Raw genomic sequence first — 199,123 nt, 5'->3', positions numbered from 1 at the left:
CGATAAGCAGCGGCGCACTGGGCGCCGGCAGCGTCAGCATGCCGATAATGCCAACGATCAAAATACCGATCGCGGCACCACCCGCGGCGCGAAGACGTTCAAGCGGGCTGACCGTGACGAGATGAGGTAGAAGGCGAGCGAGGGGAGCAGGAAAGTTCATGCATGGCTAATAGGCCCGGCAGGCGCTTTAGCCAAGTGATCACACACCATAAGCTAAAGCTGGTAAGACCCCCCAGCAGGCAAGCGCCCCAATCCGGCCATCCCGACGCATAGGAAAAACCTAATAACCGATTGAGCTCCCGTCTCTCCAATGGCTAGGTCGGGGTGGATTGGGAACTGGCGGGTTTTGGGTCAGCAGTGGCGGTAACTGGCCATTCTCACAAAGGCAGATCGAGGACACCGTGCGAGCTTAAGCGGTGTCCTCGTCAGCCAGATCATTGCTCACGCCATTCCGGCGAAATGCAACGTGAGGCCGGCTATTGCACAGCCCGCCAGCACGGTGACAGGGCCAAGCTTGAAGCGAAACACTGCGACAAGCGCGGCCAGCACCAGTGCCGCCGCCGCGAGATTGATCGAGGACCAGACGGGCACATCAAGGTCGAGACCGAAGGACGCGATCGTCTGCACCTCCTCGAAGACCACGTGCAGACCGAACCAGACTGCGAGGTTCAGGATGACGCCCACCACGGCAGCCGTGATCGCCGTCAGCGCCGCCGACAAAACCTTGTTGTCGCGCAGTCGCTCGATGAATGGCGCACCGAGGAATATCCATAGGAAGCAGGGTGTGAAGGTCATCCATGTGGTTAGCAGCCCGCCCAGGGTGCCTGCCACCAGCGGCGACAATCCGCCGCCATCGCGGAACGCGCCCATGAAACCCACGAACTGCGTCACCATGATCAGCGGCCCGGGTGTCGTCTCGGCCATTCCGAGCCCGTCCAGCATCTCGCCCGGCGCGAGCCAGCCGAAGTTCTGAACGGCCTCCTGCGCAACATAGGCCAGGACCGCATAGGCGCCGCCGAAGGTGACGACCGCCATCACGCTGAAAAAGCCCGCTATCTGGGCAAAGACGTTGGCCGGACCGAACACGGCGAACAGCAGAGCGACCGGAGCCAGCCACAGCACGAGGAACACCGCCGAAATTCGAAAGGCCCAGCCGCGGTTGACCTGCGTGTGATCAGGCGATTCCTCGCCTAGTAGCGTGTCGGAGTCATCGACCTGGACGGTGCCAACCTTGCCGTGTCCGCCACCGTTCTGGAACGCAGGCACCCCCGCGCGTGCGCCGAAATACCCGATCAGGCCAGCGGCTAAAATGATCAGCGGAAACGGCACGGCGAACCCAAAGATTGCGATAAACGAGGCGGCGGCGATGGCGATCATCGCATTGTTCTTCAGTGCGCGTGACCCGATGCGGATGACCGCTTGCACCACGATGGCCAGCACCGCAGCCTTGAGGCCAAAGAACAGCGCTTCGATCGGTCCGACATTGCCGTAAAGCGCATAGACCCAGCTAAGCGCCATGATCGCGACGACGCCGGGAAGCACGAACAAGGCGCCGGCAATGATGCCGCCGAGCGTGCGGTGCATCAGCCAGCCGATATAGACGGCGAGCTGCATGGCCTCGGGTCCTGGTAGCAGCATGCAGTAGTTAAGTGCATGGAGGAAACGCTTCTCGCCGAGCCAGCGCTGCTCTTCGACGAGAATGCGGTGCATGAGCGCGATCTGGCCTGCGGGGCCGCCAAAGCTAAGGAGTCCGATACGGGCCCAGATGCGGGTGGCCTCGGCCAAGGTGGGGTAAGCGCGGTCCTGCATCAGTCTGCCTTGAGCTTATTGGAGGGCCAGTTGTGGGTCTCGTCGGTAGCGTCGCGCGCCCATCGGTAGAAGGCGTCATAGAGCAGCATGCCAGCCTCGAGCTGCTCGAGATCATCGGAATACATTCTTGACAGGCCAAGCGACGCGGCAAGCAACCCGGCGGCCTCGGGCGCCAGATCAAGCCTTGCCGTATCCGCCCCGCGCACGATGGCAGCCAGCCGGTCGAGCGCCGGAATAGCCAGGCCGAACTCGGCCAGCATCAAATCGAATGTGCAAAGCTCGCCCCGGTGGCTCCAGAACACCCCCTCGATGTCGAAGGGAGCAGCGTTGTAGCGTTCGGCAACACCCACCACCTCGGAGGGGGCGACGAAAAGGAGGATCGCGCGAGGGTCGAGAAAGCGACGAATTAGCCATGGACACGCAATGCGGTCGATCTTGGGACGCGACCGCGTGACCCAGACCGTGCGGCCCTGTGTATCCTGCGCCGGCAGCTTCGTCGGATCGATCAACGGCAGTCCGGCCGACCGCCACGCTTCGAACCCGCCTTCGAGATATTCCGATGGGCACCTCTCGGCGCGCAGCCAGGCGGCTGTCCCCTGGCTGCGCCGGTGACCGGCCTGACAGATAGCTATAGAAGGCTGCCCGCCGAGCTGCGGCACGAGGTCGGCAAGCGCCTGGTCGTCGATCCGGGTAGCCCCGGGAAGCAACCGCGGATCAGCGGCAAAGTCTTCTTCCGAACGCACGTCGAGTAAAAGTGGTGCGCGGGGCGTTCCGATGATGCGGGTGAGTTTATCGAAAGAAATGGCATTGGGCGCAGGCATGAGCGTTCCTCCGTTGCCGGGTTGATATGGAACGCGATCTTCAGCTGACGCCTCGTGGGGAGTTCGCAGTCCCCATGCACGTCTATTACCGGCGGCCGGTGCTTTTCGTCAACATGACTTGGCGGTCAAACACCACATATCGCTTCCGAGGAATGGCAGCTTCCAGGAGCAACTTCAGAACCGCTTAATGACCGAAATGGGGTCGATTTCCGCCATGATGTCGGACTTGTTGCATAGCCTCATAAAACCCACAGGCTGTCACCCGGCGCAGGCCGGGGCCATCCTGAGCTGGCGCAACTTTCGCTGATCGCCGCTCTCGTGGTTCGAGGGCCGCTTCGCGCCCACCTCACCATGACGGCTCGCCAAACACCGGTTCCTCCCCAGACCTCATCCTGAGGTGCGAAGCGCAGCGCAGCCTCGAAGGACGAGGTCGGCCATCACCACACCCGGTCAACTTTTTTATCCCCGCACCCAAAACCTCCCTTATCCTCCTCCCATCACTCCCGCGCGGACGGACTGCAGCGAACTTTGCGGGAGGAGCTGGTTGGGTGCTGGGTCGCTCCAGGGCCTGCCTGCTCGTTGGGCCACCTTGCGACGAGCGATCAATAGGGGCCACGACAGCAGGAGAAACCCAGCGTTCCGAGGCGGCGACGTCTCTATTTATCTAAGTTTACTGAGACGCACGCGCCTCGGAACACGTCCATCTCAAACCCGGAGGCTCAGGGCCATCCGGCACTTCAGCACGTCCACTGTTCCAAAAAGGAGCCGGCAAGTGGCTGCGTTTTCGCCGCACAGGCCCGATGCGCTACCCAATATCGCCGCCAGGCAAAGGCACGCGCAAACGCGCCAATGCCGTGATGAATGCCATGCAAGCCTTAGTCCTCGCGAATCCAGACCTGCATCGGCCCCGCCTCCCGGTTGGCCCAGAGATAATAGGGTATGGCGGTCAGCGTCGTATCGGCGGGTGCCGGCGGCGTCGTGCGATAAAGGTCCGGCCCCCAATCATCGCTGCCAATGGTCTGTGCCGGCGCGGTCAGGGTGACGATGCCATCGAAAAGATCGGCCCGCGGCGTTTCGGCAATTGCCGCATCTCGCGACAGGATCAGGTCGGGCACCGGCGTCTCATTGTCCACCTGCTCGGCGCAATAGACCAGCGGTCCCCGCGCCAGGGCAACGCGGTGCCGGTCCATCTTGACCTTGGGATTGGCATAGATGCGGCGGGGCGCCATGGGCAGGTCGAGTTCGACCTCGTCGCCCTCGATCCAGTCCCGCTCAATCACCAGGTAGCCGTTCTGCAACTGGCCCGGCACATCAACCGGATTGCCATTCAACTTCGCCACACCATCGCGTGCCCAGTCCGGAATGCGCAGCTTGAGTGCGAACACGCCATGACCATCGGGATGCACGCTGACCTTGATCTTGCCGGACCAGGGATAGTCCGACTGTTCCTCGATCCGGACGCGACGCCCATCGAGATCGAGTTCCGCACTGTTGCCACCATAGAGATTGACCGCAATGGCACCCGGACCCACCGAATAGAAATAGCCACTGATCGAGGCCACCAGCCGCGACACATTCATCGTGCAGCAGGGGCAGGGGTGCCAGGGCCAGCGGCGATGGCTGCCATCGCTGTCCAGCTTGTTCTCGTAGAAATAAAGCTCGCCATCCCGGGAGAGACCGGACAGCACGCCGTTGTAGAGCGCCAGTTCCATGGCCTCGGCATATTGCCCGTCGAGCTCGAGGTTGAGCATGCGCTGGGCCCAGAACACGAAAGCGATGGACGCGCAGGTTTCGCAATAGGCGGTGTCATTGGGCAGGTCGTAGTCGGTCGTAAAACCCTCGTTCGAGGCCGACGGGCCGAAGCCGCCGGTGACATACATCCGCGTGGTGGTCACATCTTTCCACAGCACTTCGCAGGCATGGCGCAGGCTGTCATCGTCCAGTTCCGCCGCCAGGTCCGCCATGGCGGTGTACATATACATGGCGCGCACGGCGTGCCCGACCACCTTGTCCTGCTCGCGCACCGGCTTGTGGGCCTGGCCATACTCGTAATTGCCGGTGTTGAAGAAGTGGTACTTGGCCGGGTCATCGCCCCGCGCAATCGCTTCTTGATCGAAGTAATGCGGCTGGCGGCCGCGTTCGTCGATGAAATAGGCGGCCAGATCGAGCTGCTTGCGCTCCCCGGTGAGCTGGTAGAGCCGGATCAGCGCGATCTCGATTTCCTGGTGGCCGGGATAGCCGCGCTTTTGCCCATCACCGGTCCCGAACGTGCTGCGGATATGGTCCAGGCTGCGCTCCATCACCTCAAGGAATTTGCGCTTCCCCGTTGCCTGGTAATAGGCGATCGCACCCTCGAGCAGATGCCCGATATTGTAGAGTTCGTGCCGGTCACGCAGATTGGTCCAGCGGTTCTCGATTTCATGGCCCTGATACCACAGGTTGAGATAGCCGTCGGGCATTTGCGCAGCTTCAAGCTTGTCAACGATCTCGTCCACCTGCCGCTCGATCTCCGCATCGCGGCGATGCCGCAGCGCATAGCCGGCCGCTTCGATCCATTTGCCGATGTCCGAATCCCAGAAGAACTGCATGGTAAAGCCATGGTCGTTATAGGGCACGCGCAGCGGCGGCGGCGGATCCTTCAGATCCAGGGATTCAAGAATGCCGTTTTCATCGAGCTTCTTGTACTGGCTGGGCACCGTGCGCGTGAGCACGGTTTCAAGCCGCTCCGACCAGAACGGGCCGGTCAGGTGCACACGGGTGAAATCGACTGGGGAATAGCGGCGCATAGGGTCTCCTCCGGCCATTATTGGCCTGGTTGTGGGGTTGGAACGGTGCTGGCGCGGGGAACAAGCGTGCAGGGCAGGCGGCTTGTGCCGCTCTGGCTTTCGCCCCGGATCATGCGGATCAGCCGATGCCCGGCCTCCTCGCCGAGCAATTTGAGATTCATGTCGATGCTGCTGAGTTGCGGCCGGCTCGCCTCTGTCATCACCGACCAGTTGTCAAAGCCGATCACGGCAATGTCCTGGGGCACGGAAATGGCATTGTCGCGCAGCGTCTCGACAATGCCGCGCGCGATCTGGTCATTGCCGGCAAAAATGGCGTCGGGCCGCGTCGGCATGGCGAGCAGGCGCGCTGCCGCTTCCCGGCCCCAGGCCTCCGACCAGGGGCCGTGCAGGATCAATGCCGGGTCGGCCTTTGAAAGGCTCGCCTCATATCCGCGCCGCCGCAAGCGGACCGCCTCGAAATCCTCCGGGCCGGTCACATGGGCAATCCGCGTTCGCCCAAGCGAAAGCAGGTGCGCAGTGGCAAGGCGCGCGCCGCCCTCATCATCGGGCAACAGACAGGCAGCGCCCGGTTCGTCGCTCTGCGAGAAGACGTACAACACCGGCAGATTGCCCAGTGCCAGGCCGGGGACGGGGCGGCGGTCGGCCCGGCGCCCGGTGAAGATCAGCCCATCGACGCGTTTGCCCAGCAATTGGTCGATATGTCGCTTCTCGCGTTCCGGATCGTCCGTGGCGTTGCACATGAACAGCGCAATGCCGGCCGCGTGCAGAACGGTTTCCAGGCCCTCCATGATGGGCATGGTGAACCGCCCGAAGCTATCATTGGAAATCAGGCCGACGGTAAAACTCTGGCCCCGATGCAGGGCCTGTGCCAGGTCATTGGGCCGAAACCCCAGCTCATTGGCCGCCTTGAGCACCTTTTCGCGTGTTTCCTGCCGCAGCGTGCCTGACTTGTTGAGCGCCTTGGATGCGGTGCCCAGGCTGACCCCGGCATGCCGTGCCACGTCGCGCAGTGTGTAGCGATTTGGCGATTTTCCCTCGGACATGCTGGTCTCGAATGGCGCGGAGCATTGCGTGGAAATGGGTCAGAACTCATTCGGAAAAGCTTTTCCGAGTCGCATGAACATTACGTCAAGCATTGCCCGTGTCAAGATGGTCACTATGGGCTGGCGGCCGGCTAGCCGGTTGAGACCGGCATGTCGCTATCGCCGTCGACCAGTTCCAGCGGGACGATTTTGCGCACGACGCCGAGCGGATAGTGCGCGGCATAGGCCGGCATCGTGGCCAGCAGCGCCTCGGCCAGGGCAATGCCGAGATCGCGCAGCGACAGCCGGAAACTGGTCAGCTTGGGGACCAGAAAATGCGCCTGCGGGCTGTCCCGGCTGATGACGGCGAATTTCTGCCCCGGCGGCAGCCCGACCTCATAAAGGCCATTGTAGAACCCCAGCGTCATCAATTCATTGGTCAGGATGAAGCCGGTCGGTTGCTTGCCTGGCGGCATGGCGGCGATGGCATGGGCAATGTCATGGCCGCCGCGTTCATTGGGGTGGGCCCGGAAGATCAGGTCGGGATCAAACGGCAGTCCGCGCTGTTCCAGCGCCTTGCGGTAGGCCTCGATGAACACGAAACCCAGATTGGTATTATCCAACGGGGCGAAAATACCGATACGCCGATGCCCCTTGGCGACCAGGCGCGCAACCCCGGTTTCGGCCATGCCCTCGAAATCAAGATCCAGCCAAGGATGACCCACATCGGTCTGCGAACGACCCAGCGCAATAAAAGGAATGTTGCGGCTGGCCAAATAGTCAATGCGATGGTCTTCCCGCTTCGTCGCCGAAATGATCAGTGCATCGGCAAACCCGCGGGCCACGACGCGCTGCATATAGGCATCCGGATCCTCCTCAGAAGAACAGAGCAGAGCCACCAGATCGAGCTGGTGCCGCGCGAAAACGGTCTGCACCCCGTCAAACACACTCATGAAGAACACATCGCCCTCACCGGTGATCTGCGCGCCAGTCTGCATCATGAAGCCGACGACGCCCGTGGCGCCCTTGCGCAGGGACCGGCCCGCCTGGTTAGGTACATATCCCATCGCGTTGGCGGCCTCGAGAACGCGCTGCCGGGTCTCATCGTTGACGTCAGGTTTGCCGTTCAGTGCACGAGAAACGGTGCCGATGGACAGGTTGAGGCGCTGCGCCAACTCTCTGATGCCAGTCATATTTTTCGTACTTTTCCCACAGCCCCAATCATCGACAAAAAACGTTTACGAAATCCAGTTGACAGTCGAAACGTGCGAAATGTAACGTCGTAAACGTTTACGGGACTTTCTGCCCTGATGCTGCACAAGATGGCAAGGGCAGGCCAAAGTCCAGAGGGAGGATATCTTGGTCTATTCTGCGGTGCTTGCCGGTTGTGGCAGCATGTCCAAGGGTTGGCTGGCCGCCCTGTCCGAGCATGCCCTGCTCAAGGACAAAGTGCGGATTGTCGGCCTGGTCGATCTCGATCGGGCCACCGCAACGACTCGTGCCAGCGAATTTGCCCTTGATGACATCGCCATCGGCACAGACCTCGACGCCGTCCTGGCAGAGACCAAACCCGACCTGCTGTTTGATGTCGTGGTCCCCTCGGCGCGGGCAGGGCTGGTTGAAACCGGGCTGCGCCATGGCTGCCACGTACTGACCGAAAAGCCCATGGCCACGAGCCTAGCTGACGCAAAGGCGATGGTCGCCCAAGCCAAGGCGGCAGGCCGCGTCCACGCCGTCGTCCAGAACCGCCGCTTCATCGCCGGCGTGCGCCGCATCCGGCGCCTGGTCGAGACTGGCGCGCTGGGTGAGATTACGAGCCTCAATTGCGATTTCTTTATTGGTGCGCATTTTGGCGGGTTCCGCGAGGACATGGATAATGTCCTCTTGCTTGACATGGCCATTCATACGCTCGACGCCGCTCGCTTCATGGCGGGCAAGGCCCCGCGGGCGGTCTATTGCCTTGAGACCAACCCGCCCGGCTCCTGGTATCGCCATGGCGCAGCGGCCAACGCAATCTTCGAATTCGAAAACGATGTGGTCTTCAACTATCGCGGCTCCTGGTGCGCTGAAGGGGCCAATACGAGCTGGGAAAGCGCCTGGCGCATCATAGGCACCAAGGGCACGCTGCTCTGGGATGGCGAAGACCGGTTCGAGGCACGCGTTGTGGACGGCGACAGCGGCTTCTTCCGTCCCCTCAAGGAAATAGAGGTGCCGCCGCCCGCCGATGCCGGCCAGGTCCACGGCCATGCCAGCGTCATCGCCGACTTTCTCGCCGCCATAGAATCTGGCGCCCAGCCTGAAACCGCGGGTGCCGACAATATCAACAGCCTGGCCATGGTTCTTGCCGCCATTGAGAGCGCGCGAACCGGGCAGCGCATCCCAATTGCAGTTTGAGGAAATATCAACGTGAGTGACCCCGCAAATTCCATCCGCATCGGCACCATGGTTTCGGCTTCGGCCGGTAAGGCCGCCGAGCGCATCGCCGAAATCGCCGATCTGGGCTTTGAAAGCTTCCAGCCATTTTTCTGGCAGACCACCAACGGCCAGGACATCGCCGAACTGGGCAAGCGCTGCAGGGATGCCATTGGGGATCGCAATATCACCATTTCTACCCTCGGCATGTTCGGCAATGTGCTCGAAGACCAGGAAATGGACCGCCAGACCCTGCAGGGCTGGAAGGATTGCATCGATAATGCGCATCATTTCGGTGCCACTTGCGTCGCCGGCTTCACCGGTCGCATTCGCAACAAGCCGCTGACCGACAGCCTGCCCAGATACCGCGAAGTCTGGTCGGAACTGGCAAGGCGCGCCGCCGACAAGGGCATCAGGATCGCCTTTGAAAACTGCGCCATGGATGGCAACTGGCAGACCGGCGACTGGAATATTGCGCACAATCCCGATGCCTGGGAGTTGATGTTCAATGAGACGCCGGACGACAATATTGGGCTCGAATGGGAGCCCTGCCACCAGATGGTCTATCTGATCGACCCCTTGCCGCAGATCCGCAAATGGGCGCCCAAGATTTTTCATCTGCACGGCAAGGACGCCACCATTCGTTGGGATGTGATCCGCGAGCACGGAATCTTCGGCAAGGAACCCTTCGTCTTCATGCGCACGCCAGGCTTTGGCGATAGCAACTGGACCGACATCATTTCCGAGCTGCGGCTGGCCGGCTGGACGGGTTCGATCGACATCGAAGGCTGGCATGACCCGGTCTATCGCGATGCGCTGGAAATGACCGGGCAGATCCATGCCCTGAACCATCTTAAGCAGGCGCGCGGTGGCGACTACCTCGCTCTGGCGGGATAAATATGACTATTGACGAGTGTTGAAAAACCGTTTTACCAATATTGAGAAAAGGGTTTTCCATTGAGGTGTGAGGACGTGGTAAAGGCTGAGCGCATTCGCATCTACGACGTCGCCCGCGTCGCCGGCGTCAGCGTTGCCACGGCCTCCAAGGCCCTCAACGATACCGGTCGGATGACCGAGGAAACCCGCCGGCGGGTCAAGCAGACAGCGGCTGCGCTCGGTTTTCGCCCCAATGCCATGGCACGCGCGCTGACCCAGCAGCGCAGCTTCACCATTGGCCTGTTGACCAACGACACCTATGGCCGGTTCACCCTGCCGGTCATGGCCGGCGTGTCCGAAGCCTTGGTGGACCAGGGCGTGTCGGTGTTCCTGTGTGGCATCGAGGATGATGCGGCACTCGCCAGGCTCCATCTCGACGCCATGCTCGACAAGCAGGTTGATGGCATCATTGCCACCGGCAAGCGCATCGACCGCCGTTTGCCCGTTGATCTGTCCCATCTGCCGGTTCCTGTGGTCTATGCCTTTACCGAGGGTCCCGATGATGCGGTGACGCTGGTGTCCGACGATGCGCAGGGCGCACGCGAGGCGACCCAATGGCTTGCACAGATTGGGCGAAAGGCACTGGTACACATCACGGGGCCGGAGAGCTTCGTCTCGGTCGCGGCACGGGCCGGTGCATTCCGCGCGGTGGCGGGGCGGGGGGCGCAGGTGTTGCATGGGCCCTGGTCCGAGGCCTGGGGGCACGCGGCGATCGCAAAGCTCTGGGATGGCGATGCACCGCGTCCGGATGGGATTTTCTGCGGCAATGACCAGATTGCGCGCGGCGTGGTCGATGCGCTGCGTGAGCGCAATGTCGAGGTGCCAGGCGATGTCTCGGTCATCGGCTTCGACAACTGGGAGATTGTCGCAGCGGCGACGCGGCCGCCGCTGACCACCATCGATATGAATTTGAAGGAACTTGGCCGCGAAGCGGGCCGCCTGATCCTGGATCTTGCTGAAGGCAAGCCGGTCGAGCCGGGCATCCGCAAGCTGCCCTGCAAGCTCGTGCTGCGCCAATCCTGTGGCGGCGATGCAATCGCCGTCCGCAACCAGGAGGAAATGCTGCAGGAGAGTTGAGATGCTGCCACGGGCGTTTGCACCGCCCATGGCAGCGAGGAAGGCCGCAAGGGAAAGAGGAAACCCGAGCGGCATGGTCGCGGCCCGAGGGCCGCAAAGGGAGGATATAATGCAGTTTGCTAAACGAGGTCTATTGGCCGGGCTTGCGCTCGGCGCATTGGTCGCAGCGGTGCCGGCTCAGGCGCAGGACGAGGTGACCATCACTGTCTGGTCGATTGACGGCGCCAACCAGGTCGGACCGTCCGATACCTTCTCCAAGGAATTCGACGAGATGGACAATGGCATCAACGTCGAATACCGGATCCTGCAATTCGACGAGATCGTCAACGAAACACTGCGCGCCTTTGCCACCGGCAACGCGCCGGACATCGTCAGCCTTGATAATCCGGACTTTGCCCTGTTCTCATCGCGCGGGGCGTTTCTCGACATCACGGATATGGCTGCCCAGAGCGATGTCATAAATCCCGAAGTCTATTTTGAAGGACCGCTCAATTCGGTGAGCTGGGACGGGCGCCTCTATGGTGTCGGCAAGTACACCGACACGATCGGGGTCTTCTACAACAAGGACATGTTTGCAGAGGCCGGGATTACCGAACCACCCCAGACCTGGGCGGAGTTCGAGGAATATGCCCGCATCCTCGCCAAGCCCGACCAGGGCATATATGGCGCAACGCTTTCGGCACGTGGCAACGAGGAAGGCACCTTCCAGTTCCTGCCCGTCATCCAGATGTCCGGCGGCGGCTACGACAATGTCAACACCGAGGGCGCCCGCGAATGGTTGTCCATGGTCAAGGGCATGATCGACGATGGCGTTCTGAGCCAGGACGTCCTCTCGCTCGGCCAGTGGGATTCCACCGGCACTTTCAACTCGGGCAACGCCGCAATGGCGATTTCTGGCCCGTGGGAAATCGATCGCATGGTCGAAGACGCCGACTTCGACTGGGGCGTAACCCTGCTGCCGACCTTTGGGGAAGGCGATGAACGATCCTCGGCGCTCGGCGGCTTCAATCTCGGCATCATGTCCACAACCGAGCATCCGGAAGAAGCCTTCAAGGTCCTGGAATATTTCGTCAGCCAGGACGACCGCCTCTTCCCCGAATTCGGCTATCTGCCGACGCGGTCCGACGTCGAACTGCCTCTGTCCGGTATCGAGAAGAAGGACGCCGCACTCGCTGTCTTCCAGGAACAGTTGCAATACGCCCAGCCGCGTGGTCCGCACCCTGAATGGCAGAAGATCTCCAAGGCGATCTACGACGCCGAGCAGGCGGCCCTGACCGGTCAGATGACGCCGGACGAGGCGCTGAGCCAGGCACAGGCGACGATCGACACGATCCTCAACTGAGCCTGATGGCCACAAGTCTTCCCGGGGCCGCAGCGCTTCCGGGAAGACCCTGCACTTCAACAAACCTAAACGGAAAGAGGTCGGACCATGCGCCGCATTCTGTCCAGCATCACCGATGGGAAGGGCTTCGATCTCATCATGGTCGGCGTGACGATGCTTTTTCTGTTCGCCCTTGCCGGCGTCCCGCTCGTCTACAACGTCGTGATGAGCTTCCAGCAAGTCGACATGTTCAATCTCAACACGTTCTCCCGGCCCTTTGCCGGATTTGAGAACTATGTTGCGATAGTCAGTCAGCCCGAGTTCTGGCTGGTCATCCGGAACACCGCAATCTTCGTTTTCGGCTCGATTGCCGGGCAGTTCATCTTCGGCTTTGCGCTGGCCATCTTCTTCATGCTCAGCTTCCCCTTTGCCTCGACAATCCGTGGCCTGTTCCTCGTTTCCTGGGTCATGCCCGGCCTCGTGGTCGGCGCGCTCTGGGGCTGGATCTTGGCCGGCGATTTCGGCGTGCTCAACGCGATCCTGCGCGGGCTCGGCATTATCGATGGCACCATGTTCTGGAAATCGGATCCAAACCTGTCGATCTGGGCCGTCACCATCGCCAATATCTGGCTCGGCCTGGCCTTCAACATGATGCTGCTGTCGGTTGGTCTCGCCGGCATTCCGCGTGATCTGTACGAAGCGGCTGAACTCGACGGTGCCAATGGCTGGCAGCGCTTTACCACCATCACGCTGCCCATGATGCGCTCGACCATCGGCGCGGTCCTTGCCCTCGGCCTGATTTACACGCTGCAGCAGTTTGACCTGTTCCCCGCCATCACCGAAGGCGGACCTGCGAACAGTTCCAATGTGGCGCAATACTGGGCCTGGCAGTGGTCGTTCCAGCTCTTCGATTTTGCCAAGGGCGCCACCGTCTCGATGATGATGCTGATCTTCGTTCTGGTCGCCTCGATCGTCTATGTCCGCTCGACCCGCCATGAGGTGCGCGGATGACCCGGGTTGCTGCACCAAAACTCCTGCTGGTTCTCGCCCTTGCGCTGGCAGCAGTCTATCTGTTCCCGCTCTATTGGATGTATGCCACCAGCCTCAAGGGCGCCTCGGAGATATTTGCCAATCCGCCGACCTTCTGGCCCCGCGAACCGGATTTCTCCATTTTTCCGGCGACCTGGGAACGGCGGACCATGGACACGTTCCTCTGGAACAGCCTGGTCATCGCCACCGGCGTAACGACCCTGACCGTTTTGCTCGGCACTGGTTGCGCCTATGTGCTGGCCCGCTACCGCAATCCCTGGATCGATATTGGCCTGTTCGCCATCCTGATGCTGCAGGTCCTGCCAGCCTCGGTGATGATCACCCCGCTCTACGTGGGCTTCAACCAGATCGGCCTGCTCGACTATCCGCGAACGGCGGTGATCATCGCCGCCGCGGGTAAGTCGATCCCGTTCTATATCGTCCTCGTCCGTGCCACCTTCATGAGCGTGCCAAGCGAGCTCGAGGAAGCGGCGCTGGTCGATGGCAATTCGCGCTGGGGCGCCTTCTTCTTCATCGTGCTCCCGCTGGCACGAAACGGCATCCTCGTGCTGGCCATTCTCACCTTCATGCAGGCCTTTGGCGAGTACATCTATTCAAAATCAATCATCACGACGCAGTCTCTTCAGCCGGCGAGTGTCGGCCTATCGGGCTTCCTGGGCCCGAACTCCACCGATTGGAACGGGATCATGGCCTATGCCGCAATGTATGTGACCCCAATCATCCTCGTCTTCGTCATCCTGCAGCGCCGCATCGTGTCCGGCCTAACCTCGGGAGCCCTCAAATGAGTGCCCAGCCCCAGATCGAACTCGTTGGCATCGACAAGCACTATGGCAGTTTCCACGCGCTCAAGAACATCGACCTGGTCATTCCCAAGGGCCAGTTCGTGGCTCTGGTCGGGCCCTCGGGCTGCGGCAAGTCGACCTTGCTGCGATCAATAGCTGGGTTGGAAAGCATCACCGGTGGCACCATGAAGATCGCCGGCGCGGTGATGAACGGGGTGCCGCCGCGCAAGCGCGATGTCGCCATGGTCTTCCAGTCCTACGCGCTTTATCCACACATGACCGTGGAACAGAACCTGACCTATTCCCTGCGTTTGAAGCGCGTGCCAAGGGCCGAAGCAAAGAAGGCTGCAGACGAGGTCGCCAAGACCATTGGCCTGCAGCAATTGATGCATCGCTATCCACGAGAGCTCTCCGGGGGCCAGCGCCAGCGTGTGGCCATGGGGCGGGCGATCATCCGCAACCCCAAGGCCTTTCTCTTCGACGAGCCGCTGTCCAATCTCGACGCCGCCCTGCGCGTGCATATGCGCAAGGAAATTCGCGCGCTGCATGACCGGCTCGGCGCAACCTCGGTCTATGTCACCCACGACCAGATCGAGGCCATGACCATGGCCGATCACGTGGTGGTGATGCGCGATGGCGTCATCGAACAGCAAGGCAGTCCGCTTGAGCTTTACGATACTCCGGCCACCCGCTTTGTCGCCGGTTTTATTGGTTCACCCGCGATGAACTTCATCCCCGGCACCATCGCCGCCGACGGCCAGCATGTAACCCTGGAGATTGAGGGGGTCGCGGCCTTGCCCATTGGCCGAAACCTGGAGCCAGGCCGCAGGGTCACTGTCGGGTTGCGTCCTGAACATATCGAGGCGACCCCCGGCACATCTGGCCAGATCGTCTTGCCGGTCTCCGTCGTGGAATCGACCGGGTCCTTGACCTATCTGACGACGGACGGCGCGCCGGAGTTGACCGTGGTCATCACCGGACGCAGCGACATCAGGTCCAAAGACACGGTTGGCCTGACCATCGCGCCTGAACGGGTGCACATCTTCGATGCCGAGACCGAACGCGCGCTCTAGGCTATCCGCCTGGCCGGAGGCTCAGGCGGGCACGCTCAGGGCCGCACGGACGCGGTCAAGAGCCTCTGCCGTGCTGCCCTCCGGCTGGTATTCGAGCCCCACCGCGCCGGTATAGCCATTGGCGTAAAGCCAGGCCAGCCGTTCGCCGAGGTCGATTTCACCCAGGCCCGGATCGTTGCGGCCGGGATGGTCGGCAACATGGGCGTGGATGACACGTGACACACGCTGCTGCAGTACGTCTTCGATCCGCTCGCCCATCACATGGGAATGATAGAGGTCATAGACGATGCCGATCTCGGGGCGGCCGACTTCATCCACGATATTGAGCGCCTCGCGGGTCGAGGACAGGTAATAGCCCTTGTGGTCGATCAAGGTATTGAGCGGCTCGACCCCAAGCCGAACGCCGCTGCCTTCGAGCACGTCGGCCGCAGCCCTCAGGCAATCCACTAGGGCCTTGTGCTGTTCTTCCCGCGTATGGCCAGGCAGATCGTCACCCGCCTGTGCGATCAGCACCCTGGCGCCCAGGCGCTGCGCCGTCCGCACCGATGTGGCGAGTCCGGCAAGAAAAGCGGCATGATTGGCCGGATCGGTCAGGGCGATCATCGGCTCGGCAACGAAGCCGCTCAGCGTCATGCCGGTTTCCTGGAGTGCCGCCTCAATGGCGTCCAGATCCTTGTTGGACCACAACCAGAATTCGACTGCGTCCAGACCCGCCGACTTGGCGAGGCGGATACGGTCGGCAAAGTCGGCGCTGGCGTCGGCAAATAGCCATTCAATACAGGCGGATAATTTCATCTTGGACCATTTGGTTCGAGTTCAGCGATAATCGATCAGCACCTGCATGACCTCAGGCGAACCCTGGTCGAGCAGGCCATATCCACGTTCCGCTTCGGCCAGCGGTACACGGTGCGTGACGAAGCCCTTGAGATCTGTGCCAAGGGCAGACAGGTATTCGAGCGCGATGTTGCCGCGTCGTGTCACGGACCAGAGCGGCCCGAGAAAAGGGTTCACGGTGCCGACCTGCGAAGAGATGATGCGCGGCCGGTTGTGGTGAAATTCGCCCGACAGGCTGAGGCTTTCAAAGCTTCCGCCATACCAGGACATGGCCACCACGGTACCATTGAACCCGACCGTGCGAATGGCCTCGTTCAGCGCCGGGGCCGCGCCTGAGACCTCAATGACCGTGTCAGCGCCGCGCCCCTCGGTCAGGTCGCGCACCTGCTCTGCAACCTCCCCGGCGGCGGGGTCGATCACCGTGGTTGCGCCACCCGCGAGAGCCGCCTGCCGGCGCTGTTCGATGCCGTCAATGCCGATGATCTGCCGGGCGCCGTTGCGGACCAGCAATCGCGTCACCAATTGTCCGATCACGCCCAGCCCGCTGACCACCACATCGGCGCCAAGCACAATATTGGCATCGAGCAGGCCATTATAGGCGGTGTTCAGATTGGCGAAGAACACGCCGATCTCGGGGTCGTCTATTGCGTTGAGGGGCACTACGGCCTCGGCGTCAACCACGGCATATTGCCCATGCGGCACATAGGCAAAGACCATCTCGTTCATGCCGATCCGCGTGACTGTGTCGCCGAGCGCTGCGACACGACACACTGCTGCATAACCATATCGCGCCGGCCAGTGCCAGTCCGATCCATGGGCGTCGGAGAATAAGCGCGTTCGGGGGTCCATCGCCTGGCGCCATTGCGGCGCGAGCCCGCGAAACACATTGAGCTCTGTGCCGGCACTGATCCCGGACACCAGCAATTCAAGCAGCACCTGGCCGGGTCCGGGGCCATCGAGCGTCTCGGAGCGCACTTCGACGGCGCGCGGACCGGTGAAATAGAGCGATTGGGTCGTCAACGACACTTATGTCACCCTTTGATACCGCCAGCGGTCAGCCCGCCAACGAGTTGATTGCGGAACAGCAGGAACAGCACCACCGTCGGCGCGGCGATCACCACGCCCCCGGCCATCACCACACCCCAACTGAACGAGTAGGGGTCAAACAGGGTCTGCAGGGCCAGTGGCAGCGTCTTGACCTCAGCACTGGTGATCAGCGCCAGCGCCAGCAGAAACTCTCCCCAGGATAGGACAAATGCAAAAGTCCCTACGGCCACCACTGCCGGTCGGATCAGCGGCAACGTAATCCGCACCATGGCACCAAGTTGCGATGATCCGTCGATGACGGCGGCCTCTTCGAGCTCACGCGGCACGGCATCGATATAGCCCTTGAGCATCCAGACCGCGATGGGGAGTCCCAGCGCCAGGTGGGTGAAAGTTAGTGCCGTCAATGTATTGGCCAGGCCCAGCGAGCGGATGATCACCACAAGTGGCACCAGCACGGCGACCGCTGGCAGCATTTGCGTCGCCAGGATCAGAAAGCCGATGAAGTCGCGTCCCAAATAGGTGAAACGGCTGAGCGAATAGGCGGCGGGAACCGCGATGAGTACCGTGCAGACGGCCACGAGACTGCCCACAATCAGGCTGTTGCGCAGGGCAACAAGAAAGTCGCCGCGCGAAAAGATCTCCGCAAAATGATCGAAGGTGATCTGCATCGGGATCAGGCTGCGCGACATGATGTCGGCATCGGGGCGGATCGAGGCAATAAACACCCATATGATTGGTAGCAGCACCAGCCCCAGCAGCATGATGGTCAGGATGTCCAGGAGCGCATTGCGCAGGCGCTTGTTGCCGCGGTTCACGGGCGCCTCCCCAGTTTCAGGGTCAGGAAGGACGCTGCGGCCAGGATCACCAGCATGACCACGCTGATAGCAGCGGCATAGGCCGGCCTGAGGTCGGTAAAGACCGCCTTGAACATGGTGATGCCCAGAATGGTTGTGGCGTCCTGTGGACCGCCTCGCGCCATGATCCAGGGCAGGTCGAAGCTGTAAAAGGCCAGAATGCCCAGCACCAGACCAATGATCAGCATGGTGTTCTGGATCGAAGGCAGGGTGATGCTGGCAAAACGTTGCCAGGGGCCGGCCCCATCAATGGCTGCCGCCTCATAAAGCTCGTCCGGGATAGATTTGAGGGCTGCCAGAAGCGCCAGCACCATGAAGGGCATGCCTTTCCAGCCAGAGATGAAGGTTATGACAGCCAGAGCCAGGTTCGGGTCGTTGAGGATGGAGCTGTTGCCGGCAATGCCGAAGAACTGCAGCAGGGCGTGCAGTGCCCCCACCTCGCTGTCGAGCAGGAAGCGCCAGCCATAGCCCAGCACGATAAAGGGCATCACCCAGGGCAGCAGGATCAGCGCCGAGGCCAGGCGCGCAATGGTCGTGTCGCGGTTGAGCAGCAGGGCCAGGGGCAGGGCCAGAGCGATCTCGACGGCCACTGTGCCCAGTGTCCAGATCCAGGTGCGCCAGAAAGCACGCCATAAGGCGCCGTCGGTCAGCAGGGCCTCAAAATTGACAAGCCCACCCCACACCGGCTGCGGGTTGCGCAGCAGATACCAGTCCTGAAATGACAACCAGAGCGCGTAGAGCAGGGGGAGCACGGCGATGCCCAGGGCCACGAGTATGGCGGGGGCGACGAGCGCATAGGGCAGGGCTGCTTTACCAAACGCCCGGGGCACGTGCACTTGTGCGGATGTGGACATGGACCGGTCTTGACTGAAGGAAGAAAAAGCCCCGGACGGTGGGAGGTCGGCTCCGCCCGGGGAATGCTCTTAGCGCGCGAGGACTGTGTTGATGTCGGTGCACAGATCGCTTGCCGCCTGATCAACGTCCTTCTGGCCAAGAGCAACGGCCTGAACGGCTTTCTGGATCGTGTCGACTTCAAGTTGACCCATCTGCGCAATGGCCTCGCTCGGATATTGATAGGGTCGTGCATCCTGCAATTGTTCGACAAAGAGCGGATAGGGGAATTCCGTCCACGGCTCTCCTTGCGCCAGCGAAATACTGCCCGGAATAAAGCCACCGGCCACGGCCAGCTCCTTGAAGGCCTCGCCATGGGTGGCGAACATGATGAACTGTCCGGCCGCTTCCTTGGCCTCCGACGCATCCCACATTACCAGCGGCCAGCCGCCCAGGAACCCGGAGCGATTGGCGGGGCCCGCCGGCACCTTGGCAATATCGACTTGATCGAGCCATTCGGGCTGCTCTGTGACCAGATCGCGATAAAGGCTCGGATGCATGAGGATCATGCCATATCGGCCGTCGAGAAAGCCGCGCTGAAAAGTATTGCCATCCATGCTGGCCGCGTCGGGATGGGTCGAGCCGTCGAGCGCAATTCCCGTGTAAACTGAAAGGGCCTCTTTGAATTCAGGCGAGTTGAAGCCGCAAGTGCCGTCATCGGCCAGCATGCGGGCGCCATAACCGAGATAGGCACTCATGAAATTGTGGACGGTGAAATAGTCCAGGCTGGTGGACAGGCCAATGCCATAGGTGCCGTCCGGCGTTCCCTCAGTCAGGGTCTTGGCCGTGGCGCGCAGTTCCTCCCAGGTTTCGGGGGGTGAATTGGGATCCAGCCCGGCCTGTTCGAACAGGTCCTTGCGATAGTAAAGGGCGCGGGTTTCCACTGCGATGGGCGAGGCCCACCACTGGCCGCCCAGATTGTAGTAGCCCCTGTCTCCAGGCCAGATATCGGCGGCGACATCGGTACCATGTTCGGCGTCATAGGCTGCAAATGCGTCATCGAGCGGCGCCAATGCGCCGATGGCCTGGAACTGCGCCACCACGTTATTTCCCAGCATCGACACATCGGGGAGGCCCCCGGTCGTCAGTGCGGTGACAAGCCTTTGCTGCTGCTCGGACCAGGGTACGATCTCCATAACCACATCGATGCCTTCATGGCTGGCCTCAAAGGCCTCGATGATCCCTTCCCAGGCTGCAATGTCGTTGGGATTGGTAGAGAACTGCCAGAACGTCACCGTCTGCGCAAAAGCCGGCGCGCTGATTAATGTGGTGGCGAACGCTGTCGCCGCTAGCAATATGTGCCGCATGAATATCCTCCCTTTGAACTCGACCGTTGCGAGCCGCGCTATGTCCCGTATGACAGGTGTGTCATCGTTGACATAGCAGATTGCTAACATGTCGTTAATGGGTGTGTCAAACTGTCTCACCCTATGGTGCCGGGCCTGTCGAATTTCGGATCACCAAGCTTGTTTCGAGAACGATTTCATTGGGCACTTCACGGCCTTCGATCGCCGCCAGAGCCATGTCAAACCCATGTCGCCCCAAGGCGGTCATGGGCTGTGCAACAGTCGTTAGTTCGGGCGCCAGATAGGCCGCAATCGTGTCGTCGAACCCGACCACGGACACGTCCTGCGGCACGCGCTTGCCCATGCGGTAGAGCGATTGCAGGACCCCGGTGGCCAGAATATCGCATGTCGCAAAGATCGCCGTCGGTGGCTCGGGCAGGGCCATCAGCGCGTTGGTGTGCTGCTGGCCCTCGGTACCGGAAATCTCTGCGTCGAGATCGTAATAAGTTCCCAGCCGCACATGCTCAGGCATTGGTTGGAGGCCGTGGGCAGCCATGCCGTCGCGGTAGGCGGCAAGCCGGTCGTCTTCCACCGATCGTTGGCGGGCCAGATCGCGCGGATAAATCGCCGGATCCCCGCCGACAAAAGCGATGTGCCGGTGCCCCAGGCTCACCAGATGGTCCACCGCCGCGCGCGCGCCCACATAATTGTCGACCCGAACGGATCGGGCCGTTTCTGTCAGCGAGCGTTCGATCTCTATGGCAGGAATGCCGGATTCGACGAGTATCTCCACATTTTCCGGGCTGGCCGTCGTGCAGAACAGCACCGCATCCACCCGCTGTGCGATAAAGGTCTCGATACCATGGCGCTCATGGCTCGGGCTGCCGCCATGATTGAAGATCACCACGCGATACCCCGCCGCAATGGCGGCTGCCTCCACGGCATGGGCCACGCCCACAAACAGAGGATTGACGGTAATGGCCGTCAGCATCAACCCGATCGTATAAGTGTGCTGCGTGCGCAGGCCGCGCGCCACCACATTGGGACGATAATTGGTGGCCGCAACGGCGGCGAGCACTCTCTGGCGCGCATCGTCCGAAATATAGCCCTGCTGCTTGAGCACGCGATTGACCGTGGCCGTGGACACGCCAGCCAGCCGGGCGACTTCCAGTAGCGTTGCGGCTTTGCTGACCAATGAAATTCCCTGTCCTCGCCGAAGTCGTGCGCAATGGGGATGGCGCCTTCACACCTGTCGCGCACCGCCTGGCGCGCCTCGCTTGGATCTTCCCGATTTCCCCCCAAGTCGGGCCAAGAATGCAGCCAATGCGCGCACAATGGAACAGTGTTTTTGCTTTTTCGGAGCAGCGCCGCACAGGGACATCCCGACAACGCATTAGTCCCCGAATTCCTGGGATTTTGAACGTTCTGAAAAGGCGGGCGCGAGGGTCGATCGTACCACCAGAAATTTGATCTTTACATATAATAGTACTTTATATAGCGTCCCCATACCGCCTGAAGCGAATACGCCGGGCGGCATTTGGGAGGACTTCATTGTGAACATCATAACCAAGCTTGCCCTCGCGGCAGGCCTCGCTACCGCTTTGTCTTCGGGTGCCCTGGCGCAGGACATCTCCGGCAAGGTCATCGGCTTTTCGCAAATCGGTTCTGAATCCGGTTGGCGCGCCGCCGAGACATCCGTGACCCGCCAGCAGGCCGAAGAGCGCGGTGTCGACCTCAAATTTGCCGACGCACAGCAGAAGCAGGAAAACCAGATCAAGGCCATTCGCGGTTTCATCGCCCAGGGCGTTGACGCCATTCTGGTCGCACCCGTTGTTGCCACCGGTTGGGAAGACGTGCTGAGCGAAGCCAAGGAAGCCGAAATTCCGGTCGTGCTGCTTGATCGTGGCATCGACGCGCCGGAAGATCTTTATCTGACCTCGGTGGCTTCCGACCAGGTGCTTGAAGGCCGCGTGGCGGGCCAGTGGCTGGTCGATGAAGTGGCAGGCGAAGAGTGCAATGTCGTCGAGTTGCAGGGCACCGTGGGGTCGAGCCCGGCCATCAACCGCAAGCAGGGCTTCGAAGAGGCCATCGCCGATGCGTCCAACATCACCATCGCCCAGAGCCAGACCGGCGACTTCACCCGCTCCAAGGGCAAGGAGGTGATGGAAGCTTTCCTCAAATCGTCCAATGGCGGCGCCGATATCTGTGCGGTTTATGCCCATAATGACGATATGGCCGTGGGGGCCATCCAGGCCATCAAGGACGCTGGCCTTGCGCCGGGCGAAGATATTCTGGTCGTCTCAATCGACGCCGTGCCAGATATCTTCACCGCCATTGCCGCGGGCGAAGCCAATGCCACGGTCGAATTGACCCCCAACATGGCCGGTCCGGCCTTTGATGCCCTGGCCGCCTACTGGGCCGATGGCACCATGCCCGAGAAGTTCATCATCACCGAATCCAAGCTCTACACGGCTGCCGATGACCCGCAGGGCGAATATGAGCGCCGCAAGGACCTCGGCTACTAAATAGCGGGCCATGCGGCACTGCCGATAACCCGCTGAGCCTTCAGCATCCTCACCATCCGGCCCAATCTCGCGGGCCGGGTGGCCCAACATGGAAATGGCTTATCATGGCGGGCCATGACGCCATTGAAAGTTTAGTGCAGACTGCCCACAGGCAGGGGAGGGCACATGCCTGATGAGCAATACGCGCTCGAAGCGCGCGGCATCGTCAAGATTTTCGGCAATCACGTGGCGCTCGACGCGGTGGATTTCGGCCTGCGAGCCGGTGAGGTCCACGCGCTCCTGGGCGAAAACGGTGCCGGGAAGTCAACCCTGATCAAGATTCTCACTGGCGCCTACCAACCCGATGGCGGCCAGGTGCTGGCCGACGGCGCGCCGATCCATCTGGACAATCCGCAGCAGGCCCAGACCCACGGTATCGGCACCGTCTATCAGGAGGTCAATCTCCTGCCCAACCGCTCCGTTGCCGAAAATCTCTTCCTTGGCCATCAACCCACGCGTTTCGGTCTGGTTGATCGCCGGAAGATGGAACGGGAGTCCCGTGGCATCCTCAGGCGCTACGGCCTTGAGATCGACCCATCGAGTGAACTGGGCGCCTATTCGGTCGCGGTGCAGCAGATCGTCGCAATCGCCCGTGCCGTCGAACTCTCGGGCAAGGTGCTGATCCTGGACGAGCCTACGGCGAGCCTCGACCGCAACGAGGTGGAGCGCCTGTTCGAGATTATCCGCGACCTCAAGGCTCGGGGTTTGGCCGTCGTCTTCATCACCCACTTTCTGGATCAGGTCTTTGCCGTCGCCGACCGGGTGACCATCCTGCGTAATGGCAAGCTGATCGAGACCCGGGCGCTGGACGCAATGAGCCGCACCGACGTGGTGCGCCTGATGCTGGGCAAGGACGTTGCCTTCTCCGGTGCAACCGGCGTCGAGGATGCACGTCCCATGGGCGATGTCCTGCTCGATTACTCCCAATATGGCCGCAAGCGCAGCGTGCATCCGTTCAATCTCACCATTCACAAGGGCGAGGTGATTGGCGTCGCGGGCCTTCTCGGTTCCGGCCGCACGGAAATGGCCCGCATCATGTTTGGCGCCGATGCCGCCGATGAGGGTGAAGTCTCCATTGCCGGCACCAGGACCACCATCGCCCGCCCGACCGATGCCATCCGGCATGGCTTCGGCTTCTGCCCCGAAGACCGCAAGGCCGAAGGCATATTTGGTGATTTGTCAGTCCGCGAAAACATTATCATTGCGCTGCAGGGCAAGCTGGGCTGGTTCAGCGCGCTCAATCGCGACGAACAGATGGAGATTGCCGGTCGGTTTGGCGAATCCATGGATATTCGCGCCGCTTCCCTCGATATGCCGATCAAGCTGCTTTCGGGTGGTAACCAGCAAAAGGTTATCCTCTCGCGCTGGCTCGCCACCGACCCGGCCTTTCTCATTCTCGACGAGCCGACCCGCGGCATTGATGTCGGGGCCCATGCCGAGATTGTCCGCACCATCAATCGGCTGCGGGACGAAGGGCTGGCCCTCGTGGTCATCTCCTCCGAGCTCGATGAGGTTGTGGCATATTCCACCCGCATTGTGGTGATGCGGGACCGCGAAATGGTCGCCGAACTCAATGGCGAGAATATCAATCCCGGCGTCATCGTGCAGGCGATCGCCAATCACCGCGATGAGGAGCTCGCATGACGCGGCGTATTCTGTCTCGTCTCGCCAATCCGCAATTGCTGGCCTTGGTTGGCGTTTTGTTGATTAACTGGTTGCTGTTCCCCAATTTCTTCCGCATAACTTGGCAAGACGGGCGGCTCTTTGGCAGCTTGATCGATGTGCTTAACAGGGGCGCGCCGGTGGCCATTCTGGCCATTGGCATGGTGGGTGTCATCGCCACTAAGGGTGTCGATCTTTCGGTCGGCGCGGTGATGGCCATGGCGGGCGCGGTGGCTGCGACATTGGTGGTGGCCGGTTATCCAGCACCCGTCGCTGTTGCCGCCGCGCTCGCGGTTGGCCTCGCCTGTGGCCTCTGGAACGGTTTCCTCGTCGCTGTGCTCGACATTCAGCCCATTGTGGCAACCCTGGTGCTCATGGTGGCCGGGCGCGGTATTGCCCAGCTCATCACCGAAGGTTTCATCGTCACCTTCACCGACCCTGTGCTGATCTTTATTGGCACCGGCTCATTCCTCGGCTTTCCCATGGCGGCGGTCATAGCCCTGGCCCTTCTGGTGCTGGTGACGCTGTTGGTGCGCAAGACCGCCCTGGGTCTTTTTATCGAGGCCGTTGGTGTCAACCGGGCGGCCGCGAGCCTCGCGGGCATTCGCAGCCGCATGCTGCTGCTCTATGTCTATGGCCTGTCCGGCGTTTGCGCGGCAATTGCGGGCATCATTGTCGCCGGCGACATTCGCGGCGCCGATGCCAATAATGCCGGCCTCTGGCTTGAACTGGATGCCATTCTGGCCGTGGTCATTGGCGGGACTTCGCTCCTGGGAGGGCGTTTCTCCGTCCCCCTTGCGGTGCTGGGCGCCCTCATCATCCAGGCCATGAACACCGGTATTCTGGTCTCAGGCTTTCCGCCCGAATTCAATCTGATCGTCAAGGCTGCCTTGATCTTCCTTGTCCTCATCATCCAGTCGCCTTTGGCAAGCCGCATCATGCCAACGCGCATGCCTGTCCGGGAGACCAGCAAATGAGCCGCAGCCTTCGTCCGCTGGTCGCCACGGCCGTCATCTTCGCCATCGCCTATGCTCTGGCGGTCATGCAATTCCCGTCCATGTTCTCCACGCGCGTCTTGGGCAATTTCCTGACTGACAATGCCTTTCTCGGCATTACTGCGGTGGGCATGACCTTCGTCATCATCTCAGGTGGTATCGACCTGTCGGTCGGCGCGGTCATCGGCTTTACCGGCGTGCTGGTCGCGGTGTTGATCGCCTGGGCCGGCTGGCATCCGCTTGCCGCTTTTGCCCTGTCCCTTGCTGTCGCTGCCAGCTTTGGCGCCGGGATGGGCCTCGCGGTCCACTACCTGCAGGTACCGGCCTTCATTGTCACACTGGCAGGCATGTTCCTGGCCCGTGGCGGTGCCTCCGTCATCACGCAGGACTCCGTGCCGGTGAACCACGAGTTTTACGACTGGATATCCGATCTCATCATTCGCCTGCCGGGCGGAGGACGGTTGAGCTTCATCGGCTTGCTGATGGTCGCTGTCTTTATCGTCGGGGCCCTGGTCGCGCATCGGACACGCTTTGGCTCCTATGTCTATGCACTTGGCGGCAATCCGGTTTCGGCGTCTCTGATGGGCGTTCCGGTGGCCCGGACAACCATCGGTGTTTACATGGTGTCATCCACGCTGGCCGCCTTGGCGGGAATCGTCTTCTCCCTCTATACTTCAGCGGGCTACCCGTTGGCCGCCGTGGGCGTCGAGCTCGACGCGATCAGTGCGGTGGTGATCGGCGGGACCCTGTTGACCGGTGGCTATGGTTTTGTGCTTGGCACCTTTATCGGGGTTATGCTGTTGGGGCTGGTGCAGACCTACATCATTTTCGACGGATCCCTGTCGAGTTGGTGGACCAAGATTGTAATCGGGGCCTTGCTGTTCCTGTTCATCGTGTTGCAGCGGCTTATTTTTGCTGCCTCTGCGCAGGGAGAGAAAGCGTCCTGAATGTATGGCTGGCAGAGGGCGGGGCGGATTGATCGCCGCGCCGGGCGTGTTCGAAAGCTCTCCACATGATCGAGACCGGCGGGTTGATCCGCTCGCTTTCCGGACGCCGCGCCGCACGGAACTTCCATACCTTCGTCATCAACGAGATTGGCCATTCTATCGTCACGGGAGAATTCGCGATCGGCTCGGTGCTGGCCAGCGATGCGGTGATGATGGAAACCTATGGCGTCTCCCGCACGGTGCTGCGTGAGGCGCTCAAAACGCTCGAGGCCAAGGGGCTGGTCGAGGCCCGTCCCAAGGTGGGCACGCGGGTTTCACCACGCAGCCGCTGGAATTTCTTTGATCCGCAGGTGCTGGCCTGGCATTTCGATGCGCCAGCCGACCCGGAGTTTCACCAAAGCCTGTTCCGGTCCCGTGCCGCGCTGGAAGCACCCATGATCGCGCTGGCTGCCCGGCAGCGCACGTCCGAACAGGTACGCCTGCTCAAATATTGGTGCCACCAGATGGAAACAGCCGGTGAATCGATCGAGCAATTCGGGCTGTCTTGCCTGGAAGTCCATGGCGTCCTGGCAGAGACCAGCCGCGATCCGCTGCTGCGCTCGGTCATCGGCGTGGTCGAACTGACCCTCGCGCTGGCCCTGACGCGCGATGGCGCTCTGAGTGGCCCGGACTATCGTGCGGCCTCGGTAAGCCAGTTTCAGGCACTGATCGCCGCGATTGAACAGGGTGATGCAGATCAGGCCGCCATTCTGTTTGAAACGATCCGGGCATTGGATCGTGCCCAGGTGCTGGCCTGAAAAGGACTTACGCTTAGTCCGCATCCGGGCCGCAAAGCACCACATTGGTTCCGGCAGCCTGAAGAGCCGCAGATGCCATGCCATCATCTGGCAGTTGATCGGTATAAAAGCTGGTGATGCGGCTGAACGGCGCCACGCGCACGGAGGCGTCACGCGTCCATTTGCTCATATCGGCCGCCAGATACTGCACCCGCGAATTGGCAATCAGCGTGGTCGTGGTCTGGGCTTCGGCATAGCTGAAATCCAGAATGCCCTTTTCCGGGTCGAGCGCGCCGGCGCCGACGATGGCATGGGTGGCATAGAACTTCTCGAAGAACGCCAGCGAATCCGAACCCACCACGTCCCGGTCATTGTGCCGCAACAGCCCCGGCGTCATGTGCACTTCCACCTGTGGCGCATTGCACAGGGCCAGCGCCACATCGATATTGTTGGTGACGACGCGAAGATCGTCCCGGTTCCGCAGGGCTTCGGCTACGAACTGCACCGTGCTGCCAATACCCATGAACACGGTAGAGCCAGGCTCGATATCGGCGGCAATACGGCGCGCAATGCGTTGTTTGGCGCCGCTGTTGAGAGTCGCGCGGGCATTGATCGAGATGTTCCGCACGGTAACGGGCGCGTCCACGCCACCATGGAACCGCCGTGCATAGCCCATATCGCACAAGGCATTGATGTCGCGCCGCACGGTCTGGGTCGTGACCGCATAGCGTGCCGCCAACTGCTCGATATACTGGGCGCCATCCGCCGCAATCAGGGCCAGGATGTCGCGTTGCCGATCCGACAGCGTGTCTTGCCCCATCATCCCTATTTATCCCAGAAAGAGCTTGGGATTGTCGGTAATGACACCGGTGAGGCCCGCATCCCAGAATGACACCAACTGCATCGGATCATTGCAGGTCCAGGCCCTGACCTTGATACCGCGCTTGGTCGTTTCTTCGAGCATGCCGATCGATAGCGCCTTGAAGTGCATGTGAATGGTGCTTGCCGGGATGGCCGCGAGTTGCTCGGCCCAGTCCTCGGGCGGACGCCCCCAGAGCATGGCCATTTCCAGCTCGGGTTCGAGCGCATGCATGGCCTTGAGTGCTTCGGGGTCGAAGCTCGAGATCATGATCTCGGTGCCGCCCGAGCGTTTCGAGATGTCGGCCTGTACGGCTCCTACCAATTGATCGAGCGACTTGTGGTGCTTGTGCTGCTTGATTTCGACATTGGCGCTCAGACCCAGCTCGCCCAACGCGGCAATGGTCTCTGCCAGCGTCGGGATCCGTTCATCTTGATAGTCCTGGCTGAACCAGCTCCCCGCATCGAGCGCCGCAATCTCGCTCTGCGTGAGCGCGCCCAGCGACCCGCTGCCCGAGCTGGTGCGGTCAACGCTGTCATCGTGAATGACGATCAACTGCCCATCGGCGCTCAGCGCAACATCCAGTTCCACCCATTTCGCGCCGGCCTCTGCGGCAGCGCGAAAAGCAGCAATGGTGTTTTCCGGGGCTATGGCAGAGGCGCCGCGATGCGCCTGAACTTCGTGACGAGCGGGGCCGGGCAGGGGAGTAGGTGTCATGGACGGTGTCCTTGGTAATCTGAACACGCCCATAGGCTGATTTTACTACAGATTTGCGACAAATGGGCGGGTTTGCCGCCCCAACGTGCTCAAATGAACATGCCTGATGCTTGCGATGGATCATTGCGCAACGGTCACATTGCCCGGGAGTTTGCACATTCTTCATTGCCCGCCCCTAGATTGGTGGCTAGTTTGTCGTCCGCGGGCGTATCGGCTTGGGACGGCGTTGCGAGTTCTTAACGTTGGCGTAGTGCGGTCATGGCCACCCGAAGCTCAAAAGCATCGAACCTTAGGGGTGCTCATTGATGAGACCCGGTAAGGGCGCGATTCTGGGCTGGGCCTGTGCACTGGCCCTGCTGCCAGCCACAGCAAGTGCGCCTGCATTCGCGCAAGGTCTCCTGCCCGACGATTTTTTTGCTGCGCCAATCGACCCATCCGCTCCAACAGCCGTCGAGGCCGAGGAACTGGTCTTTGACTCAGTGCGCAATGAGATCACGGCTCGTGGGGACGTCGTGCTGCGCGTCAGCGGCTATACCCTCTCAGGCGACCGCCTGGTCTACCGCCGGGCCGACGCGGAAATGGAACTCATCGGCAATGTCGTGGTCATCGACCCGGCCGGCAACACCTCGCAGAGCGACCGCCTTGACCTGACCGAAGGCCTCAAGCGCGTTGTGCTGGAGAGCATGACCCTGACCGGGCGCGACGGCGCGCGTGTCACCGCGGACGATGCTGAGTTCGATCAGGTGCTCAATTCGATCCTCACCAATGCGCAATATGCCCCCTGTGGCGATTGCGTTGGGCCATCCGGCCAGCGCATCGGCTGGTCGATCAGCGCCGCCAGGATCGTCCAGAACGCCGAGGACAATTCTCTCACTTTGGAACAGCCGAGCCTGGCCTTGCTGGGTGTCCCCGTCGCCTGGCTGCCCTATCTCTGGCTGCCGGACCTGAGCAATGACGCGCTCGATACAATCCCAAAGCCCACTCTGGGCTACAGCGAAAAGACCGGGGTCAAGGCAGAGGTGCCCTTTACGGTCTATTCGACCCGAAACACCAATGTCATCTTGTCGCCGACCCTTCTGAGCCGCCAGGGCTTCCTGATGGGCGCTGAATGGATCCAGCGCTTTGATCGCGGCTCGTTCAGCATCAAGGCCTCGGGCCTTTACCAGTTCGACAAGACGGCCTTTACCTTTGCCGATGCCCAGACCGATTGGCGTGGTGCTATCCAGGCCGCGGGCGAGTTCAAGCCGGTGGAGGACTGGACGGTTGGTGCGGCCTATTCGCTGTTTACCGACAGCGCCTATTTTGCCGACTACATGCTCGATCCGCGCCGCTCGGCAGTCAATGAGGTCTACGCAACGCATTTGAGCGACGACACCTTTGTCGACGCCCGCATCCAACAGTTCAACATATTGGGCGAGAACCCGGATTCGGTGCGGGACCAGCAGGGTATTGCACTCCCCAATATCCGGGTCGAACGCAGTTTTGCTTTGCCGCCGGGTGCAGGCCGGGTGGACGTGGAAGCGCGCTTGCTCGGGATAACACGCAAGCTGGACTACACCACCACGGTCAATGGCATTCCCTACGACTATGGTTATGCCGGCAACCGCGTGCACGGCATGGCACAGGCGAGCTGGCAGAACCAGTGGATTGCTGGGGGTGCTGTGGTCACACCATTCCTGGGATTGCGGCTGGACGCGGCCGGCTATGATGGGGGCAGCGGCCTGGCGTCGGCGCCGGCCGCCCAAACGCTTCTGGGCGCAACGCCCGTTGCGGCGCTCGACATCCGTTACCCCATGGCTGCCTATGGCAATGGCGTGACCCATCTCGTCGAGCCGATTGGCCAGATCGTCTATCGCGGCGCCTCCAATACCGCGCCGGGGATCACCAATGAAGATTCACAGAGCCTGGTCTTCGATGACACGAACATCTTCAGCTACAATCGCTTTTCCGGTATCGATCGGCAGGAAACCGGGTTGCGCGTCAATCTTGGGGGGCGTTATCTCGCCAGCCTGATGGACGGCAGCTATCTTGAGCTGGTGGGCGGACAATCCTTCCAGCTAGCAGGCACAAACGCCTTTGCCTTGGGTAATCAGCAGCAGGTTGGCGTCGGCTCGGGTCTGGAAAATGCAGCGTCCTACGCTGTGGTCGGTGCCTATGGGGCCCTCGCAAATTCCTTCAAGGCCGGCGCCAAGCTGCACGTTGATACGACGAGCTTTGACATTGCGCGCGCAGGTCTGGGCGTGAGCTACGGGCAGGACGGTTGGTCTGGCGCGCTGAATTACCGCTACGCCAAGGCAACGCCGGCGACGGGGAACATCAAGGACATGCACGAGATCGGTGTCGAAGCGAGCGTTCCAGTTGCCGAATATTGGAGTGCTAGCGGCAACGCCTATTGGGATCTGGCCGCCAACAGTTTCCTGCAAGTCGGTGGTGGCCTGACCTATAATGACGGCTATCTCGTCGTGTCAGGCAATGTCACACGCACTGGGCCAACGCACAGCTCGCCCAATGATCTTCGCGCCACCGCCACCTTCCGCCTGCTTGCCCCGGCGGGCCTTGATGTCGGCTATTCCGGCGCCGTGCCAATCGGCAATCTGCTGCAATAGGGAAGGGGAGCCATGACATATCGCAGCTTCGGATCTGTCCTTGCCTATGCCGTGATGGCCATGACCCTGGCCGGATGCACCAGCTTTTCACCGGTCTATGGTGACGCGGCTTCCGGGCGGGACATGAGCGCCGTCCGGTTTCACTTCGCCTCGCCCGACACCCATCTCGAGCAGATCATCTTCAATCGCCTCAAGCTCGCCTTTCCGGGACCGGCATTGCCAGGCGATCCGACATTGGACATCGCTGCAAGCACCAGCACCCCGCAGGGCTCGATTTCGGATGCCTATGCCGTGGCGAGACCGGTCAACGTGCGGGTTGAGGCCAGCGTGACAATCGTGGATGGCGAAGAAACGATCTTCGAGGCCACTCGCTTCACCGATACAGCATACCAGGGCGGAAAGCTGACACCGACGGATATTGCCTCGGCCGCCGCGGCACGTGAAACGGCAGCAAAGAGCACAGCGGACGCCCTTAGAGCAGCGATATTGGCCGGTTATGGTCGCTAGACTGACCGGGTTGTCCAGTCGGCCCTGAACAGCACATTCCGTGCCAGGAAGATTCGTCGCAGCCGGTTCCGTGTCTCAGGCCAGACGCCAAGGAGACGCGAAAGCGCACACTCACTTCAGGAGATCAGAATGAATGGCTCGCTTTTGCCAGCATAGCCGAGATTGTCGAAGGCCGCCTTGATGATGTCGCTTTTTGGCTCATCCGCCGGATCGTAGGTCACGCCACCAACGGCGACACCCAGGCGGGAAATGCCTTCATTGGTCATGAAGATCGTGTCATCCACCGATTCCCGGATGCGCTTGGCAACTGTGTCCGCCACCTCCTGTGCCGCGCCGCGCAACAGAACGGCGAACCTGTAACCATAGAGATGGGTCACCAGATCATCGGCGCGAACCGCATGCCTGATCGATTGGGACAGCCAGGGCAATACGCTTTTGCGGCTTTCTTCGGCGAGGGATTCGATCTCGGCCGATCGCTCGTTCAGGTCAATGACCAGGAGAGCGCCCGCAGACTGGAGCCGCTCCGCTTCCAGTATCCTGGTGAATTTGGCCCAATGGATTGCTCCGGTAACTGGATCAAAATCCTCTGGATCAAGGGGAGGCATTTCAGGGGCAGACTTTGCACGTCGGTCCCAGTCGTCCACACCCTTGCCGGTGAACCAGTCCAACCACGACTTGGCCATCTGCATGTCCCTAAGTCCAACATCGCCTCCACAGTGCCGGCATAGTTCTCAATTCGGCCTAAGGAGAATGGCCGCAATTTTAGCTATGTGGCGGCCTGGCAAGACGATCTTCCTGTCTGAAACAAGAGGCGGGCTTCGCTGCTTCAGAACTGCCCCATCTCGGCCTGCACCTTCTCCAGAAACGCCACCCGCTGTTCCTGTGTGACATTGTTCATGTCATAGAGCGCCAGATATTTCGGCCTGGTCTGGAAGGTAACCCAGCCCCAGCGCATGGCGATGCGGCGCGGCGGGTCGCCCATCAGGAATGTGCGCCAACGGTCGCCGCCATAAGTGGTGACGAAGGCCGCCTTCTTGATATTGCCCAATCCCGGCTTGAGCCTGCCCCGATCATTGCCTCCTTCCATGGTGAAAGAGACACCGGGCAAGAAGATGCGGTCGAAATAGCCCTTGAGAATGGCCGGGTAGCCGTAGTTCCAGACCGGATGAACAAAAACCAGGGCGTCAGCCGCCTTCAGCCGTTCGACATAGGGCTTTGTCAAAGGGGTCAGGTTCTCGGGAATGTCGTGATAGCCCAGGCGCTCTTCACGGCTTAGGACGGCCGGGAAGTCCTCCTCATAGAGATTGAGCGGATCGACCACATGCCCGGCTTGTTGCAGGCTCTCGACGGTGGTGTTGAACAGGGCCCGGTTGAAACTCGTTTCAACCGGATGGGCGTGGATGACGTGGACCCGCATCAGGCACTCTGCCGGACTGTGTTGAGACCGTCGAACAGCCACACCTTGCCGGCATTGAAATCGAAGTCCGGATTCTCCCACGCGACCATCTTGCCTGGGTTGAGGATGCCCTTGGGGTCGGCCTCGCGCTTGAAGTCGAGCTGCTTCTGGTCAGTCCGCTTCATGCCGCCTTCCTCAAGCGTATAACGGTGCGGATTAAAGACATTGCAGCCATTGTCCTCATGGATGCGGATGATCTCTTCGAGCCGCTCTTCAGTTGTATAGCGAACCAGCGGCAGGCCGGCGAAGGTCACCTCCCCATCCTGGCGGGTGATTTCAATATGCATGGGCAGTTCGTCGCCCAGCAATTCGTAGATTTTCCGGACATGCTCGATGCTTGGATAGCGCGTCTGGAGATAGGTGATGCTGTTGTCGACCTTGAGTGCGCGCAGCGTCGTATGGTTCCAGGCCAGCTCATAGACCGGAGGCAGGCGACGCTTTTCTTCGTCACTCGCCTGGTCGGCCCGGTAGACCAGATCACCCTTGTGGTGGGCGACAAACAGCTCCATCGCGTCGACCGAAACTGGGGCCACCATCAAGAGGACAACCGACTGGCTGTCCTTGAGATAGGGCTTGTGCCGGTTGAAATAGGCCTCCGGGATCGGCGCTGCGCAGGGCGCGACCTCCTTGACCAGCAAACCATCCTGCAGCGCAACGGCCTGTGCAAAGGCGGCCGCATCCATGAACTCGTCGAACCCAACTATCATGTCGACCCAGTCATAAGCGGGTGCCAAGGGCATTTCGGCTTCCACGATTATGCCATTGGTGCCATAGGCATGGGCCACCTTGAGGATGTCCTCGCCCTTGAGATCGAGCTCGCGCGGCTCGGCCTCGCAGGTGACGATCTTGAGACCCAATATGCTGCCCAGATTGCGCAGCCCGCCCCAACGGACTGAGCCGACGCCACCTGAGCCCCCGGCAATGAAGCCGCCCAGCGAGGCCATGCGGTAGGTCGAGGGGTGAAAGCGCAATTCCCCGCCTACGGCCGCTTTTGTTTCATGGTCCATGGCCTCGAGCACGGCGCCAGCCTGGGCCCGCACGCGATCGGGCTTGATCTCGAGCACCTTGTCCATATTCATCAAATTGAGCATGGCGCCGCCGGACAGTGGCATGGCCTGGCCGTAATTGCCTGTGCCGGCCCCGCGCGGGGTGATGGCCACCCCGTGCTTGTAGGCGGCGCGAAGTGTGGTCTTGACCTCTTCAGTAGAGCGCGGCGAGACCACCACTTCGGCAGTGACATGGTCGAGCTTGGCCTTGAGGACCGGCGAATACCAATAGTGGTCGCGGCTACGCTGCTGCACGATGCGCGGATTGTCTTCCTGCGGGATATCACCCAGTTCGGCGCGGAATTCTGCAATGCTCATGATGGTCCCATCAGGTCGTCAAGTTCACGGTAGTCGGGCAGGGTGGTATCGATTGCCTTGCCAGCTCGGATCACGATGCGGTCGGCCTGCGGGCGTGACATCAGTTCAGTCCAGTTGCGGCCCTTGAACAGCACCAGATCCGCCGAAGCGCCGGCCTTGAGTTCGCCGGTGAAAGCAAATCGGGCGATAGCGGCCGGATCGGCCGAAACCGCGCGCGTCCAGGCCAAGGCGTCGGCCTGCGGATGATCGAAATGCAGGATCCGCGCGCCCTCGCGCAGCACCTCGAAGCCGTCCAGGTCGCCATAGGCATAGAAGGGGTCACGGGTGTTGTCCGAGGCAATTGCCACAGGGACGCCTGCGGCCTTCAACTCGTTCAGCAAGGTCACGCCGCGCCAGCGGGGCGTGCGCACGCCGGACGCATTGTCCCGGTCCTGCAGGTACATATTGCACATGGGCAGTGAGACCACCGCAATGCCGGCCCGGGCGACCTTATCGATCACGCGCCTTGCCGTGTCCGCGTCCTGCACCGCCAGCGAGCAGCAGTGCCCGGCAACAACCGAGCCGGAAAAGCCGGCTTCGATGACCGCATCGGCAAGGCATTCGAGTGCATTGGCCGCCGGGTCTGGAGACTCGTCTGTGTGCAGGTCGATATCGAGCCCGAGTTCGCCTGCAACCCCGACCAGGCGTCGCATGATTCTTGGGTTTTCCGGGTGCACAGCCGTCGATCCGCCCAGAATGCCGCCGGCGGCCTTGGTACGGGTCGCCACAGCACGGAGCGCAGAATCATCAAGTATGGTGTCGGGTCCCATCAGGCCCGCTGCCTGCAATTCGATCCGCCCGGCCCAGCGCTCGCGCATGGCCTCGAACACGTCCCAGCTTATTTCATGCTGGGGCGGCGCCATGTCGAGATGCGTGCGAATGGCAGCGGTGCCGTGGGCATAGGCGCAGCGCAATGAGAAATCCATGCGCCGCTCAACGTCGTCGGACGCCCAGTTCGCCTCGCGGTCTTCCAGCACAGCCCGCAAGGCCCCGATCCAGGTGCCGTCCGGGTTCTGCTTGCGTGGCCAGATGTGACCCTTGTCGAGATGCGTGTGCAGATCCAAAAAGGCGGGGAGGACGATGTCGTCGCGCAGGTCGACCCGCTGGGGCAAGGCGGCCGAACCAGCCGATCCAATGGTGGCAATGGCGCCATCGGCAATGGTGATATCCACGCTTTGCAGCGCGCCGGACTTCGGGTCGCCGATAAGCGCTTCAGGCACACTGGCATTGGCCAGCACATAATGGCCATTGGCGGGTATAGTGAGGGGCATCCTCAGTTCTCCCGCTTCATGGCGCTTTCGTGCCAGCGATGCAGCAATAGCCAGGCGATCAGCGAGGTCGCCGCAAAGATCGCCACGCCGGTGACCATCAACAGGATCAGCGCCGCATAAAGGCGCGGATAGTTGAGCCGATACCCTGACTCAAGCAGGCGGAAGGCGAGGCCCGCACCCTTGCCTGCCGAACCGGCCGCAAACTCGGCCACCACGGCCGCGATCAGTGACAGCCCACCGCCAATGCGCAGGCCCGCCGCGAAGTAGGGCAGGGAGGCCGGCAACTTGAGATAGAGCAGGGTCTGCCAGCGATTGGCGCCATAAAGCTCGAAGAGATTGAGCAGATTGTGGTCGACGCTCTTGAGTCCCGCCACCATGTTGGAGAGGATCGGGAAAAAGGCGACGACAAAGGCGCAGGTCAGCAAAGCCGATTGCGTGTCGGGCATGTAAATGATGAGCAGCGGCGCGATGGCGATCATCGGCGTCACCTGCAGGATAACGGCGAAGGGGAAGATCGCCAGTTCAATCCACTTGCTCTGAACCAGAATAATGGCAAGCCCGACGCCTCCGACCAGCGCGATGCCGAGTGCCAGGAAGGTGATGCGCAGCGTCACCAGAAGTGACGGGGAGAGCGTGCCCCAGTCGGTATAGAGCGCGGCGATCACATCGCCCGGCGCCGGCATGATATAGCGCGGCACCTCGTTGACCGTGATGTGCAACTGCCACAGCCCGATGGCCAGGGCCACCATGATGAACGGAATGACGATGCGCAGGATTTTTTCGACCGTACCGGTGCGCGCCACTGCGATGGCGACGGCGCTGTCAGTGCCGGCTTCGGACATATTCGAGGTCTGGACGGCGTCGGTCATTGTCCCTGCGCTCCCAGCATAATGGCTTCCTGAAGGGCGCGGGACACCCGGTCGGTGGTCGCGCGATATTCCTCTGAGGTGCGATAGTTGGCGTCGCGCTCGCCCGTGGTCTCAATGGCGAGGTCGGCGCAGACCTGGCCCGGCCGGGCGCGCATGACGACGATCCGGTTGGAAAGGAAGGCGCTTTCGAACACCGAATGGGTCACGAAGATCACCGTGATGCCGGTCTCGCGCCAAAGACGAAGGACGTCGTCATTGAGCTTTTGCCGGGTGATTTCGTCCAGCGCAGCGAAGGGCTCATCCATCAGTAGCAGGCGCGGCTTGGTGACCAATGCCCTTGCAATGGATACGCGCATCTTCATGCCGCCCGACAGCTCGCGCGGATAGGATTTCTCGAAATCGGACAGGCCAACCGAGGCTAGGGCTTCCATGATGCGGGGCCGGGCGCCCGACTTGCTCATGCCATTCAGGCGCAGTGGCAGATAGACATTGTCAAACACGCTCGCCCAGGGCATCAGCGTCGGCTCCTGGAAGACGAAGCCGACATCGCCCTCGGGCAGACCCTTGGCGTTGATGCGCGAACTGGGCCAGTCGATAGAGCCCGATGAGGCAGCACCCAGCCCGGCGATGATGCGCAAGGCGGTGGACTTGCCACAGCCCGACGGGCCGAGAAGGCTGAGGAACTCTCCGCGCCGCACGTCGAGGCTCATGTCCTTGAGGGCCAGCGTGCCGTTGGAGAATAGCTTGCTCACATTGCGCATCGACACAACGGTGCGCTCGGGAGCGGTTTCGGCCGTGTTGGGGGCCGCTTCGAGAATATCAGTCAAAATACAAAACCCGGTCTAGGGTCAAAGCGGCGCGGGCAGGATTGCCCGCACCGGTCGTGGGCGTTGGTTACATCAGGTCCATGCCGAGGCCCTGACAGACAAATTCGGTGGTGTAGGCCGTGGTGATGTCGAGGCCAGCCTCATAGACACCCACTTCCACCATCTTGTCGTAGAACTCAGCCCAGCGCGCGTCGGTCATGCAGCCAATGCCCTGGGTCTCGGCATCACCGGAAACAACGATACCGTACTCCTTCATCTTAGCGATGCCATAGGCAATCTGGTCGTCGGTCATTTCCGGATTGTCGGCCTTGATCAGCTCATTGGCCGCGGCGTTGTCGCCGTAAAGGTAGTTGTACCAGCCAATGATCGAGGCCTCGACAAAGCGCTTGGCAATGTCGGGGTTCTCGTCCACCCAGGGCTTCATCGCCTCAATCGTGGTGGAGTAGGGGGTGTAGCCCTGGTCGGCCAGCAGCCAGACATCGGGCGCAAAGCCGGCCTCGCGCTCAATGGAGAGCGGTTCGGAGGTCAGATAGCCTTGCTGGATCGCCATGTCGTCGGCGAGGAAGGAGGCCGGGTTAAACTGATAGGGCTCGTATTTTTCTTCGACAAATTCGGGCCATTCGGTCTTCATCCAGGAGAAGTACGAGGTGAAGCCGTCCGCACCCAGGATGTATTTCGAGGCCCCGGCCAACGCCGGGAAACTCTCGAACTTGCCCGGATGCGACATCAGGATCTGCGGATCCTTCTGGAAGATCGCCGCCAGCGTAATTGTGGGGATCTCTTCCTTTACGGCGTTGATCGCGCCCGATGCGCCGCCCATGTAGAACTGCACCCCACCGCTCACAAGCATCGGCCGGCCTGGTGACTGTGGCCCGCCCTGCATGACCGTCACGTCGAGTCCGTATTCCTCATAGGTCCCATCGGCGATGGCCTGGTAGTAGCCACCATGTTCGGCCTGGGCGAGCCAGTTGGTTGCGAAGATGACGGCGTCGAGTTCCTGCGCCGCCGCCGGGCTGCTGGCCAGCGCCAGCGCGGCCAGAAGAATGGTCTTGGTCGAAATCTGCATCATGCGCTCCCTGTGCCGCGATCCCTCGCCGCGGCTTGTTGCTCTGACGGCTGGGGCCGCCCTTGTTGTACCTTTCGACATGCAACCGCATCTGTGAAGCTAAAAAATAGGCAAAATGAAAGAATGCCTGCCATGCATGCAGTGGGTGGCTGTTGGGCTGGCCAGGGGGCGCGTCCATCTCTAGCATTCGCATCAAAATTGATGAGTGTGCATGTTCACCCCCCTTACCCCGACGACCATCCATCCGCCCTTCGCCCCGTATAGCCACGGCGTAGTTGTGCCCGAGGGGCAAAAGCTCGTATTCTGCTCGGGGCAGCTAGGCATTGACGCCGTCGGAACGATCCCATCGGACTGTACGGGGCAGACAAGGCTCTGCTTCGACAACATCGCCGCTATTCTCGCCGAGGCGGGGTTGAAGCTGGCCGATATCGTGCGGATCAACGCCTACGTCACGGGCCGCGAGCACCTGGCGGACTATATGGCGGTGCGCAATGCGCTGTTCGCCGAACCCTATCCGGCCTCGACCCTGATGATCGTTTCTGGCTTTGCCCGGCCCGATTTCGTGGTCGAGATTGAAGCCATCGCTGCCGGCCCCGCCTGAGGAAAAAGACCATGAGAAAAATCTGGTGGACCGACTTCGCTGCCCGCGAATTCGACAATCTCGACCCGGACAAGACCATCGCCATCCTGCCCATCGCGGCGATTGAGCAGCACGGTCCGCATTTGCCGGTAGGCACCGACACCATCATCAACCAATCGATGATGAACCTGCTGGCCGAGCGCGCGCCGGGCGATCTCGATATCCGCATCCTGCCCGTGCAGGCCGTGGGCAAGTCCAACGAGCATATCTGGGCCAAGGGCACGATCACCCACAAGGCCACCAATCTGATCGACGCATGGACCCAGATCGGGCTGGAGGTCGCGCGGGCAGGGGTGAAGAAGATCGTCTTCGTCAATTCCCATGGTGGCAATGAAGAGATCATGGGAATCGTCGCGCGTGAACTGCGCGTCGCGGCCGGCATGCTGGCCGTCAAAAGCGGTTGGCGCTTCGGTGCACCAGAAGGCGTTCTGAGCGATCTGGAACGGCGTCACGGTATTCATGGCGGCGACGCAGAAACCTCGCTGATCCTGCATTTCCGCCCCGACCTGGTCGATATGGACCGGGCCGAGAACTTCCCCTCCATCGCCGCGCGGGACGAGCAGGCGTTCAAGTATCTCCGGCCCACCGGGGCCTTCGGGCATGTCTATGCCTGGATTGCCTCGGACATCAATCCATCTGGCGCGGTTGGTGAAGCGGCCTTGGCGAGCGCCGAAAAGGGGCGGCTTATGGCCGAGCGCAATGTTGCAGGCATGATCGAGGTGCTGCGCGAAGTCGAGCGCATGCCCCTGCCGGGGTCGGAGCGCTGGCAGCTTGCCTAGACGAGCTTGCCGTCCGCGATGATGGCGCGGACCTCGTCCTCGACCGAGTCCAGAATGCCATTGATGGCGGCCACCGCCAGATCGGCATTCTCGGCGACGATGGCGTCGGCCAGGTCACGGTGCAATGGAAAGGAATCGAGGCCAAAGGCGTCGCGATTGAAGGGCGAGATCTCCCCGCGCTCCAGCGCATGGTCCAGATTGACCAGTATCTGTCCATACATCGGATTGCCCGACGCGTCGTAGATGGCGTTGTGAAAGGCGTGGTCCGCCTTGCGCCACGGGCGTCCGGAATTGACGTCGGCCAGCAGCACGTCACAGAGCCGCGCAATCTCTGCGCGTTGCCTGGCTGTGGCGTGCTGCGTGGCCTTTCGCACCACATCGTTTTCCAGCGTGCGGCGGATTTCGAGCAGCCGTAGCAGGGCCTCGCCTTCCAGCCGCACCATGGTCGGGACCAGACCACGCGAGGTTTGCACGCGCGCGGCCAGGTAGGTGCCATCACCGCGCCGGCGCCGGATGATCCCCAGGCCTTCCCAGCGATTGAGCGCTTCGCGAATGGTCGATCGGCCAACACCCAGCGAGGCCGCCAGCGAAACCTCGGGCGGCAGTCGGTCGCCGATCTTGAGGCCGGCGCGCTCGACCATTTCGGCGAGCGCGTCCAGCACCGCCACATTGCGTGTGCGGTTTTCAAGCGGTTCCAGATAACTCAGGGCGGCTTCCCGACTCATGGGGCCCATTCCTCCAGGTGCGGCGGACCTTTATTGGCCACTCACACCACATATTGGCGCATTTGTCAGCCTTGCGCTGCCAAGGGCGCCTGCTTGAGATCAAGCAATTCGGTGAGTGCCTCGATCAGCCGGTCCATTTGCGGGCGCGAATTATAGCCCTGCACCGACAGGCGCACGATGCAGGTGTCCTGCCATTTGAAGACAGGGATCTCGATCCCGTACTTTTCGAACAGCGTCGTGTGAACCGCGAGCGTGTCGCATTCCGGAATGGGCATGGCGACCATTTGTGGGGCGCAGAACGCCGCACTGCCCAGAGGCGCAAGACCAGTCAATTCGCCGAGCCGTCGTGCCGTGTCCTGCGCCAGGGCATGGCAATGCTCGGCAATGGCCCACCAGTCATTCTCCTTGCGGAAGGCTATGGCGGCCGGAACGGTCAGCCAGGGCGCGGGGTCGCGCGTGCCCCTTATTTCAATTTCGTCGATATAGGGAGAATTGCCGAAGGCGCCCTTGGCCCCTGGCGCCTTGGAATCCTTGGTCCAGCCATGGCTGATGACCAGCGGGTTGAGCAGGCCCTGCATCTCGCGGCGCGTATGGAGGAAGGCCGATCCCTTGGGGGTCATCATCCATTTGTGGCAATTGCCCGCATAGAAGTCAGCCCCGATCGCATCGAGGTTGAGCTTGATATGGCCCGGTGTATGGGCGCCATCAATCACCGACCAGATGCCACGCCTGCGCGCCTCGACAATAGCGTTCTCGATCGGGAACAAGAGGGCTGTGGGCGATGTGATGTGGCTGAGAAACAGCACCTTCGTCCGTTCGGTCATGCCATCAATGATGGTCTGGGTGAACGCAGTCTCGCTGACCAAAGGCATGGGGACCTTGACCACGACGATCTCGGCGCCGGTCTTGCGGCAGACATAGGCCCAGGTCTTTTCCAGCGCCGAGTATTCATGGTCGGTGGTGAGGATCTGGTCGCCGGGTTTGAGATCAAGCGACTGGGCGACGATGTTCAGGCCATTGGTGGCATTGGGCACGCCGACAATGTCATCGGCATCGCATCCCAGCTCGGCCGCCAGGGCCTCACGGGGCACGCGCAGCAGATCGTGCAGGCGACGGCCCAGGAACTCTACCGGCTCCTGCTCCAGTTCGAGTTGCCAGCCCTGATAGGTCTCGAAGACCGGGCGCGGGCAGGCGCCGAAAGAACCGTGATTGAGGAAGGTGACATCCTCACGGAGGAGGAAGTGCCGGGCGAGATTGTCGGACACGGTTCAGCGGCCTTTCAGGGTGGGATCGAGGGCATCGCGCAATCCATCGCCAAACAGCGAGGTGGCAAGCACGGTGATGGCCAGCGCTGCCGTGGGGAACACGGCCAGGTGCCAGTAGTAGAACATGAAATTGATGCCCTCATTGATCATCTGACCCCAGGTGGCGGTGGGCGGAGGCACGCCGATGCCGAGGAAGCTGAGCGAGGCTTCGAGCATCATGGCCAGCGGGATGGCCAGCACGAAACCGACAATGATCGGGCTGATCGAATTGGGAATGAGATGGCGGCGGATGATGTACCAGGGCGAGGCACCCAAGGCCTGTGCTGCCCGAACGAATTCCTTTTCCCGGAAGGCCTTCACCTGGGCGCGGACCAGCAGGCACACCTGCACCCAGCCGAACAGCGCCGCAATCGCGACAATCGACATGTAGCCACCGCGAATAAGCGTGCCCAGCAGCATGGCCGCCAGGAGCGGCGGCACCACCGAGAACAACTCGATGATGCGCATGATGATCCAGTCGGTCCGGCCGCCGAAATATCCGGCCAGGGCCCCCAGTGGAATACCGATCAGCACCGAGAAGCCAGCAGCAATGAAGCCGATGGAGAGCGAGACGCGGGCCCCATAAACGATGCGCGTATAGAAGTCGCGGCCCAGATTATCCACGCCGAACCAATGCTCGGCCGAAGGGAAGGCCAGCGATTGGGTGAGGAACAATTGCGCCTCGGGCGGCACCGGGGTGATCAGCGGCGCAAAGATTGCCATCAGGATCAGGATGCTCATCACGATGCCGCCGGCGACGGCCGCCTTGTTGGACAGGAAGCGCTGCCAGGCGAACCACAGTGGGCTGCGCTGGCGGGGCGGGGCGGCTTCGACGGCGGGCGGAACGATGGTGTCGGTCATTCTGCGCCTCCCACGCGGATACGCGGATTGATCAGCGCATAGACGATGTCTGAGAGAAGATAGGCGATGCAGTACATGAAGGTGATCATCAGCATCAGCGCCATTTCCAGCGGATAGTCGCGCGTCTCGATGGAGGAGACGAAGTAAGCGCCCAGGCCCGGCACGCGGAACATGGCCTCGACAAAGATCGAGCCGGTGGCGGTGCCGATGAACATGGGGAGGAACACGGTGACCAGCGGAATGGCCGAATTGCGCAGCACATGCTGGAAGACGATACGGCGCTCGCTAAGCCCCTTGGCGCGCAGCACGGTAACGAAGGGCCGGCTCATGGTGTCGAGCATGGCCGAGCGCGTGTAGCGGGCATAGGTGGCAACGGGGATCGCCGCATAGGCGATGATCGGCAGGATCCACCGCTCCGGATTGGGCCAGCCGCTGGCGGGCAGCCATTTGAGCCAGACCGCGAACACAAGGATCAGCAGCATCGAGGTGACGAACACTGGAATGGTGAGGCCGATCGTGGCGACCGCCGAGGCCAGATAGTCGATCCAGCTATTGCGGTTGAGCGCGGCCGCCATGCCCAGCAGGATACCAAGTGGGGCACCGATGAGCACGCCGAGCCCACCCAGCACAAGGCTCGGCACCCAGGCGCGGGAGAGGAGCTGCAGCACGCTCTCGCCGGGGCTTTGATAAGGCACGCCGAAATCAAAATGCAGCACGCCCCACATATATTTGAGGTACTGGACGTATAGCGGCTGATCGAGCCCGAGCTGGGCCATCAGCTTGGCGCGCACGGCTTCGGAAACCGGCATGTCATTGGCGTCGAAGGGGCCGCCGGGCACGGCATGCATCATCAGGAAGATAATCAGCGACACTGCGATGAAGGTGAAGGCAACCGAAACGAGGCGGCGCAGGATATAGCCGAGCATCAGACCCTCTCCCTCAATTGGTCACATAGGCCTCGACCCGGTGGTCTGGGGCGATGGCAACAAGTTGCGGGTCGCTGTGCGGGGCAATGCCCGCCTGCAGCGTGGTCAGGCGTGGTGTCTGGGCGGCGATCTGCTCGGCAGTCAGGAATGTGCGCTCGCGCTTGTTCTTGGGATTGGTTGCCGGAACCGCATCAAGCAGCGCGCGGGTATAGGGGTGCTGCGGGTCCGAGAAGATGCGTTCGGTCGGTGCTTCCTCGACCACACGGCCGCGATACATCACCACGACACTGTCGGTCAGGGACTTCACCGTCGACAGGTCATGGCTGATGAACAGGATCGAGAGGCCCATCTCCGCTTGCAACTTCTTCAAGAGCCCGATGATCTGCGCCTTGACGGTGACGTCGAGCGCCGAGGTCGGCTCGTCAGCAACCAGCACATCGGGCTCGAGCACCAGCGCCCGGGCAATCGCGACGCGCTGCCGCTGGCCACCCGAAAGCTCGTGCGGGTAGCGATTGGCGTAAGTGCGGTCGAGGCCGACGCGTTCCAGCCAGTCCAGCGCCGTCTCTTCCTGCTCCCTGGCACTGCCAATGCCATGAATATGCAGTGGCTCGGCAATGGTCTGGGTCAGCGTCATCATTGGATCAAGCGCCGAATAGCTGTCCTGGAAAACGACCTGCATCTTCTTGCGCCAGGGCTTCAGGGCCTCAGGCGATAGGGCGGAAATGTCCTGCCCATCCACCAGGATCTGGCCGCGGCTCACATCGGTCAGCCGCATGGCCATCATGCCGGTCGTGGTCTTGCCCGAGCCACTCTCACCCACAATGGCGACAATGCGGTTCTTGGGTAGGGCGATATTGACCTCGCGCACGGCGTGGAAGTCGGAATAGTCGGTGAACAGCCCGCGCCGGCGGCGGATACGGTAGGCCTTGGCCAGGCCCTTGAGCTCAAGCGCCGGGGTTTTGTTGTCGCTGCCGCGCGAGGGCTCGAAACTGGCATGTAGGCTCGCCAGGAGCTCCTTGGTATAGGCGTGCTGCGGCGCATCGAAGATCTGCTGCACCGGCCCTTGTTCCATGACCTCGCCGCGATACATCACCAGCACGCGGTCGACCGTTTCGGCAATCACGCCCAGGTCATGGGTAATCATGATCAGCGCCATGCCGAATTCGGCCTGCACCTTCTTGATGAGTTGCAGGATCTGCGCCTGGATGGTGACGTCGAGCGCAGTGGTCGGCTCGTCGGCAATCAGCACTTTGGGCCGGCAGGAGAGGGCCATGGCGATCATAGCGCGCTGCAGCATGCCCCCGGAGAGCTGGTGCGGAAAATAGTTGAGAACGTCGCTGGCGTTCTTGATCTCGACGCGCAGCAGCAGGTCTTCGGCTTCCTTGAGCGCATCGCGTCTGGACACATTGCGATGGGACTGGATGGTCTCGGCGATCTGGTGCCCGATGGTAAAGACCGGATCGAACGCCGTCATCGGGTCCTGAAAGATCATGGCAGCAGAGCGGCCGCGCAGCCGGGCGAGATCCTCCTTGCGCGCCTTGCGCACATCAATGCCATCAAGTTCGAGCTTTGTGGCGCTGACTTCAGCCGTTGCCGGCAACAGTCGGAGCAGGGCACTGCAGCTCACCGACTTGCCCGATCCGCTCTCCCCCACAATGCCGAGGCTCTCCCCTTCATTAACCGAAAAGCTGATGCCGCGTACCGCGTCGATGGTTCCGCCATATTGGCGAAAGCTGACCTTGAGATCCGCGATTTCTACCAAAGCCATGTGCTGGTCCCCGAAACTGATGGCGCCTCCCGACTGGGAATGCCCGGGAGGCGCCTGTTGGAACGCTGGGTTACTTCGTCAGGTGGGTGAAGAAGTAGTGGCCAAGGCGATCCAGTGGGGTGAAGCCCAGCGAATTGGGCTCGGTAGCCTCTCCGCCCAGCTCGCTGGAGATGATGGCTGTAGTGATCGGATGCACCAGTGGAACGATCAGCCCCTGATCGATCATCACCTGTTCAGCCTGGGCATAGAGCGCGTAGCGGGTATCCCAATCGCTTTCCGAATCCGCTTCGGCGACAAGGGCATCATATTCGGGCACGAAATAGTTGTGGCGCCCGCCATTGTAGAAGATGCCGTAGAAGTTTGACGGATCGAGATAGTCGTACTCATACGGCGCAATGAAGATGTTGTTCGTCGCGCCGCGCAGGCCATCCATCCAGTCCGCGCCGGGAAGCTGGCGGATATTGACGGTGATCCCCAGATGCTCGCCGAGCTCGGCCTGAAGATATTGCGCCATGGCCGGCACAATGGCGCCGTTGTAGCCGCCTTCCTCGCGGATCCAGATTTCGATCTCCGGGAAGCCTTCGCCGTTCGGATAGCCTGCATCGGCAAGGAACTGCTGGGCTTTTTCGGGGTCGAAGGTGGCCTGGGCCACGACATCGGGATTGTAGCCAGGATAGCCGGGCGGCAGGATCGAGCCCGCCGGAATGGCAATGTCCCGCAGAACCGTTGAGGTCAGCTCTTCGCGGTCGATGGCATAGTAGAAGGCACGGCGCACATCGACATTATTGAACGGCTCGGATTCCAGATCATAGGAGAGGTAGGAGGTAGCAAACACCGCGTTGCGGCGGATGCCATCGGGGTCCGCCGACATGGCCACCGGAACCTGCCCCGTGTTGAGGAAGGAATAGTCCGCGTCACCGGCCAGGAAGGCCGGCAGCCCGACCTCGGGCGCGCCCAGCGTCGGGTCGACTTCGAGGCGGTCGATCTGCGCCTGCCAGGGACCGGTATAGGTATCGGACTTGGTGAAGACGACCGCATTGTTCGACTTCTCCCAGCTCTCGATTTCGAACGGACCGGAGGACACGATGGTGTCGACATTGAGCGCCCAGTCGTCGCCCAGCTCATCCACCTTGTGCTTGGGAACGGGGTACCAGAGGCTGGTCACCGAGGGTAGATACGGCTTGGGCGCTACGGTCGTGACTTCAATGGTCAGGTCATCGACAGCGACCAGACCAAGGGTGGACACGTCGGCGGTGCCTTCGGTGACTTCCTTCCAGCCCTTGATGCCGCCGGCAAAGTCCCAATACCAGGCAAAGTCATAGCCGGTTGTCGCGGCGCGCTGCAGGGCAAAGACATAGTCTTCGGCCGTGAGCGGTTCGCCATCGGACCAGACCAGGCCTTCGCGCAGCTTGAACGTCCAGGTGAGACCATCTTCCGACTGGCTCCAGCTTTCCGCCGCCATCGGAGTGAGTTCGAATTCCTTGTCGAAGGTCGCGATCGGCACCTGCAGCAATTCGGCAAAGGTCGCGCGGTCATAGACCGTCTTCATATAGTCCATATAGGTGCCAGAGGTGGACTGGCCGGGCGCCGAAATGGTCGACTGCGCCATCGCTGGCAGTGTCAATGCGGTGGCGACGGCCAGCGCAGCGACAAGTTTCCGTGTGATATGCATGAGCTCCCTCCTTGTTGCAGAGCAGTAGGCGTTCCCTGATGCGCCAGGCCCTTCCCCTCGGGTCTGGTCACTTAGCTTTGGCGCGGCTGGTGCCGCGGTCCGGCAGATCGTTCCCAAATCTGCCATATGACATATGTCTGACAAATCATTCTGGACTTGGCAAGTCCGGCAGTTCTCCTTTTCCCGTTCAACGTTCGGATTGTGTCGGGCGTCTGCTTAGCGCCCGAAAACCTGCCGGCAGGCGGCTTCGATCGTCTCGGCGCCGATGCCGAAATGGCGGTAGAGGTCCGAAACCGTGCCGGTCTGGCCAAAATGCTCGACGCCGAGCGCCATGGTGCGATGGCCCAGCACGCTGCCGAGCCAGCCCAGTGTCGCCGGGTGAGCGTCAATGGCCGTCACCAACCCGGCGCGGTGCGGAACGTCTTTCAGCAGGGCCTCAATATGGCTGGTGGTCTCGAAGTCACCATGCAGCCCAGCGCGCTGGGCAGCCTGTCAGCCGGCATTGAGCCTGTCCGCAGAGGTCACGGCCAGCACGGCGACATTGCGCCGGTCACCACCGATACGGGCTGCCGCCGCAATGGCTTCGCTGGCCAGAACCCCCTGATAGGCAATGACCGCCTCGCATTGCGGTGTTGGTGGTTGCAGCCAATAGGCGCCACGAATGATGTCATCGGCCAGTGGTGGCGCCATCTCGCGCGGCACCTGCTCCAGCGTGCGGGTGGAGAGGCGCAGATAGACCGAGCCGCCGGTGACATCGCGCGGCCAGTCTGCCAGGTCGGGCCTGGCATCGCCCGTGCGCTGCATATAGTCAAACGCCCAGTCGATAATGACCGACAACTCGTCGGCAAAAGCCGGTTCGAAGCTGGCCAGTCCGTCCTGCGACATGCCAATCAGCGGCGAGGCGATGGATTGGTGCGCGCCTCCTTCGCCGGCCAGGGATACGCCCGATGGGGTGCCCACCAGCAGGAAACGTGCGTCCTGGTAGCAGGCATAGTTGAGGGCATCCAACCCCCGCGAGATGAACGGATCGTAGAGGGTGCCAATGGGCAACAGGCGTTCGCCGAACAGCGAATGGCTGAGCCCCGCTGCTCCGAGCATCAGGAACAGGTTCATCTCCGCAATGCCCAGTTCCATATGCTGCCCGTCAGGGGTGAACCGCCACTTCTGGGTCGATGGGATCGCCTCCTTCTGGAACAGGTCGGCCGTCTCCTTGCGGGCGAACAAATTGCGCCGGTTGACCCAGCTCCCCAGGCCTGTCGAAACCGTCACGTCCGGCGAAGTCGACACGATCCGTCGCGCCATTTCGCTGTCTGTCTTGGCGATGGCGTCGAGAATGCGTCCAAATGCGGCCTGGGTTGAGGTGGCGCCCGTGCCGATGAACTGCGGGCCGCTGGTGGGCACTGCCGGAGCGGTCAGGCGCCTGGGCTTGGCTGTGTTGAAGGGGACAGTCCGCACAAATTCGGCCAGGGCGTCAGCGTGATCGAGCCCTTCGAACACATCCCATTCATGTCCGTTTCGGATATTGTGGGCAGCGCGCAATTGCTCGATCTGGGCCGAGGTCATCTGTCCGGCATGATTGTCCTTGTGCCCGGCCAGCGGCGTACCCCAGCCCTTGACCGTGTAATTGATGAAAACGGTCGGCTCGTCCGTGCCGGCGTTCTCGAACTGGTCGAGCAGGCTCTCTACGCAATGCCCGCCCAGATTGGCCATTAGCGCCGCCAGGTCCTCATCGCTGCGGCGCTCGAGCAGGGCAGAAACATCACCCTGGTCGCCGATCTCGTCGGTGAGGCGTTCCCGCCAGGCCGCACCGCCCCGGAACATCAGTGCCGAATAGAGGTCGTTGGGACAGGCGTCGATCCAGGCCTTGAGACGCTCGCCACCGGGTTCGGCGAAGGCGGCGCGCTGCAGGGCGCCATATTTGAGGGTGACTACCCTCCAGCCAAATGCCTTGAAGATCGCTTCGATGCGGTCGTACAACCCTTCGCGGACCACGCCATCCAGGCTCTGGCGGTTATAGTCGATGATCCACCAGCAATTGCGCAAGCCATGCTTCCAGCCTTCGAGCAGGCATTCATAGATATTGCCCTCGTCGAGCTCGGCATCGCCGGCCAGCGCAATCATGCGCCCCTCGGGCCGCGCCTTGCCGGCCCAGTCCTTGGCGCGCACATAATCCTGCACCATGGACGCAAAGGCCGTCATCGCCACGCCCAGCCCAACCGAGCCGGTCGAAAAGTCGACGTCTTCGGTATCCTTGGTGCGGGAGGGATAGGATTGGGCGCCGCCAAAAGCGCGAAAATCTATCAGCTTTTGCTGGCTCTGCCGGCCCATCAGATACTGGATGGCATGGAAGATCGGCGCCGCATGTGGTTTGACGGCAAGCCGGTCCTCGGGCTTCAGCACGCCGAAATACAGCGTGGCCAGCATGGCAGCCATCGAGGCGGAGCTGGCCTGGTGGCCGCCAACCTTGACCCCATCGGGATTGGGCCGGATGTGATTGGCGTGATGCACCATCCAGCTTGCCAGCCAGAGAGACTTTTTGGTCAGTGCCTCAATCGCTTCAATGCGCTCGATGCTCTTGCCTGCCATACCGCTCCTCCAATCGATATGTCTGACATTACAACTTGCTCAAAGGTGATTTCCGTCTAATCTGATCGCCAATCTCGCACTCTGAGCAGGATATCGGCAAAATTGGCGCAATCTGAGGCGGAAACCACCAAGTCCGGAATCGACCCTATTGATCGCAAGCTCCTCCGGGCGCTGCAGGAGGATGGTCGCGTGACGGTCCAGGCGCTGGCTGACAAGGTCGGTCTGTCCGCCTCGCCTTGCCTGCGCCGGTTGCGTCAGCTTGAGCGAGACGGTGTCATTTCCGGCTATAGCGCCAATATCGAGCAGAAATCGGTCGGCCTGCCGGTCTCGGTTTTCATTTCCATCAAGCTCGAGCAGCAAAGGGCGCGCAACCTGGATGCCTTCGGCGCTGCGATCAGTCGCTGGCCAGAGGTGATGGAGTGCTATCTGATGACCGGGCAGTTCGATTTCCTGCTCCGCGTCGTCTGCGCCGATCTCGAATCCTATGAGCATTTTCTGCGCGAAAGGCTCACCCAGCTCGATGGCGTGGCACATATCGAGAGTAGTTTTTCGCTTGGAGCAGTGAAGTTCTCGCGGGTCTTGCCGATCTAGTCAGCATGGCTTGACGGAGCCGATTTTCACTTCACTATCGCCGCCAACCTGTGTCAGGGCTAGGCGATGAGCGATTTGAAACCCCCGTCCTTTGTCAGTGCGCAAATGGTGGCTGATCGGGCCGGCGTATCGCGTTCGGCTGTCTCGCGCACCTTTACCGATGGCGCCAGCGTTTCCGAGGCTACGCGGCGCAAGGTGCTCGAGGCGGCCGATGCGCTGGGCTATCACGTCAATCATCTGGCGCGCGGCCTGCGCGAGCGCAGCAATATCGTCTGCCTGGTGGTGGCCGATATGACCACGCCCATCCGCGCCCGCATGGTCGATGTGCTGACGCGCAAGCTGCAGGCTTCGGGCAAGATTACCATGGTGATCAATACCGAGACCGATACCGAAAGCGTCTCTGCTGCGCTGCGCCAGACCCTCAACTACCGGGCCGACGCCACCGTGGTGCTCTCCGGCACCCCGCCCGCGTCGTTGATTGAAACGTGCCTCGCCAATGGTCAGCAGGTGATCCTGATCAACCGCGACGAGCGGCTGCAGGGCTCGAGCAATCTTGGTGTCGACAACGCCATGGCGGGGCGCGAGGCACTCTTCCTGTTGCGCCGGGCCGGGTGTGAGCGCTTGGGGCTGATCACCTCAAACGCGCACACGGCCAGCCTGGTCGAGCGCGAAAAGGTGTTCGTCGCAGCGGCCGCCGCCGAGGGGGTGCAGGTGGTTGTGACTGAGGCCGGGCCGACCAGCTACGAGTCCGGTCAGGAGGCCGCGCGCCGGGTCTTTGGTCGATCCGAAGCGCCAGATGGTGTGTTCTGCGTGACCGATCTGCTGGCTCTGGGTTTCATGGATGTGGCGCGGCAGGATTTCGGCCTCAAGATTCCCGATGATCTCTGCGTCGTCGGGTTTGACGACATCGAGCAGGCAGGCTGGGCATCCTACCAATTGACCACTTTCCGGCAGCCCTTGAACCCCATGGCTGACGAGGTGGTCGACTTGTTGCTGCAGCCGCAACGCGCTGTTTCGGAGCGCCGCATGATCGAGCCGATCCCGGTCTGGCGGCGATCTGTTCGCCCCGGCAAGCACTAGCGGATTGCCTTCTGCAGAGCGCGACGGCGGATCGTTCTGGCCGAGCCTTGAGAGCCCTCGGGCAGCACAAAAATTCGCCGTTTCCTGCCATTCGAGTGACGGCTTGCAACGCGTTCGGTGATATTTTGCACAGGTGTGCAATTCAGTGTTGTCATCAAAGCGTTATGTGACGCGCCTATCTAGGCATCCATCAGAGCGAAAAAATGCACTTGTGTGCAATCGCTATTCGGTGTTGTCTTGTTCTCGCGATGGCGTATCGCGGCAGGTGCAACCCGACTTGAGATTGGGACCGCCTTCCGTCCGTCAACGCGAAGAGGGAGGAGGCCCATGAGGCGGGCGATCCGGTGCCGATCCGGTTCGTCATGTCGGTTCTTGCCGACGCGCCGCCTCCGCATTCGGCATATTAATGCGCGGTGGCCGCCCCGGTCGCCATGATGGGAGAAAAAACATGAAACGTCGTGACTTCATGATTTCCGCTGCGGGTGTTGTGGCCGGTTCGGCCCTTTTGCCCCGCATGTCCTTCGCCGCTGAAGGCGTGATCGACTGGTACACCAGCTCGGACAGCAACATCCTCGACTTCTGGACCAATACGGTCAAGCCGGCTTTCGAAGCCGCCAATCCGGGCGTATCGATCAATCTGGTCGATGCTGGCGATGGCGCAGGCATCATCGCCATTGGCGAGCGCGCCATGGCCGCCAAACAGCAGGGCGCCGATCCGCAGGCCGATTTCTTTGAATCGGGCGATGCGTTGCTGCCTGCCGGCGCCATTGAAGCGGGCATCTACACCAATATCAAGGAAGCTGGCCTGTCCAACTACGACAAGATCAACCCGCTGGCCATCGAGAGCGACTACTCGCTGCCCTATCGCGGGTCTCAGGTCCTGCTCGCCTATGACAGCACCAAGCTCAGCGCTGCCGATGCACCAAAGAACTGGGATGACCTGGTCGCCTGGATCAAGGCCAATCCCGGCCAGTTCGTCTATAACCGTCCCGACAAGGGCGGCTCGGGCGGCAATTTCGTGCGCCGCGCCATCCACCAGGCCAACGGCCTGGATCCTTCGGCCTTTACCGTCGACAACTACACCGAGGAATTCGGCAACGAAGCCCTGACCAAGACCTGGGACATTCTCGCCGATCTCGCCCCCTCGCTCTATGACAACGGCGCCTACTCCTCGGGCAATACCCAGTCGATCCAGCTTCTGGCGCAGGGTGTGGTCACCATGACCCCGGTCTGGTCCGACCAGGTGCTGCAGGCCATCGATCAGGGCGTTCTGCCCGCCGATACGGGTCTGGTGCAGCTTCAGGATCTGGCGCTGGCCGGCGGCTTCACCCGCTCCATCGTCATCGAGAATGGCGTCAACCGCGATGCCTCGCTCAAGCTGGCCGATTTCATCCTGTCCGAAGAAATCCAGAGCGCCATCCTGACCGAACTGGGCGGCTTCCCCGGCGTGAGCTGGGACTATGTCTCGCCCGAGCTGCGCGAGCGTTTTGCCGATATCGTGCCCACCACCATCCCGACCTTCCCCGGCGGGGCCTGGGATGGCGCCATCAATGATGGCTGGTACCGCAACGTCGCTCCCAACGTCGACCGCAACTCGTGACCGACGCGGCTCCGGCGGCACCACGGCCGCTTATCGACAGTAATGACAGCAGGAGGCCACATGGCCTCCTGCTCGTCGCCATTCCGGTTTTCCTGGTCGCCTGGCTGGTGATCTGGCCGATCATCAACGCCATTTTCCGCACCCTGTGGCGCCCGGATGAAACCGGTGCCATCGGCTTCAATCTCGACAGCTATGTCTTCTTCTTTTCCGACCAGTATTCGATCAACAATCTGACGATTACGCTTTGGACGACGCTGATGTGCGCCATCCTGCTGCTGGTGATCTGTCTGCCCATTTCGCTCTACCTGCGCTTCTCGGCCGGGCGGCTGCCTGCCTATGTGCAGGCCATGGCGATCTTTCCCATGTTCGTGCCCTCGATCATCCTGGCCTATGCCTTCATCCGCGTGCTGGGCCCCAATGGCATGGTCGACATCATTCTCAATTCGGTCGGCCTGCCCAAGATCCGCACACCCTATCTCACCCCCTGGGGGCCGGTGATCGGCCTGGTGTGGGACAATATCCCGCTCACCGTGCTGATCCTGCTTTCGGGCCTGGGCAATGTTGCCAACCAGGCGATCGAGGCCGCGCGCGATGTCGGCGCCAATCGCTTCCAGGTGTTCTGGCACATCATTCTGCCCCGCATCTCCAATTCGGTGCTGGTGGCCATATCCTTTGCCGTGTTGGGCATCTTCTCGTCCTTCACGCTGCCCTACCTGCTGGGGCCGGCCTCGCCCGAAATGATGGGTCCGTTCATGAACCGCACTTTCCGCGAGGTGAACGACCCGCTCAATGCGATCACGCAGGCGGTTATCACCTTCTGCTTCTGCATCGCCTTCGGGCTGTTCTATGTGCGCTCGGTCGCACGCAATCAGGGGAAGTAAGATGGAACAGCTTGCTCCCGCCACGCTCGCCACCCGCCGTCCGGCCCTGGTTCGCGCGCCCACCGACTGGACGGGCATTATCTTTGCCGTGGCCCTTTCAGCGGCGGTCATCGTGCCGCTGCTGGTGGTCGGTGTCTGGGCCTTCACCGAGGTCTGGCGCTATCCCAATGTCATCCCGCAGCAATTCGGCCTCCGGTTCTGGAACCAGACCCTGACCCGGGCCGACGTGTGGAGCGCACTGACCCTGAGCCTGCAGCTCTCCACCGTCGTCACGCTGCTTTCGGCGGCCATCTGCCTGCCGGCGGCCTATGCCTTTGCGCGCCTCAGCTTTCCGGGTCGCAATGTATTGTTCTTCTCGTTCCTGGCCGGCCATGCCTTCCCCAAATTCGGGCTGCTGATCGCCATCGCCGCGATCTTCCTGCAACTCAATCTGATCGGCACTTTCTGGGGCGTGGTGCTGATCCAGCTCGTTGGCACGCTGCTGTTCATGATCTGGATTCCTGTTGCCGCTTTCCAGTCGGTGGACCGGCGCATGGAAGAAGCGGCGCGGGATGTGGGGGCCGGGCCCTTCCGGGTGTTCTGGTCGATCACCCTGCCACAGGCCGGACCGACCATTGCCGCTGCCGTGCTGCTCAGCTTCGTTGGCACCTTCTACGAGACCGAAGGCGCCTGGCTGATCGGGGCCCCGGGCATCCGCACCATGCCGGTGCTGATGATCTCCTTCATCAACAATCAGATGGTCATCCAATATGGCGCCGTGCTCTCGGTGATGCTGTGGGTGCCCTCCTTCATCGCTCTCATGTTCGCCCGCCGCGTCATTGGCGGTGGCGCCTTCGCCCGCGGTTTTGGCGGCTAGGGAAACAAGTATGTCCGTTCTGAAAATTACCGACGTCTCCAAGATCTTCGCCGGCCCGACCGTCGCTGTGGACAATTTCTCGCTCGAAGTGGCGAACGGCGAGCTTGTCTGCCTGCTCGGCCCCTCCGGCTCCGGCAAGTCGACCCTGCTGCGCATGGTCGGCGGGTTCGAACGGCCCACCTCGGGCCTGATGACCATCGATGGCGACGACATCACCCATCTTCCGCCCGAGCGCCGGCCGACCGGCATGGTGTTTCAGAGCCATGCGCTCTGGACCCATATGAATGTGTTCAAGAACCTGGCCTTTGGTCTGAAACTGCGCGGCCTGCCGCAGGACCAGATCACCGAGAAGGTCGAAGCCGTGCTCGAACTGGTCGGCTTGGCTGGCTATGGCACACGCGGTGTCAACCAGCTCTCGGGCGGGCAGCAGCAGCGCGTGGCGCTGGCCCGGTCGCTCGTGCTTGAGCCCAAGATTCTCCTGCTCGACGAACCCTTTGCCAGCCTCGACCAGCATTTGCGCGAGCGGCTGCGCGAGGAAGTTCGCGATATCCAGCAGCGCCTCAAGATCACGACCCTGTTCGTTACCCACGGTCAGGACGAGGCGCTCGCCATGGCCGATCGCATTGTCGTCATGCGCGACGGCCGCACCGAGCAGATCGACCGCCCGGATGTGGTCTATCGCGAGCCTCAGACCCCCTTCGTGGCCGGCTTCATCGGCACGATGAACCTGGTTGATGGCGCGGTATCCAATGGCCGGTTCACCCGGGCCGATTTCGGTCTCGACATTCCGATCCCCGATGGCCCGGCCACCCTGGCCATTCGCCCCGAAGCGCTGGACCTGGAAGCGGCCGAAACGGGTGAGGCGCAGGTACACCGGGTGACCGACTACGGCACCCACGGCCTGGTCGATCTCGACCTGGGAGATGGCACCCGTCTCAAAGCCATGGTCGCACATCCCGATCTCTTCAGCGCCGGGCAGAAGGTCAATCTCAAACCCCAGGCCATGGCAGCCTATCGTGACAATGCACGCGTCTATCGGAGCTGAAATGGCCCATCCGCTCCATATCGACCGGAACGGCCACCGCACCTGGCTGAAATGGCACCGCGCCCGCCGCAAGGTCACCGATCCGGTCTTTACCGGCACCCGCATTCTCGAGGGCATGCGCCTGGGGGCCAGCGTGGAAGTGGATCTGGTCATTCATGCCGATCACGGCTGCGCCGTGCTGCACAATTTCGAGCTGGACAAGGAAACGACAGGTACAGGTCTGGTGCGCGAGACCTCGGCCGAAGTGCTGCGCAGCCTGCACCTGCGCGACAATGACGGCGCCATCCTGCCCGACAAGATATTGCGGCTCGAAGATCTGTGCGCCTTGCTGGCCGAGCAGCCGCCTCAGCAAGGGGCGATGCTGCAGCTCGATTTCAAGGAAGAGCTGGCGGCGCTGGATGAGCTGACCATTGCCAATTTCGCCGATAGCGTCGGGCCCGTGGCGGATGCCTTTATCCTCTCGGGCGGCGACATCGGCGCCATCCGAGCATTGTCCAGCGCCGTACCAGCGCTCAAGACGGGGTATGATCCCTGCTATGGCGAATCCCTGGCGCGGCTTCAGGCCACGGGCGATTTCGCCAGTTTCATTGGGGACGCCCTGATCGCCGCACCGCGGGCCGACATGATCTACCTGGCATTTGAGCTGGTGCTTTCCGCGCAGGATGCCGGGTTCGACATCGTCGCGCCCATTCATGCTGCGGGCAAGCGCATCGACGCCTGGACCATTCGCCAGGTCACCCCGGCCAGCCTCGAACAGGTCGAGCGCCTGCTGGCGCTCAAGGTTGACCAAATAACCACCGACGATCCGGAGGGGCTGCATGCAGCCCTGCTTTCATGAGCATTGATTACGACAGAATTCTCGACCAGATGGTCGGGGCGGCCCGCGAGGCCGGCGCGCTGACCCTCAACCATTTCAAGAATTTCCGCGATCTCGAGATCGGCATAAAGGGACCGGGCGATTTTGTCTCGGATGCCGATCGACAATCCGAGCAGCTTATCCGCAAGCGCCTGTTTGAGATCAATCCGGACTGGAGCCTCACCGGGGAAGAATTTGCCCCTGTCGATGGGTCTGATCCCGACCATCGCTGGCTGGTCGACCCGATTGATGGGACGACCAACTTCATCTATGGCCAGCACTACACCATCACCATTGCGCTTCGGCGCGGCAACCAGACCTTGTGCGGTCTTGTCTATGATCCGGTCGCAGACGAGATGTTCACCGCCAAGAAGGGGGGCGGCGCCTTTCTCAATGGCGAGCGCTTGCAGGTCAGCCGCTCGACCGACATCGCCATGATGTGCGTCGGTACGGGTCTGCCCACACCAAACCTCTCGCTTCATCCGGGCGCCTATGCCCGGCTCGACGCCATTCGTGCCCCCATCGGGGCGGTGCGGATCGTGGGCAGTGCCGCCAATAGCTGCGCTTGGGTCGCCTGCGGGCGTCTGACTGGCTATTTCGAGGAGACTGGTTTTGTCGACACCGCCGCCGGCATTCTGCTGGTCGAGGAAGCCGGCGGGGTTGTCTCGGACTGGTGGGGCAGGGGGGCGGACATCTACGAGCAGACCGGATGCCTGATTGTCGCCAATGCGGCGACCCAGGCCTATCTGCTCGATCATCTAAAGGATGTTCCGCCCAAAAATCCGGCGGCCTGATCGCCCCTCACGGCATTAGCATGCCGCCATTGACCTCAATGGTCTGCCCGATGATGTAGCCGGACAGGCTTGCGCAGGCCAGGAACAGATAGGCCCCGACGCAGTCCTCGGCGACGCCAAGCCGTCCCTGCGGCACGGTTGCCAGTTGCGCCTTGAGCTGGGCTTCGGTCGAATAGCGCTCATGGAATGGCGTTTCGATCACGCCCGGCGCCACCGCGTTGACGCGAATGCCGAAGGGGATGAATTCCTTGGCCATGCCGCGCGTGACATTGGCGATGAACGCCTTGGACGATCCATAAAGCCCTGCGCCACCGCTGGCCCCGTTCCGGGCGGCGATGGACGTCGTGTTGATGACAAAGCCACCGCCCGCCGTCTTCATATGCGGCAGTGCAGCCCGCGTGGCGGCCAGCACCGAGCGGCCATTGAGGTCCATCACCGCGTCATAATGGTCGTCCGTCATCTCGGCATAGGGCAGGCGCGCCACCATGCCGCCGGCATTGTTGATCAGCCCGTCCAGCCGGCCAAATGCCGCCGCGGTTTCCTCCACCGCTGCGGCAATGGCCCCGGACTTCGAGGCATCTGCGCGCACCAGATGCGCCTTGCCGCCGGCCGCTTCGACGGCATCGGCCACGGCACGGGCCGCATCCTCGCTCGAATTATAGTGCACGCCGACCATCGCGCCTTGGGCGCCGAATGCCTTGGCCAAGGCGGCGCCGATGCCGGTGGAAGCGCCCGTAATGAGCACGGCCTTGCCGTTGAGTTCGGGAAGGGTGAGATTTGCCATTGGTTGAGCCTCCTAAAGTCCGTCGCGCCCGCGGAAGCGGCGCTGGTAATCGGGATCGTAAAGCGCGCTTTCGCGAAAGTCTTGTGCACCCAACCCCTTGCCGACAAAGATGATCGCCGTGCGCTCAATGGCCGGGTCGAACGCCTGCTCGATCGTCCCTAGGGTCGCCCGGATGATTTTTTGCTCCGGCCAGCTTGCATGGGCAACGATAGCCGCCGGGCAGTCCACCCCATAGAGCGGGGTCAGCTCGGCAACGACGCGCGCGAGCGAATGGATGGCCAGATGGATGGCGAGGGTCGCGCCCGTGGCCCCGAACGCAGCAAGCGTTTCACCCTCCGGCATGGGCGAGGCGCGGCCCCCAATGCGGGTCAGCACCAGAGATTGATTGATCGCCGGAAGGGTTATCTCCTGGCCCAATGCCGCCGCGGCAGCGGCAAAGGCCGGCACGCCGGGCGTCAGCGTATAGGGAATGCCCAGCCGGTCGAGCCGCCGCATCTGCTCGGCCACCGCGCTCCAGATCGAGAGATCACCTGAGTGCAGCCGCGCCACGTCCTCGCCTGCGTCATGGGCGCGGACATATTCGGCCTCGATCTCATCGAGCGACATCGGCGCAGTATCGACGAGGCGCGTTTTTGCCCCACACCAGTCGAGCATGTCCTTTGGTACGATGGACCCGGCATAAAGACAGACCGGGCAGCGCGCGAGCAGGTCGCGGCCCCGCACCGTAATCAGGTCTGCCGCGCCCGGACCGGCGCCGATGAAATGCACCGTCATGGCTTGCTCCAGCGCCATTGGGTGATCGGCATGGCCGGCCGCCAACCCGTGACCGCGCCCAGCGTTGCTGCGTGGGCCACCGAAAGCCGCACCAGCTCTCCGCCATGCTCGGCGTAGAGGGCGAGCAGCACCTGTTCCATTTCCAGGGTCACTGCATTGGCCACCAGCCGCCCGCCGCTCTGCAGTGCGCTGATTGCCGTGTCCATCACACCGGGATGGGTGCCGCCTCCCCCCACGAAAATGGCATGGGGCGCGTCCAGCCCGGTGAGCGCCAATGGCGCCTTGCCCGTCACCACGCGCAGCTCCGGCACCCCGAGCTTGCGGGCATTGCGCATGATACGGGCGGCGCGGTCTGGATCGCTCTCGATGGCCACGGCGCGCAGGCCGGGATCGGCCAGCATCCATTCTATGCCAATTGAACCCGAGCCCGCCCCGATATCCCAGAGCAGCTCGTGCCGCCGCGGGCCCAATGCAGCCAGGGTCACCGCGCGGATGTCGCGCTTGGTGATCTGCCCGTCATGTTCAAAGAGCGCGTCGTCGAGCCCCGGCGTCAGTGGCAGCACGCGCGCCCCCGGCAGCGGCGCGACAGTGATGGCGCAGATATTGAGCGGGTTGATCTCGCTCAGCATGAACCCATCGGCCATCTGCGAGCGGATTTGTTCATCTGGACCCCCCAGGGCCTCCAGCACGGTGATGATCGAGCGGCCAAATCCCGCCTCGACCAGCAGCGCCGCCAGCGCCCCCGGCCCATGCTCGTCCGAGGTCAGCGCCAATATCCGCGCCGCCGGATGCAGATGCGGCCGGATCAGATCGATCGGCCGTCCATGCAGCGACACGCAGGCGACCTCCTGAAGTGGCCAGCCCAGCCGGCCAGCGGCGAGGCTGAATGCAGAAGGTTGTGGAATGACAAGCATTTGTGCCGGATCGACCCGCCGGCTCAGCGTGGCGCCGACGCCATAATGGAACGGATCGCCGGATGCCAGCACGCAAACCTTGTGGCCTCGCGCGGCGAGCACCGCCTCGATCGAGGACGAGAACGGCGACTGCCACACATGCGTCTCGCCCGAAACGATAGGCGCGACCAGCGCCAGGTGCCGCTCGCCACCAAAGACGATTTCGGCCTCGCCAACGGCCGTACGGGCCGCCCGCGACAGCCCGTCGAGCCCGTCTTCACCAATGCCGATAATCGAAAGCCACCGGCCGGTCATATTCCCACCCCGCGCGGCGAATAGACCAGCGGGTCCATGCCGGGCCGCTCGATGATCCGCGTTTCCGCCGAGCCGATGATGACACAGGTGGCCATGTCCGCGCTTTGTTGGTCGGCTTCTCCAAGCGGAACGACCACGAAATGCTCGTCCGGACGCCCCACGGCGCGGCCGAAGATCACCGGTGTCGTCACCGGCAGGGACTCGCGCAGAATCTTGAAAGCGGTGCCCAATTGCCAGGGCCGTGCCTTGGAGATCGGGTTATAGAGCGCGATGACCAGGCCCGCTTCGGCCACGGCGCGCAGGCGGCGCTCGATCAATTCCCAGGGCTTGAGATTGTCCGAAAGCGAAATGGCACAGAAATCATGGCCCAGCGGCGCCCCCGCGCGGGCTGCGACGGCCAGCATGGCAGTGACGCCTGGCAGCACGGTGATCTCAAGCCGGCGCCAGGTTTCAGGGCCGGTCTCGATGGCCTCGCAGATGGCTGCGGCCATGGCGAAGACGCCCGGATCGCCGCCCGACACCACACAGACCGAAGCCCCCTTTGAGGCTGCTTCGAGCGCCGCTCGAGCCCGGCCGATTTCTTCACGGTTGTCTGAGGGCATGCGGTGCTGGTCGGGGCGCAGGTTCAGCCGGTCGAGATAGGGGCCATAGCCAAAAAACTGCTCCCCGACGGCGATAGCATCGCGCGCCTGTGGCGTGGTCTGTTCGGGATTACCCGGACCGGTCCCAAGAATGACGAGCCTGCCGTTCATGGCCGATTGCTCCAGCCGGGCACCAGTACCAGTGAAAAATAGGGCGCAACGTCATCGCCCTTGTCGATGAGAGGGATGAAGTGGCCATTGGCCGTCGTACCGCGTTCGACATAGACCGCCTGGCTGAGCCGGCCGGCATCGGCAAGGGCCACGCGGACCTTTGCCAGGTTGCGGCCGAGCTTCATGATGACGGCGCCTTCGGTATTGCCCAGCCGGCGGACCAGCTCGTCCCGGTCCAGCGTGCCGGGCAGCACGGTCAGGATATCGTCTCCCTGCACCAGGGGCAGCCCTGCCTCCGACCAACAGCCCGACATCGCGGTTATGCCCGGAATGACCTGGGTGTCGTAACGGGGAGCCAGGCGCAGATGCAAATGCATGTAGCTGCCGTAGAACAGGGGGTCGCCTTCGCTTAACACCGCAACGCTTCGCCCGGCGTCGAGATGGGATGCAATGCGCCCGGCAGCCTCGGCATAGAAGGCTTCAATCTGGTTTTTGTAGCCATTTTCGCGCCGGTCGATCTCGGTGGTCACCGGATAGTCCAGTGCCTCCTCGACCTGGCCCGAACGGAAATGGGCCGCGGCAATTGCCCTGGCATTGCTCGCATTGCCGCGCTTGGCGAAGTAAGCCACGACATCTGCTTCGGATATCGCGCGGACCGCCTTGAGGGTCAGCAGTTCCGGGTCTCCCGGCCCGGTGCCCACGCCATAAAGTTTGCCGCTCACAGGCCTGGCCTCGCCAAGGCATTGAGGCAGGCGGCGGTAATGGCACTGCCGCCCAGTCGGCCACGCACGATGGCAAAGGGCACACCATAGGAACTGAGGGCCAAGGCATCCTTGGACTCGGCGGCGCCGACAAAGCCCACCGGCATGCCCAGGATGGCGGCGGGTCGGGGCGCGCCGTCGCGCAGCATTTCGAGCAGGTGAAACAAGGCAGTGGGCGCATTGCCAATGGCCACCACCGCGCCTTCGAGTTGTTCGTCCCACAGATGCAGCGCCGCAGCGGAGCGTGTATTGCCAATGCGCGCAGCAAGGGTCGGGACGCGCGGATCGCGCAAGGTGCAGATAACCGCATTGTCGGCTGGCAGGCGGGCGGCGGTCACGCCCCGTGCCACCATTTCGGCGTCGCACAGGATCGGTGCACCGGCATTGAGCGCGATCCGTGCTGCCGTCACAAATCCGGGGCTGAAGACGAAATGCTCTGCGGCCTCGACCAGGCCCGCAGCATGGATCATGCGCACGGCCAGTTCGGCCTCGTCATCGGAGAATGGGCTTAAATCAGCCTCGGCGCGAATGATGGCGAAGGACTGGCGGTAAATGCTCTCGCCATCCTTGATGTAGTCATATTGGGTCATCGCCCACCCTGAAAAGGAAAAGCGCCGGCGCCAAGCGCTGCGGCATCCAGAAACTTGGAAGGCCTATCGCCCGCGCGGCCGCCAAAGACAAGGCCAATCCCGTCGGCCTGACCGACCAGGGTCACGTCAGACGCGCGCGGATGGGCACAGCCCTTCGCGCATCCCGAGACATGCAGGGTTTGGCCGGCTGGCAGGCGTGGCGCGAGCTGCACCGCGAGGTCGCGCGCCGCGATATGACCCGAAGTGCAACCTCGACTGCCGATACAGGCGCTGACCCTGGTGCGCGGATCATCGGCTTTGGTGATGAAGCCGATTTCGGCAGCCTGGGCAATCAGCGTGTCGGGAGCGTTGTCGAGCAGCAGGATATGCTCCGGCGCGAGCCGCATCCTTGTGAGCTTGCTGGCCATCGCGGCGTCGCACAGAGCGATAATCTCGGCGCTGCGCGCCGCACCAAATGGCAGGGCAATCGCGCGGCTATGGCCTTGAACAAGGTTGAGACGGGGGCGCCAGTGTATCAGCACGCGGGAGGCCTCAGGGCTTTCGGGGCTTGAGACCTGATCCCGTACCGGGAACAAATCGGTTGCCCTTGCCTCGGGACCGATTGCGGCAAGGGCGCCCAACAAGGCTAATGCCGTCGCCACTACGCCCTGGGCGTCCATATGCTGCGGCTTGCCGCCGCCCAGTGTCACGGCCCAGCTATTGTCGGGTTGTGCCCGGAGGCGGATATCGGCCTTGAGTTGGCTGAGCGATATCTGCCCACCGCCATCGATCACCACGCTGACCTTGGGACCGAGCCGCTCGGCCATTCCCGCGGCACCCTTGCCAATGGCATCCGCGAGCGGCCGCGGATCGGCAATTTCCTCCGGATCGTCGCCTGCGATGGGCGATATGTCGATCGCGAGCCCGGTTTCGATAGGCAACAAGGCAGCAACGGCCTCGGCGAAGGCGGGGGCCGTATCGGGTCGCAGGCCGCGGACCTGGAGATTGCCCCGCGCGGTGATCTCGATGAGGCCATTGCCATGCTCGTCAGCCAGCTTCGCAAGAGCGGCTAGGTCTGCGGGTGTCAGTCTGGCTCCGGCAACCCGGACACGCGCCAGGAGCCCATCGCCGGTCTGCATTGGTGCGTAAAGGGTTGGACAGGCGCCGCGACGAGCGGATCCCGCGACGATCCCGGCCAGCAATGTGCGAGGGCTGCTCGTTGGTGCCAAAGTCATGCGCTCATCATTATCAGCCCGTGTTTGGCAGCACTACTCCGGCTTACGCAGAAGATAGGTGTCCATGATCCAGCCATGGCGCTCACGGGCCAGAGTGCGGGTGTTGACGATGGTTTCACAAACATCGCCCAGCCGTCCGGCGACCAGGATCTGCTCGGGCGTGCCGAGATAGGCGCCCCAGAAGATTTCAAGATTGGGGTCGGCATCGCGAAACGCCATTTGCCCATCCAGCATCACCACAGTGTCGGTGGTGACGGCGCCAAGCTTGCGGCCCGGCGTGATCAGCACCGGCTCGCCAATGCGATTGAGGGCGATGCCATGGGCAGCCGTCAAGGCCTGAACGGCGGTAATGCCCGGAATGACTTCAACCCGGATCGGCTCAGCAACTAGGGCGAGAATGCGCAGCGTGGAATCGTAGAGCCCCGGATCGCCCCAGACCAGAAAGGCCCCAGTGCCATTCTCCGGAACATCGGAGATCAGCATTGCGTAGATATCGGCAAGGGACCGGTGCCAGTCGGCGACACCCTGACCATAATCGGCGCTCTGGGCGTCACGCCTGGGTACGGCATAGCCGATCTGGCGCGGATCCGGCCTGAGTACATGGCGGGCAATGATCGTGCGCCGAACATCGGCCAGATCGGATTTGCCCTCACCCTTGTCCGGAATGAACAGCACATCGGCCCGGTTAAGGGCCTCGATCGCGGCGACCGTGACGTGCTCGGCGCTGCCCGTCCCGATCCCGACGACAAGTATGGTTTTCATGGTTGCCCCCGCACCATTGCTCCTGCCGCAATGGCAGAGCCTTGCCCGCCTGGCAAGTCGTGACTATTCCGCGTCGTCCTTGACCGCTTCCATCGAGACATGGGTAGAGGTATGCGCGACATGTGGCAGGGCCGAGATTTTCTCGCCCAGCACCTCCCGATAGGCGGCGATATCCTTGGTGCGAACCTTGAGCAGATAGTCAAAGCTCGAAGCAATCATATGCGCCTGCTCGACCTCGGGCAGGCCACGCACGGCCTTGTTGAATGCGTCCAGCGCCGCTTTGCGGGTGTCGCTCAGGCGCACCTCGACAAAGGCCACATGCGGCAGGCCCAGCCGCGTCGGGTCGATTACGGCCCGATACCCCAGGATATATCCTTCGTGCTCCAGCCGGCGGATACGGGCCTGGCAGGGGGTCTTGGACAGATTGACCCGACGGCTCAGTTCCGCAACGCTGATCCGGCCGTCACTGGCCAGTTCGTTGAGAATGCGGCGATCGATCTGGTCCAATGGACTGCCGGGCGGGAACTTCATAGGCGCTTCTCTGATTATCTGGTGCGCTGATGTTTCAATCACCTGTCGGTGCATAGCAGATCAGGCGAAACGGCCATAACGTTTCTGGCATCATGGCGCTGAAAATCAGGATTGACCGGTTATGCCACAGACCCCGCCTCGCCAATTGCTTCGCGCCCGGCTCCATGCCGACGAAACCACGCTCGTCAGCGACCTGATCGGCCAGACTGGCCTTGACGATGTGGCCCGCGCTCAGATTTCGCGGCGCGCCGTCGACCTTGTTCAGGCGGTCCGTAGCAGCACCAAGCTGGGACTGATGGAGAGCTTTCTGGCCGAATACGGCCTGGATAGCGAGGAAGGCCTGGCGTTGATGTCGCTCGCCGAAGCCCTGCTGCGGGTGCCCGACAGTGAGACGGTCGATGCCCTGATCCACGACAAGATTGGCGGCGCCGATTGGGCCCGCCATTTTGGCGGTTCCGAGAGCCCCCTGGTCAATTTCTCGTCATGGGCGTTGAACCTGACTGCCGAAGTTCTGGGCGATCCCGAAATCGCCCCGAAATCGGCGTTGCACCGGGCCGTGGCGCGGCTGGGTGAACCAGTCATTCGCACTGCCGTCAGCCATGCCATGCGTCTGATGGGCAGCCAATTCGTCTTCGGTCGAACCATCGACGAAGCCGTTGCGCATGCCAGAAAGCCCGAGGCCCTGGGCTATCGCTATTCATACGACATGCTGGGCGAGGCGGCCCGCACGGCCGAGGACGCGCAGCGCTATTTCCATGCCTATCTCAACGCCATCAACGCCTTGGCACCGCATTGCATTCATGGCTCGGTGCGCGACAATCCCGGCATTTCGGTCAAGCTCAGTGCCTTGCACCCGCGCTATGAATTTGCCCAGCGCGAACGCGTGATGACCGAACTGGTCGACGTCACCCGTCAGCTCGCTCTGGTCGCGGCAAAGGCCAATATGGGCTTCAACATCGACGCTGAGGAGGCCGACCGGCTCGACCTCTCGCTGGATGTGATCGAAGCTGTACTCGAAACACCCGAATTGGCGGGCTGGAACGGCTTCGGCGTGGTGGTGCAAGCCTATGGCAAGCGGGTTCTGCCGCTGATCGATTGGCTGGAGGAAACTGCCGCCCGGCTGGACCGCCGGATCATGGTACGGCTGGTCAAGGGGGCCTATTGGGACGCCGAGATCAAGCGCGCGCAAGTCATGGGCCTGCCTGGATATCCGGTCTTCACCCGCAAGGCGGCGACCGATGTGAGCTATATCGCGGCGGCGCGAAAGCTGTTTGGCGCCGAGCATATCTACCCGCAATTTGCGACCCACAACGCCCATACCGCCGCCGCCGTCCTGCATTTGGCCGCCCAGACAAGCCGGGGAAAGGACAGCTATGAATTCCAGCGGCTGCACGGCATGGGCGAGCAATTGCACGATGTGCTGCGCAAGTCAGAGGGGACGACCACGCGTATCTATGCGCCAGTGGGGGCGCACAAGGACCTACTGGCCTATCTGGTGCGCCGCCTGCTGGAAAATGGTGCCAACGGTTCCTTTGTGTATCAGATTGCCGATGACGACATTCCAGCCGAGACGGTGGCCGAGGATCCGATTGGCAAGCTGCTGGCACTGGGCGACGCCATTCCCAATCCGGCCATTCCGCAACCCGCGGCGATCTTTGGCGACCGCCGCAACTCCGAGGGGCTGGATCTGACGGACCCGGTTGCATTCGGAGCGATGCAGACGGCCCGCAACGCTCTTGCCAAGCATCAGTGGAAGGCAGCCAGTGTCGGCGCCATGGAGGAATGTTCAGATGACGTGGTTGAGGTAATCAACCCGGCAAACCATGCTGACAAGGTCGGGGAGGTAACACCGGCCTCTCAAGAACAGGTGCAGCAAGCCATCACAGCAGCACGCGGGTCGCGGTGGAGCGAAGTGCCGGTTGCCGAGCGCGCTGCCATTCTGCGGCGTGCTGCCGATCTTTATGAGGCCAACGCTGCCGAGTTCTTCGCCCTTCTGGCCCGTGAGGCCGGCAAGAGCTGGGCCGATGCGGTTGCCGAACTGCGCGAAGCCGTTGATTTCCTGCGCTATTACGCTGATGAGGCGCAAAAGCTGAAAGCCCCGGCCCGCGGCCCCTTTGTTTGCATCTCGCCCTGGAATTTCCCGCTCGCCATTTTCACCGGGCAAGTCTCTGCCGCGCTGGTGGCCGGCAATCCTGTGCTGGCCAAGCCGGCGCCGCAGACCCCGCTCATTGCCTGGCGCGCCGTGCAGTTGATGCATGAGGCCGGGGTACCCGAGGATGCCGTGCAACTTCTGCCCGGTGGACCGGAGGTGGGGACGCAACTAACGTCCAACCCTGCCATCGCGGGCGTTGCCTTCACAGGTTCCTTGCCGACGGCGCGTCGCATCGAACAGGCTATGGCCCAGCATCTTTCGCCCCATGCTCCGCTTATTGCGGAGACCGGTGGCCTGAATGCCATGGTGGTGGATACCACCGCGCTGACCGAGCAGGCGGTGCGCGACATTATTGCTTCGGCCTTCCAGTCGGCCGGTCAGCGCTGCTCGGCGCTGCGTGTCCTCTATGTCCAGGAGGAGGCGTATGAACGAACCATGGAGATGCTCAAGGGCGCCATGAACGAATTGGCAGTCGGCAATCCATGGGCTCTCAAAACCGATGTCGGACCGATCATCGATGTTGCGGCCCGGGACAAGATTTTGGCCTACATTGAAGCGCGAAAGGGCCGCCTGCTGCATCGCCTGGAAGCGCCCGAAGGCGGCACCTTCGTTGCGCCGACGGTGTTGCGGGTAAGCGGCATTGAAGAAATGCCGGAGGAGATCTTTGGACCAGTGCTGCATGTCGCGACATTTGACGGTGACGATCTCGGCAAGGTCATCTCCGCCATCAATGCCTCCGGTTACGGTCTGACCTTCGGCATGCACACCCGCATCTCCTCGCGGGTGAAGCGGCTGGCCGACATGGTCCATGCCGGCAATATCTATGTGAACCGCAACCAGATCGGCGCTGTTGTCGGCAGTCAGCCCTTTGGCGGCGAAGGCCTTTCGGGCACGGGTCCCAAGGCCGGTGGTCCTCACTATCTGCCACGCTTCACCCATGCTGATACGACCCTGCAATCGGCAAGGATCTATCTTCCGGGCCCGACGGGTGAAAGCAATTGCCTTCATGTGGCGCCGCGCGGCACGCTGCTCTGCCTCGGACCGGCGCCGGAAGACGTGGCCACACAAATGGCCATGGCCGAAGAGGCGGGATGCCGGTTCGAAACGCGGGAACTCGATCTCGATTGCTTGCGCACGGGCGGTGGTTTTGACGCCGTTGCCTGGTTCGGCGACGACCAGACCCTCACATCGCTGCGGCAGGCGCTCAGCCAGCGTGATGGTGCGCTGTTGGCGACCCTGACGGGGCGGGGCGACATTGCCCGCCTGCAGCTTGAACGACACGTCTGCATCGACACAACGGCTGCGGGTGGCAATGCCTCCCTGATGGCGGCGGCGGTCTGACCCGCGGATACAAGAAAGGCCCGCAGGAGTGATCCCGCGGGCCTTGTGCTTTCAGTAGTGCCGCTTACTCGGCGATTTCTGCGTCGCGGAAATAGGGCACGTTGAGCGGCGAGCGCCAGAACCCGGTCACCTCCGGGCTCATCATCATGTAGTTGTAGCGATGGTACTGCGGCAGGATGACGTGGTCGTTCATCAGGATGGCCTCGGCTTCCCGCATGGCATCCCGCGATACGGCCTCGTCCGAAGCCGACTTGGCCTCGGCAATGGCCGCGTCGTAGTCCGCATTGGACCAGTTGTTGAGGTTGTTGGCGCTGCCCGACACGAAGTTGTCGAGGAAGGTCATCGGGTGCGGATAATCGGCACCCCAGCCCATCTGCGCGATCTGGTACTCGACCTTCTGGACCTCCGGATAATAAACCTGCCACTCAGTCGCCTGGATGGCGACGTCGATATTGAGGTTTTCCTTCCACATCTGTTGGATGGCTTCGAGCAGCTTCTCGATCGGTGGCGAGGAATAGGTCACGAACAGGGTTTCGGGGAAGCCTTCGCCATTGGGATAGCCGGCTTCGGCCAGTTCGGCCTGGGCGCCTTCAACGTCTGCGGTTTCCGAGAGACCGAAATTGTCGCGGCCATCGGTGAAGTCTTCGCCGGCAAGACCCATGCCCGGAGGCACGAGGCCGATTGCCGGGACATCTGCTGACTGCAGCACGAACTCAACAATCTCCGAGCGGTCAATGGCCATTGAAAGGGCCTTGCGCACATGCAGATTGTCGAGCGGCACCTGGTTCGGGTTGAAGAAGGCGTAGGTGGTCCCAAGGGCCGGCACGATCATGAAGGCGTCCGATTCCACCGACAGGCGCGGAATTTCCGGGGCCGGAACCGCCTCGATGCCATCCACGTCGCCCGCTTCCATCGCGGCAAGCGCCGTTGCCGGATCCGGGATCAGGCGGAAGGTGAGTTTGTCGAGGCTCACTTCGTCGGCCGCGTAGTAGTTCGGGTTCTTCTCGAACACCACCGACTCGCCCTGGTTGAACTCGGTGACGCGGAACGGGCCGGTGCCGATGAAGGTCGCCGGATCGCGGGTCCAGCCTTCCGGATCGGCCGAGACGACGTCTTCGCGGACCGGGTAGAAGGTCGGGTAGTTGAGCAATTGCAGCATATAGGGCACGCGCTGCTTGAGCGTGAAGGTCAGCGTCTTGTCGTCAGGAGCCGAAATTGCGATGGCCTCGGCATCTCCGCCGCCAAAGGCCTCTTCAGCGCCCACGATGTGATAGAGCATCTGCGAGTTCATCGCGCCCGAAGCCGGGTCGAGCACGCGCTTCCAGGCATAGACGAAGTCGGAGGCCTTGACCGGCTCACCGTCGGACCACAGCGCGTCGCGCAGCGTGAAGGTGTAAGTCAGGCCATCGTCCGAGATGTCCCAGCTTTCGGCCAGGGCCGGAACCACTTCGCCCTCGGCGTCGAGGCGCACCAGGCCCTCGAAAGTATTGCCGATAATGGGCGCGGCAAAGGTCTCGGCGGTGGTGCCGGGATCGTACTTGGCGCTTTCATTGTTGACCACATAGGTCAACTCGCCGGCGGCAAGGGCTGCGCCCGTGCTGCCCAGCAGGGCCGCTGTCATCAGCGGCAGAACCATCTTTTTCATTCGCGTTCTCTCCTGTTGTCGGGGATTCTATGCCCCGGTGGATTGTTGCGCCAGTTCCCCGGCGAAGTGGCAGGCGGACAAATGGCCGCCGCCAACATCGGTCAGCGGCGGATCGACCCGCGCGCAAAGATCGGTGGCCATCGGGCAGCGCGTCCGGAAACGGCACCCCGAAGGGATATCGATGGGGCTGGGTATTTCGCCCTGCATCGGCTCGACCGCGCGCGCCGCCTCAGGGTCGGGCACCGGAATGGCCGAGAGCAGCGCCCGCGTATAGGGGTGGCTGGGGCGGTGATAGAGATCGGCGCTGGAGGCAAGCTCGACAATACGGCCCAGATACATCACCCCGATCCGGTCCGAAATATGCCGGACCATGCTGAGGTCGTGGGTGATGAACAGATAGGTCAGCCCCAGCTCGGCTTGCAGATCCTCGAGCATATTAACGACCTGCGCCTGCACCGACACATCAAGCGCCGAGATCGGCTCGTCGCAAATGACGAGGTCCGGCTCCAGCGCAATGGCCCGGGCAATGCCGATGCGCTGGCGCTGGCCGCCGGAGAACTCATGCGCAAAGCGGGCCCCCGAATCCGATGGCAGGCCGACGCGATCCAGCAGGTCCGCCACTTTCTTGCGTCGTTCGGCCGGCGTGCCGATGCCGCCGATGTCCAGCGGCTCGGCAATCAACTCGCCCACGCTCATGCGAGGGTTGAGGCTGGCATAGGGGTCCTGGAAGATCATCTGCACGCGGCGCCGGAATGTTCCGGTCTGGCGATCGCTGCCTTTGCTGACGTCTTTGCCGTCAAACAGGATGCTGCCCGATGTCGGCTCGTGCAGGCGGATAACAGTGCGCGCCAAAGTCGACTTGCCGCAACCCGACTCCCCGACAAGACCCAGCGTCTCGCCCTTCATCAGGTCGAGATCGACGCCATCGACCGCGCGCAGCACAGGTTTTGGCGTGAACGGTGCCGAAGGCAGGCGGAAATGCTTGTGCAGGTCACGAAGCTGGAGCAGTGGCTGGGTCATGCGGCCACCTCGTGCACGGCGTCGACCTTGGGCGCGTCGGGGTGTTGCAGCCAGCAGCGGGACTGATGACCCTCGCCGAACAAGGGCGGCAATTCGGCCAGGCAGCGGGTCATCGCATGCGGGCAACGCGGCGCAAAAGGGCAACCGGGAGGGGGCGCCAGCATATTGGGCGGGCTGCCCGGAATGGGCGTCAGGCGCCGATGGGTATCGTCGCGGAGGTCTGGGACCGCCCCGAGCAGGCCCACCGTATAGGGATGTCCCGGCGCGGCAAACAGCTCGCGCACCGGCGCGGTTTCCATGACGAGTCCACCATAGAGCACCAGCACACGGTCGGTGACTTCGGCGATGACACCCAGATCGTGCGTGATGAGGATGACCGCCATGCCCAGCCGCTGCTGCAGATCCTTGAGCAGGGCCAGGATCTGGCGCTGGATGGTCACGTCGAGCGCCGTAGTCGGCTCGTCTGCGATCAGCAGCTTGGGGTCGCAGGCCAGGGCAATGGCAATCATCACGCGTTGGCGCATGCCGCCTGAGAATTCGTGCGGATAGGATTTGAGCCGCGCCGCGGCCGATGGAATGCGCACCAACTCAAACAACTCTACGGCACGGGCCCGGGCCTGGGCGCGGCTGATCGACCTGTGGCGCAGGATCGCCTCCATGACCTGCTCGCCAACCGTCAGGGTCGGGTTGAGCGAGGTCATCGGGTCCTGGAAAATCACGCCAATGCGGTTGCCGCGCAGATCGGACAGGGCATTTTCATCGAGCGAGAGCAAGTCGGTGCCCTCGAAATTGGCGCTGCCCGACTTGATACGGCCACCAGTCTTGAGAAGCCGCAGCACGGACATGCAGGTGATCGATTTGCCCGAACCGCTTTCCCCAACCAGACCGAGGATTTCACCGGGGCGCACGTCGAAGCTGACACCGCGCACGGCTTGAACCTCACCACGGCGGGTGAAGAAGGAGGTCGCCAGATCGCGGACGGAAAGGACAGTCTGGGTCATCCGCGCAACCTCGGATCAAGGGCGTCGCGCAGACCATCGCCCAGGAAATTGAACGCGAACATGGTCAGCGAAATCGCGGCAGCGGGGAAGAACAACTGGTGCGGATAGGTTCGCAGGGTCTCCACCGCCTCGGAGGTGAGCGAACCCCAGGACGCCAGCGGCGGGGTCACGCCAAGGCCGATAAAGCTCATGAAGCTCTCGATGAAAATGGCCGACGGGATCAGCATGGTGAGGGTGACGATGATCGGCCCGATGGAATTGGGCAGCAGGTGCTTGGTGAGAATGCGGGTAGGCGACGCGCCCATGGTGCGGGCCGCTGCGACATAGTCCTGACTCTTGAGGCTGAGGATTTGCCCACGCACGATGCGGGCCATGTCCACCCAGAACACCGAGCCGATGGCCACGATAATCGAGAGCAATCCTGAGTCGAACACCACCATCAGCAGCACGACATAAAGCGTGAGCGGAATGGTGGAGATAATCTCGACAATGCGCATCATCACCGCATCCACGCGCCCGCCGACATATCCGGCTATGCCGCCATAAAAGACGCCGATGCAGAAGTTCACCAGCGTGGCGACAAAGGCGACGGTCAGCGAAATCTGCGCGCCATAGAGCTGGCGCACCAGGATGTCCCGGCCAAGCTGGTCAGTGCCGAACAGATAGGTGCGGTTCCAGCTCCAGCCAGAGGGGCGCAGCTCCGTGCCGTCCTCCAGCAACAATCTGGCCGGGAGCCTGGAATAGTCCAGCGTGACGGCCTGGTCGCCGAATTCATAGGGCTGGCTTTTCTTGATGATGTCCTTGCGGCCGCCGCGCAGCAGGCCGAGCACATGTCCCTCCGCATCGACCTCGTAGAGATTGAAATTCGAGGCGTTGAGGAAGAAGCGCGTGACTGAGCCGTCCTCCTGCGGGACGGCATAGGTCTCGAAGGCGGGCGGGATGTTAGAGAGCTTCAGATCCTGCCGGAAATAGGTGTGCGGCGAGAGATACGGGCCGAAAAAGGCCGCCAGCACCAGCGCGACGATGAACACGATGGAAATGACCGCAGGCTTATTGGCCCACAGCCGCCGGCGCACCTCCTGCCCATAGGTTGGCGCGGGCGGCGGCGGGGGCGGCACGGCGGCACCAGCGGGCACCTTTGCCCACATGTCCGGAGCGATATCGGTCATGCGGCGGCCTTGGTCAGTTTGATGCGCGGATCGAGCCAGACATAGAGCAGGTCGACGATGAGGATCATCACCATGAGAATGGCAGCATAGAAGATCGTGATGCCCATGATGGCGGTGTAGTCACGATTGGTGATCGAGAGCACGAATTGCCGTCCGATGCCGGGCAGGGCAAAGATTTGCTCGATGACGAAGGACCCGGTGACCAGGTTCGCCACCACCGGCCCCAGCACGGTGACAACCGGCAAAAGGGAATTGCGCAATCCGTGCTTGAACAGGATCTGGCCGGGCTTGAGCCCCTTGGCGCGCGCGGTGGTCATGTAGTCCTGTTCCAGGGTTTCAAGCAGGGATGAGCGCGTCAGGCGCGAAACGAAGGAAATCCAGAAGCCCGAAAGGGCAAAGACCGGCAGGAAGTAGCCGCGCCAGTCGTCCAGTCCGAAGGTCGGCACCCAGCCAAGGCGCAGCGCAAAGACGTAAAGCGACACGGTCGCAATGACATAGCTGGGAATGGCAACGCCCAGCGTGGCAATGAACATCACGGTGGTATCGGGCCAGCGATTGCGGTTGAGTGCGGCGATCACGCCAAGCGGCACACCCAGCGCCACCACGCAGATGATGGCCAGAAGGCCCGTCTGCAGGGTGACCGGCAGTCCCGCCGCAATCATCGAATTGATCGAAACGCCCGGATATTTGAACGAGGGCCCAAGGTCAAAGCTCGCGATGCTGCCCAGATAGTTCAGATATTGCTGCCAGATGGGCAGGTCGAGGCCGTATTTGGCATTGAGCGCCGCAGCGATCTCCGGCGCCAGCATGCGCTCGGACACGAAGGGGCCGCCGGGGACGGCGTGCATCAGAAAGAAGGTTAGTGTGATGATGGCGAACAGGGTCACCGCCATCATGCCCAGACGCTGGGCCAGATAGCCGATCATTCCCGAAAGCCCATCAAGTCATGGCAGCGCCCCACCGCATGCTCCCCTCTGCTCCAGAACCCATTGCAGCACTGCCCATGCTGCAACTCAAGTGGTTAGTAAAAATTTTTTGCTCAAAAATGAATTTTTTTACAAGCTTTGCCTAATCATCAGACGCCGAAATGGCGGCGCAGAATGAGGAAGACGGCGGTGGCCGGGATAATGAGATCGGCCGCGCGGGCGATCGCCTCAGGGCCATAGCGGCCCTCTTCGTCAAGCGCATTGATGGTGCCGACCAGTTCGTTGCCCACCATGATCGGCACGCTGATCGATGAATTGCAGCCCAGGGACCGGATCAGGGCGAGATCGGGGAATTGTCCCTCCATCCCGGCAGCAGAATTAATGGCGGTGATCCGCCGTTCGGTTCGCATGGCCTCGAACCAGTCGTCGAGCACGATCGGCTTGGTACCCAGCACCGGATAGACTACTGGATGGCTCGAATAGACGCGGCGCACCTGCATAAGGGGCATCTCGATGGCGGTGAGCGTGAACAGCCTGGCGCCGATCAGCGTCTTGGCCAGATCGTGCAATGCAGCGCCGGTCGCGAGCGGATCGGCATTGCGGGCGAGGGCTTCCTCGAAATTGCGGAATGCGGTGTCGCGAGAAGTGCTGCTCATGCGCGCGCCTCCTGGGTCTGCGCTACAAGCACCGCCAGCTTGGCCGGAACGGACAGCAGCTCGCGCACGATTTGCACGCGCTCTGGCGTGTAATAGCCCGCGACGTCGAGAATGTTCATGGTGGCCACCAGTTCATCGCCGATGACGATGGGCATGTTGATGACCGACTGGCAGCCCAGTTCGTTGATCAGTTCATGGTCGAAAAAGACCTGGGCGATATCCTCGATGGTGTTGGCGACGAAATACTCCCGCTGTTTGTGCACCACGTCGAACCAGGGGCCGTAATTGATCGGCTTGGTGCCCGATGCCGGATAGTTCACCGGATCGCTGGTATAGGCGCGGCGGGCAACATCAGCGGCCATGTCGACGGTCATGATGGTGAAGAGCTTGGCGCCCACGCTGGCCTGGGCCAGATCCTGCAGGGCCTTGTAGGCGGCCTCGGCGGTTTGCGCCACGGCGATGGCGGCGTCGAAGGTTGCGAGGGCTTCGGTGGTGGTCATTCGGGGGTCGTCCTGAAAATACTAAAAGTGTGGTCCGCTATCGTGCGCCGGGTGACGACACTGTTGTGGGATCGGACCTGTCCCAACCGCCCTGCCAGGCTTACCCGCCCTCCGTCGCAGCGAGCAGTTCGCGGGAATAGGGCTCCTTGAGGTCGCCGGATTTGAGTTGGGCGACATCGGCGATTTCGACGATGCGGCCATGGCGCATCACCGCAAGTCGATCACAGAGAAAGCTCACCACGGGCAGATTGTGGGTGACCATCAAGAAAGTCAGCCCCTGCTCGCGCCGGAGACGCTTCAGGAGGTTTAGGATTTCGGCCTGCACGGACACGTCGAGCGCCGAGGTCGGCTCGTCGAGCAGCATCACCTTGGGCTCGAGCATCAGGGCGCGGGCAATGGCGACGCGCTGGCGCTGGCCACCTGAAAGCTGATGCGGAAAGCGGAAGCGGAAGCGCTGGTCCAGGCCCACTGCAGTCAGCATGGCCTCAACCCGCTCGCCCCGATTGCCAAGGCCATGAATGGCCAGCGGTTCGCTCAGAGCCGCGTCGATGGTCTTGCGCGGATGCAGCGAGCCATAGGGGTCCTGAAACACCATCTGCACCTTTCGCGACACGTTGCGATCGACATGATGGCTGCGGGCCTCGCCCATCACGGAAATGTCGCCGGTCCAGTCCGGGGCAAGACCAGCAATGGCGCGCAGAATGGTGGATTTGCCCGAACCGCTTTCACCAACCAGGGCGAAGCTCTCGCCCTCGGGAATGGAGAGGTTCACATCGAAGACGACCTTGGTGTCGCCATAGGCAATATCGAGATTGGTGAGGTCTATGGCGTTCATGTGCCGGCCCATTGCGTGCGGTCGAGCACGGGAAGTTCGTCGCGGGTTTCGTTGATCACCGGCATGGCGGCGAGCAGGCCCCTTGTGTAGGGGTGCTGCGCGTTCTCGAGCTGGCCGGCTGCACATTCCTCGACCACGCGACCTCCATTCATCACCAGGATGCGGTCGCAATAGCGGCTGACAAGGTTAAGGTCATGGCTGATCAGGATCAGCCCCATGCCCTTGTTGCGCACCAACTCATCGATAATGTCGAGCACCTGCGCCTGCACCGACACGTCGAGCGCCGAGGTCGGCTCGTCCGCAATCAGCAATTCGGGTTCGGGGATCAGCATCATGGCGATCATGATGCGCTGGCCCATGCCACCCGAGACTTCATGCGGATAGAGTTTTGCCACCCGCTCGGGATCATTGATCCGCACGGCATGCAGCATCTCGATAATCCGCGCCTGCACATCGCGGCGCGGCAGTTTCTGGTGCGTCACCAGCGCTTCGGCAATCTGCTCGCCCACCGTCATCACCGGGTTGAGCGAGAATTTCGGGTCCTGCATGACCATGGAAATGCGAGCGCCGCGAATGGCGCGCATCTGCTTTTCGCTCTGGCTCAGAATGTCGACGCCGTCGAACTCAAGCATGTCCGCGGTGACTTCACCCGGCTTGCGGATGAGCTTGAGGATCGAGCGTCCGGTCATCGATTTGCCCGACCCGCTTTCGCCCACAATGCCGAGGCGTTCGCGGCCGAGGGTGAACGACAGGCCCTTCACCACTTCAACGCGCCCGGTATGGGTGGGGAAGCTGACACGAAGGTTTTCGACCGTGAGGAGGGGGGCGGCCATCAGCTGTTGCCCTCACTGGTCTTTTGCATTTTCCGCTCGGTCAATTCTTGCCCTCACTTTTGGGATCAAGTACATCGCGCAGCCCGTCGCCCAGGAAGCAGAAGCCCAGCGACACAATGATGATGGCAAAGCCCGGCATGGTGGCGACCCACCACTGGTCGAGAATGAAGGTGCGGCCACGCGAAATCATCGCGCCCCATTCGGGCAACGGTGGCTGGGCGCCCAGCCCGATGAAGCCCAGGCCTGCGGCAGTCAGGATCACGCCGGCCATGTCGAGTGTGACGCGGATAATCATCGATGAGGTGCACAGCGGCAGGACGTGCTGCACGATGAGGCGGATCGGTCCGCCACCGGCGAGTTGCACAGCCTGGATATATTCGGCATTGCGGATGGTCAGCGTTTCGGCGCGGGCGATCCGCGCATAGGCCGGCCAGGAGGTGATGGCGATGGCAATGATCGCATTGTTGATACCGGGGCCAAGCGCGGCCACGAAGGCCAGCGCCAGGATCAGCTTGGGGAGCGAGAGGAAGATGTCGGTAAAGCCCATCAGGATGCGATCCACCCAGCCACCGAAATAGCCGGCGATGGCACCGATCAGCAGCCCCAGTGGCGCCGAGATCAATGCCACCAGCAGGACAATGGTCAACGTAATCTGCGAACCCCAGACCACGCGGGAGAAGATGTCGCGGCCCAGCTCGTCCGTGCCCATCCAGTGCGCTGCCGAGGGGGGCATCAGCCGGTTGGCGAGGTCCTGCCCGACCGCCGAATAAGGCGCGATCCAGGGGGCGAAGGCCGCTGTCAGCAGCAGCACCAGGATGATGGCCCCGCCCAACACGGAAAGCGGATTGCGCATCAGCGCGGTGAACACGCGATAAGCGCGGCCAACATTGGCCTGCAAGCGGGATGTCGGAGAATCGGCCAGAAGCCAGTCGCGTGTGCTCATCAGCGGGCCCTCGGGTCGAGGACGCGGTAAAGCACGTCCGAGATCTTGTTGATGACGATGAAGACGGCCCCGATCACCAGCGTTGCCCCGAGCACCGCGTTCATGTCGGCATTGAGCAGGGCCGTGGTCAGGTAATTGCCGATGCCGGGCCAGGAAAAGACGGTCTCGATCATCACTGAGCCTTCCAATAGGCCCGCGTAGGAGAGACCGATCACGGTAATCAGCGGCACGCGGATCGGGTTGAAGGCATGGCGCCAGATCACGACGCGCTCCGGCACGCCCTTGACGCGAGCCGTGGTGACGAACTCCTGGCTCAACTGGTCGAGCATGAAGCTGCGCGTCATGCGGGCGATATAGGCGAGACTGAAAAAGCCCAGCACGGCCGCTGGCAGAATGATGTGGCTCACTGCGTTCCAGAAGATGTCGATCTCCCCGCGAAGGAGGCTGTCGATCAGGATCATGCCCGTGACCGGTTCCACCAGCCCATCATAGAAGATGTCGAGCCGTCCCGGGCCACCGACCCAACGCAGACGCGCATAGAATAGCGCCAGCCCGACAAGGCCCAGCCAGAAGGCGGGCACGGAATAGCCCAGCAGGCCAACCACGCGGATCGCCTGATCCAGCCACGAGCCCTGTCGTGCGGCGGCGGTTACGCCCAGGGGAATGCCGATGGCGCAGCCAATCAGAATGCCCAGCGTGGCCATTTCGAAGGTGGCGGGAAAGAAACGGGAGAGATCCTCGATCACCGGCCGGCCAGTAGAGACCGACATGCCCAGATCGCCGGTGAACACATTGCCCACATAGGAAATGAACTGCATCCACAGCGGCTGGTCGAGCCCCATGGCAATTTTGGCGACGTCATATTGTTCCTGCGTCGCCCTGTCGCCGACCACGGCCAGCACCGGGTCGATGGGAATGACCCGGCCGATGAAGAAGGTAATGGCCAGAAGGCCCAGAAAGGTCAGAAAGAGCGTGAGGACGAAGCCGCCTCCTGTGGAAAAGCCACGAACGATGCGTCTGCTCGCAGCACCAGGTGCCGGTTCCGGCGTCGCGCTTTGCTGATCAATCGCCACTCGAAATCCTTTCGGAGAAACAAGCTCTTATGGCCACCGGCCAGATGCGCCAGCAGATCGCAAAAGCTTCACATTTCGCTTTCACCATACAAGAAACTTTGCTTATATCAAAAAAATTTTGGTGGAGTGGGTTATGGCCGAGGCATTGGCAAAGGCAGAGGAGGGGCACCCCAAGGTGGGGGCGCTGATCCGTGCACGCCGCCGTCAGCAGCACATGACCTTGATGGCGCTGGGCGAAGCCGCCAACGTCTCGGTCGGCTATCTCAGCCAGGTCGAGCGGGACCACGCCACCCCCTCGCTGGGAACGCTCGCGCAGATCGCCAGGGCCCTCGGAGTCTCGATCGATTATTTCGTGTCCTCGCCGGCCACGCACAACGCCCTGACAAGGGCAGGGGAGCGCAACCGTTTCTCGCTCGATGGCTCCTCGATCATCTACGAGCGCCTGGGTGCTGATTTTCCTGGCAACCAGCTCTCAAGCTTCCTGATGGTGGTGCCGCCCGGCTATCAGTCCGAAACCGTTGCGCATGAGGGCGAGGAAATCCTCTATGTCCTCGAAGGCTCGATCACCCAGCGTCTTGATGGTGAGGAAATGGAGATGAGTGCGGGCGACAGCCTGCATTTCCGAGGCAACCGCCCCCATTCCTGGTCCAACCACACCGACCAGCCCGCCCGTCTGCTCTGGACCGGCACGCTGGCACTCTTTCGCTCCACGGCGCGCCCGCGCCCTGTCCTGGCGAAACCCAAAGCCGGCGCCAACAAGCCGGTCCGCAAGAAACCCAATCCCAAGGAGAAACGCACATGAAGCTCTTCCGCGCAGCCCTTATGGCATCCGCGCTTGCCCTGCCATTGGCAGCAGGCGCCGCCTATGCCGCAACCCCGGCCGACGCGCTGGTGATCGCCCAGAATATCGACGATATCGTCGCTCTAGACCCCGCACAGGCCTATGAGTTCTCGGCCGGCGAGATCAATGCCAACCTTTATGACCATCTGGTGCAGTATGCTGCCGAGGACACCACTGTCCTGGCGCCGGGTCTGGCCAGCGAGTGGACCGCTGACGAAGCGGCCAAGACCATCACCTTCACAATGCGCGAGGGCGCAACCTTTGCCTCGGGCAATCCGGTCCGCGCCGAAGACGTGCTGTTCTCGTTCAAGCGCGTCGTAACGCTGAACCTGACCCCGGCCTTCATTCTGACACAGCTTGGCTGGAGCGCCGACAATATCGACGAGATGGTCACCGTTGATGGCAACACTGTCACCATCAAATGGGATGGCGATTTCGCTTCGGCATTCGTGCTCAACGTCCTGGCTTCGCGTCCGGCCTCGATCGTCGATGAAGTGCTGGTCAGCGAACACATCGAGGGCGACGACTGGGGCAATGCCTGGCTCAACACCAACTCGGCCGGTTCCGGCCCCTTCGTGCTCACCGACTATCGTCCGGCCGAACTGGTCCGCATGACGGCGAATGAGAACTATTTCGATGGTGCGCCTGCCATGAAGCAGGTGCTTATCCGTCACGTGGCGGAAGCAGCGACCCAGCAGCTCCTGCTGACTTCGGGCGACGTCGACATGGCCAAGAACCTGACCCCTGACCAGATTGCTGGCCTGGGCGAAGGCGTAAAGGTTGAAGCCTTCCCGCAGGCTGCGGTGCACTTCCTCTCGTTCAACCAGAAGACGGAAGAGCTGACCGATCCAGCCGTATGGGAGGCTGCGCGTTATCTCGTCAACTATGACGGCATGACCGAAAGCTTCCTCAAGGGTCAGATGGAAAAGCACCAGGCCTTCTGGCCCAAGGGCTTCCCCGGTTCCTATGACGAAACCCCGTATTACTACGACGTTGAAAAGGCCAAGCAGATCCTGGCTGACGCCGGTGTGGAAACCCCGATCAATGTCACGCTCGACGTGATCAATTCGGCGCCCTTTACCGACATGGCCCAGTCGCTGCAGGCCGGCTTTGCCGAAGCGGGCATCAACTTCGACATCCTGCCCGGCACCGGCGCCCAGGTGATCACGAAGTATCGTGACCGTACCCATGAAGCCATGCTGCTCTATTGGGGCCCGGACTTCATGGATCCGCATTCCAACGCTAAGGCCTTCGCCTACAACTCGGACAATTCGGACGACAACTACACGGCAACCACCACCTGGCGGAATGCCTGGGCCGTGCCGGAAGAAATGAACGAGGAAGTGCGCGCTGCCCTTGCCGAGTCTGATCAGGCCACCCGCAACGAAATGTATGTCGAGTTGCAGAAGAAGGTGCAGGCCGAAAGCCCGATCGTCATCATGTTCCAGGCCCAGCTGCAGATCGCCATGAGCGAAAACGTGGATGGCTATGTCAACGGGTCCAACTCGGACTTCGTCTACTACCGCCTCGTGACCAAGGACTGATTGGTCGCAATTGTTTCGACGGTCCCGTCCCTCGGGCCGTCGATTGCGGAGCCGGGCAACTCCTCCCGCTCGGCTCCGCCACTTTTTTGGCTCAGGACTGCTTTCATGATCCCCACGCTTGCCACCCGCATGGAAAACCTTCGCGCCCGCATGGCCGAGACCGGCACCGATCTGGTTGTGATCGGGCCATCGAGCCATATGCGTTATCTGGCCGATCTCTCACCCCATGGCGATGAGCGCCCGGTCATGCTGATGGTCAGCCAGAGTTTTGCCGGTTTTCTGATGCCCGCGCTGAACGTGGATTCCTCGCGCCAGCATACGGAATTGCCGTTTTTTGCCTGGGCCGATGCCGATGGTCCGGATGCGGCGCTGGACGAATTGCTCAATGCTACGGGGATCGACCGGGCAGCGCCTTCCATCGTGCTGGACGAGACCATGCGCGCCGACTTCGCGCTGCTGGTGCTCGACGCCTTGCCAGGCGCAAAGCGCCGCTTCACACAGGATACGGTCGGGTATCTGCGCTCGCGCAAGGATGAGGCCGAGTATCAGGCCATAAAGGCTGCGCATCTGCTCAATGACCGCGCGGTCGAGGCGGCCTTCGCCGCGCTCAGGCCCAGCATGACCGAAATCGAAGTGGCCGCACTGATTGATGATTTCTACCTGGCCAATGGCGCCACGACCGTGTTCTGCTCGGTCTGCTTTGGCCCCAATGGCGCCTTTCCGCACCACCACACCGGCGCGACCCCGCTCAAGCCGGGCGCTGCGGTGCTGATCGATACCGGCTGCCGGTTGAATGGCTACCCCTCCGACATGACGCGCGTGGGCTATTGCGGTTCGGCTCCTGAAGGGTTTGCAGAGATCCACGCCATCGTCGATCAGGCCGTTGAGGCAGCGCTGGCCGCTTCAGTGCCGGGCGCCAGGGCCAGTGATGTCGACAAGGCGGCGCGCGACGTCATCACCAAGGCCGGCTATGGCGCCAATTTCCTGCATCGCACCGGCCATGGCCTGGGCATCGATGTGCATGAAGCGCCCTATATCACCGGCACCAGCGACACCGTGCTGGACGAAGGCATGGTGTTTTCAATCGAACCGGGCATCTACCTGCAGGGCCGCTTCGGCCTGCGGCTCGAGGAGATCGTCATTATCCGCAACGGCAAGGCGGAAATCTTCTCCGAAATGCCGCGCAGGGCTGCGATAGCCGGATAGCCTGGTCTTGTTCTTCGCTGTGAAGACGAGCGCTACTACGAAGAACACCATTTCGAAGAGCGCGGCGGCCAGACCCATTACCGCTCCGTGTCGAACTTCCCCGACTTCGAGATGCGCACCGCGCTTGTCGACACCGGTATGGAATGGGGTGCCAATGTCTCCATGGCCAAGTTCGACACCATTCTCGAGCAGCTTAAGGCCGAGGGCTGATCAGCCCGCCTCAAAGCGCGTGGCGCGGTACTCGAGCGGCGCCGCGCCGCGCTTTTTCCGGAACACCTTGGCAAAGTAGTTGCTGTTCGCAAAGCCGGTCAGCCGGGCAATCTCGCCGACACTCATCTCAGTGGCCAATAGCAGTCGCTCGGCCCGGGCGAGGCGGCGCGTCAGCACAAAATCCGAGGGCGATTGTCCCACCGTGGTGGTGAACCGGCGCACGAAATGCGCACGGCTCATTTCGGCAATTTCAGCGAGGCGCTCGACCTGCAGGGACGCGGCCAGATTGTCATCGACATAGGCCGTAACCCGCGCCAAGGCCGGGGGCAGGGCGGCCTCGCCCAGCAAACGCGCGCCAAACACACCATCATGCAGCGTGGCCATCGCCGCATAGCCATGCACGGAAACCTGTCCGGGAGATGGCTCGGATAGCGTCATGGTATCCAGGGTCGTGGCGGCCAGGCGATCGATTTGTCCCGCGTCCAGGGATACTACAGGCCCGGCGCTGTCGAGGATTTCGCGCGCCAGGCGGAGCGCCTCCCGGCCATTGAGCAGCAGCCAGAAATACTCCCAGTGCCCGCCCCGCTCGAGATAGTAGCGATGCGCATGCGGCATGGTCACCAGCATGGTCTTGCCTGGCGTCAGCCGGTACTGCACCCCGGCATAGTCGAGCCGCCCCTCACCATGCGTAGTATGCTGGATAACCAGGAACGGCGCGGTCCCGCGCTTCATGCCGTCCCACGAATAAACCTCGTTGCGGCGCTGCTCGTAGCCCGCGCTGACCGCCATGCAATGCAGCGGTGCAACGCTGCGCGGCACGGTGAGATGCCGGATGTCAAAGCCATGGTTGAGCAGAGAGTTGAGCACAAAATTACCCGCGTTCGCACAAGCTTTCTCTACACCCGAGCCGCAGGCGACGCTAGCTCTAGAGGAAAGCGAAGGGCCAGCGCGCCCCTGGAGGAAGCATGTCGTTCAAAGTGACCGTTATCGGTGCCGGCTCTGTCGGTTTCACCAAGACCCTGATTTCGGACCTGCTCAAGGTCCCCGAATTCGTCGATTGCGAGTTCGCACTGACCGACATCAACCCGCACAACCTCGACATGGTCAGACAGATCATCGAAGCCATCGTTTCGGTGAACAATCTGCCCGCCAAGGTGACCGCGACGACCGACCGGCGCGAGGCGATCTCAGGCGCGCGCTACATCATGTCCTGCGTGCGCGTTGGCGGGCTGGACGCCTTCTCGACCGACATTTCCATCCCGCTCAAATACGGCGTCGACCAATGCGTGGGCGACACCATCTGCGCCGGCGGCATTCTCTATGGCCAGCGCAACATTCCGGTGATCCTCGACTTCTGCAAGGATATCCGCGAGGTCGCCGAACCTGGCGCGCTGTTCCTCAACTATGCCAACCCCATGGCCATGAACACCTGGGCCGCCGAGATGTATGGCGGGGTCAATGTGGTCGGCCTCTGCCACGGCGTGCAGCATGGTGCGCACCAGATTGCCCAGGTGCTGGGTGTCGAGGACAGTGAGCTCGACTATGTCTGCTCGGGCATCAACCACCAGACCTGGTACATCGACATCCGCGCCAAGGGCCGGAAGATCGAGAGCGAGGAGCTGATCGCCGCGTTCGAAGCGCACCCGGTCTATTCCAGGCAGGAAAAAGTGCGGATCGACGTGCTCAAGCGGTTCGGCGTCTATTCGACGGAGTCGAACGGGCATCTGTCCGAATACCTGCCCTGGTATCGCAAGCGCCCCGAAGAGATCGGCCGCTGGATCGATATGAGCGACTGGATCCACGGCGAAACCGGCGGCTATCTGCGCTATTCCACCGAACGCCGGAACTGGTTCGAAACCGATTTCCCCATGTTCAAGGAGCAGGCCAACAAGCCACTCTCCGAGCACAAACGCACCAGCGAACACGCCAGCTATATCATCGAGGCCATCGAGACCGGCCGGCCCTATCGCGGTCACTTCAACCGGCGCAATAACGGCATCATCACCAACCTGCCCGATGACGCCATTATCGAAAGTCCCGGCTATGTCGATCGTTTCGGCATCAACATGGTCGAAGGCATCACCCTGCCAACCGCCTGTGCGGCGACCTGTTCGGTTTCGGTGTCGGTGCAACGCCTTTCGGTCGAGGCCGCCATGACCGGGGATATCGATACCCTCAAACTGGCCGTGCTGCACGATCCGCTGGTCGGCGCCATCTGCACCCCGGACGAAGTCTGGGCCATGGTCGACGAAATGGTCGTCGCCCAGGCGCAATGGCTGCCCCAATATGCCGATGCCGTGCCAGCAGCCAAGGAGCGCATGGCCAGCTCGACAGTCAAGACCCGCGACTGGGACGGTGCCGCCCGCAAGCGCGTCCGCTCCGTCGAAGAATTGCGCGAAATGAGCGGCGCGCATCACTAGGTCCTCCGACGCTCCTCCCGGCGTCTCGAAAGCGGTTCGGCATAAGCCGGGCCGCTTTCGTCGTTCCAGGGAAGACTTGCGGATTTCTAAGAAGTTGGGGCCATGCGCGGCCCCCGGCTTGCGTTGAGTTCGAGCCAAATTTAGCTTCCCCCCAAGGGAGGGCAGGGCATGGACAAACCATCCCATTACGTCATTGTCGGCGGCGGCACGGCGGGCTGGATTGCGGCCTTCATCATTCAGGATGAAGCGCGGCGGCGGGGGCTCGATTTTCGCATTTCGGTGGTCGAGAGCTCCAAAATCCCAACGGTTGGCGTGGGCGAAGCCACCACGGCCGCCTTTCGCGTGCTGCTCAAGCACTTCGGCATCGACGAACTCGAATTCATGCGCAAGACCGATGCCAGCTTCAAGTTGGGCATTCGCCACGAAGACTGGCGGCGCAAGGGGTTTACCTATTACGGCCCGATCGATGATCCGCACCAGGTGGTGCAGCCGCCCGCCGGCGCGCCAAGCGACTATCTCAACGTCTATGCGGTTGCAGCCGGCAGGCCGGTGCAGGACATGCATATGTTCCAGCCCCTGCTGGAGCAATGGAAGGCGCCCTATGCGCGCAAGCCCGATGGCGGCCTGATCCCGCTTGGACCCTTCCACCATGCCTATCATTTCGATCAGGCACTGGTGGGGAAGTTCTTCGCCAGCAAATCCAAAGGCGTGGAAAAAGTCGATGCGCTGGTCGAGGGCGTGGAGCGTCATGCTGAGACGGGAGATATCACCGCGCTCGTGCTGGCGGACAACCAGCGGCTCGAAGGCGATTTCTTCATTGACGCAACCGGCTTCCGCAAGCAGCTCATCGTCAAGGAGTTGCAGGCGCCCTGGGTTTCCTACGCCCACGAACTGCCGGTCAATCGGGCGCTGCCCTTCTGGATCGACGTTGAGGAAGGCGAGGAGCTACCCACCTATACGCGCGCCTGGGCACAGAATTCCGGCTGGATGTGGCAGATCCCCACCCGTACACGGTTCGGCTGCGGCTATGTCTATTCCGATGCGTTCTCCACGCCCGAACAGGCCAAGGCCGAGGTTGAAGCCGCGCTCGGTCAAGAGATCGAAGTGCGCGGCGACATTCGCTTCCAGATCGGACGACTTGAAAACGCCTGGATCGGCAATTGTCTTGCCGTAGGGCTCAGCTCGAGCTTTCTCGAACCGCTCGAATCCACCTCCATTCATGGCACCATCGTGCAGATGATGCTGTTCGCCCAGCGCTATATGGATCGCCCTGAGCGGATAGAGCAGAAGGCGCGCGATGATTACAATGCCCGCGTGGGACGGCAGGTCGATGACTTCCGGACCTTCGTAAACACCCATTATGTAACCGAGCGCGACGATACCCCGTTTTGGCGGGAGGTGCGGGCCAACCGCATACACCCCGAGACCAAGGAACGCCTCACTCGCTGGCAAACGCAGATGCCACGCAATGAGCATTTTCCGAATTATCTCGGCGGGCTGCCGCATATCGAGACGCAGTTGCACTACCCGGTGCTCGATGGGCTTGGCCTGCTCGACCAGTCTCTGGCGCGGCGTGAGATGGAGGCGGCGCCCAAGCTGCGTCAGTTCGCACGCGAGACGTTTGACTCCTTGGTGCGGGAATATCGCGGCGCCGCGCAGCAAGCGCTGGGGCATGCCGAATTCCTGAAGATCGTTCAGGACATGGGGTAGGGCGCGCCACCTCAGGCGATCTTGTTTTCCCGCATCTGGCTGGGGGTCATGCCATAGGCCTTGCGGAAATGCTCGTAGAACTGGGTCTGGCTGGAAAATCCGGATTGGAACGCGATATTGGCGATGGCCAGATTGCTGTCGAACAACAGGCTGCGCGCGCGGATCAGCCGCATCCGGGTGACGAATTTCTGCACCGAGATATGCATGACCTTGGTGAACAGGTTGGTCGCATAATTGGGGTGCAGCCCCACCACCTCGGCAATGTTCTCGACAGAGAGCGGGTCGCCGATGTTTTCCACAATATGGCGAACCATGCGCACCACATAGCGCACCGGGCTGGCCGTGCGGGTGCGGGCGCCGGACTTCTCCACCCAGGCCGGTAACAAGGTTTCCCAGCCAGTGATGGCGGCGCGGCGGAACATGGTGCCGATCTCGGCGCGGACCAGGTCGGAGCGCAGGGAATTGCCGCTGCGATAGTCGCCATACCAGCGTTCAAGCGTTTCAAGGCCGATGCATTCCGGCGCAAGCTGGATGACGCCTCCGCCCATCAGGGTTTCCGTCAGCCGACCCAGTTGCGGCATTTCGAGAAATGCATCCATGGGCAGGTAGATGTTGAGCTGGCGCGCATTGTCGACATCGCGCAGGCCAATGGTCTGGTGCGGAATACCGGCCCAAAAGGCCACCAGCCGATTGGCGCCAACGGTCAGCGGCCCGCCGTCAAACACATAGTCCATCGTGCCTTCGGTCAGCCAGTTGAACTCGATATGGCCATGGCTATGCGGTTCTGCCATGATCTGGGGTGGGAAGGCGCGGATGCCGAAGCGCCCGAACGCCTTGCCCGAGGCATAGAAACTCCGGTCCGGCCGCGGCGTCGGACGCGGCGCTTTCTCCCTTGCGCGCACAGGCCGGTCCAGACTTTCCATAACAGTCATACTTTTCCCATTGTTCTTAGAAATCCGGAATTAGTCACTATCATTCCGGATTGCTTCGCCCGTGGCAAGGGGTAGGCTTTGTTGATGCACGGAGGCAGGGTCGGAGAGGAGTATCCGGCCCGGGCGAGACCGCTCTTTGCCCCGTATGCGATGGGAGGTTCTATTGAGAAAGCATATCTATGCCCTTGGCGGGGCAGGACTTTTGCTGTCCGTGTCGATGGCGACACTGCCAGCGCAGGAATTGACGGGCGAATTGCCCGATCCCCCCGAATTTTCGGCGCAGAGCGAACCGAATTTTGTCAGCGTATCTGACATCATGGAATATCGGGCGCTGCCGGAATATCACGAGCCCGACTGGGTCACCTCGAAATATGTCGAGGCCGGAACTCTGCCGCCCGTTGCCGAGCGTCTGCCAGCAGAACCGCTGGTCTATAAGGCCGCCAATATGCCGGACGGTATCGGTGTCTATGGCGATACCATGCGCCATGTGATCGGCGGCCGGCCAGAGGGCTGGAACTATATCGGTGGGCAGAGCCAGGGCTGGGGCGGTATCGACATCGGGCTATCCGAATGTCTGACGCGCACCGGTCCTTTGTTCATGATCAAGGCCGACGAACTCGAGCCCATGCCGAACCTTGCCAAGAGCTGGGAATGGTCCGAGGACGGCAAGGAACTGACCATGCATCTGATCGAGGGTGCAAAATGGTCCGATGGCGATCCGTTTGATGCCGATGACGTGATGTTCTACTGGGAGGACAACATCCTCGACCAGAACGTCTCGCCACTCAACGGCGGCACGCCGGAGACCTTCGGTGAGGGCACAACGCTCGAAGCACTCGATCCCTACACGATCAAGTGGACCTTCCAGGAAGCGTTCCCCACGCAGTATCTCTATGCCATGGCCTATGGCACGTTCTGCCCGGGTCCGAGCCACATCCTCAAGCCCGAGCACCCCAGCTACTCTGACAATACCTACGAAGAGTACAAGAACGCCTTCCCGCCTGAATATCTCAACATTCCGGTGATGGGTGCCTGGGTGCCGGTCGAATATCGTCCTGACGACATCATCGTCATGCGCCGCAATCCCTACTACTGGAAAGTCGACGAACAGGGCAATCAGCTCCCTTATCTCAACGAGATGCACTACCGTCTCTCGACCTGGGCCGATCGTGACGTTCAGGCTGTTGCCGGTTCGGGCGACTTCTCCAACCTTGAACAGGCCGAAAGCTATGTCGAAGCCCTGCGGCGCTCGGCCGAAGACGATGCGCCGGCCCGCCTGCAGTTCGGTGCCCGCACCATCGGTTATGCCCTGCGCATGAACCTCTCCGGCAATGGCTGGGGTGAACCCGATGAACGCGAACAGGCCGTTCGTGAACTCAACCGCGACCTCGATTTCCGCAAGGCGATCTCGATCGCGGTCGATCGCCAGCGCCTCGGCGAATCCCTTGTCCGCGGTCCGTTTACCGCCATCTACCCCGGCGGGCTCTATGCGGGAACGACCTACTACGACAAGGATTCCACGGTCTATTATCCGCATGATCTGGAAGCGGCCAACGCGCTCCTCGATGGGATGGGGCTGATCGATACGGACGGCAACGGCGTGCGCAATTTCCCCGAAGGCACCGCAGGCGGCGCCGATGTGGAAATCACCCTGCTGGCCAATACTGACTATGGCACCGACACCAATCTCGCCGAGGGCGTGATTGCCATGATGGAACCGCTTGGCCTGCGCGTCATCGCCAACTTCCAGCAGGGCACGGCCCGTGACGACATGGCCCAATCGGGTCAGTTCGATTGGCATGTGGAGCGTCAGGGTGCCGAAATGGTCTCGGTGGTACAGGGGACGGCGGCGCTGGCGCCAACAGGTCCGCGTACCCACCCATTCCACCGCGCCGGATCTGACGGTACGTTGGATCTGCTGCCCTTCGAGCAGGAACTAGTCGATGTGGTCAACGCCTTCATCGCCACCAGCGACAATGCTGAACGGGCCGAGTTGATGAAGCAGTATCAGCAGATCTTCACCGAGAATGTCTATTCGGTGGGCCTGACCCAGTATCCGGGTGCGCTGATCATCAACAAGCGCTTCGCCAACATCCCGGCCGGTGCCCCGATCTTCATGTTCAACTGGGCTGAAGACAACATCATCCGTGAGCGGGTCTTCGTCCCCGAGGACCAGCAGGGTAGCTACGAGTTGCATCCTGAAACGCTTCCGGGCGCACCGGGCAGCGACGGCCCGATGTAACGCAACTTTGCCGGCGGGACTTTCGGTTCCGCCGGCATCGCCCCCACCTCACCCCGCAGGTGTCCGGGTATCGGTTCAATTTCCTTGGCTTGATCGTGCCACGACCACGATTGGCCCCCTCGACCGAGCAAGGTCACAGGGCTGGGGTGAACGGCAATCCCGTTCAGCAGTGTCGTAGAGGCCTCTAAATGCTTCGTTTTCTTGTCATCCGTGTATTGGGCGCGATCCCGCTGCTGTTCCTGCTCAGCGTCGTGACATTCGCCATCATCCAGGCGCCGCCGGGTGACTATGGCGACTATATCCGCTCCATGCTGATCAATCAGGGCGGTGTACCGGCCGAGCAGGCCGAAGCGCAGGCCGAAGTCTATCGCGAAGCCAACGGGCTCAACGATCCGCTGGTGGTGCAATATTTCCGCTGGATCACCGGCATCGTCACCCGTTTCGATTTCGGCCACTCACTTTATTACAACAAGCCCGTGGGCCAGGTCGTGACCGAGCGCCTGCCGGCTACAATCATGCTGGCGCTGACCTGCCATATCCTGGCGTCCTTCCTGGGCATTGGGCTGGGCATCATCGCCGCCACCCGTCAGTATTCCTGGGCCGATACGCTTCTCGGCGTCATCTCGTTCCTGGGCATGACCATCCCGCGGTTCCTGCTCGCAATCATCATCCTCTACATTCTGGTCTTCCGCATGGGGGTGAACGAAATAGGCAGTTTCAACTCCGCCTATTGGGGCGGTCAGCCCTGGGGTTGGGGACGATTCGTCGACCTGATGGCCCACATCTGGCCGGTGATCTTCATCGCCACCTTTGGCGGGCTGGCCTACAATATGCGCGTCATGCGGGCCAACCTGCTCGACGTGCTCAATTCCCAATATGTCGAAACGGCACGGGCCAAGGGCCTGCCCGAGGGCGCCGTCATCATGAAGCACGCCGTGCCCAACGCGCTGCACCCGCTGGTGGCCTATCAGGGCGTCGTCCTGCCCTACATGCTGACCGGCGAAATCGAGGTGGCCATCGTCTTTGGCCTCGCCACGGTCGGCCCGGCCATTGTCGGCTCCATGGGCGTCGGCGACGTCTATGTCACTGCCACCTTCATGCTGGTGCTCGCCACCACGCTGATCATTGGCAACATCATTGCCGACCTGCTGCTTGTCGCGCTCGATCCCCGCGTCCGCCTGGGAGGGAATGCCGAATGACCCGCTCTGACACAGATACGCATTCCGCAATTCCACTGCCGACCGATCCTGGTGCCGGCCCGGCCCCCACGCCTGCCGAAGAGGCTGACGTGCCCCCCATCGTTTCGCGCCACGGTTCGGGAAACGAAACCTATGCAACCCTGGTCTGGCGCCGCTTCCGACGCTCCACCATGGGCATGATCGGCCTGGTCCTTGTGGTCATGTTGCTCGTCGTTTCGGTCTTTGCCGATTTCTTCGCGCCCATGGACCCCAAGGAAGCCAATCTGCCCTTCGCGCCGCCAGACCTGATCGCCTTCGAGGACCCTGAAGGCAATTTCAGCCTCATCCCTTACGTCTATCCCATCGGCGACACCGGCGAGTTCGACCCGGTCACCTTCCAGCCGCTCACCGGCGCGATGAAGGACAACCCGACCCCGACCGGCTTTTTCGTCCAGGGGTACGACTATCACCTGCTCTGGTTCATCCCGGCCAATATCCACTTCTTCGGCTCGACCGATGGGCGGCCGATCCAGCTTCTGGGCACCGATAAATTCGGCCGCGATATCCTTTCGCGCGGCATCATCGGCTCGCGCATTTCCCTGATGATCGCGCTGGCTGTGGTCACCATGACCACCGTGGTTGGCACGCTGGTGGGCATCACCTCCGGCTATATCGGCGGCGCTGTCGACGCCTGGGTGCAGCGTTTCGTGGAATTCGTCCTCGCTTTCCCGCAATTGCCGCTCTATTTGGCGCTCACCTCGCTGATCCCGGTGACAGCACCGTCCAATGTGTTCCTCACCTTCGTCATCTTCGTCATGGCGGTGCTGGGCTGGGCGCAACTGAGCCGCGAGGTGCGCTCCAAGACGCTCTCGCTGGCGCGCATCGAATATGTGCGGGCCGCGATTGCCGTGGGGGCTTCGGACGGCCGTATCATCACGCGGCACATCCTGCCCAACGTGCTCAGTCACATCATCGTTGCGATCACGCTGGCCATTCCGACGGTCGTTCTGCTCGAAAGCTTCCTGGGCTTCCTCGGCTTTGCGGTGAAGCCGCCGCTGATCTCCTGGGGCCTGATGCTGCAGGACACGGGCACCTTCTCGGTCATCGGGTCCTACCCGTGGATCCTCTCGCCGGTGATCTTCGTGCTGATCACCGTCTTTGCCTTCAATGCGCTGGGCGATGGCCTGCGCGACGCCGTCGACCCCTACTGAGGATAGAGCCATGACCGAGAACAAGCTGGTTCCGTCCGAACGCCACGATCTGGGCCAACACGGCCGCGAACTGATCCTGGACGCCCGCAATGTCGGCGTCGATTTCAAGGTGGAAGGGGGAACCGTCAACGCGGTGCGCAATGTCTCTTTCCAGCTCCACAAGGGCGAGACCATTGCCCTTGTGGGCGAAAGCGGCTCGGGCAAGTCGGTTACGGCCCGCACGCTGATGAAGCTGCTCACCAAGCGCGCGACCATTCTGCCGCAAACCCAGATCACGCTTTCCGGCAAGGATGTGGTCAAGATGGACGACCGCGAGATGCGCAAGCTGCGCGGCAATGACATCGCCATGATCTTCCAGGAGCCGATGAGCTCGCTCAACCCGGTCTATACGATCGGCCAGCAGATCTGCGAGATTATTCACCTGCACAATCGCGTCTCCCGCCAGGAGGCCATGAAGCGGGCCGAAAAACTGCTCGAAGAGGTGCAGATCCCTGACCCCAGGGCGCGGCTCAACCAGTTTCCGCACCAGCTTTCGGGTGGGCAGCGGCAGCGCGTCATGATCGCCATGGCGCTTGCCAATCGCCCCGAGGTGCTGATTGCCGACGAGCCGACCACCGCGCTCGACGTCACCGTCCAGGCCCAGATCCTCAATCTGATCAAGGATCTCAAGGACAAATACGGCATGGCAGTGATCCTGATCACCCATGACCTGACCATCGTCCGGCAGTTCTCCGAATATGTCTATGTGATGCAGAACGGCCGGGTACAGGAGCACAACGAGACCGAGGCGCTCTTTGCGAACCCGCAACACGCCTACACGAAACACCTGCTGGCCTCCGAACCCAAGGGTACGGCCTTGCCGCTCTCGGATGGGGAACACGAGACTGTTCTGGAGGGCAAGGAGGTGAAAGTCACTTTCACCCTCAAGCGTGGCGGCTTCCTCAAGCCCGACTTTTTCGATCTCAAGGCCGTCGACAATCTCGATATCAAGCTGATGCGTCACGAGACACTGGGCATTGTGGGCGAGAGCGGGTCGGGCAAGACCACCTTCGGGCAGGCCCTGATCCGGCTGATAGGCAATCAGGGCGGCCAGATCTGGTTCGACGGCGAGCGTATCGATGGCCGGGACCGCAAGGCCATGCGCCCCTTGCGCAGCCGCATGCAGATCGTTTTCCAGGACCCATTCGCCAGCCTCAATCCGCGCATGTCGATCCGCCAGATCATCGAGGAGGGTCTGGTGGTCAATGGCATTGGCGACAATCGGAATGATCGCATCGACCGCGTGCGGCAGGCCCTGCGCGACGCCGGGCTACCGGACAATATCCTGCAACGCTTCCCGCACGAATTTTCCGGTGGCCAGCGGCAGCGCATCGCCATTGCTCGCGCCATCGCGCTTGAGCCGGAGTTCATCCTGCTCGATGAGCCGACCTCCGCCCTGGACCTGTCAGTCCAGGCGCAGATTATTGACCTGCTGCGCAAACTGCAGGACGAGCGTGGGCTGAGTTATCTGTTCATCAGCCACGACCTCAAGGTCGTCCGGGCTCTATGCCACCGTGTCATGGTCATGCAGCACGGCAAGATCGTCGAGCAGGGGCCGGTCAGCGAAGTGCTGACCAATCCCGCGACCGACTACACGCGGCGCCTTGTGCGAGCAGCGTTCGAAATCGCGGCCTGATTGGCCTGTCAGGTCGACGCGCGCAGATTGAGCGCGTCGGCCAGCGGCAGGCCATTGGTGCCGCGCAGATCGAGATCGGCCTCGATATGGTCGATATGGACAAGGACCAACCTGCTGGCCCGATCGGGGTCGCGGTCGCGTAGCGCGGCAACAATCTCGCCATGCTCATTGTGCCCGCAACTCGATGCGCCGGTACGGCCGTAAAGGGCGATCACAAGTGAGGACCGGGCGATCAGCTCTTCCATGAAACGCTGCATGATGGCGTTGCCGGCTACCTCTGCAAGCAGGATGTGAAATTCGCCCGAGGCACGAATGGCAGCACGGCGGGAGGCTGGCCCGCGCTCCTGCAGCAGCCTTGTTTCTGCCTCCAGACAGGCATCGAACCGGATGAAATCGGCATGCCGGGCGCGTTCTGCTGCAATGCGGGCGATGCCCGCCTCGATCTGTCGCCGCGCCTCGAAAAGCTGGCTTGCCTCTTCCGGGCTTGGGCTGGCGACAAAGGCTCCTCTGTTGCGCTCGGCGCGCACCAGGCCCTCAAAGGAAAGCGATTGCAGCGCGGCGCGCACAACGGTGCGGCTAACGTCGAACAGCTTGCCCACTTCTGCTTCAGAGAGCTTGGTGCCGGGCACAAGGCGATGCTCGACAATGGCGTCGCGCAACTGGTCGCGAATGGCCATGGCGCGGTCGTCGGGCTGGAAATGCAGTTCTTCGGGAGTTGTTTGGGTCATGATTCACCTGTCTCCATTCTTGCAGCATTTGCGCAGCAGAGAAAGCAAAAGATTGCTTTCAGTAGGACCATTTGATTGCATACAATCTGATCGAAGAATGACGACAAATGGCTATTTCTTGTGCAAGCGCGAACGTTGGTGCAAATGTGGGCGTCGAGTGGCAAGGCGAAAAATGGCGCTACTGTAACACGTTAGTCCGCGATATCCCCGTCTGGCACGATGGTTGCAATTCATTCCCCGTCACAGGGGGTGTGGATGACCAAGGCTGCCTCGATCGATATAGCGTCTGTCTCAAAGATCTACGGCAAGACCATTGCCGTGGATGCGATCAGCCTCAAGATCCCCGCTGGCAGCTATTGTTGCCTGCTCGGCCCCTCGGGCTGCGGCAAGACCTCGACCCTGCGCATGATCGCCGGTCACGAGAGCATTTCCATTGGCGATATACGCTTGGGAGACACGGTCGTTTCTGATCTGCCGCCCGCCAAGCGCGGCACCGCGATGATGTTTCAATCCTATGCGCTGTTCCCCCATCTCGACCTGGTCGACAATGTCGCCTTCAGCCTAAACGTGGCCGGGGTGCCCAAGGCCGAGCGGCGGGGCAGGGCGCTCGACATGCTCACACTCATGCAGATGGAGGCGTATGCAGACCGCCGGCCGGCGCAATTGTCGGGCGGTCAGCAGCAACGCGTCGCATTGGCGCGCGCCCTGATTACCGATCCCGAGGCCCTGCTGCTCGACGAACCGCTCTCGGCCCTTGATCCCTTCCTCAAGGTACGCATGCGCGCAGAACTCAAGAAGCTCCAAAAGAGCCTCGGGATCACCTTTGTGCATGTCACTCATAGCCAGGAAGAGGCCATGGCGCTGGCCGATTTGATCGTGGTGATGAGTGATGGCCGCATCGAACAAGCCGCGCCGCCGCGCGAGATATTCGAGCGGCCCGCCACCGCATTCGTCGCCCGCTTTATGGGGGACCACAATGTCATCTCAGGTCGCTCGGCCGGCACCAGCGACGGACTGGCGCAACTCGTGGTGCCTGAAGGTGGCACCTTTGCCGCCATGGGCAAGTCGCCAGCCAAGGACAGTCCACTCGATATCGCCATCCGCACCGACCGCGTCCAAATCGGCGCCGGCACCACCAAGGGGCTCGGTTTCAATGGTGTGGTCTCCAACATCGAATATCGCGGCGCCACGGTGAAACTCACCTGCGATGGCGCCGGCATAACCGACTTCACCGCCATCATTTCCGACAAGGCGTTCTTCGCAGCGCCCATCGCTGTCGGCGACGCGGTGCCTCTCCATTGGGAAGCTGAGGACGCCATCGTCCTGGGCCGTCTCGATGCCTAGCAACGTCAATCAAGCCAACAGGGACAGGACAATGACGGAATTCACTGAAAGAAAGGCGGGCATCAGCCGCCGCAACTTCCTCAAGACCGGCGCTGCCGCAGCCGCGGGTGCAGCCGTTGGTTCGGGCGCAATCACCGGCTTCCCCACCATCTGGGCGCAGAACCCGATTACGCTTCGCCAGTTCGGCACCGGGGTGTCCAACCTCAATGCCATTGCCGAAAAGTGCAAGGAAGACCTCGGCATCACGCTTGAGATGACGGCGACAGACTCGGACGCCGCCGCACAACGCGCCGTCACCCAACCCGACAGCTATGACATTGCCGATATCGAATACTGGATCTTGAAGAAGGTTTTCCCGACCGGCGTCATCCAGCCTATGGATACCTCCCGCCTGACCTATTACGACCAGATCGTGCCGCTGTTCAAAACCGGCAAGCTTTTGCCCGATAGCGTCATCGCGCAGGGTACGGCGCCGCACACGGTCGGCTTTGTCGAAGGCCCGGATAGCACAACTTTTGCCGCTGGCGAAACCGGCTGGTTCACCATGGTACCCACCATTTACAATGCCGACACCTTGGGTATTCGTCCCGACCTGGTCGGCCGTGAGATCACCTCTTGGGCCGACATCATGGACCCGGCCTTCAAGGGCAAGACCGCCATCATCAACGTGCCATCCATCGGTATCATGGATGCGGCCATGATCATGGAAGCCATGGGCGAGATCACCTATGGCGACAAGGGCAACATGACCACTGAGGAGATCGACGCCACCATCGAATTCCTCATCAAGGCCAAGCAGGATGGCCAGTTCCGCGCCTTCTGGAAGAGCTTTGACGAAAGCGTCAATCTGATGAGTTCGGGCGAAGTGGTGATACAGTCCATGTGGTCGCCGGCCGTGGCTGCGGTGCGCTCCAAGGGCATCGCCTGCACCTACCAGCCGCTTAAGGAAGGCTATCGCTCCTGGGGCGGTGGCCTGGGTCTGGCCGCGCATCTTGAAGGCGCCATGCTTGATGCCGCCTACGAATATATCAACTGGTATACCTCTGGCTGGGTTGGCGGCTATCTCAACCGCCAGGGCTATTATTCGGCCAATATGGAGTCAGCCCGGAACCACATGTCCGAGGACGAGTGGGGTTACTGGATCGAGGGCAAGCCGGCCCAGGGTGACATCCTGGCGCCCGACGGCACTGTCATGGAAACCGCCGGTGCCGTGCGCGATGGCGGTTCCTTCGAGGAGCGCATGGGCAAGGTTGCCTGCTGGAACTCGGTGATGGACGAGGACCGCTACATGGTCCGCCGCTGGAACGAGTTCATCGCGGCCTAGAATGACCTCAAACCCCTCTCCCTTGAAGGGAGAGGGGAACAGTGCCCAGACCGCGAGGACAAGCATGAACAATCTCCTTTCCAGAGCCACGCCCTATATTCAGGCGACGCCGCTGGCGCTCATCCTTGCGTTCTTTTTGCTGCTGCCCATCCTGCTGCTGGTTGTCGTCAGCTTCTGGGACTACGACTTTGCCGGCATGTACCCCGATCTGATGACCCTCAATTACGAGGAGGTCCTGGGGTCTTGGGTCACCTGGCGCACCTATCTCAACACCCTGAAATTTGCCGCTCTGGTCTGGGCCATCACCGCCTTTGTTGGCTTCTGGATCGCCTATTTTCTGGCCTTCCATGTGCGCACCACGACCATGCAGATGGTGTTGTTTCTCATCTGCACGGTCCCGTTCCTGACCTCCAATATCATCCGCATGATTTCCTGGATCCCGGTGCTCGGCCGCAACGGGCTGGTCAACACCGCGCTGGTCAATGCCGGCATCGTGCCCGAGCCCATCGAATGGCTGCTCTATTCCGACTTCGCCGTGGTCCTGGCCATGGTGCACCTGTTTACGCTGTTCATGGTCACCCCGATCTTCAACACCATGATGCGCATCGATCGATCACTGGTCGAGGCGGCCCGCGACGGTGGCGCCCGCAACTGGCAGATCATCTGGCACGTGATCCTGCCGCTGGCCAAGCCGGGAATCGCCATCGGCACCATCTTCGTCGTCACCCTGGTCATGGCCGATTTCTCTACCGTCCAGGTCATGTCCGGCGGGCAATCCGCCTCGGTCGCGCTGATGATGCGCAACCAGATGAGCCTGCTGCAATATCCCGCCGCCGCTGCCAATGCCGTGGTGCTGCTGGTGCTGGTTCTCGTCATGGTCGCGGGGATCCTGCGCATCGTCGACATTCGCAAGGAGCTTTGAGATGAGCGAGAAACGCAGCCTCGGCTTTTACATCCTCGCCGCCTTCTTCGCGCTCTTCGTGCTGTTTCTCTACGGCCCCCTCTCGGCGGTGTTCATCTTGTCCTTCCAGGGCCCCAATGGCGGCCTCACCTTTCCACTTAACGGCGTGTCGCTGCACTGGTTCTTCAACCTCTTCGAGCGCCAGGCTGTAGGCGATTTCGGCGCCAGCTTCGGCCGCTCCTTCGCCCTCGGGCTCATGGTCATGGGTGTCACGGTCCTCGTGTCGCTGCTGGCAGGCCTTGCCTTCCGCCGTCGCTTCTTCGGCGCTACACCCTTGTTTTACTTGACCATTGCGAGCCTTGTGGTGCCGTCCATCATTGTCAGCCTGGGCATCGGGGTGCTGTTCCAGCAACTCGGCTTCCGCCCCTCATGGTTCAGCTCGGCCTTTGGCGCCCATCTCACCTGGACGCTGCCCTTCGGCGTCCTGATCATGTTCGCGGTCTTCAACCGGTTCTCACCGACCTATGAAGAAGCCGCCCGCGATCTCGGCGCCTCCTCCTGGCAGACCTTTTCCCATGTGGTGCTGCCCATGATCGCGCCCAGCCTGATCGGCGTTGGACTGTTCGGCTTCACCCTCTCTTATGACGAGTTCGCCCGCACCCTGATGACCTCTGGCAGTGCCAACACCTTGCCGCTCGAAATTTATGGCATGACCACCAATGTCACGACGCCCGTGCTCTATGCGCTGGGCACAGTGACCACGCTGTTCTCCTTCCTCATCATCCTGGGCACCATCCTGGCGATCCGCCTTGTGCAGGGCCGGCGGCTGCGCCCATGACCCGGCTGCTTGTCGTCAATCCCAACACCACCCAAACCATGACCGATACCATCGCCTTGGCGGCCCGGCAGGCAGCCGGGCAAGGGACGGAGATCGAAGCGGTCACCTCGTCCATGGGCCCGGTGTCCATCGAAGGATTTTACGACGAGGCATTCGCTGTGCCAGGGCTCTTGGCGCAGATCGCAGCGGGGGAAAAGGCCGGCGCAGGGGCAGCCATCATCGCCTGCTTCGACGATACCGGGCTCGATGCCGCCCGCGCCATGGCCACTATGCCGGTAGTCGGCATCTGCGAAAGCGCCCTGTCGCTGGCCGCCATGGTTGCCAAACGATTTACGGTGGTGACAACCATGGAGCGCTCCCGCGTGCCCATCGAGGAGTTGGTGGACCGCTATGGCATGGCCCGCAAGGCGCACGTCCGGGCCGCCAATATCTCGGTGCTCTCGCTCGAAGATCCGAACTCTGGCGCGCGCGACAAGCTGCGCAGTGAAATCACTCGCGCCCTTATCGAAGACAATGCCGAAGCCATCGTTCTGGGCTGCGCCGGTATGGCCGACCTCGCGCGCACCTTGCAGGCAGAGTTCGGCATGCCGGTCATCGACGGGGTTGGTGCTGCGGTCAAGCAGGCCGAAGCGCTTGTGGCACTGGGGCTATCCACCTCCAAGCGGGGCGCCTATGCTGCCCCGGTATCGAAACCCTATGCCGGCATTCTGGCCGGCTTTGCCCCAGCATGATGGACATCCGCACCCTCGATATTGAAAACATCCAGACCCTGATCGACTGGGCTGCTCATGAAGGCTGGAATCCTGGCTTGGCTGACGCGCCGGCCTTCCAGGCCGCCGATCCAAACGGCTTTCTTGGCGCCTTTGTCGGTGACCGTATGGTCGCCGGCATTTCGGTCGTGGCCTATGACAACCATTTCGGATTTCTCGGGCTCTATATCTGCCACCCTGAATTCCGGGGCAGGGGCTATGGCCGGGCCGTCTGGGACGCCGGCATGGCCTATCTGGGCGATCGTACGATCGGCCTCGACGGTGTGCCCGAACAACAGTCCAACTACCGGCAGATGGGCTTTGAGCCGGCCTATGAGAGCGTCCGTTGGTCCGGCGTTCTGCCAGGCCAACCGGCGCCGCGCGATGTTCGCCCGCTCGCCGGAACGGCGGAGATCGACACTCTGGAACAGGCCTGTTTCCCTGCGCCGCGGCCGGACTTCTTGCAACGCTGGGTCGCCCCGCCACATCTGACTGCCGTCCTGGAGCACAAGGGCCATATCCGCGCCTGGGCGGTGATCCGGCCCTGCTGGGAAGGGTCCAAGATCGGCCCGCTCTTTGCCGAAGACGCTTCTGCGGCCACTGTGCTTCTCGACCGTTTCTCGGGCCCGGTCAGTCTCGACGTGCCCGAAACACAGCCGGCTTTCACCGACGCCCTAAGACAACGCGGTTTCATGCCCGGCTTTCGCACCGCGCGCATGTATCGGGGCACACCGCCGACGGTCGACCTGGACCGCGTGTTCGCCGTCACCAGCCTCGAGTTGGGCTGACTGGATCAGCGCAGCGCCCGACCGGCCTCATCGAACAGGTGAATAACACCTACCGGCACCTTGATGTGGATGGTGTCATGCAGTTGCAGATCTGGCGCCCCCTCCAGCTTGATCGTTATGGCCTCGCCGCTGGGCAGTTCGACATAGGCGAGCGCGTATTCGCCGAACTGCTCGATCACTGCCAGCTTGCCGCTCAGATCGGCCGTCGTGGCATCTGCCAGCTCCAGGTGTTCCGGCCGGACTCCAAGTGTGCGGACCTGTGACAATTGCGGATGCGAAAGTGCCAGCATCTTCTTGCCGGGCAATTGCAGCCCGTTGCCGGTCGCCGACACATCGATGAAGTTCATCCGCTGGCTGGCAATGAAACCAGCCACAAAGGTGTTGACCGGCTCGCGATAAAGCTCCAGCGGCGTGCCGACCTGCTCGATCCGTCCGGAATTGAGTACAACGATGCGGTCAGCCAGGGTCATGGCCTCGACCTGGTCGTGGGTGACGTAGATCATGGTCGCGTCAAGCGTGTCGTGCAGCTTGGCGATTTCCACCCGGGTCTGGGCGCGCAGGGAGGCATCCAGGTTCGACAAGGGTTCGTCGAACAGAAACACCTTGGGATCCCGAACGATGGCCCGCCCGATGGCAACGCGTTGGCGCTGCCCGCCACTCAACGCCTTGGGCATGCGGTCGAGATAGGCTTCGATCTGCAGGATGCGGGCTGCTTCGCGCACGCGTTGGTCGACTTCTGCCTTGGGCGTCTTGGCGAGCTTCAGGCCGAACGCCATGTTTTCGTAAACGCTCATATGCGGATAGAGCGCATAGGACTGGAACACCATGGCGATGCCGCGTTGTGGTGACGGGACGTCATTGACCACCCGTCCGCCAATACTGATCTCGCCACCCGTGATTGGTTCCAGGCCGGCAATCATCCGCAGAAGCGTGGACTTGCCGCAGCCCGAAGGGCCGACAAACACCACGAACTCGCCCGACTTGATATCGAGGTCGACGCCATGGACGACTTCCAGAGCGCCGTAAGATTTGCGGATGCCCCGCAGCGTGACATCTGACACTTGCGCCTCCTCAGGTCTCGATCATCAGGGTTGCGATTTCGAACGGCCGCAACTTGAGGGCGACGCTGTTGTCCTTGACCTCAAGCGGCTGCGCTTCGCCTTCTTCCATCAGATTGACGATGCGCGCCGATTTGACCGGCAGGCCAAAGCTGATGGTCGCATCGGCGCGGATATTGGCGTGCTCGAATATGCGCAGCACGATGGCATCGGACTTCTCAGCCTTCTTGACCGTCTCGATGGTGACATTGGGTGCATCGACCGAGGCGAGGCTGAACTGGGCGAACGCGCCTGCCATTGTTGTGGCAACAGTGCGCGAACCGATGACGGCCACCGGATTGTTGAACCGCTCTGCCGCGCAATGGACCTCAGCCAGATCCGCCACGCCCTCATGCACGAACATGGCATAGCGGATGCGGTGCTCGCCGAGATCGGCATCGGGATCGGGGAAGGTCGAGCCGCGTACCAGGGTCAGCCGCACCGATTGCTCGTGGCAGTCATAGGCATATTTACTGTCGTTGAGCAGGGCGATGCCGAAATCAGCCTCCGAAATATCCACCCAGCGATGCATCGAGGCTTCGAACCGCGCGCGGTCCCAGGTGGTGTTGCGATGGGTTGGCCGCGTGACATGGCCGAAGGCGATTTCGGAGCGAATTTCGCTGATATTGAGATCAAACCCGAACTGCGCCTTGATGACCTGAGCGCGCTCCTGCCAATCGATGAAGGTGTCGAATTCCACCTGTCGCTCACCGGTTGTCAGGGAGATCACCTGAACAATCTTCGACTTCTGGTACGATCGCTCGACGCGGATTGCCGCGCGATGCGGACCGGTCTCCACCACGGAGATCTCGGCCTTGCCATCAGCGAGCGGCCAGGACTGCTCCTCGAAATAGCGATCGATATCCCAGGCATCCCACTCCATGGGCTTGTCTTCGTAGGCGATAAGGCGATTGGCCTTGGCACCGGGAGCAAGGGTTTCGCGATTGCGCGTCTTGTCGAAGACGGAAGTGATCTCGCCCTTCTCGTCGAAGGCAACGCGGATCAGCGCATTTTCAAGATGGCTTGCCGAGACGGAAAGTTCGCTATTGGCCGATGAGCCGCCCGAGACGAGCTGCGCCCCGTTCCAGCCGAGCGGGGCCAGATCGGCGACCACCGCAACCATATCGGTCGATCCATCGGCACGGGTGATCTTTTGCACCGGCTGGGTGCCCGAAGCAGTGGCGAGCGCCGCGTCCGCGGGGATTTCGGCGCCCAGATGCACCAGACCCGAGCGGGTCTGGCTGGTGAAGTTGATCAGCCGCAACTGGTCGGCGCCCGGCTTCGTTGCGGCCTGCGCCGCAGCGTGCCAGGGGCCATTGGCAGAATCCAGGGTCGAGAAGATGCGGCCATATTCGGCGTCGCTGTCGACATAGACTTCCGGGATCGAGGTGCCCGGCAGGATGTCGTGGAACTGGTTGATCAGCACCAGTTCCCAGAACTCGGCCAGCGCCTCGCTGGGATAGGCGTGGCCTTCTGTTGCCAGGGCAATGGCCCCGAGCATCTCCAGCTCGCGCAGGCGCCGCTCCGAATTGCGGTTATTGGCCTTGTTCTTGGCAACCGAAGTCAGCGTGCCGCGGTGATATTGCAGGTAAAGCTCGCCATTCCACACCGGGAACCTGCCAGGCTCTGCGTCCATCTTCTTGCCCAGCCGATCGAGGAAGGGGACGATACCTTCAAGCTTGACCCTGGGCGCGCCGGGAATGCCCCGTTCCAACCGCGTGCCGCGCTCAATCATCGCGCGGGTCGGACCGCCGCCGCCGTCGCCATAGCCATAGGACATGACGACCTCGTCATAGGCGGCCTTGGGCTCGTACCGCTTCCAGGCGCCCATGGTTTCCGACACCGAGAGGTCACCATTGTAGGTCGTGAAGATCTGCTCGCTGTCATATTTCTGGGCGGTAATGAGCTGTGCCTTGGTGGTGGTGCCGTCAATGCCGCGCCAGAAGAAGGTGTCATAGGGGTGTCGGTCGGTATCGTTCCAGCTCAGCTTGGACGTGACGAAGTATTTGAGCCCCGACTTGTCCATGATCTGCGGCAGATTGGCCGAATAGCCGAAAGTATCGGGCAACCAGACGGTCTTGGGATCGACCCCGAAATGTTCGAGATGAAAGCGCCGGCCACGCATGATCTGGCGAACCAGGCTCTCGCCCGAGGCGATATTGACGTCCGGCTCCACCCACATGGCGCCTTCGATCTCGAACTGGCCGGACTTGATCCGCGCCATCATCCGATCCCAGATTTCCGGGTAGTCCTTTTTGAGGAAATCGAAGAGCACCGACTGGTTGTACATGAAGACGAACTGCGGATACTCCTCCATCAGGTTGAGCACCGTGGCAAAGCTGCGACCGGTCTTGTCGCGGGTGTGCATGACCCGCCAGAGCCAGCCCACATCGAGATGGGTCGAGCCGACAGCGGTGATCTGCGGCTGCACCTCGGTGTCGACGAGATCGTAGATTTCCTCGGCAATCTTCTCGGCTTCCGGCAGGCCGGCCTCGAAAGCGTCGGTATGCCCGTCGCGCCGGTCCAGTGCCCGCAATGCGCGCTGCACGATATTGAGAATAGCGTGGCGACGCGGATCGTTCTGCTGCAGCAGAATGGCGACGTCCACCGGCGTCTGCAGGTCGTAATAGAGCTTTTCCGCCCGCTCGTTGCGAATGAAGAAATCCACCTCGAACCCGACCAGAGGCCGGTCGAAGAAGGTGAAGGCGTTAACCAGCAGGATGTGCTTGTTGCCGGGCACGGCGTCGCGCTCGATCACCAGTTCGGTGTGGTTGCCGTCCAGCGCCTGGGCAATCTTGCCGTCGAGATAGGCAAGACACTGCGGGTCGGTCGAGCCGGGGCGGTCCTGCCACTGGCTAGTGAAATGGGCGACGAAGACTTTGCCGCGCGCTTCTTCGGGCACGGTAATCTCGGCAGCGAACCAGGTGTGTTCCTGACGTTTGCCCCAGACCGAATGGCGGCCAAACGGCTCCCAACCGCGCCAATCGGCCCCGAGCGCGTCAGCAGACGAGAAATGATCGGCACGCTGCACATGCCATTGGAACGGTACATCCTTGAGTGGCGTCCGGATTTTCTTTTCCAGGTCCGCGCACAGGCGCAGCAGCTTGCCCTCTTGTTTCAGATCATCGTCCAGCAAACCCAGTTTGGACGAGAGGGGATTGGAATAGGTCATCCTTTGACTCCGACACCGGCGAACCCTGTGTTCATGTTCCGCCGCAACAAGAAATACACGCCGACCGCCGGCGCAGCGTAGATGATTGAAAAGGCCGTCAGGAACCCGTAATTGATGGCGCCCTGCTGCCCGAAAGCAGCGTAGAGCCCCACCGACATGGGGAAGGCATCCTGCACGCGCGCAAAGATCAACGGCAGCAGGAATTCATTCCAGGCGCCGGTGAAGCTGAAGAACCAGACCACCGCAATCCCGGCCCTCGACATGGGCAACACGATTCTTGTGACAATCTGGAAAAGGCTGGCGCCCTCCACATAGGCTGCTTCCTCAAGCTCGATCGGCACGGTGTCGAAGAAATTCTTCAGCAGCAGCAGGGTGAAGGGCAGGTTGAGAATGGTCAACGCGATGATGACGCCGAGCTGGTTGAGCAGGCCGGTACGCTGCGCAGTGAAATAAAGCGGCACCAATACGCCCGCCGCCGGCAGCATGCGCAGCAGCACCAGGGCCCAGAGAAAGGCATTGCGGCCCGGGATTTTGAGACGCGACAGCGGATAGGCAGCGGAAATGCCGACCACGACGCTGAGTGTGGCCGTGCCCGCCGCAATCAGCATGGAATTGACGAACTGCCGCCCCGCATTGCCGCTGATCGCCTCGCCGAAATTGTCGAGCCCGACAACGCTGGGGATCTCGAGCTGGCCCGTCGAGAGCGGGTTGAAGGCATTCAGGATGAGCCAGGAAAACGGGCTGACCCAGATCACGGCCATGAAAGTCAGGGCAATGGCAGTTAGGCGGGAGGGTTGGGTGGATTCCATTTATTTGGGCTCCCGCAACAGGCGCAGATAGAACAGGGACAGGAAGCCCACAATGGCGAGCATGGCGACCGAGATTGCCGAGCCGAAGCCGAGATTGCCGCGCGCAAAGCTCTGATTGTAGAGGAACACGGCGAGCGTCTCGGTCTGCCGGCCCGGCCCGCCGCCGGTCATGGCGAAAATCAGCGGGAAATAGGTGAAGGTCCAGATGGTGATGAACAGCATATTGGTGGCGATATGCGGCCGGATGATCGGCAATTGCACCAGCCAGATCCGTTGCAGCGGCGTCGCGCCATCGACCTTGGCGGCCTCGACCACCTCGCGGCTGACCGAATCCAGGGCCGCCGAGAACAGCAGATAGGACCAGGCGGTGCCTTTCCAGATATTGGCAATGGTGACGACGGGCAGGGCGTAATCATTGATGAAATTGACCGGTGGCAGGCCCAGCGGCGTGATGATGAGCTGATTGATCAGCCCGGTCTGTGCCGTGGTCGCCGACCAGAGGAAAGCCGCGACGATATCGGGCAGCAGCCAGCCCAGCATGATGCAGACTTCCACCACGCTGCGCAGCATAGAGCGCGATCCGCGCAAGGCCGCCGCGAGCAAGAAGCCCAGCACCGACTGGCCGACAATGGCCGAGAAAAAGACGAAAATGACGGTGGTCCACAAGGATTCGAGGAAACCCCGGCGCGTGAACAGGCGCTCGAAGTTTTCCAGGCCCACCCAGCTCCATTCCACGCTCTTGCGCCCCACCAGGGCCAGATCGGTGAAGCTGAAGGCAAATGCCCAGGCGGTGAAATAAAGCAGGATGCCGATCAGCAGGATGGCGGGCAGCATGCCCAGCCCAAGGACCCACAAATTGCTGGTGAGCCAGGGATTGGCCTGGTTTTTCATCGACGCCTCTTGGCTGGGCTGTTTGCACCCGCGGCGACCTCGGCGGAACGCAGCGGCGGACGGCTGGAAAAAGAAGACCGGCGACATCTGGAGGACAGGAGATGCCGCCGGCAGTTGGTCAGGTTACTCGTAAGTGACGACGTTTTCCTCGCCGAACTCGTCGACCAGCGCGTCGTGATATTCCTGGACCACTTCATCAGGCGGCACGCCATCCAGAATGTCGGCAGTCGCCTGCTGGATCAGGGCCGAGACGGTCTGGTAACCCGGCACCGTGTCACGGCCGGTCGTGTCCGCGGCCAGCTTGGTGGCCTCAGCCAGGAACGGATCGGCAGTATATTCGGGGGATTCCGAAATATCGGTCCGTACCGCCATGCGGTGATTGGCCAGCGTCCATGCCTTGAAATTGCCCTCGTCAAAGATCGAGGTGATCAGCTTGAAGGCCATGTCCTTGTCGGCCGCATTGGCATTGATGCCGATCGTCCACCCGCCTGAGATATTGGTCGTGGTCTTGGCACCCTCGACGCCCGAACCGGGCCATGGCGTCCACGCGACTGTGGCGTCTCGCTCTTCCCGGCTGGGTGGATTGTTGCAGTCCCAAAGACACGCATCTTCCCAGGACCCGGAGGCCAGAATGCCCAGTTCATCGGCCGCCAGGGCAGCGCGCACCGCAGCCCCGATATCGGTGGCATAGTTCAGCTCCGCCGTGTTCAGCTCGCGCTCGACATAAACCTGGTGGAACAGGTCGAACGTGCGGCGCAGGGCGGGGCTGTCGCCAATCCACTGACCTGTTTCGCGGTTCAGCAGGCGATTGCGGTCGCCCTCGGGAACATCGGCGCCAAGCAGCGCCATATAGACGCCCTGCATGGTGGCGGCTTCTGCCTGCTTGGTGCCTGCGGGAAGCTGGAACGGATAGCGGACGCCTGCATCCTTGAGCTTCTGGGCGGCGTCGAGCACGTCATCCCATGTCTTGGGTTCCCAAGGGGTGGGAATGCCGGCCTTCTCGAAATTCGACAGGTCATACCAGAGCATGCGCACATCGGTGTCGGTGGGCAGGGCATAGACCTGGCCTTGATAAGACGCGACCTCGAGCAGACCCGGCATGTAATATTGGAACTGATCCCAGCCGGCGAGCAGCTCGTCGAGGGGATGCAGATAGCCGGCCGAGGCCAGCTCGGACACCATGAAGCTGTCCATCAGGTTGACATCGGCAGCCGTGCCCGCCGAGAGGTCCAGCGCGATGCGCTGGTCATAGCCCTGTCCGGGCAGCTTGATGGCGTTGACCGTTTCGCCGGTTTCGGCCTCAAAGGCCTCAATGCCCGGCTCGACCAATGCGGCAATCCATTCGGCATACATGAACGAGACTTCAGCCCGTGCCGGCGCCGAAAGGGCACTCGTCATGGCCAGGGCAGCAACGCTCCCCAGCAGAACTTTCTTAAGCATACACACCTCCCTGTGATGTTGCCCCCCGCGGCTGCGGCAGGCGCCGGCTCCTCTTCCGGCGTATGAGCCCAACTAAGCACATTGCATGCAACGTTGCAATTTGACATTGCATGGATTCTCTTTGTTGCGAGCAAAAGTTCATGAAATCCATGCACAACAATAGCTTGTGGTGCTTTCATGCTGTTGGCTTTCCGGACTTGTAACGTTTGCATCGTTGCATCAAAGTTCGGTACACTCAGGCGCCCGGCTCTGCTATGTAGGCTGTCAGGGGACTTTGCCGCATGCACAAGAACAGGCCCGGGCCTTCGGCCAAGGGGCGCGTCACACTGAAAACCATCGCTGAGGCCACCGGGCTGAGCCTGTCCACGGTCTCGCTCTCGCTGCGGGGTGGGACGACGCTCAAGCAGGAAACCCGCGACAAGGTGGCCGCGGCTGCCAAGGCGCTGGGCTATGTGCCCGACAGGGCGGGGGTGCGTCTGCGCACCGGCAAGACCAATGTGCTGGCCCTGGTGCTGGATGGCGCCGAAGATTCAATCGATTTTGCCCGCCAGATGATCCAGGGGATCGGTCAGGCCCTGCAGGGGACGCCGTACCATCTGAATGTGACGCCCGAATTCGACCGGCATTCCACCGACACGATCCGCTACATTCTGGAAAATCGCACGGCAGACGGGGTGATCATAACCCATACCGGTCCGCGCGACCCCAGGGTGCAGATGATGGTGGATGCCGACTTCCCCTTCGTCAGCCACGGGCGAACCGAGTTCTTCACCCCGCACCCTTACCACGATTTTCATGCCGAGGCCTTCGCCACACTTGCGGTGGAACGGCTGGCCGGCAAGGGCTGCCATAGGGTGCTTCTGGTGATAGGCGACGACAGCACCACCAACTACCATAACATTGTCACGGCCTTTCATAAGGCCGCCGCGCGCAACGGGATCGAAACCACGTTGCTCGAGCGCACCGTTGGCCTGACGCCGGCCGAAATGCGCGCAAAGGGCATTGAACTTTCCCGGTCTGCGGATCGCCCCGATGGCGTGATCTGTGACAGTGAAATGCGGGCCCTGGCTTTGCTGGGCGGCCTGATGGAAGCTGGTGTCGGGATCGGCGAGGATGTGCATCTTGTCTACAAGCAGACCTCGGGCATTCTGCCCACCATGTTCCCACGGCTTGACAGCGTGCGGGAAGACATTGTGGGGGCGGGTGTCGAGCTGACCAGGCTGCTTCGATTGCGCATCGACGGGGCGCCCGTCGGTGGCCTGCAGACCCTGGCCGAGCCCCAGCCGCAATGGCGCAGCAATGAGCCTTGACCTTCCCATTTGGGAAGGCTGCAAATGTGCCTCCGACATGTTCAGGAGGTCCGAATGAAATTCGCTGCTTTTGCGCTCGCCACTATGTTGCTTGGGGCTCCGGCCTTCGCCCAGGAACACGCGGGCCATGGCGAGGCTATGGTGTCTCAGAATCCGGCTACCCAGGGCTACATTGATGCCAATGCCCGCATGCATGTCGATATGGACATCGCATACACCGGCGATGCCGATGCTGATTTCATTCGTGGCATGATCCCGCACCATCAGGGTGCGGTTGATATGGCGCGGATCGTGCTTGAGCATGGCTCCGATCCAGAGGTCCGCGCATTCGCTGAAGAGGTGATCGACGCGCAGGAGGCCGAGATTGCCTGGATGCGCGAATGGCTGGCCAGGAACGGCTATTGATGGTCAGCCCGGCGGCCGCGTGACCGAATTTCGCAATATCAGCTCGGCGCGCAGCAGCACTTCGCGTGACTTTGGCTTCTCGCCGGCCAGCAGCGTCAGCAGAAGTTCCATCGCCGCTTCCCCCATGCGATGCCGCGGCTGCTTCATCGTGGTCAGCGAGGGGGTTATGAAGCTGGCAAAGGAAATGTCATCAAAACCCATGACCGAGAATTGCCGGGGCAGATCATAGCGGCGGGCATTGAGGGCAATGATCACGCCCATGGCCGTCGCGTCATTGACACAGAGAAAGGCCGTGGGCAGGGCATCGCGCACGAACATCAGCTCGGCCGCCGCCCGGCCGCTTTCGGTCGTGCCGTCCCCGTCAATAATCAGGCGCGGATCGATGCCGATCCCGGCTCCACCAAGCGCGGCACGATAGCCATCTTCACGCAACCGGTTGATCTCGCGATTGGGCGCCCGCCCGACAAAGGCAATGCGCCGGTGCCCCTGCGAGATCAGGTGTTCCGCCGCAATGCGTGCACCTTCGAAATTGTCCACTCCGACAAAGGGAATGTCCTGGCCCAGCACGGGTTCATTGACTGCCACCATGGGCGGTAGTCGCGCATCCGTCAGTGACTGCCCGAGTCCGAAAGGCAGGTGCCCGGTGAACAGGATCAGCCCGTCGGCCTGGTTGGAGCTGATAAAGCGCAGATAGTCGGTTTCCCGGCTGGGATCGTTCTGGGTATTGCCGATCAACAGGCCATAGCCGCGCTTGCTCGCTTCGGTTTCAAGGCCCACCAGGATGTTGGAAAAGTTCGGGTCACCCACATCAGGGGCGAGTATCAGGATCATGTTGCTGCGCCGCATGCGCAGCGAGCGGGCCATTGCATTGGTGGTGTAGCCAGTGCGGGCAATGGCGTCGGTGACCTTGCGGCGAGTCGCATCGGCCACCTTGGTCGGTTCGTTGATGGCGCGGCTGACCGTGGCGATGGACACACCGGCCATCGCAGCTACATCTTCGATTGTGGCCAGCTTTTGCTGCAGCACTTGGCTCTCCGCCCTCCGCCCCGGGCCAGACAGCCCCACGCACCATCGCCTTTAGCAGAAGCCGCAGCTTTAGCTACGGCGTCTCCACAGCGATAAACCGAATTCGGTCACTGTAAACCTTTACATAGTTCATGAAAACCTTTACATCATCGTTCATAGCCAAATGAGCGTTGCATCAAGCAGTGCCGGGTTCAGGGGAGGAGACGCGACATGGCCGAAGCGCCAGACGCAAATGTGCCGTCGATTCTGTCGGCCAGCCGCATCTCGAAATCCTTTGGCGAAATCCCGGTGCTGTTCAGCATCGATTTTGATGTTCGCCCCGGCGAAGTTCACGCCATTATCGGTGAGAACGGCGCTGGCAAGTCGACCCTGATCAAGATCCTTTCCGGCATTGAGCAGCCAACCTCCGGCAGCATTACCTATGACGGCGAGAAAGTCGTGCTACCCCCAAACGGCGAGGCTGCGGCCTTGGGGATCGTCGTGATCCACCAGGAACTGCTGCTGGCAGAGCATCTCTCGGTCGCAGACTCGATTTTTCTTGGGCGCGAGTTGAAGTCAGGGCCTTTCCTCGATCTCAAGGCGATGCGCGACCAGGCCAAGGCCATTCTGGATACGCTGCATGTCTCGATCGACCCAGATGCGCGGATCAACACCCTGTCGGTGGCCGACAAGCAAATGGTTGAAATCGCCAAGGCTATCAGCCGCGATGCCCGCGTCATTATCATGGATGAGCCCACCGCGGTGCTCTCCGTTACTGAAAGCCGGACCCTGTTCGAACAGGTGCGACGCCTGACCGCCAAAGGCGTTGCGGTAGTCTTTATTTCCCACAAGCTCGACGAGATCATGGAACTGGCCGACCGCGTCACCGTGCTGCGCGATGGCCAGTTGATCGCGACCGTCGGCACAGAAAACCTGACGCCGGACTCCATCGCGCAGATGATGGTTGGCCGCGAACTTTCCAACCTCTACCCGCCCAAGCACGAACCCGATGTCGACACTGAAGTTGTGCTGTCGGTTCGGGGTCTATCGGCGCCGGGCATTTCGGACATATCGTTTGACCTGAGGCGCGGCGAAATTCTCGGTTTTGCCGGGCTGATCGGGTCTGGGCGCACTGCTGTCGCTGAGGCCATAGCGGGCCTGAGTGCTAAGACTGGCGGGGAGGTCATCGTCAATGGTGCAACCGCCGACTATCCTGACGTCTCGAAATCTGTTGCGGCGGGCCTGGCCTATATGACCAAGGACCGGAAGGGGCGGGGGCTTCTGCTCAATGCGGGCCTCCAACCCAACCTGACTTTGCTGACCCTGAAAAAGCATCTCAAAATGGGCTTTCTCGATGGTCGCAGCGAGGCCCAGGCGCTGGACCGGGCCGTGCGACGCTTTGATATCCGCGCCCGTGATCCCTCGGTGCAGGTTGGCAAGCTCTCTGGTGGCAATCAGCAGAAACTGATGCTGGGCAAGACCATGGAGAGCGACCCCGAGATCGTCATCATGGATGAGCCCACACGCGGCATCGACGTCGGCACCAAGCAGCAGATCTATCACATCATCGCGGCGCTGGCCGCCGAGGGTAAGGCGATCATCGTCATCTCCTCGGAAATGCAGGAAGTCATCGGCCTTTCCCATCGTGTCGTCGTCATGCGTCAGGGACGCATGGCCGGCGTGCTGGAAGGCGCAGAAATTACCGAAGCCGAGATCATGCGCTACGCGGCCGGCATCAAGCAGGGTGGGGAAAATGAGCGTCTCAGTGCCTGACACGGCAAGCAAACCGCATAAGGGCTTCCGGCTCGATCTCAAGACGGCAGGACCGCTCCTGGCGCTGATCCTGCTGATCATCCTGGGCTATAGCCTCAACCCGCTTTTCCTGGGCGAGGGCAATGTCACCAATTTGCTGACCCGCTCGGCCTTTATCGGCATCATCGCGGTCGGCGCTACTTTCGTGATTACCGCTGGCGGTATCGATCTTTCGGTCGGCTCCATGGCCGCCTTCATTGCCGGCATGATGATCATCATCATGAATGCGGCGGTGGACAGCATGGGAGCGTCCATCTGGACGGTCCTGCTGGGCATTGGCTGTTCGCTGATCCTGGGCATCGGCGCCGGCTTCATCAACGGCTTCCTGACCACCAAGGGGAAGATCGAGGCCTTTATCGTGACCCTGGGCACGATGGGCATCTATCGCTCGCTGATCACCTATTTCGCCGATGGCGGCACGCTCTCGCTCAATAGCGGCGCCCGCGAGATCTATCGCCCGGTCTATTACGACAGCTTCATCGGGCTGCCCTATCCGGTGTGGGTGTTCATCATCGTGGCCGTGCTTGGCTGGGTACTGATGAACCGCACGGCCTTTGGCCGCTATTGCATGGCCATCGGCTCCAACGAGCAGGTCGCCCGCTACTCGGCCATCAAGGTCGACCGGGTGCGGACCTGGACCTATATCCTGCAGGGCCTTTGCGTTTCGCTCGCCACCATCATCTATGTGCCGCGTCTCGGCTCGGCCTCTTCGGCCACCGGCGTGCTCTGGGAACTCGAGGCCATTGCCGCGGTAATCATCGGCGGCACCATGCTCAAGGGCGGCTATGGCCGCATCGGTGGCACGGTGATCGGGGCGCTGATCCTGACCGCCATCGGCAACATCCTCAATCTCACCGATATCATCTCGAACTACCTCAACGGGGCGGTGCAGGGCGTGATCATCGTGGCGGCCGTCTATCTCCAGCGCGGCTCGTTCCGCACCGGCCGCCGGGCCAAGAAGCCCGAATGACCAAGATTCCCGGCCCTCCGGGGCGGGCATAACCGGCGCATGGCGCCACACTCAAGGGAGGAACTACCCATGTCTATGAAGGCATTGACCCTGGCTCTGGCGGCAACGACCGCCCTGGCCGGCGCAGCGGTGGCACAGGATCAGATCCGGATCGGTGTCTCCATTCCGGCCGCAACACACGGTTGGGCCGGCGGTTTGAACTGGCACGCCCAGGAGGCCGAAAAGCGCCTCGAAGCTGCGCATGACAATATCGACATCACCCTCGTCACTGCCGACAGCCCCGGCGACCAGGCCAGCGACATCGAGGACCTGATCTCGGTGCAGCAGATCCATGCGCTTGTCGTGCTGCCCTTCGAATCCGATCCGCTGGTCGAGCCGGTTCGTCAGGCCAAGGAATCGGGTGCGTTCATCACCGTGGTCGATCGCGGCCTGCCCGATACCTCGATCCAGGACGTCTATGTTGCCGGCAACAATACCGAACTGGGTTCGGTTTCTGCCGAGTATTTTTTGACCCGTCTGGGTGACGGGGACAACATCGTGATCCTGCGTGGTATCCCGACCGTTATCGACACCGAACGGTTCGACGCCTTCATGGCCGGTATCGAGGGCTCGGGCATCAACGTGCTCGACGACGAATTCGCCAACTGGAACCGCGATGACGGCTTCGAGGTGATGCAGGACTTCCTGTCCCGCTTCCCCGATATCGACGGCGTCTGGGCCCAGGATGACGACATTGCCATGGGCGTGGTGGAAGCCGTGCGCCAGGCCGGTCGTGAAGACGAGATGTTCATCGTCGGTGGCGCCGGCATGAAGGACGTCATCAAGGGCATCATGGATGGCGATACCCTGATCCCCGTCGACGTGCTCTATCCGCCCGCCATGATCGCAACGGCCATGGACGTGACGGTTGCCAACTTCACCTCCAATGGTCCGGTGCAGGGCGAGTACATTCTGGGTGCGCCGCTGGTGACCCAGGAGAATGCCGAGCAGTTCTACTTCCCGGACAGCCCGTTCTAATCCAACGGAACGAGCAGCCAATGGAGGGGCGCCAGTGGCGCCCCTTTTTTGTTTGGATTCAACACATTCGTGCGTCGTCAGGATGACACGCGAATCCCGCTATTTCTCCGCCCGAGTTCCGGGCGATGCCCGCCTTCCTTGGCGTTGCGGGGGCTCACCAGATTGAAGCGGGTCAGGCTGCCTCGGGCGTGTAGCCGGCCTCGCGGATCGCCGCTTCGCCCCTGGCCCTGTCGCCGGTGAAGCTGACCTTGTGATTGTCGAGGTCAATTTCGACATGGGTGCCGGGCAGGGCACCCTCCAGCGCAGTGCGTACCGTGCCGACGCAATGGCCACAGGTCATGTCGTTGACGGTTACGGTCGTTTTCTCACTCATTTCAGTGTCCTTTGGGGGTCTGTTGGGCCGATGTGCCGGCCAGGTCATCGAGAATGGGGCAATCGGGGCGATTGTCGCCGGCGCAGCAATGCACCAGATGGCTGAGCGTCTTCACCATGCCCTGCAGTTCGGCGATCTTGGTTTCAAGCGCCGCAATGTGGGTGCTGGCGATATCCCGGACTTCCGCGCTGGCCCGGGTCCGGTCCTTCCATAGCCCCAGCAGCGCCGCGGTTTCCTCGACCGAAAAGCCCAGCGTCCGTGCCCGCTTGATGAAGCGCAGCACATGCACCTCGTCGGGGCCATAGACCCGGTAATTGCTGTCGGTGCGCAGCGGCGGGGAGATCAGGCCGATCTGCTCGTAATAGCGGATCATCTTGGCAGAGACGCCCGACTGATCTGCGGCTTGCCCGATATTCATGGTGTCACCCCCTTTATGCCGCGCAGGCGCTGCGCATTGCCGACCACGAACACCGAACTTAGCGCCATCGCGCCCGCCCCGATCATGGGCGAGAGCAGGATGCCGAAGGCAGGGTAGAGCACGCCGGCGGCCACCGGGATCAGCACGGCGTTGTAGCCAAAGGCCCAGAACAGGTTTTCCCAGATATTGCGCAGTGTTGCGCGGCTGACGGTGAGGGCATTGAGCACGCCCTGCAAATTGCCCCCGAGCAGGACCACGTCCGCGCTTTCGATGGCGGCGTCGGTGCCCGAGCCCACGGCGATACCGATATCGGCTTCGGCCAGGGCTGGCGCGTCGTTGATGCCGTCCCCGACATAGGCGACGACCCGATCGCCCTGCCGCAGCGACTTGATGGCTTCCACCTTGTCGGCGGGCAGCACTTCGGCCCGCACCTCGTCAATGCCGAGCTGGGCAGCGATGGCCTGGGCCGTCCGCCGATTGTCGCCCGAGATCATTGCGGTTTTCAGGCCCACGGCATGCAGGGCCTCGATGACCGACTTGCTGGTCGGCTTGATGGTATCGGCCACCACGATAGCGGCAGCCAGCCTGTCATCGACAGCGGCGAACACCGGTGTCTTGCCTTCTGCGGCGAGCCTGTCGATGTCTGCCGAGAAATCGGAGAAGTCCAGATGGCCCATATGGCGCTGCGAGCCCACCGCCACCAGCCGTCCATCGACCCTTGCGGTGACGCCAGTACCCGAATTCGAGCTGAATTCGGTGACCGCGCCGAGCCTGAGCCCGGCCTTTTCGGCAGCCGCGACAATGGCCGTGGCGATGGGGTGCTCGGACCGGCTCTCGACCGCGGCAACCAGCGCTAGCACCTCGTCATGCGCGAAATCGTCGTCGAGAATGAGATCGGTCAGTGCCGGCTTGCCCTCGGTCAGCGTGCCGGTCTTGTCGAAGGCGACGATGCCGGCGTCACGCAGCTGCTGCAATGCCTCGCCCTTGCGGAACAGCACGCCGAGCTGAGCGGCGCGGCCCGTGCCCACCATGATCGACATGGGTGTCGCCAGCCCCATGGCACAGGGGCAGGCGATGATGAGGACAGCGACAGCATTGACCAGCGCATAGGTTAGAGCCGGATCCGGGCCGAGCCAAAACCAGGCAATGGCGGTGACAATGGCAAGGCCGATCACGATCGGCACGAACACCGAGGTGATCCGGTCAACCACCGCCTGGATCGGCAGCTTTCCAGCCTGGGCATCCTCGACCATGCGGATGATATGGGCCAGCATGGTATCGGCCCCCACCTTGGTGGCGCGGAAGTTGAAGCTGCCCGATGTGTTGAGCGTGCCGCCCACGACGCTGGCACCGATACTCTTGGAGACGGGCAGGGGTTCCCCCGAAATCATTGATTCATCGATATGGCTTTCGCCTTCGACGATCTCGCCATCCACGGCGATCTTTTCGCCCGGACGGACGACAATGATGTCACCAACCCGGACGTCTTCGATCGGCACTTCGACTGTCTTGCCTTCGCGCTCGATCCGGGCGGTCTTGGCCTGTTGCTGCACCAATTGGCTGATCGCCTCGCCGGTGCGACCCTTGGCGATGGCTTCGAGCCAGCGCCCGACCAGGATCAGCGTGACGATGACGGCAGCCGCCTCGAAATAGACATAGCGCGTTTCCGCCGGCACCAATTGCGGCGTAAAGGTCACGACGCTGGAATAGAGCCAGGCGGCCCCAGCCCCAAGGGCGACCAGCGAGTTCATTTCCGGTGCGCCGCGGAACAGCGCCGGGAAGCCGATTTTGAAGAAGCGCAGGCCTGGTACAAACAACACGAAGCTGGCCAGGGCGAAGTAGGCGACCCAAAGCGTTTGCGTCGGAACGATGGACATTACCCACATGTGGAAGGGCATGTGGATATGGCCGATCATCTCGATCAGGAACAGTGGCAGGGTCGGGATGGCGGCGATGATGACGTCGCGCTTGAGAATGGCGGCATCTTCATCGTGATGGTGCATATGGTCATGCGCCGGCGCGTCGGGCTGGCGCAGGCTGGCCTTGTAGCCGACCTTCTCGACCGCCTTGAGCAGCGCATCGACATTGCCGCCGGCAATGGTGGCGCGCTCGGTTGCCAGATTGACGGCAGCGGTTTCGACGCCGGGCACCTTGAGCAGAGCCTTTTCCACGCGATTGACGCAGGACGCGCAGGTCATGCCCGCGATATCGAGCGAAACGGCAGACGTCTTGGAGTTGTTGTGGACGTGTTCGTTCATGGTCTTTCACCTCGTCCACATCCATATAGACCTTCCCATCATGGTAAGGTCAAGGGCTGCCTGCACCTTTTGCCGCGGGCCATCCGGCGACGCGGTTGTGCAAAGAGAGCGGAATTCCGAGACGGCTTCAGTCTCGAAAATAATAACGAGACGGAAGCCGTCTCGGGATGCCGGTTTTTCTCGTTAGCAGGTAACTTGGCAGGCCTATCCCGGGGACGACATCGCAGTGTGCCGCCCATGGTGCCCAGGCTATCAACCGCCGACTCGCAGACCGTGAAGGCAAGCGACTGCCCCACGCCCGGCTTTCCCTCCCGCCATTCGCGCACAGCGCTTATGGCCTTCTTGCCTAAAACCTCCCCACTGGGGAGGTTTTGCCTGCGGCACAGCCCGAAGCTGGTCGCTGCAGGCCGCCCTGACGCGAGAGGAATGGGTGGGAGTTTTCGCGAGAATTCGGGCCAGGGGATATGTGCGTGCTCCGGCGTGGGGCGCCTTGCCTTCTTCCCATCACCGCCGGTTTTGTCCGCGTGGGGCAGCAGGTGGGGACAGAATGCGACCAGTTGGCACAGCGACATTCTTGCGTCTTATACTGCGCGCAACGCAAACCTATTTCTTGCGATGTCAGGAGCATGACTATGCAGACGGTACGCAAGGACATCCACAATTCGGAAATTCCGGTTCTATGCCAGAGTTGTGAGGCGCGGCATCAGGGAATTTGTGGAGCGCTGAGCGGCGAAGAACTTACAGCGCTGGCAAAATCCACCCGCCGTGTACACAAGGATGCTGGCGAGGAGCTGATGGCCGATGCCATGCCGATCGCCAGCTATGCCAGTGTGCTGCGGGGGGTGATCAAGCTGTCCAAGGTGCTTGAAGATGGCCGCCAACAGGTTGTGGGGCTGCAGTTCGCGCCCGACCTGCTCGGTCGTCCCTTTGCCACGGAAAGCCGGGTGACCGCTGAGGCGGCTTCGGACGTCGATCTGTGCGTGATCCCCAAGCCCGCGTTGGAAGCGCTGTTGTCCCGCAGTGCGCCGCTGGAACACCGGGTGATGATGCAGGCCCTGCGCGAACTCGATGAGGCGCGCGACTGGATGGTGACGCTGGGGCGCAAGACTGCAGCCGAGAAGGTGGCGAGCTTCCTTTACCTGATCGCCACCCATATGGACCCGACAGACGATGCGCCGGAAACCAGCTTTGACCTGCCCCTGAGCCGGGCCGATATTGGCGATTTCCTTGGCCTGACTGTGGAAACGGTCAGCCGCCAGATCAGCCGGCTCAAGGCCGACGGAATTATCGGCATTGTCAATTTCCGCAAGGTGTCCGTGCCCGATCTGGCACGGCTCAGGCTGCGCTGCGGCTAGACCAGCCTGCCATTGTCCAGCGTGAGAACCCGATCCACCGTGCCCTCCGGAATGGCGGCATGGGTGACCATGATCACCGTGCGGCCTTGCGAGGCGCTGGCGAGGACCTTGAAGAACGCTTCCTCGGTCTCCCGGTCGAGCGCATTGGTCGGCTCATCGAGCAGCAGCACCGGGGCATTCGACAACAGCGCCCGCGCCAGGCACAGTCGGCGGGCCTGACCGGCCGACAAGGTGCGGCCGGCTTCCCCGACCAGTGTGTCGAGACCCTTGGGCAGGGCACTGACATGCTGCGCGAGCTGGGCCTTGTCCAGGGCGGCCCAGAGCTCTTCTTCGCTCGCATTGGCGCGGCCGATCAGTAGATTGTTGCGGATCGTGTCGATAAACACCGGGCTGTCCTGGCTGAGCAGGGCCATGTGGCGGTGGATGTCATCGCTGCGAAAGGCCGGCAAGGCGCTTTCGCCGATGCGGATGGCGCCGGCCTGCGGATCGGCAAAGCGCAGCAGGAGCCGCAGCAGGGTGGTCTTGCCGCCGCCACTGGGCCCGGCAATGGCCAGCCGCTCGCCGGGGGAGACCGTGAACGAGATGTCGTTGAGTACCGGCGGCAGACCAGGATACCCGAAGCTCACCGCCTCGAAGCGGATCGGCGCATTGCCAGGGATAGACAGGGGCGCGGCCGGTTCGGCCACCGCCGGCGGCAGCTCGGCCAGCGCCACCAGGCGCTCGGCGGCGGCCATGGCCTGCGTCGCCTTGCTGGTGCTGCGCACGATCAGGCTGGTCACCTCGAAACTGCCCAGCACCGCCAGCAACAGCCCCGCCATCAGCGGGCCATCGATCTGGCCGGCGTCCAGCGCCACCAGCCCGGCCCAGAGCGTACCGATCAGCGCGCCGGCCGCCAGCATCTGGACCGCCAGCCCGCCCAGGCTGGTGATGGCCCCCAAACGCAGGTGCAGGCGGGAAGCATGCTGTCCCGCGGCCTCGAATTTGCCGGCAGCATTGCCCAGCGCGCCAAGCAGAACCAGGTCCGCATGGCCATTGACCCCGTCGAGCACTTCCATGCGCAAATCGGCCCGTGCCGCAACACTGTCGCGCCCGGCCTTGCGGCCCAGGAGGACCAGGATTGTAGGCACGGCCAACCCCGCCAGCGCCAGCGCCAGGCCATAGGGCAGAGCGGCGCCAGGGAGGAAGATCGCCAGAATAACCGTCATGGCCGTACCGACCACCATTGCCGCAGCCAGCGGGCCGATGGCGACCAGAAAGGCCGTATCCAGCGCATCGATATCGGCGGTCAGCCTTGAGACCAGATCGCCATGGCGCAGCGAGCGGTCGGGCAGGGGCAGGCGCGGGAACAGCCGGGCAAACAGCCAGCCGCGCAGATCGGACAGCAATTTGAGCGTGGCGTTGTGGCCCACCAGCCGCTCGCCATAGCGCGCCAGAATGCGGATGAAGGAGAGCCCGCGCACCATGGCCGAGGGCACGAACAGGTTAAAGCCCAGCCCGGCCGTGGTCAGCGCTGTCGCGGTAATGAACCAGCCCGATGTGCCCAGCAGCGAAACCCCGGCCAGCAGCGTGACCAGCGACAGGATCAGCGCCAGCAGCAGCGCTCCGCTGCGCTGCCGGAACAGCGGCAGGAAGGTCAGCAGCGCCTTCATGCGACACCTCTCTTCGCCCTGGGCAGCGGGGTGGCAAACAGGTCTCCGCCGGTGAGCCGATAGGCCTTGTCCATCCGCGCGGCCAGGGCCTCGGAATGGGTGGCGATCACCATGGTGCGGCCCCTGGCATAGGCGATGAGGTTGGTGGCGATTTCCTGCTCCATATTGGCGTCCAGATGCGCCGTCGGCTCGTCGAGCAGGATGAGCCCCGCATCGCGCAGGAACAGGCGCGCCAGCGCAACACGCTGCGCTTGTCCGCCCGAAAGGCCCACGCCATCCTCCCCCACCAGTGTGTCCAGCCCCTCGGGCAGGCCGAGGGCGAAATCGGAGACCAGGGCGCGTTGTGCGGCGCTCTCGATTGCCTGTCGCGTGGCGCCGGGGCGGGCCATGGCGATATTGTATGCCAGGCTCGCATGTACGATGCGCGGCTTCTGCGTCAGCAGGAACGTGCGGGCGCGCAACTCGACCTCGGGCCATTGTCCAAGCTGTCTGCCATCGAGCAGGATCTGGCCCGCATGCTCTCGCAGGCCCACTATGGCCTCGAGCAGGGTCGACTTGCCCGAGCCACTGGGGCCAAGCAGGGCGATGGTCTGGCCGGCGGGCACATCAAGCGACAGATCGAGCGCTACGCTCGCCATCCGGTCCGGCGTGCGCAGGGTAAGGCCGGCAAGGCGAAGGGCAATGGCCGGACCCGGGCGGGGGGCAATGTCTTCTGGTGGTGCCGGTTCACTGGCCAGGGTGCCAAGCTGCTGCTCGATCTCCTCCATGGCCGACCGGGCCGTGGCGCGGTCGTGGTAATGCGAGGCGAACAGGCGCAGCGGGTTATAGACCTCAGGCGCCATCAGCAGCAGGAACATGCCCAATTGCAGCGTCAGCGGACTGGAGCGCAATTGCAGATAGTCGATAAAGGTGAGACCCACATAGAGGGCAATGCCGGCCACCCCGAGCGCAGCGAAAAATTCCAGCACCGCTGACGACAGGAAGGCGATGCGCAACACCTTGAGAGTGCGCAGGCGCAAGGCTTCGCTGGCCTCGACAATGCCCGCCGTTTCGGCCGCTTCCCGCCCGAACAGTTTCAGCGTCAGCAGCCCCCGCAGCCGGTCGGCAAAACGGCCGGAGAGATGGCTGAGCGCACGCGCCTGCCGGTCGGTGGCAATCTGGGCGCCCCAGCCCACCAGCGCCATGAACACCGGGATCAATGGTGCGGTCACCAGAAACAGCACGCCGGCCACCCAGTCGAGCGGCAGGATGATGGCGCCAAACACCAAGGGGAGCAGGGCCGCCTGCATCGCGGCCGGCAGGTAGCGCGCGAAATAACCCTCCAGCGTATCCACCTGGTCGACAATGGCCGCTGCCGCCACACCGGACGGCGCTGTGTCCGTGGCGCGTGGCGAGCGGGCCAGCAATTGCGCCATGAGGCGGCGCCGCAAATGCGACTTGATGGCCTCGGCGCCGATCAGTCCGGCCTGTTCGCCCAGTGCCCCAAGCAATATCCGCACCAGCAGCAGGCTGAAAATGAGCGCAATGTATGGCACCAGCGCGGCCGCTGGTTCGCCCTGCTCGATGGCGCGCCCCAGCACATCGGCCAAGGTCCAGGCCTGCCAGACCAGCAGCAGGCCACCAGCCAGGGGCGCGGCAACAGCGATCATCAGGGCGATGCCACCCTTGCGGGTCAGGCTATCCAGCGCCCTGCCATTGGTCTTTTTCGTCTGGACTGTCACCGGGATAATTGGCCTGCTGGCTGAATGGAAGGGTGGGTATCTTTTACCCTAGCGGATCGCCCAACCAAGCACCTTGATCTGAATCAAGGCGAGGGCCAGTCTGCTTGCGCTAAGCAAGGGACACCAGACGGCCCCGACTCTTGCCGTCGCAACCGGAGAGATAGAACGTGCCATGATAGACATGCTCGTCGTCGACCTCTCGCGATGGCAATTTGCCGCTACCGCGATGTATCACTTCATTTTCGTGCCCTTGACCCTGGGGCTCTCTTTCATGATGGCCATCATGGAGAGCGTCTATGTGATGACGGGGCGCGACATCTGGCGCAAGGCCACCCTGTTCTGGGGCACCTTGTTCGGCGTCAATTTTGCCATGGGCGTGGCCACCGGCATCGTCATGGAATTCCAGTTCGGCATGAACTGGAGCTATTACAGTCATTATGTGGGTGACGTATTCGGGGCGCCGCTGGCCATTGAGGGCCTGATGGCCTTCTTCCTCGAAGCCACCTTCGTGGGCCTGTTTTTCTTCGGCTGGGACCGGCTGAGCAAGGTGGGGCACCTGGTCGTCACCTGGCTGGTGGCCTTTGGCGCCAATTTCTCCGCGCTCTGGATCCTGATCGCCAATGGCTGGATGCAGAATCCGGTCGGCGCCAAGTTCAACCCCGACACCATGCGCATGGAAATCACCGACTTCATGGCGGTGATCTTCAATTCGGTGGCGCAAGCCAAATTCGTGCACACCGTCAGCGCCGGCTATGTCTGCGGCGCTATCTTCGTGCTCTCGATTTCGGCGCTGTTCCTGGTCAAGGGCAAGCATGTCGAAATGGCCAAGCGCTCGGCCGTCGTGGCCGCCAGCTTCGGCCTGGCCTCGGCCCTTTCGGTCGTCGTGCTGGGTGATGAAAGCGGCTATGTGGCCACTGAACACCAGATCATGAAGGTCTCGGCGCTTGAAGCCGCCTTCCACACCGAGCCGGCACCGGCACCCTGGACCATTCTGGCCATTCCCGGCGAAGACGGCGAACCGATCTGGTCTCTTTCGGTACCATGGGTGGGTGGCCTGATCACCACGCGATCGCTCGATAAGGAACTGCCGGGCATTTACGAATTGGTCGACCGCGCGCAGGAGCGTATCCGTTCGGGCATGGTCGCCTATGAGGCGCTCGAACAGATCCGCGCTGATGGCAGCAATACCGAAGCGCGTGCCGTGTTCGAAGAGACCTGGCCCGACCTTGGCTATGGCCTGCTGCTCAAGCGCTATCGCGACGACGTGCAGAACGCCACGGACGAGGAAATCGCCATGGCGGCTGAGGACACCGTGCCCGAAGTCTGGCCGCTGTTCTGGACCTTCCGCATCATGATGGGGCTCGGCTTCTTCTTCATCGCTTTCTTCGGGCTCTGGTTCTACCGCGCCTCGCGCGGCTGGATCGACACCAACAAGCCGCTGCTGTGGTTCACCGTGTTCCTCCTGCCCACGCCCTGGATTGCCATCGAGAGCGGCTGGTTCATTGCCGAGTTCGGACGACAGCCCTGGGTGGTGGAAGGGGTGCTGCCCACCTTCTACGCAGCGTCCGGCCTGCAGGTGCTCGATCTGGTCCTGTCGCTGAGCTTCTTCGTGCTGCTTTACACGGTGCTGCTGGTCATCATGGTCATTCTCATGGTGCGCATCATCAAAGCCGGCCCGAAGGAGAAGCTGTTCACCGCCGATGACGAGGACGATTTCGTCATCACCACCCTGCCTGCCACCCCTGCAACCAAGGAGCTTGGCTCGTGAGCACCATTCCTCTCGACTATGAAACGCTGCGCCTCATCTGGTGGCTGTTGCTGGGCGTGCTGCTGATCGGCTTTGCCATCATGGGCGGGCGCGATCTGGGCGTCGGGGCCCTGTTGCCCTTCGTCGCCAGGACCGATGAGGAGCGGCGCGTGCTGCTCAACCTGATCGGCCCCACCTGGGAAGGCAATCAGGTCTGGCTGGTGCTCGGGGGCGGAGCGATCTTTGCCGCCTTCCCGCCGCTCTATGCGGTGAGCTTTTCGGGCTTCTACCTCGCCATGATCGTGATCCTGCTGGCCCTGATCTTGCGGCCCGTCGGTTTCAAGTTCCGCGGCAAGGTCAGCGACCCGCGCTGGCGGACAACCTGGGACTGGGCCCTTTTCGTCGGTGGCTTCGTGCCGGCGCTGATCATGGGCGTGGCCGTAGGCAATGTGCTGCTGGGTGCCCCCTTCCACTTCGACGACAGCCTGCGCATTTTCTACACCGGCAATTTCTTCCAGTTGCTGATGCCTTTTGCCCTGCTGGCGGGGCTGGTCAGCCTGGGCATGATCGTTACCCATGGCGCGACCCTGATTATGGGACGGACCAATGGACCGATTGCCGAGCGGGCGCGCCAGCTTGGTACCCTGTCCGGCATCGCCACTATTGCCCTGTTTGCGATTGGCGGCATCTGGGTGGCCCTGATGAACGGCTATGTTGTGACCAGCACGATCGACCCCAATGCGCCAATCAATCCACTGGGCAAGACGGTAGAACTCGTCCAGGGCGGTTGGCTGCGCAATTATGGTCTCTATCCCTGGATGATCGCGGCGCCGGTCATCGGCTTTGCCGGCATGGCCCTGGCCACACTGGGCCTGATGGGCCGCTATCGCTGGCTGGCCTATCTCGGCAGCAGCGCTGGCATTTTCGGCATTGTCTCTACGGCAGGTGTATCGATCTTCCCGTTCTTCCTGCCGTCATCGACCATGCCCAATGCAGGCCTGACCCTTTGGGATGCCTCTTCGAGCCATCTGACCCTGTTCATCATGCTTCTGGCTACGGTGGTCTTTTTGCCTCTCATCATCCTCTACACCGCCTGGGTGTTCCGGGTCATGCGCGGCACGGTGACCACTGAAAGCCTCTCGAAAAACCCCAACGCCTATTAGGAGAACAAGATGTGGTATTTTTCCTGGATCCTGGGGCTCGGCCTGGCGTGCACCTTCGGCATTCTCAATGCCATGTGGTTCGAAATGCGCGAGGATCGGCGCATCGCTCGTGAGCAGGGTCGGGAAACCGCTACCCGCTGACGCATGGCTGTTGACCAACTGGTCAAAAAATCACAAGCCGGATCCGGATATCTTCGGGTCCGGTTTTGTTATTAAAATTCAATGTCTTGGCGTTTTGATCAAGAGTGCCGCGCTGCCGCATTGCCGCCGCAGTCGGGGCGCGATTGCGACAGCTTTGCCTGTTTCGTTTGCATTGCGTGCATAACGGATGTGCAGAATGACCACCTACTAATCACGACCAGGGTGGTCTAGATAAGGGTCATCAAACGAAGGGGAAACCGAAATGAACATCGCCAAGAAGATCGCCGACTTTGCCAAGTACCAGCGCACCCTGCGCGAGCTGAACAGCCTCGACGCCCGCCAGCTGCATGACCTCGGCATCACCAAGGGTGATATCCGCGCCATTGCTCGCGGCACCTACGTGAACTAATCGCGATTGTCGCCAGCAAGGCGGCATTGACCTGCGGGTCATCCGATGAAGGCGTCCTCCCGGGCGCCTTTTGTCGTTTCTGGACAAGCAGAAGTCCCTCATCCGGCCTTCGACCAACCTCTCCCCCATTGGGAGCGGTGTCGCAGCCGCGGTTGCCCTTCTTCACCCCTCCCAGGGAAGAGGTCGCCGGCCAAGCCAGAGGGTTAAGGACCTTGCTGCGTTACCGCACCAGGTCTGCCACGACACATCCCAGAACCGCGACCAGATCATCCGGCCTTATCCTGATCTGCAATCCTCTTTGCCCGCCATTGAGGAAGATTGCATCATGGAGCGTCGCCAGTTCGTCCAGAGCTGCCGGCACAGGCTTGCGCTGGCCCAGTGGGCTGATGCCACCCACCTTGTAGCCGGTCAGGCGCTCGGCATCGGCTGGCTTCATCATCTGCGCCGATTTTCCACCCAGCGCCGCTGCCAGCTTCTTCATGTTCACTTCTTCATCCGACGGCAAGATGGCACACACGGGCTTGCCATCGAGCTCGGCCATCAGCGTCTTGAACACTTCGGCGGGCGACACGCCCATGGCCTCTGCCGCCTGCAATCCCACGCGCTCGGCATTGGGGTCGTAGTCGTAATGGGCCAGGGTGAAAGCTGCGCCGGCCTTGGTCAGCGCCAGCGTGGCGGGCGTGGTCTTGGACATGGTTCTCTTTTAGGCGATCCAATCGCGCAGGCAAGCCTTAGCGATCAAGATCGAATCGGCGAACCCAGCGTGGATCATCGGCCGGAGACACATAGGCATCCAGGCCCACATCCCTGAGCAGATGTGGTTCGAGGTGCAGCGCCGCGACGGCCCGCCGGCGGCGACGTTGCACATGGGCTTCGGTGGCGGCATTGCGCAGGGCAGGGACGGGCAGAAGCAGGGCGAGCAGGCTAGGGATCGAGATCATTTTTCATTCACTGGCCTTATGGCCAGTGCCTCTATCTGGTTGACTTGAGGAATAAACTGGCGCCGAATAGGGCGCATTTCCAACTAAACCTCGATGTGTTGCCATAAGGAGGTTTGATCCATGTCCCTGCCGCCACTGACGGCGCTGCGCGCCTTTGAGGCGGTGGCGCGCCACCTCAATTTCACCCGCGCCGCCGAGGAGCTGGGCATGACGCAGGCCGCCGTGAGCTATCAGATCAAGATACTTGAGGAGCGCGTGGGCATGCCGCTCTTCCTGCGTCGGCCTCGGCAGATCGCGTTGAGCGAGGCGGGGGCGCGGCTGGCGCCTGATGTGACGCAGGCCTTCGATCTGATCCGCAACGCCTTTGCCGATACCCGTGAAGGCATTGGCAACCAGCTCTCCATTACCGCCGTGCCGACCTTTGCGGTGCAGTGGCTGGGTCAGAATATGGGCCTGTTCCAACTCGCTCATCCGGAAATTGCGGTGCGGATCGACACCAGCAACGATGTGATCGATCTGGCGCATGGCGACTTTGATATTGCCATTCGCACCCTGTCCGGTCCTCAGGGCAAGGGGATGGTCTGCCACCTCCTGGTGGAGGCCAATTTCACCCCCTTGCTCAGTCCCGCTTTGGCCGAATCCATCGGCGGGGTCACGCGCCCCGAGGATCTGCTGAAGCTGCCCATCCTTGATCCGCAGGATGAGTGGTTCGATATCTGGTTCAAGGCCGCCGGGGTGACCGGCTTTTCGGCCGAAGGCCGGCCGCAAAGCTCGATGGGGTGGCAGAGCCTGCTGGGCACCGCGGCCATGGCCGGGCGCGGGGTCTCCATGCTGACCCCGATATTGTTTCGCGATGAGGTGGCATCAGGCCGTCTGGTGCAGCCCTTCGATCTGCTGGCCACCGCAGGGAAGGGTTATTACCTCGTCTATCCCGAAAACCGTCGCAATGTGCCCCGGATCAAACTGTTTCGCGACTGGATCATGGAGGCCACCGCCTATATGCGGCAGCCGGATTGAACTGATCAAAAAGGCCCGGGGCTTGCGCACCGGGCCTTCCGTTTTCCTTGGCGGGGAGGTGCCGCGGAAAATCTGTGTTGAGCCTGAGCCTAGACGATGCCGCTTGAGCCGGCCGCGATTTCGGGACGAACTTCGGCGACCTTGGCGCGATAGCCCGAGGCGCGGTAGGTCGACAGCAGGTCGATCGCGCCGCCCTGTTCCATGCGGGCCATGGCCAGGATCGGTTCGACATCGGTACGATAGGCCTGCCGCAGCGCCTGCGTGGCGGCCAGGGCATCATTGCCCTCCTGCGCGGCCTTGAGGCCGGCGCGGTCCACCAGCAGCGCCTGGGCATAGGCACGCTGCACATCGGCCGCCGAGAGCATCAGCGACTCGATGGGGTCGGTGACATTGTGGCTCTGGTCGAGCATGTGGGCGGGGTGGAAATCGGCGTCGCGGCCTTCGATATCGACCAGCTCGTTGAACACCAGGAACAGCCGGTATGGGTCGATCGAGCCGGCGTCGAGATCATCGTCGCCATATTTGCTGTCGTTGAAGTGGAACCCGCCAAGCTTGCCGAACTGGGCCAGGCGCGAGACGATCATCTCGATATTGACGTTGGGCGCATGGTGGCCGAGATCGACCAGGCAGAATGCCTTGTCGCCCAGTTCCTTGGCGATGATGTAATTGGTGCCCCAATCCTGCACCACCGTCGAATAGAAGGCAGGCTCATACATCTTGTGTTCGGTATAGACGCGCCAGTCATCGGGCAGGGCGGCATAGATCGACTTCATGGAGTCGAGATAATTGGCGAACTGGTCGGCGAAATTGACCTGGCCGGGGAAGTTCGAGCCATCGCCGATCCAGACCGTCAGGGCTTTCGAGCCGATGGTCTTGCCGATTTCGATGCATTCCAGATTATGCTCGATGGCCTGGTCGCGCGTGGCCTTGTCGGTGGCCGAGAGCGAACCGAACTTGTAGCTCTGCATCTGCCCGGCGGCATCGGCAAAGGTGTTCGAGTTCATCGCGTCAAAGCCGAGATTGAAGCGGCTGGCGGCTTGCTTCAAGCGGTTCGGATCGGCCTTGTCCCACGGAATATGCAGCGAGACGGTATTGGTCGCCTGGGTCAACTGGGCGATGACGGCGCAATCCTCGATCTTGTCAAAAATATCGCGCGGCTCGCCCTTGCCGGGAAAGCGGGCAAAGCGCGTGCCACCGGTGCCGACGCCCCATGACGGGACGGCAACGGAAAAGGCGGCGACCTTGTCCTTGATGGCATCAATGGAAATGCCGCGCCGGTCGAGACGCTCGCCGAGCGTGTCATAGTCGACATTGAGGTCCGCGGCGCGGGCCGCGTTCTCGGCTTCGATGGTGGATGGGTCAATAATGTGTTCGGTCATGGTGGATGAACCCTACCGCGGGAACGACTGGGCGTTGCCCGCGTCGACATTGATGATGTTGCCGGTGGACTTGGCCGAGGCGTCCGAAGCGAAGAAATAGATGGCTTCGGCGATGTCCTCGGGGAACACGGAGCGCTTCAGCATCGAGCGCTGGCGATACATTTCCTCAAGGCCGTCCTTGTCGGTCTTGTAGGTCGAGGCGCGCTGTTCCAGCCATTCGCCGGCCCAGATTTTCGACCCGCGCAAGACGGCATCCGGATTGACCACATTGACGCGGATCTGCGCTTCCGCGCCTTCCAGCGCCAGGCAGCGGGCCAGATGGATCTCGGCCGCCTTGGCGGTGCAATAGGCGGCGGCATTGGGCGACGCGGCAAGGCCATTCTTGGACGCTACGAAGACGACATTGCCGCCGATCTTCTGCGCGCGGAAGATCTTGAAAGCCTCGCGCGACACCAGGAAATAGCCGGTGGACAGAATGTCCATGTTCTTGTTCCACAGCGCCAGCGATGTCTCCTCGATCGGGGCCGAGGAAGCGAGGCCGGCATTGGAAACGAGAATATCGAGTCCGCCAAATTCCACCACCGCATGGGCGAAACCGGAGATCACCTGCTCTTCGCTGGTCACGTTGATATTGACCGGCCGCACCACGTCCTTACCGAACACTTCGGTAAGTTCGCCCGTGGCGTTGTCGAGCGCGGCCTGATCGATATCGGCCAGCACAACGCAGGCGCCTTCGCGCAGAAGGCGCGCGGCGGTGGCCTTGCCGATGCCACCAGCGCCGCCGGTCACCAGGGCAATCTTGCCGGCCAGCGATTTCGGCTTGGGCATGCGCGCCAGCTTGGCCTCCTCCAGCAGCCAGTATTCGATATCGAAGGCCTCCTGCTCGGGCAGACCCTGATATTCGGAGACGGTCGAGGCGCCGCGCATCACATTGATGGCGTTGACATAGAACTCGCCGGAAATGCGGGCGGTGGCCTTGTCCTTGGCGAAGGTGATCATGCCCACGCCCGGGATCAGGTAAACTACGGCATTGGGATCGCGGACGGCGGGGGAGTTGTCGTGCTTGCAGCGGTCGTAATAGGCTTGGTAGTCGACGCGATAGGCGGCGATCTGGTCGGCCAAGCCTTCAATGACCGCGTCGACATCGGGCTTGGCCGGGTCGAAATCGATGACCAGCGGGCGGATCTTGGTGCGCAGGAAATGGTCCGGGCAGGAGGTGCCCAGCGCCGCCAGCGGACGCAGATTGTGGGAATTGACGAATTCGAGCACGGCGGCGCTGTCGTCGAAATGGCCCAGCTTGTGGCTGTCTTCCGAGATGAAGCCGCGGATCTTCGGCATCAGGCGGGCGGCAATGGCGCGACGCTCTTCTTCCGGGAGCGAGGTGGTGGCAGCGCCACCGAAAATGGTCTTGCCTTCAGTCTGCTGCTCAAACCATTCGATGGCCTGATTGATGATGGCGATGGTGGTTTCGTAGCATGCCTTGGGCGTGTCGCCCCAGGTGAACAGGCCGTGGGATTCGAGCACCACGCCCTTGGCGTTCGGGTTATCGAGACAGAATTTTTCCAGCCACAGGCCAAGCTCGAAGCCCGGCTTCTTCCAGGGCAGCCAGCCGATCTCGTCACCGAAAATCTGCTGGGTCAGCTCTTTTGAATTCTTCGAGGCGGCGATGGCGATGATCGCGTCCGGATGCATGTGATCGACATACGGCCGGTTCACATAGGCATGCAGCGGAGTGTCGATTGAGGACGCGCGCGGATTGAGATTGAAGGTGGCGTGGGGCAGGTAGCCCACCATCTCGTCTTCAAACTCGACGCCGCGATAAAGCCCCTTCAGCGCCCGCAGCTTGTCCATATAGAGCGTGGCAAAGCCATCGAGCTTGATCGAGGCATTGTCGCCGCCCGAACCCTTGACCCAGAGGACTTCGACCTCTTCGCCGGTCAGCGGATCTTTCTGCCAGATCTTGGAGGAGGTATTGCCGCCGCCATAATTGGTGACGCGCTTGTCGGACCCAAGCAGGTTGGAGCGATAAACAAGGCGCTCCGGCTCGGACATGGATGCCGCTTTGGCATCGTCCCACAGGTTTGCGAGGCGCTTGGGCGCGGTGGACATTGGTGATCCTCCCAAAGTTAGGGCAATAGACTTGGCTGGCCGGACTTGGACATAGAACAATCCACAAAGTCAATCAGAAACAATCATATTGCGTCACGTATGCTCGTTAATGACGGAAACATGCGAAATGGTGATTGACTCTGCCCGGAATTGATGGAAGCAAATGCACCCAGGGAGTATCTGCCTTGCACGAAATGGAACGCCACCGCGTCATATTGGCCGCCGCCCAGTCCCACCCCGTGGTGACAGTGGCCGAGCTATGCGAAGTGACCGGATCATCGGAAGCCACCATTCGCCGCGACATTGCTGCGCTGGACGAGCAGGGGCGGCTGCGCCGTGTGCGCGGCGGGGCAGAGGCCATCAATCCGCCATCCCAGGGTGGGCTGGTGGGGCGGCCCTTTTCCGTCAATGAAACGATCAACATCACGCAGAAACGCGCAATTGCCCGCGCGGCAGCCGAAATGTGCCGCGATGGCGAGCCGATCATCATCAATGGCGGCACCACCACCTATCAGATGGTGCATCACCTGACGGGCAAGCGCCTCAGCGTGTTCACCAACAGTTTCGGCATTGCCGAATTCCTCATTCACAACTCGCGCAATGCCGTCGTCATCCCCGGTGGCACGGTCTATCGCGAACAGAACGTCATCCTCTCGCCCTTCGGGGGCGTGGTGGCGAGCCATTTTTACGCCAAGCGCATGTTCATCGGCTGCCAGGGTATCGGCGTGCACGGCCTGATGGAGGCCGACCCGATGGTGGTGCAGTCCGAGTTGGCGCTGATCGGCCAGGCGGACGAACTGATCGTTCTCGCCGATTCATCGAAATTTTCGGGACGTTCGAGCCTCATTCTGTGCGGGCTCGATCAAATTGCCGCTGTCATCACCGATAGCGGCATCCGCGACGAAGACCGCCAGATGCTGGAAACGGCAGGCGTGCGGCTCATCGTGGCGGACGGAACAGGGCAGGCCGAAGCAAGTGTGGCCTGAACTGACAATGACTGAACCAAGAGCAAACCCCCTGGGAGGGATCAAATGAAACTCTGGAAACTGTTCGCCGCCACGGCCACTGCGGCCGTGTTGCTCGCCACGCCGGCCATGGCACAGACCCGCATCGCGCTGGTCGTCAAATCGCTGGGCAATGGCTTCTTCGATGCCGCCAATCAGGGCGCACAGGAAGCCGCGGCCGAACTCGGCGATGTTGAAGTGATCTATACTGGCCCCACCTCGGCCACCGCCGAAGCCCAGATCGAGGTCGTCAACTCGCTGATCGCCCAGCAGGTCGACGCCATCGCTATCTCGGCCAATGATCCGGACGCCCTGGTGCCGGTGCTGCAGCGCGCCATGCAGCGCGGCATCAAGGTGGTGAGCTTTGACTCCGGCGTCGCCCCCGAAGGCCGCCAGATTCACCTCAACCCCTCCGATATCGACCTGATCGGCGAAACCATCATCAAGCTGGCCGCCGACTACCTGCCCGAGGGTGGTGATGTGGCGATCCTTTCGGCCGCCTCGACCGCAACCAACCAGAACGCCTGGATCGAGGCCGCCAAGGCCGCTATCCCCGAGAAGTTCCCTAACATCAACCTCGTCGCCACCGTCTATGGCGATGATGACTCGGTGAAGTCGACCGAAGAGGCCCGCGGCCTCATCGCCGCCCATCCCGATCTCAAGGCCATCATCGCCCCGACCACCGTTGGCGTCGTGGCGGCTGCCCAGGTCGTGACCGACCAGGACCTGATCGGCCAGATCAACGTGACCGGCCTGGCCCTGCCGTCCGAGTTCAAGCAGTTCATCGACAATGGTGCCAGCCAGGCCGTGGCGCTGTGGAACCCGATCGACCTAGGCTATTCGGCCGTGATGCTGGCCAATGCGCTGGTTGAAGGCGAGACGGCTGAACCCGGCGCCACCTTCTCCATCGGCAAGGTCGGCGAAGTGACCCTGGACGACACCAACTCGGCCGCCATGGCCGCGCCGTTCCAGTTCGACGCGAGCAACATCGAAGAGTTCTCGAAGATCTACTAAGGCGCTCTTCACCTCTGCCTCCGGGGTAGAGGTCGACGCGAAGCGGCGGGTGAGGGGGCCTTTCCAAGAGCAGGAAGGCCCCCTCACCCTAACCCTCTCCCCCAAAGGGAGAGGGGACCATATCGAGCGCGTGACCAAGCCAGCGCCCGACCCAAGGAATAGAAATGACAGACCCCATCCTGACCCTATCGGGCATATCCAAGAGCTTTCCCGGCGTGCGGGCGCTGCATGAGGTTTCGCTTGAGCTCTATCCCGGCCAGGTAACGGCTTTGATCGGCGAGAACGGGGCGGGTAAGTCCACACTGGTCAAGACCATGACTGGTATCTACCAGCCGGACGCTGGTGAGATCCGGGTGGGCGGTCAACTGGTGACACTCCCGACGGCGATCTCTGCATCGGACGTCGGGATCACCGCGATCCATCAGGAAACAGTGCTGTTCGACGAGTTGAGCGTTGCCGAAAACATCTATCTCGGGCACGCCCCGAAGAACCGCTTTGGCCTGATCGATTGGGGCAAGATGCGGCGCGAGGCGCAGGAAACGCTCGACTCCATGGCGGCCGGCATTGATGCGGGCATGCCGCTCAAGGAATTGGGAATCGCCAAAAAGCATCTGGTGGCCGTGGCGCGCGCGCTCAGCGTCGATGCGCAGGTGGTCATCATGGATGAGCCGACCGCGGCGCTCAGCCAGAAGGAAATCGAGGAACTCTATGTCCTCGTCGAGCTCCTGAAGAAGGATGGAAAGGCTATCCTCTTCATCTCGCACAAATTCGATGAAATCTACCGCATTGCCGACCGCTACACCGTGTTCCGCGATGGCGAGCAGGTGGGCAAGGGCTTCATCAAGGACACGCCGCAGGCCGACATCGTCAAGCTCATGGTCGGGCGCTCCGTGGAGCAGATTTTCCCGGCCCGCCAGGTCACGATTGGCGACACGGTGCTGGAGGTCAGCGGGCTCAGTCACCCGACCGAGTTCGAAAATGTCTCGTTCTCGGTGAAGAAGGGTGAGATCCTTGGTTTCTATGGTCTGGTGGGGGCAGGGCGCTCCGAGGTGATGCAGGCCGTGTTCGGCATGACAAAACCTTCGGCCGGTACGATGATGCTGGAAGGGCAGACCATCGCCCCGAAAACCCCGGCCGATGCGGTCAGCGCCGGCATTGTCTATGTGCCCGAGGAACGCGGCAAGCAGGGTGTCATCACCGGCGAACCCATCTTCAAGAATGTCTCGCTTCCAAGCCTGGACAAGACCAGCCGCTCCGGCTTTTTGCGCATGGCCGAGGAGTACGCGCTGGCCCGCACCTATACCGAACGGCTTGATCTGCGGGCCTCTTCGCTCAGCCAGAACGTGTCCACCCTTTCGGGCGGCAACCAGCAGAAAGTGGTGATCGCCAAATGGCTCGCCACCTTGCCCAAGGTGATCATCCTCGATGAACCCACCAAGGGTATCGATATCGGCTCCAAGGCCGCAGTGCATGAATTCATGGGGGAACTTGTGGCCCAGGGACTCTCGGTCATCATGGTGTCCTCCGAACTGCCCGAAGTGCTCGGCATGAGCGACCGCATTGTCGTGATGCGCGAAGGCCTGGTGGTCGACACCCTCGAAAACAACGATCTGCAGCCCGAAACGCTGGTCAGCCTGGCGGCGGGCATCGTAGAGGAGAAGGCCGCATGAACCGGCTCCTGAAATCCCGTGAACTCTGGCTGGCGCTGGCCATTCTCGCCGTCATCGTGCTGGTGACGCTGCGGTTTCCGCGCTTTTCGCAGCCGGGCAATCTGCTGACCATCTTCAACGACACATCGATCCTGATGATGCTGGCGCTGGGACAGATGGCCGTCATCCTGACCCGCTCTATCGATTTGTCCATGGCCTCGAACCTGGCATTGACCGGCATGCTGGTGGCCATGACCAATGCGGCCTTCCCGTTCATTCCCATTCCGCTGCTGATCGCCGGCTGCGTCGTGGTCGGCGCTGCGCTCGGGGCCTTCAACGGCATTCTGGTCTGGAAACTCGATATCCCGCCCATCGTGGTGACCTTGGGCACGCTGACCATCTTCCGTGGTCTGGTCTTTGTCGTTTCGGGCGGCGCCTGGGTCAACGCCGCGCAGATGAGCACCGATTTCATCCAATTGCAGCGTGGTACCTTGCTGGGCCTGCCCATTCTGAGCTGGTTCGCCATCGTCGTGGCGGCACTGGTCTATGTGTTGATGACCCGCACGCCCTGGGGCCGGGCCTTCTACGCCATCGGCGTTAACCCGACCGCCTCGGTCTATACCGGCATCAATGTGGGCCGCACCAAGTTCCTCGCCTTCGTGCTCTCGGGCGCCATTTCGGGTCTTTGCGGCTATCTCTGGATTTCGCGCTATGTGATCGCTTCGGTGGAAGTGGCCGGCGGCTATGAGCTGACCATCGTGGCCGCCTGCGTCATAGGCGGTGTGTCGATTGCCGGCGGCATCGGCACCGTGGGTGGCGCGCTGCTCGGTGCGCTGTTCCTCGGCGTCGTCAACAACGCCCTGCCGGTGATCGGCGTATCGCCCTTCTGGCAGATGGCCATTTCCGGCGCCGCGATCCTGCTCGCCGTCGTGCTCAATGCAAGGGGCGAACGGAGCAAGGGGCGCATCATTCTCAAGAAGGCCGAGGTGGCAGCATGACCGACGCAACTGCAAATGGCCGTCGCCTCCCCGATCGGCTCGACAGTCCGTTCAAGTCCGCCGTGCTGAGCTGGGAGAGCCTGCTGGTTCTGGTGGCACTGGGCATCTTCATCGCCAACAGCTTCGCTTCGCCCTATTTTCTCAATGAATGGAGCCTGTCCGATCTCACCTTCAACTTCACCGAGAAGGGGTTGATCGCGCTGGCCATGGCACTGGTCATCATTTCGGGCGAGATCGATCTTTCGGTCGCCTCAATCATCGCCCTGGCCTCGACCCTGATGGGGCTGGCACTGCAATATGGCGCGGATACACCCACGCTGGTGGCAGTCGGCGTCGGTGTCGGCATCCTCTGCGGGGCCTTTAACGGCTTCCTCGTCACCGGCCTTAAACTGCCCTCGATCGTCGTGACCATCGGCACCATGAGCCTGTTCCGCGGCATCGCCTTCATCATCCTGGGCGACCAGAGCTTCAAGGGCTATCCAGCCAGCTTTGCCTGGTTCGGTCAGGGTTATGTGTTCTGGGTGATCTCGTTCGAACTGGTGCTGTTCCTGGTGGCGGCGGTAATCTTCTACGTGCTGCTGCACCGCACCAATTTTGGCCGTAGGGTCTTTGCCATCGGCAATAATGCGACGGCTGCTCGCTTCTCCGGCGTTCGGGTGGATCGCATCAAATTCGTGCTGTTCTGCCTGACCGGTCTGATGAGCGGGCTGGCCGCCATCCTGCTGACCGCACGCCTTGGCTCGACCCGCCCATCCATCGCCGAGGGCTTTGAGCTCGACGTGGTGACCATGGTGGTGCTGGGCGGCGTCTCGATCCTGGGCGGCGCCGGCTCGATTATCGGCGTGGTGCTGGCGGCGCTGATCATCGGCCTTGTTACCTTCGGGCTGGGCCTGCTCAATGTGCCGGGCATCGTGATGACCATCTTCACCGGCTCGCTGCTGATCGTGGTGATCGCCCTGCCCATTCTGTTCCGCATGATCCGGGAGCGCCGCGCATGATCGAGGACAATGGCTACGAAAAACACGCCTTCAAGATGCAGCTCAATCCCGGCATGGCGGCCGAATACAAAAAGCGCCATGACGCGATTTTCCCCGAGCTGGTCGAGCTGCTGCGGGCGGCGGGGGTGAAGGACTATTCCATCCACCTCGATGAAGAAACCAGCACCCTGTTCGGCGTGCTCTGGCGCCGCGTCGACCACACCATGGCCGACCTGCCGACCACCGAGGTGATGCAGCGCTGGTGGGCACACATGGCCGACATCATGGCGACCAATGACAAGAACGAACCGATCTCGGTCGACCTCGTCCCGATGTTCTGGATGAAGTGAGCTAACTGCCGGTCGCAGCCAGCGGCATCGACTTGCGCATCTTGAGGGCATCACCCACCGCAAAGATCGTCGGCGCCGAGAGCGGAAACGCTGCAACCGCGCCGATGGCCTCGCCGATCGTGCCGCGCCAGATCTGTTCATCCGGACGCCCCAGGCTCCCCGCGATGATGGCCGGCGTTTCGAGGCTCATGCCCTTGGCCGCCAGTTCGGCCACGATACCCGGCAGCGTCCGGCGGCTCATGTAATAGACCGAGGTGGTGGCCGGATCGGCCAGCGCCGTCCAGTTCAGCGTATCGGGCAAAACGCCCTTGCGCGAATGACCCGTCACGAAGCGCACAGACTGCGCGTGATCGCGATGGGTCAACGAGACACCCAGCCGGCTGGCGAGTGCGAGACCTGCCGAAATGCCCGGCACCACCGAAACGGCAATGCCGTGGCTCTCCAGCATTTCGATCTCTTCGCCGGCGCGCCCGAAGATCATCGGGTCGCCGGACTTGAGCCGCACCACATGTTTGCCTTGGCGCGCCAGGCTCAACATCATGGCGTTGATCTCGTCCTGCGCGCAGCTGTCGCGCTGGGCGCGCTTACCCACCAGCATGCGCTTGGCCTCGCGGCGGGCCAGTTCCAGCACCTCGGACGAGACGAGATCGTCAAAGAGAATGACATCGGCCGACTGCAGCGCCCGCACCGCCTTGATGGTCAACAGCTCCGCATCGCCCGGCCCGGCGCCCACCAGGGTGACGCGGCCAGTGGCTGGCTGGGCGGCGAAACTGATGTCTTCGTCACTCGCATCGGGCGCGCGGCTGCCAAAGGCGTTCTCTGCAAGGCGCTCCCAGAAGGCGCGGCGTTGCGGCCCTGCGGCCAGCCTGTCCATCACCGTCTCGCGCAGTCTTGCGGCAAGCTGCGCCCACTGCGTCAGCGTCTGCGGCAGCAGCGTCTCGATGCGGCGGCGCATGGCCTGCCCGAGAATGGGCGCAGCGCCTGCAGTGGAAATCCCGACCACGACGGGCGAACGATTGACGATGGCGCCGAACTGGAACTGACAGAATTCGGGCCTGTCGATGACATTGTAGGGCACAGCGGCAGCCTTGGCCGCGGCGATGAAGGCATGGGCCTCGGCGTCGTCCTCGATATCGGCAATGGCGAGGGCGGCGCCGGTGAGGTCGGCAGGGGTCCAGGGGCGGGGGTGGAGGATGATGGAGGTGGGCGCAAGAGCCGACAGCTCCTCGCAAACCTCTTCGGCAAACACGTCTACCCGTGCGCCTGCCGCCGCCAGCAGCTCGATCTTCCAGGCGGCCGGTTCGCCCCCGCCGATGACGACGACGCGCTTGCCGCGCAGGTCGAAAAAGACCGGCAAGACCGCCAGTTCCGAAATGCGCTTACTCGGCTGCGATGAGACGGTTTGCATCGACAATCCCCCTGATTTCGGCGCGGCAGGAGCCGCAATTGGTGCCGGCGCGGGTGAGGGCGCCAACAGCTTCGACACTGGTGCAGCCGTGGCGGGTCACCGCCTCGGTGATGGTGTTGATGCCCACGCCCATGCAGGAGCACACAATGGCCCCGCCATCGGGCCGGTCCGCGCCGGGGCGCCCGGCCAGCACGATCGACGCGGTCAATTCGGTCTCGGCAAGCAGGTCCACCGCCCATTGGCGCGAGACCAGCACCGGATCAGGCGAGGTATAGAGCGCGGCCAGAAGCCGGCCGTTCTCGATCAGCACAAAGGCGCGGCGCCCAGAACGTTCGTCGCGGATGGACTGGAACGCGGCGTCCGTGCCGAAAGTGCCGGCCAGGAAGCCTGTCCAGGCTGCGGGCTCCTCGAAAAGTGCAATCTCGGCGCGATAGCCATTGGGCGCTGGGGCCAAGGCCCAACAGTCGGTGGCCAGCGCTGGCTTTTTCGCCGCAACCAGAAAGCCATAGAGCCGCACCCCGACCGGCTCGGCATGCACCTGCGCCATTTTCAGCGCCGGCTGCCCTGAAACCGGGTCAGTCTTGCCGGTCACCAGGGCATCGATGCGGCCATTGCTGGCGAACTGGTCGGTCCAGTGCATCGGCACGAAGATCTGACCGCGCCGCTGCCGGTCGGTGACCAGCGCCCGCACCAGGGCACTGCCATGGCCATTGCTCAGACGCACCAGATTGGCGCGGCTGATGCCCAAGGCGCTCGCGTCAGCAGGATGGATTTCGACAAAGGGCTCGGCCATGTGCGCCGAAAGGCGGGCGGCTTTGCCGGTGCGGGTCATGGTGTGCCAATGGTCGCGTACCCGGCCGGTATTGAGAATGAATATGCCCGGAGCCGGCGCGAAGGGCGGCGGCGGCTGGATCGGCAGGAAGCGCGCCTTGCCATCGGGGGTGAAGAATTTGCCGTCGCCGAACATGCGGGCTGCTGGCCTGGAGCGCACAGGCCATTGCACCGGCGCCATGGTTTCATAGTCGGCGCCGGAGAGGCCCGACAGGTCGAAATCGCGGCTGCCGCTATTCTCGAAACCCGACAGGGCAACATGCTCGGCAAAGATCTGCCCCGAGCTGAAATAGCTGAAAGCGGCGCCATGGCCGAGGCGCTTGGCCACTTCCTTGATGATCCACCAGTCTGGCCGGGCTTCACCGGGCAGGGGCAGGAACGGGCGCTGGCGCGAAATGCGGCGTTCGGAATTGGTCACCGTGCCGTCCTTTTCGCCCCAGCCGGCAGCGGGCAGCCGCACATGCGCCATTTCCATCGTGTCGGTGTGCCGGTTCATGTCCGAGACAACGACAAAGGGACAGGCCTTGAGGGCATCGCGGACCGCATCGGCCTCCGGCATGGAGTCCACCGGATTGGTGGCCATGATCCAGACCGCCTTGATCTCGCCGCGCGCCATGGCGGCGAACAAGTCGACGGCCTTGAGGCCGGGCGCGGTGGCGACGCGATCGCTGCCCCAGAAGCGCGAGACACGGTCAATGGCTTCGGGCGTGAAGTCCATATGGGCGGCCAGCATATTGGCCAGCCCGCCGACCTCGCGCCCGCCCATGGCGTTGGGCTGGCCAGTGACCGAAAACGGACCCATGCCTGGCCTGCCGATCCGCCCGGTGGCCAGGTGGCAATTGATGATCGCATTGACCTTGTCACTGCCGGCCGCGGACTGATTGACGCCCTGCGAATAGACGGTGACGACCTTCTTGGTGCGGGCGAAGAGATCGTAGAAGCGCGAGATGGACAGCGGCGAGAGGCCGGTGGCGTCCGAAACGCGGGCAATGTCCCAATCTTCGGCGGTGAGCAGCGCCGCTTCATAGCCGGAGGTATAGGCGTTCACATAGTCGCTGTCGGTGATGCCCAGATGCTCGAGATAGGCCAGCAGCCCGACGAACAGGGCGCTGTCGCCATCCGGCGAGATCGGCAAATGCATTTCGGCAATATCGGCCGACACGGTGCGGCGCGGATCGATCAGCACGATCTTCATGTCCGGGCGCGCGGTGCGGGCGGCAACGATGCGCTGATAGAGGACCGGGTGGCACCAGCCCAGATTGGAGCCGACCAGCACAATCAGATCGGCCTGTTCGAGATCCTCGTAATTGCCTGGCACGGTATCGGACCCAAAGGCGCGCTTGTGCCCGGCCACCGAGGAAGCCATGCAGAGGCGCGAATTGGTGTCGATATTGGCCGAGCCGACAAAGCCCTTCATTAGCTTGTTGGCGACGTAATAATCCTCGGTGAGCAACTGACCGGAGCCATATATGGCGACGGAATCGGGGCCGTGTTCGCTGATCGTCTGCTTGAAGCGGTTGGCAACTTCGTCCAGCGCTTCGTCCCAAGTGACTCTGCTGCCGGCGATTTCCGGGTGCAGCAGGCGCCCATCAAGCGACAGGGTTTCGCCCAGCGCCGAACCCTTCGAGCAAAGGCGGCCGAAATTGGCCGGGTGGTCCGGATCGCCGGCAATGGTCACGCTGCCATCCGCCTGTGGGGTGGCGAGCACGCCGCAGCCGACACCGCAATAGGGGCAGGTGGTGCGAACCGGTTGCTGATCCACCATGCCTACTCCGCCGCCATTTGCATCAGCACGTCAGGCGCGATGTAGATGACACCGCCATCCACCTTGACCGGATAGGTCTGCACTTGACCCTCGTCGGCGCCCTGGGCCTCGCCGGTGGCGAGGTCAAACACCCAGTTGTGCAGCGGGCAGGTGACCGAGGCACCATGCACGATGCCTTCCGAGAGCGGACCGCCCTTGTGCGGGCAGCGGTTCTCGATGGCATAGACTTGGTCTTCTGCCGTGCGGAACACGGCGATCTTGCCCGAGGGGGTATTGACGCAGCGCGCGCCGCGCAGGGGGATGGCAGTGACACTGCCTAGTTCAATCCATTCGGTCACGCCACTCACTCCGCTGCCACTGGAAGCCCGAATTCGGCCATGGCGGCGAATTCATGGGCGTCCTTGCCGTTGACGCGTTCTTCCCAGGGATCGACCTGGGCAAACTGCTGGGAATACACGAAGCGCTCATAGAGCTGTCGACGCTTGGCCAGATCGTCCACGACCGCCGCCTTGATGCTGTCATTGCCGACGCGCTTGGCCCATTTGTAGATGCGCTCGAGATAGTGCCCCTGCTCGCGATAGAGCTGGGTGAGGGCCACGATGATCTCCAGCGCCTCGTTCTCGGTATCGGCATGGCAGAGCAATTCGGTGCCCTTGATGTCGAGGCCGGCGGCCCCGGCGAACTGGATGTCGTAGCCGCTGTCGACGCAGATCACGCCGATATCCTTGCAGGTGGCTTCCGCGCAATTGCGTGGGCAGCCCGAGACGGCAAGCTTGACCTTGGCCGGGGTCCAGGCGCCCCACATGAATTTTTCAAGCCGCACGCCAAGACCGGTGGAGTCCTGGGTGCCGAAGCGGCACCAGTCCGAGCCGACACAGGTTTTGACCGTGCGCAGCCCCTTGGCGTAGGCGGCGCCCGAAACCATGCCGGCGGCATTGAGATCGGCCCAGACGCCGGGCAGGTCTTCCTTCTTGACGCCGAGCAGGTCGATGCGCTGCCCGCCGGTGACTTTCACCGCCGGGATAGCGAATTTGTCGGCCACATCGGCAATGGCGCGCAACTCCTTGGGGTTGGTCATGCCACCCCACATGCGCGGCACCACCGAATAGGTGCCGTCCTTCTGGATATTGGCGTGCACGCGCTCATTGATGAAGCGGGACTGGTTGTCGTCCTCATATTCACCAGGCCACTCAGCCACGAGGTAGTAGTTGAGGGCAGGGCGGCACTTGGCGCAGCCGCAACTGGTCTTCCATTCCAATTCCTGCATGATCGCGGGAATGGATTTGAGTTCCTTGGCCACGATCAGCCGGCGGACGGTGCCGTGGTCATGTTCGGTGCAGGGACACATCGGCTTGACGGCGGCCGGGTTGTAGCTGTCGCCCAGAGTGATGGCCATGAGCTTTTCGACCAGATGAGTGCACGAGCCACACGAGGCCGAAGCCTTGGTATGGGCGCGCACGCTGTCGAGATCAGTCAGGCCCTTGGATGCGATCGTGCCGGTGATCGCAGATTTACACACACCGTTGCAGCCGCAGATTTCTGCATCATCCGGCAAGGCTGCAACGGCCGCCATAGGGTCCAGCGCGGCGCCCCCCTGGTAGGCCTGACCAAAGATAAGGGTATCGCGCATGTCCCGCGTATCGGTGCCCTTGCGGATCATGTCGAAGAACCACGGGCCGTCGGCAGTTTCGCCGTAGAGCACCGCGCCGATGACGCGATCATCCTTGAGCACCAGGCGCTTGTAGATGCCCGAAGTGGCGTCGCGCAGCACGATTTCTTCGCGGTCCTCGGCATCGGCAAAGTCGCCGGCCGAATAGACCGACACGCCGGTGACCTTGAGCTGGGTGGCGGTCTGCACCGGGCGGAAGGCGGCATCGACCTTAGCCAGCGTCTTGGCCAGGATCTTGGCTTGGTCATAGAGCGGGGCGACAAGGCCATAGACAATCTTTTCGTGCTCGACGCATTCGCCGAGCGCTAGGACATCGGGGTCCGAGGTGACCATCTGGTCATTGACCACAATGCCGCGCTCGACATGCAGGCCCGCATCGACCGCGATGCGCGTTTCAGGGCGGATGCCCACGGCCATCACCACGATATCGGCGCCATAAACGGTGCCATCTTCAAGCGCGACGGCCTCGACCCGGTCCTGGCCGAGAATGGCCTTGGTCTGCGCCTTGCAGTGCACCGTGATGCCTCGCGCTTCGAGATCGCGCTGCAGCAGATAACCGGCAGCCGGATCGAGCTGGCGCTCCATCACATGGCCCATCAGGTGCAAAACGACCACTTCCATGCCGCGGGCATTGAGCGCTGCAGCGGCTTCAAGGCCCAGCAGGCCCCCGCCGATCACCACGGCCTTGGCGCCGGGGCGCTTCGACACATCGACCATGCGGTTGACATCGTCCAGATCGCGAAAAGCCATCACCCCGGGCAAATCCTTGCCGGGCAGGGGAATGATGAAAGGCGCCGAGCCGGTGGCGATGATCAGCTTGTCATAGGGCGTTTCGCCGCCCGCCGAGACGACGACCTTGCGGGCCCGGTCGATGCCGGTAACGGTTTCGCCGAACCGGGTCTGCACGCCATGATCCCGATACCAGTCGGCATCATGGGTGATGATCTGCTCATACTCTTTCTCGCCGGCCAGGACCGGGGAGAGCATCAACCGGTTGTAGTTGCCGCGCGGCTCGGCGCCGAACAGCGTCACGTCGAACCGGCCCGGGGCTTCCTCGAAGATGTGTTCCAGGGCGCGGCCAGAAGCCATCCCTGCACCAACGACGACCAGTTTTTCCATTGTCTCGTACTCCTGAATAAGGGTCAGGCCGTGCGCGCAACGAGCTGGCGCTCGTGGCGGCGGACGGCGGAGTGCATCCACCCCAGCGACACCAGGATCAGGACAAAGAGTGCCATGAAGCAGCTCGACCAGATGCCGGTGATGTCGTTGAGGAAACCGAAGAGAAGGGGCAGCACGAACCCGCCAAGGCCCCCGATCATGCCGACCAGCCCACCTACGGCGCCGACATTGTCGGGGTAATAGGCGGGGATGTGCTTATAGACTGCGGCCTTGCCCAGGCTCATGAAGAAGCCGAGCACGAACACGAGGCCAATAAAGGCGACTGGACCGGTCTCGAAATGGAAGCGCACGGGCCCCTCGACCCCGGCAATCACCGTATCCGTTGTCGGCAGCGCCAGGATGAAGGCGCAGACGGCCGAAACGCCGAAGGTCCAGTAGAGGACGGTGCGGGCGCCGATCCTGTCGCTCAGCGTGCCGCCATAGGCGCGGAAGATACTGGCAGGGATGGAATAGGCCGCGGCCACCATGCCGGCGGTGGCGATATCGAAGCCATAGACCCCGATCAGATAGCGCGGCAGCCACAGGGTGAGAGCCACGAAGGCGCCGAAGGCAAAGAAATAGTAGAGCGCGAAACGCCAGACCTGCACATTGCGCAGCGGCGCAAATTCGCTGGCCAGGCTCCTGGGCGTATAGCCTTCGCTGCGGCGGCGGGCGATCACCGGATCGTCCTCGGTGCCGAACCAGAAGATGGCCGCCATGACCACCAGCGCCGCCGCCCACACCACGGCCACCGACTGCCAGCCCCAGGCCAGCATGACGAAGGGCGCAGCGAATTTGGTGACGGCCGCGCCGACATTGCCGACGCCGAAAATGCCCAGCGCCGTGCCCTGCTTTTGCGCGGGGTAGAAACGCGACACATAGGCTACGCCCACCGCAAACGATCCGCCCGCCAGGCCCACGCCCAATGCCGCCAGCAGCAATTGCTCATAGTTCTGGGCAAAGGCGAGAAGGAAGGTGGCGATCGCCGCAGCCAGCATGGTCAGGGTGAACACCAGCCGCCCGCCCTTGCGGTCGGTCCAGATGCCCAGAACGATGCGCGACAGCGAGCCGGTCAGCACCGGCGTGCCGATCAACAGCCCGAACTGGGTTTCGGAAAGGCCAAGCTGATCCTTGAGAGAAACGCCGATGATCGAGAAGATCGTCCAGACGGCAAAGCACACGGTGAAGGCCAGCGTTGACAGGCCCAGCGCGCGGTTCTGCTGCGGGGCGGATGGCGATTGCGTGGCGCTTATTGCCTCTGTCATCGGATGGGACTCCGTATCAATCTGAAAACAAAAAAGCCGCCAACCGACACCTCACCGGCCGAAACCGATGCGCATCTGTTGGCGACTTTGCCTTTGAACGCCCAACCTTGGACGTCGACTATTCGAAGAGCGTCTTGGGAGGAGCTCTATCGCTCCCCTCTTTGCAGGAACCGTGCCAAACCAGCTCGGCATCGATTTGTCTCGTGTTTTCAGCAGTTAAGCTGATCGGCTCGGATGCCCGCACCATCGGCAGTGAAAACCGCCGCGCGGCAAAGAGCATCACCATGCACAAATTTCATGCACTTCATGGCCGAAGTCGAGAAGTGCGTTATTATTGTGCAGCCTCCCGTCATTCCGCCGCCGCCAGCGCAGATGCCTTGCCGCGCTTGGAACGAATCCGGTCAAGCGTTTCCTGATCCGGATTGGCGCCGCCCTCATAGGCCTCGAGGAAATCGAGCAGTTCCTCGCGATAGGCGTAATAGTCCTTGTGGGCCAAGAGCGCCTTGCGCGAGCGCGGGCGGGGTAAATCCACCTCCATGACATTGCCGATCCGCGCATTGGGCCCGTTCGACATCATCACCACCCGGTCGGCCAGCAGAATGGCCTCGTCCACATCATGGGTGACGCAAACGGCCGTGACCTGGGTGCGCGCCCACACATCCATCAGCACGTCCTGCAATTCCCAGCGGGTGATGCTGTCGAGCATGCCGAAGGGCTCGTCGAGCAGCAGCAGCTTGGGAGACAGGGCAAAGGCCCGCGCAATGCCGACGCGCTGCTTCATGCCATTGGAGAGTTCGGCAGCGGGCCGATGCATGGCATCACCCAGCCCAACCCGGTTTAGATAATATTCGACCACGTCGCGCCGCTCGGCCGGGCTGGCAGTGGGATAGACACGATCCACGCCCAGGGCGACGTTTTCGCGCGCTGTCAGCCAGGGCATCAGCGAAGGGGCCTGGAACACCACGGCCCGCTCGGGACCGGCCCCGACAACGTCCTTGCCATCGAGCACGATATTGCCGGCAGAAATGTCGTTTAGCCCCGCGACCATGGACAAAACGGTGGATTTGCCACAGCCCGAATGGCCGATCAGGGTAACAAATTCGCCCTTCTTCATCTGGAAGTCGAAGCCATCGACCACGGTCAGCGGTCCCTTGGGCGTCGGATAGACCTTGGAGACGTCATTGAAGCGCAGATAGTCGTCCTGCGTGCCGGACGCTGCCGCCGCATCGGCATAAGCGCTGGGCAGGCGGGCCGATTTGCCGCGGGCAATGGGGGTGACATTGGGCAGGGTCATGTCGGCTTCGCTCGCCTGGTTCCGGCTGGCGCCGACATCCATGAGGTATTCGGTGATTTCACGCCTGAGGGTAATGAAGCGATCATCGCCATTGAGCTCGGTTCGGTCACGCGGCCGCTCGATATCGACCCTGAAATGCGGTCCGAGCGTCGCGGCGGGGCCGGGCGTCAGCGGGATTACCCGGTCAGCCAGAAGTATGGCCTCATCCACATCATTGGTAATGAGAATGATGGTCTTCTTCTCGGCCTCGGAAATCTGCGCGAACTCGTCCTGCAGCTTGGAGCGGGTAAGCGCATCGAGCGCCGAAAGGGGTTCGTCGAGCAACAGGATTTCCGGCTGCATGGCCAGCGCCCGGGCCACGGCAACGCGCTGGCGCATGCCGCCGGACAGTTCGGCCGGTCGCCGGTCTGCCGCGTGGCCAAGCCCGACCATCTCGACATAATGGCGGCGCAGCGCGAGCTTTTCGGCGCGCGACTTGGTCTTGTGTACGGCATTGACCGCCAGATCGACATTGCCGGCCACGCTGAGCCAGGGCATCAGCGAATAGGACTGGAACACGACGCCGCGCTCAGGGCCGGGGCCGTCGATCTCCTTGCCACGATAGATGACGCCACCCAGATCGGGTTCGATCAGGCCCGCCATCATCGAGATCAGCGTGGTTTTGCCCGCCCCGGAGAAGCCGAGAATGGCGACGAATTCGCCGTCCTCGACGTCCAGATTGATGTCCTTGAGAATGTCGACGCGCCTGGCGCCTTCACCGAAATGCTTGGCAATGCCGGAGAGCTGGAGAATGGGAGCCATTGTTAAGGTCCTATCGCTTGCCGGAGAAGGTGAAGGCGGTCTGCAGGGTGAACATCACCCGGTCGAGCAGGAAGCCGATAATACCGATGGTCAGCACGGCGACGATGATGCGGGCCAGCGAGGAGGATGAGCCGTTCTGGAATTCATCCCAGACGAATTTCCCCAGGCCCGGATTCTGCGCCAGCATCTCGGCGGCGATCAGCACCATCCAGCCAACACCGAGCGACAGGCGCAGCCCGGTGAAGATCAGCGGCAGGGCCGAGGGCAGCACCAGCTTGGTGATGGTCGTTGCGGTGGAGAGTTGCAGCACCTTGCCGACATTGACCAGATCCTTGTCGATTGACGCAACGCCCAGCGCGGTATTGATCAGTGTCGGCCAGAGCGAGCAAAGAGTGACGGTGACCGCCGAAATGACCAGCGCCTTGGGAAAGGCGTCGCTGGCGTCCACATAAAGCGCCGAGACCACCATGGTGACAATGGGGAGCCAGGCCAAAGGCGAGACCGGTTTGAACAATTGCACCAGCGGATTGAGCGCGCCGTTGAACGGCTTGCTGAGCCCCGAGGCAATGCCGAGTGGCACGGCGATGATGGTGGCGATCAGAAAGCCCAGGCCGACGGTTTTGAGCGAGGTGACGATCTGATCGAGATAGGTCGGCTTGCCGGTATAGGCGCGCACTTTGACATCGTCCTCGCGGCCCTCGGCGACGAGCTCGGCATTGCGCTCATCCTGGCGCACATAAAAATCGGCTTCCTTCTCGCGTTCGGCCACATGGTCCTGCCAGAGCGCACCGGTCTGTTCCCAGACTTGTGCGGGGCCGGGAATGGCGCCAAGCGAGGTTTGCACCTGCGGCGCAAGCATTGCCCAGGCAAGCAGAAAGACGCCAATTCCGAGCAGGGGAAAGAGCAGGCTGTCGCGCAACGCGCCCATCTGTTCGCGAGGGTCGTCGCCAGCCGCTATCTTGAGCAGCGGCACAAGCCATCCCAGGCCCAATGCGCTGAGCCAGGCGGCAGAACGGTTGATGGCAGTAAACAGCTTCTGCCGGCGGTCGCCAGTCGTGGCGGGGGCTTCGCTTGCAAGGGTCATGTTGTGGTCCTCAGGGCTGAGGGTGGCCGGCGTGCGGCCACCCGAGCATGTCAGTTGGCGGCAGCAACCACTTCGGCGCCGACGACGCTGTCGCCGGTTTTCAGCCCAATAGGCAGGCTGTCGATATAGGCGTTGGGTTTGGTGCCGTCATAGGTGACACCGTCGATGAACTCGGCGGTCGGCTCACGATAGCCGCTGCTGTCCCAGGGGAAATCGGCCTCATCCACATGGCCTTCTTCGACCAGCAGGCGCGCGGCCTCAAGATAGATGTCTGGCTTGTAGACCGACCTGGCGACCTCGTCATACCAACTATCGGGCATGTCCTCGGCCACCTGGCCCCAGCGGCGCATCTGGGTCAGATACCAGACGGCATCCGAATAATAGGGATAGGTGGCAAAGTAGCGGTAGAAGACGTTGAAGTCGGGCACTTCGCGCACGTCGCCTGCTTCGAACTCGAACGTGCCGGTCATCGAGGCCGCGATAACCTCGGCATCGGCACCGACATATTCGGAGCGAGACAGGATTTCGACGGCTTCGGCACGGTTCGCATTGTCATTCTCATCAAGCCACTTGGCGGCGCGGATCAGCGCCTTGGTAATGGCCAGCGTGGTGTTGGGATTGGTTTCAGCGAACTCGGCAGTGATCCCGAAGACCTTTTCGGGATTGTTCTTCCAGATCTCGTAATCGGTGATGACCGGCACGCCGATTTTCTTGAACACGGCGGCCTGGTTCCAGGGTTCGCCTACCGCGTAGCCGTCAATGGTGCCTGCTTCGAGCGTTGAGGGCATTTGCGGCGGCGGGGTCACGGAGAGATAGGCGTCGGCCGCAATCTGCCCCGACACATCCTCGGGCGAATAATAGCCCGGACTGATGCCGCCGGCGGCCAGCCAATAGCGCAATTCGTAATTATGGGTGGAAACGGGGAAGACCATGCCCAGATTGAACGGGCGGCCTTCGATATCGAACGCCTCGATCACCGGCTTGAGCGCGGCGGCGGAATTCGGGTGGACTGGCTTGCCCTCGGCATCCATTTCCAGGTGCGGCTTCATCAACTCCCACACGGCATTGGAGACGGTGATGCCGTTGCCATTGAGATCCATGGAGAAGGGGGTGACGATATGGGCTTCGGTGCCATAGCCGATGGTGGCGGCCAGCGGCTGGCCGGCAAGCATGTGGGCGCCGTCGAGCGAGCCCGTGATGACGCCATCGAGCAGCACCTTCCAATTGGCCTGTGGCTCGAGCGTCACATAGAGCCCTTCATCCTCGAAATAGCCAAGCTCATAGGCAATGGCGAGCGGGGCCATGTCGGTGAGCTTGATAAAACCGAATTTCAGTTCGTCCTTTTCGACGTCGAGCATGGCGGCGCTGCTGGCCGTGCTGGTCAGCAGGCCCAGGGCAAGACCGGCAAGCAGCGGCGTGAGGCGGTGGCGTGGCGGCGTGGGGCAGGTAGTCGCAGTCATCATCGTCTCCGTGTTGTGTCGACAACCGGCGGCCGTGCGAATGCTCCAAAAAACAAACAAGCCGCCAACTGCACATGCGCTCCGATCCATTGATCGGACGCTTGCCAGTTGGCGGCTTTGCCATTGGAGCGCCCGTCGTCGGACGCCGATATGTTATGAGCCGTCTTGGGAGGAGCTCACTCGCTCGATACATTGCACGAAGCGTGCCAATCGGCCCACCTTGCGATAAATTCAACCTGCTCAATGGTTTGTGGAAATCGGCCGTCTGGGCGTCGCTCACGAAGCTGCCCGTTGCGGCGGCATGTCACCAAATTTATGGTCAATTCTTGTGCATAGCAAGGTGTATGCACATAAATGGGGCGTTAGGAAGTGGCCTGCGACCGAATGTAGGACTCGACCGCGCTGGGGTCGAAGATCTGGCCGTCAAAAAACCGGTTCGGCCCCAGCTCAAGCGTGCCGCCAATCGCAGGTGTGGCGTGCTTGTCCGCCTGGGCGCCATCGATACGCAGGTCCTGGGCCGGCACGGCAACGCCAAGCGGAGCGAGTGCGGCGCGATATAGGTCAGGTCGGAAGGTGGCGGCGGCCTTGGCCGCATTGGCGGCGCTGAACCCGACTTCGCCCCAGCGCACCATCTGGCTGTAATACCAGAGGGCGTGGCTCTTCCAGGGGAAGTTGGCGGCCCCGGCGTGGGGGACATAAAAGTCCGGTATGCTGAGCTGTTGCACCCCGCCATCGATCTGGCCGGTCAGGGCGCGCGCGACGATCTCCATCGGCTGGTTGAGATAGGCCGGCCCCGCCATGATCTCGGCCGCACGCCGATGGTTGGCGCTGTCCTGGCACCATTGGCCGGCACGATAGACCGCGCGAATGGTGGCGGCCACGAGATCGGGATTCTGTTCGGCCCAGTCTGAGCGCATGCCGACAGCCTTGTCGGGGCTCCATTGCCAGATCGAAGACTTGGTCGTGGCGATGCGCGCGCCGAAATTGGCCACGCCGACGCTGTTCCAGGGCTCGCCGACGCAATAGCCATCAAGCCCACCCGCGCCCAGCGCTTCGGGCAGCAGGGGTGGCGGCAGCACCACGATCTCCACGTCGCGATCCGGGTCGATGCCGCTGGCGGCCAGCCAATAGCGCAATTCGTAATTATGCGAGGAGGTCTGGTGCACCACGGCCAGACGCAGCTTCCGGGGGGTGGAGTGGATCACCTGCGCCAGCGCTTTGCCGGCCGGGCCGGCCGCGAGGTCGCCGGGGGCACCCGCATCGGCCATTTTCGACCAGAGATCGGCGCTGACGGTAATGGCATTATTGCCCAGGCCGGTCATCACCGGGGCGATCATCGGGGTCGCAATCGGGGTCAGGCCCAGATTGGCGGCAATGGGCATCGGCGCCAGCACCAGCGCAATATCGAAATGCCCGAGCGCCGTCCGGTCCCGGATATTGGCCCAGGAGGATTCGCGCGTCAGGCCCAGCGTGAACCCTTCCTCTTCGGCGATGCCCAGTTCATGCGCCAGCACCAGAAGGGCGCTGTCGAGCAGGGGGAGAAAGCCGGCGGTCAGGTGGGGAAGGGACATGGGTGTACTCCTATGGCCCAAGCAGATTGGCGGCGGTGATCAGGCTCTGGGCAATATCGATCAGCCTGCGGTTCTGGTTCATCGCGGTCTTGCGCAGCAGTGCATAGGCCTCGGGCTCGGAGAGGCCCTTGGTTTTCATCAGAATGCCCTTGGCCTGGTCGACGATTTTGCGCTCCTCGAGCGCGCTGCGCGCCTCTTCGAGCTCCCGGCTCAGGCGCGAAAACGCATTGAAGCGGGAAATGGCCATGTCGAGGATCGGCTTGACGCGTTCCTTCTTGAGGCCATCGACCACATAGGCGGAGACGCCCGCCTCGACCGCCTTTTCGATCATCGTGCCGTCCGAGCGGTCGACGAACATGGCGATGGGGCGCTGGATGGCGCGGCTGAGCGAGAAGAAATGTTCCAGCGTGTCGCGCTTGGGGTTTTCAAGGTCGATGAAGATGACGTCAGGCATGGTCAGCGCGATGGTGCGCCCGACCTCGTTGACGTCATGGATCACCGCCACGCGCGCATAGCCGGCCTCACGCAGGCCTTCCTCGATGATCGAGGCGCGAATGCGGTTCTCGTCGATGATCAGGATGGACAGGTCGGGGCTCGGCATCTTGCGCACTTATGCCTTTGCTCAGAAAAAGCACAAGTGCACAAAATGCACATTTCCGATGCAATTTTGCTTGCAGCGGCGCGCGCGCCCGGCGGACTGGACGCTTACTTGATCTCGGTGCGCCAGCTGAACTGGGGCGAGTAGCCCAGCATGCGCTTGGCCTTCTCGATCGAGAGCAGCGTGCCATTGGTCGAAATATTGCCCTTCTGCTCGACCTCGGGAAACACCTCGGCCAAGAGGGAAATATTGGAGCGGGACATCACCGAATCCGCATTGGCGATGATGAAGGCTTCAAAGCCGGTGAACTCCGCCTGGATCGCCCGGCGCACCGCCTGCGCCCCGTCGCGCGCATCGATATAGGCCCACAAATTCCATTTGCGCTTGCGCGGCTCACTGTCGAAGCCCGGGAAGGCCTTGTAGTCCTCCGGATACATCACATTGGAGAACCTGAGGCCCACCATGCGCAGTTCCGGGTCCCAGCGGCAGAACTGGGCCGCCATGGTTTCGTCCAGCAGCTTGCCCAGCGAATAGGCGCTTTCGGGCCGCGGGAAATATTCCTCATCCACCGGCGCATAGGGTGGCGGATTATCGAAAGGCAGGCCGAGCACGGTTTCGCTCGACGCAAAAACCACATTCTTGATCCCGGCCAGACGGCAGGATTCGAACACATTGTAGCTTGAGGTGACATTATTGGTCAGCGTGCGCGCATTGGCCGACAGGCCCGGCGCCGGAATGGCCGCCAGATGCACCACCGCATCGAACGGCCCGCCCCGTTCATCCACACCCCCCAGGATAGCGCTGGACACCTCGCCGAAATTGCTCAGATCGATCCGCACGCTGGGGCAAATCGGCTCGGGCAGGGGCTGCTGATCGACATTGAGGACCTCATAGCCATGTTCCACCAGATCGCGCAGCACCGCCCGCCCAAGCTTGCCACTACCGCCGGTCACCAGAACCTTGGTCATTAGAACCTCCTCTTTTTCCACGCGAATTTTCCACGCTCTCGTTTACCAGCCTATTGCGGAACGCCGGTTCTGCCAACCGGTCCCGCGCGTTAACGAAGAATGAACGGCGCTCTCAGCACCGGTTCAAGCGGCCACGCTCATAACCGTCTCCAAGCTCGGTGCCCAGCATCGACACGCGGACCGCCCAGCGGCCGCTTCACCAGTATTGAGGAGACACGAAAATGCTCAAACTCACCGCTCTTGCCCTGCTCGCAGGCCTCGCCACCGCTTCCGCCGCGCTGCCCAGCTACGCTCAGGCCAATTTCCCCGGAACGCCCAACTATCCCAGCTCGGGCCCGGACCACAGTTGTGAAGACGAAATGGGCCATATGCGTTCGGTCAACGCCTTCGACATCCAGGGCATCCAGGACCAGAAGGTGTTCATCTACCCGATCTGCGAAGATCCGACAGTGCCCGGAAAGAACAATTACGGCACCCTGTTCATCAACGGCAATGTCAACCTGCTGCGCACCCCCATTGCCCGCAATGCGACGCTGATGAGCGCACTGGCCGCCAAGGGCTACGACCACAACGACGTGGTCTCGCTGCGCTTTGCCGGCGGCAACAGCATCTACCTCTATGTCCATCAGCGGGACCTGAACTGACACCGCTTCGCCGCCCTGGCGCCAAAATGAACGCAAGCTGAATACGCCCATCAGCATCGGTTCAAATCCATGGTGCCAGGGTATTTCCAACATCAAGTTTCGGAGGGCACTCGAAATGAACAAGGCTCAGGAAAAAGTTCTCGTCGCCGCGCTGTGCGGCCTGATCGTCACCGCCGCCGCCGGCTTTGCCGTGCAGCCCGCCATGGCCGCCGGCTATCATGTCGATACGCTCGGCCAGGTCACCGGCGTGGCTGATTGGGACAAGCTCAATGTCCGCAAGTGGCCGGCCAGCTACTCCCAGAAGGTGGGCAGCTTTGCACCCGGCCTGCATGTCTGGGTGGAGCGCTGCATCGAGGTCGAGAACAGCTCGGACTGGTGCCTCGTCGAACGCGGCGACACCAAGGGCTGGGTCAATTCGCGCTATCTCGTTCCGGTCCAGGACTGGGACATCTGACCACTCTCCCAAGGTCGGTCCACTGGACCACCATCCCATGCATGTTGACTTTTCCGGTCCTCGGTTGTTCGTGGTAGGGAACCAGGACCGGAGTTTTTTGCTATGGATGCCAACCCCATTCTCGCCGAAGCCGTGCGCGGCAATTGGGTTGAAAATCGGCATCGCGGCGCCTTTGTTATCGTCGATGCACAGGGCCAGCTGATTGCCTCTGCCGGCGATATCGATCGGCCCATATTCCCCCGCTCCGCCATCAAGTCCATGCAGGCTTTGGCCATTTTCGACCGGCACGCTGCCGAGCGTTTTCATCATTCCCCCGAAGAGCTGGCGCTGGCTTGCGCCTCCCATCACGGCGAAGACGAGCATGTGAGTAATGTGAGCCGGTTTCTCGACCGCATGGGTCTTTCGGCAAACGATCTGGAATGCGGCGCGCATGTGCCCACCAATGCCAGGGCGCGCCAGGCCCTGCGAGCCGCGGCCACCGAACCCAGTGCGCTGCATAATAATTGCTCGGGCAAGCATTCGGGCATGCTCAGCGTTGCCCTGGCTATGGGCGTGCCCACCCAAGGCTATGTCGAGCGGGAACATGACGTACAAAAGGCCGTTCGGGCCGCGGTGGAATATGTGATCGGCGAGGAGCTGACCGAGGACCGCTGCGGCACCGATGGCTGCTCCATTCCCACCTGGGCCGCTCCATTGCGCGCCTGGGCGCGCGGCTTTGCCCGCATGGCCACGGGCGAAGGCCTTGATGGCGAGCATGCCAGGGGGGCGCAGGCCCTGTTCGATGCGGCCACCAGCCATCCCCATCTGGTTGCTGGCACCGGACACTTGGACACGCTGGTCATGGAGGCGTTCATGGGCCGTGTGATGCAGAAGGGCGGCGCCGAAGGCGTCCAATGCGGCGCCATCCGCGACAAGGGCTGGGGTTATGCGCTCAAATGCGATGACGGCAATATGGTGGCCAGCCACACCATGGTGGCCGCGCTGCTTTTGAAGTTCGCCGATCCCGACACCAATCAGAAGGCTGTGCTGGAGCAGTTTGCCCGCCAGCCGATCAAGAATGTGCGTGGCACCGTGGTCGGCGAGATGCGGGCGGTTGGGTTTTAGCCAGCAGCCTGGCGCAAGCTCTCAAAGCCCGTAAATCGTCCCGGTTCCACAATTGCGGATGCGGTCGACCTTTTCGCCGTCCCAGTGATAGTCGAAATGATCGGCCTGCACCGGCACCGGGATCAGGTCAGGCCAGAAGATGGCGGCGCATTCGCCGTCCGCATGGCGCACACTGCGATAGACAATGCCATTGCTGCCTGCGCGCCGAAGCTGCCGGCCAAGGGTCTGCGGCGCCTGATAATCGTCCGGGTCGTGAAAACGGTCGAACGGCCGGGCGTCATGCAGATCGAGATCGAGCCGATTGACCAGCATGCGGAATTGCGAGGTCCAGCCTGGCGCCTCCGCGCTGGCGGCCATGGCGCGGCCATGATGATAGGCGACTTCGCGGATCGCGACTTCTTCGGCATTGCCGGCGCTGTAGACCCCATAGCTGCCATCGGAGAAGCGGCCGGGCCGGTCATGGCTGGCATGGACAAAGGGCGCCATGAGATAGCTCGCGCCCGGTCCGCTGACACGGCGCTCGGGCGGCACAAGGTCGAGCCGGCCCAGATGGCTCCAGAGGCGTGGATTGGTTTTCGATTCGGCCGAAGCCAGCGCCTCCCAGTCGCGCGGGTCGGCGATGTCTTCAAACAGGTCGATGGGCGGGTAAATCGAGCGGATCAGGCGGTAGGCCTTAAGCCATGTGACCCGCGTGAGGGCAGGGGTATCGCTCACCAGCCGCCACGCTCGGCATCGAGATAGCTGCGCACCCGCGCCAGGGCGAACAGGCTGCCCTCGGCCATGACTTCGACCGGTGTGCGGCCGGCGAAATCCCGATTGGGCTTTTTCACCCAGGCATAACCGCGCTCGGGATCGGTGAACAGATAGCGCAGGCCCTTGTGAATACCCATCAGCAGCGACAGGCGTGTGGCCAGGTCGCGGTCAATCCGGCCCGGTTCACCGGCTTTCCAGCGGGCATGGGTCCTGGCGGCCAACCCTCCGAGGATATCGCGGGCTTCCGCATCACTCACGCCCCAGCGCTCAAACAGCCGCATCACCGCACGGGCCATGGCTGCCGATTCCGCATCGGTGATAGCGGCCAGTTCAGGTATGGCTTCTGTCCGTGGCAGTTCATGCAGCATGGTTCAACTCCTGTTGGCAATAAATAGGGCGCTTTGTGCCAAATGGCAAGTTTTTGAGCCTCACACTGGTCGTCGGCCGGTGCCTTGCTTGTTCCGACCGCTGCTGGGCGGCTATAAGAACGGCCAACAACAGACCAACAGGTGATGCGGCATGCTCGTGGACGGCGAAATCTTTCTGGGCGTGAGCGACAAGCCGGAATATCTCAAGCTCAAATATGCCAATCGCCACGGGCTGATTACCGGCGCAACCGGAACAGGCAAGACGGTGAGCCTGCAGGTACTAGCCGAAGGCTTTTCGGCGGCCGGCGTGCCCGTCTTCGCCGCCGATATCAAGGGCGACCTCTCCGGCGTTTCCCGCATGGGCAAGGCGCAGGACTGGCAGACCAGGCGGGCCGAGGAAATCGGCTTCACCGACTTTGCCGACGATGTCTATCCGGTGATCTTCTGGGACTTGTTCGGCAAGCAGGGCCATCCGGTCCGCGCCACCATTTCGGAAATGGGCCCGGTATTGCTCAGCCGCATTCTCGACCTCAACGACACCCAGGAAGGCGTGCTCAACATCGCTTTCCGCGTGGCCGACGAAGAAGGCCTGTTGCTGCTCGATCTCAAGGATTTGCGGGCATTGCTGGTAGAGGTCCAGGAGCGGGCCCGAGAAATTTCTGCGCGCTATGGCAATGTCACCACGGCCTCGATCGGCGCCATCCAGCGCGCCTTGCTAGTGCTTGAGCAACAGGGCGCCGACCATTTCTTCGGAGAACGGGCACTGGCCATCGACGATCTGATGCGCACCGATGCCGACGGGCGGGGCGTGGTCTCGATCCTGGCGGCCGACCAGCTCATGCAGTCGCCGCGGCTCTATGCGACCTTCCTGCTCTGGCTGCTCTCGGAATTGTTCGAGGTGCTGCCCGAGGTGGGCGATCCGGACAAGCCGAAACTGGTGTTCTTCTTCGACGAGGCCCATTTGCTGTTCGACGACGCGCCCAAGGCCCTGATCGACAAGGTTGAGCAGGTGGTCAAGCTGATCCGCTCCAAGGGCGTCGGCGTGTATTTCGTCACCCAGAACCCGGTCGATATCCCCGAAAGCGTGCTGGCCCAGCTCGCCAATCGCATCCAGCATGCCCTGCGTGCCTATACGCCGCGCGAACAGAAAGCGGTGCGGGTGGCAGCCGAGACGTTCCGGCCCAACCCTGCATTTTCGACCGAGGAAGCGATCACCCAGCTCGGCATCGGTGAGGCGCTGGTGTCCGTTCTCGAAGCCAAGGGTGTGCCTTCCATGGTGGGGCGCACGTTCATTCGCCCGCCTTCGGCGCAGGTCGGGCCGATCTCTCCGGCCGAGCGGGATGCGGCCCTCGCCAACTCGCCGGTAGGTGGGCTTTACGATACCGTTCTGGACCGCGAATCGGCCTTTGAAGTGCTGCACAAGCGGGCGCGCGAAAAGCAATTGGCCGAGGAGCGCGCCGCTTTTGAGGCGCAAAGGCTTGAAGAAGCCGAACAATTGGCCAAGGAACGGGCGCGGGCGGAAAAGGCCGCAGCACCCCGCCGCAGCACACGCCAGTCGCCCACCGAGGCAGCGATGACGTCGTTTGCCCGCACGGTCGCCAATACCCTGGGCCGTGAGCTGGTGCGCGGCATTCTGGGCGGCCTGAAGGGGAGACGCTGACATGGCCAGTCCGACGCAAACCTCTATTTCTGTCGCCATTTTCGCCTCCGACAAAGGACCGGGTGATCCCGAACGCGCCAGCCTGATGGGTGAAGTCGGGCGCGTCTTTGCGCGCAAGGGCGCCCGCATGCTGTGCCTGGCCGAAAATGGTATCATCCCCGTGCCATTGATCACCGCCGCCCGCACCGCAGGCGGCGCGGTCGAGATCGTGGCGGATGCGAGCATTGTGTTGCCACAGGCGCTGGCGGATGTGCCGATCACCATTGTGCCGGACAAGGCGGAACGGCAGACCTATCTCGCGGCGCAAAGCGCGGCCTTTGTGGTCCTGCCGGGGTCTCTCGCTTCGGTCTCCGCGCTGTTTGGCGCCTGGGCGTCAGGCGCCTCGCGGCCCGTCGTCATGCTCAACCGGCACCGTGCCTTTGAAGTGGTGCGCGGCTTTGCTGCCGATGTGCTGGCGGCTTCGGTGCCCCATCATGACCGCAATATCCAGTTCGCCGACACCGTGGAAGATCTCTGGAACAAGGTGCTCTGGGTATTCGAGCAGCGGGGCTAGGCGATTACGCCAGCGGACCCTGGTCTGGCCGTGCGGCGCGCCGGTCGGGAAACAGCGGCACCACATTGTCGGTATAGCGCCGGCCCGGATGCGGCTCTGGCGTGCGCATGGGCACGCGATTGCGCCGCTCCGGTCCACGATAGCCAAAGCCCAATGCGCCGATGACGCTGCGATTGAGCAGGCGTGCCTGCACCCGCTGCAGCAGATGGCGCGGCGACATCGGCTTGACCAGCACCTCGTCAATTCCGGCGCTAATCGCCTGCTGGCGCATGGGCGGGGTAACCGCGCGGGTCATGGCAATGACGGGCAGGTCCCGCGACACCAGGCCGGGATCGAGGCGGATGGCTTCCACCATCTCATAAGCCGGTCGGCCTTCGCGGTCGAAATCGACCACCAGCATGTCGAGCGGGGCGATGCGCATATAGGCAAACAGCTCCGCCTCGCTGTCGAAGGGGCGGACGCGCAGGCGTGAGTCGCCAGCCAGCACCATGGTCAGCAGGGCGCTGAGGGCCGGATTAGCGGCCAGAATGGCGATGGTCTTGCCCGCAGCAGTCACGCAAATCCCCTTCATCTCGTTAAGCCTTCGTTAACATGCTCAAACGGGGGATAGAAGAGCGCGGTTCCAGTTCTCAAGAGACAATAGCAGCCTGCGGCACCGCGACCGGTTGCGTCTGGGGCCCTGCACTGGTTGATTGCGGGCCATTGTTGACCGGCGCGAGCGGGACCGTTGCGACCCATCTATCTGCTACTGGGGCTGGCCATGACGGGCCTCGGCATTGTCGGCGCCTTCCTGCCGCTGCTGCCCACCACGCCGCTGCTGATCCTTGCGACCTGGTTCTTCGCCCGCTCCTCGCCACGGCTGGAACGCTGGCTGCTTGAACATCCCAGATTCGGCGGCCTGCTGCGCGCCTGGCGGGATCAGGGCGCCATTCCGCGCCGCGCCAAGATCCTGGCCTGCTGCGGCATTGCCGTGGGCGTGGTGTTTTTCTGGATCGGCGCGAAGCCCGGCTACTGGCTATGGCTGACCGGTGCCGCCATTCTGGGCGGCAGTGCAGGCTTTGTCCTCTCCCGGCCCAATGGCTCGGCGCCCGCCAAGACAGAATAGCGCCAACAAAAAACGGCGGGATCACTCCCGCCGCTTGATCTAGCAATGAAGCACCGCAATCAGGCGGTGGCTTCCTCGAACATCTTCTCCACATACTCCCAGTTCACCAGGTTATCGAACCAGGCTTCGAGATATTTCGGGCGGGCATTGCGGTAGTCGATGTAATAGGAGTGCTCCCACACATCCACGCCCAGGATCGGGCTGGCGCCATTGACCAGCGGCGATTCCCCGTTCGGCGTCTTGGCCACTTCCAGCTTGCCGTTCTTGACCGCGATCCAGGCCCAGCCCGAACCGAACTGGGTGGTGCCGGCCGCGATGAAGTCGGCGCGCAGCTTGTCAAAGCCGCCAAGGTCGCTGTCGACCGCCGCCTGCAGCTTGCCCGGCAGCGACGTGCCGCCGCCATTGGGCTTCATCCAGTTCCAGAAGTGGATGTGGTTGTAATGCTGGCCCGCATTGTTGAACAGGCCCGCATTCTTGCCGTGGCTTTCCTTGACGATCTCTTCGAGACTCTTGCCCTCAAGGCCGGAGTCCTTGAGCAGGTTGTTGCCGTTGGTCACATAGGCCTGATGGTGCTTGTCGTGGTGAAACTCCAGGGTTTCCGCCGACATGTAGGGGCCCAGTGCATCATAGGCATAGGGCAGGGCGGGCAGTTCAAACGTGGTCATGTTAGCCTCCGGTTGGATTTCAGGATGACGCTGGCGAGAGCCGCATTTCGGCTCTGGTTATAGGCAGATGCGTTTGGCGCAACAATGTCGCGCCGGCAACTAACCGTCCAGTCCGGCTGACTTTATTGCAAAAGCATAGCACTGGGCGGTTTCCTTGAGGCGGTCGAAGCGACCGGACGCACCAGCATGGCCGGCGCTCATATTGGTCTTGAGATATAATGGTGCGTCCCCGCTCTTGGTTGCCCGCAGTTTTGCTACCCATTTAGCCGGCTCCCAATAAGTCACCCGCGGGTCGGTAAGACCGGCCAATGCGAAGATCGGCGGATAGGCCTGCGCCGAGACGGCCTCATAGGGCGCATACGCGGCGATGCGGGCATAGTCCTCTGCGCTGGTGATCGGGTTGCCCCATTCGGGCCATTCGGGCGGCGTCAGGGGCAGTGTGTCGTCGAGCATGGTGTTGAGCACGTCCACGAACGGCACCTGGGCGATGATCCCGCCCCAGAGATCCGGCCGAAGATTGGCAATGGCGCCCATCAGCATGCCGCCGGCCGACCCGCCCTGGGCGATGATCTTTCCCTTCTGTGTGTAGCCGGTCTCGATCAGCATCTCGGCGGCAGCAATGAAGTCGGAAAAGGTGTTGGTCTTGTGCTCGCGCCGGCCCTGCCTGTACCAGCGATAGCCCTTGTCCATGCCGCCGCGAATATGGGCAATCGCATAGACAAAGCCCCGATCGACCAGCGAGAGAACCGAAACTGAAAAACTGGCCGGCATCGACATGCCATAGGAGCCATAGCCATAGAGCAGGGTGGGGTTGGACCCATCAAGCTTTGTGCCCTTGCGATAAAGCAGGGTCACCGGCACCTGTTCGCCGTCACCGGCCGTTGCGAACAAGCGTTTGGTCTCATAATCGGCAGGATCGTGGCCCGAGGGTACTTCCTGGGTCTTGAGCAGGGTCCGCGCGCCGGTCTCGAGATCGACATCGAATACCTGGCTGGGCGTGGTCGGCGACGAATAGGTCAGCCGGAACACACTGGTGTCGAACTCGTAGCCGGTCGACATGCCCAGCGCATAAGCTTCTTCCTCAAAGCCGACGGTCTCCTCCTGGCCCGTGCGCAGGTCGCGCGCCACAATGCGCGGCAGGCCGTCCTCGCGTTCGAGACGGAGCAGATGGTTGGACAGCACCGCGATATCGAGGATCAGCACACCCTCCCGATGCGGGACCAGGTCAGTCCAGTTCTCGGCATCGGGATTGTCGGCCGGGGCGGTGACGATCTTGTAGTCTTCAGCCCCGTCCGCATTGGTACGCATATAGAGCAGGCCGTCCCGCTCTTCGATCTCATATTCCCGATCCGTCACGCGCGGCGCGACCAGGCGGGGCTCGCCACCCTGTTCGGCATCGATCAGCCAGACTTCGCTGGTCTGGTGATCATGCGCGTCGATGACGATGAACTTGTCCGACAGCGTCTTGCCCACGCCCACGAAGAAGCCAGGGTCCTTTTCTTCATAGACGATGGGGTCCTCTGCCTGCGCCGTGCCTAGCCTGTGGTGGCGCACGCGGAACGGGCGATGATTGTCGTCATATTCGGTATAGTAGAAGGACCGGCCATCGGCGGACCATACGGTATTGCCCGCAGTGTCCTTGATCGTTTCGATGTCCTTGCCGCTGGCCAGCTCGCGCACCACGATATCAAAATATTCCGAACCGGCCCGATCGGCAGCCCAGGTCATATAGCTGTGGGATGGGTCATGTCCGGCGCCGGCAAAGCCGAAATAGCCGTCTCCGGCCTCTGCATTGCAGTCCAGCAGTACGGTTTCATCACCGCCCTCGCGCGGCGTGCGGACGATCAGGGGGTACTGCTTTCCCTCCAGCATACGAGTATTGTAGGCCCACGCGCCATCGGGCGAGGGAACGCCGCTGTCATCTTCTTTGATGCGACCGCGAATCTCCTTGTAGATCCTGTCCTGCAGGTCTGCCGTCGGTTGGCCGAACTCGGTCTCGTAGTAGTCGTTCTCGGCCTCGAGATAGGCGCGGATGTCCTTGTCGAGCGTTTCGGGCTTCTGCATCACCTCCTGCCAGTTCTCGGCGCGCAGCCACGCATAGGGGTCATCGCGGGTAATGGTATGATGCGTGTGCGAGTGAGGAATGCGCCTGGCTATGGGCGGGGTGGCCTTGGTCATGGTGTCTCCGGACGAGTGGGCGGCGGGCTGCCACAAGAACTTGCCACAGGACATAGGCCGCCCGCCTCGGCTTTGCCACCCCCGCTGGAGATCGAAATCTGTTGGCCCTTTGGTCGCACCTTGACCGATTCCGCTTGTTCCACGGGCCCCAATCAGTAAGGTCGCAAACCAATTCCATCGGAATCGCGCTTAGGCGAGAAAGGAGTGGCAGCATTGGGGTCGTCATTTGAGGCAGGCATAGGTCTTGCTGCCGTTGCGCCCTTCGTGGCTGCCATTCTGGCACCGTATATCCAGCGTTTCGCGGGCGCATATGCCGGGTGGATTCTGGCGATCATTCCGGCCAGCATTTTCCTTTATCTGCTTGGCTTCGCCGATGCTGTCATCCACGGCGAAACGGTTTCCAGCGTCATTGAATGGATCCCGGCCTACGGCATCAACCTCTCCTTTCTGGTCGATGGTCTCAGCCTGATCTTTGCGCTGACCATTTCCGGCGTTGGCACGCTGATCATTCTCTATTCCGGGGCCTATCTTGCCGGGCATCACCACCAAGGCCGGTTCCTGGGCTATATGCTGGCCTTCATGGGCGCCATGCTCGGGCTGGTTCTGGCCGACAGCTTGCTGGCCCTGTTCCTGTTCTGGGAATTGACCTCGGTCACCTCCTTCCTGCTGATCGGCTTTGACCATTCGCGCCAGGCGGCGCGGCGCGGCGCCATCCAGGCGCTGGTGCTCACCAATATTGGCGGCATGTTCCTCCTGGCTGGTGCCATCCTGGTCTATCAGCTCGCCGGGACCTGGGAGATGAGCGCGGTGCGCCAAATGGGCGAGGTGTTGCGCGGCAACGAGCTTTATCTTCTGGTGCTGATCTGCTTCCTCGGCGCCGCCTTCACCAAGTCGGCGCAGTTCCCGCTGCATTTCTGGTTGCCCAACGCCATGGAGGCCCCGACACCGGTTTCGGCTTTTCTGCATTCGGCCACCATGGTGCAGGCCGGCGTCTATCTGCTGGCGCGCATGACGCCCTCGCTCGGGGGCACGGATGTCTGGACCAATACGCTGGTTATCTTTGGCGGCATCACGCTGATCTGGGGTTCGCTGGGCGCGCTCAAGCAGACCGATCTCAAGCAGATCCTGGCGCAGACCACGATTGCTTCGCTTGGCCTTCTGGTGCTGCTGATCGGTTTGGGCAGCGACTACGCGATTTCTGCCATGGTGGTCTATTTCGTGGCGCACGCCTTCTACAAGGCGGGCCTGTTCATGGTGGCGGGCGCTATCGACCATGAGGCCGGAACCCGGGAAATCACCGCGCTGGGCGGACTGGCCGAAAAGATGCCGGTCACCTTTATCGGTGCGGCGCTGGCATCGCTCTCCATGATCGGCCTGCCGCTGACCATTGGTTATTTCGCCAAGGAAGAGATGTATCTGGGGCTGATGAGCGGTGAATGGACTGCCATCCTGGTGATGATCGTGCTGATCGCGGGCAATGCCATGCTGGCCGGTGTGGCCCTGTTGGTGATGATCCGGCCCTTCCTCGGCGAGGCTGTTGCGACACCCAAAAAACCGCACGAGGCCCCAATCGCCATGCTCGCCGGCCCCATCCTGCTCGGTGCCGGTGGCATTATTGCCGGTATCCTGCCCGACTGGCTTGGCCATGACGTGCTGGTGCCCGGAGCATCGGCTATTCTGGGGCGCGCTGTGGAAAGCCATCTGACGCTGGCGCTGGATTTCACCAGCCTGCTGCTCTGGCTGTCTGCATTGACCTGGCTATTGGGCGTTCTGGTCTATCGCCAGGCGGACACCATTCGCACCCTGCTGCGCCGTTTCGACAAGGCCCTTGGCTGGACGGCCGACACGGTGTTCGACATCGTCATGTTCAGCCTGATCCGATTTTCGGGGGCGCTGACCCGCTTCCTGCATCACGGTCAGCTTGAGTTTTATCTGGTAATTGTCTTTGCCGCGCTGGCCGCTGCTCTGTTCGGACCTATGCTGGTTTGGGGTGGGCTCGATTGGCTGGAACCGACCGCCGAGCTGGGCGATTGGAGCCAGCGCCTGGTTCTTCCAGCCCTGGCACCTTATGAATGGGGCGTGTTGGCGCTGGCTGTGCTTGGGCTCATCGCCGTGCTAATTGCGCAGTCGCGTTTGGTGGCGATCCTCTCGCTTGGTGTGCAGGGCACCGCGGTGGCCTTGATCTTCCTGCTCTTTGGCGCGCCGGACCTGGCCTTTACCCAGCTCATGGTGGAAATTCTCTCGGTGGTCATCCTGACCTTCGTGATGACGCGCTTGCGGCTCGATCAGCGCGATCACCGGCCCTTCGAGGATTGGGCGCGCGATGGCGCACTTGCGATCGTTTGCGGGCTTGGCGTCAGCCTGCTGCTGATGTTGGTGCTCAATGGTACGCTCGACACACGCCTGTCTGATTTCTTCACCGCGACCAGCGTGCCGATCGCCCATGGGCACAACATCGTCAACGTGATCCTGGTGGACTACCGCGGCTTCGATACGCTGGGTGAGATTGCCGTGGTCATGGGCGCGGGCATGGCGGTGCTGGCCCTGTTGCGCCGCCAGAAGAAACCGGCCCCGGCACCATCGGAACCGGACAAGCCCAAGCGCGCCCGTAAACCCAGGAAGGCCGCATCATGAACACGGTCATCTTCCGCACGCTGGCCCCTTTGATCGTTGCGATCATGCTTGTCTTCTCGGTCTATGTGACGCTGCGCGGACACAATGAACCGGGCGGCGGCTTCATCGGCGGTCTGATCGCGGCCGCGTCTATCGCCGTGTTCGGCATGGCCGCCGGTGTAAGTGCAGTGCGCCGGTCCCTGCGCTTCGACCCCATGGCGATTGCCGGTTTCGGTGTGGTGCTGGCCGGCCTTTCTGGCCTGGCGAGCCTGCTGACTGGCTCCCCCTTCATGACCAGCATCTGGCTCTATCTGGAGTTCGGTCCCAGCATCATCCCGCTTTCGACCCCGCTGTTCTTCGATCTGGGCGTCTATTGCGTTGTGTTCGGTACCCTGTCTGCCATTGCCCTGTCGCTTGAAAGCGACCGCGAAGAGGATCTGTGAGATGGAGTATATCCTCGCCGCCCTTGTGGGCCTGTTCATCACTATCGGGACCTACCTGCTGCTCTCGCGTTCGGTGATCCGCATGCTGATTGGCCTGACCATCTTCAGCAATGGCGTGCTCCTGCTGATCTTTACGGCTGGCCGCCTGACCCAGGAAGTTGCCCCCATCGTGCCTGAGGGGCTTGAGGTGCCCGAAGGCGCAATCGCTAACCCGCTGCCACAGGCGCTGATCCTGACCGCCATCGTGATCGGCTTTTCAATGTTTGCCTTCCTGCTCGTGCTGGCGTTTCGCGCCTATCAGAGCCTGGATGCCGACAATACCGACACCATGCGCCTGGCTGAGCCCGACAATGCGCCCAACCCGCCGCTGAGCTACTGACCCCATGGCCACTTCCACTCCGACGACTGATCTGCCCGCGGCCATGATCGACACGGTGGTCCCGGCGTCCGACTGGGTCATTGTCCTGCCCATAGCCCTCGCCCTGATGGGGGCTGCCGGGCTGATGATGTTCCGCCGCAGCAATGGTACGCCGCTGATCGGCGCCGTGATCGTGGTTCTTGCCATTATTGCCTGCGAGATCGCACTTTTGCTCGAGGTGCTGGCCAATGGGCCGGTCAGCATGACCATGGGGCGCTGGCTGCCGCCTTTCGGCATCAGCCTGACGGCCGATATCTTCGGCGCCAGCTTTGCCCTGGCCGCTGCTGTCGTGACCCTGATTGTATTGTTCTATGCCGAACTGGACCGCGCCGATGCGGACGGGCGTGATGCCTTCCATCCCATGGTCCTGCTGCTCCTGGCCGGCGTAACCGGCGCATTCCTCACCGGGGATTTATTCAATCTCTATGTGTGGTTCGAGGTCATGCTGATTGCCTCGTTCGGCCTGATCGTGCAAGGAAACCGGCCGCTGCAGCTCGATGGCGCGGTCAAGTATGGCTTTCTCAATTTCCTGGCAACGACCTTCTTCCTGATGGCCCTCGGCCTGCTCTACGGCCTGCTTGGCACACTCAACATGGCCGACATCATGCGGGTCGCCAGTGCGGCCAATCCGGCGGCCATGGCCGGGGTGGCGGCGCTGTTCATGCTGGCTTTCGGCATGAAGGCGGCGGCCTTCCCGGTCAATGCGTGGCTACCGGCGTCCTATCACACCCCGCCGGCCGCCATATCGGCCCTGTTTGCGGGTCTGCTGACCAAGGTTGGCGCCTATGCCATGCTCCGCGCGCTCGTGGTGGTGCTGCCAGCCAGTCGCGACATGCTTGAGCCCGTGTTGGCATGCATTGCCATCGGGACGCTGCTGATCGCGCCACTTGGCGCCATCGCCGAAACCAATCTGCGCCGCGCCATCGGCTTTGTGGTGATCGGCGGTATTGGGGCGGTGATCGCTGGGCTGTCCATGCCCAGCCTGAACGGCGTGGCCGGGTCGGGCCTCTATATCTTCCATGCAATCCTGACCATGACCGCGCTCTATATGGTCGCCGGTCTTGTCGAAAAGACCACCGGGCAAACCGACACCCGGCACATGGGCGGTCTCTATGCCGCCAATGCACCGCTCTCCATTCTGTTCATCTTGCTGGTCCTGGCCTCTGCCGGTGTGCCGCCCTTCCTCGGCTTCTGGCCCAAGCTGCTGCTGCTCGAAGCCGGCCTCGACCAAGGCGTGACCGGCACGGCGCCCGGTTGGCTTGGTACGGCTATGGTCTTGGCACTATTGATAAATGCCGTCCTGACTCTCATCGCCGGCACCCGCCTCTGGGCCCATGTCTTCTGGCGCTCGGGGCCGGAAGGGCAGGGTTCCGAACACGGTTCGGTGGCGCTCAAATCCTTTGACAACCGCGGCCACCTTGCCCTCGGCGCAACAACTCTTCTCGTCGCCGGCATCGTGGTCGCCGGGCTCTGGCCGGGGCCGTTGATGGACGGGGTCAGCGCGGGCGCTGCCGATATCCTTGATCCGGCGCGCTATGTTGAGGCCACCGGCCTGGCAGGGGACGAGCTATGAACACGGTTTTTCTGGTTGTCATTCTTGCGCTGGTCTGGGCCGGAATTTCTGGAAGCTTTTCCGGCCTTAACCTGCTGCTGGGCGGCGTTGTCGGCGGCGTGGCGGTGTTGGTGCTGCGCGAAGCCTTCGCCAGTCCGCGGGCCTTGCGGCGCATTCGACGCATCATTTCTCTTGCGGCGCTGTTCCTTTACGAACTGGTCGTCAGCGCGGTACGCGTAGCGATCGTCGTTATGCGCCCCAATCTGTCCAGCGCAGTACGGCCCGCCATCATTGCGGTGCCGCTTACAGTAAAGTCCGACGCAGAAATCACGCTTCTGGCAAACATGATCACGCTGACCCCGGGCACGCTCAGTGTCGACGTGGCGGCCGACAAGTCGGTGCTCTACGTACACGCCCTGGATATGGCCGATAAGGACGCAATGATCGCCGACATTGCCAATGGCTTTGAGAAGAAGATCCAGGAGGTGTTCGAATGACCGCGACACTCTTTATCGAGTGGACGACATTGATTTCGCTCGTCCTGCTGGCCGTCGCGCTGTTGGTCTCGCTGGTGCGTATCGTGATCGGCCCATCCTTGTCCGATCGTGTGCTGGCGCTTGACCTGCTCGCTGTCGTCGCCATGGGCTTCGTCGGTGCCATTGCTGTGAGAACCGGGCTCTGGCTTTACCTCGATATTGCGATTGCACTGGCCCTGCTGGGCTTTCTCGCCACAGTGGCCCTGGCACGTTACGTCCTGCTGCGTGGCGCCCGGCAAAGTCCGGCGCAGGAGGAGGGCCGCTAATGCTCGAGGGGCTTGAACTCTATCTCGGCGGCACGCTGCTGGTACTTGGCGCAGCATTCACCCTGCTTGCTACAATAGGGGTTGTACGCTTGCCAGACCTCTATACTCGGATGCACGCAGCGTCCAAGGCCGGCGCCGTGGGCGGCGGACTGATTCTTCTTGCCGTGGCCGTTTTAAGCCAAGATGCGGCCGTATCGGTGCGTGCCATTATTGGGGTCATGTTTGTCTTGCTGACTACACCTGTTTCTGCCCATCTATTGGCACGTGCGAGTTATCTTACTGGATATCGTCCGTGTAATGATACTGTTATCGATGACATAGCCCAAAGCAACGAATAATATTCGTTGCCATAATCCCATTCCATATTACATGTTAAGCGTCTCTCTCGGGGGTTGCGTGTGCTAGTAAACGATCATATTAGATCAGTAAGGCTAGTAACTGCCCTTGTTGCGGCCCAATAAAAAAGTATGGAAGGTTGAAAGATGAACGACGATACCGGCGCGTTCGCTACAGTTGAGTCCGACCTGATCGAGCTCAGCACTGAAATTGTTTCCGCTTATGTCAGCCACAACGCGGTCAGCCCCGGCGATCTGCCCAAGTTGATTGCCGAGGTTCATGGTGCCTTGCGCGCTCTGCAGGCCAACGAGAATCCGGCACCGGTTGAAGAACTCAAGCCCGCAGTGCCGATCCGCAAGTCCGTGGCCAATGATTTCATCATCTGTCTCGAAGACGGCAAGAAGTTCAAATCGCTCAAGCGCCACTTGCGCACGCACTACAATCTGTCTCCGGAAGAATACCGCGAGAAGTGGGGCCTGCCGGCCGACTACCCAATGGTGGCGCCCAGCTATTCGGCAACGCGCTCCAAGCTGGCCAAGGACAATGGCCTGGGCCGTAAGGCGGACTGATCTAGCAAGCTGATCGACACTGAATTGCTATGGCCGCCCCTGAGGCGGCCATTTGCTTTTTTGACACCTTGTAGATTGTGAGCACCAACTTATCCCCGGTTGGGTGGCTTTGGTTAGAAAATAGGAATATCGTCCTATTTCGAGCGGAGCACCCTGCCCATGCAACAACTGCACAGCGACATTGCCGCACCCTATCTCCCGGCCCGGCACAGCCCAAGCGCTGTATGTCAGGCCGCAACGCTTGTTGCGCAACATACCAATGTCGATGTCTCCATGATCTTTCACGCCAGGCGGTGTCGCATCAATACGGCGCGTGCGCGTCAACTGGCCATGTATCTGGCGCATGTCGTACTCGGCGAAAGCCTGACTGACATCGGAATGGCCTTTGGACGGGATAGGACAACTGTCTCCTATGCGTGCAATCTGATCGAAGATATGCGCGACGACGTCGAATTCGACCGCGAAGTCACCGATCTTGAAATGCGTCTACAGACAATGGTGGGGCTTGCTCATGGGTGAGTTGCCCGAGGCCGTGTCGCGCCTATCGGCATCGGCAGACCATGAAGGATTTCTGCATCCCCATCACCTAGAGGCTGCACGCTTGGTCGCCAGGACGTTCGAGCGGGCCATGCTCCGCCAACGGGTGACCATGTCCTATGATTTGGCGCGCATCGGCGGGTACGCAAGCAGGCATGGTCAGGCCGATCTGTCCGAAACCGTCGAAGATGCGCGGCAAAAGCTGGCACGATTGGCGCAGCGCATTCCTCCGGACTGCTGGGGCGTGCTCATTGATGTCTGCGTTTATGACAAGGGCCTGCAGCAGATCGAGGTTGAACGCCGCTGGCCGCGGCGGAGCGCCAAGCTGGTCTTGCGAATCGGGCTGGATCAATTGGCGCGGCTGATGGGGCTGGACGCCACGGCCACGGGCAGACAAAGCTCCAGAACGCAGTCCTGGCTGCCCGCACGTCCGGCCATGTTTCCTGAGTCGTGAAATTAACGATGTAATCTTTGGTAATGTTCGGGCCTGTCGCCGGCGTGATATTGACTGCCATCTCCGTGGGGGCACTTTCCCTTGAACGCCAAGATCCAGTCTATTCAATCATTGCGGGCGATAGCGGCCGTTCTGGTGCTTGCATCGCACGCCTTGCTCTATCCGCTCGCCGAACAGACCCTGGCCTATGGCCGGCTGGGATGGCTGGGCGTTATCCTCTTTTTTGTTGTCTCCGGCTTCATCATGGTCGCTGTAACCGGACAGGGAGGCTTTGAAGCCGGGGCCTTTCTGCGTCGCCGCGTGCTGCGCGTGGTCCCGCTCTATTGGGGGTTCACGCTTCTCGCTGCATTTCTTGCGCTGGTCTTGCCCGATCTGTTTAAGTCGACCGTCTTCGATGGGCAGCAATTGCTGCTCTCACTGGCCTTTATTCCCTTCTACAATCCGGCCAGTCATGGCCTGCATCCACTCTACAAGCTCGGCTGGACGCTCAATTACGAGATGTTCTTCTATGTCAGCTTTGCCCTGTTGGCCGTGCTGCGCGCCCGCCAGCGCGTGATGGTGCTGTCGGTGGCCTATCTGGGCCTGTCGTTCACCGGCCTGCTGTTGCATCCTGAGAGCGCTATTCCGGCCTTTTACACCAGCTACATGCCTCTCGCCTTTGTTGCCGGTGCATGGCTTGGACTGGCCCACATCGAAGGGCGGCTGCGCGATATGCCCCGTTCAATGGTCGTGCCCCTGATCGCGATTGCCTTGGCTGGAGTGGCGGAGGGGTTCTGGCTTGATCGTGGGATGGTCGAGGACGAAACCGCGTTTCTCGGATTTCTGGCCTTTGCCGTCGCAGTCACCGCGCTGTTCGTCGGCGTAGAGGCACACCTGCCGCGCTTGCATTGGCTCGAACGGCTCGGGGATGCGTCTTATTCGATTTACCTGGTGCACATATTTGCAGTGGGTGCCTTTGCCGGCTTTGTGCTCAAGTTGCTCGAACCTGAGAACGCGTTCGTGATAGCTGGCGCGGTGGGGATGGCAATGCTTGGGGGCCTGGCGCTGGGCTGGGCCTGTTATGCGATGATCGAGAAGCCGCTGACGGCGCGCTTGCGCCGCTTCGCCTAAGCCAGAGCAGCCTTTGCCTCGCCGCGTATCCGGTTGACCATGGCCACTAGCCCATTGGAGCGTTGAGTGGTCAGATGTTCGCGCAGGCCCAGTTCATCGAACAGGGCAATAGCGTCAGTTTCTGCAATTTCGCTCGCAGCCCGGTCCGAATAAAGCGCCAGCAGAACGGCAACCAGGCCCTGCACAATCATGGCGTCGCTCTCCCCGCGAAAGCGCAGATGGGGCGCGCCACCGACATTGTCAGGCTCGGCAACCAGCCAGACCTGCGACACGCAGCCATTGACCTTATTGGTCGCATTGCGCTCGGCCTCTTCAAGCTTGGGCAAGGCTTGCCCCAGTTCGATGAGATAGCGGTAGCGGTCTTCCCAGTCATCAAGAAAGGAAAGGTTGTCGGCAATGTCCTGGAAAGGCTGAGGCTGTGTCATACGCCCTATCTAGGGGATGGATCGCGTCATTGCCAGAGCCATGCGCGGGAGGAAGAAAAAGCCGCAGATGCGGGGCAGCGCATCTGCGGCAGGAGCCAGGGGTCTATGGAGTAGCGTCGCTTGGGGAAGTGACACGACCCCTGGAGTAGCTTCCGACGCCCGGGGCAGGCGCCTGTTATCCCGCGCGATCCGGCCGAGGTCGGGGCATCGGAACCGCGTTGAGTGCCGGCGATGCATGCATGGGGGCGCCGGCAAGCTGGGTCGACTGAAGTGCTGCAACGGCCATGGCCTTGCCGCCCAGACACTGAATTTCATTGCATTCGATAGCGTCTATCTGCGCGGCTACGAACTGGCTGCCACGAGCCATTGCCTCACCGGAAAAGTTCGCGGCGGCATCACCAACATCCACTCCCGGCCGGATGACCAGGAAGGCAAGGGTAAGCCAAAATACCGAGCGCAGCAGAAACATGTTGTCCAAGTCCATCGCGGACGGTGATCGTCCGGCTGATGAGACCAGGTTAGGGAACGCGAATTAAGCGCGGCTGGGGTTAGTCGGTAAAATTTGAAACAAATGCCGACTGATCCGACAAGGGGGCAAGACCTTGTTTACGCTAACTGGTGAAACACCCCCGCTACCAACGTGAATCAGATCGATTGGGGGTGTGGCTTAAGCCCCTCTTAGCGGTTGCTGGCCGAGGCTCAAGTCAACAACGACCCGGTTTCATTCGGGCGAAAATGGCTCGGGGAAGGGCCAGCGAACGGTCCTCGGGCCGCAGGAATACAGGCGTCGGTTAGTGAGTTTTTTGTTGATGCGTAGCTTCACTCTATTCGGAGCCAGCAAGAGAAGCGTCACCGCTTCGTCCGGCTCTGGCAATTGGCCCGAGCTGCTGCGCCGCGAAACCATCGCAAATAATGCAAAGCTGCTTGCCGCCGCTGCACTGCTGGGCATGGTCCCAGCCATATATGCTCTCATTTTGGGTGCTTCAGTCCCGTTCCTGCTGGCCTCGCTTGTACTGGCGGGCGGGTTGATCAGTCTGGCGTTGCACCAGCGCAGCCAGCAGGAAATCGCGGCCGCCGCGCAAGTTGCCACGCTGATGGCCACAGGCATGGTTCTGACCTTGGTTGACCCTCGATTGGGCGACGCCGGCATGGCCATGGCCGTTATGGGGCCGGTGCTCGCTGGTCTGATCGCGCGTAGCCCGTTGCGTCGGCTGAGCTGGCTCGGCCTGGTGCCAGTGACGGCGCTGGGCATGGCTGCGGCCAGTCTGGGCCTGCCTACGGCGCCCCTGGCGGGAGCCGTCCTGACCTATAGTTCGGTTGCTGGCTTTGCCGTTGCGTTTGCAGTCGTTGCCTTCAGCGCCCACCGCATCAACATGGCGTTCGAGGTGAACGACAAGGCCCAAGTCAGCGCCTATCGCCATCTGATAGAACATGTGCAGGATACCGTGCTGCGCCTGTCGACTGACGGCAATATTCTGGTTGCATCGCGGTCTTCGGAAACCCTGTTTGGCTGTCCGCGTTACCAGGTGGCTGGCGCAAAGCTTGCCGAGCGCCTGCACATCATGGATCGCCCGGCCTTTCTCACAGCCCTGGCCGAAGCGGCGCAGGACGGGCGGAACCGCCTGATTGAACTACGCCTGCGGCAGGACGATCCGCATGCCCGCAGCAATATTCCCCGCTTCCTTTGGGTCGAAGTGCAGCTTTCGCCGATCATTGACGACTCGGCCGGCGGCGAGCGCCACGACGTCATTGCACTCTTGCGCGACATAACGGCGCGCAAGGACGCCGAAGCGGCCATGGCGGAGGCTCGCCGTGTTGCCGAAGACGCGTCACAGGCCAAGTCGCGCTTCCTCGCCACCATCGGGCATGAGCTGCGCACGCCGCTCAATGCCGTGGTCGGCTTTTCGGAGATGATGTCGAGCGGCATCGGCGGAGATCTCTCGCCCACGCACAAGGAATATGCCGGCCTGATCCAGCAGAGCGGGAAACACCTGCTCGAAGTGGTTAGCATGTTGCTCGACATGTCGCGCATCGAGGCCGGCAAATTCGAGATTCAAGCCGAATCCATGGATGCGGGCGCTATTATCCCGGCCTGCTTTGCCATGGTGGAGACACTGGCGCAGGAACGCAATGTCAGGCTGGTGTCGGAAATTGAACCGGACCTGCCGCTGATGTCGGCAGATGAGCGGGTGTGCAGGCAGATTGTGATCAATCTGCTCTCCAACGCCGTCAAGTTCAGCCATGAAGGCGGCCTGGTGACTGTTGCGGTCAAGCGGCAGGGGCAGTCGATCAATTTCTCCGTGAAGGATCGCGGTATCGGCATGGCTCCCGCAGCCATGGCGCGAATCGGTGAACCCTTCTTCCAGGTGCAGGATGGCCTGAGCCGCAAATATGAGGGGACCGGGCTGGGCCTGTCCATCGTCAAGGGCCTGGTCGAGCTGCATGGAGGCACATTGCGCGCCATGTCGGAGATTGGGGCGGGGACAACCATCACTGTTTTGCTTCCCATAAACGGTCCGGCAACCAAACCGGGCGAAACTGCCGACATTCTGCAACTTCATCGTGAGCCCGTGGCTGCGGCCCCCACTTCATGGCCAAACGAAAAAAGAAAAGCACAATGACGGCTTCGACCCTGACCCAACTGCCGCTAATGGCGGGCAGCGCCCTGCTTGGTACCCTCGGCCGAGCGGGGCTCTGGATTATTTCGCGCTACATGCGCGCGCCCCTGGCGTCCACTGGTCTGCTGGCTATGGTGACCCTGACCGCCCTGGCGGGCAGCAACGCCCTGTTCTTCCAGACGGCTGAACATCCATCGCCATTTTTTGCGCCATCGCGCAATGTTGTTGCGCCGCTGCCGACACCGGTTGTCGAGCGTCCCGTCACGCCGCGGACCAGTTCGGTCGAGTCGGCCCCCGTGCTCCCCGAGCTGCCACAAGCGAGCGCAGAGACTACAGGCAGCGTTGCCGCGCCGGTGCAACGGGTTGTGCCGGATACACCCGTGGGCAATGCGCAGATGTTCGCGGTGCAGAAGAAGCTGTTGGAGCTGCAGCTCTTTACTGGCGAAGTTGACGGCTATTACGGGCCCAAGACCGCCGAGGCCATTCGGGCGTTTGAACAGCGCAATGGCATGACCCCGACCGGCGCCAATGACCCGGCCGTTGTTCAGGCCATTCTCGATGCGGATTCCGCAGGGCGCGTGAGGACGCCGGTCGATGCTCAGCCACAGGCTCTGCGCGAGCCGTCGCCTGTCGCTGCGCAGCCAGCACCCATCCAGCAAGCGGCGGTGACCGCTCCTGCTCCGGTGGCTGCGCCAGAAGTTCAGCAAGATCAGGTCGTTGCCCGCTTGCAGACACTATCGCCGGCCGAGCAGGTGTTCGACGATGTCGCTCAGTCGGCGGCTAATACTATCGATTCGATCATCGCCGCTGTTGATGGATCGCGCGGCGGCGCTGGTACTGCCGGCAGTCCGCCCATTCCCAGTGCCTCGTTGCCTTCCCTGCGTCCGGTTGCCCAGCCCATGCCGGCGCCCGTGCAGCCGGTAGCTACGGTCCAGACCCAGCAGCCCGCGGCCACGCAGAGCCAGACAGTGCAGCTTGCCAGTACCGCGCCAGCGTCCGTGGCGCCCGCAACCGACGCCGCACTGGTCACCCAGATACAGACCGGTCTGGCCAGCCTTGGCTTCTTTCGTGGCCCGATTGACGGCAAGCCTGGACCGGAAACGGCGCGCGCCATTCGCGAGTTCGAGAATTTCTACCGCTACAGAATGACCGGGCAGGTGCAGCCAGACCTGGTGGAGCTCCTGCTGAAGGCAGGCGCGACGATCTGACGTGTCCAGCTTTCGCAGCGATTTGTGGTGCATGGCCTTTGTCCGGCGCCACAATGACATGGGCAATATGTGCGTTGTGGCGCGACGCGGCGATCCCATAGCCGGTCAAATCTTCATCGAGGTCGATCACCTTGATGGAACACGATCACTGTTCACACCTGCGCCAACGGTAAGCCGGGGCGACAATGCAGGGCAGATGTTTCAACGCCGTTTCGAACGGGTGGAACCCGCCAAGGTGCGTGAACGCATCGACCAGGAAATCTCATTCGATCCGGATCTCTGGGTGCTGAGCATCGACATGCGCGGCGATGAGCTGGGGATCGACCTGGTGCGCGAACCAAAGGGCTAGCCAGCAACTATTGTCGTTGCAGCTCAGCTCGCGCGGCGCACGCCGATCTTGGCCAGGGCCTCGATGGCCTGGTCAACCACGGGGTTGTGCGCCGGGGCAAGCGATGCCGTGCGCCGGCTGGCCTGAGTGAACGGCTGGTGTTGCGGCTTGGAAAGCTCAAGCAGGTTCACTTCGCCACGCCATGCACTCATCAGATAGGCCATGGACTCGGGTGAGACTGCCCCGAACAGAGTGGCAAAATCCGCCAGCGCGCGGGAGCGTTCGCTGTCATGACTGGTCGCGTGGATCAGTACCTTGAGACCGTCATAGGCCGTGGAGCCAAAGGCCCTAAGGATCACGAAAAGCGAGGCCCCCGTCACATCATGCGCGATCTGGCCGCACCGGACTTCATCCAGCCCGGTAATCTGCGCAAGCAGGCGCGTGACTTCGGGACGACGATTCTCTGAAAAGAGCTTCATCAGGGCCTTGGTCAATTCCCCCGTGGCAACCGAGAGCTGCTCGATCGTGCGTGAAATCGGCGCTGTGGGTGTGGTGCGATTGGCAAAGGCCTGAATGACCTTGACGCGATGCTCGTCCGAAAGATCGAAAAATGCCGGCGCCAGCAAGGCCGCGTCGAAGTCGTCGCGCTTGCCTAGTGCTTCGGCGACCAGATGATCCATCTGGGCCGAGCGGGCCAGCGCGCTGAGATAGGCGCCGCGTGGCACGATGTGGGTGTTGGCCGCCAAGGCACGATAGACCTTGCGCGAATTCATCTGGAAAAGCTTGGCAAGCACCACATTGCTGAGGTCGGCACGGGCAGCCAGCGTAGCGCAGGCCGGCACGTCATATCGCGCAATTGTATCCAACATGGTTTGGTCGGAGAGTTCGACTGCCCCTTCAAGGAAGGGGATGAGGTCTTCGCCAATATTTTCCACCACCAAGCGCTCAAGGGCTGGGGAAAGCATTTCGGCCCGCCCCAGGATGGCCGCCCCTTTGGCGCGAGCCTGGGGGCCGGCGATTGGGAACAGTCGTCCCGCCAGTGCCTCGAACTGTTCCATTTCGGGAACAGTGGGCTTGCCGCGCCGCGCATAGGCGTCGCATGCCGCGATCAGCAAGGTGTTTGTGCGATCGACACCACCGGTTTCGATCAGCAACTGAAAGGTCTCGTAGGGCTGAAATCCAAGCATATCCGGCGGAACCATCGACTCATTTATGCATCCGATTTGATGCAAGGCAGACTCTTGCCGTCAATTCGTTAGCAGACTGTTAACCTTGACGATCTCTTAATGCGTATCAGCGCGAGGGGCGTCGCGCCGGGACGAGACTACTCAACTCGCTGCCCCCACTAGGGACGGGGGAGCGGCGCAGCATGGAGGCCAGCTTGGGTCAGCTGATAAAGTTCGAGAGGCGGAAGACATCCGCCGGCGCTGGGAAACAGATTTCCGGCGACGCCCAGATCCTGATTTTTACCGGGGTGCGTTATGAACGCGGGACGCCGCCACCACCAACCAATCACAGCGACAACAGGCGCAAGCGCAAGCGTGTCTGAACGCCATCGCGGCCTATTGTTCCGCACTTTCGCATTGATCACCCTAGCTGCGTTGGCGGCGGGCTGCGTGGCCCGACCGGTCGGCGATTTCGGCCGTGCGCAGCCCAGTGTGCTGCACGACCAGGTCATGCCCTATGCTGGCGAGCTGATCGCGACCAATCGCGGGGAGCCGGTTTCCAACCTCAACCAGACCGACCAGGAACGCGAGATGCACGATCGCACCTGGCGCTTCCTGATTGCAGCGCATAGCCGCGACTGGATGTTTGATTCTTCAGTAGAACTGCAGCGCACCCGGATCGGACCGGCGCGCGATTACCGCTACGGCGTTGAGCGCTACTACAATTGGCTGCGAACGACGCAATATCGCTCCTCGCCAACGCGCTACAATACGGTCGGCCGGCACATTCTGGCCGATATCGACACGCTGCCCAAGACTTTCCAGTCGATCTGCGCCGTTCAGGAGGTGGATCGGCAGCGGCGCGTGGCTTTGGCCGAACTGAGCGGGATCGAGGATAGCGTGGCCGGCAATGTCGCGGCGCGGCACACCGAAAACCAGTGGCATGTCGACTGGTTCGTCCGGGCGCTCAATTATCGCTACGAAAGCTACTCCTACGCGCTCGATCACCTCCTCGTGGAAACGCCCCACGAACAGTCGATGAGCGTCGACGAGAATTTGCGCCGCATGCGCCCTTGGGTCGATCGAGCCAATCGCGGTGACTTCTGTTCGTCCAATTCGGGGAGTGGCAGCGGGCACGGTGTCACCATACCGTCGCGCTTCCAAACCATGGTCCATGATCAGGAAATTGTGCCGCAGAAATAGCGGGGCCGGAGGGTGAGTGACTGAAGCGAAGAATAGACCGCAGGGTACGCCTGGGGAGGTCTTTGGGGCCTTTCTGAAGCTGGGGTTGACCAGTTTTGGCGGGCCGATTGCCCATCTGGGCTATTTCCGCGACGAACTGGTGACGCGCCGCCGCTGGATCGACGAGGCCGGCTATGCGGATCTGGTCGCGCTTTGCCAGTTTCTGCCGGGGCCGGCATCGAGCCAGGTCGGGTTTGCTCTTGGGTTGATGCGGGCCGGCCCTCTCGGGGCATTGGCGGCCTGGACAGCCTTTACACTGCCTTCGGCGCTATTGCTGCTGGCCTTTGCACTCGGTGCTGCAGCGCTGGACGGCCCAATGGCCCAGGGCGCGCTGCATGGGCTCAAGCTGGTGGCCGTGGCCATTGTGGCGCAGGCCGTGCTGGGCATGGCAAGAAACCTGACGCCGGATCGGGAACGGGCACTGATTGCAGTGCTGGCCGTCGGGCTGGTTGCGGTGGTTGGTGGAGCGCTGGGGCAGGTGGGTGCAATCCTGCTTGGCAGTGCCTTAGGGCTCTGGCTTTGCCGCGGGGGCGATGCCGCTCTGTCGCCACATAGCTTTCCCGGGTCCCGCCGGATCGGCATTGGATTCCTTGTAGCATTTGCTGTCCTGCTGGTTGTCTTGCCGCTATTCGCCGGCATGGGGCAGGGGATTGCGTTGTTTGATGCCTTCTACCGCGCTGGTGCGCTTGTGTTCGGCGGCGGGCATGTGGTGCTGCCGCTGCTGGAGGCCGAGGTAGTGACGCGCGGCTGGGTGTCGGCCGACGACTTTTTGGCAGGTTACGGGGCCACCCAGGCCATGCCAGGGCCGCTCTTTACCTTTGCGGCCTATCTCGGCGCGGTGAGCGGCGTTGAACCCAATGGGATTTGGGGCAGCGCCATCGCGCTGGTTGCCGTCTTTTTGCCGGGCATGCTGCTATTGCTCGGGGCACTGCCCTTCTGGGACATGCTAAGGCGCTGGCCGATGGCGCAGGCGGGAATGCGTGGGGCTAATGCGGCGGTGGTCGGCATTCTGGGCGCCGCGCTCTACGATCCGGTCTTTGTCAGTGCCGTGCTGCAACCCCTCGACTTCACCCTGGCCCTGGCTGGCTTTGTGGCGCTGGTTGCCTGGAAGGCGCCACCCTGGCTGGTCGTGCTCTCCCTTGGAGTGGCGGGTGCCGTGACGGGAGTGCTCTAGGGAATTACTGCGCCTGGCGGCGCAGGTAGAGCCATGCGGCGTGGGCGACGAGGGCCCCAAAGAACAGCAGGCCACCGAACGACCATGCGTAACCGGCGGCTTCCTGACTGGCGATGAAAGCCTCGATGCCGTTGAGGGACCAGCTTGCGGGCGTCAACCAAAGTACCGGCCGATACCAGGCGTCCTGGGGGATGAAGAGCCCGACCGTGGCGATGGCGGTGTAGAGATTGAGGATCTTGAACAGCCCCAAAGCCTTTACCTTGTCGCGCGAAATGGCGGGCACGAGCAGCGTCACCCAGGCGACAGACATGGACAGCGTCAACACCGGCAATAGCCAGTGATGGAACGGCAGGTCGATGGCCTGGGCACTGTAGATGAACGCAAATGCATAGATCAGCACAAAGGCGGTGGGCAGGGCGACACGCGCGCAGAGGACAGCCATCGCCGAGGCCGGACTGACCAGCAGAGCCTGGTTCACCCCGCTATCCATTTCGTCGACGATGAGCATGGCGAACAGATAGCCCATGCCGGGCATGTAGCAGAGCAGCAGCAGGAGCTGGGTGTTGTGCCACCATTCGGGATAAAGCCCCATATGCCGCAGTGTGGCCGCCGCTACGGCCAGCACCAGCAGCATGACCACGATGTTGACCATGACGCTGTCCCGGGTGATCGAGACGATGTCGTGGCGGATGACGTTGAGGACGCGCTTCATCGCTGGGCTCCCTACTCCTCGACGCGGCCGAGTTCGGACGTATAGGTGACCACGCACCAGCGGAAAAAGACCGCGATCATCAGGGTCATATAGGCAAAGGCATAGATGATATCGGCCGAACTGACCGCAGCCGGATCTGCCGCCCAAAGCATGGCGCGCAGCATGGCGTGACCCGGATTGATGGCGAACAGCAACCACTGCCAGAAACCGGTGATGACACCGAAATGGGCCAGCAGTGGCAGGAACAGGATGATGGTGATCGGCATGGCGCGGGCGATGAAATGGTTCATCGACTTGGCCCTGGCGACGATCAGGAAACCGCCCAGTACCCCGACGGCGCCGGTGAAGATCAGAACCAGCGTAAATCGCAGAACCATATCGATTGGCGGAACCCAGAATGCCACGGCGACCAGAAACAGGCTGCCGGCAATGGCCAGCAGGGTCAGCGTGACAACCTTGGCCAGAATATAGTCCCGCACTGGCGCCGGGGAGACCGAGAGGGCGGACAGCGTGTTCTGGCTGCGCTCCATCAGAACAATGGAGCCAACAAAACTGGCGCCCACAATCGCCGGGTCAAAGAACAGCACCAGGGTGAAAATTGTCGGCGGCGCATCGGGCGGCAGCAACTTGAGGAAGATGGCAAATGCCAGTGTGGTCAGCACGGTGAAGAGATAGATGTTCTCCCGCACCTGTAATTGCGCATCCCACAGGACGAGACGCCAAAGGGTCGAGCTCATGCCGCCGCTCCTGCTTCGGCTGCATCGAGGCGATGCCCGGTGACATTGGTAAAGACCTGATCAAGGCTCGCCTCCTGGGAATGGATGCGGTCGACCCGGCCGGTGCGGAGCAGGGCCAGGAACTCGGCATTGTCGCCCAACCCATCGAGCGAAAAGTCCTGCGCTGTGCCATCCGGTGTACCGACCCGGACGATGCGTCTGCCATGAGCTGATTTGAGGGCGTCGGGTGTGTCGAGAGCGGCGAAGCGCCCATCGACCATGAAGGAAATGCGATCACAGAGCTGATCGACATCGTTCATATTATGTGTGGTGAGCACGATCGTTTTGCCCGCCCGGGCGAGGTCGGCGATCAGTGATTTGACGATGCCCGCATTGACGGGGTCTAGGCCGGCAGTTGGTTCGTCGAGGAAAATCAGTTCGGGGTCATGCTGCAGGGCACGCACGAAGTTGAGCCGCATGCGCATGCCCTTGGAGAAGGTCTCGACCTTCTTGTCGAGATAGGCTTCCAGCCCCACCAACGCCAGCATATCCGCCGGTGGGCGGCTGGGGCGGGCATAGAGCGAGGCGAAGAAGGTCAAATTCTCGCGGGCAGTGAATTTGAGATAATGATTGGGCAGCTCGAACCCCACGCCAATGCGCTCGAAATAGTCCGAGCCCCAAGCGCCGAGTGGCTTGCCCATGATAGTCACCTGACCGCCAAAGCTGCGTTGCTGTCGGGTAAGCACCTTTTGCGTGGTGCTCTTGCCGGCGCCGGATGGACCGAGCAGGCCGAATACTTCGCCGCGCCGAACGGCGAAGTTGACGCCTGCAACGGCAGGGCGAGCCTGGCCCGCGTAGCGATAGTTGAGATCGGTCACCGAGATGATGTCGTCAGCGATTTTGGCCACTGCCATGACCGGCTCCTTGACTTGACTGGCGCAGTGCAGCATAAACAGACCGACGGTCGGTTTGCAAGGAGAATTGGATTGGCGCGGAGCTATCTCAGCGCGGACGAGCGGCGCGAACAGATCCTGGATTGTGCGCAGAACCTGTTTTTCACCAAGGGTTTCGAGGCGACGACAGTTCAAGACCTGATGCTTGCTGCCGGGGTGTCAAAGGGCGGTTTCTATCACCATTTTGCGGCCAAGGAGGATGTGCTGGAAGCCGTGAGCCAGCGCCTTGCGGGCGTGTCCACGCAGCTCATCAAGGAGGTAATGGATGTCCCCGGTCTGACCGCCTTCGAACGGCTCAACCAGTCCCTGCGGGCGTTGCGCCGGTTCAAGGCGGAGCATGCCGAGGGTATTCTGGCGGCCTTCGCGGCGCTGCTGCGCCCGGAAAACATGACGCTCTATCATCGGATCAACCGCGTCAATATTGAAGCTGTACTGCCCCTGTTTGCCGAGATCATCGCAGCGGGGCGGGACGATGGCAGCTTTGACGTGCCCGACGCTCACCTGGCAGCGCAGGCCATATTGGCGCTGGGCAGCATGACCCACGACGCCGTGGCCAGGGCGATCACCAGCAAGGGGACCGGCGATGCACGGGCGGCCAATGCCGCGTTGAGTGCGGCGCTGGACTGGCAGGGTGTGGTGATTGACCGGGTTCTAGGTCTGCCTGATGGCAGCATCCAGTTTGTCGAGCCGGGATTTGTCGACGCGCTCTTGCCGGCGGAGGACTAGACAGCGGCAACCGGCAGGGCCAGCATTGCACTGCGACGGTTTATTGGGGGCGACATGATCGAGGTGGTGCTTGGTGCAACTCTGCATGATCCGGTCGGTCGAACTGCTGATGCGATAACGCGGCTGACAGCGGATTTGCAGGCGGTGTTCCCCACCATCGCGCTCAATGTCTCTGATCTCACACGGCCCGAAGTGGTGGATGCCGCCGCTGCTCTGGGCGCGACGATCACTCGCCATGTGAGCAATGAAGCCCATATCGGTCGGTTTCGGCGCGATGCAGTTGTACAAGCGGCTGATGGCCGCCACGTCCTTTATGCCGATTTTGACCATTTGCTACGCTGGGTAGAACTTGGTCGGGATGATCTGAATCGGGCGTTGGCGACCGAGCCCGACGCGGATCTTCTGGTGGTCGGGCGCTCCGAGTGCGCGCTTGCGCAAGAGCCTCGTCGGCTGCGGGAGACCGAACGACTGGTCAATCACACCCACCAACTGCTTACCGGAGAGAATTGGGACCTGATGTTCGCCATCAGGCGTCTTTCACCAGCGGCGGTGCAATTGATCGCGACTGAGAGCCGGATCGACAGTCTCGCCAATGATGTCGAATGGCCTCTGCTGGCCAGGCGCGCAGGGCTCACGCTGGGTTATGTCGAATCTGATGCGCTGTACTACCGAACTGTCCACGAGTTTGGGGCCGAACAAGACAGCGGCGACGAGGATCCTTTGCAGTGGATCCGACGCCTGGAATTTGCGGCACTGCATGCTGGAGCCATGCGGGAATTTCTGGACCGCGAGGCGAACCGTACGCGGCGTGGCTGCCCGGAGATTTCATTACCGGCTGGATAGCCGAGCCGTTACATAAGCATCAGCCCGGCGCGGCAAGTGTGCGCAGTCGATCGGCGGCCTTGGGTGCGAATTCGTCCAGCATTGCCACATCCTGCCACTGCGCGGCATGGACCTCTTCGAGCTGGGCGACCAGGGGCAGGGCCGGGTCTGCAAGGAAGAGATACTGCAGATCGTGGTGGATGTGCGGCGGCTCGTTGCGCGAAGCCTTGCCTGGCACGTCATGGCTGTCGATGGCGAAGGGCAGGTCGCTTTGGCTGTGCCAGGGGTGCAGGGTCAGGCCGGTGACGCCGGTCTCTTCCTCGGCCTCGCGCATGGCGGAGTGGTGAAAGGCCGGCGCGTCCTCATAATGCCCGCCCGGCTGCAGCCAGCGGCCGATCGTGATGTGGTCGATCAGCAAAGTCTGGCGGTGGTCGGGCGAGAGGATAATGGCGCTGGTTGTCACGTGGCCGGGATAGGTGGTGCGCAAATCAAGCCGATGGCCCTGTTCGATCTGCCAGCGGAGCAAAGCGAGATGTTCGCCAGGTGCAGCGACTTCCGAGAGGTAGCGAGCCACCGTGGCGGCAAGCAGGTTATCAAAGGCTTGCGGCGTCATGGATCTGTGTAGACCAGCTCATAGACGTAGGACTTGTCGCCCTTCTTGCTGACCCATTCGCCAGCGGGTGGTCCGTCCGGTGACTGGTCCCCGGGCAGGACATGCCACGGTCGGCCTGAGAGTCTATTGTTCTCATCGTCCCAGGCGATCCAGCCCAGCTCTGGTCGAAATTCGATCCACAGGTCACGATCCGACCTCCTGAAACCGGGCCGTCCATCTTCCCGTGTTGCGCGCATGAATTTGTAGATCAGGTCGTCGCTGCGCCTGCGCAGCTCAAAATAGTCGCCCATCATCATGCCCTTGGCCCACACGTAATTTCGGACAGTTCCTGCTCGAAGCGGGTACGCATTGCCTCATGGGGCGCGGACAGGCGAACGAGCACAAAGAGCTGGTTGGCTGGTGCCTCAACGATGAGCAGCCCTTCGGCAATATCGATCTGCTGCTGGGCCAGCAGGCGCGTCTGCGCGGCATTGAATATGCCCATATCGACCGTCTGGCCGATACCGTCGCGATTGGTCGTGGAATAGATGACGATGCCGTTCTGGTCATAGACGGCAACCGACCAGAAGGCGTCGGGCAGCACGCCATTGAGATAGGCCGGGCCTTCGCTGAGGTTGATCTGGCACAGCCCATAGCTCAACTCGGGATCCAGATGCAGCGGATTGGGATCGCCCTGTGCCACGCGGTCGAGCACCAGCATGCGATTGCTTGCGTCAAGCGCACTGATGCGGGACCAGGTGGTTTCCTCGGCCAGAAGCGGCAGGGTCAGAATGGCAGTGATATGGATGATGCCACCCAAGATCAGCCCGCCGATCAGCCAGAGCAAGGTCCGGGTCACGGGCACTCCTCCAGGGTGATGGAGGGCATGGTCGTATCTGAGGAGGCAAAGCTGGACAGAGCCCGGGTGTCGTAGAGCGTCAGGACGAGTTGGAACGCCCCGCTGCCGGCCAGTTCGAGCCAATTACCCGGTCGCAATTGCGTGCCGACATGAAGCCGCATTTCACCATCCGGCTGGCGCATGATTTCATTAGAGCGCAAGGTTGTCTCCGTGCCGGGGGCGGCGAGGTTGACCCATTCGCTATCAACTGCGGAAAGTGTCCAGAAGGTCGAGACTGGAACATGCCCAGCGATCACATAGGAGCAGGCCAGATCGAGTGGCGCGCCATCGCTGTCGGTGGTGGCAAGGAATTCCAGGCCCTCGCTTTGTCCAAGCTGTAGCGCCGCCTCCCGGGTGATGTGACCGCGCGTATAGGGATTGGGGGCTGGAGAGCCAACATCTGGCCAGGCTGTCCAGGGTCCCAGAGACACGGCCCCAAACAGGCGTCCATCGGTGAGAGCATAGTAGCTCAGTCCAAAGCCGACAGCCAGGGCAATGCAGATGGCGGTGAGGAGGCGCAAAATGAAACGCACGGGTCAGCTCGTCTGCATTTGTGGCATGGTTGGCCGGGCCGCTGCGTAAAGGGTCGGCAAGGCTTGTAGCAATGCAATAGCCGGTGCGGAAGGCGTTTGTGACGTCAAAGGCCGGTCGGCCCTGATCCGGGTGCCTGTGCGGTGTCACGGATCGGCGCGGCGCTCGCGCCGGCCGCTTCCAGGCGATCCGCCAGATCGAGCAATTTGCGGGCGGCGGCCGGCTTGAGGCTGGGCGGACGCTCAGCCACTTCTTCGACCTGTTCCAGATCTGTATCGGCGACAATGGCCTGCGGTGGATCGAAATCGACGCCGAAGACCGGCATGACTTCGATATTGGTGTGGGCAAAGGCCATGAATTTCTGCCATGCCGTGGCGGGCAGGGAGCCGCCTGTGAGATTGTTGGTCGGCCTGTAGTCGTCATTGCCGAACCAAACAGCAGCCACGTAATTGCCGGTGAAGCCGCAAAACCAGGCATCGCGATAAGACGTGGTGGTGCCGGTCTTACCCAATGCAGGCACGCCATCCACAGCGGCACGCCGCCCTGTCCCACCAGTGACCACCGTATGCATCATTTGGTTCATATAGGACACCGTCTGCTCAGAGAGCACGCGTTCGCGCGGTGCATCCGCATCGCGTTCCCAGACGAGCTGGTCATTGAGCGTCGTCATGCGGGTCAGGCCATAGGCCTGGGTCTTGTAGCCGCGATTGGCAAAGACAGCATAGGAGCTGGTCATGTCCAGCACCGAAACGGAGGCCACCCCGAGCGCCAGTGAGCGCGTAACGGGGTATTCCTGCCGCAGCCCCATGCGATAGCTGAGTTGGGCGATTGCATCGCGCCCGGTCTTGATCGAGAGGGTGACGGGCACGGTGTTGATCGACGCGGCAAAGGCGCTGAGCAGGGTTGTCTGGCCTCGATAGGAACGGCCGTAATTCTGCGGGCACCAGTCACCAATGCAGACCGGGCGGTCCGAAATCGTGTCGCTGGGTGTCAGGCCTAGCTGCTCAAAGGCCTCCGCATAGACGAACGGCTTGTAGGATGAACCGGGCTGGCGGGTGGAGACGATGGCGCGGTTGAACTGACTCTTGGCGTAGTCCGTGCCGCCCACCATGGCGCGGATGGCCCCCTGGGTGTCGGTAACAACCATGGCGCCCTGTTCGACCCGATATTGCTCGCCCTGTTCGCGGATGACCGAGGTAATGGCTTCCTCGGCATAGGATTGCAGCGTCGTATCGATCGTGGTGCGGACGATGAAGTTATTGCCCGGCGCATTGGTGGATTCGATGATCGCCTTGGCTTCCTCGAAAGCCCAGTCGAGGAAATAGTTGGGAGAGTTGATATCGTCGCTGCGGTCAATGGCAGCGGCCGGATGCCGGCGCGCTGCCGTCACCTGGCCCTCGGTGAGAAAGCCGGACGCGACCAGATTTGTCAGCACCAGATTGGCGCGGCCGCGCGCGGCAGCCAGATCAACATGGGGCGCGTAATTGCCTGGCGCCTTGAACATGCCGGCAAGCATGGCAGCCTCGGCCAGGCTGATATCTTGCACGCGCTTGCCGAAATAGAATTCAGCGGCGGCGGTCACCCCATAATTGCCGCCACCCATATAGGCGCGGTCGAAATAGAGCTTGAGGATCTGATCCTTGGAGTAGTTCCATTCAAGCCACACCGACAAGAAGGCTTCGACGATCTTGCGCTCCAGCGTGCGCTCTGAGGAAAGGAACAGGTTCTTGGCAAGCTGCTGGGTGATCGAGGACCCGCCCTGGGTGCCGCGATCGCCCTGCGCATTGCTCATCAGGGCACGCAGCGTGCCTACGACGTCGATGCCGAAATGCTCGTAAAAGCGCCGGTCCTCGGTGGCCAGGGTCGCCTTGAGCAGATAGTCGGGCATCTGGTCGAGCGCGACGCTATCATCCGAGCGGATGCCGCGTCGGCCGATCTCATTGCCGAATCGATCCATGAACACGACCGAATAATCCTCGGCCTTGTTGAAGGCGCCGCGGTCGATGATATCGAAGGCGGGCAAAGCGAGGGCAGTCATCAAAACAGCGCCAATCGCGCCGAAACTGAAGGCATCGGACAGAATTTCGACGAAGAAGCGCCTTATGCCCGAAACGTGAAAGCGGGACATGAAGTCCTGGTAGCGGGTGTAGCCACGGCCCAGGGTCTGCCAGAATTCATAGAGCGAGGAATCGAGCCAGGCGTCGGCCGCCAACATGCCGGCTTTTGGCTTGCGCTTCTTTTCCTTGGTGTAGAATGGATCCTGCACTTTGCACCCCAACGCCCCGTTATGGGGAGGATTGTCCGCAAAACCCGGACAAGGCAACGCAATCGCTGGAATATGATTGCATTGGCCTGCCCGCAAGCGCAAACCGGCAACAACATGAATGGCAAACGGTAAATATGGCCTTCTGGGAAGAAAAGTCGCTCGAGCAGATGTCTCCAACCGAATGGGAAGCCCTGTGCGACGGCTGCGGGCGGTGCTGCCTGATCAAGCTTGAGGATGAGGATAGCGGCGCGCTCATCACCTCGGATGTGCGTTGCAAACTGCTCGATGGAGACACTTGCGCCTGTACAAACTATCCCCGGCGCAAGGAAATCGTGCCAGACTGCATCAAGCTGACGCCGGAGAACGTGCGGGAAATTCCCTGGATCCCTACCACCTGCGCCTATCGCCGTCTGGCCGAGGGCAAGGGCCTGGCCTGGTGGCATCCGCTGGTCTCGGGCGACCCGCAAACCGTGGTGGATGTGGGCGTTTCGGTCAAAGGGCGAACGTTTCTGGAGACGGAAATTAATCCTGAGGACTGGGAAGAACATGCGGTGGACTGGCCCGAATGGGAGCCGCCGGAAAGCCTTTGATGTGAAGTGCTTACCTGCTGTTAACCATAAGTGTGGCCTGATTGGCCCAATCGGGTAATGGCCCAGGACAGGCTAGATGAACAGAGTGACCATGAGCGGCAGTGAAGGGCTTTGGGCGCGCATTCGTACAGCGCTGGCGCGTGGCAACGAAGCGCAGGAGCCGGCCTATGGCCACGCCGCTATCGCCCGCAATCCCAACAAGAAACCCCGTCTGGCGCAGCGCATCGACGAAGAACTGCGGCGCGGCTGGAGCTATTGCGCAGAACGCAACGTGTCGCTGTGTGTTCTGGCCCTCGAAATCGATGGCTATGCCGAATACTTCGCCACATATGGCCGCGAAGCAGTTGAAGACAGCTTTGATTCCCTCGAATCGATCATTGGCGCGCAATTGAGCCGCGAGACCGAGATTTGCCTGCGCAGCGGACAGACCGGCTTTGTGCTGGTGCTGCCCGACATGCCGGCGCTGATGGCCCGGGATCTGGCCAGCCGGATTGCCGCCGCTTTGCGCCGTGAGGGCATTCCCAATCGCGAAAGCCATGCCGGCCAGGTGACGCTGAGCACCGGAATCGCCGTGGTCAATCCGCATGGGAAACTGGATCGCGCCGTGCTCAATGCCGCCTCGCAGGCGGTCAAGAAAGCTCAGCGGCGCGGGTTGGCGCGACTGGAAGTCATGGACCTGCGCGGTCGCGACGACAAACGGCGTCACGCCGCCTGATACCTCACGGTTGCCAGGTGAACGGGCAGCCTTTATGAGACCCGTCCCCGCGCGGTAGGCGCGACCTCTCCTTTGTTGCGGACGGCGCGCCATGACCCATTCCTGTGGCCTGGATTTCGGCACATCCAATTCGACGCTGGGGCAGATCGATGCCCATGGCCAACCCGCCCTTGTAGCGCTGGAAGGTAACGAGCGGACGCTGCCCAGCGTGCTGTTCTTCAGCTTTGAGGATGACCAGCTCTATTACGGGCGGGCGGCTGTGGCTGAGTATGTCAGCGGTGCCGACGGCCGGTTAATGCGCTCGCTCAAAAGCGTCCTGGGGACGGCACTTTTCGCCGATACAACCCGTGTCAAGAAGCGGCGCCTCGGCTTTGGCGAGATCATTGGTACCTATGTCGGGGAACTCAAACGGCGCGCCGAGGCCGCACTGGGTCAGGACCTGACCAGCGTTGTGATGGGGCGCCCGGTGCATTTCGTGGACGACGACCCGGTGGCTGATCGGGAAGCGCAGGGCCAGCTTGAGGCCGCAGTGCGGGCGCAGGGTTTTGACGAGATTGCATTCCAGTTCGAACCGATTGCCGCGGCGCTCGACTATGAGCGGCAGGTCACCGGCGAACGCATTGCCTTGATCGTCGATCTGGGCGGCGGCACATCGGACTTCTCCCTGGTGCGCGTGTCGCCGGATCGTGCCGGCCGTGCGGACCGGAGCGACGATATTCTGGCAACGGCCGGCGTGCATATCGGCGGAACGGATTTTGACCGGCTGCTGGCTATGAGCCGGGTGATGCCCGAGCTTGGCCTTGGCTCGCGGACCCTCGACGGCAAGCGGCACCTGCCGGTGGCGCCCTATGTGGATCTCTCCACCTGGCACCGCATCAATCGGTTGTACGACGCCAAGGCGCAGCGCGATCTGCGCTCGACGATCCGCGAGGCCCAGGAGGCGGAGAAGGTCAGGACCTTCGTGATGCTGGTGGAAGAACGGTTGGGTCACCGCCTGATCGGCGCCGTGGAAGACGCCAAAATTGCACTTTCCGATCAGAAGACAGTGGCTTTTGTGTTCAACGTACGGGATCGTCAAATTGCGACCGAAATGACAAGCCAGCAGCTTGCCGCAGCGCTGGCGCCGTCCATCGAAAGACTCGAGAGCACAATCGGCGAGACGCTGCGCGCGGCGGGAGTTGCTGCAGCGCAGGTAGACAGCCTGATCCTGACTGGTGGCTCTACGCTGGTCCCAGCAGTCGCTGGACGGCTGAGTGCACTGTTTCCCGACGCCGAAATTGTCCGCACCGATGTGCTGGGCAGCGTCGGGCTTGGCCTTGCCCTTGAGGCACGGCGCATTTTTGGACCCTGATTCCGCCGATGAGCGGCTGGGCGCAACCAATTCTAGCGGATAAGACTTATCTGACGAGGGGGTAGTCCATGAGTCAGTTCGCTTTCAAGGTCCGGCAGATTGCCCAGCGCATGTGGTTTTTGCCGGCCGCATTCTCTTTGGTTGCCGTGCTGACACTGCTTATCGCCTTTGGCATGGCGCGGTTGATACCCGACGGCCTGCCATTCACCCTGTCATCCGAAGCCGTTGAGTCGATCCTGACCGTTTTGGCATCCAGCCTGCTGACGGTCGCCGTGTTTGCGCTTTCCACTATTGTCAGCGCGCTCTCCAGCGCATCTCAGCAGACAACGCCCCGGGCAGTGCCGCTGATCGTCGGGGATCGCAGCGCACAGACCTCGATTTCGGTGTTTATCGGCGCCTTCCTGTTCTCGATCGTCGGGATCATCGGACTATCGGCCGGGATTTACAGCGAGGCCGGACGGTTGCTGCTGTTCGTGGTGACCTTGGCAGTTGTCGTGCTGGTGGTTGCGGCCTTGATCCGCTGGATTGGCCAGATTTCCGCCATTGGCCGCGTCGCTGCAACCTTGGACCGGGCCGGAGAGGCGGCTGAGCGTGCCTTTCGGACTGTGCCAGGCAAGGGGCTGCTGGGCTGCCGCGAACTTTCGGGTGAGCCCTCGGGTGATCCCATCTATTCGCGCAAGACCGGTTATGTGCAGCACATCGACATTGGACGCCTGCAGGACTGCGCCGATGAGCAGGAGCTGCTGATTACCATTACCGCGCGGCCGGGTGCCTATGCGGCACCGGATCGGCCACTGGTAATGGTGGCCGGCGCAGTGGACGAAGCCCTCGCCGAGAAACTGGCCGGCGCCTTCACCATCGGCGCGACGCGGACGTTCGATAGCGATCCGCGCTTCGGTCTGATCGTGCTGTCTGAAATTGCCGGCAAGGCGCTGTCACCCGGTATCAATGATCCGGGCACGGCAATCGCTGTGGTGGGCACGATCGTGCGCGTGCTGACGGAGCGGCCCGAAGAGGACAGCGAGCTCAAATATGAGCGGGTGCTGGTGGCCGGGCTCGACCCAGATGATCTGATGGCGGACGCGTTCCGGCCCATTGCCCGTGATGGAGCCGGGAGCATAGAGGTGATGCTGCGCATGATAGCGGGCCTGAAAACCCTTGCCCGCTGCCGCCCGGAGCTGGAAGGCGCTGCCAAGGGGATGATCGTCGATGCGGTGGAACGCGGCCTGACGGCCATGAGCGCAAAGAGCGACCAAGCGGCGCTCGAGGCAGCGGCGAAGCTGGAGTAGAGGGCTCGCGTCCCAATGGCTGCCTACGAGAAATTTGTAAAAGATATCCCCGCGTGACGCCGGTCTGTTAGTGTTCAGGCATGGTCGGAAAATTGGGTCAAACGGACCCCACGGCCTGAACGGAAATTCCTGACATGGATGAACTTGACCCTGAGCGGGACCGCGATGGCTTGGCGGTACCGTGGGAAGAAGTGCGGCGCGACTATGAGTTGGGCCGCTTGACCCGCAATGGCATTGCCCACCGCTACCGCTTGCGGCGGGGGCAACTGGATGTGCGCGCCCGGACGCACAAATGGGTGCGCCCCGGGAGCAAGCGGGCGCTCGACCGCCAATTGCTGATTGCGCGGTTGCTGGGGCTGTTGGAACGGCAGATGGATCTGGTGGAGGAAGATATGGACAAGGGCACACGGGTGGACAGCAAGGTGCTCAATGACCTGGTCCGCGATCTGGACAAACTCATCACCATGGAACGAGCAGAAGGACATACCGAGGGGACAATCACTGACCCAGGTGAGGCCTCCGAAATGCGCCGCAAACTCGAGGCGCGCATCAACGCCATCACAAAGGGGCTGACCTGACACGATGTCGACACTGCGCGCGAGCCTGCTGCGCGAAGAGGCATTGCTGCCGGAAGACGAAGTCAGCCGCTTGATGTTCAACTGGTCAGTCTGGGCAATGCCGCATCAATTGCCGCCTGACGGTGACTGGACAACGTGGCTGTTGCTGGGGGGACGCGGCGCCGGCAAGACGAGGGCCGGGGCAGAATGGGTGAGAATGCTGGCCGAGAAGGGCATCGGCCCGATTGCTCTGGTGGGTGAGACCATGACTGAAGCCGAGATGGTGATGGTCAAGGGAGAAAGCGGCATTCTGCGGATATCGCCGCCCTGGATGGCACCAAGGCTGACCGGCAGTGTGCTGATCTGGCCCAATGGCGTGGAAGCCCATCTGCTGCCGGCATCCGACCCGGAGCGGTTTCGCGGGCCGCAATTTGCTGCTGCCTGGTGCGATGAGACGGCCAAATGGCGCAAGGCCGAAGCCGCTTTCGACATGCTGCAATTCGGCCTGCGGCTAGGCGAGCGGCCACGGCAATTGGTAACGACGACGCCGCGCGCCACCAAGCTGATGAAACGCCTGATGGCGGACGATCAGTCCGTGATCAGCCGTGCAAAGTCCAAGGTAAACAAGCATTTGGCCGATGCCTTCTTCAGGGCTGTGGTCGAGCGCTATCGTGACTCGGTTCTTGGACGGCAGGAACTGGATGGCGAGCTGATCGAGGATCGGCCTGACGCGCTCTGGCAGCGGTCGATGTTCCGGGCGCCTGACGGCGTGGTGGATGGCCGGATTGTCGTGGCGGTCGATCCGCCGGTGACGGGCACCGAGCGCTCGGACGCCTGCGGCATTGTGGTGGCTGGACGAGCGGGCGAGGGGGCCGTGGTGCTCGAAGATGCAACACTGCAGGGCATGCGCCCCGATATCTGGGCAGCGCGGGCAGTGGCGGCTTATCGGGCGCATGAGGCCGATTGCATCGTGGTTGAGGTCAACCAGGGCGGCGACCTCGTCGAGGAGATGCTCAAACAGGTCGATCGGTCGGTGCCCATTCGCAAGGTGCGTGCCAACCGCGGCAAATGGGTGCGTGCCGAGCCGGTGGCGGCACTCTATGCGCGGGGGCTGGTGCGCCATGTGGCGGGGCTGACGGCGCTGGAGGACGAGCTTTGTGCCTTTGGGCCAGATGGCAAGGCCGAGGGCCATTCGCCGGATCGGGTGGACGCGCTGGTCTGGGCGATGACGGAACTGGTGCTCAATGAGACGAGGCCGCGGGTGAGGGGCTTGTAGCCGCGCCGAAGACAAAATCGCTCCAGTGGAGCGATTTTAGGCGGCAAGGCCATGAGAGCTTGGAGCGTCCCTGCGGGCAATTCGTGCCGGTGGCACGAATTGAGCGAACAAGGCTCGAATGGCGGGGCAACAAGGTCTACCCCCACCTAATCTCCCCCTGAAGTAGGGGGAGGGACCTATCGAGTTTGCTGCATTGCCGGTGGCCACCGCAGCGCCAGCACTCCACCCTTGATCCCTCCCCACAGGGGGGAGGCAGACGATGAACACAGGCGCCGCATCCTGCGCCTCCCTCCTCTTGATGGGGACGTATTGAGGGTGGGGTGACTTCCTGTCGGGGTCGAATTCAAAGGAACTAAATATGCCAAACCTGCTGAACCGCCTGTTCGGCGGCCGGACGAATGCGCCCAATGAAGCCAAGTCCTTTGCCGGGCACACCATGATGACGCTGAGCCAGCTGGGACCGGCGCAGTGGAGCGGGCGGGGTTATGCGAGCCTGGTCAACCAGGGCTTCATGCGCAATCCGGTGGTCTATCGCTGCGTCCGGCTGATTGCCGAAGCGGCCAACCGGGTGCCGCTGACGGTCAAGGTCGACGGTCAGGCGGTGAGTGAGCATCCGCTTTTGGGGCTGCTCACAAGGCCCAATGGGCGGCAATCGGGCGCGGAAATGCTTGAGGCGGTTTATGCCTATCTGCAGACGGCCGGGAACGCCTATCTGCAGGCCGGGATCGTCGATGGTGTGGTACGGACGCTGTTCGTGTTGCGCCCCGACCGAATGAGTGTCGTCGCCGGGCGCGATGGCTGGCCAGTGGCCTATGACTACAAGGCTGGAGGCAGGGCGACGCGGATTGCGCAGGACAGTGTTCCGGTGCCGGGCGTGCTGCATATGGCGTTGTTCCATCCGCTCGATGACCACTATGGCATGGGGCCGCTGGAGGCGGCGCAGACCAGCCTCGATATTCACAATGCCTCGGCCCAGTGGAACAAGGCGCTGCTCGACAATGCGGCGCGGCCGAGCGGCGCGCTGGTCTATTCGGCGGGGGCGGGAAGCCTTACCGAAGAGCAGTTCAACCGGCTCAAGGAAGAAATGGAGACCCATTTTGCGGGGGCAGCCAATGCCGGGCGGCCCATGGTGCTCGATGGCGGGCTCGACTGGAAAACCATCGCCCTGAGCCCACGCGACATGGATTTCATCGAGGCCCGGCACGCCGCGGCGCGGGATATTGCGCTGGCCTTCGGCGTGCCGCCCATGCTGCTCGGGATACCGGGCGACAATACCTATGCGAACCTGGCCGAAGCCAACAAGGCGCTGTGGCGCCAGACGCTCGTGCCGCTGGTGGTGCGGGTCGCCCAGGAACTGAGCGAATGGCTGGGGCCGGCGTTTGAAGGCGCTCAGGTGGTGCCCGATTTCGAGAGCGTCGAGGCGCTAGCCGAAGACCGCGCGGCGCTGTGGGCGCGGGTCGGGGCGGCGGGGTTTTTGAGTGATGCCGAAAAGCGGGAGCTGACCGGGGTGGGTGTGGAGGCGTAAGTAGTGTCACGGATTGTTGGGCGAGCGCTGAAGGCGCTTGGATACGAAATCCGGCTGGCCACGCTCTCGCTAAAGCTGGATGTGATGATTGCCGGGCTGGAGCGGCGCTATCGGCCGGACCAGCCACGTGCGCCGAAGGGGACGCCGGAGGGCGGGCAGTGGATTGATGATCTGTCGGTCATCGGGCAGGTTCAGGTCGAGCCGGAGCGCGTCCAGGTGGCCGGGCCGCGTTGCGACGGGTTCTCCGGTGGGTGCCAAAATGGCGGTAGTTTTGGTACAACTGATCCGGTTCACATATCTGGCAAGCGCCTCTGCATGGATTGCGCGGTGAAGTACCTTGGACTGCAGGGTCTTCCTTTTGAGGAAATATCTGAGACTTTTGGCGGATTTGATTCAGTCTGGCGCAAGAAGGGTACCAATGTTGTCAAGAGCGAAGGCACTCAGCTCGATCGAAGTTGGCGATGTGATCTTCGGGATCGCTGAAGGTGGTCAACCAAAACTGCTGTTGGTCTATGAGGCCGATAGTCGCGGTTTTTCGGCCCGCCATGTGACCTCGCAAACGACGGCCAAATTTGGTCGCGATGGCAAGAGTACTTGGGTTGCGGGCGGGGGCTCTTGTGTGATCGTATCAACGGCACGGTTGCCTTCCGACATGTATGAGACAGCACTCGGCTTGGATCGAAAATGGGCAACAAAGCCTGAATATCCGGACACGATACTGAGCCAGGCAGAAATCAAGCTGATGACTTCACATCGGGCCTTCTTTGAGGCACGGCCGCTGCCAGTTGCATGATTGCCTCTGGAGCCCAAGCCCTCGCCGCAATCAAAACTGGCGACCTGATATTCGGCATCAGAGACGATGGTCGGACGGACTTACTGTTAGTCTACTATACGAATGCGTCCAGCATTTGGGCCCGCAACATTCCCAATGAGACAACCTACAAGTTCAATCGGGATGGGCAAGGCCGTAGGATAGAAGACGACCAGCCATGCACCATTGTCTCGACTGCCGATCTGCCGCCTGAGCAGTATCAGGTTGCGATCGAGTTGGATCGAAGGATGGGCTCAAAGCCTGAATACCCAGACAGCCGGTTAACCGAGGACGAAATTCAATTGATCCTTACGCATGCTCGGTTTTTCGAAGAGCGGTTGCTTCCTGGAACGGAGGCGCTGGTAAAGCGAGGTCAAAAACTTCGCGCTGTCGGAAGCATTCTGACACTGGAGTGGGATCCTTTTAATGCGCCGGAGAATCCCTCGTCAGTGTTCGAGTACGATGACTATGTCTCGGATTTGCTGGCATTGTTGGACACTCGCGCTACCGAGCGCGAAGTTTCACGCTTCCTAAGGATGATCGCGGGTTTGAGAAACCGACCGCCCCATGTGCTTGAGCGAGCCGATGCTGCAGCGGCCAGCCTAGTGAAATTGCGGGAAAGTTGGCCCTGACCAAAGAATGGTCAGAAGAGGCCGCAAGTGTCGAACCCACCAAGCCCGCTTCCGGCGGGCTTTTTTGTTGCCTGGAGGACCCCATGGACGAGTTGACCAAGACCGTTATCGAGCGGGGCGATCTGGCCCATCTGGCGCTGTTCCTCTGGGCGAGCGGGGCGAGTGCCTTGCTCGTGTGGGCGCTGCGGGAGATGGCGCGGGTGAATCAACACTTCAACGACTTCGTGCAGGAGATTGCGCAGTTGAATCGGCTTTTCCGGAAGGAGGACTAAACCCATGGCAGACAAGCAGAATCGTGAAGCGGCGCAGCAGACGTTCCGGCAATTTGCCTGGAACCTGGCAGGAACGCTGGCTGACAAGCAGCGTAGTGGTCCGAGACCCAAGACCGGCGGGGCCAAGCGCGGATGAGCGGCATTCCGATTGATGGGGACGGGCGCTTTGCCGGCTATGCCAGCGTCTTCAACCGGCTCGATAGCGGCGGCGATATCGTGCTGCCCGGAGCCTTTGCCAAGAGCCTCGCCAAAAAGCGCGGGCGTATGGGCGGTGGCGCCGGAGAGATCATGACTGTCGCGCCTGGCGCGGGGCCGGCTTTGCCACTCTCGCCCGTCCATCTGGAAGGGCTGAGGGCAGCCGATGGATCAATCACGCTGGAATGGACGCGCCGCAGCCGGGCCGATGGTGATGGCTGGGGTGTGGCCGAGCCACCGCTCGAATTCGCGCCGGAGAACTGGCAGGTCGAGATCGTGACCGGCGGCGTGACAGTAAGAACGCTGAGTACAGCGCAATGCTCCGTTCCGTATCCGCTGGCCGACCAGATCGCCGACCTCGGTGCTCCGGCGAGCGGTTTCACTTTTAGTGTCCGGCAAGTCAGCGCAGCGCTCGGTGCGGGCCATGGCGCGACAGGAGAGTTTCATGGCTGATGGTCGGTTTGACGGCTGCCTGACCGAAATTTTTCGGCATGAGGGGGGATATGTCGATCACCCTGCCGATCCGGGCGGCGCCACGAACATGGGGATCACACGCAAGACCCTGGCGCGCTGGCGCAATATTTCGCCTTGGTGGGATCTGCCAAAAGCTGAGGTGCAGACTCTGGAGAGGGACGAGGCCGCGCACATCTATCGGGCGGGCTATTGGGATGTGTGCCGGGCAGGAGAACTGCCACCGGGTGTGGACCTGGCTGTGTTCGACTTTGCGGTCAATTCCGGGCCGAATAGGGCAGTTCGATGCCTGCAGCAGGTGCTCGGCGTCGCCGCCGATGGCCTGGTCGGCCCAATCACACTTGCGGCAGCCAACCGAAGCAGCGCCGCCGGCACAGTAAATACCCTGTGCGACCGGCGGCTCGGCTTTCTCAGGGCTCTCTCAACTTTTCCGGTGTTCGGGCGCGGCTGGATCCGCCGTGTCGAGACCATTCGTGCCGCAGCGCTCGCCGCGGCGCCGACCAAAAATTCAACTCAAGGAGATGAGAACGTGGATATTCTATCTGGCTACAAAACCTATATCGTGGCTGCATTCATGCTGCTTGCCGGGCTGGCGCAGATGCTTGGCATCGACCTGCCAGCGCTGGACAGCGGTTCGGCAGGGAGCCTGGTGCTAGAATCGCTGGCCATACTCTTCCTGCGCAAGGGGTTGAAGGGGGATATCGGGAAAGCCTGAGGTCAAATGTGTGGAAATCGGGGGCGTTTCGCCGCATTCATGTCCCATTCAGTTTGCAGGCGCTATTGATTGGCACATGAAAACGAACGCCCCCAAACCTTCCGCCTCTATTGCTTTGGCTCTCGCCCTGGCGCTTGCGCTTGCTAGCACCGGTTCGAGCCAGGCCCAGGCCTGCCTCGACAAGCGCCAGATTCAGGAGGCGGTGTCTTCCGGACAAATCATGTCGCTTGATGCTGTGCTGGCGCAGGCTGGCGTGGATCCAAGCTCGGATATCCTCAACGTGGATGTGTGTGACGAGGGCGGAAGGCTGGTATATGTTATCGGTGTGCTCAGCTCGGACGGTCAGGCGCAAAACCTGACGCTGAACGCACAATAGCAGCCTAGCCTTGTGGGGGGCGGATCATGCGTATTCTGGTTGTTGAAGACGACACCAATCTCAATCGACAGATCAAGGACGCCTTGACCGAGGCGGGCTACGCCGTGGATGTGGCTTTCGATGGCGAGGAAGGCCACTTTTTGGGCGATACCGAGCCCTATGACACGATCATCCTCGATATCGGCCTGCCGCAAATGGACGGGCTTTCGGTGCTTGAGGAATGGCGACGGGCGGGTAAGACCACACCGGTATTGCTGCTGACTGCCCGCGACCGCTGGAGCGACAAGGTTCAGGGTATCGATGCGGGTGCAGACGACTATGTCGCCAAGCCATTCCACATGGAAGAGGTGCTGGCGCGTGTGCGGGCGCTGGTGCGGCGG

At 62.0% G+C, this 199,123-nt stretch carries 188 protein-coding genes and 1 pseudogene (1 of these 189 running past the window's edge); 97 read left to right on the top strand and 92 right to left on the bottom strand.

Translation table 11 applies throughout. The features are described 5' to 3' along the window. Window positions 1-441: 441 nt before the first annotated feature. The 5 genes from chrA (DDE76_RS04850) to DDE76_RS04825 all read right to left on the bottom strand — a co-directional run bounded on the left by chrA (DDE76_RS04850) (window position 442) and on the right by DDE76_RS04825 (window position 7,631). Window positions 442-1,809, bottom strand: a complete 1,368-nt coding sequence (chrA, locus tag DDE76_RS04850; RefSeq protein WP_104891703.1) for a chromate efflux transporter — start codon at window positions 1,807-1,809, stop codon at window positions 442-444. Then, window positions 1,809-2,630: a chromate resistance protein ChrB domain-containing protein gene (locus tag DDE76_RS04845; RefSeq protein ID WP_104891702.1), complete on the bottom strand. Its 822-nt coding sequence runs from the start codon at window positions 2,628-2,630 to the stop codon at window positions 1,809-1,811. Before DDE76_RS04845 ends, chrA (DDE76_RS04850) begins: the two co-directional genes overlap by 1 nt. Before the next feature lie 875 nt (window positions 2,631-3,505). Further along, window positions 3,506-5,416, bottom strand: coding sequence for a glycoside hydrolase family 127 protein (locus tag DDE76_RS04835; protein WP_104891700.1), 1,911 nt, complete (start codon window positions 5,414-5,416; stop codon window positions 3,506-3,508). A gap of 17 nt (window positions 5,417-5,433) precedes the next feature. Then, on the bottom strand, window positions 5,434-6,459 hold the full coding sequence (locus DDE76_RS04830; protein WP_104891699.1) for a LacI family DNA-binding transcriptional regulator: 1,026 nt from the start codon (window positions 6,457-6,459) through the stop codon (window positions 5,434-5,436). Window positions 6,460-6,590: 131 nt separating this feature from the next. Then, window positions 6,591-7,631 (bottom strand): LacI family DNA-binding transcriptional regulator, encoded by a 1,041-nt coding sequence (locus tag DDE76_RS04825; protein ID WP_104891698.1) that lies wholly within the window; start codon window positions 7,629-7,631, stop codon window positions 6,591-6,593. Window positions 7,632-7,833: 202 nt separating this feature from the next. Here DDE76_RS04825 and DDE76_RS04820 point away from each other — a divergent pair, with 202 nt between their 5' ends. From DDE76_RS04820 to DDE76_RS04790, 7 genes are all read left to right on the top strand, one after another. Continuing rightward, a complete protein-coding gene (locus DDE76_RS04820) occupies window positions 7,834-8,832 on the top strand; it encodes a Gfo/Idh/MocA family protein (RefSeq protein ID WP_245891803.1) in 999 nt (332 codons plus the stop codon). Window positions 8,833-8,844: 12 nt separating this feature from the next. Continuing rightward, window positions 8,845-9,747 carry a sugar phosphate isomerase/epimerase family protein gene (locus DDE76_RS04815; protein ID WP_104891696.1) on the top strand — a complete coding sequence of 301 codons (903 nt, stop codon included), beginning with the start codon at window positions 8,845-8,847 and terminating at the stop codon, window positions 9,745-9,747. A gap of 60 nt (window positions 9,748-9,807) precedes the next feature. Next, window positions 9,808-10,863 (top strand): LacI family DNA-binding transcriptional regulator, encoded by a 1,056-nt coding sequence (locus DDE76_RS04810; protein WP_425430615.1) that lies wholly within the window; start codon window positions 9,808-9,810, stop codon window positions 10,861-10,863. Between the two features lie 109 nt (window positions 10,864-10,972). Continuing rightward, the gene (locus tag DDE76_RS04805; protein ID WP_104891695.1) at window positions 10,973-12,205 is read left to right on the top strand and encodes an ABC transporter substrate-binding protein; all 1,233 of its coding nucleotides are present in this window, start codon (window positions 10,973-10,975) and stop codon (window positions 12,203-12,205) included. A gap of 87 nt (window positions 12,206-12,292) precedes the next feature. After that, on the top strand, window positions 12,293-13,195 hold the full coding sequence (locus tag DDE76_RS04800; protein ID WP_104891694.1) for a carbohydrate ABC transporter permease: 903 nt from the start codon (window positions 12,293-12,295) through the stop codon (window positions 13,193-13,195). Then, window positions 13,192-14,019 (top strand): carbohydrate ABC transporter permease, encoded by an 828-nt coding sequence (locus DDE76_RS04795; RefSeq protein ID WP_104891693.1) that lies wholly within the window; start codon window positions 13,192-13,194, stop codon window positions 14,017-14,019. The genes DDE76_RS04800 and DDE76_RS04795 overlap by 4 nt, the downstream gene beginning before the upstream one ends. Beyond that, on the top strand, window positions 14,016-15,089 hold the full coding sequence (locus DDE76_RS04790; RefSeq protein WP_104891692.1) for an ABC transporter ATP-binding protein: 1,074 nt from the start codon (window positions 14,016-14,018) through the stop codon (window positions 15,087-15,089). The genes DDE76_RS04795 and DDE76_RS04790 overlap by 4 nt, the downstream gene beginning before the upstream one ends. A 21-nt stretch (window positions 15,090-15,110) precedes the next feature. On the opposite strand, the gene DDE76_RS04785 is transcribed toward DDE76_RS04790, so the two are convergent. The 6 genes from DDE76_RS04785 to DDE76_RS04760 all read right to left on the bottom strand — a co-directional run bounded on the left by DDE76_RS04785 (window position 15,111) and on the right by DDE76_RS04760 (window position 21,196). Further along, window positions 15,111-15,884, bottom strand: a complete 774-nt coding sequence (locus DDE76_RS04785; RefSeq protein ID WP_104891691.1) for a hydroxypyruvate isomerase family protein — start codon at window positions 15,882-15,884, stop codon at window positions 15,111-15,113. Window positions 15,885-15,905: 21 nt separating this feature from the next. Next, window positions 15,906-16,949: a zinc-dependent alcohol dehydrogenase gene (locus DDE76_RS04780; RefSeq protein ID WP_157955663.1), complete on the bottom strand. Its 1,044-nt coding sequence runs from the start codon at window positions 16,947-16,949 to the stop codon at window positions 15,906-15,908. Between the two features lie 5 nt (window positions 16,950-16,954). Beyond that, complete coding sequence (locus tag DDE76_RS04775) at window positions 16,955-17,785, bottom strand: carbohydrate ABC transporter permease (RefSeq protein WP_104891689.1); 831 nt, start codon at window positions 17,783-17,785, stop codon at window positions 16,955-16,957. Further along, complete coding sequence (locus tag DDE76_RS04770) at window positions 17,782-18,678, bottom strand: carbohydrate ABC transporter permease (protein ID WP_104891688.1); 897 nt, start codon at window positions 18,676-18,678, stop codon at window positions 17,782-17,784. The genes DDE76_RS04775 and DDE76_RS04770 overlap by 4 nt, the downstream gene beginning before the upstream one ends. Before the next feature lie 69 nt (window positions 18,679-18,747). Next, the gene (locus tag DDE76_RS04765) at window positions 18,748-20,022 is read right to left on the bottom strand and encodes an ABC transporter substrate-binding protein (protein ID WP_157955662.1); all 1,275 of its coding nucleotides are present in this window, start codon (window positions 20,020-20,022) and stop codon (window positions 18,748-18,750) included. A gap of 121 nt (window positions 20,023-20,143) precedes the next feature. Further along, complete coding sequence (locus DDE76_RS04760; RefSeq protein WP_104891686.1) at window positions 20,144-21,196, bottom strand: LacI family DNA-binding transcriptional regulator; 1,053 nt, start codon at window positions 21,194-21,196, stop codon at window positions 20,144-20,146. A gap of 358 nt (window positions 21,197-21,554) precedes the next feature. Here DDE76_RS04760 and ytfQ point away from each other — a divergent pair, with 358 nt between their 5' ends. From ytfQ to DDE76_RS04735, 5 genes are all read left to right on the top strand, one after another. Further along, window positions 21,555-22,526: a galactofuranose ABC transporter, galactofuranose-binding protein YtfQ gene (gene ytfQ / locus DDE76_RS04755; protein ID WP_281261854.1), complete on the top strand. Its 972-nt coding sequence runs from the start codon at window positions 21,555-21,557 to the stop codon at window positions 22,524-22,526. 165 nt (window positions 22,527-22,691) lie between these two features. Further along, window positions 22,692-24,209 carry a sugar ABC transporter ATP-binding protein gene (locus tag DDE76_RS04750; protein WP_104891685.1) on the top strand — a complete coding sequence of 506 codons (1,518 nt, stop codon included), beginning with the start codon at window positions 22,692-22,694 and terminating at the stop codon, window positions 24,207-24,209. Then, the gene (locus DDE76_RS04745; RefSeq protein ID WP_104891684.1) at window positions 24,206-25,204 is read left to right on the top strand and encodes an ABC transporter permease; all 999 of its coding nucleotides are present in this window, start codon (window positions 24,206-24,208) and stop codon (window positions 25,202-25,204) included. Before DDE76_RS04750 ends, DDE76_RS04745 begins: the two co-directional genes overlap by 4 nt. Next, window positions 25,201-26,169, top strand: a complete 969-nt coding sequence (gene yjfF / locus DDE76_RS04740) for a galactofuranose ABC transporter, permease protein YjfF (RefSeq protein ID WP_104891683.1) — start codon at window positions 25,201-25,203, stop codon at window positions 26,167-26,169. Before DDE76_RS04745 ends, yjfF begins: the two co-directional genes overlap by 4 nt. Window positions 26,170-26,234: 65 nt before the next feature. Continuing rightward, complete coding sequence (locus DDE76_RS04735; protein WP_104891682.1) at window positions 26,235-26,966, top strand: FadR/GntR family transcriptional regulator; 732 nt, start codon at window positions 26,235-26,237, stop codon at window positions 26,964-26,966. Window positions 26,967-26,979: 13 nt separating this feature from the next. Here the strand turns inward: DDE76_RS04735 and DDE76_RS04730 are convergent, their stop codons facing one another. Both DDE76_RS04730 and DDE76_RS04725 read right to left on the bottom strand, forming a co-directional pair. Then, window positions 26,980-27,765 carry a DeoR/GlpR family DNA-binding transcription regulator gene (locus DDE76_RS04730; protein ID WP_104894719.1) on the bottom strand — a complete coding sequence of 262 codons (786 nt, stop codon included), beginning with the start codon at window positions 27,763-27,765 and terminating at the stop codon, window positions 26,980-26,982. A gap of 9 nt (window positions 27,766-27,774) precedes the next feature. Further along, entirely contained in the window at window positions 27,775-28,521 is a 747-nt protein-coding gene (locus DDE76_RS04725; protein ID WP_104891681.1) for a glycerophosphodiester phosphodiesterase family protein, read from the bottom strand. A gap of 305 nt (window positions 28,522-28,826) precedes the next feature. Between DDE76_RS04725 and DDE76_RS04720 the strand changes: the two genes are divergently transcribed. Beyond that, complete coding sequence (locus tag DDE76_RS04720; RefSeq protein ID WP_104891680.1) at window positions 28,827-31,127, top strand: LPS-assembly protein LptD; 2,301 nt, start codon at window positions 28,827-28,829, stop codon at window positions 31,125-31,127. Between the two features lie 12 nt (window positions 31,128-31,139). Continuing rightward, window positions 31,140-31,634, top strand: coding sequence for a hypothetical protein (locus tag DDE76_RS04715; protein ID WP_104891679.1), 495 nt, complete (start codon window positions 31,140-31,142; stop codon window positions 31,632-31,634). Between the two features lie 116 nt (window positions 31,635-31,750). Here the strand turns inward: DDE76_RS04715 and DDE76_RS04710 are convergent, their stop codons facing one another. From DDE76_RS04710 to DDE76_RS04680, 7 genes are all read right to left on the bottom strand, one after another. Further along, window positions 31,751-32,317 carry a GGDEF domain-containing protein gene (locus tag DDE76_RS04710; protein WP_157955661.1) on the bottom strand — a complete coding sequence of 189 codons (567 nt, stop codon included), beginning with the start codon at window positions 32,315-32,317 and terminating at the stop codon, window positions 31,751-31,753. Between the two features lie 143 nt (window positions 32,318-32,460). Continuing rightward, entirely contained in the window at window positions 32,461-33,051 is a 591-nt protein-coding gene (locus DDE76_RS04705) for an NAD(P)H-dependent oxidoreductase (RefSeq protein ID WP_104891677.1), read from the bottom strand. Beyond that, the gene (locus tag DDE76_RS04700) at window positions 33,051-34,457 is read right to left on the bottom strand and encodes an FAD-binding oxidoreductase (RefSeq protein ID WP_425430616.1); all 1,407 of its coding nucleotides are present in this window, start codon (window positions 34,455-34,457) and stop codon (window positions 33,051-33,053) included. Before DDE76_RS04700 ends, DDE76_RS04705 begins: the two co-directional genes overlap by 1 nt. Beyond that, window positions 34,451-35,764, bottom strand: coding sequence for a cytosine deaminase (locus DDE76_RS04695; RefSeq protein WP_104891675.1), 1,314 nt, complete (start codon window positions 35,762-35,764; stop codon window positions 34,451-34,453). The genes DDE76_RS04700 and DDE76_RS04695 overlap by 7 nt, the downstream gene beginning before the upstream one ends. A gap of 2 nt (window positions 35,765-35,766) precedes the next feature. Continuing rightward, a complete protein-coding gene (locus DDE76_RS04690) occupies window positions 35,767-36,633 on the bottom strand; it encodes an ABC transporter permease (RefSeq protein ID WP_425430614.1) in 867 nt (288 codons plus the stop codon). Next, entirely contained in the window at window positions 36,630-37,394 is a 765-nt protein-coding gene (locus DDE76_RS04685; RefSeq protein WP_104894717.1) for an ABC transporter ATP-binding protein, read from the bottom strand. Before DDE76_RS04685 ends, DDE76_RS04690 begins: the two co-directional genes overlap by 4 nt. A gap of 133 nt (window positions 37,395-37,527) precedes the next feature. Continuing rightward, window positions 37,528-38,526 (bottom strand): ABC transporter substrate-binding protein, encoded by a 999-nt coding sequence (locus DDE76_RS04680; protein WP_104894716.1) that lies wholly within the window; start codon window positions 38,524-38,526, stop codon window positions 37,528-37,530. A 211-nt stretch (window positions 38,527-38,737) separates the two neighbouring features. Between DDE76_RS04680 and DDE76_RS04675 the strand changes: the two genes are divergently transcribed. Further along, window positions 38,738-39,127 carry a RidA family protein gene (locus tag DDE76_RS04675; protein WP_104891674.1) on the top strand — a complete coding sequence of 130 codons (390 nt, stop codon included), beginning with the start codon at window positions 38,738-38,740 and terminating at the stop codon, window positions 39,125-39,127. An 11-nt stretch (window positions 39,128-39,138) separates the two neighbouring features. After that, a complete protein-coding gene (locus DDE76_RS04670; protein WP_104891673.1) occupies window positions 39,139-39,945 on the top strand; it encodes a creatininase family protein in 807 nt (268 codons plus the stop codon). Here DDE76_RS04670 and DDE76_RS04665 read toward each other — a convergent pair. The 7 genes and pseudogenes from DDE76_RS04665 to DDE76_RS04635 form a co-directional block, all read right to left on the bottom strand. Further along, complete coding sequence (locus DDE76_RS04665; RefSeq protein ID WP_158672368.1) at window positions 39,942-40,670, bottom strand: FadR/GntR family transcriptional regulator; 729 nt, start codon at window positions 40,668-40,670, stop codon at window positions 39,942-39,944. The two genes, DDE76_RS04670 and DDE76_RS04665, sit on opposite strands and share 4 nt — an antisense overlap. Window positions 40,671-40,735: 65 nt before the next feature. Continuing rightward, the gene (locus DDE76_RS04660) at window positions 40,736-41,935 is read right to left on the bottom strand and encodes an aminotransferase class V-fold PLP-dependent enzyme (RefSeq protein ID WP_104891671.1); all 1,200 of its coding nucleotides are present in this window, start codon (window positions 41,933-41,935) and stop codon (window positions 40,736-40,738) included. A 3-nt stretch (window positions 41,936-41,938) separates the two neighbouring features. Beyond that, the gene (locus DDE76_RS04655) at window positions 41,939-42,835 is read right to left on the bottom strand and encodes an ABC transporter permease (protein WP_104891670.1); all 897 of its coding nucleotides are present in this window, start codon (window positions 42,833-42,835) and stop codon (window positions 41,939-41,941) included. Beyond that, complete coding sequence (locus DDE76_RS04650) at window positions 42,832-43,761, bottom strand: ABC transporter permease (RefSeq protein WP_104891669.1); 930 nt, start codon at window positions 43,759-43,761, stop codon at window positions 42,832-42,834. Before DDE76_RS04650 ends, DDE76_RS04655 begins: the two co-directional genes overlap by 4 nt. 13 nt (window positions 43,762-43,774) lie before the next feature. After that, window positions 43,775-45,529, bottom strand: coding sequence for an ABC transporter ATP-binding protein (locus tag DDE76_RS04645; protein ID WP_104891668.1), 1,755 nt, complete (start codon window positions 45,527-45,529; stop codon window positions 43,775-43,777). Window positions 45,530-45,599: 70 nt separating this feature from the next. Next, the gene (locus tag DDE76_RS04640; RefSeq protein ID WP_157955660.1) at window positions 45,600-47,201 is read right to left on the bottom strand and encodes a peptide ABC transporter substrate-binding protein; all 1,602 of its coding nucleotides are present in this window, start codon (window positions 47,199-47,201) and stop codon (window positions 45,600-45,602) included. Between the two features lie 216 nt (window positions 47,202-47,417). Then, window positions 47,418-49,787, bottom strand: a pseudogene (locus DDE76_RS04635) (transketolase). A 102-nt stretch (window positions 49,788-49,889) separates the two neighbouring features. On the opposite strand from DDE76_RS04635, the gene DDE76_RS04630 reads away from it, so the two are divergent. From DDE76_RS04630 to DDE76_RS04595, 8 genes are all read left to right on the top strand, one after another. Beyond that, window positions 49,890-50,378 (top strand): Lrp/AsnC family transcriptional regulator, encoded by a 489-nt coding sequence (locus tag DDE76_RS04630; RefSeq protein ID WP_104891666.1) that lies wholly within the window; start codon window positions 49,890-49,892, stop codon window positions 50,376-50,378. 66 nt (window positions 50,379-50,444) lie between these two features. Continuing rightward, on the top strand, window positions 50,445-51,458 hold the full coding sequence (locus DDE76_RS04625) for a LacI family DNA-binding transcriptional regulator (RefSeq protein WP_104891665.1): 1,014 nt from the start codon (window positions 50,445-50,447) through the stop codon (window positions 51,456-51,458). Window positions 51,459-51,906: 448 nt separating this feature from the next. Beyond that, entirely contained in the window at window positions 51,907-53,058 is a 1,152-nt protein-coding gene (locus DDE76_RS04620) for an extracellular solute-binding protein (RefSeq protein ID WP_104891664.1), read from the top strand. Further along, window positions 53,055-53,939 (top strand): ABC transporter permease, encoded by an 885-nt coding sequence (locus tag DDE76_RS04615; RefSeq protein ID WP_104891663.1) that lies wholly within the window; start codon window positions 53,055-53,057, stop codon window positions 53,937-53,939. The genes DDE76_RS04620 and DDE76_RS04615 overlap by 4 nt, the downstream gene beginning before the upstream one ends. A 1-nt stretch (window position 53,940) precedes the next feature. Further along, window positions 53,941-54,795 (top strand): ABC transporter permease, encoded by an 855-nt coding sequence (locus DDE76_RS04610; RefSeq protein WP_104891662.1) that lies wholly within the window; start codon window positions 53,941-53,943, stop codon window positions 54,793-54,795. A 10-nt stretch (window positions 54,796-54,805) separates the two neighbouring features. Next, window positions 54,806-55,840, top strand: a complete 1,035-nt coding sequence (locus DDE76_RS04605) for an ABC transporter ATP-binding protein (protein ID WP_104891661.1) — start codon at window positions 54,806-54,808, stop codon at window positions 55,838-55,840. Window position 55,841: 1 nt separating this feature from the next. Next, window positions 55,842-56,678, top strand: a complete 837-nt coding sequence (locus DDE76_RS04600) for a glycerophosphodiester phosphodiesterase (protein WP_104891660.1) — start codon at window positions 55,842-55,844, stop codon at window positions 56,676-56,678. Next, window positions 56,675-57,490, top strand: coding sequence for an inositol monophosphatase family protein (locus tag DDE76_RS04595; protein ID WP_104891659.1), 816 nt, complete (start codon window positions 56,675-56,677; stop codon window positions 57,488-57,490). The genes DDE76_RS04600 and DDE76_RS04595 overlap by 4 nt, the downstream gene beginning before the upstream one ends. 7 nt (window positions 57,491-57,497) lie before the next feature. Here DDE76_RS04595 and DDE76_RS04590 read toward each other — a convergent pair whose 3' ends face one another. The 9 genes from DDE76_RS04590 to DDE76_RS04550 form a co-directional block, all read right to left on the bottom strand. Beyond that, window positions 57,498-58,274 (bottom strand): SDR family NAD(P)-dependent oxidoreductase, encoded by a 777-nt coding sequence (locus DDE76_RS04590; protein WP_104891658.1) that lies wholly within the window; start codon window positions 58,272-58,274, stop codon window positions 57,498-57,500. 12 nt (window positions 58,275-58,286) lie between these two features. Further along, the gene (gene cobM / locus DDE76_RS04585) at window positions 58,287-59,048 is read right to left on the bottom strand and encodes a precorrin-4 C(11)-methyltransferase (RefSeq protein ID WP_104894715.1); all 762 of its coding nucleotides are present in this window, start codon (window positions 59,046-59,048) and stop codon (window positions 58,287-58,289) included. Beyond that, a complete protein-coding gene (cbiE, locus tag DDE76_RS04580) occupies window positions 59,045-60,256 on the bottom strand; it encodes a precorrin-6y C5,15-methyltransferase (decarboxylating) subunit CbiE (protein WP_104891657.1) in 1,212 nt (403 codons plus the stop codon). The genes cobM and cbiE overlap by 4 nt, the downstream gene beginning before the upstream one ends. After that, window positions 60,253-61,008: a precorrin-3B C(17)-methyltransferase gene (locus DDE76_RS04575; RefSeq protein ID WP_104891656.1), complete on the bottom strand. Its 756-nt coding sequence runs from the start codon at window positions 61,006-61,008 to the stop codon at window positions 60,253-60,255. Before DDE76_RS04575 ends, cbiE begins: the two co-directional genes overlap by 4 nt. Then, a complete protein-coding gene (locus tag DDE76_RS04570; RefSeq protein ID WP_104891655.1) occupies window positions 61,005-61,730 on the bottom strand; it encodes a precorrin-2 C(20)-methyltransferase in 726 nt (241 codons plus the stop codon). The genes DDE76_RS04575 and DDE76_RS04570 overlap by 4 nt, the downstream gene beginning before the upstream one ends. Then, window positions 61,727-62,359: a precorrin-8X methylmutase gene (locus DDE76_RS04565; protein WP_104891654.1), complete on the bottom strand. Its 633-nt coding sequence runs from the start codon at window positions 62,357-62,359 to the stop codon at window positions 61,727-61,729. The genes DDE76_RS04570 and DDE76_RS04565 overlap by 4 nt, the downstream gene beginning before the upstream one ends. Continuing rightward, window positions 62,356-63,573, bottom strand: coding sequence for a precorrin-3B synthase (cobG, locus tag DDE76_RS04560; protein ID WP_104891653.1), 1,218 nt, complete (start codon window positions 63,571-63,573; stop codon window positions 62,356-62,358). The genes DDE76_RS04565 and cobG overlap by 4 nt, the downstream gene beginning before the upstream one ends. A 33-nt stretch (window positions 63,574-63,606) precedes the next feature. Further along, complete coding sequence (cobF, locus tag DDE76_RS04555) at window positions 63,607-64,335, bottom strand: precorrin-6A synthase (deacetylating) (protein ID WP_104891652.1); 729 nt, start codon at window positions 64,333-64,335, stop codon at window positions 63,607-63,609. Window positions 64,336-64,398: 63 nt separating this feature from the next. Then, on the bottom strand, window positions 64,399-64,866 hold the full coding sequence (locus DDE76_RS04550) for an Lrp/AsnC family transcriptional regulator (protein WP_104891651.1): 468 nt from the start codon (window positions 64,864-64,866) through the stop codon (window positions 64,399-64,401). Window positions 64,867-64,987: 121 nt separating this feature from the next. Here DDE76_RS04550 and putA point away from each other — a divergent pair, with 121 nt between their 5' ends. Further along, complete coding sequence (gene putA, locus DDE76_RS04545) at window positions 64,988-68,359, top strand: bifunctional proline dehydrogenase/L-glutamate gamma-semialdehyde dehydrogenase PutA (protein ID WP_104891650.1); 3,372 nt, start codon at window positions 64,988-64,990, stop codon at window positions 68,357-68,359. Between the two features lie 64 nt (window positions 68,360-68,423). Here the strand turns inward: putA and DDE76_RS04540 are convergent, their stop codons facing one another. The 11 genes from DDE76_RS04540 to DDE76_RS04490 all read right to left on the bottom strand — a co-directional run bounded on the left by DDE76_RS04540 (window position 68,424) and on the right by DDE76_RS04490 (window position 78,900). Continuing rightward, window positions 68,424-70,004 carry a peptide ABC transporter substrate-binding protein gene (locus tag DDE76_RS04540; protein WP_104891649.1) on the bottom strand — a complete coding sequence of 527 codons (1,581 nt, stop codon included), beginning with the start codon at window positions 70,002-70,004 and terminating at the stop codon, window positions 68,424-68,426. 27 nt (window positions 70,005-70,031) lie between these two features. Then, a complete protein-coding gene (locus tag DDE76_RS04535; protein ID WP_104891648.1) occupies window positions 70,032-71,024 on the bottom strand; it encodes an ABC transporter ATP-binding protein in 993 nt (330 codons plus the stop codon). Further along, window positions 71,021-72,025 (bottom strand): ABC transporter ATP-binding protein, encoded by a 1,005-nt coding sequence (locus DDE76_RS04530; protein ID WP_104891647.1) that lies wholly within the window; start codon window positions 72,023-72,025, stop codon window positions 71,021-71,023. The genes DDE76_RS04535 and DDE76_RS04530 overlap by 4 nt, the downstream gene beginning before the upstream one ends. After that, window positions 72,022-73,194 (bottom strand): ABC transporter permease, encoded by a 1,173-nt coding sequence (locus DDE76_RS04525; RefSeq protein WP_198650836.1) that lies wholly within the window; start codon window positions 73,192-73,194, stop codon window positions 72,022-72,024. Before DDE76_RS04525 ends, DDE76_RS04530 begins: the two co-directional genes overlap by 4 nt. Then, window positions 73,191-74,120, bottom strand: a complete 930-nt coding sequence (locus DDE76_RS04520) for an ABC transporter permease (protein ID WP_104891646.1) — start codon at window positions 74,118-74,120, stop codon at window positions 73,191-73,193. The genes DDE76_RS04525 and DDE76_RS04520 overlap by 4 nt, the downstream gene beginning before the upstream one ends. Window positions 74,121-74,269: 149 nt before the next feature. Further along, on the bottom strand, window positions 74,270-74,776 hold the full coding sequence (locus tag DDE76_RS04515; protein WP_104891645.1) for a GAF domain-containing protein: 507 nt from the start codon (window positions 74,774-74,776) through the stop codon (window positions 74,270-74,272). Further along, the gene (locus DDE76_RS04510; protein WP_104891644.1) at window positions 74,773-75,276 is read right to left on the bottom strand and encodes a GAF domain-containing protein; all 504 of its coding nucleotides are present in this window, start codon (window positions 75,274-75,276) and stop codon (window positions 74,773-74,775) included. Before DDE76_RS04510 ends, DDE76_RS04515 begins: the two co-directional genes overlap by 4 nt. A gap of 100 nt (window positions 75,277-75,376) precedes the next feature. Further along, complete coding sequence (locus DDE76_RS04505) at window positions 75,377-76,111, bottom strand: ABC transporter ATP-binding protein (protein WP_104891643.1); 735 nt, start codon at window positions 76,109-76,111, stop codon at window positions 75,377-75,379. Next, a complete protein-coding gene (locus tag DDE76_RS04500) occupies window positions 76,108-76,944 on the bottom strand; it encodes an ABC transporter ATP-binding protein (protein ID WP_104891642.1) in 837 nt (278 codons plus the stop codon). Before DDE76_RS04500 ends, DDE76_RS04505 begins: the two co-directional genes overlap by 4 nt. 40 nt (window positions 76,945-76,984) lie before the next feature. Next, window positions 76,985-77,887, bottom strand: coding sequence for an ABC transporter permease (locus DDE76_RS04495; protein ID WP_198650835.1), 903 nt, complete (start codon window positions 77,885-77,887; stop codon window positions 76,985-76,987). Continuing rightward, a complete protein-coding gene (locus DDE76_RS04490) occupies window positions 77,887-78,900 on the bottom strand; it encodes an ABC transporter permease (RefSeq protein ID WP_245891801.1) in 1,014 nt (337 codons plus the stop codon). The genes DDE76_RS04495 and DDE76_RS04490 overlap by 1 nt, the downstream gene beginning before the upstream one ends. Window positions 78,901-79,093: 193 nt before the next feature. On the opposite strand from DDE76_RS04490, the gene DDE76_RS04485 reads away from it, so the two are divergent. The 3 genes from DDE76_RS04485 to DDE76_RS04475 all read left to right on the top strand — a co-directional run bounded on the left by DDE76_RS04485 (window position 79,094) and on the right by DDE76_RS04475 (window position 82,551). Continuing rightward, complete coding sequence (locus DDE76_RS04485) at window positions 79,094-79,762, top strand: helix-turn-helix domain-containing protein (RefSeq protein WP_104891640.1); 669 nt, start codon at window positions 79,094-79,096, stop codon at window positions 79,760-79,762. Then, the gene (locus DDE76_RS04480) at window positions 79,759-81,345 is read left to right on the top strand and encodes an ABC transporter substrate-binding protein (RefSeq protein WP_104891639.1); all 1,587 of its coding nucleotides are present in this window, start codon (window positions 79,759-79,761) and stop codon (window positions 81,343-81,345) included. The genes DDE76_RS04485 and DDE76_RS04480 overlap by 4 nt, the downstream gene beginning before the upstream one ends. Window positions 81,346-81,450: 105 nt before the next feature. Next, entirely contained in the window at window positions 81,451-82,551 is a 1,101-nt protein-coding gene (locus DDE76_RS04475; RefSeq protein WP_104891638.1) for a M24 family metallopeptidase, read from the top strand. Between the two features lie 210 nt (window positions 82,552-82,761). Here DDE76_RS04475 and DDE76_RS04470 read toward each other — a convergent pair whose 3' ends face one another. After that, window positions 82,762-83,628 carry an AraC family transcriptional regulator gene (locus DDE76_RS04470; protein ID WP_104891637.1) on the bottom strand — a complete coding sequence of 289 codons (867 nt, stop codon included), beginning with the start codon at window positions 83,626-83,628 and terminating at the stop codon, window positions 82,762-82,764. A 98-nt stretch (window positions 83,629-83,726) separates the two neighbouring features. Between DDE76_RS04470 and melA the strand changes: the two genes are divergently transcribed. Then, on the top strand, window positions 83,727-85,181 hold the full coding sequence (gene melA / locus DDE76_RS04465) for an alpha-glucosidase/alpha-galactosidase (protein ID WP_104891636.1): 1,455 nt from the start codon (window positions 83,727-83,729) through the stop codon (window positions 85,179-85,181). A 168-nt stretch (window positions 85,182-85,349) separates the two neighbouring features. After that, window positions 85,350-86,891 (top strand): tryptophan halogenase family protein, encoded by a 1,542-nt coding sequence (locus DDE76_RS04460; protein ID WP_104891635.1) that lies wholly within the window; start codon window positions 85,350-85,352, stop codon window positions 86,889-86,891. Between the two features lie 11 nt (window positions 86,892-86,902). Here the strand turns inward: DDE76_RS04460 and DDE76_RS04455 are convergent, their stop codons facing one another. Then, complete coding sequence (locus tag DDE76_RS04455) at window positions 86,903-87,823, bottom strand: helix-turn-helix domain-containing protein (protein WP_104891634.1); 921 nt, start codon at window positions 87,821-87,823, stop codon at window positions 86,903-86,905. A gap of 217 nt (window positions 87,824-88,040) precedes the next feature. On the opposite strand from DDE76_RS04455, the gene DDE76_RS04450 reads away from it, so the two are divergent. From DDE76_RS04450 to DDE76_RS04435, 4 genes are all read left to right on the top strand, one after another. Then, window positions 88,041-90,065: an ABC transporter substrate-binding protein gene (locus tag DDE76_RS04450; protein WP_104891633.1), complete on the top strand. Its 2,025-nt coding sequence runs from the start codon at window positions 88,041-88,043 to the stop codon at window positions 90,063-90,065. 188 nt (window positions 90,066-90,253) lie between these two features. Next, on the top strand, window positions 90,254-91,264 hold the full coding sequence (locus tag DDE76_RS04445; RefSeq protein ID WP_104891632.1) for an ABC transporter permease: 1,011 nt from the start codon (window positions 90,254-90,256) through the stop codon (window positions 91,262-91,264). After that, window positions 91,261-92,454: an ABC transporter permease gene (locus tag DDE76_RS04440; protein WP_104891631.1), complete on the top strand. Its 1,194-nt coding sequence runs from the start codon at window positions 91,261-91,263 to the stop codon at window positions 92,452-92,454. The genes DDE76_RS04445 and DDE76_RS04440 overlap by 4 nt, the downstream gene beginning before the upstream one ends. Window positions 92,455-92,464: 10 nt before the next feature. Beyond that, the gene (locus tag DDE76_RS04435) at window positions 92,465-94,129 is read left to right on the top strand and encodes an ABC transporter ATP-binding protein (RefSeq protein WP_245891797.1); all 1,665 of its coding nucleotides are present in this window, start codon (window positions 92,465-92,467) and stop codon (window positions 94,127-94,129) included. Between the two features lie 8 nt (window positions 94,130-94,137). Here DDE76_RS04435 and DDE76_RS04430 read toward each other — a convergent pair whose 3' ends face one another. Further along, window positions 94,138-94,857 (bottom strand): GntR family transcriptional regulator, encoded by a 720-nt coding sequence (locus DDE76_RS04430; protein WP_104891629.1) that lies wholly within the window; start codon window positions 94,855-94,857, stop codon window positions 94,138-94,140. A 255-nt stretch (window positions 94,858-95,112) separates the two neighbouring features. On the opposite strand from DDE76_RS04430, the gene DDE76_RS04425 reads away from it, so the two are divergent. The 6 genes from DDE76_RS04425 (at window position 95,113) to DDE76_RS04400 (ending at window position 100,801) form a co-directional block, all read left to right on the top strand. After that, on the top strand, window positions 95,113-96,201 hold the full coding sequence (locus DDE76_RS04425; protein WP_104891628.1) for an ABC transporter ATP-binding protein: 1,089 nt from the start codon (window positions 95,113-95,115) through the stop codon (window positions 96,199-96,201). A 31-nt stretch (window positions 96,202-96,232) separates the two neighbouring features. Then, entirely contained in the window at window positions 96,233-97,525 is a 1,293-nt protein-coding gene (locus DDE76_RS04420; RefSeq protein ID WP_104891627.1) for an ABC transporter substrate-binding protein, read from the top strand. Window positions 97,526-97,589: 64 nt separating this feature from the next. Beyond that, window positions 97,590-98,447, top strand: coding sequence for an ABC transporter permease (locus DDE76_RS04415; protein ID WP_104891626.1), 858 nt, complete (start codon window positions 97,590-97,592; stop codon window positions 98,445-98,447). A gap of 1 nt (window position 98,448) precedes the next feature. Further along, a complete protein-coding gene (locus tag DDE76_RS04410) occupies window positions 98,449-99,264 on the top strand; it encodes an ABC transporter permease (protein ID WP_104891625.1) in 816 nt (271 codons plus the stop codon). Next, window positions 99,261-99,995: an aspartate/glutamate racemase family protein gene (locus tag DDE76_RS04405; RefSeq protein ID WP_104891624.1), complete on the top strand. Its 735-nt coding sequence runs from the start codon at window positions 99,261-99,263 to the stop codon at window positions 99,993-99,995. The genes DDE76_RS04410 and DDE76_RS04405 overlap by 4 nt, the downstream gene beginning before the upstream one ends. Next, complete coding sequence (locus DDE76_RS04400; protein ID WP_245891796.1) at window positions 99,995-100,801, top strand: GNAT family N-acetyltransferase; 807 nt, start codon at window positions 99,995-99,997, stop codon at window positions 100,799-100,801. The genes DDE76_RS04405 and DDE76_RS04400 overlap by 1 nt, the downstream gene beginning before the upstream one ends. A gap of 5 nt (window positions 100,802-100,806) precedes the next feature. On the opposite strand, the gene DDE76_RS04395 is transcribed toward DDE76_RS04400, so the two are convergent. From DDE76_RS04395 to DDE76_RS04375, 5 genes are all read right to left on the bottom strand, one after another. After that, window positions 100,807-101,862, bottom strand: coding sequence for an ABC transporter ATP-binding protein (locus DDE76_RS04395; RefSeq protein WP_104891622.1), 1,056 nt, complete (start codon window positions 101,860-101,862; stop codon window positions 100,807-100,809). A gap of 10 nt (window positions 101,863-101,872) precedes the next feature. Further along, complete coding sequence (locus tag DDE76_RS04390; protein WP_104891621.1) at window positions 101,873-105,070, bottom strand: alpha-mannosidase; 3,198 nt, start codon at window positions 105,068-105,070, stop codon at window positions 101,873-101,875. After that, window positions 105,067-105,879 (bottom strand): carbohydrate ABC transporter permease, encoded by an 813-nt coding sequence (locus DDE76_RS04385; protein ID WP_104891620.1) that lies wholly within the window; start codon window positions 105,877-105,879, stop codon window positions 105,067-105,069. Before DDE76_RS04385 ends, DDE76_RS04390 begins: the two co-directional genes overlap by 4 nt. Then, window positions 105,880-106,770: a carbohydrate ABC transporter permease gene (locus tag DDE76_RS04380; RefSeq protein WP_157955659.1), complete on the bottom strand. Its 891-nt coding sequence runs from the start codon at window positions 106,768-106,770 to the stop codon at window positions 105,880-105,882. It abuts the gene before it with no gap. Between the two features lie 123 nt (window positions 106,771-106,893). Next, window positions 106,894-108,210 carry an extracellular solute-binding protein gene (locus DDE76_RS04375; RefSeq protein ID WP_104891618.1) on the bottom strand — a complete coding sequence of 439 codons (1,317 nt, stop codon included), beginning with the start codon at window positions 108,208-108,210 and terminating at the stop codon, window positions 106,894-106,896. Window positions 108,211-108,491: 281 nt separating this feature from the next. Here DDE76_RS04375 and DDE76_RS04370 point away from each other — a divergent pair, with 281 nt between their 5' ends. Continuing rightward, window positions 108,492-109,520 carry a LacI family transcriptional regulator gene (locus DDE76_RS04370; protein WP_104891617.1) on the top strand — a complete coding sequence of 343 codons (1,029 nt, stop codon included), beginning with the start codon at window positions 108,492-108,494 and terminating at the stop codon, window positions 109,518-109,520. Window positions 109,521-109,574: 54 nt separating this feature from the next. Next, window positions 109,575-109,925 carry a CopM family metallochaperone gene (gene copM, locus DDE76_RS04365; protein ID WP_104891616.1) on the top strand — a complete coding sequence of 117 codons (351 nt, stop codon included), beginning with the start codon at window positions 109,575-109,577 and terminating at the stop codon, window positions 109,923-109,925. 3 nt (window positions 109,926-109,928) lie between these two features. Here the strand turns inward: copM and DDE76_RS04360 are convergent, their stop codons facing one another. Further along, window positions 109,929-110,951: a LacI family DNA-binding transcriptional regulator gene (locus DDE76_RS04360; RefSeq protein WP_281261853.1), complete on the bottom strand. Its 1,023-nt coding sequence runs from the start codon at window positions 110,949-110,951 to the stop codon at window positions 109,929-109,931. Between the two features lie 210 nt (window positions 110,952-111,161). Here DDE76_RS04360 and DDE76_RS04355 point away from each other — a divergent pair, with 210 nt between their 5' ends. The 3 genes from DDE76_RS04355 to DDE76_RS04345 all read left to right on the top strand — a co-directional run bounded on the left by DDE76_RS04355 (window position 111,162) and on the right by DDE76_RS04345 (window position 114,729). Beyond that, the gene (locus tag DDE76_RS04355) at window positions 111,162-112,703 is read left to right on the top strand and encodes a sugar ABC transporter ATP-binding protein (protein WP_104891614.1); all 1,542 of its coding nucleotides are present in this window, start codon (window positions 111,162-111,164) and stop codon (window positions 112,701-112,703) included. Next, window positions 112,684-113,712, top strand: a complete 1,029-nt coding sequence (locus DDE76_RS04350; protein WP_104891613.1) for an ABC transporter permease — start codon at window positions 112,684-112,686, stop codon at window positions 113,710-113,712. Before DDE76_RS04355 ends, DDE76_RS04350 begins: the two co-directional genes overlap by 20 nt. Before the next feature lie 75 nt (window positions 113,713-113,787). Then, the gene (locus DDE76_RS04345; protein ID WP_198650841.1) at window positions 113,788-114,729 is read left to right on the top strand and encodes a substrate-binding domain-containing protein; all 942 of its coding nucleotides are present in this window, start codon (window positions 113,788-113,790) and stop codon (window positions 114,727-114,729) included. 172 nt (window positions 114,730-114,901) lie between these two features. Here DDE76_RS04345 and DDE76_RS04340 read toward each other — a convergent pair whose 3' ends face one another. Genes DDE76_RS04340 through DDE76_RS04330 form a run of 3 tightly spaced genes read right to left on the bottom strand, consistent with a single transcriptional unit; the run spans window position 114,902 to window position 117,778 of the window. Beyond that, window positions 114,902-115,102: a heavy-metal-associated domain-containing protein gene (locus DDE76_RS04340; protein ID WP_104891611.1), complete on the bottom strand. Its 201-nt coding sequence runs from the start codon at window positions 115,100-115,102 to the stop codon at window positions 114,902-114,904. 1 nt (window position 115,103) lies between these two features. Further along, complete coding sequence (gene cueR / locus DDE76_RS04335) at window positions 115,104-115,520, bottom strand: Cu(I)-responsive transcriptional regulator (RefSeq protein ID WP_104891610.1); 417 nt, start codon at window positions 115,518-115,520, stop codon at window positions 115,104-115,106. Beyond that, on the bottom strand, window positions 115,517-117,778 hold the full coding sequence (locus tag DDE76_RS04330; protein WP_104891609.1) for a heavy metal translocating P-type ATPase: 2,262 nt from the start codon (window positions 117,776-117,778) through the stop codon (window positions 115,517-115,519). The genes cueR and DDE76_RS04330 overlap by 4 nt, the downstream gene beginning before the upstream one ends. Before the next feature lie 632 nt (window positions 117,779-118,410). On the opposite strand from DDE76_RS04330, the gene DDE76_RS04325 reads away from it, so the two are divergent. Further along, window positions 118,411-119,133 carry a Crp/Fnr family transcriptional regulator gene (locus tag DDE76_RS04325; protein WP_104891608.1) on the top strand — a complete coding sequence of 241 codons (723 nt, stop codon included), beginning with the start codon at window positions 118,411-118,413 and terminating at the stop codon, window positions 119,131-119,133. Here DDE76_RS04325 and cydC read toward each other — a convergent pair. Both cydC and cydD read right to left on the bottom strand, forming a co-directional pair. After that, window positions 119,130-120,782 carry a thiol reductant ABC exporter subunit CydC gene (gene cydC, locus DDE76_RS04320; protein WP_104891607.1) on the bottom strand — a complete coding sequence of 551 codons (1,653 nt, stop codon included), beginning with the start codon at window positions 120,780-120,782 and terminating at the stop codon, window positions 119,130-119,132. The genes DDE76_RS04325 and cydC overlap by 4 nt on opposite strands. Further along, entirely contained in the window at window positions 120,779-122,503 is a 1,725-nt protein-coding gene (gene cydD, locus DDE76_RS04315; RefSeq protein WP_104891606.1) for a thiol reductant ABC exporter subunit CydD, read from the bottom strand. Before cydD ends, cydC begins: the two co-directional genes overlap by 4 nt. 175 nt (window positions 122,504-122,678) lie before the next feature. Between cydD and DDE76_RS04310 the strand changes: the two genes are divergently transcribed. The 4 genes from DDE76_RS04310 (at window position 122,679) to DDE76_RS04295 (ending at window position 125,963) form a co-directional block, all read left to right on the top strand. Next, entirely contained in the window at window positions 122,679-124,271 is a 1,593-nt protein-coding gene (locus DDE76_RS04310; RefSeq protein WP_198650840.1) for a cytochrome ubiquinol oxidase subunit I, read from the top strand. Next, window positions 124,268-125,413: a cytochrome d ubiquinol oxidase subunit II gene (gene cydB, locus DDE76_RS04305; RefSeq protein WP_104891604.1), complete on the top strand. Its 1,146-nt coding sequence runs from the start codon at window positions 124,268-124,270 to the stop codon at window positions 125,411-125,413. The genes DDE76_RS04310 and cydB overlap by 4 nt, the downstream gene beginning before the upstream one ends. Before the next feature lie 9 nt (window positions 125,414-125,422). Continuing rightward, window positions 125,423-125,554 carry a cytochrome bd-I oxidase subunit CydX gene (cydX, locus tag DDE76_RS04300; protein WP_104891603.1) on the top strand — a complete coding sequence of 44 codons (132 nt, stop codon included), beginning with the start codon at window positions 125,423-125,425 and terminating at the stop codon, window positions 125,552-125,554. A gap of 262 nt (window positions 125,555-125,816) precedes the next feature. Beyond that, entirely contained in the window at window positions 125,817-125,963 is a 147-nt protein-coding gene (locus tag DDE76_RS04295; RefSeq protein WP_104891602.1) for a DUF1127 domain-containing protein, read from the top strand. Between the two features lie 220 nt (window positions 125,964-126,183). Here DDE76_RS04295 and ybaK read toward each other — a convergent pair whose 3' ends face one another. Then, window positions 126,184-126,657 carry a Cys-tRNA(Pro) deacylase gene (ybaK, locus tag DDE76_RS04290; RefSeq protein ID WP_104891601.1) on the bottom strand — a complete coding sequence of 158 codons (474 nt, stop codon included), beginning with the start codon at window positions 126,655-126,657 and terminating at the stop codon, window positions 126,184-126,186. A 37-nt stretch (window positions 126,658-126,694) separates the two neighbouring features. Further along, window positions 126,695-126,904, bottom strand: a complete 210-nt coding sequence (locus DDE76_RS04285; protein ID WP_104891600.1) for a hypothetical protein — start codon at window positions 126,902-126,904, stop codon at window positions 126,695-126,697. Window positions 126,905-127,024: 120 nt separating this feature from the next. Between DDE76_RS04285 and DDE76_RS04280 the strand changes: the two genes are divergently transcribed. Beyond that, window positions 127,025-127,921 carry a LysR substrate-binding domain-containing protein gene (locus DDE76_RS04280; RefSeq protein ID WP_104891599.1) on the top strand — a complete coding sequence of 299 codons (897 nt, stop codon included), beginning with the start codon at window positions 127,025-127,027 and terminating at the stop codon, window positions 127,919-127,921. Window positions 127,922-128,010: 89 nt separating this feature from the next. On the opposite strand, the gene rhaI is transcribed toward DDE76_RS04280, so the two are convergent. Both rhaI and DDE76_RS04270 read right to left on the bottom strand, forming a co-directional pair. Further along, window positions 128,011-129,300, bottom strand: coding sequence for an L-rhamnose catabolism isomerase (gene rhaI / locus DDE76_RS04275; RefSeq protein WP_104891598.1), 1,290 nt, complete (start codon window positions 129,298-129,300; stop codon window positions 128,011-128,013). 12 nt (window positions 129,301-129,312) lie between these two features. Beyond that, complete coding sequence (locus DDE76_RS04270) at window positions 129,313-131,409, bottom strand: bifunctional rhamnulose-1-phosphate aldolase/short-chain dehydrogenase (protein WP_104891597.1); 2,097 nt, start codon at window positions 131,407-131,409, stop codon at window positions 129,313-129,315. 185 nt (window positions 131,410-131,594) lie between these two features. On the opposite strand from DDE76_RS04270, the gene DDE76_RS04265 reads away from it, so the two are divergent. The 6 genes from DDE76_RS04265 (at window position 131,595) to rhaM (ending at window position 137,401) form a co-directional block, all read left to right on the top strand. Beyond that, window positions 131,595-132,395 carry a DeoR/GlpR family DNA-binding transcription regulator gene (locus DDE76_RS04265; RefSeq protein WP_104891596.1) on the top strand — a complete coding sequence of 267 codons (801 nt, stop codon included), beginning with the start codon at window positions 131,595-131,597 and terminating at the stop codon, window positions 132,393-132,395. A gap of 45 nt (window positions 132,396-132,440) precedes the next feature. Further along, window positions 132,441-133,427, top strand: coding sequence for a rhamnose ABC transporter substrate-binding protein (rhaS, locus tag DDE76_RS04260; RefSeq protein WP_104891595.1), 987 nt, complete (start codon window positions 132,441-132,443; stop codon window positions 133,425-133,427). A gap of 164 nt (window positions 133,428-133,591) precedes the next feature. Beyond that, window positions 133,592-135,097: a sugar ABC transporter ATP-binding protein gene (locus tag DDE76_RS04255; protein ID WP_104891594.1), complete on the top strand. Its 1,506-nt coding sequence runs from the start codon at window positions 133,592-133,594 to the stop codon at window positions 135,095-135,097. Continuing rightward, window positions 135,094-136,074: an ABC transporter permease gene (locus DDE76_RS04250; protein ID WP_104891593.1), complete on the top strand. Its 981-nt coding sequence runs from the start codon at window positions 135,094-135,096 to the stop codon at window positions 136,072-136,074. The genes DDE76_RS04255 and DDE76_RS04250 overlap by 4 nt, the downstream gene beginning before the upstream one ends. Continuing rightward, a complete protein-coding gene (locus DDE76_RS04245; protein WP_104891592.1) occupies window positions 136,071-137,072 on the top strand; it encodes an ABC transporter permease in 1,002 nt (333 codons plus the stop codon). The genes DDE76_RS04250 and DDE76_RS04245 overlap by 4 nt, the downstream gene beginning before the upstream one ends. Next, complete coding sequence (rhaM, locus tag DDE76_RS04240; RefSeq protein WP_104891591.1) at window positions 137,069-137,401, top strand: L-rhamnose mutarotase; 333 nt, start codon at window positions 137,069-137,071, stop codon at window positions 137,399-137,401. Before DDE76_RS04245 ends, rhaM begins: the two co-directional genes overlap by 4 nt. 1 nt (window position 137,402) lies before the next feature. On the opposite strand, the gene cysG is transcribed toward rhaM, so the two are convergent. The 11 genes from cysG to DDE76_RS04185 all read right to left on the bottom strand — a co-directional run bounded on the left by cysG (window position 137,403) and on the right by DDE76_RS04185 (window position 153,273). Further along, on the bottom strand, window positions 137,403-138,809 hold the full coding sequence (cysG, locus tag DDE76_RS04235; RefSeq protein WP_104891590.1) for a siroheme synthase CysG: 1,407 nt from the start codon (window positions 138,807-138,809) through the stop codon (window positions 137,403-137,405). After that, window positions 138,781-141,405: a nitrate reductase gene (locus DDE76_RS04230; RefSeq protein ID WP_104891589.1), complete on the bottom strand. Its 2,625-nt coding sequence runs from the start codon at window positions 141,403-141,405 to the stop codon at window positions 138,781-138,783. Before DDE76_RS04230 ends, cysG begins: the two co-directional genes overlap by 29 nt. A 2-nt stretch (window positions 141,406-141,407) precedes the next feature. After that, on the bottom strand, window positions 141,408-141,743 hold the full coding sequence (nirD, locus tag DDE76_RS04225; RefSeq protein ID WP_104894712.1) for a nitrite reductase small subunit NirD: 336 nt from the start codon (window positions 141,741-141,743) through the stop codon (window positions 141,408-141,410). Window positions 141,744-141,748: 5 nt separating this feature from the next. Further along, window positions 141,749-144,193 (bottom strand): nitrite reductase large subunit NirB, encoded by a 2,445-nt coding sequence (nirB, locus tag DDE76_RS04220; protein WP_104891588.1) that lies wholly within the window; start codon window positions 144,191-144,193, stop codon window positions 141,749-141,751. 23 nt (window positions 144,194-144,216) lie between these two features. Next, entirely contained in the window at window positions 144,217-145,497 is a 1,281-nt protein-coding gene (locus DDE76_RS04215; protein ID WP_104891587.1) for an MFS transporter, read from the bottom strand. Window positions 145,498-145,846: 349 nt separating this feature from the next. Beyond that, the gene (locus DDE76_RS04210; RefSeq protein WP_104891586.1) at window positions 145,847-147,592 is read right to left on the bottom strand and encodes an ABC transporter ATP-binding protein; all 1,746 of its coding nucleotides are present in this window, start codon (window positions 147,590-147,592) and stop codon (window positions 145,847-145,849) included. Between the two features lie 10 nt (window positions 147,593-147,602). Next, window positions 147,603-148,676 carry an ABC transporter permease gene (locus DDE76_RS04205; protein ID WP_104891585.1) on the bottom strand — a complete coding sequence of 358 codons (1,074 nt, stop codon included), beginning with the start codon at window positions 148,674-148,676 and terminating at the stop codon, window positions 147,603-147,605. Between the two features lie 50 nt (window positions 148,677-148,726). Further along, entirely contained in the window at window positions 148,727-150,139 is a 1,413-nt protein-coding gene (locus tag DDE76_RS04200; protein ID WP_198650834.1) for a CmpA/NrtA family ABC transporter substrate-binding protein, read from the bottom strand. A 359-nt stretch (window positions 150,140-150,498) separates the two neighbouring features. Then, window positions 150,499-151,707, bottom strand: coding sequence for a CmpA/NrtA family ABC transporter substrate-binding protein (locus DDE76_RS04195; protein WP_104891584.1), 1,209 nt, complete (start codon window positions 151,705-151,707; stop codon window positions 150,499-150,501). A gap of 10 nt (window positions 151,708-151,717) precedes the next feature. Then, on the bottom strand, window positions 151,718-152,308 hold the full coding sequence (locus DDE76_RS04190; protein ID WP_104894710.1) for an ANTAR domain-containing response regulator: 591 nt from the start codon (window positions 152,306-152,308) through the stop codon (window positions 151,718-151,720). Window positions 152,309-152,412: 104 nt separating this feature from the next. Beyond that, entirely contained in the window at window positions 152,413-153,273 is an 861-nt protein-coding gene (locus DDE76_RS04185) for an NAD-dependent epimerase/dehydratase family protein (protein ID WP_104891583.1), read from the bottom strand. 221 nt (window positions 153,274-153,494) lie between these two features. Here DDE76_RS04185 and DDE76_RS04180 point away from each other — a divergent pair, with 221 nt between their 5' ends. The 3 genes from DDE76_RS04180 to DDE76_RS04170 all read left to right on the top strand — a co-directional run bounded on the left by DDE76_RS04180 (window position 153,495) and on the right by DDE76_RS04170 (window position 155,475). After that, window positions 153,495-153,917, top strand: coding sequence for a hypothetical protein (locus DDE76_RS04180; RefSeq protein ID WP_104891582.1), 423 nt, complete (start codon window positions 153,495-153,497; stop codon window positions 153,915-153,917). A gap of 115 nt (window positions 153,918-154,032) precedes the next feature. After that, window positions 154,033-154,371 (top strand): SH3 domain-containing protein, encoded by a 339-nt coding sequence (locus DDE76_RS04175; RefSeq protein WP_104891581.1) that lies wholly within the window; start codon window positions 154,033-154,035, stop codon window positions 154,369-154,371. Window positions 154,372-154,473: 102 nt separating this feature from the next. Further along, a complete protein-coding gene (locus tag DDE76_RS04170; RefSeq protein ID WP_104891580.1) occupies window positions 154,474-155,475 on the top strand; it encodes an asparaginase in 1,002 nt (333 codons plus the stop codon). Window positions 155,476-155,496: 21 nt separating this feature from the next. Here DDE76_RS04170 and DDE76_RS04165 read toward each other — a convergent pair whose 3' ends face one another. Together DDE76_RS04165 and DDE76_RS04160 are read right to left on the bottom strand one after the other, a co-directional pair. Beyond that, the gene (locus DDE76_RS04165) at window positions 155,497-156,192 is read right to left on the bottom strand and encodes an RES family NAD+ phosphorylase (protein ID WP_198650839.1); all 696 of its coding nucleotides are present in this window, start codon (window positions 156,190-156,192) and stop codon (window positions 155,497-155,499) included. Beyond that, entirely contained in the window at window positions 156,186-156,596 is a 411-nt protein-coding gene (locus DDE76_RS04160) for an MbcA/ParS/Xre antitoxin family protein (RefSeq protein ID WP_104891578.1), read from the bottom strand. The genes DDE76_RS04165 and DDE76_RS04160 overlap by 7 nt, the downstream gene beginning before the upstream one ends. Window positions 156,597-156,747: 151 nt before the next feature. On the opposite strand from DDE76_RS04160, the gene DDE76_RS04155 reads away from it, so the two are divergent. Beyond that, entirely contained in the window at window positions 156,748-158,256 is a 1,509-nt protein-coding gene (locus DDE76_RS04155) for a helicase HerA-like domain-containing protein (protein WP_104891577.1), read from the top strand. A 1-nt stretch (window position 158,257) separates the two neighbouring features. Further along, window positions 158,258-158,809: an LOG family protein gene (locus DDE76_RS04150; protein ID WP_104891576.1), complete on the top strand. Its 552-nt coding sequence runs from the start codon at window positions 158,258-158,260 to the stop codon at window positions 158,807-158,809. A 4-nt stretch (window positions 158,810-158,813) separates the two neighbouring features. Here DDE76_RS04150 and DDE76_RS04145 read toward each other — a convergent pair whose 3' ends face one another. Continuing rightward, a complete protein-coding gene (locus DDE76_RS04145; protein WP_157955658.1) occupies window positions 158,814-159,365 on the bottom strand; it encodes a response regulator in 552 nt (183 codons plus the stop codon). Window positions 159,366-159,536: 171 nt separating this feature from the next. On the opposite strand from DDE76_RS04145, the gene DDE76_RS04140 reads away from it, so the two are divergent. Next, a complete protein-coding gene (locus DDE76_RS04140) occupies window positions 159,537-159,914 on the top strand; it encodes a YbaN family protein (RefSeq protein WP_245891795.1) in 378 nt (125 codons plus the stop codon). A gap of 59 nt (window positions 159,915-159,973) precedes the next feature. On the opposite strand, the gene DDE76_RS04135 is transcribed toward DDE76_RS04140, so the two are convergent. Both DDE76_RS04135 and DDE76_RS04130 read right to left on the bottom strand, forming a co-directional pair. After that, a complete protein-coding gene (locus DDE76_RS04135; protein WP_104891574.1) occupies window positions 159,974-160,579 on the bottom strand; it encodes a superoxide dismutase in 606 nt (201 codons plus the stop codon). A 99-nt stretch (window positions 160,580-160,678) separates the two neighbouring features. Next, window positions 160,679-162,757 (bottom strand): S9 family peptidase, encoded by a 2,079-nt coding sequence (locus DDE76_RS04130; RefSeq protein WP_104891573.1) that lies wholly within the window; start codon window positions 162,755-162,757, stop codon window positions 160,679-160,681. A 213-nt stretch (window positions 162,758-162,970) separates the two neighbouring features. On the opposite strand from DDE76_RS04130, the gene DDE76_RS04125 reads away from it, so the two are divergent. The 11 genes from DDE76_RS04125 (at window position 162,971) to DDE76_RS04075 (ending at window position 171,591) form a co-directional block, all read left to right on the top strand. Beyond that, window positions 162,971-165,391 carry a putative monovalent cation/H+ antiporter subunit A gene (locus DDE76_RS04125; protein WP_245891794.1) on the top strand — a complete coding sequence of 807 codons (2,421 nt, stop codon included), beginning with the start codon at window positions 162,971-162,973 and terminating at the stop codon, window positions 165,389-165,391. Continuing rightward, entirely contained in the window at window positions 165,388-165,813 is a 426-nt protein-coding gene (locus tag DDE76_RS04120) for an MnhB domain-containing protein (protein WP_104891572.1), read from the top strand. The genes DDE76_RS04125 and DDE76_RS04120 overlap by 4 nt, the downstream gene beginning before the upstream one ends. Window position 165,814: 1 nt before the next feature. Continuing rightward, window positions 165,815-166,192, top strand: coding sequence for a Na+/H+ antiporter subunit C (locus DDE76_RS04115; RefSeq protein WP_104891571.1), 378 nt, complete (start codon window positions 165,815-165,817; stop codon window positions 166,190-166,192). A gap of 4 nt (window positions 166,193-166,196) precedes the next feature. Beyond that, window positions 166,197-167,804 carry a proton-conducting transporter transmembrane domain-containing protein gene (locus tag DDE76_RS04110; RefSeq protein WP_104891570.1) on the top strand — a complete coding sequence of 536 codons (1,608 nt, stop codon included), beginning with the start codon at window positions 166,197-166,199 and terminating at the stop codon, window positions 167,802-167,804. Next, complete coding sequence (locus tag DDE76_RS04105; RefSeq protein ID WP_104891569.1) at window positions 167,801-168,280, top strand: Na+/H+ antiporter subunit E; 480 nt, start codon at window positions 167,801-167,803, stop codon at window positions 168,278-168,280. Before DDE76_RS04110 ends, DDE76_RS04105 begins: the two co-directional genes overlap by 4 nt. Then, window positions 168,277-168,585 carry an MrpF/PhaF family protein gene (locus DDE76_RS04100; RefSeq protein ID WP_104891568.1) on the top strand — a complete coding sequence of 103 codons (309 nt, stop codon included), beginning with the start codon at window positions 168,277-168,279 and terminating at the stop codon, window positions 168,583-168,585. Before DDE76_RS04105 ends, DDE76_RS04100 begins: the two co-directional genes overlap by 4 nt. Beyond that, the gene (gene mnhG, locus DDE76_RS04095) at window positions 168,585-168,923 is read left to right on the top strand and encodes a monovalent cation/H(+) antiporter subunit G (RefSeq protein ID WP_104891567.1); all 339 of its coding nucleotides are present in this window, start codon (window positions 168,585-168,587) and stop codon (window positions 168,921-168,923) included. The genes DDE76_RS04100 and mnhG overlap by 1 nt, the downstream gene beginning before the upstream one ends. A gap of 144 nt (window positions 168,924-169,067) precedes the next feature. Continuing rightward, the gene (locus DDE76_RS04090; RefSeq protein WP_104891566.1) at window positions 169,068-169,490 is read left to right on the top strand and encodes a Ros/MucR family transcriptional regulator; all 423 of its coding nucleotides are present in this window, start codon (window positions 169,068-169,070) and stop codon (window positions 169,488-169,490) included. Window positions 169,491-169,649: 159 nt separating this feature from the next. Next, entirely contained in the window at window positions 169,650-170,009 is a 360-nt protein-coding gene (locus tag DDE76_RS04085; RefSeq protein WP_104891565.1) for a helix-turn-helix domain-containing protein, read from the top strand. Further along, window positions 170,002-170,481 carry a DUF6456 domain-containing protein gene (locus tag DDE76_RS04080; protein ID WP_104891564.1) on the top strand — a complete coding sequence of 160 codons (480 nt, stop codon included), beginning with the start codon at window positions 170,002-170,004 and terminating at the stop codon, window positions 170,479-170,481. The genes DDE76_RS04085 and DDE76_RS04080 overlap by 8 nt, the downstream gene beginning before the upstream one ends. A gap of 81 nt (window positions 170,482-170,562) precedes the next feature. After that, window positions 170,563-171,591, top strand: a complete 1,029-nt coding sequence (locus DDE76_RS04075; protein ID WP_157955657.1) for an acyltransferase family protein — start codon at window positions 170,563-170,565, stop codon at window positions 171,589-171,591. Here the strand turns inward: DDE76_RS04075 and DDE76_RS04070 are convergent. Both DDE76_RS04070 and DDE76_RS04065 read right to left on the bottom strand, forming a co-directional pair. Then, on the bottom strand, window positions 171,588-172,016 hold the full coding sequence (locus DDE76_RS04070) for a SufE family protein (protein ID WP_104891562.1): 429 nt from the start codon (window positions 172,014-172,016) through the stop codon (window positions 171,588-171,590). The two genes, DDE76_RS04075 and DDE76_RS04070, sit on opposite strands and share 4 nt — an antisense overlap. Before the next feature lie 175 nt (window positions 172,017-172,191). After that, window positions 172,192-172,485, bottom strand: a complete 294-nt coding sequence (locus DDE76_RS04065; RefSeq protein WP_157955656.1) for a hypothetical protein — start codon at window positions 172,483-172,485, stop codon at window positions 172,192-172,194. A gap of 340 nt (window positions 172,486-172,825) precedes the next feature. On the opposite strand from DDE76_RS04065, the gene DDE76_RS04060 reads away from it, so the two are divergent. The 3 genes from DDE76_RS04060 to DDE76_RS04050 are packed head-to-tail and all read left to right on the top strand — an operon-like array spanning window position 172,826 to window position 176,191. Then, on the top strand, window positions 172,826-174,637 hold the full coding sequence (locus tag DDE76_RS04060) for a PAS domain-containing sensor histidine kinase (protein ID WP_104891560.1): 1,812 nt from the start codon (window positions 172,826-172,828) through the stop codon (window positions 174,635-174,637). Then, window positions 174,634-175,842, top strand: a complete 1,209-nt coding sequence (locus DDE76_RS04055) for a peptidoglycan-binding domain-containing protein (RefSeq protein WP_158672367.1) — start codon at window positions 174,634-174,636, stop codon at window positions 175,840-175,842. The genes DDE76_RS04060 and DDE76_RS04055 overlap by 4 nt, the downstream gene beginning before the upstream one ends. A 1-nt stretch (window position 175,843) precedes the next feature. Further along, a complete protein-coding gene (locus DDE76_RS04050; protein ID WP_157955655.1) occupies window positions 175,844-176,191 on the top strand; it encodes a DUF1491 family protein in 348 nt (115 codons plus the stop codon). 23 nt (window positions 176,192-176,214) lie between these two features. Here the strand turns inward: DDE76_RS04050 and DDE76_RS04045 are convergent, their stop codons facing one another. Beyond that, complete coding sequence (locus tag DDE76_RS04045; RefSeq protein WP_157955654.1) at window positions 176,215-177,357, bottom strand: DUF2336 domain-containing protein; 1,143 nt, start codon at window positions 177,355-177,357, stop codon at window positions 176,215-176,217. Window positions 177,358-177,711: 354 nt separating this feature from the next. On the opposite strand from DDE76_RS04045, the gene DDE76_RS04035 reads away from it, so the two are divergent. Together DDE76_RS04035 and chrA (DDE76_RS04030) are read left to right on the top strand one after the other, a co-directional pair. Then, complete coding sequence (locus DDE76_RS04035) at window positions 177,712-178,539, top strand: hypothetical protein (protein ID WP_157955653.1); 828 nt, start codon at window positions 177,712-177,714, stop codon at window positions 178,537-178,539. Window positions 178,540-178,555: 16 nt separating this feature from the next. Beyond that, window positions 178,556-179,752 carry a chromate efflux transporter gene (chrA, locus tag DDE76_RS04030; protein WP_104891554.1) on the top strand — a complete coding sequence of 399 codons (1,197 nt, stop codon included), beginning with the start codon at window positions 178,556-178,558 and terminating at the stop codon, window positions 179,750-179,752. A gap of 4 nt (window positions 179,753-179,756) precedes the next feature. On the opposite strand, the gene DDE76_RS04025 is transcribed toward chrA (DDE76_RS04030), so the two are convergent. Genes DDE76_RS04025 through DDE76_RS04015 form a run of 3 tightly spaced genes read right to left on the bottom strand, consistent with a single transcriptional unit; the run spans window position 179,757 to window position 182,094 of the window. Beyond that, complete coding sequence (locus tag DDE76_RS04025; protein WP_104891553.1) at window positions 179,757-180,464, bottom strand: ABC transporter permease; 708 nt, start codon at window positions 180,462-180,464, stop codon at window positions 179,757-179,759. Between the two features lie 11 nt (window positions 180,465-180,475). Then, the gene (locus DDE76_RS04020; RefSeq protein WP_104891552.1) at window positions 180,476-181,201 is read right to left on the bottom strand and encodes an ABC transporter permease family protein; all 726 of its coding nucleotides are present in this window, start codon (window positions 181,199-181,201) and stop codon (window positions 180,476-180,478) included. Then, a complete protein-coding gene (locus tag DDE76_RS04015) occupies window positions 181,198-182,094 on the bottom strand; it encodes an ABC transporter ATP-binding protein (protein ID WP_104894707.1) in 897 nt (298 codons plus the stop codon). Before DDE76_RS04015 ends, DDE76_RS04020 begins: the two co-directional genes overlap by 4 nt. A 72-nt stretch (window positions 182,095-182,166) precedes the next feature. Between DDE76_RS04015 and DDE76_RS04010 the strand changes: the two genes are divergently transcribed. After that, entirely contained in the window at window positions 182,167-182,859 is a 693-nt protein-coding gene (locus DDE76_RS04010; protein ID WP_104891551.1) for a TetR/AcrR family transcriptional regulator, read from the top strand. Window positions 182,860-182,913: 54 nt separating this feature from the next. After that, a complete protein-coding gene (locus DDE76_RS04005) occupies window positions 182,914-183,702 on the top strand; it encodes a hypothetical protein (protein WP_104891550.1) in 789 nt (262 codons plus the stop codon). Between the two features lie 19 nt (window positions 183,703-183,721). Here DDE76_RS04005 and DDE76_RS04000 read toward each other — a convergent pair whose 3' ends face one another. The 5 genes from DDE76_RS04000 to DDE76_RS03980 form a co-directional block, all read right to left on the bottom strand. Continuing rightward, window positions 183,722-184,294 (bottom strand): NUDIX hydrolase, encoded by a 573-nt coding sequence (locus tag DDE76_RS04000; protein ID WP_104891549.1) that lies wholly within the window; start codon window positions 184,292-184,294, stop codon window positions 183,722-183,724. Further along, window positions 184,291-184,584, bottom strand: a complete 294-nt coding sequence (locus tag DDE76_RS03995) for a hypothetical protein (protein ID WP_245891793.1) — start codon at window positions 184,582-184,584, stop codon at window positions 184,291-184,293. Before DDE76_RS03995 ends, DDE76_RS04000 begins: the two co-directional genes overlap by 4 nt. 2 nt (window positions 184,585-184,586) lie before the next feature. After that, the gene (locus DDE76_RS03990) at window positions 184,587-185,132 is read right to left on the bottom strand and encodes a DUF1254 domain-containing protein (RefSeq protein ID WP_157955652.1); all 546 of its coding nucleotides are present in this window, start codon (window positions 185,130-185,132) and stop codon (window positions 184,587-184,589) included. Continuing rightward, entirely contained in the window at window positions 185,129-185,704 is a 576-nt protein-coding gene (locus DDE76_RS03985; RefSeq protein ID WP_104891546.1) for a DUF1214 domain-containing protein, read from the bottom strand. The genes DDE76_RS03990 and DDE76_RS03985 overlap by 4 nt, the downstream gene beginning before the upstream one ends. A 104-nt stretch (window positions 185,705-185,808) precedes the next feature. Continuing rightward, a complete protein-coding gene (locus DDE76_RS03980) occupies window positions 185,809-187,968 on the bottom strand; it encodes a transglycosylase domain-containing protein (RefSeq protein WP_104891545.1) in 2,160 nt (719 codons plus the stop codon). A 134-nt stretch (window positions 187,969-188,102) separates the two neighbouring features. On the opposite strand from DDE76_RS03980, the gene DDE76_RS03975 reads away from it, so the two are divergent. The 16 genes from DDE76_RS03975 to DDE76_RS03910 form a co-directional block, all read left to right on the top strand. Continuing rightward, window positions 188,103-188,558 (top strand): YcgN family cysteine cluster protein, encoded by a 456-nt coding sequence (locus DDE76_RS03975; RefSeq protein WP_104891544.1) that lies wholly within the window; start codon window positions 188,103-188,105, stop codon window positions 188,556-188,558. Between the two features lie 76 nt (window positions 188,559-188,634). After that, a complete protein-coding gene (locus tag DDE76_RS03970) occupies window positions 188,635-189,273 on the top strand; it encodes a diguanylate cyclase domain-containing protein (RefSeq protein WP_104891543.1) in 639 nt (212 codons plus the stop codon). Window positions 189,274-189,364: 91 nt separating this feature from the next. After that, window positions 189,365-190,624, top strand: coding sequence for an Hsp70 family protein (locus DDE76_RS03965; RefSeq protein ID WP_104891542.1), 1,260 nt, complete (start codon window positions 189,365-189,367; stop codon window positions 190,622-190,624). 68 nt (window positions 190,625-190,692) lie between these two features. Next, a complete protein-coding gene (locus DDE76_RS03960; protein ID WP_104891541.1) occupies window positions 190,693-191,913 on the top strand; it encodes a DUF2254 domain-containing protein in 1,221 nt (406 codons plus the stop codon). A gap of 134 nt (window positions 191,914-192,047) precedes the next feature. Then, a complete protein-coding gene (locus DDE76_RS03955) occupies window positions 192,048-192,491 on the top strand; it encodes a hypothetical protein (protein WP_104891540.1) in 444 nt (147 codons plus the stop codon). Between the two features lie 4 nt (window positions 192,492-192,495). Beyond that, complete coding sequence (locus DDE76_RS03950) at window positions 192,496-193,746, top strand: DNA-packaging protein (protein ID WP_104891539.1); 1,251 nt, start codon at window positions 192,496-192,498, stop codon at window positions 193,744-193,746. A 358-nt stretch (window positions 193,747-194,104) separates the two neighbouring features. After that, window positions 194,105-195,271 (top strand): phage portal protein, encoded by a 1,167-nt coding sequence (locus DDE76_RS03945; protein WP_104891538.1) that lies wholly within the window; start codon window positions 194,105-194,107, stop codon window positions 195,269-195,271. A 3-nt stretch (window positions 195,272-195,274) separates the two neighbouring features. Continuing rightward, a complete protein-coding gene (locus DDE76_RS19485; RefSeq protein ID WP_157955651.1) occupies window positions 195,275-195,754 on the top strand; it encodes a hypothetical protein in 480 nt (159 codons plus the stop codon). Continuing rightward, window positions 195,735-196,064: a hypothetical protein gene (locus DDE76_RS03940; protein ID WP_158672366.1), complete on the top strand. Its 330-nt coding sequence runs from the start codon at window positions 195,735-195,737 to the stop codon at window positions 196,062-196,064. The genes DDE76_RS19485 and DDE76_RS03940 overlap by 20 nt, the downstream gene beginning before the upstream one ends. Next, window positions 196,061-196,714: a hypothetical protein gene (locus DDE76_RS03935; RefSeq protein ID WP_104891536.1), complete on the top strand. Its 654-nt coding sequence runs from the start codon at window positions 196,061-196,063 to the stop codon at window positions 196,712-196,714. The genes DDE76_RS03940 and DDE76_RS03935 overlap by 4 nt, the downstream gene beginning before the upstream one ends. Before the next feature lie 83 nt (window positions 196,715-196,797). Then, window positions 196,798-196,986 (top strand): hypothetical protein, encoded by a 189-nt coding sequence (locus DDE76_RS03930; RefSeq protein WP_104894706.1) that lies wholly within the window; start codon window positions 196,798-196,800, stop codon window positions 196,984-196,986. Window positions 196,987-196,990: 4 nt separating this feature from the next. Then, window positions 196,991-197,122, top strand: a complete 132-nt coding sequence (locus DDE76_RS20015; protein ID WP_281261852.1) for a hypothetical protein — start codon at window positions 196,991-196,993, stop codon at window positions 197,120-197,122. After that, complete coding sequence (locus DDE76_RS03925) at window positions 197,119-197,634, top strand: HK97 family phage prohead protease (RefSeq protein ID WP_104891535.1); 516 nt, start codon at window positions 197,119-197,121, stop codon at window positions 197,632-197,634. The genes DDE76_RS20015 and DDE76_RS03925 overlap by 4 nt, the downstream gene beginning before the upstream one ends. Then, a complete protein-coding gene (locus DDE76_RS03920) occupies window positions 197,606-198,367 on the top strand; it encodes a glycoside hydrolase family 108 protein (protein WP_245891792.1) in 762 nt (253 codons plus the stop codon). The genes DDE76_RS03925 and DDE76_RS03920 overlap by 29 nt, the downstream gene beginning before the upstream one ends. A 76-nt stretch (window positions 198,368-198,443) precedes the next feature. Continuing rightward, window positions 198,444-198,743: a PepSY domain-containing protein gene (locus DDE76_RS03915; RefSeq protein ID WP_104891533.1), complete on the top strand. Its 300-nt coding sequence runs from the start codon at window positions 198,444-198,446 to the stop codon at window positions 198,741-198,743. A 26-nt stretch (window positions 198,744-198,769) separates the two neighbouring features. Then, a protein-coding gene (locus DDE76_RS03910) for a response regulator transcription factor (RefSeq protein WP_104891532.1) crosses the window boundary here: on the top strand, window positions 198,770-199,123 show its 5' portion. 306 nt of this gene lie beyond the right edge of the window; only the first 354 of its 660 coding nucleotides appear in the window; the start codon lies at window positions 198,770-198,772; the stop codon falls past the right edge of the window.

Source organism: Devosia indica (assembly GCF_003056405.1).
Lineage (GTDB): Bacteria > Pseudomonadota > Alphaproteobacteria > Rhizobiales > Devosiaceae > Devosia > Devosia indica.
The sequence above is the reverse complement of the archived record's forward strand: the minus strand, read 5'-3'. Positions and strand labels throughout refer to the sequence as shown.

Bases quoted from the DNA above. Each gene is read 5' to 3' on its own strand.
- chrA (WP_104891703.1), bottom strand. From the start codon at position 1,809: ATGCAGGACCGCGCTTACCCCACCTTGGCCGAGGCCACCCGCATCTGG.
- DDE76_RS04845 (WP_104891702.1), bottom strand. From the start codon at position 2,630: ATGCCTGCGCCCAATGCCATTTCTTTCGATAAACTCACCCGCATCATC.
- DDE76_RS04835 (WP_104891700.1), bottom strand. From the start codon at position 5,416: ATGCGCCGCTATTCCCCAGTCGATTTCACCCGTGTGCACCTGACCGGC.
- DDE76_RS04830 (WP_104891699.1), bottom strand. From the start codon at position 6,459: ATGTCCGAGGGAAAATCGCCAAATCGCTACACACTGCGCGACGTGGCA.
- DDE76_RS04825 (WP_104891698.1), bottom strand. From the start codon at position 7,631: ATGACTGGCATCAGAGAGTTGGCGCAGCGCCTCAACCTGTCCATCGGC.
- DDE76_RS04820 (WP_245891803.1), top strand. From the start codon at position 7,834: ATGTCCAAGGGTTGGCTGGCCGCCCTGTCCGAGCATGCCCTGCTCAAG.
- DDE76_RS04805 (WP_104891695.1), top strand. From the start codon at position 10,973: ATGCAGTTTGCTAAACGAGGTCTATTGGCCGGGCTTGCGCTCGGCGCA.
- DDE76_RS04800 (WP_104891694.1), top strand. From the start codon at position 12,293: ATGCGCCGCATTCTGTCCAGCATCACCGATGGGAAGGGCTTCGATCTC.
- DDE76_RS04795 (WP_104891693.1), top strand. From the start codon at position 13,192: ATGACCCGGGTTGCTGCACCAAAACTCCTGCTGGTTCTCGCCCTTGCG.
- DDE76_RS04790 (WP_104891692.1), top strand. From the start codon at position 14,016: ATGAGTGCCCAGCCCCAGATCGAACTCGTTGGCATCGACAAGCACTAT.
- DDE76_RS04785 (WP_104891691.1), bottom strand. From the start codon at position 15,884: ATGAAATTATCCGCCTGTATTGAATGGCTATTTGCCGACGCCAGCGCC.
- DDE76_RS04770 (WP_104891688.1), bottom strand. From the start codon at position 18,678: ATGTCCACATCCGCACAAGTGCACGTGCCCCGGGCGTTTGGTAAAGCA.
- DDE76_RS04765 (WP_157955662.1), bottom strand. From the start codon at position 20,022: ATGCGGCACATATTGCTAGCGGCGACAGCGTTCGCCACCACATTAATC.
- DDE76_RS04750 (WP_104891685.1), top strand. From the start codon at position 22,692: ATGCCTGATGAGCAATACGCGCTCGAAGCGCGCGGCATCGTCAAGATT.
- DDE76_RS04745 (WP_104891684.1), top strand. From the start codon at position 24,206: ATGACGCGGCGTATTCTGTCTCGTCTCGCCAATCCGCAATTGCTGGCC.
- yjfF (WP_104891683.1), top strand. From the start codon at position 25,201: ATGAGCCGCAGCCTTCGTCCGCTGGTCGCCACGGCCGTCATCTTCGCC.
- DDE76_RS04735 (WP_104891682.1), top strand. From the start codon at position 26,235: ATGATCGAGACCGGCGGGTTGATCCGCTCGCTTTCCGGACGCCGCGCC.
- DDE76_RS04730 (WP_104894719.1), bottom strand. From the start codon at position 27,765: ATGGGGCAAGACACGCTGTCGGATCGGCAACGCGACATCCTGGCCCTG.
- DDE76_RS04725 (WP_104891681.1), bottom strand. From the start codon at position 28,521: ATGACACCTACTCCCCTGCCCGGCCCCGCTCGTCACGAAGTTCAGGCG.
- DDE76_RS04720 (WP_104891680.1), top strand. From the start codon at position 28,827: ATGAGACCCGGTAAGGGCGCGATTCTGGGCTGGGCCTGTGCACTGGCC.
- DDE76_RS04715 (WP_104891679.1), top strand. From the start codon at position 31,140: ATGACATATCGCAGCTTCGGATCTGTCCTTGCCTATGCCGTGATGGCC.
- DDE76_RS04710 (WP_157955661.1), bottom strand. From the start codon at position 32,317: ATGGCCAAGTCGTGGTTGGACTGGTTCACCGGCAAGGGTGTGGACGAC.
- DDE76_RS04705 (WP_104891677.1), bottom strand. From the start codon at position 33,051: ATGCGGGTCCACGTCATCCACGCCCATCCGGTTGAAACGAGTTTCAAC.
- DDE76_RS04695 (WP_104891675.1), bottom strand. From the start codon at position 35,764: ATGCCCCTCACTATACCCGCCAATGGCCATTATGTGCTGGCCAATGCC.
- DDE76_RS04690 (WP_425430614.1), bottom strand. From the start codon at position 36,633: ATGACCGACGCCGTCCAGACCTCGAATATGTCCGAAGCCGGCACTGAC.
- DDE76_RS04685 (WP_104894717.1), bottom strand. From the start codon at position 37,394: ATGCGCAATGTGAGCAAGCTATTCTCCAACGGCACGCTGGCCCTCAAG.
- DDE76_RS04680 (WP_104894716.1), bottom strand. From the start codon at position 38,526: ATGCAGATTTCGACCAAGACCATTCTTCTGGCCGCGCTGGCGCTGGCC.
- DDE76_RS04675 (WP_104891674.1), top strand. From the start codon at position 38,738: ATGTTCACCCCCCTTACCCCGACGACCATCCATCCGCCCTTCGCCCCG.
- DDE76_RS04670 (WP_104891673.1), top strand. From the start codon at position 39,139: ATGAGAAAAATCTGGTGGACCGACTTCGCTGCCCGCGAATTCGACAAT.
- DDE76_RS04665 (WP_158672368.1), bottom strand. From the start codon at position 40,670: ATGAGTCGGGAAGCCGCCCTGAGTTATCTGGAACCGCTTGAAAACCGC.
- DDE76_RS04655 (WP_104891670.1), bottom strand. From the start codon at position 42,835: ATGACCGACACCATCGTTCCGCCCGCCGTCGAAGCCGCCCCGCCCCGC.
- DDE76_RS04650 (WP_104891669.1), bottom strand. From the start codon at position 43,761: ATGCTCGGCTATATCCTGCGCCGCCTCGTTTCGGTTGCCTTCACCTTC.
- DDE76_RS04645 (WP_104891668.1), bottom strand. From the start codon at position 45,529: ATGGCTTTGGTAGAAATCGCGGATCTCAAGGTCAGCTTTCGCCAATAT.
- DDE76_RS04640 (WP_157955660.1), bottom strand. From the start codon at position 47,201: ATGCATATCACACGGAAACTTGTCGCTGCGCTGGCCGTCGCCACCGCA.
- DDE76_RS04625 (WP_104891665.1), top strand. From the start codon at position 50,445: ATGAGCGATTTGAAACCCCCGTCCTTTGTCAGTGCGCAAATGGTGGCT.
- DDE76_RS04620 (WP_104891664.1), top strand. From the start codon at position 51,907: ATGAAACGTCGTGACTTCATGATTTCCGCTGCGGGTGTTGTGGCCGGT.
- DDE76_RS04610 (WP_104891662.1), top strand. From the start codon at position 53,941: ATGGAACAGCTTGCTCCCGCCACGCTCGCCACCCGCCGTCCGGCCCTG.
- DDE76_RS04605 (WP_104891661.1), top strand. From the start codon at position 54,806: ATGTCCGTTCTGAAAATTACCGACGTCTCCAAGATCTTCGCCGGCCCG.
- DDE76_RS04600 (WP_104891660.1), top strand. From the start codon at position 55,842: ATGGCCCATCCGCTCCATATCGACCGGAACGGCCACCGCACCTGGCTG.
- DDE76_RS04595 (WP_104891659.1), top strand. From the start codon at position 56,675: ATGAGCATTGATTACGACAGAATTCTCGACCAGATGGTCGGGGCGGCC.
- DDE76_RS04590 (WP_104891658.1), bottom strand. From the start codon at position 58,274: ATGGCAAATCTCACCCTTCCCGAACTCAACGGCAAGGCCGTGCTCATT.
- cobM (WP_104894715.1), bottom strand. From the start codon at position 59,048: ATGACGGTGCATTTCATCGGCGCCGGTCCGGGCGCGGCAGACCTGATT.
- cbiE (WP_104891657.1), bottom strand. From the start codon at position 60,256: ATGACCGGCCGGTGGCTTTCGATTATCGGCATTGGTGAAGACGGGCTC.
- DDE76_RS04575 (WP_104891656.1), bottom strand. From the start codon at position 61,008: ATGAACGGCAGGCTCGTCATTCTTGGGACCGGTCCGGGTAATCCCGAA.
- DDE76_RS04565 (WP_104891654.1), bottom strand. From the start codon at position 62,359: ATGACCCAATATGACTACATCAAGGATGGCGAGAGCATTTACCGCCAG.
- cobG (WP_104891653.1), bottom strand. From the start codon at position 63,573: ATGACTTTGGCACCAACGAGCAGCCCTCGCACATTGCTGGCCGGGATC.
- cobF (WP_104891652.1), bottom strand. From the start codon at position 64,335: ATGAAAACCATACTTGTCGTCGGGATCGGGACGGGCAGCGCCGAGCAC.
- DDE76_RS04550 (WP_104891651.1), bottom strand. From the start codon at position 64,866: ATGAAGTTCCCGCCCGGCAGTCCATTGGACCAGATCGATCGCCGCATT.
- putA (WP_104891650.1), top strand. From the start codon at position 64,988: ATGCCACAGACCCCGCCTCGCCAATTGCTTCGCGCCCGGCTCCATGCC.
- DDE76_RS04540 (WP_104891649.1), bottom strand. From the start codon at position 70,004: ATGAAAAAGATGGTTCTGCCGCTGATGACAGCGGCCCTGCTGGGCAGC.
- DDE76_RS04535 (WP_104891648.1), bottom strand. From the start codon at position 71,024: ATGACCCAGCCACTGCTCCAGCTTCGTGACCTGCACAAGCATTTCCGC.
- DDE76_RS04530 (WP_104891647.1), bottom strand. From the start codon at position 72,025: ATGACCCAGACTGTCCTTTCCGTCCGCGATCTGGCGACCTCCTTCTTC.
- DDE76_RS04525 (WP_198650836.1), bottom strand. From the start codon at position 73,194: ATGACCGATATCGCTCCGGACATGTGGGCAAAGGTGCCCGCTGGTGCC.
- DDE76_RS04520 (WP_104891646.1), bottom strand. From the start codon at position 74,120: ATGATCGGCTATCTGGCCCAGCGTCTGGGCATGATGGCGGTGACCCTG.
- DDE76_RS04515 (WP_104891645.1), bottom strand. From the start codon at position 74,776: ATGAGCAGCACTTCTCGCGACACCGCATTCCGCAATTTCGAGGAAGCC.
- DDE76_RS04510 (WP_104891644.1), bottom strand. From the start codon at position 75,276: ATGACCACCACCGAAGCCCTCGCAACCTTCGACGCCGCCATCGCCGTG.
- DDE76_RS04505 (WP_104891643.1), bottom strand. From the start codon at position 76,111: ATGAACGCCATAGACCTCACCAATCTCGATATTGCCTATGGCGACACC.
- DDE76_RS04500 (WP_104891642.1), bottom strand. From the start codon at position 76,944: ATGGCCGCCCCCCTCCTCACGGTCGAAAACCTTCGTGTCAGCTTCCCC.
- DDE76_RS04495 (WP_198650835.1), bottom strand. From the start codon at position 77,887: ATGAGCACACGCGACTGGCTTCTGGCCGATTCTCCGACATCCCGCTTG.
- DDE76_RS04485 (WP_104891640.1), top strand. From the start codon at position 79,094: ATGGCCGAGGCATTGGCAAAGGCAGAGGAGGGGCACCCCAAGGTGGGG.
- DDE76_RS04480 (WP_104891639.1), top strand. From the start codon at position 79,759: ATGAAGCTCTTCCGCGCAGCCCTTATGGCATCCGCGCTTGCCCTGCCA.
- DDE76_RS04475 (WP_104891638.1), top strand. From the start codon at position 81,451: ATGATCCCCACGCTTGCCACCCGCATGGAAAACCTTCGCGCCCGCATG.
- melA (WP_104891636.1), top strand. From the start codon at position 83,727: ATGTCGTTCAAAGTGACCGTTATCGGTGCCGGCTCTGTCGGTTTCACC.
- DDE76_RS04460 (WP_104891635.1), top strand. From the start codon at position 85,350: ATGGACAAACCATCCCATTACGTCATTGTCGGCGGCGGCACGGCGGGC.
- DDE76_RS04455 (WP_104891634.1), bottom strand. From the start codon at position 87,823: ATGACTGTTATGGAAAGTCTGGACCGGCCTGTGCGCGCAAGGGAGAAA.
- DDE76_RS04450 (WP_104891633.1), top strand. From the start codon at position 88,041: ATGGCGACACTGCCAGCGCAGGAATTGACGGGCGAATTGCCCGATCCC.
- DDE76_RS04445 (WP_104891632.1), top strand. From the start codon at position 90,254: ATGCTTCGTTTTCTTGTCATCCGTGTATTGGGCGCGATCCCGCTGCTG.
- DDE76_RS04440 (WP_104891631.1), top strand. From the start codon at position 91,261: ATGACCCGCTCTGACACAGATACGCATTCCGCAATTCCACTGCCGACC.
- DDE76_RS04435 (WP_245891797.1), top strand. From the start codon at position 92,465: ATGACCGAGAACAAGCTGGTTCCGTCCGAACGCCACGATCTGGGCCAA.
- DDE76_RS04430 (WP_104891629.1), bottom strand. From the start codon at position 94,857: ATGACCCAAACAACTCCCGAAGAACTGCATTTCCAGCCCGACGACCGC.
- DDE76_RS04425 (WP_104891628.1), top strand. From the start codon at position 95,113: ATGACCAAGGCTGCCTCGATCGATATAGCGTCTGTCTCAAAGATCTAC.
- DDE76_RS04420 (WP_104891627.1), top strand. From the start codon at position 96,233: ATGACGGAATTCACTGAAAGAAAGGCGGGCATCAGCCGCCGCAACTTC.
- DDE76_RS04415 (WP_104891626.1), top strand. From the start codon at position 97,590: ATGAACAATCTCCTTTCCAGAGCCACGCCCTATATTCAGGCGACGCCG.
- DDE76_RS04410 (WP_104891625.1), top strand. From the start codon at position 98,449: ATGAGCGAGAAACGCAGCCTCGGCTTTTACATCCTCGCCGCCTTCTTC.
- DDE76_RS04405 (WP_104891624.1), top strand. From the start codon at position 99,261: ATGACCCGGCTGCTTGTCGTCAATCCCAACACCACCCAAACCATGACC.
- DDE76_RS04400 (WP_245891796.1), top strand. From the start codon at position 99,995: ATGGACATCCGCACCCTCGATATTGAAAACATCCAGACCCTGATCGAC.
- DDE76_RS04390 (WP_104891621.1), bottom strand. From the start codon at position 105,070: ATGACCTATTCCAATCCCCTCTCGTCCAAACTGGGTTTGCTGGACGAT.
- DDE76_RS04385 (WP_104891620.1), bottom strand. From the start codon at position 105,879: ATGGAATCCACCCAACCCTCCCGCCTAACTGCCATTGCCCTGACTTTC.
- DDE76_RS04380 (WP_157955659.1), bottom strand. From the start codon at position 106,770: ATGAAAAACCAGGCCAATCCCTGGCTCACCAGCAATTTGTGGGTCCTT.
- DDE76_RS04375 (WP_104891618.1), bottom strand. From the start codon at position 108,210: ATGCTTAAGAAAGTTCTGCTGGGGAGCGTTGCTGCCCTGGCCATGACG.
- DDE76_RS04370 (WP_104891617.1), top strand. From the start codon at position 108,492: ATGCACAAGAACAGGCCCGGGCCTTCGGCCAAGGGGCGCGTCACACTG.
- copM (WP_104891616.1), top strand. From the start codon at position 109,575: ATGAAATTCGCTGCTTTTGCGCTCGCCACTATGTTGCTTGGGGCTCCG.
- DDE76_RS04355 (WP_104891614.1), top strand. From the start codon at position 111,162: ATGGCCGAAGCGCCAGACGCAAATGTGCCGTCGATTCTGTCGGCCAGC.
- DDE76_RS04350 (WP_104891613.1), top strand. From the start codon at position 112,684: ATGAGCGTCTCAGTGCCTGACACGGCAAGCAAACCGCATAAGGGCTTC.
- DDE76_RS04345 (WP_198650841.1), top strand. From the start codon at position 113,788: ATGAAGGCATTGACCCTGGCTCTGGCGGCAACGACCGCCCTGGCCGGC.
- DDE76_RS04340 (WP_104891611.1), bottom strand. From the start codon at position 115,102: ATGAGTGAGAAAACGACCGTAACCGTCAACGACATGACCTGTGGCCAT.
- cueR (WP_104891610.1), bottom strand. From the start codon at position 115,520: ATGAATATCGGGCAAGCCGCAGATCAGTCGGGCGTCTCTGCCAAGATG.
- DDE76_RS04330 (WP_104891609.1), bottom strand. From the start codon at position 117,778: ATGAACGAACACGTCCACAACAACTCCAAGACGTCTGCCGTTTCGCTC.
- DDE76_RS04325 (WP_104891608.1), top strand. From the start codon at position 118,411: ATGCAGACGGTACGCAAGGACATCCACAATTCGGAAATTCCGGTTCTA.
- cydC (WP_104891607.1), bottom strand. From the start codon at position 120,782: ATGAAGGCGCTGCTGACCTTCCTGCCGCTGTTCCGGCAGCGCAGCGGA.
- cydX (WP_104891603.1), top strand. From the start codon at position 125,423: ATGTGGTATTTTTCCTGGATCCTGGGGCTCGGCCTGGCGTGCACCTTC.
- DDE76_RS04295 (WP_104891602.1), top strand. From the start codon at position 125,817: ATGAACATCGCCAAGAAGATCGCCGACTTTGCCAAGTACCAGCGCACC.
- ybaK (WP_104891601.1), bottom strand. From the start codon at position 126,657: ATGTCCAAGACCACGCCCGCCACGCTGGCGCTGACCAAGGCCGGCGCA.
- DDE76_RS04285 (WP_104891600.1), bottom strand. From the start codon at position 126,904: ATGATCTCGATCCCTAGCCTGCTCGCCCTGCTTCTGCCCGTCCCTGCC.
- DDE76_RS04280 (WP_104891599.1), top strand. From the start codon at position 127,025: ATGTCCCTGCCGCCACTGACGGCGCTGCGCGCCTTTGAGGCGGTGGCG.
- rhaI (WP_104891598.1), bottom strand. From the start codon at position 129,300: ATGACCGAACACATTATTGACCCATCCACCATCGAAGCCGAGAACGCG.
- DDE76_RS04270 (WP_104891597.1), bottom strand. From the start codon at position 131,409: ATGTCCACCGCGCCCAAGCGCCTCGCAAACCTGTGGGACGATGCCAAA.
- rhaS (WP_104891595.1), top strand. From the start codon at position 132,441: ATGAAACTCTGGAAACTGTTCGCCGCCACGGCCACTGCGGCCGTGTTG.
- DDE76_RS04255 (WP_104891594.1), top strand. From the start codon at position 133,592: ATGACAGACCCCATCCTGACCCTATCGGGCATATCCAAGAGCTTTCCC.
- DDE76_RS04250 (WP_104891593.1), top strand. From the start codon at position 135,094: ATGAACCGGCTCCTGAAATCCCGTGAACTCTGGCTGGCGCTGGCCATT.
- DDE76_RS04245 (WP_104891592.1), top strand. From the start codon at position 136,071: ATGACCGACGCAACTGCAAATGGCCGTCGCCTCCCCGATCGGCTCGAC.
- rhaM (WP_104891591.1), top strand. From the start codon at position 137,069: ATGATCGAGGACAATGGCTACGAAAAACACGCCTTCAAGATGCAGCTC.
- cysG (WP_104891590.1), bottom strand. From the start codon at position 138,809: ATGCAAACCGTCTCATCGCAGCCGAGTAAGCGCATTTCGGAACTGGCG.
- DDE76_RS04230 (WP_104891589.1), bottom strand. From the start codon at position 141,405: ATGGTGGATCAGCAACCGGTTCGCACCACCTGCCCCTATTGCGGTGTC.
- nirB (WP_104891588.1), bottom strand. From the start codon at position 144,193: ATGGAAAAACTGGTCGTCGTTGGTGCAGGGATGGCTTCTGGCCGCGCC.
- DDE76_RS04215 (WP_104891587.1), bottom strand. From the start codon at position 145,497: ATGACAGAGGCAATAAGCGCCACGCAATCGCCATCCGCCCCGCAGCAG.
- DDE76_RS04210 (WP_104891586.1), bottom strand. From the start codon at position 147,592: ATGGCTCCCATTCTCCAGCTCTCCGGCATTGCCAAGCATTTCGGTGAA.
- DDE76_RS04205 (WP_104891585.1), bottom strand. From the start codon at position 148,676: ATGACCCTTGCAAGCGAAGCCCCCGCCACGACTGGCGACCGCCGGCAG.
- DDE76_RS04200 (WP_198650834.1), bottom strand. From the start codon at position 150,139: ATGATGACTGCGACTACCTGCCCCACGCCGCCACGCCACCGCCTCACG.
- DDE76_RS04195 (WP_104891584.1), bottom strand. From the start codon at position 151,707: ATGTCCCTTCCCCACCTGACCGCCGGCTTTCTCCCCCTGCTCGACAGC.
- DDE76_RS04190 (WP_104894710.1), bottom strand. From the start codon at position 152,308: ATGCCGAGCCCCGACCTGTCCATCCTGATCATCGACGAGAACCGCATT.
- DDE76_RS04185 (WP_104891583.1), bottom strand. From the start codon at position 153,273: ATGACCAAGGTTCTGGTGACCGGCGGTAGTGGCAAGCTTGGGCGGGCG.
- DDE76_RS04180 (WP_104891582.1), top strand. From the start codon at position 153,495: ATGCTCAAACTCACCGCTCTTGCCCTGCTCGCAGGCCTCGCCACCGCT.
- DDE76_RS04175 (WP_104891581.1), top strand. From the start codon at position 154,033: ATGAACAAGGCTCAGGAAAAAGTTCTCGTCGCCGCGCTGTGCGGCCTG.
- DDE76_RS04170 (WP_104891580.1), top strand. From the start codon at position 154,474: ATGGATGCCAACCCCATTCTCGCCGAAGCCGTGCGCGGCAATTGGGTT.
- DDE76_RS04160 (WP_104891578.1), bottom strand. From the start codon at position 156,596: ATGCTGCATGAACTGCCACGGACAGAAGCCATACCTGAACTGGCCGCT.
- DDE76_RS04155 (WP_104891577.1), top strand. From the start codon at position 156,748: ATGCTCGTGGACGGCGAAATCTTTCTGGGCGTGAGCGACAAGCCGGAA.
- DDE76_RS04150 (WP_104891576.1), top strand. From the start codon at position 158,258: ATGGCCAGTCCGACGCAAACCTCTATTTCTGTCGCCATTTTCGCCTCC.
- DDE76_RS04135 (WP_104891574.1), bottom strand. From the start codon at position 160,579: ATGACCACGTTTGAACTGCCCGCCCTGCCCTATGCCTATGATGCACTG.
- DDE76_RS04130 (WP_104891573.1), bottom strand. From the start codon at position 162,757: ATGACCAAGGCCACCCCGCCCATAGCCAGGCGCATTCCTCACTCGCAC.
- DDE76_RS04120 (WP_104891572.1), top strand. From the start codon at position 165,388: ATGAACACGGTCATCTTCCGCACGCTGGCCCCTTTGATCGTTGCGATC.
- DDE76_RS04115 (WP_104891571.1), top strand. From the start codon at position 165,815: ATGGAGTATATCCTCGCCGCCCTTGTGGGCCTGTTCATCACTATCGGG.
- DDE76_RS04110 (WP_104891570.1), top strand. From the start codon at position 166,197: ATGGCCACTTCCACTCCGACGACTGATCTGCCCGCGGCCATGATCGAC.
- DDE76_RS04105 (WP_104891569.1), top strand. From the start codon at position 167,801: ATGAACACGGTTTTTCTGGTTGTCATTCTTGCGCTGGTCTGGGCCGGA.
- DDE76_RS04100 (WP_104891568.1), top strand. From the start codon at position 168,277: ATGACCGCGACACTCTTTATCGAGTGGACGACATTGATTTCGCTCGTC.
- mnhG (WP_104891567.1), top strand. From the start codon at position 168,585: ATGCTCGAGGGGCTTGAACTCTATCTCGGCGGCACGCTGCTGGTACTT.
- DDE76_RS04090 (WP_104891566.1), top strand. From the start codon at position 169,068: ATGAACGACGATACCGGCGCGTTCGCTACAGTTGAGTCCGACCTGATC.
- DDE76_RS04085 (WP_104891565.1), top strand. From the start codon at position 169,650: ATGCAACAACTGCACAGCGACATTGCCGCACCCTATCTCCCGGCCCGG.
- DDE76_RS04080 (WP_104891564.1), top strand. From the start codon at position 170,002: ATGGGTGAGTTGCCCGAGGCCGTGTCGCGCCTATCGGCATCGGCAGAC.
- DDE76_RS04070 (WP_104891562.1), bottom strand. From the start codon at position 172,016: ATGACACAGCCTCAGCCTTTCCAGGACATTGCCGACAACCTTTCCTTT.
- DDE76_RS04065 (WP_157955656.1), bottom strand. From the start codon at position 172,485: ATGTTTCTGCTGCGCTCGGTATTTTGGCTTACCCTTGCCTTCCTGGTC.
- DDE76_RS04060 (WP_104891560.1), top strand. From the start codon at position 172,826: ATGCGTAGCTTCACTCTATTCGGAGCCAGCAAGAGAAGCGTCACCGCT.
- DDE76_RS04055 (WP_158672367.1), top strand. From the start codon at position 174,634: ATGACGGCTTCGACCCTGACCCAACTGCCGCTAATGGCGGGCAGCGCC.
- DDE76_RS04045 (WP_157955654.1), bottom strand. From the start codon at position 177,357: ATGCTTGGATTTCAGCCCTACGAGACCTTTCAGTTGCTGATCGAAACC.
- DDE76_RS04025 (WP_104891553.1), bottom strand. From the start codon at position 180,464: ATGAAGCGCGTCCTCAACGTCATCCGCCACGACATCGTCTCGATCACC.
- DDE76_RS04020 (WP_104891552.1), bottom strand. From the start codon at position 181,201: ATGAGCTCGACCCTTTGGCGTCTCGTCCTGTGGGATGCGCAATTACAG.
- DDE76_RS04015 (WP_104894707.1), bottom strand. From the start codon at position 182,094: ATGGCAGTGGCCAAAATCGCTGACGACATCATCTCGGTGACCGATCTC.
- DDE76_RS04005 (WP_104891550.1), top strand. From the start codon at position 182,914: ATGATCGAGGTGGTGCTTGGTGCAACTCTGCATGATCCGGTCGGTCGA.
- DDE76_RS04000 (WP_104891549.1), bottom strand. From the start codon at position 184,294: ATGACGCCGCAAGCCTTTGATAACCTGCTTGCCGCCACGGTGGCTCGC.
- DDE76_RS03995 (WP_245891793.1), bottom strand. From the start codon at position 184,584: ATGGGCGACTATTTTGAGCTGCGCAGGCGCAGCGACGACCTGATCTAC.
- DDE76_RS03975 (WP_104891544.1), top strand. From the start codon at position 188,103: ATGGCCTTCTGGGAAGAAAAGTCGCTCGAGCAGATGTCTCCAACCGAA.
- DDE76_RS03970 (WP_104891543.1), top strand. From the start codon at position 188,635: ATGAACAGAGTGACCATGAGCGGCAGTGAAGGGCTTTGGGCGCGCATT.
- DDE76_RS03965 (WP_104891542.1), top strand. From the start codon at position 189,365: ATGACCCATTCCTGTGGCCTGGATTTCGGCACATCCAATTCGACGCTG.
- DDE76_RS03960 (WP_104891541.1), top strand. From the start codon at position 190,693: ATGAGTCAGTTCGCTTTCAAGGTCCGGCAGATTGCCCAGCGCATGTGG.
- DDE76_RS03955 (WP_104891540.1), top strand. From the start codon at position 192,048: ATGGATGAACTTGACCCTGAGCGGGACCGCGATGGCTTGGCGGTACCG.
- DDE76_RS03950 (WP_104891539.1), top strand. From the start codon at position 192,496: ATGTCGACACTGCGCGCGAGCCTGCTGCGCGAAGAGGCATTGCTGCCG.
- DDE76_RS03945 (WP_104891538.1), top strand. From the start codon at position 194,105: ATGCCAAACCTGCTGAACCGCCTGTTCGGCGGCCGGACGAATGCGCCC.
- DDE76_RS03935 (WP_104891536.1), top strand. From the start codon at position 196,061: ATGATTGCCTCTGGAGCCCAAGCCCTCGCCGCAATCAAAACTGGCGAC.
- DDE76_RS03930 (WP_104894706.1), top strand. From the start codon at position 196,798: ATGGACGAGTTGACCAAGACCGTTATCGAGCGGGGCGATCTGGCCCAT.
- DDE76_RS20015 (WP_281261852.1), top strand. From the start codon at position 196,991: ATGGCAGACAAGCAGAATCGTGAAGCGGCGCAGCAGACGTTCCGGCAA.
- DDE76_RS03925 (WP_104891535.1), top strand. From the start codon at position 197,119: ATGAGCGGCATTCCGATTGATGGGGACGGGCGCTTTGCCGGCTATGCC.
- DDE76_RS03920 (WP_245891792.1), top strand. From the start codon at position 197,606: ATGGCGCGACAGGAGAGTTTCATGGCTGATGGTCGGTTTGACGGCTGC.
- DDE76_RS03915 (WP_104891533.1), top strand. From the start codon at position 198,444: ATGAAAACGAACGCCCCCAAACCTTCCGCCTCTATTGCTTTGGCTCTC.